General features: G+C 65.7%; 204 protein-coding genes, 3 tRNA genes, 1 other RNA gene, 2 pseudogenes and 1 riboswitch. Of the genes and pseudogenes, 114 read left to right on the forward strand and 96 right to left on the reverse strand.

Annotated features, from left to right (window positions below; translation table 11 throughout):
- Positions 1-506, forward strand: a 506-nt coding sequence (locus QRN25_RS00810; RefSeq protein ID WP_502910399.1) for an aldose epimerase family protein, incomplete at its 5' end; no start/stop codon positions are given.
- Between the two features lie 128 nt (positions 507-634).
- Entirely contained in the window at positions 635-1,735 is a 1,101-nt protein-coding gene (locus tag QRN25_RS00815) for a LacI family DNA-binding transcriptional regulator (protein WP_285016857.1), read from the forward strand.
- Between the two features lie 137 nt (positions 1,736-1,872).
- Here the strand turns inward: QRN25_RS00815 and QRN25_RS00820 are convergent, their stop codons facing one another.
- Positions 1,873-3,975, reverse strand: a complete 2,103-nt coding sequence (locus tag QRN25_RS00820) for an alpha-glucuronidase family glycosyl hydrolase (RefSeq protein WP_285016859.1) — start codon at positions 3,973-3,975, stop codon at positions 1,873-1,875.
- Positions 3,976-4,277: 302 nt separating this feature from the next.
- Here QRN25_RS00820 and QRN25_RS00825 point away from each other — a divergent pair, with 302 nt between their 5' ends.
- From QRN25_RS00825 to QRN25_RS00850, 6 genes are all read left to right on the forward strand, one after another.
- Entirely contained in the window at positions 4,278-6,599 is a 2,322-nt protein-coding gene (locus QRN25_RS00825; protein WP_285017204.1) for a glycoside hydrolase family 3 N-terminal domain-containing protein, read from the forward strand.
- 8 nt (positions 6,600-6,607) lie between these two features.
- The gene (gene manD / locus QRN25_RS00830; protein ID WP_271184199.1) at positions 6,608-7,819 is read left to right on the forward strand and encodes a D-mannonate dehydratase ManD; all 1,212 of its coding nucleotides are present in this window, start codon (positions 6,608-6,610) and stop codon (positions 7,817-7,819) included.
- Between the two features lie 5 nt (positions 7,820-7,824).
- Entirely contained in the window at positions 7,825-9,108 is a 1,284-nt protein-coding gene (locus QRN25_RS00835) for an MFS transporter (protein ID WP_285017206.1), read from the forward strand.
- Between the two features lie 21 nt (positions 9,109-9,129).
- Positions 9,130-10,806: a GH35 family beta-galactosidase gene (locus QRN25_RS00840; protein WP_285016864.1), complete on the forward strand. Its 1,677-nt coding sequence runs from the start codon at positions 9,130-9,132 to the stop codon at positions 10,804-10,806.
- A gap of 132 nt (positions 10,807-10,938) precedes the next feature.
- Positions 10,939-13,827, forward strand: coding sequence for a TonB-dependent receptor (locus QRN25_RS00845; RefSeq protein ID WP_285016866.1), 2,889 nt, complete (start codon positions 10,939-10,941; stop codon positions 13,825-13,827).
- 79 nt (positions 13,828-13,906) lie between these two features.
- Positions 13,907-15,127 carry an SGNH/GDSL hydrolase family protein gene (locus tag QRN25_RS00850; protein ID WP_285017208.1) on the forward strand — a complete coding sequence of 407 codons (1,221 nt, stop codon included), beginning with the start codon at positions 13,907-13,909 and terminating at the stop codon, positions 15,125-15,127.
- 34 nt (positions 15,128-15,161) lie between these two features.
- Here QRN25_RS00850 and QRN25_RS00855 read toward each other — a convergent pair whose 3' ends face one another.
- Entirely contained in the window at positions 15,162-16,262 is a 1,101-nt protein-coding gene (locus QRN25_RS00855) for a glycoside hydrolase family 43 protein (protein WP_285016867.1), read from the reverse strand.
- 113 nt (positions 16,263-16,375) lie between these two features.
- On the opposite strand from QRN25_RS00855, the pseudogene QRN25_RS00860 reads away from it, so the two are divergent.
- The 3 genes and pseudogenes from QRN25_RS00860 to QRN25_RS00870 form a co-directional block, all read left to right on the forward strand.
- Positions 16,376-16,669 (forward strand): annotated as a pseudogene (locus QRN25_RS00860) (isochorismatase family protein); the annotation flags it as partial.
- Positions 16,670-16,767: 98 nt separating this feature from the next.
- Positions 16,768-17,859: an aldo/keto reductase gene (locus tag QRN25_RS00865; protein WP_285016870.1), complete on the forward strand. Its 1,092-nt coding sequence runs from the start codon at positions 16,768-16,770 to the stop codon at positions 17,857-17,859.
- 77 nt (positions 17,860-17,936) lie between these two features.
- The gene (locus QRN25_RS00870; protein WP_285016872.1) at positions 17,937-18,944 is read left to right on the forward strand and encodes an alpha/beta hydrolase family protein; all 1,008 of its coding nucleotides are present in this window, start codon (positions 17,937-17,939) and stop codon (positions 18,942-18,944) included.
- 272 nt (positions 18,945-19,216) lie between these two features.
- Here the strand turns inward: QRN25_RS00870 and QRN25_RS00875 are convergent, their stop codons facing one another.
- The 3 genes from QRN25_RS00875 to QRN25_RS00885 form a co-directional block, all read right to left on the reverse strand.
- Positions 19,217-19,600 carry an OsmC family protein gene (locus QRN25_RS00875; RefSeq protein WP_271184777.1) on the reverse strand — a complete coding sequence of 128 codons (384 nt, stop codon included), beginning with the start codon at positions 19,598-19,600 and terminating at the stop codon, positions 19,217-19,219.
- A gap of 11 nt (positions 19,601-19,611) precedes the next feature.
- Entirely contained in the window at positions 19,612-20,523 is a 912-nt protein-coding gene (locus tag QRN25_RS00880; RefSeq protein ID WP_285016876.1) for a pirin family protein, read from the reverse strand.
- A 233-nt stretch (positions 20,524-20,756) separates the two neighbouring features.
- Positions 20,757-21,104 carry a hypothetical protein gene (locus QRN25_RS00885; RefSeq protein WP_285016878.1) on the reverse strand — a complete coding sequence of 116 codons (348 nt, stop codon included), beginning with the start codon at positions 21,102-21,104 and terminating at the stop codon, positions 20,757-20,759.
- Between the two features lie 455 nt (positions 21,105-21,559).
- On the opposite strand from QRN25_RS00885, the gene QRN25_RS00890 reads away from it, so the two are divergent.
- Positions 21,560-24,058, forward strand: a complete 2,499-nt coding sequence (locus QRN25_RS00890; protein WP_285016880.1) for a TonB-dependent receptor — start codon at positions 21,560-21,562, stop codon at positions 24,056-24,058.
- A gap of 298 nt (positions 24,059-24,356) precedes the next feature.
- On the opposite strand, the gene QRN25_RS00895 is transcribed toward QRN25_RS00890, so the two are convergent.
- The 4 genes from QRN25_RS00895 to QRN25_RS00910 form a co-directional block, all read right to left on the reverse strand.
- A complete protein-coding gene (locus QRN25_RS00895) occupies positions 24,357-25,709 on the reverse strand; it encodes a sensor histidine kinase (RefSeq protein WP_285016881.1) in 1,353 nt (450 codons plus the stop codon).
- A complete protein-coding gene (locus tag QRN25_RS00900) occupies positions 25,706-26,383 on the reverse strand; it encodes a response regulator transcription factor (protein ID WP_285016883.1) in 678 nt (225 codons plus the stop codon). Before QRN25_RS00900 ends, QRN25_RS00895 begins: the two co-directional genes overlap by 4 nt.
- Positions 26,384-26,487: 104 nt before the next feature.
- Complete coding sequence (locus QRN25_RS00905) at positions 26,488-27,849, reverse strand: sensor histidine kinase (RefSeq protein WP_285016884.1); 1,362 nt, start codon at positions 27,847-27,849, stop codon at positions 26,488-26,490.
- Positions 27,850-27,927: 78 nt separating this feature from the next.
- Complete coding sequence (locus QRN25_RS00910) at positions 27,928-28,605, reverse strand: response regulator (protein ID WP_285016885.1); 678 nt, start codon at positions 28,603-28,605, stop codon at positions 27,928-27,930.
- A gap of 96 nt (positions 28,606-28,701) precedes the next feature.
- On the opposite strand from QRN25_RS00910, the gene QRN25_RS00915 reads away from it, so the two are divergent.
- The 7 genes from QRN25_RS00915 to QRN25_RS00945 all read left to right on the forward strand — a co-directional run bounded on the left by QRN25_RS00915 (position 28,702) and on the right by QRN25_RS00945 (position 36,274).
- On the forward strand, positions 28,702-29,799 hold the full coding sequence (locus QRN25_RS00915; RefSeq protein WP_285016886.1) for an ABC transporter substrate-binding protein: 1,098 nt from the start codon (positions 28,702-28,704) through the stop codon (positions 29,797-29,799).
- On the forward strand, positions 29,796-31,283 hold the full coding sequence (locus tag QRN25_RS00920; protein ID WP_285016888.1) for an OprO/OprP family phosphate-selective porin: 1,488 nt from the start codon (positions 29,796-29,798) through the stop codon (positions 31,281-31,283). The genes QRN25_RS00915 and QRN25_RS00920 overlap by 4 nt, the downstream gene beginning before the upstream one ends.
- A gap of 41 nt (positions 31,284-31,324) precedes the next feature.
- Positions 31,325-32,626: a CitMHS family transporter gene (locus QRN25_RS00925; protein WP_285016889.1), complete on the forward strand. Its 1,302-nt coding sequence runs from the start codon at positions 31,325-31,327 to the stop codon at positions 32,624-32,626.
- 282 nt (positions 32,627-32,908) lie between these two features.
- Entirely contained in the window at positions 32,909-33,982 is a 1,074-nt protein-coding gene (locus QRN25_RS00930; RefSeq protein ID WP_285016890.1) for an AbrB family transcriptional regulator, read from the forward strand.
- On the forward strand, positions 33,975-35,045 hold the full coding sequence (locus QRN25_RS00935; RefSeq protein WP_285016891.1) for a D-alanine--D-alanine ligase family protein: 1,071 nt from the start codon (positions 33,975-33,977) through the stop codon (positions 35,043-35,045). Before QRN25_RS00930 ends, QRN25_RS00935 begins: the two co-directional genes overlap by 8 nt.
- On the forward strand, positions 35,042-35,695 hold the full coding sequence (locus tag QRN25_RS00940) for a YjbE family putative metal transport protein (RefSeq protein ID WP_285016892.1): 654 nt from the start codon (positions 35,042-35,044) through the stop codon (positions 35,693-35,695). The genes QRN25_RS00935 and QRN25_RS00940 overlap by 4 nt, the downstream gene beginning before the upstream one ends.
- A 135-nt stretch (positions 35,696-35,830) precedes the next feature.
- Positions 35,831-36,274, forward strand: coding sequence for an Rrf2 family transcriptional regulator (locus QRN25_RS00945; RefSeq protein WP_285016894.1), 444 nt, complete (start codon positions 35,831-35,833; stop codon positions 36,272-36,274).
- A gap of 10 nt (positions 36,275-36,284) precedes the next feature.
- Here the strand turns inward: QRN25_RS00945 and QRN25_RS00950 are convergent, their stop codons facing one another.
- Positions 36,285-37,082, reverse strand: a complete 798-nt coding sequence (locus QRN25_RS00950) for a transporter (protein WP_285016895.1) — start codon at positions 37,080-37,082, stop codon at positions 36,285-36,287.
- 182 nt (positions 37,083-37,264) lie between these two features.
- Between QRN25_RS00950 and QRN25_RS00955 the strand changes: the two genes are divergently transcribed.
- Together QRN25_RS00955 and QRN25_RS00960 are read left to right on the forward strand one after the other, a co-directional pair.
- Positions 37,265-38,059 carry an SDR family oxidoreductase gene (locus QRN25_RS00955; RefSeq protein ID WP_285016897.1) on the forward strand — a complete coding sequence of 265 codons (795 nt, stop codon included), beginning with the start codon at positions 37,265-37,267 and terminating at the stop codon, positions 38,057-38,059.
- Positions 38,060-38,270: 211 nt separating this feature from the next.
- Complete coding sequence (locus tag QRN25_RS00960) at positions 38,271-40,022, forward strand: chloride channel protein (protein ID WP_502910400.1); 1,752 nt, start codon at positions 38,271-38,273, stop codon at positions 40,020-40,022.
- Between the two features lie 183 nt (positions 40,023-40,205).
- Here the strand turns inward: QRN25_RS00960 and QRN25_RS00965 are convergent, their stop codons facing one another.
- The 3 genes from QRN25_RS00965 to QRN25_RS00975 form a co-directional block, all read right to left on the reverse strand.
- Complete coding sequence (locus QRN25_RS00965; protein WP_285016900.1) at positions 40,206-42,098, reverse strand: CocE/NonD family hydrolase; 1,893 nt, start codon at positions 42,096-42,098, stop codon at positions 40,206-40,208.
- Positions 42,099-42,370: 272 nt separating this feature from the next.
- Positions 42,371-43,744, reverse strand: a complete 1,374-nt coding sequence (locus tag QRN25_RS00970; protein ID WP_036523741.1) for a class II 3-deoxy-7-phosphoheptulonate synthase — start codon at positions 43,742-43,744, stop codon at positions 42,371-42,373.
- 284 nt (positions 43,745-44,028) lie between these two features.
- On the reverse strand, positions 44,029-46,980 hold the full coding sequence (locus QRN25_RS00975) for a M16 family metallopeptidase (protein WP_285016904.1): 2,952 nt from the start codon (positions 46,978-46,980) through the stop codon (positions 44,029-44,031).
- Between the two features lie 129 nt (positions 46,981-47,109).
- Between QRN25_RS00975 and QRN25_RS00980 the strand changes: the two genes are divergently transcribed.
- From QRN25_RS00980 to QRN25_RS01005, 6 genes are all read left to right on the forward strand, one after another.
- The gene (locus QRN25_RS00980) at positions 47,110-47,685 is read left to right on the forward strand and encodes a NifU family protein (RefSeq protein ID WP_036523735.1); all 576 of its coding nucleotides are present in this window, start codon (positions 47,110-47,112) and stop codon (positions 47,683-47,685) included.
- A gap of 34 nt (positions 47,686-47,719) precedes the next feature.
- The gene (gene tsaB / locus QRN25_RS00985) at positions 47,720-48,349 is read left to right on the forward strand and encodes a tRNA (adenosine(37)-N6)-threonylcarbamoyltransferase complex dimerization subunit type 1 TsaB (protein WP_285016906.1); all 630 of its coding nucleotides are present in this window, start codon (positions 47,720-47,722) and stop codon (positions 48,347-48,349) included.
- Positions 48,346-48,804 (forward strand): GNAT family N-acetyltransferase, encoded by a 459-nt coding sequence (locus QRN25_RS00990; protein WP_271184759.1) that lies wholly within the window; start codon positions 48,346-48,348, stop codon positions 48,802-48,804. The genes tsaB and QRN25_RS00990 overlap by 4 nt, the downstream gene beginning before the upstream one ends.
- Before the next feature lie 166 nt (positions 48,805-48,970).
- Entirely contained in the window at positions 48,971-49,417 is a 447-nt protein-coding gene (locus QRN25_RS00995) for a Ros/MucR family transcriptional regulator (protein ID WP_271184758.1), read from the forward strand.
- Positions 49,418-49,608: 191 nt separating this feature from the next.
- Entirely contained in the window at positions 49,609-50,052 is a 444-nt protein-coding gene (locus QRN25_RS01000; protein WP_008830356.1) for a Fur family transcriptional regulator, read from the forward strand.
- A gap of 16 nt (positions 50,053-50,068) precedes the next feature.
- The gene (locus tag QRN25_RS01005) at positions 50,069-50,821 is read left to right on the forward strand and encodes a lysophospholipid acyltransferase family protein (protein ID WP_285016908.1); all 753 of its coding nucleotides are present in this window, start codon (positions 50,069-50,071) and stop codon (positions 50,819-50,821) included.
- A gap of 130 nt (positions 50,822-50,951) precedes the next feature.
- On the opposite strand, the gene QRN25_RS01010 is transcribed toward QRN25_RS01005, so the two are convergent.
- The gene (locus QRN25_RS01010) at positions 50,952-51,611 is read right to left on the reverse strand and encodes a hypothetical protein (protein ID WP_285016910.1); all 660 of its coding nucleotides are present in this window, start codon (positions 51,609-51,611) and stop codon (positions 50,952-50,954) included.
- 68 nt (positions 51,612-51,679) lie between these two features.
- Here QRN25_RS01010 and ispH point away from each other — a divergent pair, with 68 nt between their 5' ends.
- The 4 genes from ispH (at position 51,680) to QRN25_RS01030 (ending at position 55,319) form a co-directional block, all read left to right on the forward strand.
- Positions 51,680-52,654, forward strand: coding sequence for a 4-hydroxy-3-methylbut-2-enyl diphosphate reductase (gene ispH, locus QRN25_RS01015; RefSeq protein ID WP_285016912.1), 975 nt, complete (start codon positions 51,680-51,682; stop codon positions 52,652-52,654).
- A gap of 3 nt (positions 52,655-52,657) precedes the next feature.
- Positions 52,658-53,644, forward strand: coding sequence for a homoserine kinase (thrB, locus tag QRN25_RS01020; protein WP_285016913.1), 987 nt, complete (start codon positions 52,658-52,660; stop codon positions 53,642-53,644).
- Positions 53,641-54,075: a ribonuclease HI gene (gene rnhA / locus QRN25_RS01025; protein WP_285016915.1), complete on the forward strand. Its 435-nt coding sequence runs from the start codon at positions 53,641-53,643 to the stop codon at positions 54,073-54,075. Before thrB ends, rnhA begins: the two co-directional genes overlap by 4 nt.
- A 140-nt stretch (positions 54,076-54,215) precedes the next feature.
- Positions 54,216-55,319, forward strand: a complete 1,104-nt coding sequence (locus QRN25_RS01030) for an FUSC family protein (RefSeq protein ID WP_285016917.1) — start codon at positions 54,216-54,218, stop codon at positions 55,317-55,319.
- Between the two features lie 3 nt (positions 55,320-55,322).
- Here QRN25_RS01030 and QRN25_RS01035 read toward each other — a convergent pair whose 3' ends face one another.
- The 3 genes from QRN25_RS01035 to QRN25_RS01045 form a co-directional block, all read right to left on the reverse strand.
- Complete coding sequence (locus tag QRN25_RS01035) at positions 55,323-55,505, reverse strand: YegP family protein (RefSeq protein WP_232494084.1); 183 nt, start codon at positions 55,503-55,505, stop codon at positions 55,323-55,325.
- Positions 55,506-55,588: 83 nt separating this feature from the next.
- Entirely contained in the window at positions 55,589-56,674 is a 1,086-nt protein-coding gene (locus QRN25_RS01040) for an NAD(P)/FAD-dependent oxidoreductase (RefSeq protein ID WP_285016920.1), read from the reverse strand.
- Between the two features lie 5 nt (positions 56,675-56,679).
- Positions 56,680-57,645: an alpha/beta hydrolase gene (locus QRN25_RS01045; protein ID WP_285016921.1), complete on the reverse strand. Its 966-nt coding sequence runs from the start codon at positions 57,643-57,645 to the stop codon at positions 56,680-56,682.
- A gap of 97 nt (positions 57,646-57,742) precedes the next feature.
- On the opposite strand from QRN25_RS01045, the gene QRN25_RS01050 reads away from it, so the two are divergent.
- From QRN25_RS01050 to QRN25_RS01080, 7 genes are all read left to right on the forward strand, one after another.
- Positions 57,743-58,453 (forward strand): A24 family peptidase, encoded by a 711-nt coding sequence (locus tag QRN25_RS01050; RefSeq protein WP_285016922.1) that lies wholly within the window; start codon positions 57,743-57,745, stop codon positions 58,451-58,453.
- 102 nt (positions 58,454-58,555) lie between these two features.
- A complete protein-coding gene (gene cpaB / locus QRN25_RS01055; RefSeq protein ID WP_285016924.1) occupies positions 58,556-59,566 on the forward strand; it encodes a Flp pilus assembly protein CpaB in 1,011 nt (336 codons plus the stop codon).
- 47 nt (positions 59,567-59,613) lie between these two features.
- The gene (locus QRN25_RS01060) at positions 59,614-61,107 is read left to right on the forward strand and encodes a type II and III secretion system protein family protein (RefSeq protein ID WP_285016925.1); all 1,494 of its coding nucleotides are present in this window, start codon (positions 59,614-59,616) and stop codon (positions 61,105-61,107) included.
- Between the two features lie 18 nt (positions 61,108-61,125).
- Positions 61,126-61,764 (forward strand): CpaD family pilus assembly protein, encoded by a 639-nt coding sequence (locus QRN25_RS01065; RefSeq protein WP_285016927.1) that lies wholly within the window; start codon positions 61,126-61,128, stop codon positions 61,762-61,764.
- Positions 61,765-61,769: 5 nt separating this feature from the next.
- Positions 61,770-63,038 carry a pilus assembly protein CpaE gene (locus tag QRN25_RS01070; protein WP_285017210.1) on the forward strand — a complete coding sequence of 423 codons (1,269 nt, stop codon included), beginning with the start codon at positions 61,770-61,772 and terminating at the stop codon, positions 63,036-63,038.
- A 30-nt stretch (positions 63,039-63,068) separates the two neighbouring features.
- A complete protein-coding gene (locus QRN25_RS01075) occupies positions 63,069-64,040 on the forward strand; it encodes a type II secretion system F family protein (protein WP_271184746.1) in 972 nt (323 codons plus the stop codon).
- 10 nt (positions 64,041-64,050) lie between these two features.
- Positions 64,051-65,064: a type II secretion system F family protein gene (locus QRN25_RS01080; RefSeq protein WP_271184745.1), complete on the forward strand. Its 1,014-nt coding sequence runs from the start codon at positions 64,051-64,053 to the stop codon at positions 65,062-65,064.
- Positions 65,065-65,103: 39 nt separating this feature from the next.
- Here QRN25_RS01080 and QRN25_RS01085 read toward each other — a convergent pair whose 3' ends face one another.
- From QRN25_RS01085 to QRN25_RS01105, 5 genes are read right to left on the reverse strand one after another with little or no spacing between them, the layout of a single operon-like run.
- Positions 65,104-65,262, reverse strand: a complete 159-nt coding sequence (locus QRN25_RS01085; protein WP_285016931.1) for a hypothetical protein — start codon at positions 65,260-65,262, stop codon at positions 65,104-65,106.
- 26 nt (positions 65,263-65,288) lie between these two features.
- A complete protein-coding gene (locus QRN25_RS01090) occupies positions 65,289-66,296 on the reverse strand; it encodes an acyltransferase family protein (protein ID WP_285016933.1) in 1,008 nt (335 codons plus the stop codon).
- A gap of 8 nt (positions 66,297-66,304) precedes the next feature.
- Positions 66,305-66,586: a hypothetical protein gene (locus tag QRN25_RS01095; RefSeq protein ID WP_271184743.1), complete on the reverse strand. Its 282-nt coding sequence runs from the start codon at positions 66,584-66,586 to the stop codon at positions 66,305-66,307.
- Entirely contained in the window at positions 66,586-67,224 is a 639-nt protein-coding gene (locus QRN25_RS01100; RefSeq protein WP_271184742.1) for a TetR family transcriptional regulator, read from the reverse strand. Before QRN25_RS01100 ends, QRN25_RS01095 begins: the two co-directional genes overlap by 1 nt.
- A gap of 6 nt (positions 67,225-67,230) precedes the next feature.
- Entirely contained in the window at positions 67,231-68,016 is a 786-nt protein-coding gene (locus QRN25_RS01105) for an SDR family oxidoreductase (RefSeq protein WP_271184741.1), read from the reverse strand.
- Between the two features lie 468 nt (positions 68,017-68,484).
- Here QRN25_RS01105 and QRN25_RS01110 point away from each other — a divergent pair, with 468 nt between their 5' ends.
- The 3 genes from QRN25_RS01110 (at position 68,485) to QRN25_RS01120 (ending at position 75,886) form a co-directional block, all read left to right on the forward strand.
- Complete coding sequence (locus QRN25_RS01110; RefSeq protein WP_285016936.1) at positions 68,485-71,508, forward strand: TonB-dependent receptor domain-containing protein; 3,024 nt, start codon at positions 68,485-68,487, stop codon at positions 71,506-71,508.
- Positions 71,509-71,805: 297 nt separating this feature from the next.
- Positions 71,806-74,979, forward strand: a complete 3,174-nt coding sequence (locus QRN25_RS01115; RefSeq protein WP_285016938.1) for a TonB-dependent receptor domain-containing protein — start codon at positions 71,806-71,808, stop codon at positions 74,977-74,979.
- 121 nt (positions 74,980-75,100) lie between these two features.
- Positions 75,101-75,886: a hypothetical protein gene (locus QRN25_RS01120; RefSeq protein ID WP_285016940.1), complete on the forward strand. Its 786-nt coding sequence runs from the start codon at positions 75,101-75,103 to the stop codon at positions 75,884-75,886.
- Positions 75,887-76,030: 144 nt separating this feature from the next.
- Here QRN25_RS01120 and clpB read toward each other — a convergent pair whose 3' ends face one another.
- Positions 76,031-78,610: an ATP-dependent chaperone ClpB gene (gene clpB, locus QRN25_RS01125; protein WP_285016942.1), complete on the reverse strand. Its 2,580-nt coding sequence runs from the start codon at positions 78,608-78,610 to the stop codon at positions 76,031-76,033.
- 392 nt (positions 78,611-79,002) lie between these two features.
- Between clpB and QRN25_RS01130 the strand changes: the two genes are divergently transcribed.
- The 3 genes from QRN25_RS01130 (at position 79,003) to QRN25_RS01140 (ending at position 82,850) form a co-directional block, all read left to right on the forward strand.
- Entirely contained in the window at positions 79,003-79,458 is a 456-nt protein-coding gene (locus QRN25_RS01130) for a nuclear transport factor 2 family protein (RefSeq protein ID WP_285016943.1), read from the forward strand.
- Positions 79,459-79,617: 159 nt separating this feature from the next.
- A complete protein-coding gene (locus QRN25_RS01135) occupies positions 79,618-82,548 on the forward strand; it encodes a M16 family metallopeptidase (RefSeq protein ID WP_285016945.1) in 2,931 nt (976 codons plus the stop codon).
- Positions 82,545-82,850, forward strand: a complete 306-nt coding sequence (locus QRN25_RS01140) for a hypothetical protein (protein ID WP_285016947.1) — start codon at positions 82,545-82,547, stop codon at positions 82,848-82,850. Before QRN25_RS01135 ends, QRN25_RS01140 begins: the two co-directional genes overlap by 4 nt.
- 436 nt (positions 82,851-83,286) lie before the next feature.
- Here the strand turns inward: QRN25_RS01140 and gatB are convergent, their stop codons facing one another.
- The 8 genes from gatB to rpsU all read right to left on the reverse strand — a co-directional run bounded on the left by gatB (position 83,287) and on the right by rpsU (position 89,125).
- Complete coding sequence (gatB, locus tag QRN25_RS01145) at positions 83,287-84,789, reverse strand: Asp-tRNA(Asn)/Glu-tRNA(Gln) amidotransferase subunit GatB (RefSeq protein WP_285016949.1); 1,503 nt, start codon at positions 84,787-84,789, stop codon at positions 83,287-83,289.
- Positions 84,782-85,192 carry a type II toxin-antitoxin system VapC family toxin gene (locus tag QRN25_RS01150; RefSeq protein WP_271184732.1) on the reverse strand — a complete coding sequence of 137 codons (411 nt, stop codon included), beginning with the start codon at positions 85,190-85,192 and terminating at the stop codon, positions 84,782-84,784. Before QRN25_RS01150 ends, gatB begins: the two co-directional genes overlap by 8 nt.
- Complete coding sequence (locus tag QRN25_RS01155; RefSeq protein WP_285016951.1) at positions 85,189-85,548, reverse strand: AbrB/MazE/SpoVT family DNA-binding domain-containing protein; 360 nt, start codon at positions 85,546-85,548, stop codon at positions 85,189-85,191. Before QRN25_RS01155 ends, QRN25_RS01150 begins: the two co-directional genes overlap by 4 nt.
- A complete protein-coding gene (gene gatA / locus QRN25_RS01160) occupies positions 85,549-87,033 on the reverse strand; it encodes an Asp-tRNA(Asn)/Glu-tRNA(Gln) amidotransferase subunit GatA (RefSeq protein WP_285016953.1) in 1,485 nt (494 codons plus the stop codon).
- Positions 87,034-87,160: 127 nt separating this feature from the next.
- Positions 87,161-87,463, reverse strand: a complete 303-nt coding sequence (gene gatC, locus QRN25_RS01165) for an Asp-tRNA(Asn)/Glu-tRNA(Gln) amidotransferase subunit GatC (protein WP_008832562.1) — start codon at positions 87,461-87,463, stop codon at positions 87,161-87,163.
- Positions 87,464-87,692: 229 nt separating this feature from the next.
- Entirely contained in the window at positions 87,693-88,181 is a 489-nt protein-coding gene (locus QRN25_RS01170) for an FKBP-type peptidyl-prolyl cis-trans isomerase (protein WP_285016956.1), read from the reverse strand.
- A complete protein-coding gene (locus tag QRN25_RS01175; RefSeq protein WP_271184729.1) occupies positions 88,178-88,753 on the reverse strand; it encodes an FKBP-type peptidyl-prolyl cis-trans isomerase in 576 nt (191 codons plus the stop codon). Before QRN25_RS01175 ends, QRN25_RS01170 begins: the two co-directional genes overlap by 4 nt.
- Before the next feature lie 165 nt (positions 88,754-88,918).
- On the reverse strand, positions 88,919-89,125 hold the full coding sequence (gene rpsU, locus QRN25_RS01180; protein ID WP_008832565.1) for a 30S ribosomal protein S21: 207 nt from the start codon (positions 89,123-89,125) through the stop codon (positions 88,919-88,921).
- A 229-nt stretch (positions 89,126-89,354) separates the two neighbouring features.
- On the opposite strand from rpsU, the gene QRN25_RS26325 reads away from it, so the two are divergent.
- The 6 genes from QRN25_RS26325 (at position 89,355) to QRN25_RS01205 (ending at position 92,901) form a co-directional block, all read left to right on the forward strand.
- Complete coding sequence (locus tag QRN25_RS26325; RefSeq protein WP_350224226.1) at positions 89,355-89,516, forward strand: type II toxin-antitoxin system Phd/YefM family antitoxin; 162 nt, start codon at positions 89,355-89,357, stop codon at positions 89,514-89,516.
- A 125-nt stretch (positions 89,517-89,641) separates the two neighbouring features.
- Entirely contained in the window at positions 89,642-90,049 is a 408-nt protein-coding gene (gene crcB, locus QRN25_RS01185; protein WP_285016961.1) for a fluoride efflux transporter CrcB, read from the forward strand.
- A complete protein-coding gene (locus tag QRN25_RS01190) occupies positions 90,046-91,326 on the forward strand; it encodes an RluA family pseudouridine synthase (RefSeq protein WP_285016964.1) in 1,281 nt (426 codons plus the stop codon). Before crcB ends, QRN25_RS01190 begins: the two co-directional genes overlap by 4 nt.
- Positions 91,323-91,973: an HAD-IA family hydrolase gene (locus QRN25_RS01195; RefSeq protein WP_285016966.1), complete on the forward strand. Its 651-nt coding sequence runs from the start codon at positions 91,323-91,325 to the stop codon at positions 91,971-91,973. The genes QRN25_RS01190 and QRN25_RS01195 overlap by 4 nt, the downstream gene beginning before the upstream one ends.
- Entirely contained in the window at positions 91,970-92,197 is a 228-nt protein-coding gene (locus QRN25_RS01200) for a hypothetical protein (RefSeq protein ID WP_211150315.1), read from the forward strand. Before QRN25_RS01195 ends, QRN25_RS01200 begins: the two co-directional genes overlap by 4 nt.
- Positions 92,194-92,901 (forward strand): ATP12 family chaperone protein, encoded by a 708-nt coding sequence (locus QRN25_RS01205; RefSeq protein WP_285016975.1) that lies wholly within the window; start codon positions 92,194-92,196, stop codon positions 92,899-92,901. Before QRN25_RS01200 ends, QRN25_RS01205 begins: the two co-directional genes overlap by 4 nt.
- A gap of 84 nt (positions 92,902-92,985) precedes the next feature.
- On the opposite strand, the gene QRN25_RS01210 is transcribed toward QRN25_RS01205, so the two are convergent.
- The 5 genes from QRN25_RS01210 to QRN25_RS01230 all read right to left on the reverse strand — a co-directional run bounded on the left by QRN25_RS01210 (position 92,986) and on the right by QRN25_RS01230 (position 97,469).
- Entirely contained in the window at positions 92,986-93,534 is a 549-nt protein-coding gene (locus QRN25_RS01210; RefSeq protein WP_036523667.1) for an outer membrane protein, read from the reverse strand.
- 335 nt (positions 93,535-93,869) lie between these two features.
- Entirely contained in the window at positions 93,870-94,463 is a 594-nt protein-coding gene (locus QRN25_RS01215) for an ABC-type transport auxiliary lipoprotein family protein (protein WP_285016978.1), read from the reverse strand.
- An 11-nt stretch (positions 94,464-94,474) separates the two neighbouring features.
- Entirely contained in the window at positions 94,475-95,413 is a 939-nt protein-coding gene (locus QRN25_RS01220; protein ID WP_271184726.1) for an MlaD family protein, read from the reverse strand.
- 11 nt (positions 95,414-95,424) lie between these two features.
- Complete coding sequence (locus tag QRN25_RS01225) at positions 95,425-96,357, reverse strand: ABC transporter ATP-binding protein (protein ID WP_285016980.1); 933 nt, start codon at positions 96,355-96,357, stop codon at positions 95,425-95,427.
- Positions 96,354-97,469, reverse strand: a complete 1,116-nt coding sequence (locus QRN25_RS01230) for an ABC transporter permease (RefSeq protein ID WP_036523655.1) — start codon at positions 97,467-97,469, stop codon at positions 96,354-96,356. The genes QRN25_RS01225 and QRN25_RS01230 overlap by 4 nt, the downstream gene beginning before the upstream one ends.
- A gap of 272 nt (positions 97,470-97,741) precedes the next feature.
- Here QRN25_RS01230 and QRN25_RS01235 point away from each other — a divergent pair, with 272 nt between their 5' ends.
- From QRN25_RS01235 to QRN25_RS01245, 3 genes are all read left to right on the forward strand, one after another.
- Complete coding sequence (locus QRN25_RS01235; protein WP_285017212.1) at positions 97,742-100,432, forward strand: valine--tRNA ligase; 2,691 nt, start codon at positions 97,742-97,744, stop codon at positions 100,430-100,432.
- Between the two features lie 401 nt (positions 100,433-100,833).
- Positions 100,834-101,577 (forward strand): 7-carboxy-7-deazaguanine synthase QueE, encoded by a 744-nt coding sequence (locus tag QRN25_RS01240; protein WP_285016982.1) that lies wholly within the window; start codon positions 100,834-100,836, stop codon positions 101,575-101,577.
- The gene (locus QRN25_RS01245; protein ID WP_285016984.1) at positions 101,574-103,013 is read left to right on the forward strand and encodes an MATE family efflux transporter; all 1,440 of its coding nucleotides are present in this window, start codon (positions 101,574-101,576) and stop codon (positions 103,011-103,013) included. The genes QRN25_RS01240 and QRN25_RS01245 overlap by 4 nt, the downstream gene beginning before the upstream one ends.
- A gap of 1 nt (position 103,014) precedes the next feature.
- On the opposite strand, the gene QRN25_RS01250 is transcribed toward QRN25_RS01245, so the two are convergent.
- The 6 genes from QRN25_RS01250 to QRN25_RS01275 all read right to left on the reverse strand — a co-directional run bounded on the left by QRN25_RS01250 (position 103,015) and on the right by QRN25_RS01275 (position 109,550).
- Positions 103,015-104,676 carry an ATP-binding protein gene (locus tag QRN25_RS01250; RefSeq protein ID WP_285017214.1) on the reverse strand — a complete coding sequence of 554 codons (1,662 nt, stop codon included), beginning with the start codon at positions 104,674-104,676 and terminating at the stop codon, positions 103,015-103,017.
- Positions 104,677-104,767: 91 nt separating this feature from the next.
- The gene (locus QRN25_RS01255; protein WP_008828323.1) at positions 104,768-105,520 is read right to left on the reverse strand and encodes a TIGR02186 family protein; all 753 of its coding nucleotides are present in this window, start codon (positions 105,518-105,520) and stop codon (positions 104,768-104,770) included.
- Positions 105,517-106,431, reverse strand: coding sequence for a sulfite exporter TauE/SafE family protein (locus tag QRN25_RS01260; RefSeq protein ID WP_008828324.1), 915 nt, complete (start codon positions 106,429-106,431; stop codon positions 105,517-105,519). Before QRN25_RS01260 ends, QRN25_RS01255 begins: the two co-directional genes overlap by 4 nt.
- Positions 106,432-106,477: 46 nt before the next feature.
- A complete protein-coding gene (locus QRN25_RS01265) occupies positions 106,478-107,320 on the reverse strand; it encodes a hypothetical protein (RefSeq protein ID WP_285016987.1) in 843 nt (280 codons plus the stop codon).
- Positions 107,321-107,559: 239 nt separating this feature from the next.
- Positions 107,560-109,017, reverse strand: coding sequence for a glycosyl transferase family protein (locus QRN25_RS01270; protein ID WP_285016989.1), 1,458 nt, complete (start codon positions 109,015-109,017; stop codon positions 107,560-107,562).
- A 101-nt stretch (positions 109,018-109,118) separates the two neighbouring features.
- Entirely contained in the window at positions 109,119-109,550 is a 432-nt protein-coding gene (locus QRN25_RS01275) for a VOC family protein (RefSeq protein ID WP_285016991.1), read from the reverse strand.
- A gap of 95 nt (positions 109,551-109,645) precedes the next feature.
- Between QRN25_RS01275 and QRN25_RS01280 the strand changes: the two genes are divergently transcribed.
- The gene (locus QRN25_RS01280; RefSeq protein ID WP_285016993.1) at positions 109,646-110,401 is read left to right on the forward strand and encodes an SIMPL domain-containing protein; all 756 of its coding nucleotides are present in this window, start codon (positions 109,646-109,648) and stop codon (positions 110,399-110,401) included.
- Between the two features lie 53 nt (positions 110,402-110,454).
- Here the strand turns inward: QRN25_RS01280 and QRN25_RS01285 are convergent, their stop codons facing one another.
- On the reverse strand, positions 110,455-111,219 hold the full coding sequence (locus tag QRN25_RS01285) for a TorF family putative porin (protein WP_285016995.1): 765 nt from the start codon (positions 111,217-111,219) through the stop codon (positions 110,455-110,457).
- A gap of 245 nt (positions 111,220-111,464) precedes the next feature.
- Between QRN25_RS01285 and QRN25_RS01290 the strand changes: the two genes are divergently transcribed.
- Complete coding sequence (locus tag QRN25_RS01290) at positions 111,465-112,253, forward strand: metallophosphoesterase (RefSeq protein WP_502910402.1); 789 nt, start codon at positions 111,465-111,467, stop codon at positions 112,251-112,253.
- 25 nt (positions 112,254-112,278) lie between these two features.
- Here QRN25_RS01290 and rnpB read toward each other — a convergent pair.
- The 4 genes from rnpB to QRN25_RS01310 form a co-directional block, all read right to left on the reverse strand.
- An RNA gene (rnpB, locus tag QRN25_RS01295) (RNase P RNA component class A) lies at positions 112,279-112,738 on the reverse strand.
- A 9-nt stretch (positions 112,739-112,747) separates the two neighbouring features.
- A complete protein-coding gene (locus tag QRN25_RS01300; protein WP_036523637.1) occupies positions 112,748-113,452 on the reverse strand; it encodes an N-acetylmuramoyl-L-alanine amidase in 705 nt (234 codons plus the stop codon).
- Between the two features lie 21 nt (positions 113,453-113,473).
- On the reverse strand, positions 113,474-114,115 hold the full coding sequence (locus QRN25_RS01305; protein ID WP_211150325.1) for a histidine phosphotransferase family protein: 642 nt from the start codon (positions 114,113-114,115) through the stop codon (positions 113,474-113,476).
- A 38-nt stretch (positions 114,116-114,153) separates the two neighbouring features.
- Positions 114,154-114,546 (reverse strand): M67 family metallopeptidase, encoded by a 393-nt coding sequence (locus QRN25_RS01310; protein ID WP_285017000.1) that lies wholly within the window; start codon positions 114,544-114,546, stop codon positions 114,154-114,156.
- Positions 114,547-114,564: 18 nt separating this feature from the next.
- On the opposite strand from QRN25_RS01310, the gene QRN25_RS01315 reads away from it, so the two are divergent.
- Complete coding sequence (locus tag QRN25_RS01315) at positions 114,565-115,506, forward strand: RluA family pseudouridine synthase (RefSeq protein WP_036523633.1); 942 nt, start codon at positions 114,565-114,567, stop codon at positions 115,504-115,506.
- Positions 115,507-115,596: 90 nt separating this feature from the next.
- A complete protein-coding gene (gene rpoH / locus QRN25_RS01320; RefSeq protein WP_036523631.1) occupies positions 115,597-116,502 on the forward strand; it encodes an RNA polymerase sigma factor RpoH in 906 nt (301 codons plus the stop codon).
- 58 nt (positions 116,503-116,560) lie between these two features.
- On the opposite strand, the gene QRN25_RS01325 is transcribed toward rpoH, so the two are convergent.
- A complete protein-coding gene (locus QRN25_RS01325; protein WP_285017001.1) occupies positions 116,561-117,802 on the reverse strand; it encodes an MFS transporter in 1,242 nt (413 codons plus the stop codon).
- A 183-nt stretch (positions 117,803-117,985) separates the two neighbouring features.
- On the opposite strand from QRN25_RS01325, the gene mtgA reads away from it, so the two are divergent.
- Entirely contained in the window at positions 117,986-118,651 is a 666-nt protein-coding gene (gene mtgA / locus QRN25_RS01330; protein ID WP_271184710.1) for a monofunctional biosynthetic peptidoglycan transglycosylase, read from the forward strand.
- A gap of 426 nt (positions 118,652-119,077) precedes the next feature.
- Here the strand turns inward: mtgA and QRN25_RS01335 are convergent, their stop codons facing one another.
- Entirely contained in the window at positions 119,078-121,639 is a 2,562-nt protein-coding gene (locus QRN25_RS01335; RefSeq protein WP_285017004.1) for a TonB-dependent receptor, read from the reverse strand.
- A gap of 356 nt (positions 121,640-121,995) precedes the next feature.
- Here QRN25_RS01335 and QRN25_RS01340 point away from each other — a divergent pair, with 356 nt between their 5' ends.
- The gene (locus QRN25_RS01340; RefSeq protein ID WP_285017006.1) at positions 121,996-122,955 is read left to right on the forward strand and encodes a cation diffusion facilitator family transporter; all 960 of its coding nucleotides are present in this window, start codon (positions 121,996-121,998) and stop codon (positions 122,953-122,955) included.
- Between the two features lies 1 nt (position 122,956).
- Here QRN25_RS01340 and QRN25_RS01345 read toward each other — a convergent pair whose 3' ends face one another.
- From QRN25_RS01345 to clpP, 3 genes are all read right to left on the reverse strand, one after another.
- Positions 122,957-123,808, reverse strand: coding sequence for a VOC family protein (locus tag QRN25_RS01345; protein ID WP_285017007.1), 852 nt, complete (start codon positions 123,806-123,808; stop codon positions 122,957-122,959).
- Positions 123,809-123,950: 142 nt separating this feature from the next.
- The gene (gene clpX, locus QRN25_RS01350; RefSeq protein WP_008828342.1) at positions 123,951-125,213 is read right to left on the reverse strand and encodes an ATP-dependent Clp protease ATP-binding subunit ClpX; all 1,263 of its coding nucleotides are present in this window, start codon (positions 125,211-125,213) and stop codon (positions 123,951-123,953) included.
- A 120-nt stretch (positions 125,214-125,333) separates the two neighbouring features.
- Positions 125,334-126,002: an ATP-dependent Clp endopeptidase proteolytic subunit ClpP gene (gene clpP, locus QRN25_RS01355; RefSeq protein WP_008828343.1), complete on the reverse strand. Its 669-nt coding sequence runs from the start codon at positions 126,000-126,002 to the stop codon at positions 125,334-125,336.
- Between the two features lie 409 nt (positions 126,003-126,411).
- Here clpP and QRN25_RS26330 point away from each other — a divergent pair, with 409 nt between their 5' ends.
- From QRN25_RS26330 to QRN25_RS01365, 3 genes are all read left to right on the forward strand, one after another.
- A complete protein-coding gene (locus QRN25_RS26330) occupies positions 126,412-126,870 on the forward strand; it encodes an RES family NAD+ phosphorylase (protein ID WP_350224228.1) in 459 nt (152 codons plus the stop codon).
- A gap of 261 nt (positions 126,871-127,131) precedes the next feature.
- Positions 127,132-128,595: an amidase gene (locus QRN25_RS01360; RefSeq protein ID WP_285017009.1), complete on the forward strand. Its 1,464-nt coding sequence runs from the start codon at positions 127,132-127,134 to the stop codon at positions 128,593-128,595.
- Positions 128,596-128,738: 143 nt separating this feature from the next.
- Complete coding sequence (locus QRN25_RS01365; protein ID WP_271184705.1) at positions 128,739-129,383, forward strand: hypothetical protein; 645 nt, start codon at positions 128,739-128,741, stop codon at positions 129,381-129,383.
- A gap of 105 nt (positions 129,384-129,488) precedes the next feature.
- Here the strand turns inward: QRN25_RS01365 and tig are convergent, their stop codons facing one another.
- A complete protein-coding gene (gene tig / locus QRN25_RS01370; RefSeq protein ID WP_285017013.1) occupies positions 129,489-131,063 on the reverse strand; it encodes a trigger factor in 1,575 nt (524 codons plus the stop codon).
- 76 nt (positions 131,064-131,139) lie between these two features.
- Positions 131,140-131,224: transfer RNA gene (locus QRN25_RS01375), tRNA-Leu, on the reverse strand.
- Between the two features lie 144 nt (positions 131,225-131,368).
- Between QRN25_RS01375 and QRN25_RS01380 the strand changes: the two genes are divergently transcribed.
- On the forward strand, positions 131,369-131,533 hold the full coding sequence (locus tag QRN25_RS01380) for a hypothetical protein (protein WP_172705199.1): 165 nt from the start codon (positions 131,369-131,371) through the stop codon (positions 131,531-131,533).
- A gap of 233 nt (positions 131,534-131,766) precedes the next feature.
- Here QRN25_RS01380 and sppA read toward each other — a convergent pair whose 3' ends face one another.
- Complete coding sequence (sppA, locus tag QRN25_RS01385) at positions 131,767-133,665, reverse strand: signal peptide peptidase SppA (RefSeq protein WP_285017017.1); 1,899 nt, start codon at positions 133,663-133,665, stop codon at positions 131,767-131,769.
- Between the two features lie 155 nt (positions 133,666-133,820).
- Between sppA and QRN25_RS01390 the strand changes: the two genes are divergently transcribed.
- Both QRN25_RS01390 and QRN25_RS01395 read left to right on the forward strand, forming a co-directional pair.
- On the forward strand, positions 133,821-134,801 hold the full coding sequence (locus QRN25_RS01390) for an aspartate carbamoyltransferase catalytic subunit (RefSeq protein ID WP_008833076.1): 981 nt from the start codon (positions 133,821-133,823) through the stop codon (positions 134,799-134,801).
- Positions 134,798-136,051 (forward strand): dihydroorotase, encoded by a 1,254-nt coding sequence (locus QRN25_RS01395; protein WP_285017021.1) that lies wholly within the window; start codon positions 134,798-134,800, stop codon positions 136,049-136,051. Before QRN25_RS01390 ends, QRN25_RS01395 begins: the two co-directional genes overlap by 4 nt.
- A gap of 118 nt (positions 136,052-136,169) precedes the next feature.
- Here the strand turns inward: QRN25_RS01395 and QRN25_RS01400 are convergent, their stop codons facing one another.
- On the reverse strand, positions 136,170-137,450 hold the full coding sequence (locus tag QRN25_RS01400; protein ID WP_285017023.1) for an SPOR domain-containing protein: 1,281 nt from the start codon (positions 137,448-137,450) through the stop codon (positions 136,170-136,172).
- Between the two features lie 15 nt (positions 137,451-137,465).
- Positions 137,466-138,185 carry an AAA family ATPase gene (locus tag QRN25_RS01405; RefSeq protein WP_008829345.1) on the reverse strand — a complete coding sequence of 240 codons (720 nt, stop codon included), beginning with the start codon at positions 138,183-138,185 and terminating at the stop codon, positions 137,466-137,468.
- 218 nt (positions 138,186-138,403) lie between these two features.
- Here QRN25_RS01405 and QRN25_RS01410 point away from each other — a divergent pair, with 218 nt between their 5' ends.
- The 5 genes from QRN25_RS01410 to QRN25_RS01430 all read left to right on the forward strand — a co-directional run bounded on the left by QRN25_RS01410 (position 138,404) and on the right by QRN25_RS01430 (position 142,922).
- A complete protein-coding gene (locus QRN25_RS01410) occupies positions 138,404-139,471 on the forward strand; it encodes an SPOR domain-containing protein (protein ID WP_285017026.1) in 1,068 nt (355 codons plus the stop codon).
- On the forward strand, positions 139,450-140,745 hold the full coding sequence (locus QRN25_RS01415) for a DUF418 domain-containing protein (RefSeq protein ID WP_285017028.1): 1,296 nt from the start codon (positions 139,450-139,452) through the stop codon (positions 140,743-140,745). Before QRN25_RS01410 ends, QRN25_RS01415 begins: the two co-directional genes overlap by 22 nt.
- 66 nt (positions 140,746-140,811) lie before the next feature.
- Complete coding sequence (locus QRN25_RS01420; protein ID WP_271184787.1) at positions 140,812-141,006, forward strand: (2Fe-2S)-binding protein; 195 nt, start codon at positions 140,812-140,814, stop codon at positions 141,004-141,006.
- A gap of 72 nt (positions 141,007-141,078) precedes the next feature.
- Positions 141,079-141,567: a bacterioferritin gene (gene bfr, locus QRN25_RS01425; protein WP_008829349.1), complete on the forward strand. Its 489-nt coding sequence runs from the start codon at positions 141,079-141,081 to the stop codon at positions 141,565-141,567.
- Between the two features lie 200 nt (positions 141,568-141,767).
- Positions 141,768-142,922, forward strand: coding sequence for an AI-2E family transporter (locus QRN25_RS01430; protein WP_285017031.1), 1,155 nt, complete (start codon positions 141,768-141,770; stop codon positions 142,920-142,922).
- Between the two features lie 134 nt (positions 142,923-143,056).
- Here QRN25_RS01430 and der read toward each other — a convergent pair whose 3' ends face one another.
- Complete coding sequence (gene der / locus QRN25_RS01435; protein WP_285017032.1) at positions 143,057-144,436, reverse strand: ribosome biogenesis GTPase Der; 1,380 nt, start codon at positions 144,434-144,436, stop codon at positions 143,057-143,059.
- Here der and QRN25_RS01440 point away from each other — a divergent pair.
- Complete coding sequence (locus tag QRN25_RS01440) at positions 144,435-144,623, forward strand: hypothetical protein (RefSeq protein WP_271184695.1); 189 nt, start codon at positions 144,435-144,437, stop codon at positions 144,621-144,623. The two genes, der and QRN25_RS01440, sit on opposite strands and share 2 nt — an antisense overlap.
- A gap of 109 nt (positions 144,624-144,732) precedes the next feature.
- A complete protein-coding gene (locus tag QRN25_RS01445; RefSeq protein WP_285017035.1) occupies positions 144,733-145,386 on the forward strand; it encodes a CHAP domain-containing protein in 654 nt (217 codons plus the stop codon).
- Positions 145,387-145,452: 66 nt separating this feature from the next.
- On the opposite strand, the gene QRN25_RS01450 is transcribed toward QRN25_RS01445, so the two are convergent.
- Entirely contained in the window at positions 145,453-145,782 is a 330-nt protein-coding gene (locus QRN25_RS01450) for a DUF3297 family protein (protein ID WP_271184693.1), read from the reverse strand.
- 78 nt (positions 145,783-145,860) lie between these two features.
- On the opposite strand from QRN25_RS01450, the gene QRN25_RS01455 reads away from it, so the two are divergent.
- A tRNA-Val gene (locus QRN25_RS01455) sits at positions 145,861-145,935 on the forward strand.
- 59 nt (positions 145,936-145,994) lie between these two features.
- On the opposite strand, the gene QRN25_RS01460 is transcribed toward QRN25_RS01455, so the two are convergent.
- Positions 145,995-146,198 (reverse strand): hypothetical protein, encoded by a 204-nt coding sequence (locus QRN25_RS01460; protein WP_155986174.1) that lies wholly within the window; start codon positions 146,196-146,198, stop codon positions 145,995-145,997.
- Between the two features lie 177 nt (positions 146,199-146,375).
- Between QRN25_RS01460 and serS the strand changes: the two genes are divergently transcribed.
- The 4 genes from serS to QRN25_RS01480 all read left to right on the forward strand — a co-directional run bounded on the left by serS (position 146,376) and on the right by QRN25_RS01480 (position 150,715).
- Positions 146,376-147,656: a serine--tRNA ligase gene (gene serS / locus QRN25_RS01465; RefSeq protein ID WP_285017038.1), complete on the forward strand. Its 1,281-nt coding sequence runs from the start codon at positions 146,376-146,378 to the stop codon at positions 147,654-147,656.
- Positions 147,657-147,837: 181 nt separating this feature from the next.
- Positions 147,838-148,599, forward strand: coding sequence for a 5'/3'-nucleotidase SurE (surE, locus tag QRN25_RS01470; protein ID WP_285017040.1), 762 nt, complete (start codon positions 147,838-147,840; stop codon positions 148,597-148,599).
- Positions 148,599-149,681 carry a LysM peptidoglycan-binding domain-containing M23 family metallopeptidase gene (locus QRN25_RS01475; RefSeq protein ID WP_285017041.1) on the forward strand — a complete coding sequence of 361 codons (1,083 nt, stop codon included), beginning with the start codon at positions 148,599-148,601 and terminating at the stop codon, positions 149,679-149,681. Before surE ends, QRN25_RS01475 begins: the two co-directional genes overlap by 1 nt.
- Positions 149,682-149,689: 8 nt before the next feature.
- Positions 149,690-150,715, forward strand: coding sequence for a potassium channel family protein (locus QRN25_RS01480; RefSeq protein WP_285017043.1), 1,026 nt, complete (start codon positions 149,690-149,692; stop codon positions 150,713-150,715).
- A gap of 163 nt (positions 150,716-150,878) precedes the next feature.
- Here the strand turns inward: QRN25_RS01480 and QRN25_RS01485 are convergent, their stop codons facing one another.
- Positions 150,879-151,271, reverse strand: coding sequence for a DUF1761 domain-containing protein (locus QRN25_RS01485; protein WP_008833528.1), 393 nt, complete (start codon positions 151,269-151,271; stop codon positions 150,879-150,881).
- Positions 151,272-151,402: 131 nt separating this feature from the next.
- Between QRN25_RS01485 and rimO the strand changes: the two genes are divergently transcribed.
- The 4 genes from rimO to QRN25_RS01505 all read left to right on the forward strand — a co-directional run bounded on the left by rimO (position 151,403) and on the right by QRN25_RS01505 (position 155,295).
- Complete coding sequence (gene rimO / locus QRN25_RS01490; protein ID WP_285017046.1) at positions 151,403-152,782, forward strand: 30S ribosomal protein S12 methylthiotransferase RimO; 1,380 nt, start codon at positions 151,403-151,405, stop codon at positions 152,780-152,782.
- A 290-nt stretch (positions 152,783-153,072) separates the two neighbouring features.
- Entirely contained in the window at positions 153,073-153,735 is a 663-nt protein-coding gene (gene tenA / locus QRN25_RS01495; protein WP_285017048.1) for a thiaminase II, read from the forward strand.
- Between the two features lie 245 nt (positions 153,736-153,980).
- Entirely contained in the window at positions 153,981-154,742 is a 762-nt protein-coding gene (locus QRN25_RS01500) for a competence/damage-inducible protein A (protein ID WP_036523583.1), read from the forward strand.
- The gene (locus tag QRN25_RS01505; protein ID WP_285017052.1) at positions 154,732-155,295 is read left to right on the forward strand and encodes a hypothetical protein; all 564 of its coding nucleotides are present in this window, start codon (positions 154,732-154,734) and stop codon (positions 155,293-155,295) included. The genes QRN25_RS01500 and QRN25_RS01505 overlap by 11 nt, the downstream gene beginning before the upstream one ends.
- Positions 155,296-155,399: 104 nt before the next feature.
- Here QRN25_RS01505 and QRN25_RS01510 read toward each other — a convergent pair whose 3' ends face one another.
- The 8 genes from QRN25_RS01510 to QRN25_RS01545 all read right to left on the reverse strand — a co-directional run bounded on the left by QRN25_RS01510 (position 155,400) and on the right by QRN25_RS01545 (position 161,627).
- Positions 155,400-156,248 carry a TauD/TfdA dioxygenase family protein gene (locus tag QRN25_RS01510; protein ID WP_285017054.1) on the reverse strand — a complete coding sequence of 283 codons (849 nt, stop codon included), beginning with the start codon at positions 156,246-156,248 and terminating at the stop codon, positions 155,400-155,402.
- A gap of 153 nt (positions 156,249-156,401) precedes the next feature.
- Positions 156,402-157,100 (reverse strand): 50S ribosomal protein L1, encoded by a 699-nt coding sequence (rplA, locus tag QRN25_RS01515; RefSeq protein WP_008830815.1) that lies wholly within the window; start codon positions 157,098-157,100, stop codon positions 156,402-156,404.
- A 4-nt stretch (positions 157,101-157,104) separates the two neighbouring features.
- Positions 157,105-157,536, reverse strand: coding sequence for a 50S ribosomal protein L11 (rplK, locus tag QRN25_RS01520; RefSeq protein WP_008830816.1), 432 nt, complete (start codon positions 157,534-157,536; stop codon positions 157,105-157,107).
- Between the two features lie 169 nt (positions 157,537-157,705).
- Entirely contained in the window at positions 157,706-158,761 is a 1,056-nt protein-coding gene (locus QRN25_RS01525; protein WP_285017057.1) for an acyltransferase family protein, read from the reverse strand.
- Between the two features lie 113 nt (positions 158,762-158,874).
- Positions 158,875-159,411, reverse strand: coding sequence for a transcription termination/antitermination protein NusG (gene nusG / locus QRN25_RS01530; protein ID WP_285017059.1), 537 nt, complete (start codon positions 159,409-159,411; stop codon positions 158,875-158,877).
- 28 nt (positions 159,412-159,439) lie between these two features.
- Complete coding sequence (gene secE / locus QRN25_RS01535; RefSeq protein ID WP_008830820.1) at positions 159,440-159,634, reverse strand: preprotein translocase subunit SecE; 195 nt, start codon at positions 159,632-159,634, stop codon at positions 159,440-159,442.
- 133 nt (positions 159,635-159,767) lie between these two features.
- A complete protein-coding gene (locus tag QRN25_RS01540; RefSeq protein ID WP_008830821.1) occupies positions 159,768-161,303 on the reverse strand; it encodes a hypothetical protein in 1,536 nt (511 codons plus the stop codon).
- A gap of 248 nt (positions 161,304-161,551) precedes the next feature.
- A tRNA-Trp gene (locus tag QRN25_RS01545) sits at positions 161,552-161,627 on the reverse strand.
- Positions 161,628-161,740: 113 nt separating this feature from the next.
- On the opposite strand from QRN25_RS01545, the gene aat reads away from it, so the two are divergent.
- Entirely contained in the window at positions 161,741-162,550 is an 810-nt protein-coding gene (gene aat, locus QRN25_RS01550) for a leucyl/phenylalanyl-tRNA--protein transferase (protein ID WP_202902822.1), read from the forward strand.
- A 35-nt stretch (positions 162,551-162,585) separates the two neighbouring features.
- Here the strand turns inward: aat and QRN25_RS26335 are convergent.
- The 5 genes and pseudogenes from QRN25_RS26335 to QRN25_RS01575 form a co-directional block, all read right to left on the reverse strand.
- Positions 162,586-162,885 (reverse strand): annotated as a pseudogene (locus tag QRN25_RS26335) (DUF2155 domain-containing protein); the annotation flags it as partial.
- A 124-nt stretch (positions 162,886-163,009) separates the two neighbouring features.
- Positions 163,010-163,417 carry an NADH:ubiquinone oxidoreductase subunit NDUFA12 gene (locus QRN25_RS01560; RefSeq protein WP_008830824.1) on the reverse strand — a complete coding sequence of 136 codons (408 nt, stop codon included), beginning with the start codon at positions 163,415-163,417 and terminating at the stop codon, positions 163,010-163,012.
- 60 nt (positions 163,418-163,477) lie between these two features.
- Positions 163,478-164,224, reverse strand: a complete 747-nt coding sequence (locus QRN25_RS01565) for an SDR family oxidoreductase (RefSeq protein WP_036523568.1) — start codon at positions 164,222-164,224, stop codon at positions 163,478-163,480.
- Positions 164,225-164,503: 279 nt separating this feature from the next.
- Positions 164,504-164,995: a DUF192 domain-containing protein gene (locus QRN25_RS01570; protein WP_036523565.1), complete on the reverse strand. Its 492-nt coding sequence runs from the start codon at positions 164,993-164,995 to the stop codon at positions 164,504-164,506.
- A complete protein-coding gene (locus tag QRN25_RS01575; protein WP_008830827.1) occupies positions 164,996-165,571 on the reverse strand; it encodes a regulatory protein RecX in 576 nt (191 codons plus the stop codon).
- Between the two features lie 150 nt (positions 165,572-165,721).
- On the opposite strand from QRN25_RS01575, the gene QRN25_RS01580 reads away from it, so the two are divergent.
- Positions 165,722-167,482 (forward strand): fatty acyl-AMP ligase, encoded by a 1,761-nt coding sequence (locus QRN25_RS01580; protein ID WP_008830828.1) that lies wholly within the window; start codon positions 165,722-165,724, stop codon positions 167,480-167,482.
- A 53-nt stretch (positions 167,483-167,535) separates the two neighbouring features.
- On the opposite strand, the gene QRN25_RS01585 is transcribed toward QRN25_RS01580, so the two are convergent.
- The 5 genes from QRN25_RS01585 to QRN25_RS01605 all read right to left on the reverse strand — a co-directional run bounded on the left by QRN25_RS01585 (position 167,536) and on the right by QRN25_RS01605 (position 172,184).
- On the reverse strand, positions 167,536-168,789 hold the full coding sequence (locus tag QRN25_RS01585; protein ID WP_285017065.1) for an MFS transporter: 1,254 nt from the start codon (positions 168,787-168,789) through the stop codon (positions 167,536-167,538).
- Between the two features lie 225 nt (positions 168,790-169,014).
- The gene (locus QRN25_RS01590; protein ID WP_285017067.1) at positions 169,015-169,455 is read right to left on the reverse strand and encodes a DUF2721 domain-containing protein; all 441 of its coding nucleotides are present in this window, start codon (positions 169,453-169,455) and stop codon (positions 169,015-169,017) included.
- 18 nt (positions 169,456-169,473) lie between these two features.
- Positions 169,474-170,310, reverse strand: a complete 837-nt coding sequence (locus tag QRN25_RS01595; protein WP_285017068.1) for a class I mannose-6-phosphate isomerase — start codon at positions 170,308-170,310, stop codon at positions 169,474-169,476.
- Positions 170,311-170,320: 10 nt separating this feature from the next.
- Complete coding sequence (locus tag QRN25_RS01600) at positions 170,321-171,367, reverse strand: mannose-1-phosphate guanylyltransferase (RefSeq protein ID WP_285017070.1); 1,047 nt, start codon at positions 171,365-171,367, stop codon at positions 170,321-170,323.
- 91 nt (positions 171,368-171,458) lie between these two features.
- Positions 171,459-172,184, reverse strand: a complete 726-nt coding sequence (locus tag QRN25_RS01605; RefSeq protein ID WP_285017072.1) for a TonB family protein — start codon at positions 172,182-172,184, stop codon at positions 171,459-171,461.
- Between the two features lie 118 nt (positions 172,185-172,302).
- Here QRN25_RS01605 and QRN25_RS01610 point away from each other — a divergent pair, with 118 nt between their 5' ends.
- Positions 172,303-173,022 (forward strand): dienelactone hydrolase family protein, encoded by a 720-nt coding sequence (locus QRN25_RS01610; protein ID WP_285017074.1) that lies wholly within the window; start codon positions 172,303-172,305, stop codon positions 173,020-173,022.
- A gap of 338 nt (positions 173,023-173,360) precedes the next feature.
- Positions 173,361-175,913 carry a TonB-dependent receptor gene (locus QRN25_RS01615; RefSeq protein WP_271184672.1) on the forward strand — a complete coding sequence of 851 codons (2,553 nt, stop codon included), beginning with the start codon at positions 173,361-173,363 and terminating at the stop codon, positions 175,911-175,913.
- A 232-nt stretch (positions 175,914-176,145) separates the two neighbouring features.
- Here the strand turns inward: QRN25_RS01615 and QRN25_RS01620 are convergent, their stop codons facing one another.
- Complete coding sequence (locus QRN25_RS01620; RefSeq protein WP_285017076.1) at positions 176,146-177,210, reverse strand: phosphotransferase; 1,065 nt, start codon at positions 177,208-177,210, stop codon at positions 176,146-176,148.
- A gap of 117 nt (positions 177,211-177,327) precedes the next feature.
- Between QRN25_RS01620 and QRN25_RS01625 the strand changes: the two genes are divergently transcribed.
- The 5 genes from QRN25_RS01625 to QRN25_RS01645 all read left to right on the forward strand — a co-directional run bounded on the left by QRN25_RS01625 (position 177,328) and on the right by QRN25_RS01645 (position 182,844).
- Positions 177,328-178,536, forward strand: coding sequence for a CaiB/BaiF CoA transferase family protein (locus tag QRN25_RS01625; protein WP_285017078.1), 1,209 nt, complete (start codon positions 177,328-177,330; stop codon positions 178,534-178,536).
- Positions 178,536-178,925, forward strand: coding sequence for a Zn-ribbon domain-containing OB-fold protein (locus QRN25_RS01630; RefSeq protein WP_285017080.1), 390 nt, complete (start codon positions 178,536-178,538; stop codon positions 178,923-178,925). The genes QRN25_RS01625 and QRN25_RS01630 overlap by 1 nt, the downstream gene beginning before the upstream one ends.
- Positions 178,922-180,106, forward strand: coding sequence for a thiolase family protein (locus QRN25_RS01635; RefSeq protein WP_285017081.1), 1,185 nt, complete (start codon positions 178,922-178,924; stop codon positions 180,104-180,106). Before QRN25_RS01630 ends, QRN25_RS01635 begins: the two co-directional genes overlap by 4 nt.
- A 204-nt stretch (positions 180,107-180,310) precedes the next feature.
- Positions 180,311-181,510 (forward strand): amidohydrolase family protein, encoded by a 1,200-nt coding sequence (locus QRN25_RS01640; protein ID WP_271184667.1) that lies wholly within the window; start codon positions 180,311-180,313, stop codon positions 181,508-181,510.
- Positions 181,510-182,844, forward strand: a complete 1,335-nt coding sequence (locus QRN25_RS01645; protein ID WP_285017084.1) for a cytochrome P450 — start codon at positions 181,510-181,512, stop codon at positions 182,842-182,844. The genes QRN25_RS01640 and QRN25_RS01645 overlap by 1 nt, the downstream gene beginning before the upstream one ends.
- 107 nt (positions 182,845-182,951) lie before the next feature.
- Here the strand turns inward: QRN25_RS01645 and QRN25_RS01650 are convergent, their stop codons facing one another.
- Complete coding sequence (locus QRN25_RS01650; protein WP_285017086.1) at positions 182,952-184,349, reverse strand: helix-turn-helix domain-containing protein; 1,398 nt, start codon at positions 184,347-184,349, stop codon at positions 182,952-182,954.
- Between the two features lie 296 nt (positions 184,350-184,645).
- Here QRN25_RS01650 and QRN25_RS01655 point away from each other — a divergent pair, with 296 nt between their 5' ends.
- The 3 genes from QRN25_RS01655 (at position 184,646) to QRN25_RS01665 (ending at position 189,080) form a co-directional block, all read left to right on the forward strand.
- Entirely contained in the window at positions 184,646-186,232 is a 1,587-nt protein-coding gene (locus QRN25_RS01655; protein ID WP_069708130.1) for an isocitrate lyase, read from the forward strand.
- A gap of 211 nt (positions 186,233-186,443) precedes the next feature.
- On the forward strand, positions 186,444-186,614 hold the full coding sequence (locus QRN25_RS01660) for a hypothetical protein (protein WP_008833082.1): 171 nt from the start codon (positions 186,444-186,446) through the stop codon (positions 186,612-186,614).
- Positions 186,615-187,004: 390 nt separating this feature from the next.
- Positions 187,005-189,080 carry a putative bifunctional diguanylate cyclase/phosphodiesterase gene (locus QRN25_RS01665; RefSeq protein WP_285017088.1) on the forward strand — a complete coding sequence of 692 codons (2,076 nt, stop codon included), beginning with the start codon at positions 187,005-187,007 and terminating at the stop codon, positions 189,078-189,080.
- 124 nt (positions 189,081-189,204) lie between these two features.
- Here the strand turns inward: QRN25_RS01665 and QRN25_RS01670 are convergent, their stop codons facing one another.
- Entirely contained in the window at positions 189,205-189,849 is a 645-nt protein-coding gene (locus QRN25_RS01670; protein ID WP_202902821.1) for a TetR/AcrR family transcriptional regulator, read from the reverse strand.
- Positions 189,850-189,973: 124 nt separating this feature from the next.
- Here QRN25_RS01670 and QRN25_RS01675 point away from each other — a divergent pair, with 124 nt between their 5' ends.
- Entirely contained in the window at positions 189,974-190,300 is a 327-nt protein-coding gene (locus QRN25_RS01675; protein WP_271184663.1) for a 2Fe-2S iron-sulfur cluster-binding protein, read from the forward strand.
- A gap of 13 nt (positions 190,301-190,313) precedes the next feature.
- Entirely contained in the window at positions 190,314-191,573 is a 1,260-nt protein-coding gene (locus QRN25_RS01680; protein WP_285017092.1) for a cytochrome P450, read from the forward strand.
- A gap of 4 nt (positions 191,574-191,577) precedes the next feature.
- On the opposite strand, the gene QRN25_RS01685 is transcribed toward QRN25_RS01680, so the two are convergent.
- The gene (locus QRN25_RS01685; RefSeq protein ID WP_285017094.1) at positions 191,578-192,462 is read right to left on the reverse strand and encodes an alpha/beta fold hydrolase; all 885 of its coding nucleotides are present in this window, start codon (positions 192,460-192,462) and stop codon (positions 191,578-191,580) included.
- Between the two features lie 249 nt (positions 192,463-192,711).
- On the opposite strand from QRN25_RS01685, the gene QRN25_RS01690 reads away from it, so the two are divergent.
- Together QRN25_RS01690 and QRN25_RS01695 are read left to right on the forward strand one after the other, a co-directional pair.
- Positions 192,712-192,909, forward strand: a complete 198-nt coding sequence (locus QRN25_RS01690; protein WP_285017095.1) for a hypothetical protein — start codon at positions 192,712-192,714, stop codon at positions 192,907-192,909.
- Between the two features lie 90 nt (positions 192,910-192,999).
- Positions 193,000-194,325: an MATE family efflux transporter gene (locus QRN25_RS01695; protein WP_285017097.1), complete on the forward strand. Its 1,326-nt coding sequence runs from the start codon at positions 193,000-193,002 to the stop codon at positions 194,323-194,325.
- Here the strand turns inward: QRN25_RS01695 and QRN25_RS01700 are convergent.
- The 4 genes from QRN25_RS01700 to QRN25_RS01715 all read right to left on the reverse strand — a co-directional run bounded on the left by QRN25_RS01700 (position 194,312) and on the right by QRN25_RS01715 (position 199,221).
- Positions 194,312-194,917, reverse strand: coding sequence for a DUF938 domain-containing protein (locus QRN25_RS01700; protein ID WP_285017099.1), 606 nt, complete (start codon positions 194,915-194,917; stop codon positions 194,312-194,314). The two genes, QRN25_RS01695 and QRN25_RS01700, sit on opposite strands and share 14 nt — an antisense overlap.
- Positions 194,918-195,084: 167 nt before the next feature.
- Positions 195,085-196,635 (reverse strand): DHA2 family efflux MFS transporter permease subunit, encoded by a 1,551-nt coding sequence (locus tag QRN25_RS01705; RefSeq protein ID WP_285017101.1) that lies wholly within the window; start codon positions 196,633-196,635, stop codon positions 195,085-195,087.
- A complete protein-coding gene (locus QRN25_RS01710; protein WP_211150361.1) occupies positions 196,635-197,774 on the reverse strand; it encodes an HlyD family secretion protein in 1,140 nt (379 codons plus the stop codon). Before QRN25_RS01710 ends, QRN25_RS01705 begins: the two co-directional genes overlap by 1 nt.
- The gene (locus QRN25_RS01715) at positions 197,767-199,221 is read right to left on the reverse strand and encodes an efflux transporter outer membrane subunit (protein ID WP_285017103.1); all 1,455 of its coding nucleotides are present in this window, start codon (positions 199,219-199,221) and stop codon (positions 197,767-197,769) included. Before QRN25_RS01715 ends, QRN25_RS01710 begins: the two co-directional genes overlap by 8 nt.
- 65 nt (positions 199,222-199,286) lie before the next feature.
- Between QRN25_RS01715 and QRN25_RS01720 the strand changes: the two genes are divergently transcribed.
- From QRN25_RS01720 to QRN25_RS01730, 3 genes are all read left to right on the forward strand, one after another.
- A complete protein-coding gene (locus tag QRN25_RS01720; RefSeq protein ID WP_285017105.1) occupies positions 199,287-199,904 on the forward strand; it encodes a TetR/AcrR family transcriptional regulator in 618 nt (205 codons plus the stop codon).
- 250 nt (positions 199,905-200,154) lie between these two features.
- Positions 200,155-200,670: a nitroreductase/quinone reductase family protein gene (locus tag QRN25_RS01725; protein ID WP_285017107.1), complete on the forward strand. Its 516-nt coding sequence runs from the start codon at positions 200,155-200,157 to the stop codon at positions 200,668-200,670.
- 8 nt (positions 200,671-200,678) lie between these two features.
- The gene (locus QRN25_RS01730; RefSeq protein ID WP_008833096.1) at positions 200,679-201,842 is read left to right on the forward strand and encodes an FAS1-like dehydratase domain-containing protein; all 1,164 of its coding nucleotides are present in this window, start codon (positions 200,679-200,681) and stop codon (positions 201,840-201,842) included.
- A gap of 129 nt (positions 201,843-201,971) precedes the next feature.
- Here the strand turns inward: QRN25_RS01730 and QRN25_RS01735 are convergent, their stop codons facing one another.
- Positions 201,972-202,814 (reverse strand): PhzF family phenazine biosynthesis protein, encoded by an 843-nt coding sequence (locus QRN25_RS01735; protein WP_285017110.1) that lies wholly within the window; start codon positions 202,812-202,814, stop codon positions 201,972-201,974.
- Positions 202,815-202,977: 163 nt separating this feature from the next.
- Here QRN25_RS01735 and QRN25_RS01740 point away from each other — a divergent pair, with 163 nt between their 5' ends.
- The 6 genes from QRN25_RS01740 (at position 202,978) to QRN25_RS01765 (ending at position 208,211) form a co-directional block, all read left to right on the forward strand.
- Complete coding sequence (locus QRN25_RS01740; protein WP_008833098.1) at positions 202,978-203,400, forward strand: glycine zipper 2TM domain-containing protein; 423 nt, start codon at positions 202,978-202,980, stop codon at positions 203,398-203,400.
- 232 nt (positions 203,401-203,632) lie between these two features.
- On the forward strand, positions 203,633-203,959 hold the full coding sequence (locus QRN25_RS01745) for a glycine zipper 2TM domain-containing protein (RefSeq protein WP_008833099.1): 327 nt from the start codon (positions 203,633-203,635) through the stop codon (positions 203,957-203,959).
- Between the two features lie 289 nt (positions 203,960-204,248).
- The gene (locus tag QRN25_RS01750; RefSeq protein WP_008833100.1) at positions 204,249-204,986 is read left to right on the forward strand and encodes an SDR family oxidoreductase; all 738 of its coding nucleotides are present in this window, start codon (positions 204,249-204,251) and stop codon (positions 204,984-204,986) included.
- Positions 204,987-205,050: 64 nt separating this feature from the next.
- The gene (locus tag QRN25_RS01755) at positions 205,051-206,298 is read left to right on the forward strand and encodes a class I SAM-dependent methyltransferase (protein WP_271184654.1); all 1,248 of its coding nucleotides are present in this window, start codon (positions 205,051-205,053) and stop codon (positions 206,296-206,298) included.
- A 75-nt stretch (positions 206,299-206,373) separates the two neighbouring features.
- Positions 206,374-207,594, forward strand: coding sequence for an argininosuccinate synthase (locus QRN25_RS01760; protein WP_285017114.1), 1,221 nt, complete (start codon positions 206,374-206,376; stop codon positions 207,592-207,594).
- Positions 207,595-207,749: 155 nt separating this feature from the next.
- The gene (locus QRN25_RS01765) at positions 207,750-208,211 is read left to right on the forward strand and encodes a septal ring lytic transglycosylase RlpA family protein (RefSeq protein WP_285017116.1); all 462 of its coding nucleotides are present in this window, start codon (positions 207,750-207,752) and stop codon (positions 208,209-208,211) included.
- A 73-nt stretch (positions 208,212-208,284) separates the two neighbouring features.
- Here QRN25_RS01765 and QRN25_RS01770 read toward each other — a convergent pair whose 3' ends face one another.
- On the reverse strand, positions 208,285-209,490 hold the full coding sequence (locus QRN25_RS01770) for a hypothetical protein (protein ID WP_285017118.1): 1,206 nt from the start codon (positions 209,488-209,490) through the stop codon (positions 208,285-208,287).
- Positions 209,491-209,840: 350 nt separating this feature from the next.
- Here QRN25_RS01770 and QRN25_RS01775 point away from each other — a divergent pair, with 350 nt between their 5' ends.
- Positions 209,841-211,538 carry a retron Ec67 family RNA-directed DNA polymerase/endonuclease gene (locus QRN25_RS01775; protein WP_285017120.1) on the forward strand — a complete coding sequence of 566 codons (1,698 nt, stop codon included), beginning with the start codon at positions 209,841-209,843 and terminating at the stop codon, positions 211,536-211,538.
- A gap of 148 nt (positions 211,539-211,686) precedes the next feature.
- Here QRN25_RS01775 and QRN25_RS01780 read toward each other — a convergent pair whose 3' ends face one another.
- Both QRN25_RS01780 and uvrA read right to left on the reverse strand, forming a co-directional pair.
- On the reverse strand, positions 211,687-211,941 hold the full coding sequence (locus tag QRN25_RS01780; RefSeq protein WP_285017121.1) for a hypothetical protein: 255 nt from the start codon (positions 211,939-211,941) through the stop codon (positions 211,687-211,689).
- A gap of 107 nt (positions 211,942-212,048) precedes the next feature.
- Positions 212,049-215,048 (reverse strand): excinuclease ABC subunit UvrA, encoded by a 3,000-nt coding sequence (gene uvrA, locus QRN25_RS01785; RefSeq protein WP_285017123.1) that lies wholly within the window; start codon positions 215,046-215,048, stop codon positions 212,049-212,051.
- Positions 215,049-215,216: 168 nt separating this feature from the next.
- On the opposite strand from uvrA, the gene QRN25_RS01790 reads away from it, so the two are divergent.
- The 3 genes from QRN25_RS01790 (at position 215,217) to QRN25_RS01800 (ending at position 217,234) form a co-directional block, all read left to right on the forward strand.
- Complete coding sequence (locus tag QRN25_RS01790; RefSeq protein ID WP_285017125.1) at positions 215,217-216,212, forward strand: hypothetical protein; 996 nt, start codon at positions 215,217-215,219, stop codon at positions 216,210-216,212.
- A 114-nt stretch (positions 216,213-216,326) separates the two neighbouring features.
- Entirely contained in the window at positions 216,327-216,734 is a 408-nt protein-coding gene (locus QRN25_RS01795) for a hypothetical protein (protein WP_285017127.1), read from the forward strand.
- A gap of 107 nt (positions 216,735-216,841) precedes the next feature.
- The gene (locus QRN25_RS01800) at positions 216,842-217,234 is read left to right on the forward strand and encodes a hypothetical protein (protein ID WP_350224227.1); all 393 of its coding nucleotides are present in this window, start codon (positions 216,842-216,844) and stop codon (positions 217,232-217,234) included.
- Positions 217,235-217,373: 139 nt separating this feature from the next.
- On the opposite strand, the gene QRN25_RS01805 is transcribed toward QRN25_RS01800, so the two are convergent.
- Positions 217,374-218,909: an ABC1 kinase family protein gene (locus QRN25_RS01805; protein WP_285017129.1), complete on the reverse strand. Its 1,536-nt coding sequence runs from the start codon at positions 218,907-218,909 to the stop codon at positions 217,374-217,376.
- Between the two features lie 119 nt (positions 218,910-219,028).
- Here QRN25_RS01805 and QRN25_RS01810 point away from each other — a divergent pair, with 119 nt between their 5' ends.
- Positions 219,029-219,616, forward strand: coding sequence for a septal ring lytic transglycosylase RlpA family protein (locus QRN25_RS01810; protein ID WP_285017131.1), 588 nt, complete (start codon positions 219,029-219,031; stop codon positions 219,614-219,616).
- A 49-nt stretch (positions 219,617-219,665) separates the two neighbouring features.
- Positions 219,666-219,824, forward strand: coding sequence for a hypothetical protein (locus QRN25_RS01815; protein WP_172705215.1), 159 nt, complete (start codon positions 219,666-219,668; stop codon positions 219,822-219,824).
- 3 nt (positions 219,825-219,827) lie between these two features.
- Here QRN25_RS01815 and QRN25_RS01820 read toward each other — a convergent pair whose 3' ends face one another.
- From QRN25_RS01820 to QRN25_RS01835, 4 genes are all read right to left on the reverse strand, one after another.
- Entirely contained in the window at positions 219,828-220,574 is a 747-nt protein-coding gene (locus QRN25_RS01820) for an ABC transporter ATP-binding protein (protein WP_008833418.1), read from the reverse strand.
- Complete coding sequence (locus QRN25_RS01825; RefSeq protein ID WP_036527275.1) at positions 220,571-221,536, reverse strand: FecCD family ABC transporter permease; 966 nt, start codon at positions 221,534-221,536, stop codon at positions 220,571-220,573. Before QRN25_RS01825 ends, QRN25_RS01820 begins: the two co-directional genes overlap by 4 nt.
- Positions 221,533-222,546: an ABC transporter substrate-binding protein gene (locus QRN25_RS01830; RefSeq protein ID WP_285017136.1), complete on the reverse strand. Its 1,014-nt coding sequence runs from the start codon at positions 222,544-222,546 to the stop codon at positions 221,533-221,535. The genes QRN25_RS01825 and QRN25_RS01830 overlap by 4 nt, the downstream gene beginning before the upstream one ends.
- 143 nt (positions 222,547-222,689) lie before the next feature.
- Positions 222,690-224,552 carry a TonB-dependent receptor domain-containing protein gene (locus QRN25_RS01835; protein ID WP_285017138.1) on the reverse strand — a complete coding sequence of 621 codons (1,863 nt, stop codon included), beginning with the start codon at positions 224,550-224,552 and terminating at the stop codon, positions 222,690-222,692.
- A gap of 106 nt (positions 224,553-224,658) precedes the next feature.
- Positions 224,659-224,850: riboswitch (cobalamin riboswitch) on the reverse strand.
- Positions 224,851-225,137: 287 nt separating this feature from the next.
- Between QRN25_RS01835 and QRN25_RS01840 the strand changes: the two genes are divergently transcribed.
- Positions 225,138-226,316: a cell wall hydrolase gene (locus QRN25_RS01840; protein ID WP_285017139.1), complete on the forward strand. Its 1,179-nt coding sequence runs from the start codon at positions 225,138-225,140 to the stop codon at positions 226,314-226,316.
- A gap of 150 nt (positions 226,317-226,466) precedes the next feature.
- The gene (locus QRN25_RS01845) at positions 226,467-226,799 is read left to right on the forward strand and encodes a hypothetical protein (protein ID WP_285017141.1); all 333 of its coding nucleotides are present in this window, start codon (positions 226,467-226,469) and stop codon (positions 226,797-226,799) included.
- Positions 226,800-227,063: the final 264 nt, after the last annotated feature.

A 227,063-nucleotide genomic window follows, 5' to 3' on the forward strand; every position in this document is an offset into this window, starting at 1 on the left:
ACTGGCCGTGGGACTGGTCCGCCACGCAGACTTTCGTGCTGGAAGACGGCGCGCTCCATGTGACGCTGGAGGTGGTCAACCGGTCCGACCGCGCCATGCCCTGCGGCCTCGGCCAGCACCCCTACTTCGTGCGGGAACCGGGCGGCCGGCTGCAGTTCGCTGCAGAGGGCGTATGGATCAACAATGCTGGCATGATCCCCGAACACCCTGCCCAGGCCGACCACTTCGGCCACTTCGCACAGGGCGCCGTGCCGCGGGCAGACACCCTGACCGACAACTGCTGGTTCGGCTGGAACGGCACCGCCGCATGGCAAGGCGTCGAACTCCGGTCAGACGACGCGCGGTTCGTCCATGTCTTCGCCCCGCCCGGCGAGGATTTCGTCTGCATCGAACCTACCAGCCAGATGCCCGATGCCTTCAACCGTCGCGACAATGCAGGCACCGCCGTCCTCGAACCGGGCCAGAGCACAGGTCTGGGCATGGTCATCTGCGCTGCTCCGAATTGACCAGCTCGAGCTCATCGTCGCGCGGCACGTAATCGCTGGCGGCGTGGCAGGAAAATTGTAATAGGCTGAACATGTAAGCGGCGGGATTCCGTAGCGACCCGGCCCGCCGCACGGGGGATCAGGCCAGCGTGACAGATCAGGATTCGACCCAGGATAAACCCGCAGACCGCGCCAGCCCACGGCGGCGCACCGCGCGGCGATCCCGGGCCACCATCACTATCGCCGACGTGGCCGAGCGAGCCGAAGTCTCGTTGATGACGGTCTCTCGCGTGATGAACGACAAGGGCAACGTCAAGGAAGACACCCGCGCCCGCGTGCTCAAGGCGATCGAGGAACTCAACTACTCGCCCAGCGCCGCCGCCCGCAACCTTGCCGCCGCTGCGGAGATCCGCATCGGCCTGCTCTACGCCAACCCCAGCGCCGGCTATCTCAACGAGTTTCTGGTCGGCAGTCTCGATCAGGCGAACGGGTCGAACGCGCAGCTCCTCGTCCAGCTCTGCGACAACGAGGACGAAGTGCTCACCATCGTGCGCCGACTGGTCGGCAACGGCATCGACGGCGTCGTTTTGCCGCCGCCGCTGTGCGACAACACGGCGATCCTCGACCTGCTGCTGGAAAGAGGCACGCCGACGGTGATCGTGGCATCGGGCAAGCCGTCCAAGGACTTGTCGTCCGTCAACATCGACGACCTCGGCGCGGCCGAGGCGATGACGCGCCACCTCGTAGCGCTGGGCCACCGGCGGATCGGCTTCATCAAGGGCAACCCCAACCAGAGCGCTGGCGCGCGGCGCCTCCAGGGATTTCAGGCGGCGCTGAGCGACAACGGCATCGCGATCGACGAGGAACTGGTCCTGCCCGGCCTGTTCACTTATCGCTCGGGCCTTGAGGCAGCGCACCGCCTGCTGGAACGCGATGAGCCGCCGACGGCGATCTTCGCCAGCAACGACGACATGGCGGCCGCGACCGTCACCGTCGCGCACCGGCTGGGTTTCGACGTGCCCGGCGACCTGACCGTGGTGGGCTTCGACGATGCCCCGCAGGCGACCTTCACCTGGCCCGAACTGACCACGATCCGCCAGCCGATCGCCGAAATGTCGCGCACGGCGGTGCAGCTTCTGGTCGAGGAAATCCGGGGGCGCCGCGAGGGGCGCGCCGTCACGCCCTCACACGTCCAGATGCCCTTCGAGTTCATCCAGCGCGAATCGGATGCGTCCCCGCGTCAGGGGTGAACGAAGTTCCGCACCGCGCCGGATGGCACGGAGGCATCACCATCCCTCGTCATTGCGAGCGTAGCGAAGCAATGACGATCCGAGGCGGGTGACCGCCGGCCCCGCCGCGCTCTCGCGCGGGCGGGACCGGCGTTACCTCAATGCCCCGGCGCCAGCGGGAAGCGCTGGGCCTTGTACCACGCCAGATCGTGCTCGGGCGCGGGGCTGCCCTCCGGCAGCGACAAGCCGTTGACCGACATCCAGTAGGCCAGGCTCGCATCGCGCCACCAGCGCGCTTCGTTGTGCTGGATGGCAAGGTAGCTGGCGGTCTTGGACCAGCGCTCGGCGTCCACCTTGTCCTTCACGCCGTCCCACTGCTGCTGCATCTGCGCCACCGTGGCGACGCCGCGATCGTAACGGGCGACCATCTCCTGCCACAGCGTGCGGCCCGACTTCATCTTCCAGTCCCATGGCAGATGATGAAACCACAGCAGTTCGGTTTCCGGCGTCGTGCGCGGATCGGCGAGCATGCGCGCGACCGGCGGCGCATACTGGGCCACGGCATTGCTGCCGGTGCGGGTGCGGTCGAAGCCGATGCCGCCGCGGTCGGCCTTGTGGTAGTAGGTCGGGTTCCACTCGGGCCGGGCGAGGTCGTTCACCCATGGCCCCGGCCCGTAGTGGTGGCCGGTGTCCATCAGGTGCGCGAGCCCGAACGGGCCGGTGTAGTCCACCACCGCCTCGCGCGATTCCATCATCATCGAGACGGCGGTATCGACCACGCGCGGATCATCGCCGAACGTCTGGCGCGCCCATTCGCGGGCGAGCGCCTCGGCCGACAGCGTCGGGTCCCAGGCGAGGCGGCCGAAGACGTACCAGTTGGCCTGGTTGAACGTCGAGCCCGACCAGTCACGGTCACGCCCGATATTGGCAACGCCCGCCATGCCGGTGAGGTCATGCCCCTCCAGCGCGCCGTCGACGACTTTCGCCACCGTCGATCCCTTGCCCTTGGCCCGCGTATCGGCCTCCAGCACTTCCTCGAACAGCGGGCCGAGATAGGCGAGGTGCGTCGCGAAACCGAGGTATTCCTTGGTGATCTGCAGTTCCAGCATCATCGGCGTCTTCGGCATCGCGCCGAACAGCGGGTGGAACGGTTCGCGCGGCTGGAAGTCGATCGCGCCGTTCTTGACCTGCACCAGCACGTTATCGGCGAACTTGCCGTCGAGCGGCTTGAACTCGCTATAGGCCTGCTTGGCGCGGTCGTCGGGGTCGGTCTCGGCGTAGACGAAGGCGCGCCACATCACCACGCCGCCATGCGGCGCGACGGCGGCGGCGAGCATGTTGGCGCCCTCGGCATGTGTCCGGTGATAGTCGCGCGGACCGGGCTGGCCCTCGCTGTTCGCCTTCACCAGAAAGCCGCCGAAGTCGGGGATCGCGCGGTAGATCTCGTCCGACTTGTCCTTCCACCAGGCCTGCACTTGCGGATCGAGCGGGTCGGCGGTCTTCAGCCCGCCCAGTTCGATCGGCGCCGAGAAGCGCGCGGAGAGGTAGACCTTGATGCCCCAAGGCCGCAGCACGTCGGCCAGCGCGGCGGCCTTGGCGATATAGGCCGCGCTCAGGCTGTCGGGGCTGGCGTTGACGTTGTTCAGCACCGTCCCGTTGATGCCGAGCGCGGCATTGGCGCGGGCATAGTCGGTGTAGCGCGGGTCCTTGAAGTCCGGCAGCGTCCACCAGTCCCACAGCGATTGCCCCGCATAGCCGCGCTCCACGCTGCCATCGAGGTTGTCCCAGTGGTTGAGCACGCGCAGCTTGACCTTCGGCGTGGAGGTGAGGTCGATCTTCGTCAGATCGCCGCCGGTCTTCTGCGCACGGATCGCCGCGAAGGCGCCGTAGAGCACCCCGGCATCGGAATTGCCGGTGACCAGTAGCGAGGGGCGCCCGGCGACCGTGGCAGCGCGCACGAGGTAGCCCTCGGTACCGAGCCCTGCGGTGGGCAGGCCCAACGCCGCCAGTTCCGGAGCGTCCGCGCGGGCCAGCACGACCGGAAGCGGCGCAGCGCCAAGATCACGGCGAAGCTCGGCAGCGGCCAGTTGCAGCGTCGGCGAATCGCCCACCACGCGCACGTCCGCCTGGGCCGATCCGGCCGGTGCAGGCGCCAGCCACAAGTCGTATCCGTCGTTCGCCAGCGCCGCGCCCGGCAGCACGCCGACGGCCAGCGCCGTCCCCGCAAGCCACGCCGAAGTCCACGCGCAAATCCGCGACATTCGCCTCTGCATCCCGTCCATCCCTTAAAAATTTGCCTGCCCAATGCGGTTGACAAGCTTCGTCGTTACCTTGAAAGATAGCGCTATCACAAAAGAGCCGGCCGAGGCAACGCCGTTTGCCGAATCGGGGCGAGTGCAGCCGGAACGGGCATTTGGGAGTATCGGGAAGTGGGATGCCATCACGCATTGTATCGACACGCAGCCTCGGCACAGCGCGCGGTGACGGCATGAGCCTGCGCCCCGCGGCATCGCGTTTCGCCGTATCGCGCCGCGTCCTTCTCGGCTGGGGTGGCGGCGCTTCGATGCTCGCCTTCCTGCCCGTCGCCGCCCGTGCCGCCGCGCCGGTCTACAAGGACGCGCGCGCACCGGTGGATCTTCGCGTCGCCGACCTGATGAGCCGCATGACGCTGGACGAGAAAGTCGCCCAGATCATCACCCTGTCCACCCGCAAGCGCGACGTGATGGACGAGGACCGCGCCTTCGACCCGGCACGCGCCACCCGCGCCTATCCCCATGGAATCGGCCAGATCGCCCGCCCCTCCGACCGGGGCGGCGCGGCGACCGCGAACAACACCGGCACCGACGTCACCGGCCGCTGGCGGAGGCCCGCCGAGACGATCGCCTTCGTCAACGCCACCCAGAAATGGGCGCGCGCGACCAGCCTCGGCATCCCGGTACTGTTCCATGAGGAATCGCTCCACGGCTACATGGCGCCCGAGGCGACCAGCTTCCCGCAGGCGATCGCCATGGCAGGCAGCTTCGACCCCGAACTGGTCGAGCGCGTACAGTCGGTGATCGGCCGCGAGGTCCGCGCCCACGGCTCGACGCTGGCGCTTTCCCCGGTGATCGACATCGCCCGCGACCCGCGCTGGGGCCGCATCGAGGAAACCTTCGGCGAAGACCCGTACCTCTGCGGCGAAATGGGCGTCGCCGCCGTGCGCGGTCTGCAGGGCCCAGGCAAGGAACTGGCCGAGGGCAAGGTCTTCGCCACGCTCAAGCACATGACCGGCCACGGCCAGCCCGAAGCGGGCAACAACGTCGCCCCGGCCCCGCTCGGCAAGCGCGAACTGTACGACAGCTTTTTCCCGCCGTTCCGCGAAGTGGTGCGCCGTACCGGCATCGCCGCCGTCATGCCCTCCTACAACGAGATCGACGGCATCCCCAGCCATGCCAACCGCTGGCTGCTGAACGACGTGCTGCGCGGCGAATGGGGCTTCGACGGCGCGATCGTCAGCGACTATGCCGCGATCCCCGAACTGGCGACGTTCCACCACCTCGCCGCCGATATCGAGGGCGCCGCGCGCCTTGCGCTGCATGCGGGCGTCGATACCGACCTGCCCGATGGCGAAGCCTATCGCACGCTCGCCGATCAGGTGCGCAAGGGGCTGGTGCCGGTCTCGGTCGTCGATGCCGCATGCCGCCGCATGCTGACGCTGAAGTTCCGCGCGGGAATGTTCGAGGCAGGGCCGATCGACCCCAAGGCTTCGGCGAAACTCACCGCCAATGCCGAGGCGCGCGCGCTGGCTCTTGAGGCAGCACGCAAGTCGATCTGCCTGCTCAAGAACGGAGGCGTCCTGCCGCTCACCCCCGGCGCGCACAAGCGCGTCGCGGTGATCGGCCCCAACGCCAACGTCACGCGCCTCGGCGGCTATTCGTCGGAGCCGCGCTCCAGCGTCAATCTGGTCGAGGGAATCACGGCGCGCCTGAAGGGCAAGGCCGAAGTCGTCTTCGCGCAGGGCGTGTTCATCACCCAGAGCGAGGACCGCTCCGCCAACGAAGTGCTGCTGGCCGATCCCGCGAAGAACCGCGCGCTGATCGCCGAGGCTGTGGAAACCGCCAAGGCCAGCGACGTGGTGATCCTCGCCATCGGCGATACCGAGCAGACCAGCCGCGAAGGCTATGCGAAGAACCACCTCGGCGACCGCACCGACCTCGACCTCCTGGGCGAACAGAACGCGCTGTTCGCAGCGCTCAAGGCCACCGGCAAGCCGGTGATCGTCGTCGCGCTCAACGGCCGCCCGCCCTCGTGGCCGACCGTGGCAGAGCAGGCCGACGCGATCCTCGAATGCTGGTATCTGGGCCAGGAAGGCGGCACCGCCATGGCCGAGGCGCTGTTCGGCGACGTCAACCCCGGCGCCAAGCTGCCGGTCACCGTGGTCAAGGACGTGGGCCAGGTTCCGTTCTTCTACAACCACAAGCCATCGGCCAAGCGCGGCTATCTGTTCGCCGACACCGCGCCGCTATACCCCTTCGGCTTCGGCCTCAGCTACACCAGCTTCACCCTCGGCGCCCCTGCCCTCTCGGCCCCGCGCATCGCGGCGGCGGGCACCGTCACCGTCGTGGTCGAAGTGACCAACACCGGCGCGCGCGAAGGCGACGAGGTGGTGCAGCTCTACGTCCACGACCGCGAGGCGAGTGTGACCCGCCCGGTCATGGAACTGCGCGGTTTCCGCCGCGTCACCCTCAAGCCCGGTGAGACCCGCAAGGTGGAATTCACCCTCGGCCCCGACGACTTCAGCCTCTGGAACGAGGACATGCGCGAAGTCGTCGAGCCCGGACTTTTCGACATCATGGTCGGCAACAGCAGCGCCGCCCTGAAGACCGCAACCCTCGAAATCGCCTGAGGACCATCATGCCCAAGATCGTAGACGCCAAGGTCATCGTGACCTGCCCCGGCCGCAACTTCGTCACCCTCAAGATCACCTGCGACGACGGCACCACCGGCGTCGGTGACGCCACCCTCAACGGCCGCGAACTGTCGGTCGCCAGCTACCTGACCGACCACGTCATCCCCTGCCTGATCGGCCGCGACGCGCACCGTATCGAGGACGTCTGGCAGTATCTCTACAAGGGCGCCTACTGGCGCCGCGGCCCGGTGACGATGACCGCGATCGCCGCCGTCGACATGGCGCTGTGGGACATCAAGGGCAAGATCGCAGGGCTCCCGGTCTACCAGCTGCTCGGCGGTGCCAGCCGCGAGGGCGTGATGGTCTACGGCCACGCCAACGGCACCTCGATCGAGGACACCATCAACGTCGCGCTCGACTATCAGGCGCAGGGCTACAAGGCGATCCGCCTGCAGTGCGGCGTGCCCGGCATGGCCTCGACTTACGGCGTCTCCAAGGACAAGTATTTCTACGAGCCCGCCGACGCCGACCTGCCGACCGAGAACGTCTGGAACACCTCCAAGTACCTGCGCGTCGTGCCCGAACTGTTCAAGGCCGCGCGCGAGGCGCTGGGCTGGGACGTGCACCTGCTGCATGACATCCACCACCGCCTGACCCCGATCGAGGCGGGCCGTCTGGGCAAGGATCTGGAGCCCTACCGCCCGTTCTGGCTGGAAGACGCGACCCCTGCCGAGAACCAGGAAGCGTTCAAGCTGATCCGCCAGCACACCACCGCGCCGCTGGCCGTGGGCGAGATCTTCAACTCGATCTGGGATGCCAAGGATCTGATCCAGAACCAGCTGATCGACTACATCCGCGCCACCGTCGTCCACGCCGGCGGCATCACCCATCTGCGCCGCATCGCCGCGCTGGCGGACCTCTACCAGATCCGCACCGGCTGCCACGGCGCCACCGATCTCTCGCCGGTCTGCATGGCCGCCGCGCTGCACTTCGACCTCTCGGTGCCCAACTTCGGCATTCAGGAATACATGCGCCACACGCCCGAGACGGACGCCGTGTTCCCGCATGCCTACACCTTCGAGAACGGCATGATGCATCCGGGCGATGCACCGGGCCTCGGCGTCGACATCGACGAGGAACTGGCCGCCGGCTACGAATACAAGCGCGCCTTCCTGCCGGTGAACCGGCTCGAAGACGGCACGATGTACAACTGGTGAGCACGATGCAGGCCGTCACCGCCGTCGAAACGGAAGCCCCGGCCAAGCCGGCCGGGCGCGTGCGCTGGATCGTGTGCGCGCTGCTGTTCGCGGCGGTGGTGCTCAGTTATGTCGACCGTCTGGTCCTGCCCACGCTCAAGCCCGAACTGCAGGCGCGCTACGGCTGGAGCGAGAGCGGCTATGCCGACCTCGCGATCTGGTTCCAGGCGGGGTACGGCATCGCCTATGTCTTCTTCGGGCGCCTGATCGACCGGATCGGCGCGCGTGCGGGCTATGCGCTGGCGGTGGCGCTGTGGACCTTCGGGCACATCGCCCACGTGCTGTTCACCAGCACCAGCGGCATGCTGCTGGCACGCATTCCGCTCGCGATCGGCGAGGCGGGGACGTTCCCCGCCGCCATCGCCGCCACCAACGAATGGTTCCCCAAGCGCGAGCGCGCGCTGGCGATCGGCATCTTCAACGCCGGATCGAACGTCGGCGCGATCCTGACCCCGCTGGTGGTGCCGGTGATCGCGCTGACGCTGGGCTGGCGCTGGGCCTTCATCCTGACCGGCGCGCTGACGGTGATCTGGCTGGCGGCGTGGCTCGGCTTCTACCGCCGCCCGCGCGAGAAGAAGACCCTGACCACCCAAGAACTGGCATGGATCGAGGCCGATCCCGTCGACCCGGTACAGCCGGTGCGCTGGCGCGACGTGCTGCGCCTGCGCCAGACCTGGGCCTACATGCTGGGCCGCTTCCTGATCGACCCGGTCTGGTGGACGTTCCTGTTCTGGCTGCCGGACTTCTTCAACAAGCAGTTCGGCGTCAAGATGCTGGACTTCGGCCCGCCGCTGATCGCGGTCTACCTGCTGGCCGACGTCGGCTCGGTCGCGGGCGGCTGGACCTCCTCGCGCCTGATGGGTCGCGGCTGGAGCCTGAACCGCGCGCGCAAGACGGCGATGCTGCTGGCCGCGCTGTGCGCCGTGCCGATCGCGCTGGCCCCGCAGGCGACCAGCCTGTGGACGGCGGTGGCGCTGATCGGGTTGGCTTGCGCCGGACATCAGGGCTTCTCGGCCAACCTCTACGCCCTGCCCGGCGACACGATGCCGCGCTGGATGACCGGCTCGGTCGTCGGCCTCGGCGGACTGGCGGGCGCGGTGGGCGGCATGCTCATGGCCAAGTTCGCAGGCGTGATCCTCGAGACGATCGGCAGCTACGAACCGATCTTCCTCGTCGCCTCCTGCGCCTATCTGGTGGCGCTCGCAGTGATCTACCTAATCCTGCCGCGCTACCAGCCCACGCACGCATAAGATAAATTCGGGAGCATCAGGATGACCTTACGCACGGCACTGGCCGCCACCTCGATACTGGCCACCGCCCTCACCCTCGCGGCACCGGCGCAAGCCGACGTGCCCCGGCTGGAGACCAAGGGCGACACGAAGCAGCTGATCGTCGGCGGCAAGCCCGTGCTGATGATCGCGGGCGAACTGAGCAATTCGGCCTCGTCCAGCGCGGACTACATGGCGCCGCACTGGAAGCGCCTGAAGGACATGAACCTCGACACCGTGATTACCCCGGTGTCGTGGGAACTGATCGAGCCGGTCGAGGGGCAGTTCGACTGGTCCTCGGTCGATTCGCAGATCAAGGCCGCGCGCGCCAACAACCTCAAGCTGGTGGTGCTGTGGTTCGGGGCGTGGAAGAACTCCATGTCCACTTACGTCCCCGCATGGGTCAAGCGCGACCAGCAGCGCTTCCCGCGCGCGGCGATGCCCAACGGCCAGAGCGTCGAAATTCTCTCCACCTTCGGCGGCGACACCCTGCAGGCCGACCAGCGCGCCTATGCCGCGCTGCTGGCGCACATCAAGGCGGTGGACGCCGCGCAGAACACCGTGCTGATGGTGCAGGTCGAGAACGAGATCGGCATGCTTCCCGTCGCACGCGACTACAGCGCGGCAGCCAACGCCGCCTTCCGCGAACCGGTGCCGTCCGACCTCGTCAATTACCTCGTCGCGCACAAGGACACGCTGGTCCCAGCCATGAAGCGCGTGTGGGTGGAGCGCGGCGCGCGCACCAGCGGCACCTGGGAAGACCTGTTCGGCGCGGGCGACACCTCCGCCGAGATCTTCGCCGCCTGGCACTACGCCCGCTTCGCCGACCAGCTTACGGCGGCAGGCAAGGCCGCCTACCCGCTGCCGATGTACGTCAATGTCGCGCTCAACCGGCCGGGCCGGATTCCCGGCGAATACCCCAGCGGCGGCCCGCTGCCGCACCTGCTCGACGTCTGGAAGGCAGGCGCCCCTCACCTCGATTTCCTGGCGCCCGACATCTACTTCCCGAACTTCGTGGACATCGTGAACGGCTACAAGCGGCCGGACAACGTGCTGTTCATTCCCGAGGCGCATAACTCCGACAATCCCATCGCCCCGGCAAATGCGTTCTACGCCATCGGCCAGCTCGACGCGATCGGCTTCGGCCCGTTCTCGATCGACTCGGTCGACGAGAACCCCGGCGCGCTCAAGGATGCCTACGGCGTGCTGCAGCAGCTCAAGCCCTATATCCTCGATGCGCAGGGCACCGATCGCATGGTCGGCTTCAAGCCGCGCCAGCTCTACGACGAAACCCTCGCCACCGAACCGGAAACGCGCGACGTCGGGCCCTATCGCTTCACCATTAGCTATGTCGATGCCCCCAAGCCGGGCGCGAATCCCGGGGCGGAGGAGCGGAAAGCCGCCAATGCCGCCATCGCGGCGGCGGGCGGCATCATCATCCAGACCGGTCCCGAGGAATACCTGATCGCGGGTCAAGGCATCACCGTGACCTTCAAGCCGCGCGCCGACGGCGGTGCCCTCGCAGGCATCGATTCGGCCTGGGAAGGCCACTATGACGCCGCCGGAAAATGGGTGGCCGGACGCCTGCTCAACGGCGACCAGACCCATCAGGGCCGCCATATCCGGCTGTTCCCGGGCCAGTGGCAGATCCAGCGGGTGAAGCTCTACACCTACAAGTAAAGATAACGCTATCATTGTTCTTGACGGCATCCGGTCACAGGAATATGGAAAAATGATAGCGCTAGCAAAGCCAGCGCATCCTGCGAGCCCCGAGCAAAGGGCAGCAGACGCATGGGAGGGAGTTCAGATATTATGACACGCAATTTCGTGACCGTTCGCGCCGTTCTGCTGGGAGCTGCTGCGCTCACCCCGTTCGTCGGTTCCGCCGCCCGGGCGCAGGACGCTGCAACTGTAGCAGCGCAGGCTCAGGCCACCGACTCGACCGTGGACGATACCGGCGCTTCGGCCGAAGACATCATCGTCACTGGTATTCGCGGCTCGCTGCAGAGCGCGACCAACGCCAAGCGCGACGCGGTGAGCTTCGGTGACAGCATCTTCGCCGAGGACATCGGCAAGCTGCCCGCCACCAACCTCGCCGAAACGCTGAACCGCATGCCCGGCGTGCGCCTCAACCGCGACATCAACGGCGAAGGCACCCAGGTCGCCATCCGCGGCCTCGGCCCCAGCTTCACGCGCGTGCTGCTGAACGGTTCGCAGCTGCAGGTGGCGTCGGACGGCGGCACCAACGGCGGCAGCGCCAACCGCGAAGTCGATCTCGACTTCTTCCCGTCGGAACTGTTCACCCGCCTCGACCTTGCCAAGAGCCCCTCGCCCTCGACGCTCGAAGGCGGCATCGCCGGTACCGTGAACCTGCGTAACGCGCGGCCCTTCGACAAGGAAGGCACCCACGTCACCGTCGTGGCACAGGGCCAGTACACCGACACCAACGACAAGTTCAGCCCGCGCGGCGCCCTCGTCGCCAGCCACACCACCGACACCTTCGGCATCCTCGTCGGCGTTGCCGGCGTGAAGACCAAGACCCGCGTGAAGGGCTTCGAGTCCGTTGGCTGGACCGACGGCAACCTGTCCTGCGGCACCGACTGCACCGACGCAGGCGGCAACAACTTCTCGTGGGCTTCGGTCGTTCCCGCCAACGCGGGCCACGGCCTGACCGCCGGCGATCCCGTAGACGTGGTGGCCACCTCGGGCCTGACCGCCGACCAGCTCAGCACCGCGCTGATCCCGCGCCTCGGCCGCCAGAGCCTGACCGAAGGCACCCGCTCGCGCGTGTCCGCCCTCGCCTCGCTCGAATGGCGCCCCAGCGACGAGCTGCACTTCGCGCTCGACGGCCTCTGGGCCAAGTCGCAGCGCAACTACAGCAAGGTCAACATGAACTGGCAGGTCCGCAACTCGGGCCCGGGCACCAGCGCGCAGTCGACCGGCGGCATGATCCCGATCGACCTGACCGTGGATGACAACAACGTCGTCACCAGCGGTACGTTCGCCAACTCGTCGTTCTTCCTCGAGGCTAGCCTGTTCAAGCAGACGACCAAGTTCTGGAACATCAACCCCAGCGTAACCTGGCAGCCGACCGAAGATCTCAAGATCGAGGCGAGCGCGAACTATTCGAAGAGCAGCTTCTTCCGTGAACAGCCGACCTGGGCCTTCCAGACTACTCCGCAGTCGGGCGTGGACGTCTATTACGACAACACGAGCGGTTCCTATCCGTCGATCACCAGCAACATCGACCTGAACGATCCCGATAGCGGCACCTGGCAGTGGTATCGCCAGAACATCCAGCTCGTTCGCCGCAAGACGGAAACCAAGGGTGCGCACCTCGACGTCACGTACGGTGATGACATGTTCAACGTGAAGGTCGGCGCGGCTTATGACCGTGCTACGCGCTCGATCCGCGCATACGACAACAGCACCGCCTACCAGCTGTCGGTCTGCGGCACCGGCTGCACCGGCAACACCGGTTCGATTACCACCGGCGAAATCTCGGAGTACCTCAAGAGCTCGTCGGTCGCCGGTTTCATCGTGCCCGATTTTGACGCGATCAAGAGCGCCACGAACTACGCCAGCTACCGCGACAGCGCGCCTGAAACGCGCGGCGCGGTGACTGGCGGCGCGACCGGCGACATGGACGAAGAGGTCATGGGCGCCTACTTCGAGCTGAACGGCGTGACCACGATCGCGGGCCGCGACCTGCATATCAACACCGGCATGCGCTATGCCCACACCAACCAGACCGTGACCGGGCCGAGCCAGGTCGGCACCTCGATCATCGACATCACCTCGAAGTCGAAGTACGAGAACTTCCTGCCCTCGATTAACCTGACCTATGATCTGGCGAACAACATCAAGCTGCGCGCATCCGCGTCGCGCACGATGACCCGTCCGGATGCGGGCCAGATCCTGCCCGGTATCACCTTCTCCGATCCCTCGGCGCTGACGGCGACGGCGGGCAACCCGGACCTGAAGCCCTACACCTCCGACAACTACGATATCGGCGGTGAACTCTACACCGGCGGCATTGGCTACATCGGCCTGTCGGCGTTCATGAAGAATATCCAGGGCTTCACCGTCACCACCTCGAACGAAGTCACCTTCGGTTCGCTCAACATCCCGTTCGACGGCCTGCTCTCGACGCAGCAGAACGCTCTTAACGATCGTTCGGCTGCGACCGGCATCGCCGTCAACAACCTGCCGATCACGGTCAACCGTCCTGTCAACCTGAGCGACCTGAAGATCAAGGGTCTGGAAGCCACCTGGGTCCAGCCGCTCGACTTTCTGGTCAAGGGCCTCGGCTTCTCGGCCAACGGCACGTACCTGAAGCAGTCCTCGTCCTCGGGCCTGGTTGCCACCGGCGTGTCCAAGTACTCGTACAATCTGCAGGGTTTCTACGAGAACAACGGCCTGTCGATCAGCGTGAACTATGTCTGGAACGACAAGTCGATCGCCGTGAACAAGCCGCAGAACGGCATCGCCAACGCTTCGCTGCGCAACGACGCACGCGGCCAGCTGGACATGTCGGCGGGCTACCAGCTGCCATTCCTCAACGACGGCGTGCGTCTGACGCTCGATGTGCTGAACATCACCAACGAGTCGATCCGCACCACCTTCGAATACTCGAACGCGGCCTACTCGGTCTACAAGCCGGGCCGTCAGGTACTGGCCGGCATAAGGGCCAACTTCTGATTTCCTCCCTACCCTACCCACTGAGCCGGCCTTTGTGCCGGCTCTTTCTTTTTCGGGAGACTTCGTTTTCATGACACACATGCTGCGCCCAGCCGTTCTGACCGCCGCGCTTGCGCTCGCCGCGCCGCTTCCCGCCACGGCTGCGCCTGCAGCCGCGCAATGTCCATGGACCGCCGCATGGGGTTCCTCGCAGATGCCGCTGAACGGTGACGATCGCCTGCCGGAAGCGGCCCGCCGCGACGTTACCCTGCGCCAGATCGTCCGCCCCTCGACCGCCGGAAGCGAGCTGCGCATCCGACTCTCCAACGCCTTTGGCGAGGCGCCGCTGGTCATCGAGAACGCAACGCTGGCCCGCGCGGCCTCCCCGCAGCATCCCGACCTCACCGCCGGTTCCTCGGTGCCGCTGCGCTTCGACGGCAAGGACCGGGTAGTCATCCCCACCGGTGCCGACTGGCTCTCCGACCCCGTCCGCATGGCCGTCTCTGCATTCGACGATCTCGCCGTGTCGCTGCACTTCGCGGCGCTGCCCGTGCAGCAGACCGGCCACCCGGGATCACGCGCCACCTCATACTGGCTGAACGGCGACCGGACGAACGACAACCCCTTCGCGGGCGCGACCACGACCGATCACTGGTACATGCTCTCCGGCATCGAGATGCGCCGCTGCGGCGCCGGCGCCGTGGTCACACTCGGGGATTCGATCACTGACGGACGCGGCTCCACCACCAACGGCAACGATCGCTGGACCGACGTGCTGGCCCGCCGCCTCTCCGGCAAGCGCGCGGTGGTGAACCAGGGCATCGGCGGCAACCGCGTGCTGCTCGACGGCACCGGCCCGAACGCGATGGCGCGCTTCGATCGCGACGTGCTCTCGGTACCCGGTGTCACCCATCTGATCGTGCTGGAAGGCATCAACGACATCGGCATGCTCACCCGCGACGCGCCTGCCGCGCCCGAGGCCCACGCCGCGCTCGTGGCCGGGGTCACCGCCGCCTACCGGCAGATCGTGGAGCGTGCGCATGCGCGCGGGATCAAAGTCTACGGCGGCACCCTGCTGCCGTTCATGGGCATGGAATACTACCATCCCGCCGCCGCCAGCGAGGCCGACCGGCAGGCGATCAACGCCTGGATCCGGACCCCCGGCCACTTCGACGCGGTGATCGACTTCGACGCGGTGATGCGCGATCCCGCGCGCCCCGATCATCTCAATCCGGCCTACGACGGGGGTGACGCGATCCATCCCAACCCGGCCGGCTACAAGGCCATGGGCGAGGCCGTTTCATTGCATCTGCTGAAATGAAAAAGGGGCGCCGATCAGGCGCCCCTTTTTCGTTTTACCGCCGGATCATCGGGTCGATCGTCCTGATCGTCCCGTCCGCGTTGTAGTGCAGTTCGGTCACCTTCACGTTGCGCAGGCGGGTCTGCCCCGAAAGCTGCGTGTCGGCATAGAACAGCCACCAGCGCCCGTCCCACTGCACGATTGAGTGATGCGTGGTCCACCCCTCGACCGGCTCGAGGATGCGGCCCTTGTAGGTGAACGGGCCATAGGGGGAATCGCCGATCCCGTAGGCCAGGAAATGCGTGTCGCCGGTCGAGTAGCTGAAGTAGTACTTGCCCTTGTACTTGTGCATCCACGAAGCTTCGAAGAAGCGCCGGTCGTGGTCGCCGCCCAGCAGCAGCTTGCCCTTCTCGTCGACGATGCGCAGTTCACGCGGGGCCTCTGCGAATTCGAGCATGTCGTCGCTCATGCGCGCGACACGGGGCAGGAGTGCCGGCTTGTCGTCCGCCTGCAGGTCGGTCTTCGAGCCGTTGGGATCGTACTTGCCGCCGACATCGCGCTGAAGCTGGCCGCCCCAGATGCCGCCGAAGTACATGTAGCTCTCGCCGTCTTCGTCGGTGAACACCGCCGGGTCGATGGAGTAGCTGCCCTTGATCGGCTCCGGCTGTGCCTTGAACGGCCCGGTCGGGCTCTTGGAGGTGGCGACGCCGATGCGGAAGGCGCCCGCCTTGTCCTTGGCCGGGAAGTACAAGTAATACGTGCCGTTACGGAAGGCCGCATCCGGCGCCCACATCTGCTTCTCGGCCCACGGCACGTCCTTGACGTCGAGCGCGACGGGCCCAAGCGTTACCGGGCCGCCGATCTTGTCCATCGATAGGATGCGATAGTCGCGCATCTCGAAGTGGCTGCCGAGGTCGTCCTCGGGCGTCGGCCCGTCGATATCATGGCTGGGGTAGACGTAGATCTTGCCGTTCCACACATGCGCGGACGGGTCCGCCGTGTAGATCTCGCTGACGAGCGGCTGCGAGAGGTACTTCGACTTGTCCGCCTCGACATGCTTCGCAGCGTCGTTGGAAGGCGCTTCTTTCGAACAGCCTACGATGGCAATGCACGATGCTAGCGCGAGCAAAGGCAATAAGCTGAATTTCCTTGGCATACGATCTCCCGCAAGATAATTATTACAATAAGATAGCGCTATCATTTAACGTTGGGATTTTGCAAGCGTTTATCGAGCATCGTGGAGAATAGAGGGCGTAGACTCCAACTGCCGCAGCGTTGGAGCAAACAGGCCGCAAGACATTGGTCATCTCGGGCTATGCGGCGGAAGTCGTAGTCCTTCAGGCTGTGCTTGACGCTGTCGCGGCCGGCTACACCGTCCACTACGTCGTCGATGCCATCGGGAGCAAATCGGCCCGGACGGAAGAGGCCGCCTTTCGCGAAATGGAGGAGGCCGGAGCGATCCCGACATCGGTCCTCAGCCTTACGACACGGCTTACCCCGGATTTCTTCCATTCGCCCGGCTCCGAGACTTTCGCCGCGCTGCAGACATTGCTGCGCCAGTAGCAATCGCAGCGTTGGTCCGACCCTCGAATTACAATCAGATCCAAGACTGACCCTGTCCTCGGACCCAGCACGAGGACCGATATCATCGGAGTGACATCATGAAGCATCGCAGACTCGGAAATTCAGGAACGTCCGTTTCCAAACTGGCGCTCGGAACGATGAACTTCGGCTCGCAGACCCCCGAGGACGAAGCGTTCAAGATCATGGATGCCTATGTGGAGGCTGGCGGGAATCTGATCGATACTGCCAACGTCTACAACGGTGGTTTGTGCGAGGAGATCGTCGGGCGCTGGTTCAATAGCCGACCCGCTGATGTAACGGACAAGGTCGTACTGACCACCAAAGGCCGGTCCGGAGACGACAGCATCGATCCCAATGCCACCGGCCTTTCGCGAAGGACCCTTCATCGTGCGCTGGACGCATCACTCAAGCGCATGAACGTCGAAAACGTCGACCTCTATCAATTGCATGCCTCCGACATGAAGACGCCGATGGAGGAGACGCTCGGATTTCTCGCCGACGCGGTCCAGGCAGGTAAGATTCACTACATCGGCATTTCCAACTTCACCGGCTGGGAGTTGCAGCTCTTCGTGTCGACCGCAAAGGCTATGGGCGCCCCCCTGCCCGTCAGCCTGCAGCCACAGTACAGCCTTCTTTCACGGGAGTGCGAATATGAGATTGTGCCTGCGGCCATCCACAATGGTCTGGGCATGCTTCCCTGGTCACCGCTCGCCGGCGGCTTCCTGAGCGGCAAATATAAACGCGGTTTGAAACCCGCGGTCGGCACCCGTGCGGGCTCGGACAACAAGCTTTATCAATGGGTGTCCGAGGAATACGCCAACATCGACCGCAATTGGGCAACGATTGCCGAGGTCATGCGTATTGCGAACGAGATCGGCGCGACGCCATCGCAGGTGGCCTTGAGCTGGATCGCGGACCGGCCCGGCGTGACGGCTCCGATTTTCGGCGCGCGCAACATGGCTCAGTTGAAGGATTCGATCGCTGCGGCCGAGCTGACATTGGACGATGCCGCTTCGGCAGCGCTCGAGGCTGTCAGCCGCCCGGCGCCCGGCGGCTACCCCTATGGTGCTTTCGGCCAAGGTCAACGCAACCGCGACCTTCATGACGGCGTGCCAGCCCCCGGTCTGCCCGTGTGGGGCGGCTCCGAACATCCTACGGGCAGGGCTTAATCATGCGGCACCGGCGGTGGGGCAGTCACCTGCTGCCGGTCGTGGCCTTGAGTTTGGCGATGGTAGCGGGACCTGTGATGGCAAATGAAATCGAAACGCCGAATATCAATGAACAGCCCCTTCAGTTGAAGGTTCGAGGAAGCTTTTTCGTCGGTGGTGAAGGTATAGAGCAAACCTTCGTCGAGCTCGGAAGTCAGCGGGCAGCGGATCGTGTGACGATCGGCCAGATGTATGTCGAATACATGGAGCCGGTCGGTGCGACCAAGGCGCCAATCGTCCTGATCCACGGTGCGGGCCAAAGCGGAGCCGGGTTTGATACCACACCCGACGGCCGGATGGGTTGGTTCGAGTATTTCGTGCGTCGCTCCCATCCAACCTATGTGGTCGATCAAGTGGGTCGGGGACGCTCCGGCTTCGACCAGTCCATCTTCAATCGTGTCGGCGCAGGCCAGGCGAGCCCCGACAAGCAGCCAAAGATCACTCGCATGGGTGACCGCATCGCATCGTGGATCAACTTTCGTATCGGCCCCGACGCAACCAAGCCCTATCCGGATACCCAGTATCCTATCGAAGCGGTCAGTGCCCTGTCCCGCCAGGGCGTGCCGGACCTGATCGCATCGCTTCCCTCCCCAAATCCAAACTACAAGGCGCTTGCTGCGCTCGCGAAGAAGCTGAACGGCGCGATCCTTCTCGGCCATTCGCAGGCTGGAGATTATCCGCTCGAAGCAGCTCTTCTCGATCCCAAGGCGGTCAGGGCAATGGTCCTGGTCGAACCCGGCCGATGCAACGCCGAAATCTATACAGCCGACCAGATCGCTACACTCGCAACGATCCCGCTATTGGTCGTATATGGCGATCACCTCGACACGCCGACCGGAATCAAGGGGTCGGACTGGCCCGCACGGTTCCAGGAATGTAAGCGACTGATCGCCAGATTGAAGAAGGCAGGCGGCCAAGCAGAGATGCTCCATCCTCCGGAACTGGGCATTCACGGCAATACACATCTCATGATGCAGGATCGAAACAACCTGCAGATCGCAGACCTGATTATTGACTGGATGGAAACACGCGCGGCTGGTGCCTGACCTCTCGTTGATGCAGGTGCCAGGTCCGTTTCGAAGCAGTCGGATCGGCGCGGGAACCGGATCGACGGCTATGCCATCTTTGACGGGACGATCACGAAAAGGCTGGACTTTGCCGAGGTCATGCTGCGGGTCGAGAACATTTCGATCGGACCTATGCCGTATCGACCCTGGACGAGATCCGCGGCGCATTCGTCGGACGGCCACGCACCGCATTCGTCGAACTGCGAAAGAACTTCTGAGCTGCTTCGCAGACAAGCCGGAAGTGCGAGGCCTCAGGCGAGCGTGGTGTCGATCGGCACGCCCGCCTTAAGCGTCAGGGTCACCGGCGTGCGTTCTGCAATGTCGGCAAGCCGAGCCTTCTGATCGTCATCCAAGCCCGCGATCACAAGCTTGCGGTCGATCCGCATGGTGTCCTTCCCGCCGGCCAGATGCAATTCGACATCCAGCGCCTGCAACGGCCAGCCCTTTCGCGCCGCATACATCTTAAGCGTGATCGCGGTGCAGGCGCCGAGGCTGGCAAGCAGAAGATCATAAGGGGCTGGCCCGGCGCCCTGCCCTCCCAATGCTGCTGGTTCGTCTGCTGTGATCCGGTGGCCACCGACGACGATCTCGGTGCGCCAGGGCGTATCGCCGATATGTGCGGTTCCATGTGCCATGATCGCTGTCCTTATGCCGGAAGGGGAATGAATTCGTGCTCGTGCGGGACGGAAGCGAACCGCTGTTCGCGCCAGTCTTCCTTGGCCTGCTCGATCCGATCGGCCGAAGACGAAACGAAATTCCAGAAGATGTGCCGCTTTTCAGGCAGGGGCTCACCACCAAGTAGCATCAGACGAGCACCTGCCCGGGCACGCAAGACTACTTCGACATCCGGCTTGAACACCACAAGCTGACCTGCCACGAAAGTCCCGGTCTGGCCTTCGACCTCGACGGTGCCGGAAACCACGTAGATCGCGCGTTCGATATGCTCGGCCTTGACGCGATAGCGCGCACCGTCCTGCATGTGGATGTCGGCATAGACCATGTCGGACCAAGTCTTGAGCGGCGAAGTCATGCCGTCCGAACTGCCCGCGATCAGGGTCAGGTGTGTGCCTGCATCTTCGGTGACAGGAATCTCGTGAGCCTTGTGATGCGAGAAGGCCGGAGCGGTTTCTTCCGCTTCCTTCGGCAGAGCAACCCAGGTTTGCAGACCGAACAGCTTGCCGCCCTTGGCGCGATTGTCTGCAGAGGTCCGTTCGGAATGCACGATGCCGCTGCCTGCCGTCATCCAATTCACTTCGCCCGGCCGGATGGTCTGCAGCGAGCCGAGCGAGTCGCGATGAAGGATTTCACCTTCGATGAGGTAGGTGACCGTCGAAAGGCCAATATGTGGGTGAGGACGGACATCAAGCCCTTCGCCGCTACGAAACACCGCCTCGCCCATCTGGTCGAAGAAGATGAAAGGACCGACCATGCGGCGCTGCGCACTCGGCAAGGCCCGGCGCACTTGGAAACCTTCTCCCAGATCACGCACCGGAGGCAGAATGACCTGCTCGACGCCTTCAACGTCGTACTCCGGGCTAAGCGAGGAATGAATGGTCATGGCGTTCGGTCCTTGGTCACGGTGGATGCTGTAAGGGAGTTCCCTGTCCATTCGTCGTTACCTTGATCCAAAAATCTCAATCAGCCGAAAAATCTCGCACGGATCATTCAACAAATCCGAAAAGCCTTGCCATCATTTCAGCGCCGACATGCCGTCTGAAGCTAACTGCCGCCGGGTGCCGCGACGATGCTAGCCTTTGACGCGATGACGATGACCGTGCCCCCGGCGGTTACTTACCGCTCCGAGCAGGCAGTCCAGCGCGCAATCGCTCGGCCCTGAACGATCACCGAACGCACCGCGCAACCGCATGACACGATCAACGCAGGCACGGCAGTGATCGCAATGGCCGACAGCAGCCGCCCGTTCAGCAGCAGGTCGGAAAGCATGCCCGCCACCAAAGGACCGACCGCGCAGAACACCGAAACGACGAAGCTCCAGATCGCGAAACTGCGGGCGCGCAGCGAAGCCGGTGTCAGGTCCTGCAGCATCGTGGGGACGAGCGCATTGGCGGTGCAGGTGAGGAACAGGAAAAGGAAAAGGACTACCGCGAGCAGCGCGTGATCGATGTCCGACGCTGCCAACAGCAAAGCCGCGCAAGACATGCCAGCAGCCGAATTAACCATCGCGTCACGCTTCCCCAGAATTGGTCCGAAGACCCATCGAAACACCGCTCTTTGTTGCAACTGATTCGCACTTGCTGCAATAACTTACGGCGTGCCGGGTGAAATTCCACCCACGAGGCAGGCTGAAGAGGCAGGGGCATGAGATAACGCCTCGCTCGCCTTCAGCTATCAAGCTGCTGGACAATCACGAGTTGGCAGCGGCCAAATCCTTGCAATAGCCCGGCCGCAGAGATTTTTTCAAAATGTTGCCGCCGTATATTACGCCGGTCTTCCAAGCACTTGCCTCGAACATGAGACGAAGATGAAGGTCGCGCGACTCAGATGTCATCGAACTTCCATACAACTGTCGTGATGCAGCCATATTAGCCGCCCCGAGGCAGACAAATTCTGCCAAAAAAGGGTGGAAATTCAACATGATGAATAAGGTTGTCCGCGCGACGCTGCTCGCCGGCTCGATCCTCGCCAGCATGAACGCCTCGAGCGCCTGGGCCGATGCTCCCGCAGCCGACGCTGCGGCGGACGCAGCAGCGGATTCGGGCCTCGGCGACATCGTCGTCACCGCGACCAAGCGCGAGACCAATCTTCAGGAAACCCCGATCGCCATCGCGGTCGTCAGCCAGGCAGCGCTCAAGGACCGCCACGTCCAGAGCCTCTATGACCTCGCCGACGGCGGCGTGCCGTCGCTGCGCGTTGCGACCTTCGAGGCGCGCCAGAGCGCGCTGACAATCGGTATCCGCGGTATCGTGCCGCTCGACGCCAACCAGCCCGCGCGTGAACAGGGCGTCGGCATCTACGTGGACGGCGTCTACATGGGCCGCCAGCACGGCCTCAACGCCGCGCTGTTCGACGTCGAGCGCGTCGAAGTTCTCAAGGGTCCGCAGGGCACCCTGTTCGGCCGCAACACCGAAGGCGGCGCGCTCAGCATCGTCTCGAAGGCCCCCACCGGCGAGTTCGGCGGCCGCATTGATGGCGGCGTCGGCAACTACGGCGCCTACAACGGCAGCATCCACCTCGACCTGCCGGAAATGGCCGGCTTCTCGGTCAAGCTGGACGGCGTGCTGCAGCACCAGGACCCGACCACCAAGAACCCGCTCGAAGGCCAGGCCGGCTTCAACCAGTACCACCGCAAGGGCGGCCGGGTCGCCGTGCGCTGGCAGCCGATCGACGGCATCACCGACGACTTCTCGTACGACGTCGCGCGCGATGCCAACACGCCGTTCTACAGCCAGCTGCTGAACTACAACCCCAATGGCTGCGTCGCCGGCACCCAGGCCGCCAGCGCGGCGTGCACCCTGCCCGGCACCCAGTACACCAACCTGACCGGCACCGTTAAGCCGCTGCTTCCCGGCGTTGTCGTCAACGGCAAGACCCGCATGAAGACCGCCGACATCGGCGTGCCGCAGCAGCCCAGCGTCGACAAGACCCACGGCTTCACCAACGCGCTCAAGTGGGTCGTCTCGCCCGAGATCGAACTGCGCGCGATCACCGCCTGGCGCGGCGTCGATGCCACGCAGTGGGATAACTCGGGCGGCGCGCACCGCGTGCCGGTGGTCAACCTGACAGCCGCCTGCACCCAGACCGCACCCTGCGCATTCAGCCGCTACAGCCTTGCCGACTTGCGCCAGCGCCAGTTCAGCCAGGAACTGCAGGCGGTCGGCACCGTGGGCAAGATCGACTACGTCGCGGGCCTGTTCTACTTCAACGAGCACGTCAGCGACGACGCGGCGACGCCGAACTCGAACGGCGTCTATCTCGATGGCGCGGGCAATGCGGTCTACACCGTGCTCAACTCGTGCACCGGTTCGAGCGGCTTCGGTTCGGACGTCGGCTGCCGCTCGATCGACCGCGCTTCGGAAGTGTGGTCGAAGAGCTATGCCGCTTACGGCCAGCTGACCTACAACGCCACCGAACAGCTCCACCTGACCGTCGGCGGCCGCTACACGCATGACGAGAAGAAGGGCGTCCTGCACTACTCGCGCAACGTCAACTACGACGTTGAGACCGGCAAGGCGGATGCGGCCGGCTACAGCCCGCTCGACAAGACGTGGAACCGCTTCAACCCGATGGCGACCCTCGCCTATGACGTGTCGGACGACCTGCACGTCTACGCGAAGTACGCGACCGGCTACCGCGCGGGCGGTGCATCCTCGCGCACCGCGAACTACCAGGCGTTCAATCCGGAGGACGTGAAGTCCTACGAAATCGGCCTGAAGAGCGACTTCTGGGATCACCGCGCCCGCTTCAACCTGGCCGGCTACATCATGGACCGCAAGAACAGCCAGGTCGACATCAGCTCGATCCAGTCGTTCAACGGCTCGAACTACAACAACCTGGTCACCATCAACGCGCCCGGCACCACCAAGATCCGCGGCATCGAAGCGGATCTGACGCTGGAGCCGATCGACGGCCTGACGCTGAACGCTTCCTACGCCTACACCTACACGCACATCCCGCTTGTGCCGATCACCTACACCGGCACCAACGGCGCCAGCACCACCGTAGACCAGCAGTTCTACATCGTGTTCACCCCGCGCAACGCGGCCAGCGGCTCGATCGACTACGTGCTGCCGATCGGCGGCAACGACACGAAGCTGAAGTTCCACTTCGACGGCAATTACTCGCAGGCGACCCAGGCCTTCGACCAGTTCGCCACCAAAAACGACGCCTCGCTGATCTTCAACGGACGCATCTCGCTGGCCGACATCGGCGTGGGCAACCAGAAGCTGACGCTGGGCGTGTGGGGCCGAAACATCTTCAACGAACAGTACGTGTTCCGCCGCGACCCGTCGAACAGCCTGCCCGGCGCGCCGACCACCAGCGTGACCACCGGCTCGGTGAACAACATCCTGGGCGACTACGGCAACTTCAACGCGCCGCGCACCTTCGGCCTCGACGCGAGCATCGCGTTCTGACGATTTCCCCCGGCTTTCGCGGGCCGGGGGGACATTGCGGATCGCGCGGGCGAGCATCTGCCCTTTCACGATGGGACAGGCGCTCAAACAGCCCCCGCGCGATCAGCTACTGGACCGGCGTGACGCCTCCCCCGTGTCACGCCGGTCTTTTTGCGCTGTCAGCATCCTCCCTGTCGCGCAGCGATGGGGAGGGTGACCGCCCGTGCAGCGGGTGGTGAAGGGGTTGCAAGGCCCGCTCCGTCAGCGACTGCGTCGCTGCCACCTCCTCCCCATCGCTGCGCGACAGGGAGGATTGCGTTCAAACCGGCAATCTCGCCACGATGCGCATGCCCGGCCCGGCGTCCTCCAGCGCCAGCGTCCCCCGGTGGAGGCGCACGATCGCCTCCATCAGCGGCAGGCCCAGACCATGGCCACCGCCCTGACCACCGGCCTGCCCCGCCCGCTCGACACGCCCGAACCGGCGCATCACATGCTCGCGCTGGCTTGCGGGTATCCCCGGACCATCGTCAGTGACCACAAGCACCACCGCTTCCGCTTCGCGCGCAACCGAGACCCTGATCCGCGTGCCCGAAGGTGTGTGCCGGACGGCGTTCTCCAGCATGTTGACCAGCAGCTGCGACAGGAGTTGCCGGTCGCCGACCAGCTTCGCCTCGTCGGCGCGTTCCATCAGCACGCGCTGGCCACGCTCCTGCGCGACGGGCTGCACCATCTCGACGATCTCCGCCACCAGTTCTCCCATGTCGAGCGGCCGAAAACCGGCACGGCGCGATCCGTCCTCGATCTCGGCGATCCGCAACATCGCGGAGAACATGCCGAGCAGTTCGTCCGCCTGCATGCGCGCCATGGCTACCCGCTCCCGCACCGGCTCGGCAGCGGCACTCTGCTCCAGCAGCGCGAGTTCGTTGCGCAGCCGCGCCAGCGGAGTGCGCATCTCGTGCGAGATATCGTTGGAAACGTTGCGGATTTCGCCCATGAGCTGGCCGATGCGGTCGAGCATGCGGTTGAAGGCCCCCGCCTGCTGGTCGAACTCGCCGCCATCGCCGGGCATCGGGACGCGCTGGGCCAGATCGCCCTCGATGATAGATTCCGCCGTCTGGCGCACCGCATCGATACGCTTGCCAACCAGCCGCCGAAACGCCAGCAGTCCGGCGAGCACCACCAGCACAATGGCGCCGAACCCGGCGAAGTAGATGCGCCGACGCATGGCGAAGTAATTGTCGACCGGCTCGGTCTCGGCGAAGACGGCAAGGCGCATCCCGCCGCCGATCTCGCGCACCCACACGCGGCCCGCACTCAGGCCCTCGATACGGTCGTCCCGTCCGAGCGAGGAGTAGCCCAGCGGCAGTTCCCGGTTCAGCCGGACGTTGCCGACGATGGGGTTGCCCTGCGCATCGCTCAGCAGCACGCCGAGGTCGCCGGTATCGCGCTGCCGTGCCATCTCCACGATATGACGGCTGAGTTCCCCGCGATCGGGCGTGGTCCCCTTGGGCACCAGCGTCTCACTCTCCGACTCGATACGCTCGTCGACGAGCACCCGCACCATCGAGGCTGTTCCGAAGAAGGTTCCGAACCCCGCCAGCGCCGTAACCGTCAGGAACAGCGCGAGGAAAACTACGGTGAGACCGCGCAGGGATCGGGGAAGCGGCCTCATGCCCGCAGCACGTACCCCATGCCGCGCACGGTGGCGATCGGGTCGTCTCCGTGCTGCAGCAGCTTGACGCGCAACTGGCGGATATGGGCATCGACGATGTTGGTCGTCGTCTCGAAGTCCTGCCCCCAGATCCGCTCGATCAGCATCGGGCGCGTCACCACTTCGCCGGCATCGTGTGCGAGGGCCAGCAGCAGCCGGAACTCGGTCTGCGAAAGCGCCAGCGGCTGTCCGCCGCGCCAGACCATGAGGCGCGAGGGGCTGATCACGATATCGCCCGCAGCAATCGTATCACTGGGCTGCTCGGTCGTACGCCGCGCCCGCACGAGGGCATTGAGCCGCGCGTTCAGTTCGAGCGGATCGACCGGCTTCACCACGTAGTCGTCGGCGCCCGCCTCCAGCCCCTCGACCTTGTCGAGCGTCTGGCCAAGCGCGGTCAGCATCAGCACCGGCATTGTCATGCCCTGCCCGCGCATCTCCCGCAGGAGCGTGACGCCGTCCATCGTCGGCAGCATCCAGTCGAGCACAACCGCGTCGAAGGGCCGTCTGCCCAGCAGCGACAGCGCTTCCTGCCCGTCACCGGCCGGCTGCACCTCATGCTCGAAATGCCCGAGTTGCTCGGTAAGCTGGCGGCGAAGGTGGGAATCGTCCTCGACCAGGAGGATCTGCAGGCTCATGCGGACGTGCCCCGTGAAATTGCGCTCCATGAAAGCGCGAGGGTGAATTGCCTTATCATAGTGCCCGGATTTCCGCATGACCACCAGCGAGATGGCAGCGATCGTCAAACCGTGAAAGTCACCGTCACCCGCAGGCCCGGCTTCGCATCGCCGAGTTCGAGCTGTGCGCCCATGCGCTCGGCGGTGGACTTGACGATGGCCAGGCCGAGGCCGCTGCCGGGCGGCCCGCGCTCGCCCTGCAGCCGGGCGAAGCGCGACATCGCCATCTCGCGCAGTTCGGCCGGAATGCCGGGGCCGGTATCGACCACCGCGAGCCGGACCACGCCCGCCTCCGCACTCAGTTCGATTTGCGCCATGCCACCGGGGCGATTGTAGCGGATGGCGTTATCAACGAGGTTGGACAGCATCTCGAACACCAGCGTGCGATGTCCGTGGATGCGGTAAGGCCCTTCCCCGGCCTCGAGCAGCAATTCAACGTCCGCCTCGATCGCCTGCCGGATGCGGCGGGAGATCACGTGCTGGCTCAGTTCCTTGAGATCGATCTCGTGATCAGGCGGCAGCACCCCCGCCTCGTCGGCACGGGCAAGCGTGAGGAGTTGTGTAAGCAGGCGTTCGAGGCGGTCGGTCGCCTCCTCGATCTCGTGCAGCGCCTCACCCGAGCCGCGCCGCGCCAGCGCGACCTGCACCTTGAGCACCGAGAGCGGCGTGCGCATCTGGTGCGAAGCATCGGCGGTGAAGCGCCGCATGCCGGTGGTGGCATCGTCAAGCCGCGCCAGAAGCCGGTCGAACGAGCGCGACAGCGGGCGCAGTTCGGTCGGCAACGGTCCGGTGCGCAGCGGCGAGAGATCGGGTGCGGCGCGGGTATCACGCGCCTCGATCACGCCGCGCAGGTCCGAGAGTGGCCGCAGGCTCCACCCGAGCGCGGGGCGGATCAGCAGGAGCACGATGCCGACCAGCACGCACTCACCGATCAGCAGCGCGATCATCAGCTTGTCGCGCAGGGAATTACGGTTCTGCAGCGTCTCGGCCACCTGCACCACGACCGGCGCATCGATGCGCGGCAGGTTGCGGCGGATCTCGGCTATGCGGATGCGCTGGCCGCGAAACTGCGCGAAACGGAAGCGCGGCTCATCGACGGAGAGCACGGAAATGTCGGGCGCGGGCAGATCCGCGTAGCCGGTGAGCAACGTATTGCCCACGGCGATCCGGTAGTAGACGTTGTCGCGCTCGGAGTTCTCCAGCATGCCGAAAGCGGCGGGCGGCAGGTCGAGAGTGACTTCGCCGCGCTCCACCTGCACGGTCTCGGCGATGGCGCCCAGCGCGCCGCCCAGCACGCGGTCGTTGGTGCGGCGCACGACGTCGGAAATCAGTACCCAGCCGAGCAGTCCCAGCACCAGCGCCAGCGCCGCCAGCGGCCCGAACATCGCCAGCAGCAGCCGGAAGCGCAGGGAAATCGCGCCTTTCATGGGCTAAGCTGGCGTATGCAGGAGGCGGCTTCGAAAAGCTCAGCCTGAGCGGGTTTGAATCTATGGCACAACATCCGCTCACCCTGAACCTGTCGAAGGGTCGAGCATGTAACCCACCCCGCGCACGGTGCGGATCGCCGGTCCATCGGGCGCCAGCTTGCTGCGCAGGCGGGTGACGTTGACCTCAAGCGCGTTGGAGCCGACCGGGTCGTCGAAGCCGAAGACCTCGGCCTGCAGCGTCTCGCGCGAGACGATCTGGCCGGCGCGGGCAGCCAGCGCCTCCAGCACCGCCCATTCGCGGCGACGCAATTCGATGAGCCGCCCCGCCACCTCGACGCGGCCGGTGGAGCGATTCACCGTCATCGCCCCGATGGCGATTTCAGGTGCCGCATCGCCGCCCCGGCGGCGGCCCAGCGCACGCACGCGGGCCTCCAGTTCCTCCACCTCGAAGGGCTTGCGCAAGTAATCGTCGGCGCCGAGGTCGAGGCCGCGCACCCGGTCGTCGAGGCCGTCACGCGCGGTCAGCATCAACACCTGCGACTGGTCGCCCCGCGCGCGCAGGCGAGCGAGCACCTGGAACCCGTCGATGTCGGGCAGGCCGACGTCGAGGATCACCAGCGAATACGGCTCGGTCGCCGAAACCGACAGCGCTTCCTCCCCGCCCGCCACGTGATCGACCGCGTGTCCCGCCGCGCGCAGCAGCGAAAGGATGCCCCGTGCCAGTGCCGCGTCGTCTTCAACGATAAGGATTCTCACGATCGAAATCCATGAAAGGTCAGTGACAGGTTGAAAACGTACATCATCGAGCGCTGCTTATCCGAACATAGAGGCGGAAAGCGAGAGGAGTCGACAATGCGTTCTTTCACCCCTGTTCTGGCACTAGCGGTCCTTCTGGCCGGACCCGCAGCCGCGCAAAAGCCCGAGGCGCCGCAGCGCCCCTCCGGTTATCCGCGCAGCTACGACACGCTGATCGCCGACGCCCGCGCCGACGGCAAGGTACGCATCTACGCCAATGCCGACCGCGCCGAGATGGTGCCGGTGGTGGCGGAGTTCAAACGGCTCTTCCCCGGCATCGCGGTCTACTACGCCGACATCGGCTCGACCGAGATGTACCAGCGCTACACCCGCGAGACGCGCAGCCGCCAGTATTCGGCCGACATCGTGTGGTCCTCGGCGATGGACCAGCAGATCAAGCTCATCAACGACGGCTACGCGCAGCAGTACGCCAGCCCCGAGAAGCCCGCCCTGCCCGAAACGGCGGTGTGGAAGAACATGGGCTACGGCGTCACCGCCGAGCCGATCGGCTTCGTCTACAATCGCAGGATCATATCCGACGCACAGGCCCCGCGCACGCATCAGGGACTCGAGGAATTGCTGCGCCGCCGCCGCGCCGAATTCACCGGCAAGGTCGCGACGTTCGATGCGGCCCGCTCCAACACCGGCTATCTCTATCTCTCGCAGGACTTCCTCGCGACGCGCGACACCCGCTCGCTGGTCGAGGCGATCGGCGCGACGCGCCCCGTTCTGGAAATCAGCACCCAGCCGATGCTGGCAGGCGTCGCCTCCGGCAAGCTGGCGATCGCGTACAATGTCATCGGCTCCTACGCGCTGGAACAGGCGCGCCGCAGTCCGCAGCTGGGTGTGGTGTTCCCCAAGGACTACACGCTCGTCACTTCGCGCATCGCCTTCATCGGACGGGACGCGCGCCATCCGGCGGCGGCGAAGCTGTTCCTCGATTTCCTTCTTTCGCGCGCCGGGCAGGCCCAGCTTGCCCGGCACAGTCTGTGGCCGGTGCGCACCGACGTACCCGCCCGCCGCCTGCCTACGCAGCAGACGCGCGTAGTGCGCGTCGGCCCTCAACTTCTCGTCAATCTGGATCACCTGACCCGGCAGCGATTCCTGCGCGAATGGAACGCCGCTCTGGTCACAGGGAGAGAACAAAAACCATGACCCGTACTCTGATGGCCAGTGCAGCATTCCTTGCGCTGGCAGTTGCCAACCCCGCGCTGGCGCAGGCCCCGACGCGCGACGAACTCGCCGATCTGGTGCGCGCGCAGGCCGCCGAGATCGCCTCGCTGCGCCAGCGCGTCGATGCGCTGGAAGCCACCCGCACCGCTGCAGCAACGCCGCGGCAAAACGCGCCCGTGGTGGTCGCCGCCGCCGAACCCGAGCAGGCCGCGCCGACCGTGCTCTCGACCCAGCCCTATGCGGCGCAGCTGCTTCCCCCCGGCCCGGCCGAGCGTGACATCGAGCGCGTGCGCGCCACCGCCGTCGCCGCGACGGACGTAACGACCGAATGGGGCCAGGGCCTGCCGGTATTCCACTCGGGCGACGGCACCTTCAGCTTCAAGCCGCGCGGCCGCATCATCACCGACGTCAGCACCACCCGTGGCTCCAGGTACGACGGCCGCAACCTGACGACCACCGGCATGCGCGCGCTGCGCATGGGCCTCGAAGGCACCGTCGGCAGCCACTTGTTCTACCAGTTCGAGAGCGATTTCTCCGAGAACGCGGTCGATGTCGTCACCGCCTTCATCGGCTGGAAGAACAAGATCGCGCCCGGCCTCGATTACGACGTGCGCGTCGGCCACCTGTTCAACGACCGCAGCTTCGAAGGCTCGACCGGTTCGGACTCGACCCCGTTCACCGAGCGTACCGTGGTCGCCACCGCGATCATCCCGCAGCGCGCCTTCTATGGTCTGGGCATCATGCCGCGCCTGTTCTGGAAGACCGGCCACGCCTCGCTCACCCTCACCGGCGACCGCATCGACGGCGACCAGTCCACCTCGGACAACCGCACCGTGATCGCCCGTGCCCACTGGAACCCGATCAAGAGCCCGCGTCAGGTGCTCCACCTCGGCATCTGGGGATTCGACGAGCACCTCCAGCCGGGCAAGAACTCGCTGGGCCGGAGCACCGTGATCGGCGGCCGCTTCAACGGCGCGCTGCGGCTGTCGACCGGCGACATCATCGGCGGCACCGGCACCACCGGCTACGGCGCGGAACTCGGCGGCTACACCGGCCCGCTGTGGGTCATGGCCGAGGCGGGCGAACGCCACGCGCGGCTCGACAACGGACGCCCTGACTTCGTCACGCAGGCGTGGAGCGTCTCGGGCGGCTTCTTCATCACCGGCGACCTGCCGCCCTACAACCCCCGCCTCGGCAGCTTTGGCCAGCCCAAGGTGCTGCGCCCCGTCTTCGACGGCGGCCCCGGCGCGATCGAGCTGACCGCACGCTACGAGAACCTGGAGTTCAAGGACATTGCCACCCCCGCGCAAGGGTGGGCGGCGACGCTGGGCGCGAACTGGTATCTCAACAGCTTCGTGCGCTTCCAGGTCAACGCGATCCACTGGAACACCGAGAACACCGCCGGGATCTACACCGGCAAGGATGACGGCGAGACGCTCACCGCGCGTGTCGGCGTCACCTTCTAAGCCTTTCCCTTTCAAACCATGACCAGAACCGGGGACCAACAATGAGTCTCGCCCTTATCGGCTTCCTGATGGTGGCCACCTTCATGACGCTCATCATGACCAAGCGGATGACCCCGCTGGTCGCGCTGAGCGTCGTGCCCACCCTCTTCGCCCTCGTCGCCGGCTTCCATGCGGGCCTCGGCGACATGATGATCGACGGCGTCAAGAACCTCGCGCCCACCGGCGTAATGCTGCTGTTCGCGATCCTGTTCTTCAGCACCATGACCGACACCGGCCTGTTCGACCCGCTGGTCGGCAAGCTGATCCGGCTGGTCCACGGCGACCCGATGCTGATCCTGATCGGCTCGGTGGTGCTCTGCGCGCTCGTCAGCCTCGATGGCGACGGTTCGACCACCTACATCATCACGATGGCGGCCATGCTGCCGCTCTACAAGCGCTACGACATGAACCGCCTCTACCTTGTCTGCCTGCTGATGGTGACGAGCGGCGTGATGAACCTGACGCCGTGGGGCGGGCCGACGGCGCGCGCCGCCAGCGCCCTGAAGCTGGACCCGGCCGCGCTGTTCCTGCCGCTGATCCCGGGCATGATCGCGGGCCTCGCGTTCCTGATCGGCCTTGCCATCTACTTCGGCCGCAAGGAACGCCGCCGCATCGGCAAGGTCGAGAACCTCGCCGCGCTGGAAGCCAGCGACCTCGCCGTCTCGCAGTGGCCCGAAGCGCGCCGCCCGAAGATGATCTGGTTCAACGGCGCGCTCGTCGTCGCGCTGCTGGTGCTGCTGGTCTGGGGCGTGCTGCCGCTGCCGATCCTGATGATGCTGGCCTTCGCGATCTCGATGATCGCCAACTACCCGGACACCAAGTCGCAGAAGGAGCGCATCAGCGCCCATGCGGGCAATGTCCTCTCGGTCGTCTCGCTGATCTTCGCGGCGGGCATCTTCACCGGCATCCTCTCGGGCACCGGCATGGTCGAGGCGATGAGCAAGGAAGTCGTCGGCCTGATCCCGCCGGTCCTTGGCCCCTACATGGCGCCCATCACCGCGCTCATCAGCCTGCCGGGCACGTTCTTCATTTCGAACGACGCCTTCTACTTCGGCATGCTGCCGATCCTCGCCGAGGCCGGGGCGCACTACGGCGTCGAGCCGATGGCGATCGCCCGCGCCTCGCTGATGGGCCAGCCGGTCCACCTGCTCAGCCCGCTGGTGCCCTCGACCTACCTGCTGGTGAGCCTTGCCGGTGTGGATCTGGCCGATCACCAGAAGTTCACGCTGGTCCCGGCGGCGCTGTGCTGTCTCGTCATGACCGTGGTGGGCATGGCGGTGCTGGCCTTCCCGTTCGTCGGCTAAGCATGAACGCGCGCCCGACCTTCCTCCACACGCCCCGCCGTCACCCTGAACTTGTTTCAGGGTCCATCGGGCCGCGTGGGCCGGAACGTTGGGCCGCAGACCGCCGGTTCCGCTGGCGAAACTACCCTCCGGCGCAAACCGGGGGATGGACCCTGAAACAAGTTCAGGGTGACGATGGATGTACTTCAAAGTGATCTCTCCCCCTCGTCATTGCGAGCGTAGCGAAGCAATCCAGGGCGGCCTCACGCCGCGCTGGATTGCCGCGCCCCTGCGGGGCTCGCAATGACGGTGCGGGGGATCATCGGTGACGCGGGGACGCTGGGCGTCATCCTGCGCTTCCTCGCCGCACTCGCCGTCGGCGCGTGCGGCGGCGCCTTCTTCTGGTCGATCCATGCCCCGCTGCCGTGGGTGCTGGGATCGATGACCGCGTGCGCGGCAGGCAGCATCGCGCGCCTGCCGATCGCCGCGAATTCCGCCACTCGCAGGCCGATGTCCGCGGTTCTCGGCGTCGTGCTGGGCAGTGCGTTCCACCCCGGCATCGCCGCGCAGGCTGCGCAGTGGATCGTGCCGATCGCCCTGCTCCCGCTGTTCCTGACCAGCGCCGCCGTCGCCTGCGTCTTCTATTTCCGCAAGATCGCCAGGTTCGATCCGCCCACCGCCTACTTCGCCGGAATGCCCGGAGGCATCGCCGAGATGGTCGTCCTCGGCTCCGAGCGCGGCGCGGACGAGCGCACGATCGGCCTGATCCACGGCGCGCGGATCTTCCTCGTCGTCTTCATCCTCCCCTTCCTCATCCGCCTGTTCGAGGCGGAGACCGGCCACGCCCCGCTTCCTCCCCAGGTTTCGGGCGTGGCCGACTGGACCTTGCTGCCATGGGCGCTCGGCTGCATGATCGTCGGCAGCGTGATCGGCCGCGCGCTGAAACTCCCCGCGTGGCACCTGATGGGGCCGCTGTTCGTCAGCGCCGCCGTCCACCTGACGGGCCTCAGCGACTTCCACATCCCGGCATGGGCCATCGCCGCCGCGCAGGTCGGCCTCGGCGCGACGATCGGCTGCCGCTTCGTCGGGCTGGACCTGCCGACGCTGCTGCGCACGCTGATGCTGGCGGCGGGATCGACCGCGATCCTGCTGGTCATAACCTTCGTCTGGGCTTTCGGCATCGGCTGGGCTACCGGGCTGGACCCGGCGCTGCTGACGCTGGCCTACTCGCCCGGCGGCGTGGCGGAGATGAGCATGGTGGCCCTCAGCTTGGCGCTAGAGGCGAGCTTCGTGGTCGTCCACCACCTCGTCCGCGTGGTCTTGGTCATCATCGGCGCGCCCGCCGCCTTCAAGTTGATGAGAAGCCGAGATGTCTGATCCCTTCGCCGAGAAAATCGCGATCCTCTATCAGGCGATCGAGCCGCCGGTGATCGACGGCCAGCGCAAGGACGCCAAGCCCGGCGGCTATTCCGACAGCGGCGCCGACATGGGCGTGGCCTTGCGCGCGGTCGGCTGCACGCTGGTGACGCCGGTTGCCGACCCCGATCCCACATCCGTGTTCGACTGGGTCTGGCCCGACACGCCCGAAGGCATCGACGCCGCGCTGGCCGCTGGCGCGACACTGCTCTGGGCCAACACCGTCGTCTTCGACGGCCACCCGATCGAAGCTGCCAGCCGCCGCGCATGGGTGGTCAGCGCCGATCCGCGCACCATGCAGGACGTGGACGACAAGGCCGCCACCAACGCCCGCCTCGCCGCAGAGGGCCTGCCCGTCGCCGGTTCCTGGGTGGTCGACGGCGCCGCGCAGGACATCGAGGCGCAGCTTGCCGCCTTCGCCGGGCACTTGCCGCTGGTGGTCAAGCCCCTGCGCGGGCGCGGCAGTCAGGGCGTCAGCGTGGCGCGCAGCCTCGACGAGATGATCGCAGGCACCCGCGCCATCGTCGCAGGCGGCAAGTTCGGCACCGCGATCATGATCGAGCAATTCCTGCCCGGTCAGGAGATCACCATCACGGTCATGCCCGCCGCCGCGCGGGAAGGCGCGCAAGGCCCCTTCGCCCTCCCCCCAGTCCGCCGCTTCGACCAGCATGACGACGTCGCCCCCTACAACGGCGACGTCCCCGTCAGCACCAACAGCGCCGCGATGACATGCGAGGAACGCGCCAACCCGGCTATCGTCACCGTCACCGCCGCCTGCGAACAGGCCGCATCGCTGATCGGCATCCGCACCCCGATGCGGATCGACTGCCGCCAGGACGTGACCGGCGCCTACCTGCTGTTCGACGTCAACATCAAACCCAACCTCACCGGCGCGGGCCGACCCGGCCGCGAGCATGAGGACAGCCTTTCCACAATCGCCGCCGCCGCTGTAGGCTGGCGCTACGCAGACCTCCTCGTCGCGGCCATCCGCGGCGCGTGGACCAACAGGGACAATACCGCATGACCGACTTGTGGCAGCACATCGTTGCCGACTTCTCCAACATCACCAGCCCGGCCGCGCTGTCCGCCTTCGGGCAGGTGGTGCTGATCGACATCATGCTGGCCGCCGACAACGCGATCGTCGTCGGCGCCCTCGCCGCCGGGCTTCCCGCCGCGATGCGCCGCAAGGTCATCATGATCGGCGTGATCGCCGCGCTGGTGCTGCGCGTCGCCTTCGCGCTCGTGGTAAGCCAGCTGATGCAGATCGTCGGCCTCGTCTTCGCGGGCGGGCTCCTGCTCGTCTGGGTGGCATGGAAGATGTGGCGCGAACTGCGCGAGGACCACACCGACGAGCACCCAGATTCGACCATCGCCAAGGTCGCCCCACGCAGCTTCGCGGGCGCGGCATGGGCAGTGGCCGTCGCCGACGTCAGCATGAGCATCGACAATGTGCTGGCAGTCGCGGGCGCGGCCCGCGATCACCCCGGCATCCTTGCCGTCGGGCTGATCCTCTCGGTTGCGCTGATGGGCATTGCCGCCAACGTGCTCGCCCGCGTGATCGAGCGCTATCGCTGGCTCGCCTACGTCGGTCTGCTGGTGATCCTGTGGGTCGCGGGCAAGATGATCTGGGAGGGCCTCGTCGACCCTTCGCGCGGAATCATTGCCCTGTTCTGAACGATAAATGCGGACGGCAGGCGGCGAACCGCCTGTCGTCCGACCGCCCCGTGATGAGACATTGTATCGGCACGGGTTGCATCGCACTGCACTTGCACGGCATGAGTATCCGATGACCAGCTTCGGAACGCCTGCGTGCAACTGACCCGTTACACCGACTATGCCGTGCGCGTCCTGCTGCATGTCGGTGCGCGGGACGAAGGGGACCTCTCCTCTATCGCCGAGATCGCGCAGACTTACGACATTTCACGCAACCACCTGATGAAAGTGGTGCAGGATCTTGGCCAGGCCGGGTTTCTAGAAACCGTACGCGGTCGTGGCGGAGGCCTGAGGCTGGGTCGCCAGGCGAACGAGATCACCGTCGGCGAGGTCGTACGCCATACCGAAACCGGCTTCCAGCTGGTCGACTGCACGAGTTGCATAGTGCACACCGCCTGCACCCTGCCGCGCGTCTTCAACGAGGCGACACGTGCCTTCCTCGACGTACTTGATCGTTACACGCTGGCCGATGCACTGACGCGCCGCGACGATCTGCGGCGGATTTTCCGCACTTTCGCCCCGGCCGATCAGGCACTCTGACCCACGGGCGTCAGAACCGCCGCGACACCCCGAAGTACACCTCCATGTCGGGCGCATCCCTATCCAGTCCGGCATTGGCACCGACGTCCAGCTGAAGATCGTCCGCCGGCTGCCAGCCGAGCGACAATCCGGCGAGATGCTCGACATGGCGATGCTGCGGATCGCGATCCGCCGTCAACTGGTATTCGGCCGTGGCGGCCAGGCTGTCGTCGAGCTTCAGCGCAGCGCCTACTGCCTCGTCGAACGCGAAGTGCCGCCCGTGGCCATCCTCGTCCACGGCAGCCTCGAAGTCCGTGGTGGTGACGAGGCTCACCGCATCCGTAAGTTCGTAGGACAGCGGCACCTGCAGACCCGCCGCCCAGTCCCCGGCGCCGACCGGCTCGCGTCCGACCGGGAGCGATACGAAGGGCATCAGCGCGACAGAAAAGCCGGAGCCGTCCGGGCTGATCAGATTGCGGCGCAACGCCAGCGTCACGTCACCTACGCTCGTCACATGATCGACGCCCCCGCTTGCCCGATCCCTCGTACGAGCGAGGCCGAGCGCCGACCACTCCACCTGCAGTTCGGCATGCTCGGCGATGCCACGGCGCAGCAGGGTATCGCCCAGCAGGATCACGTCCTGCCGCTGGCTGGCATCCCGGTTCAGGGTCCAGTCGCCCACGCCCACCTCGACCGACCATTCGCCCGGCCCGAGCGTGCATGCAGGCGTGGAAATGCCCGGACGATCGGGGCAGTAGTCACGGTCCTCGGCCCGCACCATCGACGGCAGCGCGGTCAGGCAGAGGAAGACGAGCAGGCGGTTACGCAATGATGAATTCCTCACGGCAGGGCATCAGGCAGAATACGCCGCGCCATACTCGGTTCCCCGCGACCGCAAAGCCCGTGGTCCGGGACGCCAGAGCGATACTTGCGCCGGGTTAGCATCGGCGCCGCGACACGGCGGAGCGGGCTGCGCTAGCCAGACCCTAGATACGATTCGGGGAGATGAACATGAAGATCGACAACACCCTTGCCGCCGTGGTCACCGGCGGCGCCTCGGGCCTTGGCCGGGCGAGTGCGAAGGCGCTGGCCGATGCAGGCGTCAAGGTCGCCATCTTCGACATCAGCGAGGAAGCGGGCGAAGCGTTCGCGGCGGAAATCGGCGGCGTGTTCTGCAACGTCGACATCACCAGCGAGGAGAGCGTCGAGGCCGGCTTCGCCAAGGCGCGCAAGGCCCATGGGCAGGAGCGCATCGTCGTCCACTGCGCAATCGTCGCGGGCGGCGGCAAGACCGTCTCGTTCGACAAGAAGACCGGCGGCTACAAGCGCACGCCGACCGAGCAGATCGCCAAGTCGGCCGAAGGAATCTTCACCGCCTCCTACCGCGTCGCCTCGATCGCGGCGCTGGGCATGGCAACGGCGGAAACCCTGAACGAAGACGGCGAACGCGGCACGATCATCCTCACCTCCTCGGCCGCCGCAGAGGACGGTCAGATCGGACAGGTCGCCTACGGCGGCGGCAAGGGCGCGGTGAACGCGATGGTCCTGCCGATGGCGCGCGACCTCATGGACCTCGGCATCCGCGTCAACGCGATCATGCCGGGCACTTTCGCGACGCCGCCAATGCTGCGCGTCAAGAAACATGCGCCCGAAGTGTACGAGAACCTCGGCAAGGCAGTGCCCTTCCCCCGCCGTCTCGGCAATCCGGAGGAGTTCGGCTCGCTGGTGCTCGAACTGGTGCGCAACATCTATTTCAACGGCCAATGCATCCGCCTCGACGGCGCGATCCGCATGCCGCCGAAGTAAGCGAACACCCACCCCGTACGGCTAGGTCGCTGCGCTCCCAAGCCTTCCGGCCCTCCCGCGGGCGGGAGAGCGTGGCGCTGTTTCTCCCCTCCCGCCTGCGGGAGGGTGTGGCGCTGTTTCTCCCCTCCCGCCTGCGGGAGGGGCTGGGGGTGGGTCTTTTCCCATCTTACTTCCGCTTGACTCCCCCTCCCTGCCCGGCCCAATCGGCCCGATGCGACGCATGGGGATTCACGCTCTCAAGGCCCTGGCCATCCGGCAGCGCCAGCGGCTGCGGTCGAGCGAAATGGCCTTCATCGTGCTGGCCCTCGTCGCCGGGCTGGCGGCGGGCTGGCTGACGAACCTGCAGGGCTTCATCGCCCACGCCATCCAGCGACTGCTCTACGGCATCGGCGACAACCGCCTGAGTGCGCTCGGCGAGATCCGCAACTGGTGGCGGCTGCTGGCGCTGCCGCTGGGCGGGCTGGTGCTGGTGGCAATGACGCATTTCCTGAAAACCCGCCGCCGCGCCCCGATCGACGTCGTCGAGGCCAACGCGCTGCACAGCGGCCGCATTCCCTTCGTCGACAACCTGGTGATCTCGGTCCAGACGATCCTCTCCAACGGCGCGGGTGCATCGGTGGGGCTGGAGGCGGCTTATGCGCAGATGGGCGGCGGCGTCGCCTCGGTGCTGGGGCAGTGGTTCAAGCTGCGCCGCTCGGACATGCGCACCCTTGTCGGCGCGGGCGCGGGCGCAGCGGTCGGCGCCGCGTTCGGAGCGCCGCTGGCGGGCGCGTTCTACGCCTTCGAAATCGTCATCGGAACGTATACGCCCGCCGCGATCGCCCCGGTCGTGGCTGCCGCGCTGGGCGCCGCCTTCGTGACGCGGGCGCTGGGGGTGGAGCCCTACCTCATCGCCACCGCCGCCGACCGCACGCTGACCACCGGCGACTACTTCATCTACACCATCCTGGGCCTCGCCTGCGCGCTGGTGGGCATCGCGATGATGCGCCTCGTCACGTTCGCGGAGCAGAAGATGCAGGGCGTAAGCGGACGCATCGCGCGCTGGAAACCGGTGATCGGCGGGTTCCTGCTGATGCCGCTGGCGATGGTGACCCCGCAGACGCTGTCAGCCGGGCACGGGGCGATGCACCTCAACATCGCGATGCAACCGGCGCTGCAGTTCCTCGTCACCGTGCTGGTGCTCAAGGTGCTGGCCTCCGCGATCTCGATCGCCTTTGGATTTCGCGGCGGCCTGTTCTTCGCCTCGCTGTTCATCGGCTCTCTGGTCGGGCTGATCTTCGCCGCGCTGGCATCGATGGCGGGCATCGCGCTCGACATCAACGACGCAGCGCTGGTCGGCATGTCCGCGCTCGCGGTGTCGGTGGTGGGCGGCCCGATGACGCTGGCCATGCTGATGCTGGAGACCACCCACGACTTCGCGCTGATGGGCGTTGTGCTGACCGCCTCGCTGGTGTCGAGCGCCCTGACCCGCGAGACCTTCGGCTATTCGTTCTCCACCTGGCGCCTGCACGTGCGTGGCTCGATCATCCGGTCCCCGCGCGATATCGGCTGGATGCTGGCGCTGACGGCCGGGCGCATCATGCGCAAGGACTGGAAGAGCGCGGCAGCCAGCCTCTCGGTCGCGGACTTCCGCGCGCAAGTGCCGCTGGGTTCGACCAGCAAGGCGATCCTGCTCGATGACGAAGGCCACTATGCCGGGATCGTGGCCACGGCTGCGGCGTACAACCCCGAACTTCCGCCCGACACGCCGGTCGGCACGCTGGCGACGCTGCAGGCGAATACCCTATCGCCGGTCACGGACATCCGGGCGATGCTGAAAGCCTTCGACCTTGCCGTGGCGGACGAACTGGCAGTGGTGGACGGCGTCGGCAACGTCGTGGGCGTGGTGACCGAACGGCATGCAAGGCGGCGCTACTTCGAGGAGATCGAAGCCTCGCAGCGAGAGCTGTTCGGGGAGAATTGAGGGCGCGGGGTGCGCCCGGCCGGTCCGTCGTCTTCCTACCTCGTCATTCCCGCGAAGGCGGGAACCCAACTGATGACATCGCGTGTTGCGCAGTCATCAGTTGGCCCCCCGCCTTCGCGGGGGTGACAACGTAATTTTGAATTGGAGGGGCACCTCTTGCTGGCCGGAGAAGCCCCTTTCAGATCATTCCCCCGCCACCGGCAGCCACACCGCGCTGGCCTGATCGCCGCCGAAATGCACCGTCTCGGTCGCCTTCACGTAGTCCTTGGGCTTGGCGTCCATGATCGAGGGCACCCAGCTCTGCGGATTGCGATCGTAGAGCGGGAACAGGCTGGACTGGACCTGCACCATGATCTTGTGCCCCGGCAGGAACACATGATCGACGTTGGGCAGTGCCCACTTGAAGTCGTAGACCTTGCCCGGTTCCAGCGCCTGCGGCTTGTCGAAACCGCCGACGTAGCGGCCACGGAAGATCTCGATGCCGATGCCCAGCTGGTAGCCCGCCATCTTCGGATCGGCGGTGTTCTCCTGAGGGTAGACGTCGATCAGCTTGACGACATAGTCGCTGTCCTGCCCGGACGTCGCCGCGCGCAAGTCCACCTTGGGCGCGCCCTTGATGTGGACCGGCTTGTCGAGCACGCCGGTCTGGTAACTCAGCACGTCGGTGCGGCCGTCGGCGAAGCGCTGGTCCTGCACCAGCCAGGTCTTCCACTCGTCGCCCTTCATGTGAACCGGACGCGGCAGCATCGGCACCGGCTTCGCGGGATCGGAGACGTAGCTGTCGGTCCCGGCCGCGCCCTTGCTCCACGACAGTGAGGAATTGGCTCCTAGGTAGAGCGGTGTATAGGCACCCGCTGGCCATGCCTGCGACACCTCCCACTTGTTTTCGCCCGTGGCGTATGTCAGCACCGGCGGCGTATCGCAGGCAGGCGCGTTCGTCTTGAGGTGGCAGTCGAAGAACGGCTTCATGTACTGCGTGCGAAACTGCAAGCCGGTATCGCCCTCCCACTTGAGCGGGCCGAGTTCGCGTGCTTCGTAGTTCACCTGAGAATGACGCCACGGACCGATGACGAGGCTGACGTTGTCGTTGCCGCCCGCCTTCAGCGCCTGATAGACCGCCGGGGCGCCGTAGCTGTCCTCCTGATCCCACTGGCCGACCACCAGCATCGTCGGCACGGTCAGCTTGCGCGCGCCAAGCAGCTTGTCGACCGCCTGACCCTGCCACCATGCGTCGTAGCTGGGATGCTCCAGCACCTTGCGCACCACCGGCAGGTCGAGCAGGCCATAGGCCTTGGCATAGTCCATCGCCGAGCCGCCTTCGAGGTAGGCGGTGTAATCGTCACCGCCGCCGCGCGGAACGTCGCCGCCGCCTTTCTTCACCGTCTGGCCCAGATCGTAGTCGAAACCGAACATGCGGAAGGCGCCGTTATGGAACCAGTCGTCGCCCATCCAGCCATCGACCATCGGGCTCTGCGGCACGGCGGCCTTGAGCGCCGGGTGCGGATCGATCAGCGCCATCAGCGAGGTGAAGCCCAGATACGACGAGCCGGTGATGCCGACCTTGCCGTTGCTCTCCTTCACGTTCTTCACCAGCCAGTCGATCGTGTCGTAGGCGTCGGTGGCGTGATCGACCTTCGTCTTGTTGAGCGGCCCGCGCAAAGGCCGGTTCATGACGTAGTCGCCCTCCGACCCGTCCAGCCCGCGCACGTCCTGATAGACGCGGATGTAGCCGTCGTTGACGAATTCGGCGTCGGCGACGGGCAGGATTTCCTCGATCTTCTGGCTGCGGTTGCGGCTGCTCATCTTGTCCGCATTGTACGGCGTGCGGCTGAGCAGGATCGGGCCGTCCTGAGTGCCCTTGCGATAGATGATGACGGTGAACAGCTTGGTCCCGTCCCGCATCGGGATCATCACCGTCTTGCGCACGTAGTCCGCCTGAGGGCGAACCCAGTCGTAGGACTTCACCTGCTCGTTCATCATGGTGTCGGTGGGCGCCTGCGCGGAAAGCGACGAGGCAAGAGCGAGGGCCGCGACGGCGGCGGCAGTATAGCCGTGGGGGCGGAAATGCTTTGTCATGGTCGCATGGGTGGACCGTGCATTTCCTGGGGTCAAGACGGGAAGAGAGACGCAGGGGTTTACGTTCCGCAGGCCCCGTATATCGGCATCACCTCCCCAATCCGTCATTGCGAGCGAAGCGAAGCAACCCAGGGCAGCACTACACGGCCCTGGGTTGCTTCGCTTCGCTCGCAATGACGAAGTTTGGGCTTCGGTGTGGGCCATAACTGCCCGCACACCGAAGCCATTTCACCGGGTGCAGGGGTGGTAAACCCCTGCCTTCCCCTTCGACTTCAAGCCGCCTGCTTCTGCCCCTGAGTAGCCTCAAGGTTCAGCAGGTCCGCCATCTCGAACGCCAGTTCGATCGACTGCGCACCGTTCAGACGCGGATCGCAGTGCGTGTGGTAGCGGTCCTTCAGCGCCTCGTCCGTAATGGCGATGGCGCCGCCGGTGCACTCGGTCACGTCCTGCCCGGTCATCTCGATGTGGATGCCGCCAGCGTGCGTGCCTTCCGCGCGGTGCACCGCGAAGAAGCCGCGCACTTCGGCGAGGATGCGGTCGAACGGACGGGTCTTGAAGCCGCTGTCCGACTTGATGACATTGCCGTGCATCGGGTCGCACGACCACACCACCGGATGACCTTCGCGCTTCACGGCGCGCACCAGCTTGGGCAGGCCAGCTTCGACCTTGTCGTGGCCGTAGCGGCTGATGAGCGTCATGCGGCCCGGCTCGCGGCCCGGGTTCAGCGTGTCGAGCATCCGCAGCAGCGCGTCCGGCTCAAGCGACGGACCGCACTTCATGCCGATCGGGTTGCCGACGCCGCGCAGGTACTCGACATGGGCCGATCCCTCGAAGCGGGTGCGGTCGCCGATCCACAGCATGTGCGCCGAGCAGTCGTACCAGTCGCCCGTCAGCGAATCGCGGCGGGTCAGCGCCTGCTCGTAAGGGAGCAGCAGCGCTTCGTGGCTGGTGTAGAAGTCGGTGCCCTGAAGCTGCGGAACCGAGCTGGGTTCGACACCGCAAGCCGCCATGAAGTCGAGCGCTTCGCCGATGCGATCGGCCATCTGCGAGAACTTCTCGCCCCAGGGGCTGCGGCCGATGTGGTCGAGCGTCCACTGGTGGACCTGGCGCAAGTTGGCATAGCCGCCGTGCGCGAAGGCGCGCAGCAGGTTCAGCGTCGAGGACGACTGACCATAGGCGCGCAGCATGCGCTCGGGATCGTTGCGGCGCGCCTCGGCGTTGCCTTCGATGCCGTTGATGATGTCGCCGAAGTAGCTGGGCATCTCGACGCCGCCGACCATCTCGGTCGGGGCCGAGCGCGGCTTGGCGAACTGGCCGGCCATGCGGCCCAGCTTCACCACCGGCTGCTTGCTGGCGAAGGTCAGCACCACCGCCATCTGCAGCAGCACGCGGAAGCTGTCGCGGATGTTGTCGGCGCTGAATTCGGCAAAGCTCTCGGCGCAGTCACCGCCCTGGAGCAGGAAACCGCGACCGGCGGCGACTTCGGCAAGGTCAGCCTTCAGAGCACGGGCTTCACCGGCAAAGACGAGCGGCGGAAACTTCGCAAGCGTGGCCTCGACCTCGCTGAGTTTCGCCTGATCGCCATAAACCGGGAGGTGGCGCGCCTCTTGCGTCTTCCAGCTCTCCGGTGTCCAGTTGGTAGCCACTGTATCGTACTCCTCTGGCCCGTCACCTGATTGTGTGGGCTTTTCCAAGCGCTGCAGGTCCTCCCGGGCAGCGCAAGCAAGGCGCGGCCTTTAGCGCTTGTCGGCAATTTTTGCAAAGCCGGGTTTGGCGATCATGGTGATCGGTTGCGTGATGGGTATGAGAAAGGCCCACCCCGCTGTGACTAGGCGATAAATCGCCAAGTCTCGCGGCCCTCCCGCAAGCGGGAGGGCGATACGTTCTGCTCCCCTCCCGCAAGCGGGAGGGGCTGGGGGTGGGCTTCTACTTACTTCCCCGCCACGCCGCCTTCCTTGCCCTCGGGCATGACCTCAAGCCGCCACGAATGGTCGCGGCCGAGGTAGCGCGCCGCCAGCGCCTGCATCGCCTGCGGGGTGGTCACCGTATAGTCGCTCAGCACCGAGCGGACGGTGCCGATGCGGGTGGGATCGGTCGTCGCGCCTTCGAGCTGGCTCATGAAGAACGAGGTGCTCGACGCCGCGCGGGTCACCTGCTGGCGCAGCGGCTCGGTGACGAGCGCCAGCTCGTCCGCCGTGGGCGGGTTGGCGATGAGGTCCTGCGCGATCTCGTCGGCGGTCTGGAAGAACACCGGCACCGACTTGGGATCGACCTGCGCCACCGCCGTGATCGAGCCGCCTGCGGCAAGGTCCACCGGCCACTGCGAGTAGACGTAAGGCGCATAGGACACGCCCAGCTTCTCACGCACCGCGTTCATCAGGCGATTGGTGAACAACTGCGTGAGGATTTCCAGCTGGCGCGATTCGCGAATGCCCATCGAGCCGCCACCGGTCGGCCACGAGACGACCGCCGCCGCCTGATCGGGGTCGCCGTGATGGATCAGTTCGATCGGCTTGTCCGAGGGCTGCGGCACGTCCATCTTTGCCGCCGTCGCAGTCACCGGCATCGGCTGGCGGGACTTGAGCGCACCGAAGGTCTTCTCCAGTGCGGCGATGGCGGCGGTCTTGTCGAAGTCGCCGAAGATCTGGACTTCGACGGGGCCTTCCTTGAGCGCCTTGCTCCAGACGCGCTTGAAACCGTCCGCCGTCGTCGCCTCGATCTGGTCGGGCGTCGGAGTGGCGAAGCGCTTGTCCTGACCACGCTGGTAGAACTGCAGGTCGCGGTTCAGCACGCCCTGCGGCGAGGTGTTGAACGTGGCGTACTGGATTGCCGCCGCGGCCTTGGCGCGGGTGAAGGGCGCGACGTCCCACTTGGGCAGGTCCAGCTTGGCCGCGAACAGGTAGAGCTGATCGGCAAGGTCCGACGGGCGCGTCTCTGCGGAGAGCTGGAACGAGGCGTCCTGCACCTCGAAGTCGAAGCCCATCTTGCGGCCGGTGGAGATGCGATCGAGATCGTCCTGCCCCAAAGTGGCAAGGCCCGAGCCGACCAGCGCATAGTTACCCAGCGTGATGTAGGCCGCATCCTTCGGGTCGATCGAGCGGTAGCCGCCGCCAAAGCGCGCCTTGACCATGACGCGGCCCGGCTCCTCGACCACAGGCCACAGCATCGCCTTCACGCCGTTGGCAAAAGTCAGTTCCTCGATTTCGAGGAGGCCGGTCGGCACGTCGCTGACGGCCTTCCTGGCCGCGCCGATCGCGGGCAGCTTCTCAAACGAGATCGGCTTGAGTGCGGTCCGCACGCTGGCGTCGGCCTTGACCGGCTCGGCGAGCGCAAGCTGCAACGCCTTGTCGGTGGCGGCGCCGTCCTTCTGGACCGTAAACAGCGCGCGGGTGACGTTGCCGGTGAACAGCTTGCGGGTGTGCTCCAGCACCGCCTGCGGAGTGAACAGCGGCTTCGACTTGCGGAAGATGTCCAGCACGTCCTGCGGCGCGGCCACCGTCTCGCGGATGTCGAGCGCGTTGACGAGGTCGTCGGCGATCTTGCTGCCGGGCAGGATGCGCTGCTGCTCGACCGGGACCTGGAAAGCGACTTCCATCTCGGCAGCCTCGCGGTCGATCTCCGCCTGCGTCGGCGCGCGAGTGAGTGCATCGGCGATCACCGCGCGCACGTCGCGAAGGCTGGCCTGCCAGTCATCACCCAGCGGCGTTACCGACACGAAGGTTGCGTCCGCCGAGCGCGCGACATCGTCCTGATTGACCGAGGCCGACAGGAAGCTGCCCCCTGCCCGCGCCTTGGATTCAAGGCGGCGATTGATGATCGCCTGAGCCAGCGCATCGGTCATCAGGCCCTGGTTGTAGGGAATGTTGTCAATCACCTGCCGCCACGGGCGCAGCACAGCGTACATCAGCGAGGGCGGCAGGTCGGGTTCGACCAGCACGCGAGTCTCGCCCACCGGGTTCTTCGGATCGGCGCCCGCAGGTGCCTCGGGATCGCCGAAGCTGGGGGCCACAGCCTTGGGACCGGGCACCTTCCAGTCGGTGAACCACTTCTTGACGTAGCTTTCCAGCATCGCAGGATCGACGTCACCGGCGACGATCACCGCCACGTTGTCCGGGCGATACCAGCGCGAATAGAACGCCCGCACACTTTGCGGCGTCGCCGAAGTCAGCGATTCGAGCGTGCCGATCGGCTCCCGGTTGGCCAGCGGCTGCCCGGCATAGAGCACCTTCTGCATCGCGTCAGACACGCGCTTGGAGGCCCCGCCCCGCTCACGCATTTCTGACAGGACGATCGGCAGGTCCTGCTTGAGGTTCGAGGCCGAGAGCGTCGGCGCGGTGACCATGCCGCTCATCAGCTTGAACGTCTCGTCCAGCGAAGTCGGCGTGGCATTGGGCAGGTCGAGCTTGAACACGGTCTGCGTAGTGGAAGTCACCGCATTGGTATCGCTGCCGAAAGTCGCCCCGAGGCGCTGGAACGCCGCGATCGCAGTTCCCTCGGGGATGTACTTGGACTGGCGGAACAGCATGTGCTCCAGCAAATGCGCATAGCCGCGCTCGCCATCGGTCTCGTAGAGCGAACCGGCATCGACGCGGATGCGGATCGAGACCTGGCCCGGCGGCACCCCGTTCTTGCGCACCGCATACTTGATGCCATTGGGCAGTTCGCCGAAGTGCCATTCCGGATCATGCGGAATGTCGCTGCCGCGATAGAGCCACGGATCGGCCTGGCCGACCGAGGGGGCCACGATCGGCGCAGTATCGGGCACCGACTGAGGCTGCGCGGTTTGCGCCTGCGCCTCCGGCACCAGCAGGAGCGGAATCGGAGCCTGGGCAAGGAGAAGCAGGCAGGCGAGCGAGCGAGCGGCGCGCGGGGAGGTCGTCATTACGCAAGGTATAGGGAGGCCTCTCCTTAAGGGCCAGTGAATAGCGCCGTCATTTCGCCGCTCGTTTCGCCGCTTTCATGGCCCTTGCGCCCTTGACCCTTCCGACACTTCACCTAAATCGCAATCATCATGTTCATAGAAACCGAAGCAACGCCCAACCCCTCGACGCTCAAGTTCCTGCCGGGCCGGCAGGTCATGACTTCGGGCACGCGCGAATTCCTTTCGCCCGAGGATGCGGAAACCTCGCCGCTGGCACAGGCGCTGTTCGACCTCGGTGACGTGGTCAGCGTGTTCTTCGGCGGCAGCTTCATCGCGGTTACGGCGGCGCCCGGCGTCGAGTGGCCCTCGCTGCGCCCGCAGGTGGTCGCGATTCTGCTCGACCATTTCGTTTCGGAAGCCCCTCTGTTCACCGGCGGCGACGCCAGCGGTTTCTCGGTGCCGGCCGAGGACGAGGATTATGGCGACGACCCGGCCGACGCCGACATCGTCGCCCAGATCAAGGACCTGATCGAAAGCCGCGTGCGCCCGGCCGTCGCCAACGATGGCGGCGACATCATTTACCGCGGTTTCCGCGAAGGCGTCGTCTACCTCTCGATGCAGGGCGCCTGCTCGGGCTGTCCGTCCTCATCGGCGACGCTCAAGCATGGCATCGAAAGCCTGCTCAAGCACTACGTCCCCGAAGTCAGCGAAGTCCGCGCGGCCTGAACGGCGCGATGACGACGCGGCGCGGGATATTCGCGTGACGGCCGCCTCCACCCTGGTGATCGACAGCGCGACCGACGCCTGTTCGGTCGCGCTCTTCTCGGGCGATACCCTCGTCGCGGGTGAATATCGCCTGCTCGGGCGCGGCCATGCCGAGGCGCTGGTGCCGATGATCGCCGCCTTGCCCGGCAAGGGTCGCGCGAACCGCATCGCCGTCGCGCTCGGCCCCGGCAGCTTCACCGGCGTGCGCGTCGGCCTCGCCACCGCTCGCGCACTCGCGTTGGCATGGGGAGCGAGCACAGTCGGCTACCCCACGCTGGCCCTCGTCGCAGCCATGGCCCGCGGCAGCGAAGGGAACCGGCCGCTTGCCGTCGCCACCTCGGGCGGGCACGGCGAATGGTTCGTCGAGAGCTTCGCCGCCGACGGCACCGGCACACACGCCCTCGCCTCGCTGCGCCCTGATGCCGCCGCCGCTTTGGTGACCGAAGAACTCGTTGTCGGCAGCCAGGCGCAGGCACTGATCGCGGCGCGAGGCTCCGGGCGGGCATTGCCCCTGCTTCCCGACGCGCGCGCTTTTCTGCTCCTGCCCGAGACGGCGCTGCTGACGGAGACTCATCCGCTCTACGGACGCGGGCCCGATGCCAAGTTGCCTGCGGGGGCGGCATGATCGACGATATCGACCGGATCATGGCGGTCATGACCGCATCGTTCGACCCGGTCTACGGCGAAGCGTGGAATCGCCGCCAAGTCGAGGACGCGCTGAAGTTCGGGAACTGCCATTACGAAGTCTTGTGTGCTCAAGGTCACACACCGGACGAAAGCGAATCGGCTGCGGGTTTTTTCTTGTCGCGCACCGGATTTGAAGAAGAAGAACTTCTGCTCCTTGCCGTTACCCCCGAAAGTCGTGGGCAAGGACTTGGGCGTGCACTTCTCCAAAACCTTCGCATCGGTGCTATCAGTCGCGGCGCGCATCGGCTGCTTCTGGAAATGAGAAGAGGTAATCCCGCCGAAACACTTTACAGAAATTTCGGCTTTTACCCAATTGGCGAAAGACGCGAATACTATCGCACCCCAAGCGGTCAGCGGCTCGACGCTGTTACATTTGCCTGCGACATCGGTTGAAATAGGGCCGAAGCGACCCTTTTCATTCAGAAATCGATTAATGCAAGTCACGTGCAACTTTGAATCGAACTTGCACTCGTCGTGAAAATCGTTCATTGCGTCGCACAGGAGACCTGCAAAGGTTTGCCGTATGAATAACTTGGTCGCACCAAAGGACGTAGAAGAAATGGAAACCATCCAGACCGACCTGAACGAGACGCTGATCACGCTCGCGTCGGACATCGTCGCCGCGCACGTCAGCAACAACAGCGTCTCGGTCGAAGATCTTCCCACTCTTATCACCAACGTCTACGGTGCCCTCGCCGGCCTCGGCGGCGCCCCGGTGGTCGAGGAAGAGAAGCCCGAGCCCGCCGTTTCGATCCGCGCCTCGGTCAAGCCCGACTATATCGTGTGCCTTGAAGACGGCAAGAAGCTCAAGATGCTCAAGCGCCACCTCATGACGCACTACAACATGACCCCGGAAGACTACCGCGCGCGCTGGAACCTGCCCGCCGATTATCCGATGGTCGCCCCCAACTATGCCGAAAAGCGCCGCGAACTGGCGAAGAAGATCGGCTTGGGCCGCAAGTCGAACGTGCGTCGCGGCCGCAAGCCCAAGACCGCCGCAGCCTGACGTTTTCCAGGCGGTCACCCGAGGCCTGACCTCCGACGCACCCGCACTCGCGTTACGGAAATTCGATTTTCCGGGGACAAAGGGTGCGATCGATTGCCAGGGCCCGGTAACCGACCGTCCAACTCGGTTGTGATTGCAGGCGCATCGCCTTATCTAGGCGGTGCGCCTTCTTCTTTACTTACAGGTCCACCGTGAACCAACCCATCGACATCGAAGCCCTCTGCGCCGAGCGTGGCCTGCGCATCACCGAACAGCGTCGCGTGATCGCCAAGGTCCTTTCGGAAAGCACCGACCACCCCGACGTCGAAAAGCTGCACGAACGTGCGACCGCGATCGACCCCGGCATCTCGATCGCCACGGTCTACCGCACCGTGCGCCTGTTCGAAGAGGCAGGCATCCTCGATCGCCACGACTTCGGCGACGGCCGCGCCCGCTATGAAGCCGCGCCCGAGGCCCACCACGATCACATGATCGACGTCGAGAGCGGCCAGGTCATCGAATTCGTCGATCCCGAGTTGGAAGCCCTGCAGCGCCAGATCGCCGAGCGCCTGGGCTACCGCCTCGTCGACCATCGCATGGAACTCTACGGCGTCCGCCTCGACCGCGAGGATGGCGAGACCACTCCGCGCCGCTGATCCCATGACTACCGCCATGCCCCTCGCCGACCGCCGTATCGCGGCCTGGGGCTGGCCGCTGATCGCGCTGCGCCTCGCCGCCATGCTGGCATTGCTGGTGGCGAGCGTGGCGCTTTACTATGCCTTCGCGCCGTTCACTGCGCGCAACCCTGTCCCGCGCCGGTTCCTTCGCGGGGTGGGCGCCATCGCCGGCCTGCGCGTGCAGGTTCGCGGCGCCCAGCCGGCCCGGCGCACCTTCTTCCTCGCCAATCACGTCAGCTGGCTGGACATCCTCGCCATCGCCGGGCGCACCGGCAGCGCCTTCGTCGCCCATGACGGCCTCGCGCAGATCGGCCCGCTGCGCTGGCTGTGCGAAATGAACGACACCGTCTTCGTCGCCCGACACGAACGCCGCAGTGTCTCCGCTCAAATCGAGCAGGTTCGCGCCGCGCTGAGCGATACCGGCGCACTGACGATCTTCCCCGAAGGCACGACTTCGGACGGAACCGGCACGCTGGCATTCAAGTCCTCGCTGCTGTCCGCGATCGAGGGCGATTCGGATATTCCCGTCCAGCCGGTGTGGCTCGACTACGGCGTGGAAACCCGCGCGGTGGCCTGGGTGGGCGAAGAGCCGGGGCTCGATAATGCTCTCGCCATTCTGGCGCGCTGGCGGCCGGTGGACCTGACGCTTAACTTCCTGCCACCGCTCTCATCCGAGGATCGCACCGACCGCAAGCGCATGGCTGCGGCCGCACGGACAGCGATAGAAACGGCGCGGTCGGGGTCGTAAACGATCCATCGCCATAAGTGCATCATTTGCAAGCGAAGCGAAGCAACCCAGGACGGCGTGGCGCTGCCATGGGTTGCTTCGCTTCGCTTGCAATGACGAAACAGGCGGGGCACACGCCCCAGCCACACCCTCAACGCGTCGCGTTGTAGGCCAGCTGGCCTTCGTCGAGCTGGAAGCCGACCAGCACTTCGAACGAAGCGCGGGCGACCGCAGCCTTGACCTCGGGCTCGGACAGCGGATCGACGGCAGCGTCGGTGTCGCCGGCCTTGCGCTTGCGGGTGATGCGGTCGCGAATCTCGTCGGGCAGCGTCGCGGCGGCGCGGTCGATGAAGGCGTTGGTGCTGACGTTCGCCTGTGCGCGGGCCTGCCCGTCCGCGAAGTTGAGCGTCACGTTGCCCACGCGCTTGGAGATTACCGAGCTGCCGCCCTGCAGCACGCTCACGAAGAACGGCAGGGTCACCTGACGCGCGCCCGCAGTGTCGGTGCGGCGGCCGAGAACCTGGAAAGTCACCGTCGACGTCACCTTCTCGCCCACGGCTTCGTCGCACTGTGCGCGCACCTGGGTCATCGCAGCCGTGACATCGATCGCGTCGGCGGTCTTGGCGGGGCCGCGGAAGAGCGTCATGTCGCCGGTGTAGTCGGGAATGCCGACCGCCGGGCACTTCGAGCGCACGGCGGTGATGCCGACGCCCTGATCGACCACGATCTCGCCCTTGGTCTTGCACCCGCTCAGCGCGGTCATCGCGGCGGCGGAGCACAGGACAGTAGCGGTCAGGCGGCGTGCATTCATCGTGAACTTCCTCGAATGGCGTGCGCTTGCCCTAGCGAGGCGCGCGGCAAAGCGCTAGGGGGACGAACATGAACGCGCCCTTTCAGTCCACGACGGCGAGTGCCGCCGACAGCCCGATCCGCCTCCTGATCGCCGCCCCGCGCGGCTTCTGCGCCGGGGTAGACCGCGCCATCGAGATCGTCGAGCGTGCGATCGAGCTTTACGGCGCGCCCGTCTACGTGCGCCACGAGATCGTCCATAACAAGTTCGTGGTCGACAGCCTCAAGGCAAAAGGCGCCGTTTTCGTCGAGGAACTGGACGAAGTCCCGGACGGCGTGCCGGTGATCTTCAGCGCTCACGGCGTGCCCAAGTCGGTCCCGGCAGCCGCCAGTGCGCGCGGGTTGGAATGGCTCGACGCCACCTGCCCGCTGGTCAGCAAAGTCCACCGCCAGGCCGAGCGGCAGATCGAGGCCGGGCGCCACATCCTGTTCATCGGCCACGCCGGGCACCCGGAGGTCATCGGCACTTTCGGCCAGGTCCCCGAAGGCAACATGACGCTGGTGGAGACTGTCGAGGACGTCGCCGCGCTGGAATTCGCGCCCGGCACCGAGCTTTCCTACCTCTCGCAGACGACGCTTTCGGTCGACGACACCCACGCCATCATCAAGGCGATCGAGGCGCGCTTCCCGCAAGTCGTCGCGCCCAAGGCCGAGGACATCTGCTACGCCACCTCCAACCGGCAGGCGGCGGTCAAGCAGATCGCGCCGCAGTGCGAACTTGTGATCGTGATCGGCTCGCCCAAGAGCAGCAACTCCCTGCGCCTCGTCGAAGTCGCCGAGCGTTGGGGCACGCCTGCACACATGATCCAGCGCGCGACCGAGATCGATCCGGCATGGCTGGAAGGCATCGCCACCGTCGGCCTCACCGCAGGGGCTTCCGCGCCCGAGGAACTGGTCAACGAAGTGATCGCCCGCATCAAGGAGTTGCGCACCGTCGCGGCCGAGGAAATCGTCACCGAACGCGAGCACATGACCTTCAAGCTCCCCCGCCAGCTGGCCCGCTGAACCATGGCAGTCTACACAAGGCTCGGCGCCGAAGAGATGGCCGGGATCATCGCCGCGTTCGACGTCGGCACGCTGACGTCCGCCAAGGGCATCGCTGAGGGCGTCTCGAACAGCAACTGGCTGATCGAGACCGAGCAGGCCGGAACCGCGCGCCGCTTCATCCTGACGATGTTCGAGAGCCGCACCGAGATCGCGGATCTGCCGTTCTTCCTCGATCTGCTCGATCACCTCGCCGCGCACGGCGCGCCCGTCGCCCGCACCATGCACGACTGCGAGGGCGCCAGCCACCGCCTGCACCGCACGCCCGAGGGCGACAAGGCGCTCGCGCTGATCGAGTTCCTGCCCGGCGTTTCGGTCTCCGAGCCAACGCCCGAGCAGGCCCGTGCGGTCGGCGGAGCGCTCGCGCAGATCCATCTGGCGGCGGCGGACTTCCCCGCATCGCGCGAGAACTCGCTGGCGCTCCCGGCCTGGCAGCAACTGCTCAAGGATTGCGGGCGCGAGGCGCTTGAATCGATCCACCCTGAACTTGGCCGAATCGTCGAGCGCGAACTGGCGCTGCTGGCCGCCGAGTGGCCCGCCGATCTGCCGCGCGGCGTGATCCATGCCGACCTGTTTCCCGACAACGTCCTGATGCTCGGCGACAAGGTTACAGGACTCATCGACTTCTACTTCGCCTGCACCGACCTGTTCGCTTACGATGTCGCGGTGACACACGCGGCATGGTGCTTCAGTTCCGACGGCGCCCGGTTCGACCCGGCGCTCTCCCGCGCTCTCCTCGAGGGCTATGTCGCGGTGCGCCCGCTCAGCGGGGCCGAGTGCGCGGCGCTGCCGCTGCTGGCGCGGGGAGCAGCGATGCGCTTCCTGGCGACACGGGCCTACGACTGGCTCAATACGCCTGCCGATGCGCTCGTGACGCCCAAGGACCCGATGGCCTTCGCCCGGCGTCTGGATTTCTACGCGAACCCGGAAAATGCGGGAGTATTCGCATGAAGCAGGTCGAGATCTTCACCGACGGCGCCTGCAAGGGCAATCCCGGCCCTGGCGGCTGGGGCGTGCTGCTGCGCATGGGTCCGCACGAGAAGGAGATGTCGGGCGGCGAGCCCGACACCACCAACAACCGCATGGAGATGACGGCCGCGATCAAGGGCCTGAGCGCCCTGATCGAGCCTTGCGACGTCACCCTCTTCACCGACAGCAAGTACGTCATCGACGGGATCACCAAGTGGGTCCACGGCTGGAAGAAGAAGGGCTGGATCAACGCGAGCAAGCAGCCGGTCCGCAATGCCGACTTGTGGCACGATCTGATCGAGGCCGCCGGTCGCCACAAGGTCGAATGGCAATGGGTGCGCGGCCACAGCGGCCATGCCGAGAACGAGCGCGTCGACAAGCTGGCGAGCGACGCGGCGAAGGCGGCGGTTTAACGCAAAGCGAAGGCCCATCCCCGGCCCATCCCGCTTGCGGGAGGGGAGGCATGAACTTGCCCTCCCGCTTGCGGGAGGGTCGCGAGATTTGGCGATTTATCGCCTAGTCGCAGCGGGGTGGGTTTTCTAAGGTCACCGCGATGCTCTCTCTTCCCCCGATCCTGAAGACCGAAATCCGCGCGCTCGTCACCCCCGGCCCGCGCATGGCGGACGAGTGGGCCTGCGTCGCCTCCGTATTGCTGGCGATCGTCATCGCCCGTGCCATCGGCGCGGAGATGGTGTCATGGGCAGCTTTCAGCGCCTTCGTCCTACTCAAGAGCGACGTGGCGGAGACGCTCGTGCGCGGGGTGATGCGGATCGTCGGCACGGCGATAGGCTCGGGCCTTGCACTGCTGGTGGTGCCTTATGCGGCCCATTCCCTGCCCCTGACGATGATCGCAGCCGAACTGGTCGGCGCGATCGGTCTCTACGGGATGTTGACGGCGCGGCGCGCTTACGCCTGGCTGCTGTTCGGCCTGACCTTCGAGATGATCCTGTTCGACAAGATCGAGCGGCCGGACCTCGACACTATCCACTTCGCCCAGACGCGCCTGCTGGAAGTCGTCGCGGGCACGGTCGCCTGCACGTTGGTCAGCCTGGCTGCGGGCGCATTGACGGGCAAGCGCTGGTGGATGGATCGCAAGGCCCCGCCGGAACGGATGCGCTGGCACCCTCACGCGGCGCGCCATGCCTCGCAGGCGGGGCTTGCGATCGCGATGCTGCCCCTGCTTCATGCGCTTTTCGACCTGCCCGAGCTACCGCAGGCAGCAGTGACGATCATGGCGGTGATGATCGTGCCGGTCGCCGGGATCGGCGCCAGCGGCTTCGTCCCCGTATCCCGGCGGCTGTTCCAGCGCGCGCTCGGATGTATCGCGGGCGGCGGGCTGGCGCTGGTCGTGCTGCTTCTGGCGCAAGGAAGCGCACCGGTGCTCATCGCCGGCACCTGCCTCGGCATTGTCATCGGCCGTCATATCGAGAACGGTCTGCCCAAGGTCACTTACCTTGGCCTGCAGTTCACGCTGGCGGTGCTGGTCGTGCTGGTGCCCGACAGCTATGAGCATGCCGCTGCCGGCCCCGCTGCGCAGCGCCTGCTGAGCGTGTTCGTCGGCATGGCGGTACTGGAACCGGTGCTGCTCGCCTGGCACTTCGTCGCGCCGGGGCGCAAGGTGCCACAAGGCTCCCCGGACGCCCCGAACGCGGAATGATGCTCAGTCGGTGGTCGTATCGACCACTTCGGCAGCCGGGCCGTTCTTCTTGAGCGATTCGATCGCGCTTTTCGCGCTGGCCTTGCTGGAATAGCCTTCGGTCCAGAACATGGTCTCGGAGTTATAGCAGAAGTACGCGACGAACTCTCCGGCCTTGTTCTTCCGGATTTCGAAACGGTGGGCCATTTGCGACTCTCCATGCGGGTGTCATTTCCCAGCCGCAGATGAGCAATTTGCGCGCATGGACGCAAGCGCCGCGAAGGTCGAACTCAGCCGAAGCGACCCGGCGCGAACGGAGCCGGATCGACCTCGCCCGGCGCCTCGCCCATCAGCAGCCGCGCGCCCAGATCGGCGGCGGCGGGCGCAGTCTGGATGCCAAACCCGCCCTGCCCGGCGAACCAGAAGAAAGCACCGTCACCGGGCGCGAAGCCGTAGACCGGCAGGCGATCCGGCGCGAACGAGCGCAGGCCCGCCCAGCGATGCTCCACCCGCTCGACTGCCCAGTCGACGACATGCTCGAAGCGGTCGACCGCGAGAGCCACGTCGATCTCCTCGGGCGCGGCGTCGCACGGCGCACTCGGCGTCTCGTCATGCGGGCTGAGCCAGAGGCGGCCGCTCTCGGGCTTGAAGTAGAACGTCTCCGCCACGTCGAGGACCAGCGGCAGGTCGTCAGGCACATCGGCGGCGACGGCGACTTGCGCGATCGTGCGGCGATAGGGCGCGATGCCGAGCGGGGCGATCCCCGCCAGCCGCGCCACACCGTCCGCCCAGGCTCCGGCCGCGTTCACCAGCACGCCCGCCTGCACCTGCCGCCCGTCCGCGAGCGTCAGCGCCCAGCCATCGGCGTTGCGCTGCGCCGCCGTCAGTCCGGCGCGGCTCTGCAACTCAACACCTGCGCGGCGAGCCGCAGCAAGGTAGTGCTGATGAAGAGAGGCCACGTCGATGTCGCACGTGCTCGGCTCCAGTGCGCCGCAGATCCATTCGGAGCGCAGGCCGGGCACGCGGGCGACGATCTCCGCACGGCTCAGCAGGTGCATTTCCACCCCTGCGGCACGGTAGCGCTCTGCGAAAAGTTCGACTTCCCGTTCCTGCCCGGCCCGGCCGAGCGTCAGCGCGCCGCGCGGGGTCAGGACGCCGAGTTCGCGCAGGGCCGGCCCGGAGGCGGTGGTCAGCGGCTGGACGCCGGGGCCACCGTAACTCTCGGTCCAGAACGCGGCGGAGCGGCCGGTGGCGTGGTAGCCGGGGCGCTCCTCGGCCTCCAGCATGAGCAACCTTGCGCGCGTGCCGATGGCCGCGGCCAGAGATGCCCCGGCCATGCCGGCCCCGACGACGACGATATCGAACGCTGCTTCCATCGCGGTCAGCCCCTAGCGGGGGCACGGCGATCGAGAAAGTCCCTGATGGCATCGAGCGCACGAGTGCGCACCGGATCGACTTCGCGCAGGATTTCGTGGCGGCACTCGGACCCGAAGGCCACGAGTTCACCATGCGGCAAGCGCGCGGCCGCGCGGCGGATCGCGCGCCAGGAGACGAGGCCGTCGATGCTGGTGCCCAGAAGCAGCACCGGCATCTCCACCGCCTCCAGCACGCCGGGGCGTTCCAGCGAACGGATCGAGGCTAGCGCGCGTTCTATCCAGCCCCAGCTGGCCGCGCCCATGCCGATGACGGGGCGCTTGCGGCGCCACCAGTCCTCGTCATCGTAGCGGCTCTCGTCGTGAGTGAGCAGCAGGCTGCGGGCCTTCGGCTGGGCGCCGGGCTTCTCGCCGCCTTTCCATGCCGGGCGGCGCGGATCGCCGAGCCGCACGATGCCCCGCGCGACCCGGTGCAGCACGCCTGCCGGAATCCACGTCGGGTGGATGCCCAGCATCGGTGCGGAGAGCACCAGCGCGTCGGGCCGCACGACGCCTTCGGCCACCGCGCGCAGCACGATCTGCCCGCCCATCGAATGCGCAACGGCAATGTGCGGTCCCGGCGTCGAGGCGGCCCAGTCGGCATAGAGCGCGGCGTAATCCTTCACCCAGAGCGCGAAGTCGGGCACGTGGCCCGTCGCCGCATCGCGGCCGAGGCGGCCCGAACCCGCCTGCCCGCGCCAGTCGGCCGAAGTAACGTTCCAGCCCTCGCGGTGCCAGCCGTCGAGGGTTTCCAGCCATTTCTCGTAAGCGTCGCCGCGCCCGGGCATGAACAGGATCGAGCCGCGCCTGCCGCCCTGCCAGTCGATCCGGCGCAGCAGGTGGCCATCGGGCAAGGCCCAGCGCGATTCGCGGGCTTCGGCGGGAATCGCCCGGCGCGCGGGGGACTTGACGAGACTTTCGACGGCGGAGGTCACTATGATGGGAAGCCCCGGTTCGTGATCGATATGTCGTGGTTACTATTTGGTAGCGGTTGCCGAGGTAGAGCGCTCTCGATCCGATAGGATGAAAAGCATGACGGGCGCTGTATTTTCCTACGCACTGCTGGCCGCATTGGCAACGGCGCTGCTTGTCGCGGCGTTCACCGATTTGCGCGCTCGGCACATCGACAACTGGCTGAACCTGGGCATCGCGCTCGCCGCGCCGCTGTGGTGGCTGGCGATGGGGCTCGGCCCTTTCGACATCGGCGTGCAGATCGGGCTGGCGGCGGCGACGTTCGCGGTGGCCTGCGTGCTTTTCGCCATCGGCCAGATGGGCGGCGGCGACGTCAAGCTGCTGACCGCGCTGGCGCTGTGGTTCTCGCCTGCCGCGTTCCTGCAACTGGTCGTGCTGATGGCGGTGCTGGGCGGAGGCGCCTCGCTGGCGATGGCCGCGTTCAACATGACGCCGGGGCGCAAGGAAGCCTTGCGCGATGCCCTCGCCGGGCTCGTTGCCTTCGCCTGGGTGTGGTGCGCAGGCGCCATCGTCTTCGCCATCGCGACGCATCGCCCGGTGGTGCAGCCCGCAACCATGGAAGCCATCGCCGGGGTCTTGCCGGGCCTTTGGGCGATCCCCCTCGCTGTGCTGGTGGTGCTCGGCCTGTTCCTCTTCGGGATGCGCCACATCATGCGTCGCCAGAAGTCGCGAATCGAAGTGCCGTACGGCATCGCCATCGCCGCCGCATCGCTGTGGGTGATGGGTTCGCAGACGCTCAGCGCCGCGCATTCCGCCGGAATCGCAGGCTGAAGCTAACGCGGTTTACGCAAGCAACGGGGTGAACCCGTTCTTAACCAATTTACCTCATAAGTCCGAACAGTTCGGGGATTTTGCTAAGGGGCTTTCCAAGCCATGGACAGGAAGAAAGTGGTGCTGCTCGCGGTTGCGCTGCTCGTCGCAGCCTTCACCGCATTTGCTGCGAGGACGATGTTCGCAGGCGGGGGCGCGCCGCAGGCCGGAGCCGTTCCGGCTGCCGACCAGAATGGCCCCAAGGTGCTGGTCGCCCAGCGCGCGCTGCCGGTGGGCACGATCATCACCGCCGATTCGGTCTCCTTCCAGAGCTGGCCGGACAACCTCGTCCAGGACGCCTATTACGTCGATGGCAAGGCCGACATGACCAAGCTGCTCGGCACCGTCGTGCGCTTTCCGATCACGGCCGGCCAGCCGCTGACGCAAGGAGCGCTCGTTGCGCCGGGCGACCGCGGGTTCCTGGCTGCCGCACTCGGACCGGGCATGCGCGCCGTCACCATCTCGGTCTCGGCCGACACCGGCGTCGGCGGCTTCGTCTTCCCGGGCGACCGCATCGACCTCGTCCTCACGCAGGACGTGAAGGGCGAAGGCGACTCGCTGCGCACCGCCGAGACGATCCTGCGCAACCTGCGGGTCCTCGCGACGGACCAGGCGACCGCCAGCACCGTCGAGGATGGCAAGACGGTCGTGCAGGGCTTCCGCACCGTCACCCTCGAAGTGACCCCGCGCATCGCCGAGAAGGTCGCCGTCGCGCAGACCATCGGCACGCTCAGCCTGTCGCTGCGCGCGATCTCCGACAACCAGGGCGAATTCGACCGCATCCTCGCCAGCGGCGACGTGAAGTTGCCCGAGGGTGCGACCCGCGAGCAGGAAGAGAAGTTCATGAGCCAGGCCATGAACCGCCCGATGGACGGCGCCACCACCTACGTCACGGGCGCCGACGTCTCGCGCTTCCAGCGTTCGAGCCGCCCGGCACAGGGCGGCGGCGCTCCGGCCCCGGCCGCTCCCGCCGTCGGTGCCGCGCCGCAGGTGGCCGCAGCGCCGGTCCATGTTGGCCCCGTGGTCCGCGTAACTCGCGGCAAGGAAACCACCGTAGAACCGGTGGGCAAGTAACGATGACCGCCTCCACGTACCGTCCGTCACCCTTTGAGGGCATCTCGATGAAGCAGCGTCTTCTCAAGTCCGCACTGATCGCCGCCACTGCCGTCCCGTCGCTGGCCGCCGTGAGCGTCGCGTCCGCCGAGGCCCAGACCGCCTCGGTCGTTCACCCGGCGCAGGACGTCAGCCTGTCGATCGGCAGCGGTCAGCTCGTCAACGTTCCGGGTTCGATGGCCGACGTATTCGTCGCCAACGACGCGGTCGCGGATGTCCAGGTGAAGTCGGCAAAGCAGTTCTACGTGTTCGGCAAGGCCGGCGGCACCACCACGGTCTATGCCAGCAATGCGGCGGGCGCGGTCGTCTGGTCGGGTACGGTACGCGTGGGCTCCAACCTCGACAGCGTCGATTCGATGCTGCGTCTCGCCATACCGGACGCCCGGATCGGCGTCTCGACGATGGGCTCGAACACCTTTCTGCTGACAGGCACGATCAAGAACCCCGAAGACGCCGCAGAGGCCGAACGCCTCGTCACGGCTTACGCGGGCAAGGAAGCCAACGTCATCAGCCGCCTGCGCATCGCGACGCCGCTGCAGGTCAACCTGCAGGTCCGCATCGCCGAAGTCAGCCGCTCGCTGGTGAAATCCATGAGCGTCAACATCACTAGCTCAGACGCCTCTACCGGCGCCAAGTTCGTGATCGGCCAGGGCTCGGGCAAGTTCCCGCAGTATACGCACGGCGGCCCGATCATCGTTGGCGACGAAGCAAGCACCGGCGCCTCGTCCATAACGCCCAACGCCACCGGCACCACGCTGGGCCTCGGCGGCAAGCTGCTCGGCATCGACCTGCTCGGCGCGCTCGACGCGGGCGAGACGATCGGCCTCGTCAGCACGCTGGCCCAGCCCAACCTCACCGCGCTCTCGGGCGAGACGGCAGACTTCCTCGCGGGCGGTGAATTCCCGATTCCCCTTAGCCAGGGCCTGGGATCAACCTCGATCGAGTACAAGAAGTACGGCGTCAGCCTGAGCTACACCCCGACGGTGCTCGCCAACGGCCGGATCTCGATGCGCGTGCGCCCTGAGGTTTCCGAGCTTTCGAGCGAAGGCGCCGTTACGCTCAACGGCTACGAAATCCCGGCCCTCACCGTGCGCCGCACCGAGACGACCGTGGAACTGGGCTCGGGCCAGAGCTTCATGATCGCGGGCCTGCTCAGCAACAGCGCGACCAACACCATCCAGAAGATGCCGGGCGCTGGCGACCTGCCGATCCTCGGCTCGCTGTTCCGCTCGACCAGCTACAAGCGCGGCGAGACCGAACTGGTCATCATCGTGACGCCCTATCTGGTCAATCCGATGAATTCGTCCTCGCAGATCGCGCTGCCGACCGATGGTTTCAACTCGCCCAACGAACTGCAGCGTCTGCTTGGCAACATGGACAGCGACGGCGCCAGCGGTGCGAAGCGTCCCGAGGCGACCAAGGCGCCCTCGGGCTCGTCCAGCCAGGGCGGTAGCACCCGCCGCAGCTCCGACAACTCCGCCAAGCCCGGCTTCAGCTTCTAAGCGAGAAAGGTGACCATCATGCGCAAGTCTACTCTCGCCCGTACCGCAATCTGCCTCAGCCTCGGCCTCGCACTGGCGGCCTGCGGCGGCGTACCGACCAATCGTTCGGTCTATTCGGTCCACCAGCCGGTGGTCGAGAAATCGGACTACAGCATCGACGTGACCAGCAGCGGCTCCGGCCTCGCCTATGGTGAACAGGCCCGCCTTGCCGGTTGGTTCGACGCCATGGGCCTCAAGTATGGCGATCGCATCGCAGTCGACGATCCGAATATGAGCGCCGCCACCCGCGGCGCGATCGCGGCGGTCGCGGATCGCTACGGCGTCGTGATCGATGAAGTCACGGCGGCATCCGGCACCGTGCCGGCAGGCACAGCCCGCATCACCATCAGCCGTTCCAAGGCTTATGTCCCGGGTTGCCCGGACTGGTCGGCCAAGAGCGACTTCAACCCCGGCAACGCCACCTCGACCAACTACGGCTGCGCAGTCAATTCCAACCTCGCCGCCATGGTCGCCAATCCGGAAGACCTGATCCACGGCCAGACCGACACCGGATCGACCGCAGTGATGACGTCGAACAAGGCGATCGGTGCCTATCGCGCCGCCGGGACGACCGGCAAGGGCAACTCGGTCTCGCAGACCGGCAGCAAGGAAAACTGATGGCCATGAACGCTCCCTGGAAGACAGGCGGTCCAAGTGGCCGCGACCAGTTCGCCGCGTTCCTCTGCGACGAGGCTTCGCTCGACGTGCTGCGCCCCATCGCCATCGAGATGGGCTGGCAGCCTGAGAAGTGCCACAAGGGCGGCCTGCGCAATGCCGTCCAGTCGCTGTCGATTGCGGCCAGCCCGAACATCCTGTTCGTCGATCTGTCGGAGAGCGGCGACCCGCTGAGCGACATCAACGCTCTGGCCGAAGTCTGCGAGCCGGGCACGGTCGTCGTCGCCGTTGGCCAGGTCAACGACGTGCGCCTCTACCGCGATCTCATCGCCAGCGGCATCCACGACTACCTGCTCAAGCCGCTGCAGCCCGCCGCCCTGCGCGATGCGCTGGCGCAGGCGCAGTCGGTGTTCTCGACCCCGCGCACGCATGACGTGGCGGCGGGCAAGCATCATGTCTCGACCGCCGTAATCGGCACGCGCGGCGGCGTCGGCGCCTCGACCATCGCCACGTCGCTGGCATGGCTGTTCAGCACTGACCACAAGCTGCCCACCGCTCTGCTCGACCTCGACATCCATTTCGGCACCGGGGCGCTGTGCCTCGACCTGGAGCCGGGCCGCGGCCTGACCGACGCGATCGAGAACCCCAGCCGCATCGACGGCCTGTTCATCGAACGTGCGATGATCCGTGCGAACGACAACCTTGCGATCCTTTCCGCCGAGGCACCGATCAACGCGCCGCTGCTGACCGACGGCTCCGCCTTCCAGCAGCTGGCCGAAGAGTTCCGCGCCGCGTTCGAGATGACCGTGATTGACATGCCGCGCAACATGCTGATCAACTTCCCGCAGCTCATAGCAGACCTCGGCGTCGCGGTGCTGGTGACCGAGATGACGCTGGCTTCGGCGCGCGACACCATCCGCCTGCTGTCTTGGTTCAAGGCCAATGCCCCGCAGACCCGCGTGATCATCGTCGCCAACAAGGTTCAGGCGACGCTTGCCGAGATCAGCAAGGCCGACTTCGAAGCCTCGATCGAGACAAAGATCGACGTGTCGATTCCCTATGACCTCAAGGCCGCGTCGATGGCCGCGAAGCTGGGCCAGACGTTCGCAGATGCCAACCGCGCGGCCAAGTCCGGCGCGGTGCTGCGCGATCTCGCCCGCGACATCGCCGACATCGGCGATGAAGCTGGTGCCACCGCCAAGCCTTCCCTGCTCGGTAAGTTCGACCTCAAGGCGATGATGCCCAAGGCGAAGAAGAAGGCCCCGGCGTCCTCGTAAGGCGCTGCTTCTCAAGGTTCGGTAACGGCTATGAACTTCCTTCAGGTCATCATGGTAACGACGGGGCTCACGGGCTTCGCGCTGCTCATCTGGGCGCTGCTTTCCGGGCCGTCGCCCAAGAAGGAATCGACCCGGCGCCTGAAGTCGGTGCGTTTCCGTCACTCGAGCAATGCCAGCGATCGGCTGGAGGCGCAGATGCGCCGCGCCGTCGCCGCCCGCAAGCCGCGAATCCACCAGATCGCCGGCTCTGCCTCGCGCGCGGAAGCGCTGGCGCTGCGCCTGCACCGTTCGGGCCTGCCCTGGACGATGCAGCAGTACCTCTATGGCTCGATCGGCCTCGGTGCGGTGATAACGCTGCTCATCTTCATGAAGTCCGGCGCGATGTTTCTCGCGCTCGCATTCGGCGTGTTCGTCGGCGCGGGGCTGCCGCACATGGTCGTCAGCCACTTCATCAAGCGCCGCTCCAACGCCTTCACCGTGAAGTTCGCCGACGCCATCGATCTGCTCGTGCGCGGTCTGCGTTCGGGTCTGCCGGTGTCGGAGACGCTCACCATCGTCTCGCAGGAAATCCCCGGCCCCGTCGCCGAGGAATTCAAGCTCATCACCGACCGCATGAAAGTCGGCAAGACCATGGAGGACGCCCTCCAGGAAACCGCCGACCGCCTGAACATGCCCGAATTCAACTTCTTCTGCATCACCCTGGCCATCCAGCGCGAGACCGGCGGTAATTTGGCGGAGACGCTGGCGAACCTGTCGGACGTGCTGCGCAAGCGCGCGCAGATGAAGCTCAAGATCCGCGCGATGAGCTCGGAATCCAAGGCCTCGGCCTATATCGTCGGCTCGCTGCCCTTCATCGTCTTCTTCATGATCTGGTGGATCAGCCCCCAGTACATCGGCCAGTTCTTCATCGACGAGCGCCTGATGGTCGCCGGCATCGGCGGCGCTATCTGGATGGGCATCGGTGCCTTCATCATGGCCAAGATGGTCAGCTTCGAGATCTGAGGACCAGCACATGCTCGAACAACCCGCCGGTCCCACCCTCCTCGGTTTCGACGTCACTTACGTCGGCACCCTGCTCACAATCGTCGCGGCCGCCGCGGTGCTCTTCGCGATCTACACCGCGATCACCATCCGCGATCCGATGCAGAAGCGCGTCAAGGCGCTCAACGCCCGGCGCGAGCAGCTCAAGGCGGGCATCATAACTACCGCCCGCAAGCGCCAGAGCCTGATCCGCCGCAACGACACCACCGACAAGATGGGTGCGTTCCTCGGCAAGGCGCGGATGCTGCAGGACAGCCAGATCAAGACCATCCAGCAGAAGCTGGCGCAGGCCGGCATCCGCAACAAGGAATGGGCCGTCGCGGTCGTCCTCGCGCGCCTCGTCGCGCCGATCGTACTGGGCGGTTTCGCCGCACTGGTGATCTACGGGATCGACTACTTCCCCGACTGGTCGAGCTTCAAGAAGTTCATGGGCTTCGCCGCGATGGTGCTAGCCGGATACAAAGGTCCGGACATCTATATCCAGAACCTCGTCTCCAAGCGCACCGACGCGATCCGTAAGGGCTTGCCCGACGCGCTCGACCTGCTCGTCATCTGTGCCGAGGCGGGCCTGACGGTGGACGCCGCCTTCGAGCGCGTCTCACGCGAACTGGGCCGCGCCTATCCGGAACTGGGCGACGAGTTCTCGATGACCTCGATCGAACTCTCGTTCCTTACCGAGCGCCGCGCCGCGTTCGAGAACCTCGCCTATCGCGTCAATCTCGACGCGGTGAAGGGCGTGGTGACGACGATGGTGCAGACCGAACGCTACGGCACTCCGCTGGCTTCGGCGCTGCGCGTGCTCTCGGCCGAATTCCGCAACGAACGCATGATGCGCGCCGAGGAAAAGGCCGCGCGCCTGCCCGCGATCATGACCGTGCCGCTGATCCTGTTCATCCTGCCGACGCTGTTCGTCGTCATCCTCGGCCCTGCGGCGTGCTCGATCGGCGATGCCTTCTCGGGCACCGGGCCGGGGAAGGCGGGGTGACGCCGAAGCCTAGGCTGGCCGCGACGGCGACAACCCGCGCTACACGATACCGGCAATCCGATTGAGTTTCGGCACCCACCAATCCTCGAGCGCGACGAAGGGCCACGCTGCCAGGAAGGTCAGTACCAGCGTCACTACCCCCGTGCCCAGCAACACGAGGGCCTCGTCCCATCCCCGGTCATTGAGTTTCACGAACACGAAGCTGGATGCCGACAGGATGACGGTCAGGTGGACCAGATAGACGGGAAAGGAATAGCGCCCCAGAAAGCTGCCAAAGCGCCCGGACAGCCCTCGCGCCAGCGATGGCATGCGAGAACCGCGAGCAGGATTATGACAGCGCCGATGTTCTCGGGGACGAAACCGTCCATGCCGCACAGTGCCAGCCCCGCCAGCATGAGCCCGATACCGCCGATCTTCGACAACGACAGTCCTCCATGTCGATAGAACCTGGCGAGACATGCTCCCAGCAGGAACGGCAGCGCCGCCGCTCCCAGCACCGCGATCAGCGCCAGAACCGTCATTCCGGCCGGCACGACCGGCCACCAGCGGCGCGCTTCCATTGCAAGCAACAGCCAGACGATGGCGAAGCACAGCATGCTGCCGAACAGCTCGAAATACATCGTCCAGAGGTTCGTGTTGACGAGCCCCGGATTGGCAGGGTGGAAGAAGAGCGTGACGCTCTGCCCCATGACGGTTGCAAAGTCCGGCCGGTAAACGGCTGGAAATCCGGCGTTGGCATAGAGCCTCAGCCAGTCGCTGCCAGTCGATCGCGCCGCCTCGACGTTCCATGTCAGATCCAGGCTGATCACCAGCCACGCGAGGATTGCTGAAGCGGTCGCCGGAACCCATAGCCTCGGCATGCGCTTGGCCGCCGCTATTGTCAGTTCACCTCCTGCCCGGCCTCGATCGAAATAGCGGCGCGTCAGCACGAAGCCGGACAGCACGAAAAACAACGTCACCGCCGCTGAACCGTTGATCAGGCAGAACAACGGCGTCCCGGCGATCCCATCCGGAAAACGCAGGCGTATCGCCGGTACGAAACCCAGCGCGAAATGATGAAACACCACGACCAGCGAAGCGATTCCACGCACCGCCTCCAATTGCGTGAGTCGGTAACTCCCGGCACGCAAGTCGCCTGCCTCGCTTCCCGAAGCCGCCATGATTTCCCCGGTACAGGCCCCCAACCGAGCCCCATCGCCCTGTGAAATCAATCCGATGGCATCGGCTGTCAAGCGTCTCGTCAGTCCTCGTGACCTGACTCGCTATCCGTCTCGACAAGCTCGGCGATCTCGAAGGCGAACCCCTTCCAGCCGCGCATTCTGGCTGCCTCGTCCAGCGGCAGGCGCTTCTTCTTCGCCTCCGCCAGCGAACGCGCATGCCCCCAGAACACCTCGGTCTTGCCGTTCTGCAGTTCCGCCACCACGCGCCAGTAATGCGTGAACGTATCCGCCGTCGGCCCGATGGTCTTGACGTAGCCGTCCGCCATCGTCGCGGTGAGGTAACGCTTCTTCTTTCGGGCCATCAGTGCGCGAGAATGCCTGCCATGATGATGTCGATGGTATGCTCGCGGTAACGGTCGCGCAGTTCCTCGGTCAGGCTGTCCTGATCGAAGCAATGCTTGAGCACCAGCCGCGCCGAGAAGAAGCGGTCCACCGCCCCCGTCACCGTGAAGTAGAACAACTGCGGGTCGATCTCGCGGAACACCCCTGCCCGCACCCCGTCGCCGATCAACTGCTCGTAAGCGCGGTAGATCGGCGAGAGGTAGCAGTCGGCGATGCGCCGCGCCTCGGTATCGTCGCTCTCGCGCACCATGCGCATGGTCAGGCGGTTGAGGTAAGGCACTTCGTAGAAAGTATCGACCACCTTCCACAAGTGCCGCCGCAGCTTGGCCTCCGGCTCCCACCCGTCCTTGGCGACGAGCGCATCGACGCTGACGACGATTGCCTCCCAGTCACGGTCGAGCAGCGCCTTGAGCAGCCCCGCCTTGTTGCCGAAGTAGTACTTCACCAGCGCCGAGTTCAGCCCGGAGCGAAGGCTCAGTTCGGAAAGCGAGATGTCGATCACGTCGCCGTCGCGCATGATAGCGCTCGCCGTATCGAGCAGCATCGCACGCGCACCGGGAGGCGCTACGTCTAGAGCGGAGACCGGACGGTCCTTCATCGGCGTTTACTTAGGTCCCATGCGGATGGCGCCGTCGAGACGGATCGATTCGCCGTTGAGATAGTCGTGCTCCAGCATAAACAGCGCCAGCTTCGCATACTCCTCCGCCTTGCCGAGGCGCTTGGGGAACGGCACCATCGCCGCCAACGCATCCTGCACGCCTTGCGGCATTCCCGCCATCATCGGCGTCTCGAAGATGCCGGGCAGGATCGTGTTGACGCGAATCCCCTCGCTCATGAGATCACGTGCCACCGGCAGCGTCATCGCCAGCACGCCGCCCTTGGATGCAGCATAGGCGGCCTGCCCGATCTGCCCGTCCTGCGCCGCGACGCTGGCGGTGTTGACGATCGCCCCGCGCGAGCCGGCCGCATCGATCGGCTCCAGCGTCGCCATGCCCGCTGCCGACTTGCTGATGCAGCGGAAAGTGCCGACGAGGTTGATCGCGATCGCCTTCTCGAACAGCGCCATGTCGTGCGCCCTCGGCTCGCCCGTCTCGCGATTCTTGCCGACCGTCTTTGCGGCCGGCGCGATGCCCGCACAGTTGACCAGTACCCGTTCCTGCCCATGCGCCGCGCGCGCCTTCGCGAATCCGGCGATTACGCTTTCTTCATCCGTAACGTTCACGGCGCAGAACACCCCGCCGATTTCCGCGGCCAGCGCCTCACCGGCATCGGCATTGAGATCGAAGATCGCGACTTTCACGCCTCTTCCTGCGAGCGCCCGCGCCGTAGCCGCACCAAGCCCAGAAGCCGCTCCCGTGACTACTGCTGCGACAGAACTGCCGAGTTCCATGCCGATTTCCTTTCTCTGTCGCGTTCGCGATCGATCAGACGAAGCGAACAACACGTTTTGTGCGAGCTTATTTAATCAATCGGTTAAATGCGTCGCGGCGGCCGGTCAATCCACTGCGCGGAAGGGATTTGCAACAACGCAACAGGATTTCACCACGGCGATGCCCCGCGCAAGAAATCATGTGGACAATGCGCATATGCAACAGGTCTATTGTTCCGCTTAATCGGCTGGAATCCTTGTGCGGTTGCACACTGGCAACGGTTCGTCGCGAATGCCTGTTGCGTCATTGCCACAATCGCCAACCCATTTTCCCCATGGCGGCAAATTCCGTTGAAAGGAGAACCCTACGGCGCAACAACATTTCACATGGCATCACGATGCGTGCGCGCATCCGAAAGCCGGCAACGGGTCATCAGGCGAACTTGGTCACGCATTCGCCTGCTGAACGAAGCAACAAGGGACACAAAAGTGAAAACCACAATCCAGAAGGCCGCACTGCGCGGCGCGACGAGCCTCACGGCTTTCGCACTGCTGTGCGGCACCGCGTTCGCACAGGACGCATCTCCGCAGGCTGCCGACAGCGTTGACGATGCGAATACCATCATCGTCACGGGCTCGATCCTCCGGGCCCCGGTCCTGCCTTCGCCGGTCACCTCGATCGATACCGAGAAGCTTGACCAGCGCGGCATCAGCACCACCCAGGAAGGCATCCAGCGCCTGTCGGCCAATAACGGCCCGGCCCTGACCAATTCCTTCACCGCCAATGGTGCGTTCGCCGCCGGCGCTTCGGCCGTCTCGCTGCGTGGTCTCACCACCAACTCGACGCTGGTGCTGTTCGACGGCATGCGCGCCGCCTTCTATCCGCTGGCCGACGACGGCACCCGTAACTTCGTCGACCTCAACACGATCCCCGACGACATCGTCGAGCGCGTTGAAGTCCTGCGCGACGGCGCTTCGTCGACTTATGGTGCCGACGCCATCGCCGGTGTTGTGAACGTGATCACCAAAAAGCAGATCCAGGGCATCTCGGGCCGCGCGGAAGCCGGCATCTCCGACCGTGGCGACGCGGCTTCTCAGCGTCTCTCGCTGACCGCCGGCTTCGGTGACCTCGAAACCAACGGGCTGAACGCTTACGTCAGCGGCTTCTATTATCACTCGGATCCGCTGTACAACCGCCAGCGCCCCTACCCGTACAACTCGGACGACTACAGCAATGTCTGTAACGACGGCACTTGCGGTGCGAACGGCGTCATTAATGGCCTTCAGTCCGACGGCTTCACCGGCGGCTTCGGTGTCACCACTCCGTTCATGGTCCGTCCGCGTGATCCGGCCACTGGCGGCGCCATCGCCGGCGTGTCTTCGCGCTACCAATATCTGAATGGCTGCGGCAATCTGCCGACCTACACGCCGACCGCCGATGAACTGGCTCTGCCGCAGAACGCTGCTGCGCCTGCTTCGGGTCCGGTCTGCCAGGAAGACGTGACCAACCGCTACGGCATGATCTCGCCCGAGATCAAGCGCTTCGGCTTCTCCTCGCGCATCACCGCGAAGATCAACGACGACACCGAAGCTTATGCGGCTTTCAACTTCGTCCAGTCGACGTCGCATGACACTTATTTGCCGGCGACGATCCGCGCGAATGCTCCGGCACCGTTCTACTTCCCGCGCTACAGCACCTCGGCGAACGTTGCTTACTATGGCAACAACACCGTCCTGCAGCTTCCGGTCTACGTCTGCGCACGTGGCACGATCGGTGACTGTACTGCAGCAAATGGTACCCTGAACCCGAACAATCCTTACGCAGCACAGGGTTACAACGCTGCAATCGCTGGCCGTATTCCCAATCTGTACGAGGATAACTACAGCCGCACCCGTGCGTTCCGTGGCGCCTTCGGCATCACCGGCAAGATCGCCGATGACTGGAACTACAACGTCAACGCTACCGCGATGCACATGGATCTCATGCGTCGCAACAAGGGCTACGTCTACATCCAGCACCTGCTGGACGTGATCGCGGACGGCAGCTACAACTTCATCGACCCCTCGGCGAACAGCCAGGAGACGCTCGACTACCTCGCGCCCACTGCGCGTGCGACCTCGACGTCGGACCTCGTCCAGGTGGATGCCAACATCACCGGCAAGCTCGCCGAACTGCCCGGCGGTCCGCTGCAGGTCGCATTCGGCGTATCGTATCGTTACGAAGCCGTGGACTCGCCGAGCCTCAACTCGGACATCAACGGCGGTACCGAGCGGTACTTCCGCCTCAACGGCTTCGCGCTCAAGGGCAGCCGCTCAGTCTACTCGGCCTATGCCGAAGTCAACGCTCCGATCCTCGAGCAGGCGACGGTCAACCTTTCTGGTCGCTATGACCGTTACCCGAACGGCATCGACAACTTCTCGCCGAAGATCGGCTTGGTCGTCCAGCCGTTCGCGAACGATACCCTGTCGCTTCGCGGTACTTACTCGCGCGGCTTCCGTATCCCCAGCTTCGGCGAGGCTAACGCGACCTTCCCGACCACTGGCTACGTGACCGCCAACGCAGGTATCTACACCGACGAATTCCTTGCTCAGTACGGCTGCAACACCAGCCCGGTCACGGACGCCAACCCGAACGGTTACACGTCGTGCCCAACCTACATCACTGGCGCGAGCTACGGCTCGACCTCCGTGTCGAACCCGAATCTCAAGCCTGAGAAGTCGCGCAGCTTCACTGGTGGCTTCGAGGTGCGTCCGATGCGCGGCGTCAAGCTGGCGGTCGAGTACTACAACATCAAGAAGACCAACGTCATCACGACGGCAAACAACGCCCCGGCGATTCTGGCCTACTACTCGGGCGAAGCGATCCCCGACGGCTACACCGTCATCCCCGACGCGCCGGACGTGAACAACGAAGACGCCACCCCGCGTATCGCCTTCGTCCAGTCGATGTTCATCAACGCCAACACGATGAAGACCGACGGTATCGACTTCAGCGCCGAACTGAACCTGCCGATCACTGACTCTGTCTCGCTGAGCACTTACGCCGATGCGACGTTCATCCGTCGCCTCGAGATGGTGTTCCCGGACGGTTCGAAGGAGCGCTACGACGGTACGCTGGGTAACTTCAACCTGACGGCCGGTAGCGGTACGCCGAAGTGGAAGGGCACCTGGACGACCGCGCTGTCGTTCGGAGAGAAGTTCACCCTCGCGGGCACCCTGAACTACTTCGACGGTTACGACACCTCGGCTATGGACCAGGGCACCGGCTACAAGGATTGCGGCCTCAACGACGGTAGCATTCCCTGTAAGGTCGATAGCTACATCACGTTCGACCTGAACGCCCAGGTGAAGATCAACGATCAGTTCACGTTCTACGCGAACGTTCAGAACCTGTTCGACAATCTGCCTCCGATTGACACCATCACTTATGGTGCACATGCCTACAACCCGATCCAGGGCGGTGAAGGTATCCTCGGTCGCTACTTCAAGGCCGGTATCAAGTTCGGCTTCTAAGTCGCAACGCTTGATACGAAGTAATTGGAAGGGCGGTCTCGCAAGAGGCCGCCCTTTTTTTTGCACCGAGCATCAGCGCACCAAACACGATATGTACACTTGCACACACATGATGCGTCCATCGACAACTAAAGGTCGCTAACTGTTGTAATGTTACAACCCATTACGCATTTATTTCACTAACATTTCAGTTCCTTGTTGCAGTCGCGAACGGCCCGGGCAGGATGGGGCCATGACCCGGATTTCCGGCCGGGTCGCGGGCAGGCAGAGCCCGCAGACGCATACAGGGGACACACCATGATCAGGACCAAGGGCGGCCTGCTGCGCAGTGCCGCGTTCCTTCCAGCCATTGCACTTCTCACCCCGTTCACGGCCTTCGCACAGGACAGCGACCCGGCCCCCGAACAAACGGCGCCGGTCTCGCCGGATCTCAGGGCGCCCAACACCCCGCCGCCAGCCGACGAAGGGACCATCATGGTCACCGGTTCGCGCATCAAGGGCGGCGATGTGTTCCGTAGCCCTTCACCGATCTCCATCGTCGATCCCGAACTGTCGAAGAAGATGGGCCTCATCGATACGGCCGCGATGATCCAGGGCTCGCCGATCGCCAGCGGCTCCTCTCAGATCACTTCGGCGATCTCGTCGAACTTCGTGACCAACGGCGGTTCAGGCGCCCAGACGATCTCACTCCGCGGCCTCGGTGCCGAGCGCACGCTGGTCCTGCTCAACGGTCGCCGTGCCGGTCCCGCCGGTACGCGCGGCGGCGTGTCGTCGTTCGACCTCAACGTGCTGCCCTCCTCGATCATGGAGCGCGTCGACATCCTGAAGGACGGCGCCTCGTCGATCTACGGGTCGGACGCCGTCGCGGGCGTGGTCAACCTGATCACCAAGACCGACACCAACGGCATCGAAGCCAACGGCTTCACCTCGGTCCCCACCCGCAGCGGCGGCGAGGAATACAACGGCTCGCTCACCTGGGGCAAATCGTGGGATCGCGGCCACATCCTGCTCGCGGGTGACTACTACAAGCGCAAGGAACTTGCGCGCGGACAGCGCAAGTACCTGCAATGCGAGGAAGACTATGTCTTCACCGACGAGAGCCATAAGACCCGCGCCGACCTCGTCGATCCGCGCACCGGCGAGTATCGCTGCGGCGGCCTGCCCTGGGGCCAGGTCTGGACGTACGACTACAGCTACTACTACTCGCCCAACGGCTCCAACATCCCCGGAAGCCAGGGCGTCGGCGACGTGACGCTGTTCCAGTACAATTACCCGGGCAGCAACCTGGGCCGCTACATCCCCGGCATCGGACCGCGCACCACCGCCGGCCAGATCGCCGTCCCCGAGGGCTGGTATCCCGTCGGCTACGATCCCGCATCGATCGCGGTCCAGAACAGCTACCACCCCTACGTCAACCAGGACACCGTCATCCCGCAGACAGAGCGCTACACGCTCTATGCCGACGGTGCCTTCAAGGTCAGCGACGCGGTCGAAGTCTACGGCGAGTTCCTGTTCAACCGCCGCAAGACCTACCAGAACGGCTCGCGCCAGATCTGGCAGTTCGGTTACGGCGAATACTTCGACTATGTCGATGCCGATGGCAACGAAGGCGGCTTCGCGGGCAACCCGCTGGCGCAAGGCTGGGGCGGCGCCGCACTGTTCAGCCCGACCGGCTACACCAACCTTTCCGACAACTCGCAGCGGGTGGACTACTACCGCGGCCTGTTCGGCGTGCGCGGAGACATCGGCAAGGGCTTCAGCTACGACGTCTACGGCCAGTACTCGAAGTCGAAGGGCATCTACCGTTCGCAGCAGATTCTCGCCGACTCGATGGCCTATCCCTACGGCGACAGCCGCGATGCGACTTGCGCCGACATGGGCAACCCGGTCACCCCGATCGGCGGCAAGCAATGCGTGGACGTGCGCTGGTACGATCCTTACTTCCTCGCCGGCGAATTGACGCCCGAGGAAGTCAACTTCCTGTCCGACTGGGAGGAAGGCAAGACCACCTATACGCAGAAGTACGTCGAGGCGATCGTCACCAACCCCGAACTGCTTACCCTGCCCGCCGGGCCGGTCGGCATCGCGATCGGCGCGACGTACCGCGAGGACCGCATCAACGACACGCCCGGCGCCATCACGCTGGCCGACAATGCCTGGGGCAGCACCGGCGCGGGTATCACCGCCGGCAAGACCCAGACGACCGAAGCCTTCGGCGAAGTTCGCATCCCGATCCTCGCCGACATTCCGTTCTTCAAGAACTTGGAATTCTCGGGCGCGGCGCGCGTCACCAACGTCAAGGCGATCCGGTCTTCGGATGGCTTCTCCGACAGCGACAACGGCAACTGGACCTACAAACTGGGCCTCAACTGGCAGGTCAACGACTGGCTGCGCCTGCGCAGCACCTACGGCACTTCGTTCCGCGCGCCGGCGCTGTTCGAGCAGTTCCTGGCCGACCAGACCTCGTTCCTCAGCCAGCGCCAGATTGACCCCTGCATCCAGTGGGGCACGAAACTGGCTGACGGCGCGATTTCGCAGCAGTTCGCGGACAACTGTGCGGCCGATGGCGTCGCGGCGAACTACACCGGTGCGGGCACGGGCGCGACCATCGTGACCGGCGGCGGCATCGGCCTGCTCAAGCCGGAAACCTCGAAGGCGTTCACCGGCAGCGTCATCCTGACCCCGCGCTTCAGCTTCCTGCCCGATACCCGTTTCAGCCTTGCAGTCGATTACTTCGACATCGAGGTCAACGGCGAGATCGCGCAGCTCGGCGCCGGAAACATCCTGTCGCAGTGCTATAACTCGGACTTCTATCCGACCGATCCGCTGTGCTCCTACTTCACCCGTAACGACGACGTTCCGGGTTCGCAGGGCAACGGTTCGAACGTGAACACCGTGCGCGACAGCTTCATCAACGTGAACAGCCAGCGCAACCGGGGCATCGACGCCACGCTGCGCATCACGCACGAATTCACGCCCGACGTGAAGCTGACGCTGCAGAGCGAGATCACCTGGCAGCTCAAGGACACCACCGCGCTGTTCGACGGCCTCTACGAAAGCTCGAACGGCGAAGCGGGCGATCCCAAGTGGACCGGCGACTTCAAGGCGATCCTGGACTGGCGCAACGTCAGCTTCTTCTATGGCCTGACGATGATCGGCGGCACCGACAATCGCCCCGACTTCCTAGAGGACGGCGGCTCGATCTGCGACACCGCCACCGCCTATCCCGACGGTCGCTGCGTCAGGCTGACGACCCCGGCCTGGTTCCAGCACAACGCATCGGTGACCTGGAACCTCGACGAGGACAAGTATGCCTTCACCCTGGGCGTCACCAACTTCACCAACGCCAAGCCGCCGCGCATTTCCGTGGTCGGCGGCAACGGTGCCGACATCCTGGGCAACGGCGTGTTCTACTCGCAGTACGACATGGTCGGCCGCCGCTTCTTCGCGAGCGTGAAGGCCAAGTACTGAGGGTTTCCCCAGTCGGGGCGCGCATGCGCGCCCCGACCAACCTTTCGACGGGGGCGGTGGAGTGACGGCTCCCCGCCCCTGTGCTTTATCTGTCCTTCCGATCCCACAGCACAGGCATCCGATGACCCGCATCCGCCTCAAGCCCGATACCCTCGACGAAGAGAACGCTCGCTTCGAGCAGGTCGCGCTCCCTCGCCCGCTGTTCCTCAATTCCGTGCCGAAGTCCGGCACGCATCTGCTGCGCAATGTCATGCGCATGTTCGTGCCCGTTGCCGACCACTACAAGGCGACGTTCATCCAGTGGGGCAACCTGTTCGACCACCTCGGCGCCTTCGACGCCTCGCGCAACATGCTGAGCTGGGGGCACCTGCTGTTCTCCGACGCCTCGGCGGTGGAAGCCGCGCCCGCGCGCAAGATCATCCTGGTGCGCGATCCCTATACCTGGGTGCTGGCCCGCGCGCGCTTCTTCGTTTCCGAACAGTTCGGCGACAATGCCGTGCTGGTGAAGGACGAGGGGCTGAGCGTCGATGCCCTGATCAACCTGATGATCACCGGCATCCACCAGAAATCGATGGGCCTCAAGGACATGTACATGTTCAACGCACTCGGCTGGATGGGGCGCGATACCACCGTGATCCGTTACGAGGACATGGTCGAGGCGGTGAAGGATCTCGACAGCCGCCGCGCCGAGGCCTTCTTCATGGGCTTGTTCGACGCGGCCGGTCTCGCGAAAGTGCCCGAGGACTGGCGCGAGCGGGTCCGCATCGGCGCCGACCGCAAGCAGAGCGGCACCGCGCGCGAGAACCTCAATGCCGCCGCCGAGATTCCCGACGAACTGACCGCCCGGCAAAAGGCGCTGGTCGACTTCAACGCACCCGGGCTTCGCGCGCTTCTAGGGTACTACTGATACTTCATCCTCCCTGTCGCGAAGCGATGGGGAGGTGGCAGTCGCGCAGCGGCTGACGGAGGGGAAATTGCCCGATCCATCCCCCTCCACCACCGCCTGCGGCGGCGGTCCCCCTCCCCGAGACAAGCTCGGGGAGGATGCGCATCACTCGACGGTGATCGCCAGCGCACCGTCACCGTCCTCGATCCGGACCTGCGAGCCGTCCGGGATTTCCCCGCCGAGCAACTTCTCCGCCAGCGGGTCCTGCAGGTAGCGCTGCACCGCGCGCTTCAACGGCCGCGCGCCGTAGACCGGGTCGTAGCCGACACGCCCCAGCCACCGCTTCGCCGCGTCCGACAGGTCGAGCACGATCTTGCGGTCCTTGAGCAGCTTCTGCACGCGGGCCACCTGGATATCGACGATCGGCGCCATGTGCTCCTGGCCCAGCCGGTGGAACAGCACGATCTCGTCGAGACGGTTGAGGAACTCGGGCCGGAAATGCCCGCGCACCACTTCCATCACCTGCGGCTCCACGGTGGAGACGTCCACGCCCTCGTCAAGCCCGGCAAGGTACTGGCTGCCGAGGTTGCTGGTCAGGATGATGAGCGTGTTGGTGAAGTCCACCACACGGCCCTGCCCGTCGGTCAGGCGCCCGTCGTCGAGCACCTGGAGCAGCACGTTGAAGACGTCGGAATGCGCCTTCTCCACCTCGTCGAACAGCACGACCTGATAAGGCCGGCGCCGCACCGCCTCGGTCAGCACGCCGCCTTCCTCGTAGCCGACATAGCCCGGAGGCGCGCCGATCAGGCGGGCGACCGCGTGCTTCTCCATGAACTCCGACATGTCAATGCGTACCATCGCGGTGTCGTCGTCGAACAGGAAGCCCGCCAGCGCCTTGGTCAGCTCGGTCTTGCCAACGCCCGTGGGGCCGAGGAACAGGAACGAGCCGAGCGGCCGGTTCGGGTCCTGCAGGCCCGCGCGCGCGCGCCGCACCGCCTTGGATACGGCGGCGACGGCATCGGTCTGGCCGATCACGCGGCCGCCGATGATCTGCTCCATCTTGAGCAGCTTCTCGCGCTCGCCTTCCAGCATGCGGTCGACCGGAACCCCGGTCCAGCGGCTGACGACGCCGGCGATGTCGTCCTCGGTCACTTCCTCGCGCAGCAAGGCGTTCCCGGCGGTGGCCTGCGCCTCCGCCAGCTTCGCCTCCAGCGCGGGGATCGTCGAGTAGGACAACTCGCCCGCCCTGGCGTAGTCGCCGCCGCGCTGGGCCTGCTCCAGTTCGATGCGCGCGGCGTCGAGCTGTTCCTTGAGCTTGCCTTCCGCCGCGATCTTGTCGCGCTCGTTCTGCCAGCGGGTGGTCAGTTCGCTCGACTGCTGTTCGAGGTTGCTGAGTTCCACGCGCAGCGCGGCAAGCCGGTCCTTCGACGCGGAATCGCTCTCCTTGCCGAGCGCCATTTCCTCGATCTTGAGCTGGACGATGCGGCGGTCGAGCTTCTCGATCTCCTCGGGCTTGCTTTCCACTTCCATGCGGATGCGGCTGGCGGCCTCGTCCATCAGGTCGATCGCCTTGTCGGGCAGGAAGCGGTTGGTGATGTAGCGGTTGGACAGCGTCGCCGCCGCCACGATCGCGCCGTCGGTGATGCGCACGCCGTGGTGCAGCTCGTACTTTTCCTTGAGCCCGCGCAGGATCGAGATCGTGTCCTCGACCGTCGGCTCGCCCACGAACACGGGCTGGAAGCGGCGCTGCAGCGCGGCGTCCTTCTCGACGTACTTCTGGTATTCGTCGAGCGTCGTCGCGCCGATGCAGTGCAGTTCGCCGCGTGCCAGCGCAGGCTTGAGCAGGTTGCCCGCATCCATCGAGCCTTCAGAGGCGCCCGCGCCGATCAGCGTGTGCATCTCGTCGATGAACAGGATGATCTGGCCGTCAGCGCCCTTCACCTCGTCGAGTACGGCCTTCAGGCGCTCCTCGAACTCGCCGCGGTACTTGGCGCCCGCGATCAGCGAGCCCATGTCGAGCGACATCAGGCTGCGGTCCTTGAGGCTGTCGGGCACGTCGCCATTGGCGATGCGCAGCGCGAGCCCTTCGGCGATGGCGGTCTTGCCGACGCCGGGGTCACCGATCAGCACGGGGTTGTTCTTGGTGCGCCGCGCGAGGATCTGGATGGTGCGGCGGATCTCCTCGTCGCGGCCGATGACCGGGTCGAGCTTGCCGTCCTTCGCCGCCTGCGTGAGATCGCGGGCGTACTTCTTCATCGCGTCGTAGGCGTTCTCCGCGCCCGCGCTGTCGGCCGTCCGGCCGCCGCGCAGCTCCGTGATCGCGGCTTCGAGCGCCTGCGCCGTGACATTACCCGCCTTGAGCGCCTGACCCGCCGCCGTGGTCGTCGCCAGCACCAGGCCCAGCAGCAGCCGCTCGACGGTGACGAAGCTGTCGCCCGCCTTGGTCGCGGCCTGCTCGGCCGCGTCAAGGACACGCACGGCGTCGTTGTCCAGACCCGGCGAACCGGCCGCGCCGCTGCCCGAAACGGCGGGGATTTTCGCCAGCGCCTTGTTGAGTTCCTGCGTCGCGAACACCGGGTTGCCACCGGCGCGCTTGATAAGCCCGGCGGCCATGCCTTCGGGATCATCGAGCAGGGCCTTGAGGATATGCTCGGGCGCGATTCGCTGGTGGTTCAGGCGGATCGCGACGGTCTGCGCGGCCTGGAGAAACCCCTTTGCGCGGTCAGTGAACTTTTCGAGATTCATTGTGGAATGTGCCTCCTGATCCCGCTCATATGGTGTTGCTTATATGCAACACAAGGGCTGGACGCCCGAATTTTTCCTTAGTTGGTGAAATGCCCGAAGTCGTTGATCGGGCGCAACAGGAGCAGGCCGGAGCCGGCTGCCGAGGCAAAGATGGGTGCCCGTTGCCGATTTGCCAGAGGGCGTTTCGCTCCCTCCGATCGTCATTGCGAGCGTAGCGAAGCAATCCAAGGCATTCTCAAACTGCTCTGGATTGCTTCGCTACGCTCGCAATGACGAATATGGGGCGGCGATATCCATGCGGCCTTCGCCGGGGCGGTAATGCATGGCATCCGCTAGTCCCGCCCGAAGCCCTGCCCTAGCCTTCGCGCGATAACCCCAAGGGAAGAGGCTCAATGGCGAAATTCACACCCCAGCAGGCGGCAGACGTCCTCGCGATCAAGCAGGTGATCTACGAGTGGGGCGACGAACTCGACATCCACAACGGCCTGAAGATGCGCGAGACCGACTGCCTCGCCGAAGATGTGCGCTACAACGTCGGCGGCCAGTGGCGCGAGGGGCTGGTGGCGGTCGAGGCGTTCTACAAGGGCCGCGCCGAGACCATGAAGGCGGGCGCCGGCCTCATGACCATGCGCCACATCATCACCTCGCTGCGGGTCGGTTTCGAGGGCGAGGACCATGCGAAAGTCGGCTACCTGCTGGTGTTCTTCGCGGCGCTGGGCGACGGGCCTTTCGACACATACTGCGATCCGCTGGCGGTGGCCGACGTGAAGATGGAATGCCGCCGCGATGCCGATGGCGAATGGCGAATCTCGCTGTTCGATTCGGGGCAGATCTTCAAGCGGGGGTAAATTTCCCGCCTCGTCATTGCGAGCGAAGCGAAGCAATCCAGGGCGGCGTAGACCTGCCCCGGATTGCTTCGCTTCGCTCGCAATGACGAAATTATGGGCGAACATATCGTTTAACGTTTGCCGCTGGCCACACCGAAACAAGCTGCTAACCTCCCGCTCATGCGATCCGTATCCACGTCGAGCCTGAGCGCTCTCGCCGCCGCCCTCCTTCTCTCCGCCTGCGCTGCCGCCCCCTCCGGCACGCCTGTCGCCAGCACGCCGACGGCGCCGCCTGCACCGGAGGCCGCACCGCCTCGGCCCGCCGCCGCATCGCCGCAGGAACTGGTCGCCAAGGTGGACATCCCCTACGACAAGTTCGTCCTCGCCAACGGCCTGACCACCATCGTCCATACCGACCGCAAGACGCCGATCGTGGGCGTCACGCTCTACTACAAGGTCGGCTCCAAGAACGAGCCGCGCGGCAAGACCGGCTTCGCGCACTTGTACGAGCACCTGTTCTTCGGCGGCTCATCCAACGTGCCCAACTTCGACATTCCGCTGGAAGCGGCCGGGTCCACCTCGACCAACGGCTCCACTTGGTACGACCGCACCAACTACATCGAGACGGTGCCGACCGGCGCGCTCGACCTTGCGCTGTTCATGGAGAGCGACCGCATGGGGGCGCTGCTCCCCGCCGTCACGCAGGACAAGCTCAACAAGCAGCGCGGCGTCGTCCAGAACGAGAAGCGGCAGGGCGACAACCAGCCCTACGGCCTCGCCGAATATGCGGTGGCCGAGGGCCTGTTCCCGGTCGGCCACCCCTATCACCACTCGACGATCGGCTCGATGGCCGACCTAGACGCCGCCAGCCTGACCGACGTGCGCAAGTGGTTCACCGACCATTACGGCCCCAACAACGTCGTCCTCGTCCTCTCGGGCGACATCGACGCGGCGACCGCGAAGCCCAAGGTCGAGAAGTGGTTCGGCGCGATCCCGAAGGGGCCTGAAGTCGCCCCCGTCGCGGCCGGGCCGGTCACCCTGCCCGCGCCGATCTCGCGCGACCTGACCGATCAGGTGCCGACCCTGCGCCTCAGCCGCGACTGGAGCGGCCCCGGGCTCAACGATGCGGACGCACCCGCCCTGCGCATCGGCATGCACATCCTCGGCGGCCTCGCCAGTTCACGGCTGGACAACGAACTGGTGCGCGGGCAGCAGCTTGCCGTCTCCGTCACCGCCTCTGCCCAGACGTTCGAGCAGGCCAGCTTCCTCGACGCGTCGATGGACGTGAAGCCCGGCATCCAGCGAGCCAAGGCCGAAGCCGCGCTCGACAAGGTCATCGCCGATTTCGTCGCCAAGGGGCCGAGCGAGGACGAAGTGCGCCGCGCTGTCACCTCCATCCTGTCGAGCGAGATCGGCGGGCTGGAGCAGGTCGGCGGCTTCTCCGGCAAGGGCGCGACCCTCGCCGAAGGGCAAGTCTATTCGAACGATCCGGCCAAGTACAAGGCGGACCTGCAGGCCATCGCCGCGCTGACGCCCGACGCCGTGCGCACCGCGATGGCCAGGTGGCTCGGCCGCCCGGTCTACAAGATCGCCGTGGTGCCGGGCGCGCGCACCGAGGACGGCGCGAAGATGGGCGGCTGGGGTGACGAAGCCGCCAACCCGCCCGCAGCGGCAGGCAAGGCCGCCAAGGCCGCGAAGCTCGCCCCCGCGCCCAGGCGCACCGCGCCGCCGGTCGCGCCGGTCAGCGCCCTCGCCTTCCCGGCGATCGAGCGCACCACGCTCTCGAACGGCATCCCCCTCACGCTGGCGCGGCGGACCACGGTGCCCAAGCTGGTCCTGTCGATCGACTTCGACGCCGGGTACGCGGCCGATGCGCTCGACACGCCGGGCACGCAAGGGCTGATGCTCGGCATGCTCGAGGAAGGCACCAAGACCCGCAATGCCACCCAGATCGCCGAGGAACAGGAGCGCCTCGGCGCCTCGATCGGCACCGGTGCCAGCCTCGACACCAGCAGCCTGACGCTGAGCGCACTGAGCGACAATCTTGCGCCCTCGCTGGCTCTGGCCTCCGACGTGCTGCTGCATCCGGCTTTCGCGCAGGCCGACTTCGACCGCGCGCGCGGACAGGCGCAGGCCGAACTGGCGCAGGCCCAATCGACGCCGAGCGCGCTGGCCTCGCGTACGATGAGCGGCGAACTCTTCGGCACTCATCCTTATGCCCAGCCCGGCGACGGCCTCGGCAGCGATACCGCGCTCGCCGCCCTCACGCCCGAGGCGCTGCGCGCCGCCCACGCCAAGTGGCTGCGCCCCGACCTCGCGCGGATCACCGTGGTCGGCGACGTGACCATGGAGCAGCTCAAGCCGCTGCTGGAAAAGGCGTTCGGCGGCTGGAAGGCCCCGGCCGCACCCAAGCCGGTGAAATCGCTCGACACCGCGACGCCCGCACCCGCATCGCGCGTAGTGCTGATCGACCGGCCGAACTCGCCGCAGTCGGTGATCCTCGCCGGGCGGGTGCTGCCGCTGACCGGCCGCACGCCGAACGAGGAATCGCTGATGCTGGCGAACGACGTCGTCGGCAACGGCTTCCTCTCGCGCCTGAACCTCGACATTCGCGAGGAAAAGGGCTGGAGCTATGGCGTGCGCTCGGGCATCAGCCAGGCGACGGGGCCGGTGACGATGCAGGTCATGGCACCCGTGCAGGCCGACCGCACGGGCGATTCGATCCGCGCCATCATCGCCGACATGAGCGCCCTGCCGACGAAGCAGCCGATTTCGGCCGAGGAGTACCAGCGCGTCACCGACGGCGCGATCCGCAGCTTGCCCAACGACTTCGAGACGAATGCGCAAGTGCTCGCCGCCATCGTCAAGAACGACCGGCTGGGACGGCCCGAGGATTACTATGTGAAGCTCGCGCAGACCTATCGCGGCATCGACGCGAAGCGGATCGGCGGCGCGGCGGCGCAGTATCTGCAGCCCGCCGACCTGACCTGGGTGATCGTCGGCGATCGCAAGATCGTGGAACCGCAGCTCAAGGCCCTGGGTTTGCCCGTAGAGGTCCGCCCCGCACCCAGCGTCGCGGGCGAGAACGAGAGCGAAGGAGCTTCCGAATGACCGTTGCCGGCACGTACGACTGCGTCACCAATACCCCGCTGGGCCGCCAGAAGGGCGTCCTCACCATCGAGCCCGGAGCAGGCGACAGCTTCTCCGGAAACATCACCGGCGACCTTGGCAGCATGGACGTGACCGACGGTCGCATTGCCGGGCAGACCCTGACGTGGTCGATGAAGATGACCGTGCCGATGCCGATGGACCTCGACTGCAGCGCCACTGTCGAGGGCGATACGCTGACGGGAACGGTGAAGGCCGGCATGTTCGGCGCGATGGAACTGACGGGAACGCGGCGCGCGGGCTGAGCCCGCATCCCCGATCGTCATTGCGAGCGTAGCGAAGCAATCCAGGGCCACATAAACCGCTCTGGATTGCTTCGCTACGCTCGCAATGACGAAGATGGGTGCGAATACTTCCGGAAAACTGCAAAGGCCCGACACCGCGCGCTCCACTGTGGCGCAATGCCGGGCCCCCTCACCCCCCCAGGTGAGCTTGTGCAGCGCGCGGAGCCAGATGCCCCGCTTCGCCGAATGCGCGGACGATGCCCCTTGGGCACGCCAGCGCGAAATTGTTGGAAAGACCCCCCCGGTCTTCGCGCAATCGATAGCACCGCGAATTGCGAATACAAGCGGATTATTGCGAACAGTCCCTTCCCGGGACAACAAGAGTTGCACAGCGGACACAAAAAAGCCGCCGGACCCAAGAAACGGCACGGCGGCTTTTTCGTCAGGCTATGAAATCTCAGCCCAGCTTGGCCTTCAGGATTTCGTTGACGATCTGCGGGTTGGCCTTGCCCTGCATCGCCTTCATCGTCTGGCCGACGAAGAAGCCGAACAGCGCCACCTTGCCCTCGCGGTACTGCGCAACCTTGTCGGCATTGGCGGCGAGGATTTCGTCGACCTTGGCCTCGATGGCGCCGGTGTCCGATTCCTGCTTGAGCCCCTCGCGCTCGACGATGACGCCCGCGCCGTCGCCGGTCTCCAGCATGATCTCCAGCACCTGCTTGGCGATCGAGCCGGAGATCGTGCCCTTGCCGACCAGCGCCAGCAGTTCGGCGGCCTGCGCATGGCTGACCGGCGAATCCTCGAGGCTCTTGCCCAGCTTGTTGAGCGCGCCGAAGAATTCCGAGATCAGCCAGTTCGCCGCCTGCTTGGCGACTTCGGCGGGCGCCTTGCCCTGCGCCGAAGCGGTCTCGGCCAGCAGCGCCTCGAACCACTGGAACGTGTCGACGTCGGTGGTCAGCACCGCGGCGTTGTAGGCCGACAGCCCCAGTTCGCCTTCATAGCGCGCGCGCTTGGCGTCCGGCAGTTCGGGCAGCGAGGCGCGGCACGCCTCCAGGAACGCATCGTCCAGTTCCAGCGGCAGCAGGTCGGGATCGGGGAAGTAGCGATAGTCGTGCGCGTCTTCCTTCGAGCGCATCGAGCGGGTGGTGCCGCTGTTCGGGTCGAACAGACGGGTTTCCTGCACGATCTTGCCGCCACCCTCGATCACGTCGACCTGGCGGTTCGCCTCGTGCTCGATCGTCTGCATGACGAAGCGCACCGAGTTGACGTTCTTGGTCTCGGTACGGGTGCCGAACTCGTCGCCGGGCTTGCGGACCGAGACGTTGACGTCGCAGCGCATCGAGCCCTGATCCATGTTGCCGTCGCACGAGCCGACATAGCGCAGGATCGTGCGCAGCTTGGCGACATAGGCGCCGGCCTCGGCGGGCGAGCGCATGTCCGGGCGGCTGACGATCTCCATCAGCGCCACGCCCGAACGGTTGAGGTCGACATAGGACATCGTCGGGTGCTGATCGTGCATCAGTTTCCCTGCGTCCTGCTCGACATGGATGCGCTCGATGCCGATGACCTTGTCCTCGGGGATACCCGCCTTCTCGTCCGCCTCGATCGTCAGCGAGCCTTCGCCGACGAGCGGGTGGTAGAGCTGGCTGATCTGGTAACCCTGCGGAAGATCGGCGTAGAAGTAGTTCTTGCGATCGAAGCGCGACCACTTGTTGATCTGCGCGTCGATGGCCATGCCGGTGCGTACAGCCTGACGGATGCACTCGCGGTTCGGCACGGGCAGCATGCCCGGCATCGCCGCGTCGATCAGCGAGACCTGCGTGTTCGGCTCCGCGCCGAACGCCGTCGCCGAGCCGGAGAACAGCTTGGAATTGGACGTGACCTGCGCATGGACTTCGAGGCCGATCACGACCTCCCAGTCCCCGGTGGCGCCCTGGATGCGATAGGTTGATTCAGTCATCGGTCTGTTCCGGCAGAATGAGGTTCAATTCGGGAAAATAAGTACGAAATCGACGCGGATCGCGCGTCAGAATGCTGGCCTGCTCGACGATGGCATGCGCCCCGATCAGGAGATCGGGCAGAAGCGAGCCACGGCGTCCACCATTGCGGATCCAAGCCAGATGCGCGCGTCCGGCCGCCCACGACACCTGCAGGCTGATGTCCTTCACCGGCAGAGCAAAACCATCGAGCACTTCGACCAGATCGGGGAAAGCGGAAAAGCGAGGTGCGATCTCCCCCACCACGATCGGATTGATGAATGCGCCTTCTTCCACCGCGTCCATCAACTGGCCGGACGACCAATCGTGAAACGGCGAATGCGGCTCGATCGCATCGATCAGAATATTGCTGTCTACGAGGATCACGAATCCGGGTTCAACTTGAAGTTCGGGTCCATTTCGAACGGCTGGATCGGTTCACGGATCATCGCCATGTATTCGTCCACGGAAACACCGGGCATGGTATCGTTCGCCTTGAAGATGGCCTGTGCCTTCTTCAATCGCTCCCTGAAATCTGCCCGGCGCCGCTCGATTTCAGCAGCATCATCCGCTTTAAGGATGCGGGCATTGCCGTCCGCATCCATCTCGAAGCGCACCGGGCGACCCGGCAGCAACCCAAGGGCATCGCGGATGTCCTTGGGCACCGTGACCTGCCCCTTGATGGTGAGGTTGCTCTCATGCTTCATGACGCAAGTATTACCTTTTGACGGTAATACCGTCAATCACCACCAAGTCTCCGGCTTGGCCGCGAATGCCGCACGGCCTTCGATGGCCAGCCCTGCGTTCAGCACGCCCTGCTCGTCCAGCGGGCGGCCGATGATCTGGAGGCCCAGCGGCAGCCCCTGCGCGTCGAGGCCAGCCGGCACCGACATGGCAGGCAGGCCCGCCAGCGAGGCCGGGACCGTGAACACGTCGTTGAGGTACATCGCGATCGGATCTTCGTTGCTTTCGCCAAGGGCAAAGGCGGCGCTCGGCGCGGTCGGGGTCAGGAGGACATCGACCTGCTCGAAGGCCTTTGCAAAGTCCTGGGAGATCAGCGCGCGGACCTTCTGCGCCTTGGTGTAGTAGGCGTCGTAGAAGCCCGCCGACAGCACATACGTGCCGATCAGGATGCGGCGTTTGACCTCGGCCCCGAAACCGTCGGCGCGGGTGGCGGCGTACATGTCCTGCAGTCCCGCACCGTCGGGCAGGTCGCGCAGGCCGTAACGCACGCCGTCATAGCGCGCGAGGTTCGACGAGGCTTCGGCAGGCGCGATGATGTAGTAGGTCGCCAGCGCGTACTGCGTGTGCGGCAGTGAGACTTCGACCACTTCGGCGCCCGCGTCCTTGAGCCAGGCGATGCCCTGCTCCCAGATCGCTTCGATCTCGGCGGGCATGCCCTCGACACGGTATTCCTTCGGGATGCCGACCTTCTTGCCCTTGAGGTCGCCCGACAGAGCGGCGGTCCAGTCCGGCACCGGCAGGTTCAGGCTGGTCGCGTCCTTGGGGTCGAAACCGGCCATGCTTTCCAACATGATCGCGCAGTCGGTGACATCGCGCGCCATCGCGCCCGCCTGATCGAGCGAGCTGGCATAAGCCACCACGCCCCAGCGCGAGCAGCGGCCATAAGTCGGCTTGATGCCGGTGGTGCCGGTGTAGGCGGCGGGCTGGCGGATCGAGCCGCCGGTGTCTGTGCCGGTGGCGGCAGGCACGAGCCGCGCCGCGATCGCCGCCGAGGAGCCGCCCGAGGAGCCGCCCGCCGTCAGAGGCGCATTGCTGCCAGGCCGGCGCCAGGGCGACACGACCGAGCCGAAATGGCTGCTCTCGTTCGAGGAGCCCATCGCGAACTGATCGAGGTTGAGCTTGCCCAGCAGGCCCGCGCCCGCATCCCACAGCTTCTGCGAGACGGTCGATTCGTATTGCGGCACGAAACCTTCGAGGATGTGGCTGGCGGCGGTGGTCTGCACGCCGGTGGTGGCGAACAGGTCCTTCATACCGATCGGCACACCGCCCATCGGCCCAAGCGCTTCGCCGGCGGCGCGCCTGGCGTCGATGGCCTTGGCGGCGGCGATCGCGTGGTCAGGCGTGGCGACGATGAAGGCGTTCAGCGCGTCCTGCGCCGCCGCGACGTTGGCGTTGAACGCCTCGGCCACTTCGACGGCGGAGAAGGTTCCGGCGGCGATGCCGTCGCGGATGGCGGCTACGCCAAGGTCGGTAATGTCAGTCATGCTGCATTCCAGATTTTGTGTGCTGCTGCATCCTTCGACAAGCTCAGGATGAGCGGGGATTAGATGACGCCCCTCCCCCGACACCGCTCAGCCCGAGCGTGTCGAAGGACCGGGTAAAACCCAAAGCTTATTCGATCACCTTGGGCACGCCGAAGAAGCCGTGCTGCGCGGCGGGCGCATTGGCCAGCACCGCGTCGCGCTTGTCGCCGCCGGTCAGCGGGTCGGCATCGATCACGTCGTCGCGCAGGCGCAGGGTGTTGGGGATCACGGCGGTCATCGGCTCGACACCGTCGGTGTCGACTTGTCCGAGTTGCTCCACCCAGGCGAGAATGCCGTTCAGTTCGGGCACCATGGCCTCGAGTTCCTGCTCGCTCACCTTGATGCGCGCGAGGCTGGCGATCTTCGCCACGGTTGCGGTATCGACCGACATGGCTTTTTTGTCCCTTGGCCTTTTTACGGTTGAGCCCGCCGCGCATGGAAGCACGGCGGGCGGAAATTCGATAGCGGTGCGCTAGCAGCGGGGCGCCGCGGCTTCAAGCGTGCGTCGCCCCGGATTTGCTCCGGGACCGCAGGCCGTGAACAGCCCACCTGACCGCGCGCGCTGCAAGGCCGCGCCTAACGACAGCCACCGGTCCCGGATCAAGTCCGGGGCGACGTATTTACTGCGCGGGCTTAGCCGCCTCGCCCTGCTGCTGGGCCGCCTGAGCCTGCATCTGCGCCATCATCGCCTGGATTTCCTCAGGCGTCTTGAAGTCGAGCAGGTCGATCTCGAAGACCAGCGTGGAATTCGCCGGGATCGGGCCGGACGCCTGCGCGCCGTAGCCGAGTTCGGGCGGAATGGTCAGGCGATAGCGGCCGCCACGCTCCATCTGGAGCAATCCTTGCGCAAAGCCGGGGACGACCTCGTCGAGCGCCATCGGCATCTGCTCGTTCTGGTCGAACACGGTGCCGTCCTGCAGCATGCCCTTGTAGTTGATGAGCACGTAGCCATGCTCCGGCGGCTTGCCGCCGGTGCCGGCCTTGATCGCCTCGACCTTGACCTGCGGAACCGCAGGTGTTGCGGCCGGGGCAGCGGGCTTCGGGGCAGCTTGCGCGAACACGGCCGAGGGCGCTGCCACGAGGAGCAGCGCCGCGATCGCTGCCTTCACTGGGCCGGAGCCGGAGCAGCCGGTGCTTCGACGCCCGGAGGCATCGCGCCCGGTGCACCCGGAACGCCGCCCGGAGCACCAGCACCGCCCTGCATCTGCTGGAGCTGCTGCAGGATCTGCTGCTGCTGGCGGATTTCGGCAAGGCTCTTGTAGTCGATCAGTTCGACTTCGAACTTGAGGTCGGCGTTCGCGGGGATAGGCGAACCGGCGGGCGGGTTGGCGCCGTAAGCCAGCTCGGCGGGAATCGTGACGTCGTACTTGCCGCCGCGCTGCATCTTCATCAGCGCCTTGGAGAAGCCGGGCACGAACTGTGCGACGGGATTGGGGTAGTTCTTGTTCTCGTCGAACACCTTGCCGTCGGTCAGCATGCCCTTGTAGTTGATGAGCACGACGTCTTCCATCGTCGGCGAGGCGCCGGTGCCGGCGGTCAGCGTCTTGACGGTGGGCGCGGGCGGCAGCGCGGCATAGGCCACACCGGCCGAGGCCAGAGCGATCGCGACGACACCGATCCAGATCTTGGAAACAGCGCCCTTTTCGATCGGCTGCAGCGCAACGCGGGTGATCTCTGTCATCGTCTGTGGCCCTCGTATTCTTTTGAAGCGCCCGGGCAGGCATCCCTTGCAGATGCACAAAGGGCGCGGAATGGTGATTCCGCGCCCTCATGGCTCAACCCGGCGCGGCATTCAAGCCGCTGATCCAGATTTAAAGGTGCCCTGCGCAAAAGCGCAGGAAAGCTCTTACTTGGAGCCGTCGCGCTCGGCGCGCTTGCGCTCAAGCTTGCGAGCGCGGCGAACGGCGGCAGCCTTTTCGCGAGCGCGCTTTTCCGAGGGCTTCTCGAAGTGACGGCGCAGCTTCATCTCACGATACACGCCTTCACGCTGCAGCTTCTTCTTGAGCGCACGAAGAGCCTGATCGACGTTGTTGTCGCGGACGAGAATCTGCATAAACCGAAACACCTCACAAAACAGACGAAGCCGCCACGCATCCGGTTCGGCGCGGCGTGCTGCGAATCTAGAGCCAATAAAAGGCCGCCGCCGGACTCGGAGGCAGCTGATTGAGCGGCCCGTTAGCAAAGTGACGGCCTGAAGACAAGGGTTAAGGCGAAGAGGCTGCATCCATAACCGCGCCATCCGACTTTGCGGAAACCCGCCTTCCCCTCCATCATCGAACGCCATGGAGCAACACCCCAAGCCTTTGTCCATTCCTCAGGCCCAAGCCCGGTTCGCGGCGCTGGTTGATGAAGCCGTAGCGGGGAAGGAAGTCATCATATCGGACCAACATGGGCGAACGGTACGCCTCGTGCCTATCCGTCCGCCCCCGCCTTCGGCTTCCTGACGGGCTGACTTCCTACCCTGTCAGTATGCCTGAAACCGAGAAACGCGTCCCCATCGCGCAGGTTCATCCCTAACCTTCAACCCGGCCGGATTGGAATTCCGGCGATTCGCGGCTAAGGCGGCGCCATGCCCCAACCTTCCTTTATACTGGCCTCTCTCTATGTGGCCCTCGGCGGCGCGTTCGGCTCGTGGCTGCGCTTCCTCGTCGGGCGCGGCTGGACCGCTGCGCTCGGCCCGGTGCGCGCGGGCGTCTTTCCTTATGGCACCCTCACCGTCAACGTCATCGGCAGCGTGCTGATGGGCCTGCTGACCGGCTGGCTCGCCCGCCTCGGAAGTTCCGGCGAGAGCACCCGCCTGCTGCTCGGCATCGGCGTGCTGGGCGGGTTCACGACGTTCTCGTCGATGAGCCTCGATTTCGCCACCTTGATCCAGCGGGGCGAGATCGCCACCGCTGCCTTTTATACCGCCCTGTCACTGCTCGCCGGATTCGGCGGCCTGTTCCTCGGCCTTTTTGTTATGCGGAGCGTGGCATGAGCAATATCGATATCGTCCGTCAATTCACCGTCGGTCAGGATGACGACGGCGTCCGCCTCGACCGCTGGTTCAAGCGGCACTTGCCCAAGGTGGGCTTCGCGATGGTCTCGCGCTGGGCGCGCACCGGCCAGATTCGCGTCGACGGCAAGCGCGCCGACGTCGACACCCGGCTGGAAGCGGGCCAGACCCTGCGCGTGCCGCCCGGCGGCGAGCAGAAGGCCAGCGCCAACGGCGAACGCCCCCGCCGTGAATTGACCGAGGCCGAGATCGAACTCGCCGATTCGATGGTGCTGACGCAGGACCGCGCCGCGATCGTGCTCAACAAGCCGCCGGGCCTCGCCACGCAAGGCGGCTCGGGCATGAAGGAGCATGTCGACGGCCTGCTCGACGCCTATGTCGAGAAGGGACCGCGCCCGCGCCTCGTCCACCGACTCGACAAGGACACCTCGGGCGTCCTGCTGATCGCCCGCACCCCGGGCAGCGCGGCGTTCTTCTCGAAGCGGTTCTCCGGCCGCACCGCCAAGAAGATCTACTGGGCGCTGGTGGTCGGGGTGCCGAGCATCAACGACGGCATGATCGAACTGCCGCTCGCCAAGCAGCCGGGCACCGGCGGCGAGAAGATGCACGTCGACGAGAAGGAAGGGCAGACCGCCCGCACCCGCTACCGCGTGATCGACCGCGCCGGCAACCGCGCCGCCTGGGTCGAGCTGCACCCGCTGACCGGCCGCACCCACCAGCTGCGCGTCCACATGGCGGCGATCGGCCACCCGATCGTCGGCGACGGCAAGTACGGCGGGCAGGAGGCGTTCCTGACCGGCTCGATCAGTCGCAAGATGCACCTCCACGCACGTCGCCTCCTGATCGAGCACCCGGACGGCGCCCCGCTGGACGTCACCGCTCCTCTTCCGGAACACTTCGCCAATTCGCTGGAGCAACTGGGCTTCGTCGAATCGGAAGGCGACACCGAGATCGAGGCTCCGGCCGAGTTCACCAAGGAAGACCAGAAGAAGGCCGCCAAGCAGCACGCCAAGGAATATCGCAAGGAACGCCGGGGCGAGCGCCGCAAGCGCAGCGATGGCCCCGGCTCGGGCCAGACGCGGCTGAGCAAGCCCGGCGGGAAGCCCGGTGGAAAGGCGCCCGGAAAGCCTGCGGGCAAGTCGTTCGGGAAGCCGGCCGGCAAGCCCGCACGTCCCGGTGGCAAGCCTTCCGGTCCGCGCACGGGTGCAGCGCGCTCCGCTCCCAAGCCCGGCGGCGCGCCGCGAGGCAGGTCCCGGTGAAACTGGCGGTCTTCGACTGCGACGGCACCCTCGTCGATGGGCAGGCGCCGATCTGCGAGGCGATGGAGGCGGCCTTCGCCGCCTTCTCGCTGCCTTCACCGACGCGCGGGAGCATCCGGCGTGCGGTCGGGCTTTCGCTGCCCCAGGCGATCCGCCAGTTGCTGCCCGATTCGGACGCCGAGCAGCAACACGCCATGGCCGAGGCCTACAAGCTCTCGTTCCGCACCGCGCGCGAACAGGGCCGTGTCGCCCAGCCGCTGTTCCCGGGGATCGAGGACACCTTGCGCGCCCTTCATGCCAATGGCTGGACGCTGGGCGTCGCCACCGGCATGTCGGATCGCGGCCTCGGCTTCTGCCTTGAGGCGAACGGCATCGCCGACCTCTTCGTGACGCTCCAGACCGCCGACCGTCATCCCTCCAAGCCCCACCCTGCGATGCTGGAAGAGGCTTTGTTCGAAGCGGGCGCGCAGGCGTCGGAAGCCGTGATGATCGGCGACACGGCCTACGACATGCAGATGGCGACGTCCGCGCAAGTCCGCGCGGTCGGCGTGGACTGGGGCTATCACCACCCGCGCGAACTGTCCGAAACGGGCGCCGAAATGGTCGCCGAGACCCCGGCGCAGTTGCTGGAGCACTTGCTCAGGTGAGCCAGCCGAAACCCGGTCGCGATCCCGCAGCGCTGCGCTTCGCGATCATCAACATCGTGCGCATCGCCGGTGTCGCTTTCGTCGTGCTCGGCCTGCTGATGACGCAAGGCCGTATCTTTCCCGGCGCACCGGCATGGGTCGCCTATCTCCTCCTCGCCAACGGGCTGATCGACGCCTTCGTCCTGCCCGCGATTCTCATCAGAAAGTGGCGCACACCCAAATGAAGCGTTTCTACAAGGAAGCGACCGCCGAGCAGACCGAAAACGGCCCGGAAGACTCGGGCTGGCGCGCGGTCCTCGACGGCCGCCCAATCCGCACCGCAGGCGGCCGCCCGCAAGTCGTGCCGACGCAGGCGCTGGCGCAGGCGCTGGCCGCCGAATGGGCCGGACAGGGCGAGGAGATCGACACCGCGACCTTCCACTACCGCGACCTTGCCGACTTCGCGATCGACGCCGTCGCGCCCGCGCGCGGCACCGTCATCGCCGAACTGCTGCCTTACGCCGAAACCGATACTCTGTGCTACCGCGCCGACCCGGACGAGGCGCTCTACAAGCGGCAGATGGAAATGTGGGAGCCCGTGCTCTCATCCGCAGAGGCGCGGCTTGGCGTCACTTTCACACGCATCTCCGGCATCATCCACAAGCCGCAGCCCGAACCGACGCTGGCGTGCCTGCGCAGCGAACTGGACGCCTGCAGCGATTTCGAACTTGCCGCGCTGAAGATGCTGTCGAGCCTCTCCGCCTCGCTGGTCATCGCGCTGGAGGCGATCCGTCCCGGCGCCGATGCCGAAGCCTTGTGGAAGGCCGCCGAACTGGAGGCCGACTGGCAGGTCGAACTCTGGGGCGAGGACTGGGAAGCCACCGAACGCCGCGCCGCCCGGTTCGAGGCGTTCAGGCTGGCGATCGCACTGACCGCACTCTCCCGCTGAAACGGAAAAGACCCGCCGCGGCGAGAGCCGGGCGGGTCTTTTGGCAAGAGCGGACGCCTACGGCGCCCGCCCCATGTCCTGAGATCAGAACTTGGCGCCCAGCGCGACGAGCGCGTTGTGGCGGCTGAAATCGCTTTCGTAGTTCGAGTAACGGTACTCGGCCTTCACGAAAAGGCGGTCCGACAGGTCGTACTGAGCGCCTGCGCCGAGACGGAAGCCGTCGCCATTGGCGCCTTCACCGTAGCTGTCGACACCATCGGTGTAAGTCACGCGCAGGCGGGCGTTGGTGTAGCCGCCGAGCACGTAAATCTTGCTGCGCTCACCGACCTGGGTGCCGAGGCGCACGACAGCGGCGAGATCGCGGCCGGTCTTGATGCAGAGACGCTCGGCACCGGCCGACGCGCATTCCTTGGTGGTGCTGTCGGCGGCAGTGCCCTGGATGCCGACGAACAGGCCGTTCGACAGGGGAATGTCGTAGCCGGCGCTGATGCCGTAGGCGACGCCCTCGTCCGATTCGCCACCGACCGAGATCGAGTCGAGACCGGTTTCCACCTGCACGAAAGCCTGTGCCTGGGCGGCGGCCGGAACGGCGAACAGCGCGGCGGCAACGGCCACCGGGACGAACTTCTTCATGGTATGCTCCTGCAATATTCTTGTCGCACCCGCACCGTTACCGGCAGCAGGGAGGCGCCCCTTAGCGGGAGCGAAATTGCCGTCAAACCAAAGAGTTGTTTCTGGATTGTCATCAAAGCGTCACTGTTGCCGACAAGCAACATAAACGAATGTCGAGAAACGGTATTTTCAACCGTTTCCCGTCAATTCATTCGTTTGCCGTGATTTAAGCGCAATATGCGAATGAAAACTTTTTACCTTCGTCTCTTTTATATCGCGAAGGCGCTTCCCATGGACTTTTTAAATTAATTCTGGCCCTTGGCGAAACTCCGCCCGCGCTCCACGCAGCGAGGTGGTCAGCCCTTGACCCAGTCCGCCACCTGTCGCGCGACGTCGTTTGCCGCCTGGTTGAGTGCTGCGCCCACCGGCTTGGCCTTGGCCTCGACGCCGTTCACCACGGCTTCAAAGCGCTTCGTCTGGAGCGGGCCGATGCCGCGTTCCGAGCGCACCGCATCGAAGCGCACCACGACGGCGCTGCGCTGCGCGTCATAGCCCATCTGCAGCAGGCGGCCGCCGATGAGCGTCTTGCCGGTGACCTCGAAGTCGCCGCCCTCGACCACGAGTTGTCCGGTGCGCGCGCGCAGGGTCTCGGCCAGCAGCGAGCGGAACTGGCGCGTGGGCTTCTCCACCCACAGCGCGTCCTTGAGATAGGCGACGCTGGAACTGTCCACCGTCACCGGCACCCGCAGCACGTCGAGGCCGCGATCGGATTCGGGATCGAGCACGACGATCGCATCCGACAACTGGCCGCTCGCAGTCGCCCCGACCGGCGCGCCGTCCTGCGCGGTGAGCTTGAGCAATTCGTCGGGCGGCTTGGTGCCGAGGCTCACGCAAGCCGACAGGGTGAGCGCGGCAGCGGCCGCCATCAGTCCATGGCCAAAACGGTTCATCGCGATACCCCTCACGGCTTATAGTCGGGCAGCTTCTGCCCCTTGAGCAGCGCTCCGGCGCCCTGCTCGTCGATCTTCTCGGTCAGGCTGCGCAGCGCCTTGCTGGTCGCGCGCAAGTCGCGGATCGCGCTTTCGGCGGCAGGCAGCGTCTGCTCGGACACCTGATCAAGCGCGGGCTGAGCATGGGCCATCGTCTTGTCGAGCTGGTCCATCGACTTCTGCGCCGAGGCCAGAGTCTTGCGCAATTGTTCCGCCAGCGAACTGCCTTCGTCGCCCAGCAGGTCGTCGGCCTTGTGCGCCACGCCCTCGAACGCGGCGAGGGTCTGAGTGCCCTGCTTGAGCGTCGCCTGCAGCTCGCTCATCGTCGCGCGCAGTTGCGGCGTCGCCTGCGACAAGTCCTTCGTCATCTTGTCGGTATTGGCGAGGATGCCGGTGATCGACTTGCGGTTTTCCGCGCTCATCAGCTGGTTGAGGTTCTCGGTCAGCGTGGCGAGGCGTTCCATCAGCAGCGGCGCGTTGGTCAGCAGTTCGCCGAAGCCGCCGCGCTTGGTCGGGATGACCGGCACGCCTTCCGGCCCGGGCTCGGTCAGCAGCGGCGCGCCCTTGACGGCGCCTTCCAGCTGGATGTCGGAAACGCCGGTGAAACTGCCCTGGATGGTCGCGGTGGTGCCCACCGTGATCGGCACCTTCTCATCGACCTTGACGCGCACGCGCACGAAGCTGGGGTCCTGCGGCCATAGCTCGATCTGTGTGACCTGCCCCGAAGGCACGCCCGCATAGCCGACTTCCGACCCCTTGGCCAAGCCGTCGACCGACTGCTTGAAGAAGATGTCGTATTCGTTCTGGGCGCCTTCGTTGAGCCGCGCGATCCAGATGACGAACGCCGCGAGCGCCGCCAGCAGGACAAGCGTGACGACTCCGACCCAGACGTGATTGGCTTTGGTTTCCATCGCCTGCGCCCCTATGCCTCCGACTTCTTGCTGTCCGTGTCGGACGGCGAACTAGCTTGAACCGCCTCGGCGGCCTCATGTTCCGATTTCATGTGTTCCGGCGAGCCTTGAGCGGACATCGGCGGATCGTCCTTGACGGCAAGCGCCGAGTCCTTCTTGGCGTCCAAGGCCGCGCGGCCACGCGGGCCATTGAAGTATTCCTGAATCCACGGATGGTCGAGCGCCAGCAGTTCCGGGATCGTCCCCACCGCGATGACCTTCTTGTCCGCCAGCACCGCCACGCGGTCGCAGATGGCGTAGAGCGTGTCGAGATCGTGGGTGATGAGGAAGACGGTGAGCCCCAGCGTCTCTTTCAACTCGCGCGTCAGGCTGTCGAATGCGGCGGCGCCGATGGGATCGAGGCCCGCGGTCGGCTCGTCGAGGAACAGCAGCTCGGGATCGAGCGCAAGCGCTCGGGCAAGCCCGGCGCGCTTCTTCATGCCGCCCGAAAGCTCGCTCGGGAACTTGAACGCGGCGTTTTCCGGGAGCCCCGAAAGGCGCACCTTGAAGCGGGCGATCTCGGCCCGCAAGCTGTCGGTGATCTCGGGAAAGAACTGCTTGAGCGGGACCTCCACGTTCTCACCCACCGTCAGGGTCGAGAACAGCGCGCCGCCCTGGAACAGCACGCCCCAGCGCGAGCGCAAGTCGATGTCCTCGTCCTCGGTCGCCTCGCCCATCTTGTGGCCGAGCACGGTGATGCTGCCCTCGGCCGGCTGCTGCAGCCCGATGATCGAGCGCATCAGCACCGACTTGCCGGTGCCCGAGCCGCCGACGACGCCAAGGATCTCGCCCTTGCGAACCTTGAGGTCGAGGTCGTCGTGAATGACGTGGTCGCCGAAGGCGCTACGCAGCCCTTCGACGAGGATCGGGTATTCGCCCTGATAATCGTCCGAGAGGTCCGTCATGCCCAACCGATTTTCGTGAAGAAGATGGCGAAGAAGGCGTCGAGAACGATCACCGTGAAGATCGCGGTGACCACCGCCTGCGTCGTGCGCGCGCCGACTTCCTCGGCGTTGGCGGTCACCTGCATGCCCTGGTAGCAGCCCGCAAGCGCCACGATCAGCGCGAAGACCGGCGCCTTGATCAGGCCGATGTAGACGTCGGTGATCGGCACCACTTCCTGCGTGCGCTGCAGGAAGGTCCAGAACGGAATGTCGAGGGCCAGACCACCGATCGTCGCGCCGCCGATGATCGCAAGGACCGAGCTGTAAAAGCCCAGCAGCGGCATCATCAGCATCGAGGCGAGCACGCGCGGCACCACCAGCGCCTGCACCGGCGAAACGCCGATGGTGCGCATCGCGTCCACTTCTTCGGTCAGCTTCATCGTGCCGATCTGGGCGGCGAAGGCCGATCCCGAACGACCCGCGACCATGATCGAGGTCATCAGGATGCCCAGTTCGCGCATCGACAGGCGGCCGGTCAGGTTGATCGTATAGAACTCCGCGCCGAACTGCGCGAGCTGCACCGCGCCCTGCTGCGCGATGACGATGCCGATGAGGAAGCTCATCAGCCCGATGATCCACAGCGAGTTGATGCCCACGTACTGCATGTGGAACACCAGCGCCGTGCCGCGCAGCTTCGACGGCCGGCGGATCACCGCGCCGAGGGCGAGGATCAGTTCGCCCAGGAAGTCGAGCACCTTGACGATGCCCTGCCCCCAGTTCGCCATCAGATCGCCGAGTTCGTCCAACTGACGGGTGATGAAGGGCAGCTTCGGTTCCGGCTCCGCCTCATGCTCGTGCATGTTGCCGATGGCCGCGAAGAGGCGGCGCGCCTGCTCGTTTTCTCCGGTGATCTCCAGCCCGCGCTGGTTGGCGTAGTGCGTGACCAGCCAGGCGCCGGTGGTGTCGATGTCGGTGACGCCGGACATGTCCACGCGGGTGAAATTCCCGCTCAGGCCATGCAGCTTGGCGTCAAGATTGCCCAGCGAATGAACGCAAAGCGGTCCCTTCAGCGCCAGGACATGGTCGGCGCCTTGGTCGTTTTCCGACAGGGTGAATTCAGCCCATTCCCGCATGTTCGCTCGCTTTGGGGGAAAAACCATGGACCGGCAAGATGTTCCATGCTGGCGACGAGATGTGTCACTTTGATTGCACCCCGTCACCCAACACACTTCGTCATCCCAGCGAAGGCTGGGACCGCTGGCCTGTTAATGCCACCTATCGTCAGTACGCCCTGCCGAGGGGTGGGCTTTACGCGGCCAGCGGTCCCAGCCTTCGCTGGGATGACGGGGAATCGTCCTTGCGCCGAAACCCGCCCTTTGGCATGGCCCCGGCCATGACCGACGCCATGACCGACCAGATCGCAGAACCCGCTCTCGACAAGACTTTCGACCCCGCCGGGATCGAGGCCAAGTGGTACGCCCACTGGGAACAGAACAACCTGTTCCGCCCCGAGCGCCCCGACGCCGCGCCCTTCACCATCGTCAACCCGCCGCCGAACGTGACGGGCTCGCTGCACATCGGCCACGCGCTCGACAACACGCTGCAGGACGTGGTGATCCGCTACGAGCGCCTGCGCGGCAAGGATGCGCTGTGGGTGGTCGGCACCGATCATGCCGGCATCGCCACCCAGATGGTGGTCGAGCGCCAGATGGAGGCGAAGCAGGACAAGCGCACCAACTACACGCGCGAGGCCTTCATCGAGAAGGTCTGGGAATGGAAGGCCGAGAGCGGCGGCACCATCACCGGCCAGCTGCGCCGCCTGGGCTGCTCGATGGACTGGAGCCGCGAGCAGTTCACCATGGACCCGCACTTCACCAAGGCCGTGGTCAAGGTCTTCGTCGACCTGCACAAGCAGGGCCTGATCTACCGCGACAAGCGGCTGGTGAACTGGGACCCCAAGCTCAAGACCGCGATCAGCGACCTTGAGGTCGAGACGCGCGAGATCCAGGGCCACTTCTGGCACTTCAACTATCCGCTCTCGGACGGATCGGGCCATATCGAGGTCGCCACCACGCGCCCCGAGACGATGCTGGCCGACATGGCGGTCGCGGTGAACCCCGCCGACGAGCGCTACAAGCCGCTGCTGGAGCGCGGGGCCACCGTCACCCTGCCGATCACGGGCCGCGAGATTCGCATCGTCGCCGACGAGCACGCCGATCCGGAACTGGGCTCGGGCGCGGTGAAGATCACGCCGGGGCATGATTTCAACGACTTCGAGGTCGGCAAGCGCGCCGGGATCGAGGCGCGCGACATGCTCAACATGCTCGATGCCGAGGCCAAGGTCTGCCAGACGGCGGACGGCCTGATCCCGCACCTGTTCCTCGGCCTCGACCGCTTCGAGGCGCGTACCGCCGTGGTCGAGGCGATGAAGGAGCTGGGCCTCCTCATCCCGCACGTAACGAAGGACAAGGAAGGCAACCCGGTCGAGCACGACGCCGAGCCGCGCACCATCGCTACGCCCTACGGCGACCGCGGCGGCGTGGTGATCGAGCCGTGGCTGACCGACCAGTGGTACGTCGATGCCGCCACGCTCGCCATCCCGCCGATGGAAGCCGTGCGCAACGGCTCGATCGAGATCGTGCCCAAGAGCTGGGAGAAGACCTTCTTCAACTGGATGGAGAACATCCAGCCGTGGTGCGTCAGCCGCCAGCTGTGGTGGGGCCACCGCATCCCCGCGTGGTACACCGAAGACGGCGAGATCTTCGTCGCCGAGACCGAGGAAGAAGCGCAGGCGCTCGCGGGCAACAAGGCGCTGACCCGCGACAACGACGTGCTCGATACGTGGTTCTCCTCGGCGCTGTGGCCTTTCGCGACGCTGGGCTGGCCCGATCAGGATTCGGCGCTGCTCAAGAAGCACTACCCCAACGACCTGCTCGTTTCCGGCTTCGACATCCTGTTCTTCTGGGATGCGCGCATGGCGATGCAGGGCATCCACTTCATGAAGGAAGTGCCGTGGAAGCGGCTCTACCTCCATGGCCTCGTGCGCGCGGCCGACGGGCAGAAGATGTCCAAGTCCAAGGGCAACGTCGTCGATCCGCTGGGCCTCATCGACCAGTACGGCGCCGACGCGCTGCGCTTCTTCATGACCGCCATGGAAAGCCAGGGCCGCGACGTGAAGATGGATGAGAAGCGCGTCGAGGGTTACCGCAACTTCGCCACCAAGCTGTGGAACGCCGCGCGCTTCTGCCAGTCCAACGGCATCGTCGGCAGCACCTCGGTTGCGGCTCCGAAGGCGACCTCGGCAGTCAACCGCTGGATCATCGGCGAAGTCGTCGAGACCGTCGCCGCGCTCGACAAGGCGATGGCCGACTTGCGCTTCGACGCGGCCGCCAATGCGATCTACCACTTCGTCTGGAACCAGTTCTGCGACTGGTACATCGAACTCATCAAGGGTTCGTTCGATGACGAGACCAAGGCCGTCGCCGGCTGGGTGCTCGACCAGATTCTGGTGATGCTGCACCCCTTCATGCCCTTCGTCACCGAAGAGCTGTGGAGCAAGACCGGCACCCGCGAGGCCGAACTGATCGTCGCCGCATGGCCCGCGCCCGAGGCTGCGGTGGACGCCGAGGCCAAGGCCGAAGTCGAGTGGCTGATCGCGCTCGTCGGCAACTTGCGCGGCGCCAAGGCGGAACTCGGCATCTCGCCGGGCGCGCGCCTGACCGCGTATCTCGCGGACGCTTCCGCCGAGACGCGCGCCGTGATCGAGCGCAACCCGGCGGTGGTGGACCGCCTCGCCCGTCTCGACGGCATCCGCTTCGAAGCGGCGCCTGCGGGCGCGGCGATGCAGGTGGGAGCGGGCGACGCGATGCTGGCGATCCCGCTCGAAGGCGTGATCGACATCGCCGCCGAAAAGGCCCGTCTGGAAAAGGCCCACGCCGCCTCGATCAAGGAGCGGGATTCGCTAGGCAAGCGCCTCGACAACCCGGCCTTCGCGCAGAAGGCCAAGCCCGAGGCGGTCGAGAAGGCCAAGGCCGACCACACCGCGCATTCCGCCGAGGCGGAGCGTCTGGCGGCCGCACTGGCGCGGCTGGGCTGAGGCCAGCCAAAAACCGCTCGTCCCCCTTGCTCGTCATTGCGAGCGTAGCGAAGCAATCCAGGGCAGCGCCACACTGCCCTGGATTGCTTCGGCCCTGCGGGCCTCGCAATGACGAAAGGTTGGAGATGGGCCTGGAAGGTTGCCTGCTCAGATCGCGGCCGGGTCGCTTTCCTACATAGCGCGCCTCTGACACGATGCGCCCATGTCGATGATCGCTCCGCACAAAGTGACACCCAAGGTTACACCTGCCCCGCACAAGGTGACACATTTTCGCCGCAAGGTGACAGGTTTCGCCTGTAAGGTGACACCTTCAGCCACAAGGTGACACCTTTTCCCTCTGGACCGTGTAAACCGTGTAAACCTGCGTCACCTTACGACACTGAAACCATGACCCTGACCCCATGTTGACTTTGGCCACCACCACCCCCGGCCAGCCGGAAATCTTCGCCTCGCTGCAGGGCGAAGGCCCCTCGATGGGCCGACCGAGCACCTTCGTGCGCCTCTCGCGCTGCAACCTCGCGTGCCAGTGGTGCGACACCGCCTACACCTGGCGCTTCACGGGCGACAACCGCTTCCACCGCGACGACCTCGCCTTCGAACGGCGCGAGAACCAGGTGACGATGGAGGAAGCGGACCTCGCGCAAGCGGTCGCCGATCTGGTGCCCGACCGCCTCGTCATTACCGGCGGCGAGCCGCTGCTGCAGGGCGCGGCGCTCGCCCGCATGGTCAAGGCGCTCGACGAAATCCGCCCCGGCATGCACGTCGAGGTCGAGACCAACTCCACCGTCGCCCCGCACCCCGCGCTCGACGCCCGGATCGACCAGTACAACGTCAGCCCCAAGCTGGCGCACAGCGGCAACCCCGATACCCTCGCGCTGCTGCCCGAACGCCTCGCCGCCTGGGCCGCCGAACCGCGCGCCTTCTTCAAGTTCGTGGTGGCCAGCCGCGAAGATCTCGATGAAGTCATGCAGTTGCAGGAAACCTACGCCATTCCCGGCCAGCGCCTGTTCCTGATGCCCGAAGGCCGCTCCAGCGATGTCATCCGGGAACGGTCGGGCTGGCTGGCGGATTTCTGCTCGCAGCATGGCTTGCGGTTCACGGACCGCTTGCACATCCATCTTTGGGGCGACACGAGAGGCACATGAACGAAGCATCGCCCATCCCGCTGTGCGAGGACAGCTCGACCGCCGACACTCCGCAGGTCGAAGCGCCCGCGCGCCCGGCGATGCGCGGCGATCTCACCAAAGGCCCGATCCTGAAGACGCTGCTGTTCTTCTCGATCCCGATGCTGCTGTCCAACGTGCTGCAGACGCTGAACGGTTCGGTCAACGCGATCTGGGTGGGCCGCCTGCTGGGCGAGAGCGCCTTGGCGGCGACGGCCAACGCCAACATCGTGATGTTCCTCGTCTTCGCCGCCGTCTTCGGCTTCGGCATGGCGACGACGGTGCGCGTGGGCCAGCATTTCGGCGCGCGTGACATTGTCGCGGCGCGGCGCACGTTCGGCACCGGCGTCGGCTTCTGCATCCTGATCTCGATCGCGACCGGCGTGATCGGCTGGTTCGGTGCAGGAGCGCTGCTCGACAAGCTCGGCACACCTGCCGCCAGCCGCGCCGATGCGCTCGCTTACTTGCAGGTGATCTTCGTGACGATCCCGCTGGCGAGCGTGAACATGATCGTCTCGATGGGCATGCGCGGCGTCGGCGATTCCAAGACGCCGCTCTACGCCATGATCTTGGCAGTAGTGCTGGACATCGTGTTTAACCCGCTGCTGATCATCGGCGTGGGCCCGCTGCCGACCTTGGGCGTCGCAGGGTCGGCCATCGCCACCGCCATCGCCAACACCGCCGGCATGGTGCTGCAGATCGTGGTGATCTACCGCAAGGACCTGCCGCTGCGCCTGCGCGGCCCCGAACTCGGCTATCTCACCCCGCGCGGAGAGGACCTTCGCTATGTGCTGGCCAAGGGTCTGCCGATGGGTGCGCAGATGCTGATCGTGTCCTCGGCGGGCCTCATCATGGTGAGCCTCGTCAACCGCGAGGGGCTGGACGCAGCGGCCGCCTATGGCGCTTCGCTGCAACTGTGGAACTATCTGCAGATGCCCGCCTTCGCGATCGGCTCGGCCGTAAGCGCGATGGTTGCGCAGTCGCTGGGCGCCGGGGACCACGGGCGCGTCAGCAAGGTGACGCTGACCGGCATGGGCACCAACCTCGTCATGTCGACCGCCGTGGCCGCGCTGATCGTGGGATTCGACAGGCCGCTGCTGGCACTGTTCCTCGGCGGCCAGAGCCCCGCCCTGCCCATCGCCGAGCATATCCAGGTGGTCTGCACCGCCTCGTTCGTGATCGTGTCGATCACCATGATCCTGACCGGCACGATGCGGGCCTATGGTGCGGTGGTAGCGCCGCTGGTGCTGCTGTTCCTCGGTCTCTACCCGGGGCGCCTCGGCTTCTATGCGTTGGCCCGCCCGTTCATTGGCAGCGAGGCGGTATGGTGGGCCTATCCGGTCGGCTCGTCGCTGACGGTGATCCTGACGCTGGCCTACTACAGCACAGGCCGGTGGCGCAGGGCCTTCAAGGGTTAGTTCAACGCCCCTGCGCCCGCCAGCGCTGCACGGTGCGCAGGACCATCTCTTCCTCGCCGCCGCTGCGGTTCCACAGCTGCGTGAACGAGGGGTCCGCCGAAGCCGGCCGCTTGCGCTCCTCAAGGTCGTCGAACGAAACGCGCATCGGGATCGCCACGCCCTCGCCGCAGACGATGCACTCGCGGTTGCGCAGCGCCGGGATCGAATCGAGGAACCCGCGTGCACCCTCGGGCATGGCGGCGCGCACGAAGGCCTGGTCGCGCTCATTGTTCAGGCGCATCGAGATGATCGTGCCGCACTGCGACAGCACGCCCTCGGCCAGATCGGACGGCCGCTGCGTGATGAGGCCCAGCGAGATCCCGTACTTGCGCCCCTCCTTGGCGATGCGTGAGAGGATGCGACCCACCGACGAGCCATCGGCATTCCGCTCGTTCGGAACGTAGCGATGCGCTTCCTCGCAGACGAGCAGGATCGGCCGCGTTTCCTCCTCGCGTGCCCAGACGGCGAAGTCGAAGACCATGCGGCTGAGCACCGCGACGACGGTGGAGGTGATCTCCGTCGGCACGCCGGAGACGTCGATGATCGAGATCGGGCGCCCGCGCGACGGCAGGCGGAACAGCTTGGAAATGAAGTCCGCCATCACGTCGCCCACCAGCATGCCGGAAAACATGAACTGATAGCGCGGGTCGGACTTCATCTCGTCCAGCTTGTTGCGGATGCGCAGGTACGGCGCGCTGGTATGGCCCTTGTCGAGCTTGCCCATCGCGTTGTTGAGGATGTTGCCAAGGTCGGACAGCAGGTAGGGGATCGGCGAATCCACCGTGATCTTGCCCATCTGCTCGGCCAGCCGGTTCTTCGAGCGCGCCTCCAGCAGCGCCTTGCCGAGGATTTCGGCGTCAAGCTGGCGCTCGTCTCCGCGAGAGGTCAGCAGGATTTCGCAGTGCTCCTCGAAGTTCATCAGCCAATACGGCATCTGCAGGTTCGAGACGTCGAGGATCACGCCGGTATCGCGAAACGCCGCCGCGTACTCGCCGTGCGGATCGACCATGATGATGTGGCCTTCGGGCGCATGCTCGCAGATACGGTGGAGGATCAGCGCGGCGCTGGTCGACTTGCCGGTGCCGGTCGAACCGAGCAGCGCGAAGTGCTTGCCCAGCAGCGCATCGACGTAAAGCCCCGCGCGAATGTCGCGGGTGGGATAGACGTTGCCAACCTGGATCGCCGAGCGTCCGTCGCTGGCGTAGATCTGCCGAAGGTCGTCGCTGGTCGCCGGGTAGACCAGCGCGCCCGGGATCGGGAAGCGCGTGACGCCCCGCCGGAACCCGTGGATGCGGCCGGTCTGGCGCTCCTCTAAACCCTCACCGAGAAAATCGACTTCGGACAGCACGCCCGCCACGCGGCCGTCCTGCTTCTGGTTACGGACGCTGGCCAGCAGCCAGCCGGTGCCGACGCGAATCTTGACCTGGCTGCTCACCTGCCCGGACATCGCCACCGAAGGATCATCCGCCGCGGTAATCTCGTTCAGACGCTCGAGATCGAAGGCGATGCGACTACCCGCGCCGCTCACGTCGAGGACGACGCCGATCGGCTCGAGCCCAAGCGCGACGGCCGGCTCCGCATCGGTCCGGGGGTCTTGAAATCTGTCGAGACCGTCGAGATGCATCCGCTTCGTCAACCCATCGCATTTGTATGGCAACCGATTGCGGTGGCTACCAGCGACGAGGTTAATTTCCGCCTAAAGACGGCATCGTATATCAGATCAGCGCGAAAAGACGCCCGGCCAGCCAGCCCATCGCCACCGAAACGAATACCGCCAGCAGGCCATAAGCGAAGCCGTAATCCTCCGCGAAATTGGCGATGGCGCGCTCGATACCGAGCTTACGCACTTCAACCTGGCTGCTCGCCGACGCGACTACCCTACCCTTGGAAATGGCGAAAGTTTCTGCGGTATAGATGCCCGTCGGCACGCGCGAGGGCAGTTCGATCCGCGCCTGGTAAAGCACCTGCTCCTTGACCGTGACGCCGCCCTCCTCCTCGCGGTAGAGCCCGATCCGGCGGTTGAGATCGACCAGCCCCGAGGAGAAACGCGCCTGTTCGTCCGGATCGATCGCGCCGATCGGCGACAACTGCAGCCACTTGAGCCCAAGCTCATAGATCGCCGCCGTCTTGTCATCGACGATGTCGGCGATCGGCCGGCTCGAGGCGATGGCGTAGTAGCTCGGCGCGCTTCGCAGTTCGGTGCTGGCGGCGTTGATCCAGACGCCCGCGACCTTCTGCTTTTCGCGCAGGACGATTGACTGGGTCGGCCCCTTGAGCACGACGACGATGTCGTAGTCCTGCGCCGCGCGGGAGCCTTCCGGCGTCAGCACCGCACCGAAGAGCAGCAGTTCGGTGCCGGTAAAGCCCTGTTGCAGATCGACTTCGTGCTGCGAGACTTCGGGTACGAGGATCGGATCGCGCGCGCCGGTCAGCGCGACGAGCGCCAGCAGTGCGAGCCACACCCTCACAGCGGCGCGACCGTATAGATCTCGTCAGGCCGATAGCCGAGGCCCAGCGCCATGCGCCCGGCGACCAGCAGCACGATGACGGCGAGGATCAGGCGCAGTTTCACCGGGCTGGCCTTCTGCGCGAACTGCGCGCCGACCTGAGCGCCGGACACCGAGCCCAGCAGCAGCAGCGAGGCCAGCACGATATCGACGGCGTGAGTCGTCAGCGCGTGCATCATCGTCGTCGCCATCGTCACGAAGAGGATCTGGAACAGCGAGGTGCCGACGACGACATTGGCGCTCATGCCGAGAATATAGAGCATCGCCGGGACCAGCACGAAGCCGCCGCCGATGCCCATCAGCATCGTCAAGATGCCGGTCCCGATCCCCAGCAGCAGCGGCGCCAGCGGCGAGATGTAGAGGCCCGAGCGGTAGAACCGCCAGCGCATCGGCAGGCTGGCGACCATCGGGTGATGGCGGCGCTTCCTGGCGGCGATGGGAATCCCGGTCCGCTCGGCGCGGATCGACTGGATACTCTCCTTGGCCATCAAGCCGCCGATCGAGCCGAGCAGCACGACGTAGAGGATGTTTATGACCGTATCGATCTGCCCCAGCCGCTCGAGCAGGTTGAACAGCAGCGAGCCGAGCCCGGTGCCCATGATGCCGCCGGCCACCATGACCGCGCCCATCTGGTAATCCACTCCGCCCCGCCGGGTATGCGCAAAGACGCCCGAGACGCTGGCGCCGGTCACCTGGCTGGCTGCCGATGCTGCGGCGACTGTGGGCGGGATACCGTAGAAGATCATCAATGGGGTCGTCAGGAACCCGCCGCCCACGCCGAACATGCCCGAAAGCACGCCGGTCAGCGCCCCCAGCGCGACGATGATGAGGCCGTTGACCGAAAGGTTGGCGATGGGGAGGTAGACGTCCATTGCCCCCACTCGCTACCGCAGCATGGCGTCGCGGAAAAGGCGCGTTTCAGAATCCTGCGGATAGCGTGAGGGCGGGGCCGGAGCCGGGCACGGCGTCACCCGCAAGGCGGAAGCGCCAGTCCACCGCGACCCGCCCATTGATGCCGCGCCCGAGCGGCATCGCAACCGAGGCGGTCGGTCCCGCATCGAGCCGCGCCGCGCCCTTCTGCGCTCCGCCCCAAAGTCCTCCACCGATCCGCACGTCCGCTGCCCGCACAGTCAGCAATCCCCGATCCGCTCGGAACTGACCGTCAGCGAACATTGTCGCGTAGCGCCCGGCGACATATCCTGCCTGCGCGTAGACCTCTCCTCGGAAGCCGGCGAGCAGCGGGAATAGCGGCAATTCGGTGATCGCCATCGCTGCGCCCTGTACCCGGCGCTGCCCCATCTGGTCGGTCATCCGCCCCTCCAGCGCCGCGACGACAGGCAACGCAGTGATCGGCCGGGCCGACAAACCAACTGCCGCCGTGGTTTCTCGGATTTGCCCGGTCGTCGAGGTGCTGCGCAAGTAGACCGTCGGCCGATGCCTACTGGCCAATGCCAGCCGGTAGCGCAGCACTCCGCCCGCCTGACTAGCGCCGTAAGTCCCGGGAATCGCCCCAGGCGAAGCTGGAGCACCGGAACTGTCCCGTCGCATCAGCGCCCATGCGTCCATCGACCAGCGGCGCGGCCGCCAAGGCACGATCGGCAGCCCGGTCGGCTGAGGTGCGGCGACCGTCCCGGGCACGTCGGGTGCGTAGAAACGCGGCAAGGGCTGCAAGGCGCCAAAGTCCTCGCGCAAGTGCGGCATGATCGACAGAGCGGAAATGCCGGACGACACCGCAGGCGCGGCCGGCGCGGAATAGGTCATGACATAACGCACCGCAGGCCGGCCAACACCAAAATCGGGCGCAACGTCATAGGCTCTAGGATCATCGCCGGCATAGCTCGGAAGGGACTGGAGCCCTAAGCCGACTTCACTACCCGCAACGACGGCTGGCGCGGCCTTTGAGACCAGCGGTTCCCATGTCGCAGCGCGCCCTCCAACCCAGCCCCCCAACAAGGCCAGCAGGGCCAGAAGTGGATGCCCGCGTGAAATCGCTCCGCCGCTCACGACGCAGCCAGCCTTGAACGGGTCGGCGCCAACTCAAGCAGCGTCGGGTGCCCGACGTGCTCGGTCTTCTCCCAACGTACGGGATTGCCCCTCAAGGTCATCACATAGCTGAAGAGCGCGCGGCGGCCCGCCAGAATGGCGATTGCGTTGGCAACGACGATACGCGGAATCGCGCCAAGCCCTTCGACCAGCCCGTATTCGCGTGCGGTGAAGAAGCACCGCAAGCCGCTTCGCCAGACGAAACTCACCAGGCAGATGGCCAACAGCGCCTGCAGCAAAGGCGAAAGCTCCGTGCCTTGTACGAGCCCTTCACGTTCGGCCAGTTTCAATGCCGCCTCGATCAGCAGCAACCCATAACCGCACGCGAGGATCAGGGCCGTGAGCGGGCCACGCCGGTCCCTAAGTGCCATCCACTGGTCGATAACTCCGCTGCCCCAACCAAGCCGGTCCCACCCCTGGAACGAAATCCCGTGAATCCACCGCGATTTCTGACGCACAGCGTCGGCCAGCTTTGACGGGAAGTAGGCCCGCGTCGCGACCAATCCGCCAGTCTCGTCACGAACCCTCAAGAAGCGCGAAGTTCCGCCTTCCCGCTGCACCAGCAGCCCGAGTTCGTAGTCTTCGGTAAGGCACTCGGCCGCGAACGGGCCGCCGTCGCGACCGCGACGAAGCGCAATGCGCGCGATCATATCGCGCGAAAAGCCGCACGCTACGCCTGCCGCCGGCATCGCTGCTCCCAGCGCATCGCGAACGACCATGGCCTTGCCGTGCGACTCGGCGAACTCATCGGCATAGTGCGCCGCGATCCATGGCGAGGCTGGCTGCAGTTCGGGGCGCACGGGAAGCTGCGCGAAGTCTGCCCGGCGCAGCGCCCGGTCGATCACGGCGAGTTCCGCCGGATGCACCATGTCCTCCGCGTCGTGGAGCACGACGGATCGATAGCGCCAGCCATAGCGAAGCTCGTCAGCGCAGAGCGCGGCGTAAATTCGATTGAGGCAATCCGCCTTGGTAGTCGGCCCTGGGCAGTCGCCTATCACCATACGAACCCGCAGGTCACCGCCTGCCGCAGCGGCGACCGCCGCGATCGTATCCGGATCGTTGCAATAGCAGCCGAGGTACAGTGTGAACTCGTCCTGCCGCCAATTGGCCAGCGCATGGCGAACCGTGTGCCCAATTACTTCTGCTTCCTGCCAGGCAGCGATCAACACGGCGGCGCGTCCGGAAAGCGGTGCGGTGGCTTCTGCCTGCGTGATGCGCGAATCCGGCGAGCGTCCCGTCAACCGAAGTCCGATCCACAACGCGTCGATCATGAATTCGTCCAAGGCGCCAAGGACAAGCCAGAATGCCACGAACAGCAGCAATTCCTGCTCGAACGCCTGCACATGGGCGACGATATCAATGAGCGCCTGCGATCCCCGCACTTCGTCCCCCAGCCACGGCCAGTGGTCGATCATCCCCTACGATCGACCACTGGGCGCAGACTATGGTCAGGGACGCTCTCTTCGCAAACGCGAAGGCACGCCGTTTCAGAAAGTTAACGGCGGCTTGACGATACTCACCAGGATCCGACGTTGGGCATGCTCGCCCACGGCTCGGCAGGTTCGAGATGACCATCTTGCAGCAGTTCGATGGAAATGCCGTCCGGCGTGCGCACGAAGGCCATGTGACCATCGCGCGGCGGGCGGTTGATGGTCACGCCGCCGTCCTGCAACCGCTGGCAGGTCTGGTAGATATCGGACACCTGAAACGCGAGGTGACCGAAATTGCGACCGCCGGGGTAAGCCTCAGCCGATCCATCCTCTGCAGGCCAGTTGTAGGTCAGTTCGACCTCCGCCTCTTCCTGCCCCGGCGCGGCAAGATAGATCAGCGTGAAACGGCCTTGTTCGCTGGAGAACCGGCGCGTTTCCTTGAGCCCGACGAGTTCGAAAAAACGGATGGTCTCTTCCGGATCGGTCACGCGGATCATGGTGTGGAGATAACGGGTCATGGAAGGGCCTTCTTCATTTCATCGACGTTATGGAGCAATTCATCGCACATACAGTCGCCGACATGCATGACGCGGCGGCGATCAGGGAGAGTGCGATGAGCGAAGATAGTTCCGTCGAAAATCAGCACAAGGGCATTGCCCGCCTCGGAGGTTTAACCGGTCGATGGTTGGCGAGCGCGACGATCCTGGCGGTGGGCATCGTCATCGGCGGCTTCGCATTGGGTGACGGCATCAAACGGGCGCAGCGCGCGGACCGTGCGGTCACGGTCAAAGGCCTCGCCGAACGTGACGTCACCGCCGATCTCGCCACCTGGACCATCAGCTATTCCGCGACCGCACCCGATCTTGCCACCGCGCAGGCGAGCGTGGACCGCGACACCGTGCAGATCGGCGCATTCTTCCGGGAACTCGGCTTCCCGGCCGACGCGCTCCAGCCCACCGGCGTCAACGTCAACCAGACCAAGGACAATGGCGTCGTCAGTTTCACCGTGCGCCAGCGTGTGAGCTTGCGCACCACCGACATAAAGCGCGCGCAGAATGCCGTGCGCCGCCAGTTCGACCTCGTACGGCGCGGCGTGATGCTCGAGGAAGGTTCGGGCATGGCGTATACCTTCACCCGGCTCAACGGCATCAAGCCGGAGATGGTCGCCGCCGCGACCCGGGATGCGCGCTCGGCCGCCGAACAGTTCGCCAAGGACAGCGGCGCCGAAGTGGGCGCGATCAAGAACGCCGCTCAAGGCTACTTTTCGATCGAGGCGCGGGACGGCGATTCGGGCGGTGGCTGGGGGCAGTCCGACACGCCTTACAAGAAGGTGCGCGTCGTCACGACGATCGACTTCTACCTGAAATGAGAAAACCCGCCCGGATCGTTCCGGACGGGCCCCCTCCTGCTATGCGTTGACGATCAGAACGCTGCGGTCAGCGTCGCGACGACGGTGTCGTCGGTGTAGCTGTCGATGCTCGGACCGCTGACGCCGACGTAGGACAGGCTCACCGAAAGCGGGCCGTAAACCGTAGCCGAAGCGCCGATCGACCAGTCGATGCCGGTCTTGTCGGCGTTGCAGTAGTAGCACGGAGCCAGCGCGCCGTCGGTGTAACCGACATGGCCCGAAACCGTCAGCGGCGTGTTCGGAATGCCGATATCGACGTTGGAGTAGACGTAGAGGTTGTCATGCTTGGCCGTGCCCGCGAAGTTCGGCAGTGCCGTCTGCTTCCAGGCGTAGTTGGCGCCGACCTTCACCTTGGCCGGGCCGACTTGGCCGGATACCGATGCGTAAGGCTCGAAAAACTCCGCGCTACCGACGTGGCCGTTCGGGTAGGCATAGTAGAGCAGACCCGCATCGAGCGTAACACCGGGCGTTACTTCGCCGGTCCAGCCGCCGAAGATGTCGAGTTCAGTGCTGCCGTAGGTGGAGCCGAGGTCGATCGAAGAGCCCCAGGTTGCGATGTAGAAGCCGCTGGCGTGCGACACGGTAATGCCGCCCTGGATCGCAATGTCGCCGCCCGACTGCGAGACGCCGCGGAAGCGGTAGTCGCTGGTCAGGGCCGCGCTGCCGGTGATCGTGATTTCCTTGGGCGCCTCGGCGTCCTGCGCAAATGCCGAAGTTGCGGAAAGCGCAGTGCCCGCAAGGAGAGAGGCGGCGACGACGCCGCGGACGGACAAGAGCATGGTGTTTCCCTCACAAATTTATTGTCTTTGATGCTTCGTCCCACCTGCGTCCGCTGCATGGAGCCTCGTTCCGGACTTCGATTGCAGCGGCACAATATTGCTGCACTGCAGCTAGACGGGGCACAAGAAAAATTTCAATTCAGAAACATTCAGGAAATGATGTGTGGATTTTTTGTCACTGCAACCTCTGGTGGTTCCTACGGGTTGTGCAGTTGAAGGGTGCGGTTTATACCGCAGTGCAATAAATGCTGAACACGATACGAAAGCTCATGGGCCGGGCCGACCAACGGCGAGCCCCTTCGATCCCCTCAGGTGAACGGGTCTATGCCGTGGGCGACATCCACGGCCGTGCGGATCTCTTCGAAGATCTCATCCACACCATCGAGCGGGACGATGCAGCACGGGGACGTGCCCACACGACCGTCGTGTTGCTGGGCGATCTCATCGACCGGGGCGACGACAGTGCCGGGGTCGTGGCGCGCGCACGCCAGTGGGGCCAGGAGCGCGAGGTCGAGTTCATCCAAGGCAATCACGAGGAAATGCTGCTGGTTGCCAGCAAGGATGCCGATGCCATGCGCGGTTTCCTCAAGTTCGGCGGGCTGGAGACGATCCTGTCCTACGGTATCGACAAGGACACACTGCTCGCAGCCGATGCCGAAGAGATGCAGCGCCTGATGAACAAGGCGATTCCGCAGGACGACTTCGACTTCCTCGACAGCTTCAAGAAGATGCACCGCGTAGGCGACTACGTGTTCGTCCATGCAGGTGTCCGCCCCGACACACCGCTCGAACACCAGCTCGGCCGCGACTGCCGCTGGATTCGCGAGCCTTTCCTGAGCCATCGCGGCGATTTCGGGGCGTTCGTGGTGCATGGGCATACGATCACGCCTGAACCGGACGAGCGCGGCAACCGCATCGGCATCGACACCGGCGCATTCCTTCACGGCACGCTGACTGCCCTCGGCCTGCAAGGAACCGACCGCTGGTTCCTGACCGCGAGCGACAATGCTGCCGGCTGCAGCGAAGCTGCCTGAATAGCCGGAATTTCAAGGCCCTGAATGCGCCGGGGAGCCTGTAAGCCGGGTTCTGTTCCTGGCGTGGTCTCCCAAGAGAGGGACCTTACGCCGCGGCGGCAGCCATTCCTCTAGGCGAGACATCGCTGCCTCGCTCAAGCGACCAACCCGGGCTGCCTGGGTTCGAAACGAACCCGCCGATCTCCCCCGCTTTCGCGAGACGCCGGCGCGCAGCCCCTATTCGGTCTTGCTCCGGGTGGGGTTTACCAAGCCGCTTACCGTTACCGGCAGCGCGGTGCGCTCTTACCGCACCCTTTCACCCTTACCTGCTTTCCGAGGAAAACATCGGCGGTTTGCTCTCTGTGGCACTTTCCCTAGGCTTCGGACGGTCTGAAAACCGCCCTCGCCCGGCAGGCGTTACCTGCCACCCTTGTTTCGTGGAGCCCGGACTTTCCTCGCGGTCATCCAAGTTTCCTTAGCGACCCCGCGGCTGCCCGGCTCCCCGGCGCGGGCGGTCACCTAGCACGGCCGGTATCGCGTTCCAACAGCAGTTCGAACAGGATACCGCCGATTTCTCCATCGATCTCGCCATCCATGAAGATCGGGCGCCAGCGGCGCTGAAACGCGGTGACGGCGGCCCGCCCGTCGGTGATGTCGTAGCCGAACCGCTCCAGCGCCAGATAAAAGGCGCCGGGGTTGTCGTAGAAAAGGTTCATCTTCGCCTGGGGAATCTCCAGCGCAAGGCCGAGTTCGCCAAGACGGTTCCAGTCGAAGTATTCGCCCGGGTCCTGCTTGCGGGCAGGCGCGATATCGGAGTGCGCGACCACGTTGGCCCGGGGAATGTCGTGCCGGTCCATGATATCCGCCAGCAGCGGCAGCAACGCATCCATCTGCGGTTCGGGAAACGGACGATAGCCCCATTCATGTCCGGGATTGACCAGTTCGATGCCGATACTGGCCGAATTCACGTCTGTCTCACCGCGCCAGTAGGAACGGCCCGCGTGCCAGGCCCGCTTGTCTTCAGGAACGAGTGAGGTGACCATCCCCTCCTCGTCGATCATATAGTGGGCAGAGACTTCGGCGGCCGGATCGCACATCCGCTCCAGCGCCTCCTCGGCCGACTTCATGCCGGTATAGTGCAGCACGACCATAGTGATCGGCAGCTTGCGCTCGTTCCAGTTGGGGGAGGCGACGGTGCGATTGACGAGCCAACGGTTCATCTTCGTCGCGCCTCCTTCCCGTCAGGCCCTTGGCAGCATCGCGCCAAGCACCAGCGCATCGTCCGCCAGCGCGAACTGAAGCTGGCCCTTCAGCTCCACCGCTAACTGGCGCAGCATCGCGGCAGGCGCGGTGCGACTCGACAGTTCGCCCTCTGGCAAAGCGCCTTCGAGCGCTGCGCCGACCGAACGGTCGAAAGCGATGCGCGGACCGGCCGCGCGCACGACCAGTTCGCTGTGATTGTCGCGATATTCCGCCGCGATCTCCAGCGTGCCGCCGCGCGGCAGCGCTTCAAGGCCGATCAGCGCGAAGTTGAGCAGTGTCTTGATCGCCGCCTTCGGCAGCGAATCGCTCGGCAGCGCCCAGGCCAGCGTGACGCGCGGATTGTTCGCCACCAGCGCATCGACGAGAACCTTGGCCTCGCTCACCGCCACCATCTCGCCGAAGCCGCCCGCCGCACCGAAGGCCAGGCGGAAGAACTTGAGTTTGTCGGTGGAAATCCTCGCGCTCTGGTCAAGAAGTTCGAAGCAGCGCTGGCGCATCTCCGGGTCTTTCTCGTCCGCAAGCAGTTCAAGGCCATTGGTCAGCGCGCCGACCGGGCTGAGCATGTCATGGCAAAGGCGCGAACACAGGAGGCTGGCAAGTTCGATCGAACTCGTGGTCATGGGCTTGGGCTGCTCTTTCGTACTTCTGACGCGGCCCCCTATTCGACGACGCGGAACGGCAGGGCCTCGAATCCATTGGCGTTATCGCGCCAGAAAGCAACCTCGCTCTCCGAGATGATCGCCCAGATGCGCGAATCCCCGGTGGAATGTTGCCGATCGGTCGCCGAAGGCACGCAAATCCCCGTAGGATGAGAGTGATAGTAGCCGATCACTTCCGGCCCACCCGCCCGCGCTTCCTTGTGCGCCGCCAGCAGCACGACGGGGTCGATCTCGAAGTGAACATGGCGGTTTTCCGCCAGATTCGCCGCAGCCCGCGCTTCGTCTATCCGTTGACCGCGCCCAAGCAACAGTCCGCAGCATTCTTCGGGAGCAGCGCTGCGCGCATCTTCATGCAATGTTGCAAGAACACCACTTGTCAGTTCGACGATCATCCCCAAATCCTACGCGCAATGGGGGCGCTTACAAACATCATCGAAGGCGAAGTCGCCAGTGGCGGCCGGATCGACAAGGCCCTGGCCGAAGTCAGCGGCCTGTCGCGCGAACGCATCAAGGCGCTGATGGGTGAAGGCCGCGTCTCGCTCGCCGGAAAGCCCGTAGCGCAGGCATCTCTGAAAGTGGATGCCGGAACACCGTTTGCCATCGACGTGCCCGAGGCCGCGCCCGCCGAAGCGGTGGCGCAGGACATCCCCCTCGCCGTCGTCTACGAGGACGAGCACCTGATCATCGTAGACAAGCCCGCCGGACTCGTCGTCCACCCGGCCGCGGGCAATCTCGACGGAACGCTGGTGAACGCCCTGCTCCACCACTGCCGGGGCCAGTTGTCCGGCATCGGCGGCGTGGCGCGCCCCGGTATCGTCCACCGCATCGACAAGGACACTTCAGGGCTGCTCGTCGTCGCCAAGACCGACAAGGCGCACGAAGGGCTGGCCGTCCAGTTCGCCGATCACTCGATCGAACGCGCCTATCACGCCGTCGTCGGCGGCAGGCCGGTGCCGGTAGCCGGAACCGTGCGCGGCGCGATCGCCCGATCGTCGCATGATCGCAAGAAGATGGCGCTGGTGGAGGACGGGCGCGGCAAGCACGCGGTCACCCATTTCCGTACCCTGGAAGCGCTGCGCGGCGCCACTCTTGTCGAATGCAGGCTGGAGACGGGACGAACCCATCAGGTCCGTGTTCACATGGCGTCAATCGGTCATGCGCTATTGGGAGACCCTGTTTATGGGCGAACTCCTTCTCCGCTTCGACCGATTCTCTCCCGACTCGGTTTTTCCCGCCAGGCGCTCCACGCTGCGGAACTCGGGTTCGTTCACCCCGTTTTACAAGAAAGGGTCCATTTCGCCAGTCCTTTGCCCGACGATATGCGGACACTGATCGACGAACTGCGACACTGAAATCGCAAATCCATGCTAACGTATAGAGGTGGTCACAAGCTAAGACGCCTATAAAGGGTCCTAGACCGTGTACCGACCTAGAAAGGACGGATGATCGTGAGCAATAATCGAAACCTGCCGAGTGTCCCGGCTTTGGGCGGTGAGCAAAGCCTCAACCGCTACCTGTCGGAGATCCGCAAGTTCCCGATCCTGGCTCCTGAGCAGGAATACATGCTGGCGAAGCGCTATTCGGAGCATCAGGATCCGGAAGCTGCAGCGCAGCTCGTCACCAGCCACCTGCGACTCGTTTCCAAGATCGCCATGGGCTATCGCGGCTACGGCCTCCCCGTGTCCGAGCTGATTTCCGAAGGGAACATCGGCCTGATGCAGGGCGTCAAGAAGTTCGAGCCCGAGCGCGGCTTCCGCCTCGCGACTTATGCGATGTGGTGGATCAAGGCCTCAATCCAGGAATACATCCTGCGTTCGTGGAGCCTCGTGAAGATGGGCACCACCGCCGCGCAGAAGAAGCTGTTCTTCAACCTGCGCCGCATGAAGAAGAACCTCGACGCCTACGAGGACACCGACCTGCACCCCGACGACGTCGCCAAGATCGCGACGACGCTGGGCGTCTCGCAGACCGAGGTGGTCAACATGAACCGCCGCATGATGATGGGCGGCGATGCCTCGCTCAACGTCTCACTGCGTGAGGAAGGCGAAGGCCAGTGGATGGACATCCTGCAGGATGACCGCCCGCTGCAGGACGAAACCGTCGCGGATGCCGAGGAAGCCTCGGTGCGCCACGACATGCTGATCGAGGCCATGGGTTCGCTCAACGAGCGCGAGCGCGACATCCTGACGGAGCGCCGCCTGACCGACGATCCCAAGACTCTGGAGGAACTGAGCCAGGTCTACTCGGTCAGCCGCGAGCGCGTGCGCCAGATCGAGGTGCGCGCCTTCGAGAAGCTGCAAAAGGCGATGAACCGCATCGCCGGTGAGAAGCGCCTGCTCCCGGCCTGATCCGGAGCAACCAGGCGTAACGAGAGGCCGGGCCGTCCGCGAGGATGGCCCGGTTTTTTTATGCCGCCTCTCTGGCCATTTGCCGAGGATGCAATCTCAGCATGGGCACCCAGAGCAGCGCCAAGAGCGCGATCCCGGCGAACGCCCAGAACATGCCCGTGTAGCTGCCGGTGAGGTCGTAGATCAGGCCGTACAGCGGCGGCGTCGCCAGCATCGCCAGCAGGATCGCGCCCGACAGCAACCCCATCGCCCTGCCCACGCCGCGCTGGCCGAAGATGCGGGGGGCGAGGTAGCTTTCGGCCGGAACCATCATCCCGCCGAACAGCCCGGTCACCGCCACCCCCAGGGCGATGACCTCGTAGCCGGCGTGCGCCTGGGTCATGCAAGCCATCCCGGCCGCGAAGCCGCCGAGCGCGCAGAGCATCAACGCCCTCGGCCCGACTTTGTCGGCCAGAGCCGCGAAGCCCAGTTTCGCCACGAAGGCGCAGGCCGCGTAGATCGAGATCAGCGGCGCTGCCTGCGCGGCCGTCGCACCCGTGTCGATGGCAAGCGGCGCGAGGTTGGTGACCATTCCCTTCATCCCGGCCGTCACGATCGAGACGGTCAAAGCGATCATCCAAAATGCCGGATCGGTCAGGATCGCGCGGGCCGAGATCGGTGCGCGCGCCAGTTCCTCGCGGGCCTGCGGCGGCGGCTCCTGCGCACCGTCGGGATTGAGCCCACGGTCCGACGGCCGATCGACCACCAGCAGCGCCATCGGGATCATCCAAAGCAGCAGCACCACCGCCAGCGCCCGCAGCGCCACGCGCCATTCGAAAGCGGCCATCAACCCCGAGAGCACCAACGGGAACACGAAGCCCCCCGCCGAAATCCCGGCGATTGCAATGCCCACCGCCCTCCCCCGCTTCTGCGCGAACCAACGCGAGAGCAACACCGTGATCGCCACCGGGCCGGTCAGCACGTTGGCGGGCGCGATCAGCACTGCAAAGACCACCAGAACGTGCATGAACGACGTCGCCAGCGAGATCGCCACATAGCCTGACGCGAGCAGCACTCCGCCTGCCACCATCAGGCGGCGGAGCGGAAACCGATCCATCACCATACCCAGCAGCGGCGCGAGTACCGCGCTGGTGCCCGACATCACCGTCATCGCCAGCATGAGCACAGTGCGACTCGGCCGGAACTCACGCGCCAGCGGCACCGCGACGATCGAATATGTCGCGGCCACCATGCCCGTCGCCGCCAGCAGCATGAAGCCGACCGCGACCTGCCTCCATCCCAACCCGAAGGATGCCGCCATGCGCCTGTTCTCCCGTTCCTCTTATGCGACGATGTATCCGGGAGAACTGTCAATACTGCAAATGAAACGTCGATATTACGAATACATGCATCGGCTGGGCGTTGCGCGCGCCGGTGCTGGCGCAATGCCGGGCATTTCGACTAGAGAGAAGCTTCCCGACCGTTTCAGAGGCTCCCTGCGTCCATGCGTCTCCTTGCCAAGATCATCGTGTGGTTCATTGCGATCAGCGTGGGCTTGACGATGCTCTATCGCTTCGTGCCGCCGCCGGTGACGGTGACGATGCTGGTCGATGGCAACGGGATCACCAAGGACTGGGTACCGCTCAGCCGGATCGACCGCAACATGGTCGCCGCCGTCGTGGCCGCCGAGGATGGCAAGTTCTGTACGCACAACGGCTTCGACACCGACGCGATCGAAAAGGCCATGGAGCGCAACGCCCGCGGCGGACGCATCCGTGGCGGTTCCACGATCAGCCAGCAGACCGCCAAGAACGTGTTCCTGTGGCAGGGCGAAGGCTGGACCCGCTACTTGCGCAAGGGCTTCGAGGTCTGGTTCACGTTCCTGATCGAGAACCTGTGGGACAAGCGCCGTATCATGGAGGTCTACCTCAACGTCGCCGAGACCGGCATTGGCACGTACGGCGTCGAGGCCGGGGCGCAGCGGTACTTCGGCAAGTCGGCCGCGAACCTCTCCCCTGCCGAGGCGGGCCGCATGGCTGCCGCCCTGCCCAGCCCCAAGACGCGCTCGGTCAAGAACCCGGCGGGCTTCACGCGCCGCTACGGCAACACGATCGCCGCCCGCATCGGCACCGTTAAGCGCGGCGGCTACGACTCCTGCGTCTACGAATAGGGCTGCGGGAACGACCGGCGCATTGCCGCCCGGCCGCTCCCGCAAGGTGACAGGTTTACACGGTTTACACAGTCCAGGGAGAAAAGGCGTCACCTTACCCCGGAAGGTGTCACCTTGTGCCAAGAAGGTGTCACCTTGCGAGGGGGAGGTGTCACCTTGCACGCCCAAAGCGTCACCTTGTCCACGCCCCGCCCCTCTACCGGCGCGAACCCCGAACGCGTGGCGATCACATTCCGTGGCGCGCATGTGACAAGGGGACAGTCGCGTTTTCATGCACCCATTCTAGGCCCGCTGTCCGATGTAGGAAAACAGATAGCCCTCGAATCGCACTGACCGCGACAACTACCAAGCCGGGACTAACAGAAAAAAGGGGAGGAACCTCGCGGTTCCTCCCCTTTCACTGTTCCGTTACCGGATCGGATTCGATCAGAAGCCGAAGCTGACCGAACCGATGAAGGTGCGCGGGGTGCCGATGAAGGCATTCGGCACGCTGGTGGTCGAGGTGCCTGCACCGTCGAAGCCGCCGACATAGAGCTTGTCGAAAACGTTGACGACGTTGAGCTGCAGGAAGGTACGGTCGCCGAGGCCGACGAAGTCCAGCTTCACCTTGGCGTCGAGATCGACCAGCGTGTAGGCCGGGGTCTTCTTCGCATAGACCTGGGTACCGCCGATCACGATCGCCATGTTCTGATCGTTCACGTAGCGCGGACCGGTGCGCTTGACCTGCGCGCCCAGTTCGACCGGACCGATGTTGCCGCTGGCGCGGGCACCGAGCGTGTAGACCGGCGCACCGGCTTCGCGCTTGCCCTTGGTGGCGGCGTAGATCGGATCGCCGGCAGTGGTCTCGCCGATCTCGACGTCCTGCTTGATCTTCGACTTCAGGTACGAACCGAACAGGTACAGGCTGAACTCGGGGATCGGGCGAACGGCGAAGCTGCCATCGACGCCGTACTTGTCGACGCGGCCGAGGTTACGGTAGATCGTGACGTCGAGGTCACGATCGAACGCCGAAGCCAGACGGTTGGTGTAGCGGGTGTACCAGCCGGTCAGCGACGCCTGGATGATGCCAGAGGTGTAGCGGACGCCAAGGTCGAAGTTGTCGGTGGTTTCCGGCACCGGGTTCGCACCGGCAGTGTCCTTCGCATACCAGAACGACTGGTACAGGTTGTCCGTACCCGGGACCTGAAGGCCCTTCGAGTAGTTGAAGAACAGGCTGGCGTTGTCGGTCGCGTCGAACACGACACCCGCGGTCGGCAGCACCTTGTTATAGTTCAGGATGCGCTGCTGCGGCAGCTTGTAGGACGGGTTCGCGGCAGCGTAAGTGGCCTGGTCGGCACTGTTCGAGGTGAAGCAGTCGACGAAACCGGTCGCGCTGGTCGCGAGGCAGTAGTTGGTCAGGTTGCGCTTGAAGAACGGCGCACGGACACCAACGCTAAGGTGCAGCGAGTTGTCCATCCAGTCACCGGTGTACTCACCCGAAACCTGGTGCAGAATCGCGTACGACAGGCGATCGCGCTTCTGCAGGATGTTGCCGTCAGAGTCGGTCAACTTGCTGTCCGAGAAGACGTCCGACGCGAAACCGTTGCTCTTGAGCAGGCTGACTTCGCCGGTCTGGCGGTGACGGCCGCGATCGTACGAGTAGGCAACGCGGACGCGGTTGTTGTCGTCGATGTCATAGCGCAGCGAGGCGATGACGCCGATGCGCCAGGTCTCGGTGTTGCTCGGCGCCAGAACGCGGACGGTGTCCAGCGTGTCGCCGTCGCCATTGAGGTCGACGCCGCCGAAGTACGGACGGCCGCCGAGGTAACCGGTCACCTGCTGGGCAGCAGTGATCGCGCTGCGCGTGGCGTTGGCGCTCTGGGTGAAGTAGCCTTCGCTCGCCAGCACGGTGCCGCCGCCGTTGGCGCGGGTGTACTGCAGGCTGGGATCGACGTTCAGCGTCAGCTTGTCGGTCAGCGTAAAGCGCGAGTTGATGCGCAGGTTGCCGGTGTTCGACGGGTTGAAGCGGTAGTCGTAGAGCGAACCGCAGCCGAACGTGCCATCAGGATTAACGTTGGCATCGACATCGGCAGTACCGTTAACGCCCGTCTTAATTTGGCAGCCAGCGATCTTGTAGAAGCGCTCGTCCTTCGTCAGCGGGAAGCGGTTGCTCGAATCCGGGCCGACGGTGCGGCTCGGATCGACACGCAGCGGGGTAGAACCGAAGAAGTTGTTGCGGTTGCGGTTCCAGTGGCCGGCGACCGAGATGAAGTCGCCGTTGTCGCCCAGCGGCTGGTAGATCTTGGCGTTGAACTGGGTCTTGTCGATCTTGCCGATGCCGCCGTAGACAGTGTCGTTGGTCGCCTTCGAAGCCGAGAAGAACGCCTTGGTGCCGCTCGAGTTCAGGACGCCGGTGTCGATCTCGCCGAACATGCGGAAGAAGTTGAAGTCACCGGCCGAACCCAGGAAGCGCACGCCGAATTCGTCACGCGGGTTACGGGTACGGATGTTGACAGTGGAGCCCGATGCAGCGGCGGTCGGCGAGTCGACGTCGGTGGTGCCGAGGTTGACGTTGACCTGCTCGATGATTTCGGGATCAACCTGCTGGTTCGAATAGAGCGCGTAACCGCCGGTATCGTTCAGCGGGATACCGTCGACCGTCTGCGAGATGCGGCTGTCGTCGAAGCCACGGATGGTCAGCGTACCGCCCGACGACCCAAAAGCGTCATTGTTCTGGAAGCTGACGCCCGGCATGAGGTTGATGACGTCGTTGATCGTCTGACCGGGAACCTGGGTCGCGATGATCTCCTGGTTGAGGACCTGCTTGGCCTTCGACGTGTTGGGAACCTGGATGCCCGCGACACCCTTGTTGACCTGACCGGTGACGACGATGGTGCCTTCTTCGAAATCGACGGCGCCGGTCGACTGCGCGAAAGCGGGAACCGCAAGGAAGGCGGCGCCGACGGCGATCGTGCTGGTCGCCGAGGAGAGGAGGGAGGTGAGTTTCATTTTATGCCCCTGAGCTTGTCAGACTGGAGTAGTCACAATGTGCGACGAACGCTTGAGCCACGCCGCATTTGCTGCGGCTGCTAAGAGCAGCGGGATATGACAACTTTCTGACGGTGAGGACTCAATTGCGTGCGCAAACGTGAAATTTTGTGACACTAGCGTAACACAACACGCTTTACGGCAAAAAATTGCATATATTTCAACATATTGCGATACGCGCTCAATATCGCGCTGCGGCATAAATGTCACGGGGAAGGGAAAGTGTTGCTGCACCTGCAACACTGCAAAAACGTAATGCGGGCGTGATGTTACGTCATAGCTTGATGACTGTCGGGCACTCGTGCCACTCGTCGGTCATGAGCGCAGGTCACAATCATCACGGGCATCAGCATGCGCATGGACATCACCATGGGCATGGCCATCATCACGCGCATGCGGCACCGGCCAACCCGGGACGCGCCTTCGCCATCGCGGTCTCGCTCAACCTCGTTTTCGTCGTGGCCGAGACGATTGCGGGCTTCCTCAGCGGGTCCATGGCGTTGCTGGCGGATGCCGGACATAATCTGTCGGACGTGCTCTCGCTGGCGCTTGCCTGGGCGGCGGCGGTGCTCTCCGCCCGCCCGCCTTCAGAGCGCTTCACTTATGGGCTGAAGAGTTCGTCGATCCTCGCCGCGATAGCCAACGCAGCGCTGCTATGGGTGGCGATCGGCGCGATCCTGGTCGAGACGGTGCGGCGCCTCGCCGATCCCGAGCCGGTCGGCGGCACGACCATGATGATCGTCGCCGGGATCGGCATCGCGGTGAACGGCCTTTCCGCGCTGCTCTTCGCAAAGGGTTCGAAGTCCGACCTCAATTTGCGCGGAGCGTTCGTGCACCTGATGGCGGACGCTCTGGTCTCGGTCGGCGTTGTGGCAGCGGGCCTGCTGATCACGTACACCGGATGGGGGCTGGTCGATCCGGTGACCTCGCTGGTCATCACCGTAGTGATCGCTTGGTCGAGTTGGGGCCTGCTGCGCGATTCGCTGCACATGGGCATGCTGGGTGTACCGGAGGGCATCGACGGCCCGCGCGTGCGCGCCTTCCTCGAGGCGCGGCCGGGCGTCGCGCGCGTCCATGACCTGCACATCTGGCCGATGAGCACGACCGAGACCGCTCTCACCGCGCACCTCGTCATGCCCGGCGGACAGCCGGGCGACGGATTCCTGCATGCCTTGGCCCATGACCTCGAGCATGAGTTCGGCATCGGCCACCCAACCATTCAGGTCGAGACCGACGACCACAGCCCCTGCGCGCTGGAGAGCGAGGCCGTCGTCTAGGCTATACGAATTCGTGCCGCGCGCCGAGGAAGTCCTCGGGCAGAATGGCGAAGCCGGATGATATGCAACCCTCGCCCGTCAGGCGCAGCTTCAGCTTGTCGGCGAAATGCGCCCGCGCCCTGCCCGCATCGGCGATCTTCCAGACGAGCGCATAGATGCCGTTCTGCGTACTTTGCAGGAACGCACCGAGCGGGCCACCGGCAACGTCATCCGGCTGCACGAAGGCGACCCGCGTGTCGCCCACTTGCAGCAGGACCCGGCGCGCGGGTTGGGGTAGTTCGGTCCGGGCGTCCTCCAGCACTTCGCCGTCGACGACCTCCGTGAAGAAGCGCAGCGCCGTCTCGATATCGGCGGTGACGCAGCCGATGTGATCCAGTCCGGTCACCGTACAGTGATGCCCTGCCCCGACTGACGGGTCCCAGTTGCCCCGCTCCCACGGATCGTTGGGCATCGGCAGTTCGCAGACTTCCAGCAGGACGCCGCCGGTCGATTCGGGCTTCACGAAGAAGAACACGCCGTAGTCGGCGGCGACGGTGCAGCCCGCTTCCCGGAAGGCGGCGCTGGCTGCCTTGCCGTCCGCCACCTTGATCTCGAACGAGTGGAACGCCTGCCCGATCCGCGCGAACTGCCGGGCGAACGGCTTGGTGAGGTCGTCCGCGCGGCGCGGCGCCATCGGTTCGACCATGTGGTCGGTGACGTAGAGCAGCGCGGCGTCGCGGTCCTCGGCGGGGAAGTAGTTCTCTGCAAAGACCAGCCCGCCCAGCGCATCCTGATAGAGTGCACGGGCGGCATGAATGTCGGCGACGGCGTGAATGGTATGGATCACCCGCGAAACCGGAACGCGTGCGGCCATGGCTCTCTCCCCTCGTGTGTTCGGCGGAGAGTGCGGGGGACTAGGGTAATTGCCAAGACAAGGGCCCTACGTCCCGGCGATATACGAAAAGGGGCCGTCCACCTCGCGATGGACGGCCCTTTTTCCAACGCACCGCTGCAGCTTAGGCCGCAGCTTCCGCCTTGTCGCCCTTGAGCACGCGGACGGGTTCCTTGCGGCCCTCGACCACGTCCTTGTCGACGACGACTTCGGCGATGTCGCGCTCGGTCGGCAGGTCGAACATGGTGTCGAGCAGCAGCCCTTCCACGATCGAACGCAGGCCGCGCGCGCCGGTCTTGCGCTCGATCGCCTTCTTGGCGATCGCTTCGAGCGCGTCGTCGGTGAAGGTCAGTTCCACGTCTTCCAGCTCGAACAGGCGCGCATACTGCTTGATCAGCGCGTTCTTCGGTTCCTTGAGGATCTTGACCAGCGCCTCGATGTCGAGGTCGTTGAGGGTCGCGATCACCGGCAGGCGGCCGACGAATTCGGGGATCAGGCCGAACTTGAGGAGATCTTCCGGCTCCGCCTTCTGGAGCAGTTCGCCCACGCGGCGCTTGTCCGGATCGGCGACATGCGCGCCGAAACCGATCGAACGCTTCTGCAGGCGGTCGGCGATGATCTTGTCCAGGCCGGCGAAAGCGCCGCCGCAGATGAACAGGATGTTGGTCGTGTCCACCTGCAGGAATTCCTGCTGCGGATGCTTGCGACCACCCTGCGGCGGAACCGAGGCGGTGGTGCCTTCCATCAGCTTGAGCAGCGCCTGCTGCACACCCTCGCCGGAAACGTCGCGCGTGATCGACGGGTTCTCGGCCTTGCGGCTGATCTTGTCGATCTCGTCGATGTAGACGATGCCCTGCTGCGCCTTCTCGACGTTGTAGTCGGACGCCTGCAGCAGCTTGAGGATGATGTTCTCCACGTCCTCGCCCACGTAGCCGGCTTCGGTCAGCGTGGTGGCGTCAGCCATCGTGAACGGCACGTCGAAGGTGCGCGCGAGCGTCTGCGCGAGCAGCGTCTTACCCGAACCGGTCGGCCCGACGAGCAGGATGTTCGACTTCGACAGCTCGACGTCGCCCTGCTTGCCGCTGTGCTTGAGGCGCTTGTAGTGGTTGTGGACAGCCACCGACAGGACGCGCTTGGCGCGTTCCTGGCCGATCACGTAGTCGTTCAGCATCTCGCAGATGTCGCGCGGGGAGACGATCTCGCCTTCCTTGCGACCGGCAATGCCCGCCTTGGTTTCTTCGCGGATGATGTCGTTGCAAAGCTCGACACATTCATCGCAGATGAACACCGTTGGGCCCGCGATCAGCTTGCGCACTTCATGCTGCGACTTACCGCAGAAGCTGCAGTATAGGGTGCTTTTCGCGTCAGATCCGCTCAATTTCGTCATTTTCCGTCTTTAGCCTCCAACCGAGGCGACTCGCTCACTCTAGCCTGCCCGGGACCGGCTTTGCAATCCTACCGCCAAATGCTTGACGGAGACTGAAGGCGCCGGTCCCGCTTCAGGACGTTACGCTTCCGCCGGCTTGTCGCCGTCGGGGCGGGTCTCGAAGACCTTGTCGACGAGGCCGAATGCCAGCGCTTCGTCAGCTTCGAGGAACGTGTCGCGGTCCATCGCCTTCTCGATCTCGTCGAGCGACTTGCCGGTGTACTTCACGTAGAGATCGTTCAGGCGGCGGCGCATGCGCAGGATTTCGCGCGCCTGGATCTCGATGTCGCTGGCCATGCCCTGCGCGCCGCCCGAGGGCTGGTGGACCATGATGCGCGCGTTCGGCAGCGCGATGCGCATGCCCGGCTCACCGGCGGCGAGCAGGAAGCTACCCATTGAGGCGGCCTGGCCGATGCACACGGTCGAGACGCGCGGCTTGATGTACTGCATGGTGTCGTGGATCGCCATGCCGGCAGTCACAACGCCGCCCGGCGAGTTGATGTACATCGAGATGTCCTTGGTCGGGTTCTCCGACTCGAGGAACAGCAGCTGCGCGACGATCAGCGAGGCCATGTGGTCTTCCACCTGGCCGGTGATGAACACGATGCGCTCACGCAGCAGGCGCGAGTAGATGTCGAACGAACGTTCGCCCCGGCTGGTCTGCTCGACGACCATCGGCACGAGTGCGCCCGTCACGGGATCGGTGGTGAACTTTCCTTGGGCGTTCGAAGCGCCGAACAGGTCGAGCATGGGAGTCCTCTTTGCGATTTTGCCTCGCCTATGTCGCGTGGCAATGCGCGATGTTCAAGGGGGTTAACCTATCAGGCGTGAATGGACGGGGGAGAAGCCGCCGGGCGCGCTGCCCGAGGTGCACAAGGTGACGCAGGTTTACACGGTTTACACTGTCCAGGGAGAAACGGTGTCACCTTGGGCCGGGAAGGTGTCACCTTATGAGGCGGAAGTGTCACCTTGCGGTGTAACCTTGTGCGGTGTGAGGTGATCAGACTGGGCATCGGCGCAAAGTATCGGAGTAGGCCGCGTGTAGGAAAGCTGGCTTTCGGGAAGCGCCCCCGTTTCGGCATTCGCGGACATGCGGCTCATGCCCAGGAGCCCGCTTGCCACGGTTGAAAGTGGTGAGTGGCCTGCTAATCCTCAAATGATGAAGGTATGGCGGCTTACGCGTCCAGAACACGTCGCGCTCAATGGCGCAGGAGCAGCGAAGCTGGGCGGCCGCTACTCTTCTCCGGGCACGCCTCTGGTGAACTTCGCCAGCGACGCCGGGCTGGCGGTGCTTGTGGCCTTGCGGTACGCACAGGCGACCCCTGAGACGTTTGACGCTGACTTTGTTCTGGGGTGGACCACGATCAGCCAGGAAGCAGAGCGTGTCCCCCATGAGCTTACGGATGAGGGTAAGGTTGCCTTCGTCGATGCCTGGGCAGCAGAAAGGCGGTCCCTGATCGTGGCGGTACAATCGGCGGTTCTTCCAGAGGCGGACATCATCTTGATGAACCCACTCCATCCCGACGCGTCGGACGTAGCTCCGCTATGCACTCGACCCTTCAGGTTCGCCGATTGCCTTCACCGGCCCCCGATGCTCGAACGCTATGCTGCCCGTTGACGATCACGTCCCCCATCCATCTATCGTCATTCCCGCGAAGGCGGTGTTTAAGTTCAAGCCGTTTCAACGGCAGCTATCCAACCAAAGCTGCCCCACCCTCCCCGCTCAGTATGAACGGTGGATGGGGCCAAAGCCCACGCGGTCTTCCGCGGAATGACGATCGGCCCTCGCGCAAATCCAACAACACGCTCGCAGCAACGCTCTGGCGCCTCGCTGCAGGTTCCGCCATCGTGCCGGGCTCCATCCTGCCGGAGCCTTGAAGTGTACCGCCCCTCGACTCTCGTTCTCGGCATTCTCGCCGCCGCCTGCCCTCTCTCCTGCCCCGCCGCCGCACAGCAAACGCCGGAGGCGTATCTCCAGCGCATCGAGGCGATCAACGACAGCGGCCCGGCGATCCATGCGGTCGTCGCGGTAGCCCCGCCGGAATCGCTGGCCATCAAGGGCAAAGGCCCGCTCGCCGGGCGCGCGATCCTGGTGAAGGACAACATCGAGACGCGCGACATGCCCACGACCGCAGGCAGCCTCGCGCTGAAGGACAACGCCACCGGCCGCGACGCGCCTCTGGTCTCCAGACTGCGCGGCGCAGGCGGAGTGATCCTGGGCAAGACCAACCTCTCCGAATGGGCGAACTTTCGCGGCGAGCACTCCTCCAGCGGCTGGAGCGCGGTCGGCGGGCAGACGAAGAACCCTTACGCGCTCGACCGCAGCCCCTGCGGCTCGTCCTCGGGGAGCGGCGCGGCGGTGGCGGCGGGCATGGCCTGGGCGGCGATCGGCACCGAGACCGACGGCTCGATCACCTGCCCCGCCTCGGTCATGGGCCTCGTCGGGTTCAAACCTACGGTGGGGCTCGTCAGCCGCACGCATATCGTGCCGATCAGTTCGAGCCAGGACACCGCCGGACCGATGGCATGGACCGTGGCCGACGCCGCGCTGCTGCTCAACGCGATCGCCGGCAGCGACCCCGCAGACCCCGCCACGGCGGACGCCGACCGGCACAAGCCCGATTTCACGGTAGGCCTCGGCAAGGTCAGCCTGAAGGCGGTGCGCATCGGCGTGCTGCGCCGTCAGGTGGGCAACATGCCGGCTCTCACTGCGCTGTTCGAAACCGCGCTCGCCGACATGAAGCGCAACGGCGCGCAAGTCGTCGAGATCGACTTTCAGCCCGAAGCGCGGCTGGGCAAGGCCGAGTTAGCGATCATGCTCCATGAATTCCGTGAGGGCGTGAACGCTTATCTGGCCGGGACACCGGCCACTATCCCGGCGCGCGACCTTGCCGGGCTCATCGCCTTCAACCAGGCCCATGCCGCCGGGGAACTGCGCTGGTACGGGCAGGAACTGTTCGAAAAGGCGCTCGCCGCCACTGACGACGCCGCTTACGCCGTCGCCCGCGCGGACGCGCAGCGTCTCGCGGGAGCCGAGGGGATCGACGCTCTGCTCAGGAAGTATGACGTCGACATCCTCGTCGCGCCGACCACCAGCCCGGCCTGGCCGATCGACCCGGTGCTGGGAGACAACTTCGTCGATGTCGGCGCCGGCTCACTGGCGGCCGTGGCAGGCTATCCGCACCTCTCGGTGCCGATGGGCACGGTCGAGGGCTTGCCGGTGGGCATTTCGTTCATGGCCGGGAAATGGGACGATGCCAAAGTGCTGCGTATCGGCGCCGCCTACGAACGGTCGCGCAGCGCGAAACTGACCGCTCCGGCCTTGCGCAACTGGGCGCAGTAGCCCGAAAACGGGACGATCGGGGCGCGCGCCGCGACGATAGTGACTGGCGGGCGCGCTCGTCTTCGGCCATCGTGGCCCTTTCCCGCATCGCAGGAGACCCTGTGTACCGATCGACTTTGCTAGCCGTGAGTGCAATCGTTTCCATGGCGCCGGCGGCCGCCCGGGCCGATACCCCTCGAGAACTGCTGACGACGGCCGCCTTCCAGACCGCCACCAAGGCCCAGGCCCTCAAGCTGGTAGCGCTGGCGATCACGGCTTCGGACAAGATACTCGCCGCGCGTCCCGGCGATCACGAAGCGACGCTGCAGCGGGCTATCGCCATCGGCTATCGCGGCAAGCTGACCCGTAGCCGCTCGGACGTGCGGGCCTCGCTCGACGTGTTCCAGAAGCTGGCGGCGGCCAATCCGCGCGATCCGGAGGCGCAGATCGTGATCGCCGGATGGCACCTCGGCGCGGTGGATGAACTCGGCGGGTTTCTGGCGCGCACGGCGCTCGGCGCGCGGACCGCGGCGGGGGAGACGGCGCTGGCCAAGGCGGTTGCGCTCGGCGGCGACCGGGCGTTCTACCCCGGCCTCGCCGCTCTGCTGCAGATCCGCAACGACCCGAGCGACATCGCACAGGCAAGGCGCTGGGCCGAAGCCGCCGCGACCGGGCAGGCGGCCACCCCGCTCGACGCCCTGATGAAGCGCGCGGCGCTCTCGGTGCTACCCTCGCTGCGCGCCAACGACGGCAAGGGTGCGGCGGCATTGGCACGCAAGCTGGTGCCGTTCGGGAAGATCGGGGACTAAACCTATCGTCGTCCCGAACTTGATCCGGGACGACGGAAACGAAAAAGCCCCGGTGCAGCGATGCACCGGGGCTTTTTCGTTATCGGTCAAACCGCAAGGGAGGGATCAGTCCTCCTTGGCAGCGGCCTTCTTCTTGGCCGGGGCCTTCTTGGCGGGCTTGGCTTCATCAGCCGGAGCCTCTTCAGCGTCGTCCTTCTTGGCGGCAGCCTTCTTGGCCGGAGCCTTCTTCGGCTTTTCCTCGGCGGCAGCTTCCGCTTCTGCCTCGGGGGCCGGAGCGGCTTCCGCTTCGTCCTTCTTGGCAGCCTTCTTGGCCGGAGTCTTCTTCGGCTTCGCGGCCGCAGCGGGCTTCTCGCCGTCGGCGTCGGCCTCGATCGCGGCCTGAAGTTCGTCGCGGGTCACTTCGCGCTCGGTCACTTCGGCCTTCTCGATGAGGAAGTCGACGACCTTGTCCTCATAGAGCGGAGCGCGCAGCTGGGCGGCCATCATCGGGTCCTGCTGGACGTATTCGAAGAAGCGCTGGCGGTCTTCCGGGCGGTACTGCTGCGCAGCCTGCTGCATCAGCATGCCCATTTCTTGGCTGGTCACTTCGACGCCGTTGGCCTGGCCGATTTCCGACAGGAGCAGGCCCAGACGCACGCGGCGCTCGGCGATCTTGCGGTAGTCGTCCTTCTCGGCCTCGATCTCTTCGAGCGCGGCGGCCGGGTCTTCCTCGTTCTGCGCTTCCTGGATCAGCTGCTGCCAGATCTGCGAGAATTCGGCTTCCACCATGGTCGGCGGCACGTCGAAGTCATGGCCGGCGGCCAGCTGGTCGAGCAGCGAGCGCTTCATGGCGGTGCGGGTCAGGCCGGCAGTTTCCTGCTCCAGCTGGCCGCGCAGCAGGCCGGTGAGCTGCTCCAGGCTCTCAAGACCCAGTTCCTTGGCGAAGTCGTCGTCGAGCTTCGATTCGGCAGGCGCCTTCACTTCGTGCGCGACGATGTCGAAGGTGGTTTCCTTGCCGGCGAGGTTCTCGGCCGGGTAGTCCTCGGGGAAGGTCACGGTGATGGTGCGCTCGTCACCGGCCTTGATGCCCTTGAGCTGCTCTTCGAAGCCCGGGATGAAGCGGTCGGCACCGATCACCAGCGGGGCCTTCTCGGCCTTGCCGCCGTCGAACTCGACGCCGTCGAGCTTGCCGGTGAAGTCGATGATGACCTGATCGCCCTCGGCGGCCTCGCCGTCCTTGGTCTCGAAGCGCTGCTGCTGCTTGGCGATGTTCGCGACCGCTTCCGTAACGGCTTCGTCAGAGACGGGCACGGTCAACTTGTCGAGCTTCAGGCCGTCGAGCGAGGGCGCGGCGATGGTGGGGAGGATTTCGAGGCTGACGGTCAGCTCGGCGTCCTTGCCCTCTTCGTAGCCGTCGGTCAGCTTGACGTCGGGGTTCATGGCCGGGCGCAGGGCGTTGTCGGCCACCAGCTTGTCCATGGCTTCACGGATCGAGGTGTTCAGCGCTTCCTGGTGGATCGCCGGGCCGTGCAGCTTCTTGACGAGGTTCGCGGGAACCTTGCCGGCGCGGAAGCCGGGCATCTTCACCTGCGGGGCGATCTTCTTGACCTCGCCCTCGACCTTCGAGGTGATGGTGGCGGCGGGGATGGTGACCGTGTAGGCGCGCTTCAGGCCCTCGTTGGTCGTCTCGACAATCTGCATTTCGATGCCTTCCTGTGCAATCCAAAGGGCCTCTCGGCCAGCATTACCGTGGCCTACCCTCGCACAGGTGACGGATTGGTGCGGGCGAAGGGACTCGAACCCCCACATCTTTCGATACTGGTACCTAAAACCAGCGCGTCTACCAATTCCGCCACGCCCGCATGAGTGTAGCCTGAAACTCAAGGGACGGGCCATTAATGGCAGCCGGAGAAAAGGGCAAGTGCGACGAGTCGCTATGCTGTCACGGAACGGATCGCCTCCACGCCGGGTTATGTGTGCGAGGGGGCGAGAGGAGCGAGATCACCATGGCCACCCAGCCACCCGTCTACAGCCCCGGCGACACGCCTGCGGAAATCCCGACGCCCGGAAACGACCCCGGCGTTCCCGGCGGTCCGGATGAGACGCCGCCGCAGGGTCCGGACTTCGACCAGCCCGATGAGGCGCCGGTGGAGTTGCCGCCGCCGGATTGAGGCTCATTTCTTCACCGGATCGAGCCACACATCGTCATTGCGAGCGCAGCGAAGCAATCCAGGGCAGTTGAACGCCGCCCTGGATTGCTTCGCTGCGCTCGCAATGACGATGTGTGGGTGCCTCCGCTCGTGCTCGGACATGAGCGGGGAGAGGAAAGCGTAAGCGGGGAAAGGCATTACCTCAACCCCGCTCGCGCTGAGCTTGTCGAAGGGCCGCGCGCCGCCCTGTCAGCCTACTTCCATCCCGCCAGCCGCGCGAGCATCGCCACGGTCGAACCCTCGCCCACCGGCTTTGCCACCGCGCGATAGTCCGGCCCGGCCGCGCAGGCGAGGCAGTATGCCTGCACGCCCTGCGCGCCCAGCACACCGTCGAGCCGCGCCACCGCCTGCGCCATCTGCAGCCGCTGGCGCTGCGCCACCAGCCCGGCGAAGTCGTAGGCTGCCGCCTGCTCCTGCGAACCGGACGTCATGCTCTGCACGAAGGCGCTGAACGAATCCTCCGGTTCCTCCAGATAGACTGCCTGCCACTTGCCGTTGCCCACGCCGCCCAGCTTCGCCGCATAGGCGAGCGCATCGTCCAGCCCGCCCATCTGGTCGACGAGGCCGAGCCGCTGCCCATCCGCACCCGGCCACACGCGGCCCTGAGCGATCACGTCGACCTGCTGCGGCGTCTTGCCGCGCGCCTTGCCGACGATGCCGAGGAACTTGCCGTAGATGCTCTCGACCGAGCCCTGCAGCATCGCCTCCACCTCCGGCGTGAAGCCGCCGAGAATGTCCGGCTGCCCGGCCAGCGGCGTGGAACGCACCCCGTCGCTGGTCACGCCGAAGTCCGCCAGCGTCTTCTCGAAGCTGGGCACGAAGGCGAAAACGCCGATCGAACCGGTGATCGTCGCGGGTTCCGCGAACACGCGCTGGCCAGGCGTGGAGACCCAGTACCCGCCGCTCGCCGCCATCGTGCCCATCGATACCACGACCGGGATCTTGGCATCGCGCCAACGCTGTATCGCGCGGCGGATACGCTCCGACGCCATCACCGAGCCGCCCGGCGAATCGATCCTGACGACGAGCGCCTTCATGCCTTCTTCGCGGTTCTCGTCGAGCAACGCGGCGATGCGGTCGCCGCCCGCCGTGCCGGGACCCGCCTCACCGTCGACGATCTCTCCGGCGACGGTGACGACGCCGATCTTGGCGCCCTCCCCCTTCACCGGGTTCGCCGCCAGCCACGTCGCCAGCCCGGTATGCGCGTAGTCCGGCGCGTCCTTGTCCGAATGGCCGATCGTGGTTTCGCCCACCAGCTTCTCGACGCGGGCCTCGAACTCGGTCTGGTCGCCGATGCGGTCGATCAGGCCTGCCGCCTTCGCGGCCTCGGCCATGTCGTTGCCGTGGGCCTTGTTCCAGCCGACCGGGTCCGCGACCATGCGATCGAGCTGCGCCCTGGGCCGTGCCTTCGCGATCTCAGCGCGCAGGGCGTTCCACTGCGAATCGAGGATCAGCTTGAAGTCCTCGCGCGCCTCGGGAGAAAGGTCGCTGCGCATGTAAGGCTCGACCGCCGACTTGTAGGTGCCGACGCGGTAGACATGCGCGTTGACCCCGTACTTGTCGAAAAGGCCCTTGTAGAACTGCAGGTTGCCGCCCGGTCCCGCCACGAAGGCGCCGCCCATGGGATCGACCCAGGCCTCGCTGGCGTGGGCCGCCAGTTGCACGCCGTCGTCGGCATAGAGGTTGGCGAACGTCAGCACCGGCTTGCCCGCCTTGCGCACTTCGTCGATGGCCGCGCCGATATCGTGCAGATGCACATAGCGCCCGCCGATGAAGCGCGAGAGATCGAGGACGACCGCCTTGATCCGCTTGTCGCTCGCCGCCAGCCGCAGCGCCCGCTCGACGTCGCGGGCCTGGAATTCGTGGACCTGCTCGCCGCCGGACGTCAGCAGCTGGAGCGGATCGACCTTGCTCTTCTCCTCGACCACGGTGCCGTCGAGTTCGAGCAGCAGCGCCCCGTTCTCCACCTTGCCGCCGACCGGCCGCGCCGAGAGCGCGGCGTAGATCACTCCGAAGAAGGCCAGCAGGAACAGCAGCGCCAGCGCATCCTTCACGGCGACCAGCAACTTCCAGACCTTGCGCGCGAATCTCATGTAACGACCTGCCTTTCGCATGCAGCCTTACCTGCTGCGGTGCGGAATGGGAAAGGGGCGGGCACCAAAGCGGTTCCATTCCTTTTCGCATCGGGGGAGGAATGGCTGGATCGCCCTTGCTCACCCCCGGCTCCCCGCCTATGGCGTGGTCTTTAATGACACCTCCAGAATACACCTATCCGGCAGGCGCTCTCGCCTTTCCGCATCGCGGCCTCACGGGCATCGCAGGGCTAGCCCCGCACCAGATCTGGTTCCTGCTCGACGAGGCGGAACAGTGGGTCGAAATGAACCGGGGCGCGCAGAAGCGGGTCGAGCTGCTTTCCGGCATGACCATCATCAACGCCTTCTTCGAGAACTCGACGCGCACACTCCTGAGCTTCGAGATCGCGGGCAAGCGCCTCGGCGCCGACGTCGTGAACATGGCGGTCGCCACCTCCAGCGTGAAGAAGGGCGAGACGCTGATCGACACGGCGATGACGCTCAACGCCATGCGCGCCGATGCCATCGTCATCCGCCACGCCTCCTCGGGCGCGGTACAGCTGATCGCGGACAAAGTGGACTGCCCGGTGCTCAACGCCGGGGACGGCCAGCACGAGCACCCGACGCAGGCGCTGCTCGATGCGCTGACGATCCGGCAGGCCAAGCGCGCCTTCAACGGGCTGCGCGTGACGATCTGCGGCGACATCCTGCACAGCCGCGTGGCGCGTTCCAACATCCTGTGCCTCGCCTCGCTGGGCGCCGAGGTGCGCGTCTGCGCGCCGCCCGCGCTGATGCCCGCCGACATCGAGCAGATGGGCGTGACGGTGTTCCACGACTTCGACGCTGCGCTGAAGGGCGCCGACGTGGTGATGATGCTGCGCCTGCAGATGGAGCGCATGGAAGGCCAGTTCATCCCCTCCCCGCGCGAATACCGCCACCTCTACGGACTGACGCTGGACCGGCTGGAACTGGCCGAATCGAACGCGCTGGTCATGCACCCCGGCCCGATGAACCGCGGGATCGAGATCGACAGCAACGTCGCCGACCATGTGGAGCGCTCGATGATCACCACGCAGGTGGAAATGGGCGTGGCGATCCGCATGGCCTGCCTTGATGTCCTCACCCGAAAAGGCCGCAAGATGGAGGGCTGGGCATGAGCCTTCACGCACCCCTTACCGTCACCAATGGCCGCGTGCTGCTGGCCGACGGCTCGATCCAGACCGGCGCGGTGCGCTGTGAAGGCGGGTTCATCACCGCGATCGGCGCCGACGTCACTCCGCAGGACGGCGACACCGTGCATGACGCGCGCGGCCAGATCGTCGCCCCCGGCCTCGTCGACATCGGCGTCTTCGCGATCGACAAGCCCGCGTTTCACTTCGGCGGGATCACCCGCGCGGCGCTGATGCCCGACCAGAACCCGCCCCTCGACGTCTCGGCGCGGGTGCGGTTCGCGGCGCAGTCTGGCAAACCGGACTTCTGGGTCCACCCGCTCGCCGCCGCGACGCAGGGGCTGGAGGGCAAGGCGCTCGCCGAAATCGCGATGATGCGCGATGCCGGTGCGCGGGCAGTCTGCACCGGGCGGCGCTGGATCGGCGATTCGGGCACGATGCTGCGCCTGCTGCAGTACACCGGGATGCTGGGCATGGTCGTCATCGCCCATGCCGAGGACGCCGGGATCGTCGGCAATGCCGTCGCCACGGCGGGCGAGATGGCGACCCGTCTGGGCCTCCCCAGCGCACCTGCGCAGGCAGAGGCTCTCGCGATCGCCCGCGACATCGCGCTGGCCGAGATGGCGAATGCTGCGATCCACTTCCGCAACGTGACGACTGCCGCCGGTCTGGAACTGGTGCGCGCGGCCAAGGTGCGAGACCTGAAGGTGACGGCGGGTGTCAGCCCGGCCTACTTCATGCTTTCCGACCTTTCGATCGGCGCGTTCCGTACTTTCACCCACCTCTCGCCCGCGCTGCGCTGCGAGGCGGACCGCCGCGCCGTGGTCGCCGCCATCGCCGACGGCACCATCGATGTGATCGCCTCGGGCCACGATCCGCGCGGACCGGAGGACAAACGCCTGCCGTTCAGCGATTCGGCCCCCGGCATGGCGGGCGCGGAGACGCTGCTGCCGCTGACGATGAGCCTCGTGCGCGACGGCGTGATCGACATGGCCCGCGCCTTCGAGCTGCTTTCCGGCAACCCGGCTAAGCTGCTGGGCGTGAACGCAGGCAGCTTGGCGGTCGGCGCCGAAGCCGACATCGCGGTGCTCGATCCCGAGCGGCCGTGGATCGTCAATTCGGACAAGATGGCGGCGGCCGCGGGCAATACCCCGTTCGACCGCCAGCCCGTTCAGGGCCGCGTCCTCGCGCTGTTCAAGGGCGGCGTCGCGGTGCGAATGAAGAAGATCGGCGGGTAAACCGCCCTGGATTGCTTCGCTGCGCTCGCAATGACGAAGTATGGGGTCAAAGAAAAAGGCCCTTCCGTCCCGCAGGACGAAAGGGCCGTGCAAAGGTTCACATGGAACTTTTGAAGCTTCAGCGGCTCGCCAGCATCGCCCTGCCACGCGCAGCGACCGCGCCCGGCAGCGAGCGGCCGTCCTCATAGGCGAGGCATTCGCCGCCGCGTCCCTTGACGGTCGAGCACATCGACTGCGCCACGCCGCGCGCGAAACCTTCGGCGGCAACGCGGTAATAGCGACGCCCGTTGACGTCGGCCTCGGTGATCCGCAGCGCATGACCGCGCAGTGAGGGATCGCGCTTCTGGAAGATCGCCCAGGCCCGCTTGGCGCCGTCCATTGTGCTGAACGAGCCGAGCTGCACCAGATGGCTCCCCGACTGGCCAGTCACGGCCTGTTTAACCGGAGCGGCCTTCGCCGCCGCCTTCTTCACCTGCGGCTTCTGCATGCGCGCGAGGCTGCCATCGAAAGCGCGCTCGATCGAGCGGCGCGGCGCCTCGTCCGCGAACGCCGGAGCGACCGGCGCAGGTGCTTCGGCAAAGACCGGAGCGGGCGCGGCCTCTTCGGTCGCGGGAAGTTCGGCGACCGGCTCAACCGGCTCGGCCGCAGCCATCATCACGCGCGGGGTATGATCGATACCGTTCAGTGCCAGCGCCGTCGGCTGGCCCGGATCGAGGCGCAGCGGCGTGCCCAGCAGGCCGGCGACGCGTGCGCGGCCCTGTTCGGGGCTCGCCTTGGCGCCCCAGTCCTGCAGGCGCGCTTCGAGTTCATCGCCCGAGACGTCCTGCGATGCGATCACCCGTGCCTCGGCCCAGCGGCCGTCGAGGGCATAAGCATAGGCAAGGTTCTGACGCGTCTTGGCGTTGTTTTCGCCGCCGCGCACGGCCTGCGAAAGCACCTCGACGCCCTGCGCAGGCTGGCCCGCCAGCGCCACGGCGAGGCCGTAGTCGCTCGCCGGGAGCTTGTTGGCAAAGCGCTGCAGCACGTCGAGCGCCTCGGCCTTGCGGCCCGAACCGATGTAGGCGAGCGCGAGGCTGAGCCCCGTGCGCGGGCTGCGGTCGCCCAGCGCCAGCGCGTCCTCGAAGGTCGTGGCGGCCGAATTGAAGCGACCGGCGGCAAGGTAACCCTGCGCCAATGCCGAGCGGGCGCCCATGTCGCGCGGTGACTTGGCGACACGCGCCTCCACCTTGGAAAGGGCCCCCTCGTCCACTCCGGCGACCTGCCCCTCGGCCACGCGCGTGTCACCCGCGCTGGCGACACCGTGCGGCCCACTCGCGCAGCCCGCGAGCAGCGCCGCGACCATGGCCGAGCACAAGGTGAAGCCTGCGTTACGGGCGCTGTTGTTGTGGCGGTTCTTCATGGCATCTACCCCAAATCAGGCCGGAACACGGCGGCCGAAACCGCCCACCGGACGCAGCACGCCTCCCTGCACCGGCTGTCCGACAGCGGGTGCGGCGAAAATCGTGCGGCGGAAATTCTTTTCGAGACGGTCGGCGACATAGGCCCACAAGGCGGCCATCTCGGCGGCGGAGCGACCGTTCGGGTCGATCTCCATGACGGTGCGGCCGTCGATCATCGAGGCCGCGAAATCGGTGCGCTGGTGCACGGTGACCGGGGCCACGGTGCCGTGCTGCGAGAGCGCGACGGCGGCCTCGGCGGTGATGCGCGCCTTGGGCGTGGCGCCGTTGACGACGAAGACCAGCGGTTTGCCCGACCGCTCGCACAAGTCGACGGTGGCGCCCACGGCGCGCAAGTCATGCGGGCTGGGGCGGGTCGGGATGACGATGAGTTCGGCGACGGCGATGACGCTCTGGATCGCGAGGGTAATTGCGGGCGGGGTATCGATCACCGCCAGCTTGAAACCCTGCTGGCGCAGCACCTGAAGATCTGCGGCAAGGCGCGCCACAGTAGTCTGCGCGAAGGCCGGCATCTCCGCCTCGCGCTCGTTCCACCAGTCGGAAAGCGAGCCTTGCGGGTCGATGTCGATCAGCACGACCGGCCCGGCTCCGGCGCGCTGCGCCTGCACGGCAAGATGGCCGGACAGCGTCGTCTTGCCCGATCCGCCCTTCTGCGATGCCAAAGCCAAAACGCGCAAAACCGATTCCCCTATACGGCGGGCGCCGTGCCCTGCCGATGGGAGTGCCAGATCGTTCCTAATTTACGGTTAATTGCTTAGAGGGGCGAAACCGGGCGTTCACCGGCGCAAGTGTGACGATTCAGAGTGCACCCCACGTTAACGCTTTTAGCTTACCACAATCCGTGGTTCATGGGGATCCTGGACCTTCTACGGGGCAGTAGCGGAACACCGACGACGTGAGCAAGATTCTCCCGATACTCACCGCCGCCATGGTGGCGCTCGCCGTGCCCGCATGGAGCGCGGGACTCGCCGCCGACATGGCCGGAACCAGTGTAAAGGACGGCGTCGATGCGTGGTCCAGCGGCAATTACGACGACGCCGTGCGCATCTGGCAGCCGCTCGCCAACCAGGGCGACCCCGACGCGCAGTTCAACCTGGCGCAGGCCTACAAGCTGGGACGCGGGGAGCCGCTCGACCTGGCCCGCGCCGAGGATCTTTACGGCAAGGCCGCTGCCAAGGGCCATGTGCAGGCCGCCGACGCCTACGGCCTGCTGCTGTTCCAGCGCGGCGAGCGCCAGCGCGCCCTGCCCTATATCCAGAACTCCGCCGCGCGCGGCGATCCGCGCGCGCAATACATCCTCGGCGTTGCGCACTTCAACGGTGACCTGGTGCCCAAGGACTGGGTGCGCGCCTATGCGCTGGCAAGTCTCGCGCAGGCCGCCGGGCTCCCGCAGGCCAAAAGCGCGCTGGAGCAGATGGACCGCAACATCCCTCTGGCGGACCGTCAGAAGAGCGTCGTCCTCGCCCAGAAGATCGCCGCCGAAACGCAGGCGAACCTCCAGCGCCAGAGCGCCTCGGCCGAACTCGGCACCCGCCTCGCCATGGCCGAGCCGGTCCGCGCGCCAGAGGTGACCGAGGCGAAGCGCGCCGTCACCGAAGCCGCCCGCGCCGCCGGAACGAGCGATACCCTGCCCCGCAGCGCCGCTCCTGCGCCGGTCAAGGCCGCGCCGGTCAAGCCACTTGGGCCGCAACCGGCACCTGCACCCAAGCCCCCAGCACCAAAACCCGTAGCCTCCGGCCCGTGGCGCGTCCAGCTCGGCGCCTTCGGCGTTCCCGGCAATGCCGAGGCGCTGTGGGGCAAGATCAAGGGCCGCCCCGAACTCGCCGGTCATCCGCGCGCGCTGGTGCCCGCAGGACGGCTGACGAAGCTGCAGGCCACCGGCTTCGCCTCGAAGGCCGAGGCCGACGCTGCCTGTGCCCGCCTGACCGCCGGTGGCTTCGGGTGTCTGGCGAGCAGGGACTGACCCTCTCCGACCTCGCCGAAGAGGATGCGCCCGCCGCTGCCCCGGCGCGGCTGGAAACGCTTGACCTGATCCGCGGCGTCGCCGTGCTCGGCATCCTGGCGATCAATATCGCCGGGTTCGCCGGACCGATGATCGGCACGACGACGCCGACGCTCCTCCATCCCGTCAGCCCGCTGGACGAGGCCGCATGGGCGTTCAGCTTCCTGTTCTTCGAGGGCAAGATGCGGGCGCTGTTCACCCTGCTGTTCGGCGCCGGGCTGGTGCTGTTCCACGAACGCGCGGAGGCGGCAGGGCGCGACGGCGACCAGATCCAGCTGCGACGGCTCGGCTGGCTGCTGCTGCTGGGGATCGCGCATTACCTGCTGCTGTGGTGGGGCGACATCCTGTTCCTCTACGCCGCCTGCGGCATCGCGGCGCTGCTGATGCGCCCGCTCAGCGACCGCATGCTGCTGTGGATCGCCCTTGCTCTCTACTACGCCTGGCACATCTGGGGGATGTTCGACGCCGCGACCGCCATCGACGCCGAACACGCCGTGCGCGACCACGTCGCCACGACGGAGCAACTGCGCCTGCTCGCGGCCCGACTGCAGCCGATGTACGACTGGGCAGCGCAGGAAATGCACGAGGCCCGGCTTGGCTGGCTCGACCTCCTGCGGGTCAAGCTGGTCGAACGCCCCTTCTGGCAGATCCAGATGATATCGGGCTCGTTCTCCGAAACGCTGCCGCTGATGCTGATCGGCATGGCGCTCTATCGGGCCGGCTTGTTCGATGGAACATTGCGCCGCAAGCGCCTGATCGAAGTCTCGCTGGCCTGCACTTTTGCGGGGATGGCGCTGACCGCAATGTTCCTCGGCTGGGCCTGGCCGCGCCATTTCCCTGCGGTCGCCATGCAGGCCGCGCTCGTCTGGGGCCTGGCCATGCCGCACGTGCTGGGCGGCGTGGGCTATGCCGGGCTGCTGGTGCTCGCAGCACCGCGAATCGCGCCGACCTGGCTCGGCCGCCGGTTGATCGCCGCCGGGCGAATGGCGTTCAGCAACTACATCGCCACCAGCCTCGTCATGACTTTCGTGTTCTACGGCTGGGGCCTCGGGCTCTACGGTCAGGTCCCGCCTGCACGGCAATGGCTGTTCGTGCTCGGCGGCTGGGCGCTGATGCTGGCGTGGAGCCCGGTCTGGCTGCGGCATTTCCGGCGCGGGCCGCTGGAATGGCTCTGGCGCTCGCTCGTGGAGCACCGTCCGTTAAACAATCGGCCGCTGAACAATCGCATAGCCTGATGCATTTTCGCTATTGCGATCTATTCGCACTCGCATATATTGAGCGAAGAACACAAGGATTCGCTCATGTACGTGTGCATCTGCAATGCCATCCGAGAGACCGAACTTCGCTGCGCAGCCCGCCGTGTGCGCGGCAATGCTGAAGCGATCTACGGCTCGATCGGTCGCACCCCGCAGTGCCGCCAGTGCCTGGACGAAGCCGAAGACATCATCGCCGACGAAGTTTCGTCCGCCGGAATGGGAATAGCTGCCGCCGCTTAATTCATGACCTGACTTGCCCGACTCGACATTGCCGGATATAGGCCGCGGCTCCAGAATAGGAGTTTCCGCGCGATGAAGGGCGACCTCAAGGTTATCGAGTTTCTGAACAAGGCGCTGTTCAACGAGCTCACCGCAATCAACCAGTATTGGCTGCATTATCGCATGCTGGACAACTGGGGCATCAAGAAGCTCGCCGAGTACGAGCGCCATGAGTCGATCGACGAAATGAAGCACGCCGACGTGCTGGCCGATCGCATCCTCTATCTCGACGGCCTCCCCAACTTCCAGAACCTGGGCAAGCTGCGCGTCGGCGAAACGGTCGAGGAAATCCTCAAGGCCGACCTCGCGCTCGAATACGACGCGATCCCGATGCTCAAGGAAGCCATTGCCCACTGCGAGACCGTGCGCGACTTCGTCAGCCGCGAGATCTTCGCCCGCATCCTCGAGAGCGAGGAAGAGCACGTCGACTTCCTCGAAAAGCAGTTCGACATGATCGCCCGCATGGGCATCCAGAACTACTGCCAGCTCCAGAGCAAGCCGGCTGGCGAATCGGAATCCTGATTTACAGGGGCGGTGTCCGAAAGACCTGCCCCACCACTTCGTCATTGCGAGCGAAGCGAAGCAACCCAGGGCGGCATAATGCTGCCATGGGTTGCTTCGCTTCGCTCGCAATGACGGATCACCGTGCTTCCAACGGGAACCGCCGCCGCTGCCGTCGTTTATCGGATGGCAGCGGCGGTTTTGCGTTGTAAGGGGTGGTAATGGGATCTGACGAAAAGCGTGGCTTACAGACGGAGGACATCGGCTTCGCCGTCCTCGTGGTGCTTATTACCCTGGCTGCGGCCTACCTGCTCGCCCCCTATTTCGGCGCAGTGCTGTGGGGCGTGGTCGCTGCGATCATGTTCCAGCCGCTCACCGCAAGGCTCACGAAGCAGATGGAGGGGCGCAAGAACCTCGCTGCATCGATCGTGCTGTTCGGGTTGATCGCGCTATTCGTGATCCCGACGATCCTGCTGGGCATCAGCCTCGTGAACGAGGCGACCACGCTCTACCAGAAGATCACCAGCGGCCAGATCGACTTCGGTCGCATCTTCCAGCAGATCCAGAACGCGCTGCCGCGCCGCGTGCGCGGCTTCGTGGCCGAATACGGCCTCAACGACTTCGAATCGATCCGCCGTGAATTCGGCTCCAGCATCACCAGCGGGTTGCAGACCGTGGCCGGGCGCGTGCTGTCGGTCGGGCAAGGCGCACTGAGCTTCATCGCCGCGCTCGGCGTGATGCTCTACCTCAGCTATTTCCTGCTGCGCGACGGTGATCGCTACGGCGAGATGGTGCGGACCAGCCTGCCCCTCCACGCCGATACCCGCGATTCGCTGATCGAGAACTTCCTGCGCGTGGTGCGCGCGACGATGCGCGGCACAGTGGTGGTGGCGGTCGTGCAGGGCTTCCTCGGCGGCCTGCTGTTCTCGGTGCTCGGGATCGAGGGGGCGCTGATCTGGGGCGTGCTGATGGGGTTCTTCTCGCTGCTGCCCGCCGTCGGCACGGGCATCATCTGGGTGCCGGTGGCGATCTACCTGTTCGCTACCGGTGCGGTGATGAAGGCCGGCATCGTGGTGTTCTGCGGCGTGTTCATCATCGGCATGGTCGATAACGTGCTGCGCCCGATCCTAGTCGGCCGGGACACCCGCCTGCCCGACTTCGTGGTGCTGATCGCGACGCTTTCGGGGCTGGAACTGTTCGGCCTCAACGGCTTCATCATCGGCCCGGTCATCGCCGCCCTGTTCATCGCCGTCTGGAACCAGCACCGCGACCGGCGGCAGGCCAAAGCCGCCGTGGCGGAAGGTTCACCGATCCCGGTGCAGACCGAAGCGGGTGCGGCGAAGGCGGTAGAGGAAGCCGTCGCGCATCCTTCGTAACCGGGGAAGACCCACCCCCAGCCCCTCCCGCGAGCGGGAGGGGGGCAGCACAAACGAAAACCCTCCCGCAAGCGGGAGGGTCGGGAGGCTTGGTTCAAAGGACCTAGCCGGACGGGGTGGGCCTGCGCCCGCCCTCAGTCCTTCTTGAACGGGTTCTTCGCGCTGCGCAGGTTCAGGCGGATCGGCACCGATTCGAAGCCCAGTTCACGCCGCATCCCGTTGATGAGATAGCGCTTGTAGCTCTCCGGCAGTAGATCGAGCCGCGTGCCGAAGACCACGAAGCCCGGCGGGCGGGTCTTCGCCTGCGTGATGTAGCGCAGCTTGATGCGCTTGCCGCCCGGCGCCGGCGGCGGGTTGGCGCCCAGCGCATCGTCGAACCAGCGGTTGAGCGCCGAAGTCGGCACGCGCTTGCTCCAGGCCTCGCGGATGGAGAAGGCTGCGGCGATCATCTCGTCCAGCCCCTTGCCGGTGCGCGCGGAGACCGCCAGCAGCGGCAGACCGCGAACCTGCGCCAGTCCATCATCCAGCGCGGCGCGAATGCCGTTGAACAGGCCCGAGGCATCCTCGGCCACGTCCCACTTGTTGATCGCGATCATCAGCGCGCGGCCCTCCTCCAGCACCTTGGAGGCGATCGTCAGGTCCTGGTGCTCCAGCCCCCGCGTGGCGTCGAGCAGCAGCACCACGACTTCGGCGAAGTCGATCGCATGGCGCGCGTCAGCCACGGCCATGCGCTCCAGCTTCTCGACCACGTTGGCGCGCTTGCGCATGCCGGCCGTGTCGATCAGGTGAACCTCGCGCATGTCCTGCGTCTTGGGGTCCGTCCAGTTCCAGTGGATGGTGATCGAATCGCGGGTGATCCCCGCCTCCGGCCCGGTGAGCAGGCGGTCTTCGCCCAGCAGCTTGTTGATGAGCGTGGACTTGCCCGCGTTAGGACGGCCGACGATCGCCAGCTTGAGCGGCGCGAGCAGGCGCGCTTCCTCGTCCTCTTCCTCGGGAAATTCGTCTTCGGGCGGCTGCAGCGGATCGAGGTGCGGCAACAGCGCCTCGAACAGGTCCGCCATGCCTTCGCCGTGTTCGGCGGAGACACCGATCGGATCGCCGAGGCCCAGCGAATAGGCTTCCAGCAGCCCGCCTTCGCCCGCGCGGCCCTCGGCCTTGTTGGCAAGCAGGATCACCGGCACCGGCGAGGCGCGCAGCCAGTTGCCGATCTCCTCGTCGAGCGGGGTGAGCCCCGCGCGCGCATCGACCACGAACAGCGCGACATCCGCGGTCGCCAGCGCGGCCTCGGTCTGCTTGCGCATCCGGCCCGGCAGCGTCTCGGCCTCGTCGTCCTCCCAGCCGGCGGTGTCGACGATCTGGAATTTCAGGCCGATAAGCTCGGCATCGCCGAAACGACGGTCGCGCGTGACGCCGGGCTGGTCGTCGACCAGCGCCAGCTTCTTGCCGACGAGTCGGTTGAACAGCGTGGACTTGCCGACGTTGGGTCGGCCTATGATGATAACTTGGGGAAGCATGATTCCCACCGCTTGGGGATTTCCGGCGAATTTAGCAAGCTTTGCGGTGATTCGCGCTGCCCTGCCAAGAGCAGGACGCGTCGGCGTCAGCCCCGGCCACTTCGCGAAAAGCACGCCGATTACCTGCATTTACAAAGACATCAGGAAAAGGACGAAAATCCGCGTTAACGTCGATGCAATCGATTGATGCTCAATATTCGAGCCGATTTGAGCAACTCGACCGGAACCTTTCGGCCGCTCGTCGTTAACCAACCCCGGAAGACGCATGGCAATGTTCCGAGGGCAAAACGGCGCTCATGAGGGCTTTTCGATACATCACCGTTGCAGCGCTGGCTCTGGCGAGCGTGCTTCCCGCAACCGCCATGGCCGCGACCGTCATCGACGCGGACAGCGCGCGCGACGGCGGCGCGGGCTCGGCCGTGAGCGTGCCCAATACCCCCGGCCACCTCGAATGCGTGCCTTATGCGCGCACCACTTCGGGCATCCAACTCTATGGCGATGCGTGGACCTGGTGGGGTCAGGCCAAGGGCCGCTACGCCACCGGCGGATCGCCGCGCGTGGGCGCGGTAATGGCGATCAAGCCGTTCAACAATTCGAAGCTCGGCCACGTCGCCACCGTCAGCCGCATCGTCGATGCGCGCACAGTGCTGCTCAGCCACGCCAACTGGTCGGTGCCGGGCGAGATCGAGCGCAACGTCACCGCGCTCGACGTCTCGCCGAACAACGACTGGAGCGAGGTGCGCATCTGGTACGGCCCCTCGCGCAATCTGGGCAACACGCACTGGCCGGTCTCGGGCTTCATCTACAACGCCAAGCCCGGCACGAAGTTCAGGGAGGCGGCACCCGATCGCGGCGAAGTTCGCCTTGCCTCCGCCCGCGATGACCGTCCGGCAAAGAAAAAGGGCCGCCGCAGCGACCCTATCGGCGACATCATCGCCGGAAACTTCTAACCCTCTCATCCCCCCGGGAAAAGCGCGCCCTCGCCTCTGCGACGGCGCGCTTTTCGTTCCGGGAGTTCAGTCTTTCTTCGCGACCGGCGGGTTCTCTCCGAGGTCTTCGTACCACGCCTCGACCGGCCCCATCAGCTTGACGGTAAGCGGATTGCCCTTGCGGTCGAGCGTCTTGCCCGCCTGCACGCGCACCCAGCCTTCGGAAATGGAATATTCCTCGACATTGGTGCGCACGGTGCCCTTGAAGCGGATGCCGACGCCGCGCTGCAGCTTGTCCTGATCGAAGAAGGGGCTGCGCGGATTGATCGCGAGGTGATCGGGCGGCACGTCGGAACCGGCATTGGGCGTACCGGAGGCGACGGGGGCGGATTCGGGCGTGGTGTTATCTTCAGTCATGTCGCAGCGATTTATCTTGCATTCCCCGCTTGTCAATTCGATCCGGCCTGTCTAAAGGCGCGCTTCCGCTAACGGAGCGGGCGCGTAGCTCAGCGGTAGAGCACACCCTTCACACGGGTGGGGTCACAGGTTCAATCCCTGTCGCGCCCACCATCCTTCTCCAAGGATGGTGACTTCGCCTCCGGCGATCTTCCTGAAACTGATCTTGCGTCCTAGTCGGCCGGTGCCTTCTGCACGGCGCCCGGATCGGCACCGGGACGCTGCAGGACACCGATCGAGGTGGCGGCGATTCCCGCCGCGATCACGAACATCACGGCAAGCCCCGCCGCCATCCAGACGATCTTTCGCACGCCCTTGCGCGTGCCGGGCGAGGCGTGGCGTTCGTTCATCGGATCGTTCGGGTCTTCTTCGAGCAATTCACGCACTCCGGGTCCGACAGCCCTGCGGCGGCTGTCACCGGTGCAACGATCCCCTTGCCGCGTTGTTGCCGATTGCAATGTCGGGCCATAAGCACGTTTCAACGGCCGATCGGCGTCATAAACCGGCGCGGCGTCTTGCGGGCGCAACGCCCGCGCGGCATAGGCAGCGGCACTATGCACGACATCCGCCAGATCCGCGAAAACCCCGAAGCCTTCGACGCCGGCCTCGCCCGCCGGGGCGTAGCGCCCGTTGCCGCCAGCCTCGTCGCCCTCGACGAGCAGCGCCGCGCCGTCGCGACGCGCATGCAGGAAGGGCAGAACCGCCGCAACGAAGCCTCCAAGGCGATCGGCAAGGCCATGGGTTCGGGCGACACCGCCACGGCCGAGACACTCAAGGCCGAAGTCGCGACGCTCAAGGATACTCTCCCCGCGCTCGAAGCCGAGGAGAAGGCACTTTCCGCGCAGCTTCAGGACGCGCTGGCGGGCCTGCCCAACATTCCCGTCGCCGAAGTGCCGGACGGCGAGGACGAATCGCAGAACGTCGAAGTCTCGCGCTGGGGCACGCCGCGCGAATTCGCCTTCACGCCCAGGGAACATGCCGACCTCGGCCCCGCACTCGGCCTCGATTTCGAGACGGGCGCGAAGCTGTCGGGCGCGCGCTTCACCTTCCTCAAGGGCCAGATGGCGCGCCTGCACCGCGCGCTCGCGCAGTTCATGCTGGATACGCAGACCTCGGCCAACGGCTATATGGAATGCGCCGTGCCGCTGCTGGTCAAGGACGAGGCCGTCTACGGCACCGGCCAGCTGCCCAAGTTCTCCGAGGATCTGTTCAGGACCACCGACGGTCGCTGGCTGATCCCGACGGCCGAAGTCTCGCTGACCAACGCGGTCTCGGGCGACATCCTGAATCCCGAGACACTGCCCCTGCGCATGACCGCCCTCACCCCCTGCTTCCGCTCGGAAGCGGGCGCGGCCGGGCGTGACACGCGCGGGTTCATCCGCCAGCACCAGTTCGAGAAGGTCGAACTCGTCACCATCGCCAAGCCGGAAGAGAGCGAGGCAGAGCACGAGCGCATGGTCAAGGCCGCCGAGGGCATTCTCGAAGCACTCGGCCTGCCCTACCGCAAGGTGCTGCTCTGCGCCGGCGACATGGGAGCCACCGCGCGCAAGACCTTCGACCTCGAAGTCTGGCTGCCGGGTCAGGCCGCTTACCGCGAGATCAGCTCGATCTCGAACTGCGGCGACTATCAGGCCCGCCGCATGAACGCGCGCTACAAGCCGGAAGGCTCGAAGAAGACCGAGTTCGTGCACACGCTCAACGGTTCGGGCCTCGCGGTCGGCCGCACGCTGGTCGCGGTTCTGGAGAACTATCAGCAGGAGGACGGCTCGGTTCTGGTGCCCGAGGTGCTCAAGCCGTGGATGGGCGGGATCGAGAAGCTGGAAGCGCTGGTCTGAGCGACCACTCTTCCTCGTCCCACCCTTCCTCGTCATTGCGAGCATAGCGAAGCAATCCAGGGCAGATCGATTCCGCTCTGGATCGCCACGGGCCTGCGGCCCTCGCGATGACGAAAGAAAATACGGTGCCGCAACGGGTTCGCGTAGCCTCCCTTGCGCAACTATGGTTAAAGGCATGAATATGCGCATTCTCCTCACCAATGACGACGGCATCAACGCCCCCGGCCTCTATGTGCTGGAGAAGATCGCCGCGCAGCTTTCCGACGACATCTGGATCTGCGCGCCGAGCGAGGAACAGTCCGGCGCGGGGCACTCGCTGACCCTCACCCGCCCGGTGCGGATGCGCCAGCACGCGGAAAAGCGCTTCTCGGTGACCGGCACGCCGACCGATTCGGTGACGATGGGGCTGCGCAAGGCGCTCCCCGGACCGCCCGACCTGATCCTCTCGGGCGTCAATCGCGGCGCCAACCTCGGCGATGACGTGACCTATTCGGGAACCGTCTCGGCCGCGCTGGAAGGCGCGCTGGCGGGCATCCGCTCGATCGCGCTCAGCCAGGTCCCCTCGCGCGAGGACATGGGCGACGGCGTGGACTTCGCCGCCGCCGAGGCATGGGGCGCCAAAGTGCTGCGCCCGCTGCTCGATCAGCCGTTCGCGCCGCGCACGCTGGTCAACGTCAACTTCCCGGCGCTGCCCGCCGATGCGATCAAGGGCATCCGCGTCGTGCGTCAGGGCTTCCACGACTACGCGCGCGGATCGGTCGTCGAAGGCCGCGATCCGCGCGGTTTCCCGTATTACTGGTTCGGCCTCCACGGGATCGAGCACACGCTGGGCCACAACACCGACCTCGAGGCGATCTCGGAAGGCTACATTTCGGTGACGCCGCTGCACCTCGACCTTACGCACGACGCCTCGATGCAGGCGCTGGCGGAGCGTTTCGCCTGATGAAGCGCGCCCTCTTCCTCGCTGCCGCCCTTGCGAGCACGCCCGCTTATGCCGCCGCTCCCAAAGAGGAAGAGACGGTCCACGTCGTCGCGTCCGGCGAAACCCTGAACGGCATCGCCAACCGCGCGGGGGTTTCGACCAGCGCCATCGTCAAGGCCAACGCGCTTAAGGAGCCCTACGTGGTTCGCGTCGGCCAGAAGCTGGCAATCCCGCGCGTAAGCAAGGCGGCGCAAGTCGCCCGCGCCGCCGACACCGCAGCGCCTGCCGCGAAGAAGGTCGCCACTGCCGCCCGCGTGATCGAGGCCCGCACCCCGGCTGCCGCAGGGGCGCCCGAATACGAGACCGAACACCTCGTCGCCACCGGCGAAACGCTCGGCGGTATCGCCGCGCGCGCCAAGGTGCCCCGCATCCTCATCGCCGAAGCCAACGGCCTGCAGCCGCCCTATGACGTGCGCGTCGGCCAGAAGCTGCGGATTCCGCGCACCGGCCGCCATCTGGTGAAGACCGGGGAAACCGGCTTCTCCATCTCGATGGACACGGCCGTGCCATGGGATCAGATCGCGCTCGCCAACAGCCTCGATCCGGCCGCGCCGGTGAAGCCGGGCCAGAACCTGCTGATCCCGACGCTGATCGAACCACCCAAGGGTGCCGCGAAGACCATCGTGCCCGCACCCAAGCCGGTGGTTGCGGCTTCGGCACCTCGCTCCGCGCGGTTCGCGTGGCCTCTGACCGGCACCGTGCGGCGCGGGTACACGACGGGTTCCGACTACCACGACGGCATCGATATCCCCGCCGCCAAGGGCACGATGGTCCGTGCGGCCGCTGCCGGAACCGTCAAGTTCGCGGGGGCAGAGAAGAACCAGTTCGGCAACCTCGTCGTGCTCGACCACGGCGACGGCTGGTTCACCGCCTACGGCTTCCTCAGCCGCGTCACAGTGAAGGAAGGCGCGAAAGTCGCCGCCGGGGAACGCGTGGGCCTGGTCGGTGACACCGGGCGCGCCAAGGGCAGCGAACTGCACTTCGAAGTGCGCCAGGACGGCCAGCCCGTCGATCCGCTGGGCCAGTTGCCCAAGGCCCCCTGATCACCGGCATGAAGAAGCCGAAACTGCCTCCCAAGCTGGCGAAGCCGCTCAAGCGCGCGGTCGACCTGCCGGTATGGGCGGACCTTGGCCTCAGGCTGGGCGGCGCCTTCGCGCTGGTGATGCTTGTGGTGCTGCTCCACTGGATCGACCGCGACGGCCTCAAGGACACGCACGACGGGACCGTCAGCGTCCTCGACGTGTTCTATTTCACCATGATCTCGATCACCACGACCGGTTTCGGCGACATTGCGCCGGTCAGCGACAAGTCGCGGCTGATCGAGGCGGTGATCGTCACGCCGATCCGCTTCGCGGTGATCTTCATCTTCGTGGGCACCGCCTACAATTACTTCATCAAGCATAGCTGGGAGAGCTGGCGCATGAAGCGCATTCAGGAACGCCTGTCCGACCATGTCGTCGTGCTGGGCTTCGGCGTCAGCGGCTCGCAGGCGGTACAGGAACTGATCGCGCGCGGCACCGACCCGGCCTGCATCGTCGTCGTCGATCCGTCCGCGGGACGGCTGCGCCATGCCGAGCAGCAGGGCTGCAACGTGCTCGAAGGCGATGCCACCCGCGACGAGACGCTCGCTGCCGTGCGCATCGATGCAGCGCGAACGATCCTGGTCTCGGCGGGGCGCGACGACACCTCGATCCTGATCGTGCTGACCGCGCGCCACCTTGCGCCCGGCGTGCCGATTACCGTGGTGGTGCGCGCCGATGACAACGAACTGCTGGCGCGGCAGGCGGGCGCGGATAACGTCATCAACCCGGTGCGCTTTACCGGCCTGCTGCTAGCGGGCTCGGCAGAAGGGCAGCACATCGCCGAATACATGTCCGACCTCGCCTCGGTGGACGGGCGGGTGCAATTGGTGGAACGGCCGGTGCGCCCGGAGGAAGTCGGCAAGTCGCTGGATCAATTGGCCACCGGCAAGGGCGTGCGCATCTATCGCGGCGAGCAGTGCATCGGCTTCTGGGAGCCCGGCGCAAAAGTGCTGGAGGCCGGCGATCTGATCGTGGAGATCGCGGTCACGCCTTGAAGTCTATTCTAAAGTTATCGCAGCAAATCTCGTCATCCCAGCGCAGGCTGGGACCGCTTGCCGCAAGAACCCACATAGGATCGAGGCACTCTGACGAGAGTTGGGCGCACAGCCGCCAGCGGTCCCAGCCTGCGCTGGGATGACGACAGTGTTTGCAGCAACCTTACCCGAATACCCAGAACACCAGCCCCATCGCCAGGTAGGCGACCAGCCAGAACGCGCAGTCGATCACCCGGCGCGCGGGCTCGGTGCGGCTGCGTGAGTGCGTCAGCCACACCGCAGGCATCACGAAGGCGATCGCCAGTCCGCCGCTCTGCATGAAGTAGAGCCAAGGCTTCGCCGCCAGCGTCTCGGCGCCGATCCGGGCAAGCGCATGCCCCAGCATCGCCGCGCTGATGAGGAACACCACGGCCATGGTGATGTAACCGCCCGCACGTTCGGAACTGCCGGGGACGATCTGGCGTCCGTCACGGAACAGCACGGTGTTCCACACGACGCCCGCCGCTACCGCGAGCGCTGCAGCCAGCACGACCGCCAGCCAGTTCACCGGACCCATTTCCAATCCTTCCCTAAGTGCGGCGCCCTGTCTTGCAGGCTCCGTGCACTTGTGCAAGTTTTGCGAATCACCCGCAAAATTCGTTTTTCGTGACTCCGACGTCATTTGCGGGTATCGGGCGCGCCAATCCCATGGCTATCGAACTCCCCTCCCCGCCGAAAGTCGGCATGGTCAGCCTCGGCTGCCCGAAAGCGCTCGTCGATTCAGAGCGCATCCTCACCCGCCTGCGCGCGGACGGCTACGACATGAGCCCGGACTATTCCGGCGCCGATGTCGTGCTCGTCAACACCTGCGGCTTCCTCGATTCCGCCAAGGAAGAAAGCCTTGCCGCCATCGGCGAGGCGATCGCCGAGAACGGCCGCGTGATCGTGACCGGCTGCATGGGCAACGAGGCGGAAGCGATCCGCGCCAAGTTCCCGCAAGTCCTCGCGGTGACCGGTGCGCATCAGTACGAGGCGGTCGTCGAGGCGGTGCACGAGGCGGCCCCGCCCGAACTCTCGCCCTACCTCGACCTGATCCCGCAGGCCTACGACGACGCCGGCGTGAAGCTGACGCCGCGCCACTACGGCTACCTCAAGATCTCCGAGGGCTGCAACCACGCCTGCTCGTTCTGCATCATCCCCAGCTTGCGCGGCAAGCTGGCAAGCCGCCGCATCGACGCGGTGCTGCGCGAAGCGGAAAAGCTGGTGCAGGCCGGGACGCGCGAACTGCTCGTCATCAGCCAGGACACTTCGGCCTACGGCGTCGACGTGCGCCACGAGGAACGCATGTGGAAGGACCACGCGGTCCGCACCCACATGACCGACCTCGCCCGCGAACTCGGCGGCCTGAAGGATGCGCAGGGCCGCAAGCCGTGGGTGCGCCTGCACTACGTCTACCCCTACCCGCACGTCGACAACGTCATCCCGCTGATGGCCGAAGGGCTGATCACGCCCTACCTCGACATCCCGTTCCAGCACGCGGCGCCGTCGGTGCTCAAGGCGATGAAGCGCCCGGCGAACGAGGCCAAGGTGCTCGACCGCATCCACAAGTGGCGCGAAATTTGCCCGGATATCGCGATCCGCTCCAGCTTCGTCGTCGGCTTCCCCGGCGAGACGGAAAGCGACTTCCAGTACCTGCTCGACTGGCTCGACGAAGCGCAGCTCGACCGCGTCGGCGCCTTCCGCTTCGAACCGGTCGAGGGTGCCTCGGCGAACCACCTGCCCGATCCGGTGCCGGAAGAGGTCAAGGAAGAGCGCTACCAGCGGATCATGGAAAAGACCGCCGCGATCAGCGCCGCGAAGCTCGCCGCCAAGGTCGCCCGCGTGCTGCCCGTCATCATCGACGAAGTGGGCGAAGCAGACGAAGACGGTGACGTCGGTGCAACCGGCCGCTCGCAGGCGGATGCTCCCGAGATCGACGGAAACGTCTTCCTGCGCGACGCTGGTGGGCTGCAAGTCGGTGATATCGTTGAAGTTCTCGTCGAAGATGCGGACGAGCACGACCTCTATGGGGCCGTTTTGCAAAGTTGACGCTCAGCGCACAGAGGGCGATCGTTGCAAGACATGCAACTTATGTAATGGTTTTCGCGTTTGCGGGAATCACCTTCCGAAAGCATATGGGGGGTGCCTTTCAGGCATCCTCTCCCAAAACTTCTACAGGGCTGGTCTTCGGACCGGCCCTTTCTTTTTGCCTGCGTTCCGCGCCGCGAGGCATGGTCCCCCGGCACTTTCGTCATTGCGATCGCAGCGACGAATATGGTCATTCGCAATTGATCCTGCTTTAAGCGCGCCCGACTTTCGCATCCGAGGGAACTTCGCGCATGAGCTTTTGCCAAACGGTCTGGGAAGAGGTCGCACCGCTGCGCCGGGCGATCCTCGATCACCCCTTCCTGAACGAACTGGCCGCCGGAACGCTCGCGCCCGAAAGTTTCCGGCATTACATCGTGCAGGACAGTCTCTACCTCGCCGAGTATTCCCGCGCTCTCGCGCTCGCCGCGGCGCGTGCACCGACCGCGAGCGGCCGCCTCGAATTCTCCGACGGAGCCAAAGTCGCCGTGCAGGTCGAGGAAGCGTTGCACCAGGCATTCTTCGCCCAGTTCGGCGTCACCGCCGAGATCGCGGCGGCCAGCGAGCCGACGCCCGCATGCCTCGGCTACACCAGCTACCTGTCCGCACTGGCCGCGACGCGGAGCTACGAGGAACTGATCGCGGGCATCCTCCCGTGCTTCTGGGTCTACTGGGAGGTCGGCTGCGACGTGAAGCCGCGCGCCGCCTCGCCCAATCCCTATGCCGCCTGGATCGACACGTACGCCGCGCCCGCGTTCGGCGAAGCGACCGACCGCGTCCGCGCCCTGGTCGATGAAGCCGCGCAAAACGCCACGGCGTCAACGCGCGCGGCCATGGTCACCGCCTTCCGCAATGCAACGCGCTTCGAATGGATGTTCTGGGATTCCGCCTATCATCGCGCAACCTGGCCGATCTGACGCTCAGCCGCAGAAAGCCCTGGTTTCCCACGATACACGCTTCAAGTTGCATTCCTTGCAACTTTGCTCAATCTTTTCGCATTTGCAGCAAAGCGCGATTCCGAACATAAGGAACTCGCCTTTCAGGCATCCTCTCCCAAAACTTCTACAGGGCTGGCCTTCGGACCGGCCCTTTCTTTTTGCGCCCGCGAGCAGATTTGCGAGCCCCCTAGCCCCGCGCGCCCATTTGCCCTAGCGATACCGCCATGGCTTCCCAGCAGCGAATCTTCACCGCCGCCCTCGTCGTCATCGGCGACGAAATCCTCTCGGGCCGCACGCACGACAAGAACATCGCCCAGGTCGCCACCTGGCTGCAGATCCAGGGTATCCGCCTGAAGGAAGTGCGCGTCGTCGCCGACGAGACGCCGTCCATCGTCGAGGCGGTGAACACCCTGCGCGCGCGCAACGACTACTGCTTCACCACCGGCGGCATCGGCCCCACGCATGACGACATCACCGTGGACGCCATCGCCGAGGCGCTGGGCGTGCCGGTCATCGTCCATCCCGAAGCCCGCGCGATCCTGGAAGAATACTACACAACGCGCGGCGGCCTGACCGAGGCACGCCTACGCATGGCGCGCACGCCGGACGGTGCCAGCTTGATCCCCAATCGCTACACCGGCGCGCCGGGCATCCGCTGCGGCAACGTGTTCATCATGGCCGGCGTGCCCAGCATCACCGCAGGCATGCTCGACGCACTTTCCGGCCAGCTTGAGGGCGGCGCGCCGTTGCTGTCCGAGACAGTCGGGTGCTGGGTGGGCGAAAGCGAAGTGGCCGAACTGCTGCGCGAAACCGAAAAGACGTTCGAGACCTGCCAGATCGGCTCCTACCCGTTCTGGGGCGAAGGGCGCACCGGCGCGAATTTCGTGATCCGTTCGGTCAGCGCCGAGGATCTCGCCGCCTGCACCCGCGCGCTCGTCGAAGGACTGGCGGCGATGGGCCGCCCGGCGGTGCCCGGTGGCATTTGAGCTTGCGGCGCCTGCTGCGATCATGGCCGTGATGGCTTCCGCGACTTCGCCTGCGATGCCCGCCGCCACGCTGGAACAGTTCGAGACGGTCCTGCGCCGCCACGACAGCGCAACTCTGGCGCTGGAGGAGTGGTGCGGCATGCGCGGCGTCACCGATCCGCGGATCACCGCGCAGACGCTGGCCACCGGCGGCGAGGCTCCCCCCGCAGCGATGCGCGAGCATCTCCGGCTTGCGGACGGCGAGACGTTCGCCTTGCGCAATGTGCGCCTGAGCTGCGGCGGCACGGTGCTTTCGGTCGCGTGGAACTGGTACGTCCCGGCACGGCTGACGCCCGCGATGAACGAGGCTCTGCGCGTGACGAATACGCCGTTCGGCAAAGTCGTCGCCCCGCTCGGGTTCAAACGGCGTCCGCTCGCGACGGTGGCGGGACCGGCGGAGAATTGCCCGGCGGACACGATCTCGACGCATCAGGCAATGCTGGTCCTGCCCGACGGACGCCCGCTGGCTTACCTTGTCGAGTGCTACACGGCGGCCAACCTCACGACTCGTTAAACTCTTCCACGTCATTGCGAGCGAAGCGAAGCAATCCAGGGCTGCACTACGCCGCCCTGGATTGCTTCGCTTCGCTCGCAATGACGAACCGCTCCAAAGCACGGTTACGCCGCGACCGCCTCGGTCCCGGCGATCGAGGTGCGGTGCATCATGCGCCCGGTCGATTTGTCGTAGGGGATCGCCCGGTGCATCGCGCCGGTGTTATCCCAGATCACGAAGTCGCCCTTGGTCCACTTGTGGCGCAGCGAGAACGCGGGCTGCGCCGCCCATTCCTGCAGGCGGATCAGCATCGCGCGGCCCGCCGGGACTTCCATGCCGACGATGTGGTCCGCCGTGGTGCCGATGACCATCGACTTGCGCCCCGACTCGTGCGTCCACACCAGCGGATGCTCCTTGATCAGGCCAATGCCGAGCACCTTCTCGCGGTGCTTTTCCGGGATGGCATCGGCGATCGGCGAGAGGCTGGCGCGCACAGAATGCACCGCCTTCAGGCCCTCGAGCGCCTGTTTCTCCTCTTCGGGAAGGCCCTCGTAGGCGGCATAAGTGCTGGCGAACTCGGTCTCGCCGCCCTTGTCGGGCGCGATGCGGCAGGACAGCAGCGTCGCGAAGGGCGGCGGCATGTCCACCGTGATGCCGTCCATGTGCCAGAAGAAAGTGCCCAGCACGTATTCGGGCTGCGGGTTGATCTTCTCGTCGAGCGTGACCTGGTAGACGTCCTGGTCGTTGTTCTGCACGTTGTTGCGCGCCGTCAGGCGGATCTTCTCGCCCATCGCCTCGGTGATGGCGAGCTGCTCCTGGTCGGTGAGGTTCGCCTGCGGGAACACCACAACGGTGCGCTCCTCTACCTTGGCGCGAATCGCTGCGGCAGCCTCGGGCGTGAACAAGTCGGCGCGGTCGTCCCAGATCACGCGCGAACCGATGAATTCCTTGATGTCTTCGAAACGGATAGCCATCTGGCCGTCTCTCCCGGCGTTATGCTGAACATGTGTACAGCACGCCATTACACCCGATCGCGGCGAGCGTAAACGCCGCAGATATCGCACAAACGAAAAGGGCCGGGAGGTTTCCCTCCCGGCCCTTCAAGTCCGTTTACGTCAGCGCTGAAATCAGGCGCCGGCGATCTCGGTGGTGTCGATCTTGAGGCCCGGGCCCATCGAGGACGAGAGCGAGATCTTGCGGACGTACTTGCCCTTGGCGCCCGAGGGCTTCGCCTTGACGATGGCGTCCACGAAAGCCGAGAAGTTGGTCTTCAGGTCGGCGTCCGAGAACGACATCTTGCCGATGCCGGCGTGGATGATGCCCTGCTTCTCGACGCGGAACTCGATCTGGCCGCCCTTGGCGTCCTTCACGGCCTGCGTCACGTTCGGGGTGACGGTGCCCAGCTTCGGGTTTGGCATCAGGCCCTTGGGGCCCAGCAGCTTGCCGAGACGGCCGACGACGCCCATCATGTCCGGGGTGGCGATGACGCGGTCGTAGTCGAGGTTGCCGGCCTGCATGTCTTCCATGAGGTCTTCGGCGCCAACCTTGTCGGCACCGGCGGCGAGAGCCTCGGCAGCCTTGTCACCCTTGGCGAACACGGCGACGCGAACGGTCTTGCCGGTGCCGGCGGGCAGCGAAACCATGCCGCGGACCATCTGGTCGGCGTGGCGGGGATCGACGCCCAGGTTCATCGCGACTTCGATGGTCTCGTCGAACTTGGTGGCCTTGACGTCACGCAGGGTCTGCAGCGCTTCGTCAACGCCGTAGAGCTTCATGTTGTCGCCGAGCTTGGCTGCGAGAGCCTTCTGGTTCTTGGTCTGCTTCATGGGCTCAGCCCTCCACCACTTCGAGGCCCATCGCGCGAGCGGAACCTTCGATGATCTTCGTTGCGGCCTCGATGTCGTTGGCATTGAGGTCGGCCATCTTGACCTGGGCGATCTCGGACAGCTTCGAACGCGCGATCTTACCGGCGGAAATCTTGCCCGGCTCCTTCGAGCCCGACTTCAGACCGGCGGCCTTCTTGATGAGGAAGGTGGCAGGCGGCGTCTTCGTGACGAAGGTGAAGCTGCGGTCGGCGTAGACGGTGATGATGGTCGGGATCGGCATGCCGTTCTCGAGTTCCTGCGTGGCGGCGTTGAACGCCTTGCAGAATTCCATGATGTTCACGCCGCGCTGACCCAGAGCCGGACCGATCGGCGGCGACGGGTTGGCCTTGCCTGCAGGAACCTGCAGCTTGATGTAACCGGTAATCTTCTTGGCCATGGGGCCGCTCCTTTTCACACTGTCGCCCCGGTTTCCCGAGGCTCATGTCTAGCGGTTTTGGCGGGGCGCCGTGTGATCAGCACCCCTCCCGCAGGGAATCGGGCACGGCAAGGCCATGTCCGAAGGGGGCGCCCCTATAGGAAAAGCGCAGGAAAGGAAAGAGCCCGTTTCAGGCCGTGGCCACCGCGTTCGCCGCTAAATGCCGACGCCCCCACGCAGCGCGGATCATGCGACCGGCGGGCATCTCGAAGAAACGATAGATAGCCGCGCTGGCCGCCAGAACGATCGCCACGTAACCCAGCGTTCCGGCAGACGCCAGCCAGACGTTCTGCTGCTCGTTCAAGTCCGGCCGGAAGCAAAGCAGGATCGGGTAATGGACGAGATAGATCGTATAACTGCGGTCCCCCAGCCAGACCATCGCCCGGCTCCCCAGCGCAGGGATACGGAGCGCGAGAGCCAGGACGCAAGGCCATGCCAGCAGGCACAACGGCGGCAGCGGGCTCCATGCCGCGCCCATGTCGATCGCAAGACCGAGGGCAAGGACGACGACGAGAAACGGTGTCCATATCGACTGCAACTGCTCCCTGCAGCGCCACAACATCTGCCCCAGGAAAAACCCCAGCAGTCCGCGTGGGAGACAGTCGGCGGCCCAGGGACCACCTTCGCGCCCGCCGAGCACGACGATGTAGCCCAGCGCCAGCACCACTGTCGCCACCGTGATGCGCCTTAGCACCCGATCGCCACGCGCCGCCGCGACGGCGAAGATGGCGTAGCAGAAAACCTCTACCGACAGCGACCAACTCGGACCGTCGAACGTATGGCCGACAGGCGCGACGAAGGCCTGCATCATGAACAGGTGCGCCATGAAGGCTATCGCGGTGTTGGCCGGCTCCGACGCGAACAGCGCCGCCGTCACGAGCAGCAAGAGCAAATGCAACGGATATAGGCGCGCGAACCGGGCCATGGCGAAGTCGGGAAGCGCCGACTGCTCCAGCCCTGCACGGCCACCAGTGCGCCCGAGATAGACCTGGGCAAAGACATAGCCCGAGATCAGGAAGAACAGGTCCACCAGGGTCCAGCCCCAGGTGCGCAGCCAAAGAAGGACGGCGAGCGCATGTCCAATCGCATGCGCGTTGAACTCGAGCAGCGGGTGGTAGAAGAACGCGACGCCGCACGCAGCGATGCCGCGCAGCCCGTCCAGCGATCTAAGGCGCCCCCTGTCCATCCGAACCGATTAGCCCAGAACCGGTTAATTCGCGGTTTCCTGAAACGCAAAACGCCCCGCACTGAGGCGGGGCGTTTCTTGTCGTGCGCCTTGTCGCTCGGGGCGACGGCAGATTACTTGCTGAGTTCAACGTGCTCGAATTCCAGCTCCACCGGGGTGGCGCGGCCGAAGATCGAGACCGCCACCTTGACGCGGCTCTTCTCGAAGTCGAGTTCCTCGACGATGCCGTTGAAGCTCGCGAAGGGGCCATCGAGCACCTTGACCGAATCGCCGATCTCGTAATCGATCGAGACGGTCTTGCGCGGCGCGGCGGCGGCGGCTTCGGCGGCGCCGAAGTAGCGCGAGGCCTCGCTCTCGCTGATCGCCTGCGGCTTGCCGTTAGCGCCCAGGAAGCCGGTGACCTTCGGGGTGTTCTTGATGAGGTGGTAGACGTCGTCGTTCAGCGTCAGCTTGGCGAGGACGTAGCCGGGCATCGTCTTGCGCTCGGTCTGGACCTTCTTGCCGCGCTTCACCTCGGTGACGGTTTCCGAAGGAACCTGCACGTCCTCGACGAGCTGCGACAGACCGATGCGCTCGGCCTCGGTGATGATGGCTTCCTTAACCTTGCTCTCGAAGCCGGAGTAGGCGTGGATGATGTACCAGCGGGCCATGTGTTCTCTCAGTCCTGTATTCTGGCGATCAAAGGGCGTTCAGCAGAGCGCTGACGACCCAGCCGAACAGCGCGTCGATGCCCAGGAAGAACACCGCCAGCAGCACCGTCATCAGGCCGACGAAGATCGCGGTCGTGACCGTCTCCTGGCGCGAAGGCCAGTGGATCTTGCGCGTTTCCGCCTGAACCTGGCGCATGAATTCGCCGGGGGTGATCTTGGCCATCTTAACGTCGCTCTCTTAGCTATGCCGCTTTGGTCACGGAAAATTCTGCGATTCTTCCGCCTAGGGGCCATCGCCACCCCGGCCGAGGCCGGGAGGGGCTGATGAAGTCCGCCTGTCGGGAGGAAACGGGGATTTAGCTTCCACTGTCCGGATTTGCAAGGTCCACCGAGTCCGGCAGGCGTGCAAGGAACGAGTTGGGCGTCGCGAAGACGATCCGCGCCCCGTCCGGGATCGCCACCGGCGCCTTCGTGCCGATGTACCAGAGGTAGTCGGCATGGCGCGCGGGCTTGAACTTGCGCAAGTCGATCCGCTGGCTGTCGCTGTAGAGAATACGCTGGGTCGGGTCGTTGAAACGGTAGCGCGTCTCTCGCATGGAAAGCATGTGGACGTCGGGCAGCGCGAAGTTGGAATTCTCCATCGAACTGCGGCGAACCACGGCGTAACTGCCGAAGTGCTCGAACGGGCCGAAGAACCACTGGCGGCGCGGAATCGCGATCGCCGTCGCCACGCGCGAGCCTTCGGGAACGTAATCGAGCGCGGTGACGAGCTGGCGCGCGGTCTGCGCATCCTCGTACCAGACCACCGTGGTGACGGCGATGCGCGCGGTGAACAGCAGGCCCGCCAGCGCGAGGCCCCAGCGCGGCACCGGCCAGTCGATCGCGAGGCACGCGACCAGCAGCGCGGCGGTGCTCAGGCGATAGTCGGCATAGTCGCCGCCGAAGATCTGGCGCGGCACCACCAGCGTCAGGATCAGCAGGATCAGCGCCGCCCAGCCGACGCGTCCGTCGAAGCGGCGGATCGCCAGCGCCGCCACGATCACCGCCACCACCACGCACAGGCTGGCGATGTCGAAGGTCATGTCGTAGCTGCGCATCGCGCGGTAGAGGATCTGCCACTTGTATTCGAGCACGCCGAAGCGCCCGTAGGACACCTTGGAGTTCGAACCCACGCCCAGCAGCATCGGCAGCAGCGGGAAGATCAGCGGCCAGGGCCTGAGGAACGGCCGCCAGTCCCGCCAGCTTGCACGCTTCGACCATTCATAGCCGAAGATCAGCACGCCCATCACGCCCCAGCCCGAGACGTGGCACAGCCACACCACGAAGCTGGCCGGGATCATCACCGCCCAGCGCCAGCGCCAGTTCTCCAGCCGCACCCAGCCCGCCAGCACGAACAGCGCGAAGGCGATCGACAGCGAATAGTTGAGGAAGCCCATCAGGAACGAGGGTGACCAGATCATCGCGAAGGCCAGGATCGCGCCAACACCGATGCGCTTCCTGAGGCTCCATTCCACCGCCATGATCGCCATGCCGGTAAGGAACGGAATGGCCGCGACGATGAAGCGGCCCGCAGCTTCCAGCCCCATGATCTTCGTCAGCGGCACCATCAGCAGTTCGGCGCCGAGGTTGCCGGTCCATTCCCACTTGAACAGGAAATAGCGCGTCAGGAACGGGTCGTGCCCGTGATCGAGCATGACCTTGAACCCGGCCAGGTGCGAAGGATAGTCGGTCATCTGCGGCGCCCAGGCGACGATCGCGGGGAGCATCGCCAGCAGCGACAGGACGATGCCCATCCACAAGGCTTCGTGGCGCGTGCGCTTGTAAGTGTCGGTGCCGGAGTTGGAGGTGGCCGCTTCGGCCTCCACGGCGTCAGGATGCGCGCTGGCGTGCATGTACGACTGTGTCTTCCCGCTAGTAGCCCGAATCGGCGAACGGGCTCTCGTAAAGCAACTTGGCCCGCAATTGAACGTCGTGACCCGACGATGGTGCTTCGACAAGCTCAGCATGAGCGGAATGAAGAAGCCGTCTTCCCGTTTCCGCTCATGCTGAGCTTGTCGAAGCACCCGCGTGCAGGGCACACTTCGGCGCCCCGCATCCGGATCTCCCCGAAGGGAAGATTATCGCGATCTTGGGAAGATGCTGGCAGGAGTGGAGGGACTCGAACCCACGGCCCTCGGTTTTGGAGACCGATGCTCTACCAACTGAGCTACACTCCTGCGGGCTCGGGGGCCTCTAATGAAGGACTTGCGCGATGGCAAGCGGCGATTGTGGACCGGCGGACCGAATATGTCGATTCGCGCTCGTTATCCCCATCTGCTAGGACGGTTTCGTGCACGCGCCCCGCTCAAATCCGATCATCGAGCCTGAACTCCTGATGCTCGCCTATCGCAGCGGGATATTTCCCATGTCCGACGCGCGCGACGATCCGGAGATCTTCTGGATCGAACCGCGCCTGCGCGCGACGCTGCCGCTCGATGGGCTTCGCGTATCCTCCTCCCTCGCCCGCACGCTCAAGCGCGGGCGGTTCGAGGTGACCTGCAACCGCGCCTTCTCGCAAGTCATGGACGAATGCGCAGCGCCGAGACAGGCGCGCGACGGGGATGCCAATGATGACGGGGGAGATAGCTGGATCAGCCACCGCATCCAGGCCAGCTACGAGAACCTGCATTTCCTCGGCCACGCGCATTCGATCGAGGTCTGGCGCGAGGGCGAACTGGTCGGCGGGCTCTACGGCGTCGGCTTCGACCGGGTGTTCTGCGGCGAATCGATGTTCTCGCGCGTCAGCGATTCGTCGAAGGTCGCGCTGTGCTGGCTGGTGGCGGCGCTGCGACGGGGCGGCATCACCCTGCTCGACTGCCAGTTCATGACCTCTCACCTCGCCTCGCTGGGCGCGGTGGAGATGCCGCAGAAGACATATCTGGCGCTGCTGCAGGCAGCCCAGTCGGGCTATTGCTCGACAGCGGGTTCCTCGACCGGCTCGGGATCGGCCGCCGTCGGAGAAGCGCTCGGCGACGCGGCAGGGGCCGGAGTGCTCTCACTACCCGAAGCGTTCGAGGCCCTGCTCGGCGACGCGTCGTCCTGCGGACTGGCTTCTTCGCCCGGGAAGCTCATCGCGCAGCTCTTGACCCAGACGTCGTAGACCGGGTGCTCGACCACGTTGGCACCGGGGTTGTTCTTGAACAGCCAGCCGGAGAACACCTTGTTCCAGGCCAGCTTTTCCTCGGTGGTGCGGCGCTGTTCGACGAAGACCTGGACGAAGGCGCCCTCTTCCTGCGGCTTTTCCCAGGGAAGCGTCTTCTCGCAGGTGGCGACCTTCACGACGAGATTGCCGAGGCGGCGCGATTCGCCCGGCTTCATCACCAGGTCCTGCGTCAGGTTGTTGCGCTTGTTGAGGACGCCCAGCGTGACCACGCGGTCCTTGTTGGGCGTGCCGATCTGCTGGCCTTTCGCGGCCTGTGCAGGGCCGGCCTGCATTCCGGCGATGGCATCCGGGACGCTGGTGTCCTGCGCCTCGGGCGCAGGCTCACCACCGCAGGCCGTCAGGACCGACAGCAACGAGAGTGCCGTCAAAGCCCTCCAGCGAATCACGCGTGAGCCCTCAGGCTTCCGGCGACCAGGCTTCGTAGTCGCCGGTGGCGGCAGCGCGGCGGCCGCCACGCTCCAGCGCGCCCTGCGGGCGATACGCGGTCGCGGTGCCGGTGGCGTTGGGGGTGTAGTCCACTTCCCAGATGCGCGGCGCGGGCAGATGGCTTTCGGGCACGCCATCGTACGAGTGGTGCAGCCAGCCGTGCCATTCGGCGGGGACGTTGCTGGCGTCGTTGGCGCCGGCGTAGATCACCCAGCGGCGATCCCAGCCCTCGGTGGTCTTTACCTTCGCGTTCTTGGAACGATAGTACTTGTTCCCCTGCGCGTCGGTGCCGACATGCTCGCCATTGCGCGAGCTCCAGAGCGAGGTGCCGATGGTGGCGCCGTCCCACCAGGTGAAGATCTTGGACAGGATTCCCATGAGCCGCGCACTAGCCCCGAAGCGCCCCCCAACGCAAGCGCGAAGAGGGACCTTCGGGTGCTACAAATGCATCCCGCCGCTCGCCTCGATCACCTGACCCGTCACCCATGCGCCATCGGGCCCGCACAGGAAGCCGATCACCCGCGCGACGTCGCCCGGCTGCCCCACCCGCCCGAGCGCCGCGACCGAGGCGAGATAGTCCACCGTCGCCGGATCGTTGAACAGTGCGGGCGCGAAATCCGTGATCGTCGCGCCCGGCGCCACCGCATTGACGGTGATCCCCCGCGCGCCCAGTTCCTGCGCCAGCGAGCGGGTGAAATGCTCCACTGCCGCCTTGCTCATGGCATAGGCGAGGCACGATGCATAAGCGGCGCGCGCCACCATGGACGAAAGGTTCACGATCCGCCCACCGTCCCGCAGCCGGGACAGCGCCGCCTGCGTGACGAAGAACGGCCCCTTGGCGTTCACCCGCATCATCGCGTCGTAGAGCGCCTCGTCGGTCTCGGCGATCGTCGCCATCTCGCCGATTCCCGCGTTGTTGACGAGGATGTCGAGGCCGTCCGCCTCTTTATCGAAGGCCGCGAACATCGCCGCGATGGCCTCGGCCGAGCCGACGTCGGCCTGCAGGGCGAAGGCGTCGCCCCCGGCATCGCGGATCGCCGAGACGACCTCTTCGGCAGCGGCCGCATTGTTGTTGTAGTTGATGCAGACCCGGGCGCCGTCCGCCGCGAGCCTCAGCGCCACCTCCCGGCCGATCCCGCGCGAACCGCCGGTCACCAGCGCCGTCTTTCCCGTCAGCGAACCCATCCGTCTCTCCCGTGTCTTTCGGGAGGCAAGCTAAGGCAGACGGGGCGCGGGAGGCACCTCGCCTATTGGGCAGCACCCTGCTGCGGGGGTTTCGACAGGCTCAGCCTGAGCGGATTTGAAACGCCAGTCTTAAAAGGCTGCTGTTCAAAGGTCGTTACACCAAACCCGCTCACCCTGAGCTTGTCGAAGGGTCACGCGCAGCCTCGCCGCGAAGAGGGCGGATCACTGCCAGCGGTCCCGGAGCAAGTCCGGGATGACGCCCGCTTACCAGCTGACCCTTTACCAGCTGACCTTGTCGCCCGCCTTGATGCCGAGCTGCGCCGCGCGGCCGCCGTTCAGTTCCAGCACGCCCGCAGCGATGCCATCCGAAGGCAGCGGCGTCTCATCATAAGGCACCGCGTTCGCCGCGATGTTGAGGATGCGGTGGTCAGTGCCGATGAAGATGATGTCGAGCGGGATCACCGTGTTGCGCATCCAGAAAGCGGAGCGGCGCGGCGGCTTGTTGGGAAAGATCATGCCCTCGTCCGCGCCCATTTCGGAGCGGAACATCAGCCCGTGCTCCTGCTCCTTGAACGTCGAGGCGACCTCCACCCGGAACGCGTGGGTGCCGTTCGCCGACTTCACCTTGAGGTCCTTGACCGGCAGGCCCGAAATCGGATGCACCGCAGCTTGTGCCTGTGATGCCTTCGCCGTGGCCTCCTGCCCCCCTTGCGAGCACGCGGCGAAGGCCAGCAGCAGCGAAACGGCAAGCGTGGAGCGGGTAAGGCGCATTCAATAGTCTCCGAATTCCGACTCGCACCATTCCTCGAGCGCGTCGGCGTCCTCGCTCTCGACGATCCGGCGCGCGATGTCGAGCGGGTGCCCGGCGCGCAGCATCGCGGCGAGTTGCCGATCTTGCACCTTGGGGTCTTCCGCAACCTGAACGGCGAAAGGACCGAACCGGCGCCGCCGCGCAAGCACCAGCGCCGCGCGGCGCTGCTCGGCAATGCCGGGCCGCGCCTCGGCGCGCAGGGTTTCGTCCACGCCTGCCTGCCCCAGCGCCTCGCCCACCCGGCGCGCGCCGTAGCCACGCCGCAACAGGCTGCCCGCCTTCATCCGCGCCCACGAGGCATCGTCGACGTAGCCCTTCTGTGCATAACGCTCGACCAGCGCCTCAACATCGGGCGCCCTTCCTTCCGACTGGGCCTCTTCCGACCAGCCCCGCTCCCTCAGCTTGCGCTGCAGATAACCGCGCAACTTGGCTTGCGTCGTGGCGAAACGCGCGACATAGGCCAGCGCCAGTTCCTCCAGACGGGATGGGTCGAGTGGGTGTGGTCCACGCTGTGGATTGCGACGCTTGTCCGACATGCTGCCCTATTCGTGCCACAGTCGGCTTGGATTGGGGAGAGTGCGTGAGACCGTACTGGGACGCAACACAGCTACCTCCGGTTCAGATTGGACCGGATAGAAGCGCCGGTCTCGCGAGAGTAACGGTATAACTACAACGGGTTAGATCATATGGCCGACACCATCGAACTGGTGCCGAATACGGGGCAGGCACTTATCCCCACCCCCAACGAGGATGCGCTGCCGCGCATTTTCGCCGATTTCGCCACCTTCGGCGACGCCCTGGACTATGCCGCCACAGGCAAACGCGGGTTCAATTTCCACGATCCGCGCGGCACGCTCACGCGCGTCTACCCCTTCTCGGAGCTGCGTGAAGACGCGCTCAAGGTCGCTTATGCGCTGATCGCACGCGGCGTGAAGAAGGACGATCGCATCGCCCTCATCGCCGAAACCGGCGTGGACTTCGCGGCGCTGTTCTGCGGCGCGGTCTACGCGGGCGCCTGGCCGGTGCCGCTGCCGCTGCCCACCAGCTTCGGCGGCAAGGACAACTACATCGACCAGCTGGCCGTGCAGCTCTCCAGCTCCGACCCGATCCTGCTGATCGGTCCGGACGAGATCGCCACGATGACCGCCGCTGCGGCCGAGCGTCAGGGCTGTGCCCATGCCACCTGGGCCGATTTCGCTGCGAAAGATGCGCCCGAAGTCGCGCTGCCCAAGGCCGATCCGGACGATATCTGCTACCTGCAGTATTCGTCGGGCTCCACCCGCTTCCCGCACGGCGTCGCGGTGACTCACCGCTCGCTGTTGTCGAACCTTGCCAGCCACGCGCACGGCATGCAGTTCCAGGACAGCGACCGCTGCATCTCGTGGCTGCCGTGGTATCACGACATGGGCCTCGTCGGCTGCTTCCTGTCGCTGATCGCCAACCAGGTCTCGGCCGATTACCTCAAGACCGAGGATTTCGCGCGTCGCCCGCTGGCATGGCTGGACCTCATCACCCGCAACAAGGGCACTTCGGCGTCCTATTCGCCGACGTTCGGCTACGACATCTGCGCCCGTCGCATCTCCAGCCAGAGCCCGGTCAGCGATCGCTTCGACCTGTCGCGCTGGCGCATCGCCGGTAACGGCGCGGACATGATCCGCCCGGACGTGATGCAGAGCTTCGTCAACGCCTTCGCCGATGCTGGCTTCAAGGCATCCGCGTTCCTGCCCAGCTACGGCCTGGCCGAAGCGACGCTGGCGGTCACCGTCATGCCGCCGGGCGAAGGCATCCGCGTCGAACTGGTCGAGGAGGAGCGCCTCTCGGGCGCGCCGCGCGATCTCAACCGCCCGGCCCGCTACCGCGCCATCGTCAACTGCGGCAAGGCCGTGCGCGACATGGAAGTGGTGATCCGCGGCGAAAACGGCGACACGCTGGGCGACCACAAGATCGGCAAGGTCTGGTGCCGCGGCACGTCGGTGATGCATTCCTACTTCCGCGACCCCGAGGCGACCGCCGCGTGCCTCGTCGACGGATGGCTGGACACCGGCGACATGGGCTACATGACGGACGGTTACCTGTTCATCGTCGGCCGCGCCAAGGACATGATCATCATCAACGGCAAGAACCACTGGCCGCAGGACATCGAGTGGGCCGTGGAGCAGCTTCCCGGCTTCAACCACGGCGACATCGCGGCGTTCTCTGTGGAGACGGACAACGGCGAGGAAGCCCCCGCCGTGCTCGTCCACTGCCGCGTCTCCGATCCGGTCAAACGCCTCGAACTGCGCGACCTGATCCGTGACAAGGTGCGCTCGATCACCGGCATGAACTGCGTGGTCGAACTGGTGCCGCCCAAGAGCCTGCCGCGCACCAGCTCGGGCAAGCTCAGCCGCGCAAAGGCCAAGAAGCTGTACCTTTCGGGCGAGATCGAGCCGTTCAAGCTGGCGGCCTGATCGTTCCGGTACAATGAAACAGAAAGCGGGGCGTCGGAAGGCGCCCCGCTTTTTTATTGTCTGCGTTCCGGGGAGGACTCAGCGTCTGCCTGATCCCATTTCGGCATCGGCGGCAGCGCCAGCAGCAGCGCGCCGCCCAGTACGCAGCCGACCGCACCCGCCCAGAGGAACGGCTCGTACCCGCCCGAGGTATCGTAGACCTTCCCCGCGATCCACGGGCCAAGCCCGGAAGCCAGCGCCACCAGCGCCGACATGACGCCGTAGATCATCCCGAAATTGCGCATCCCCGCATATCCGGCGGTCAGGAACGCGGTGATCTGCGTCTTGGAGCCCGCCGCATAGCCGTTGATCACGAGCGCCGCGATCAGCGCGGGCATCGAATCGAGGAAGCGGATCAGCACCACGAACGTCACCGCCGTCACCCCCATCGTCAGGCTGCCGGTCCAGTTCGGCCGGAACCGGTCGAGCAGCGCCCCGGTCACCAGCTTGCCGACGATGCCCGCTATGCCGCCCAGCGACAGCAACCAAGCTGCCTCGCTGCGCGCTACGCCCGCTTCGGTGAGGATCGGGAAAAGGTGGATGCCCAGCCCGATGGTCATCGCCATCACCACGAAGGACGACACCGCCACCTGAAGCAAGGCCCGGCTTCGCAGTGCCTCACGCTTGTGCAGGCCCGGCAGCACGGCGCGTGCGGCCCCATCCGCTTTCGGCCGCCGATCGTGGGCATCGCGCAGGAACAGCCAGCATACCAGCAGCGTCACCCCGCCCCAGCCGAGCCCGAACCACACATAGGCGGCGCGCCAGCCGAAACTCTCGATCAGGAAGTTGCCGAGCGGCGGCACCAGCGTCTGCGCGATAGCCGGGCCAGTCACGGCAAGGCCGAGCGCAAGGCCCCTGCCCTTGTCGAACGTGCCTGCTACCGCCGTCGTCCAGATCGTCGACTTGATGGAGGTCAGGATCAGCCCGAAGGCGATCCACATCACCACCCACTGCAGCTTCGATCCGCTGGCGAAGGCGAACATGCAAGTGCCCGCCATCGTCACGACTACCCCCGGCAGTCCCAGCCGCCGCGAGCCGAAGCGGTCGATCAGCGCACCGTAGAACGGCGACAGGAGCGCCGTCACTGCGGTCGCGATCGCCGGTCCCATCGACAGCGTCGCCCGGTCCCATCCGAAAGCCCGTTCCAGCGGCTCGATGAACAGCCCGGTCGCCGAGATCAGCACCGAGAAGAACGAGAACCCCGCCATTGCCGCGACGACCACCGGCCAGCCGCGCTTCCATTCCTGTAGTGCCCTGCCGTCGCCCATGATTGTCTCTCCCGCCGGAGAGACTAGGGCAAAGCGCGTGAACTCCAATCGCGGCGGCGATGGCGTTTCAGAGTCTGTTTGGAAAATGCCCAAGAGGGCATTTTCTTAGCGGCACCGGCCCACGCCCCCACCCGGCCTCCCATCAAGTATACTTCCGTGGGAGGCCGGGTGGGGGCGTGGGCCGGTGCCACGAAATTCGCCTGCGGCGAATTTCCAAACGGATTCTCAGATGTGGCGATGAAGTTCCAGATAGTCGCTGGGGATGCGCAGTGCGTCGGCCGCCACCTGCGTTTCGCGCAGGAACAGGACGAGCGCGAACAGCAGCAGCACGATCGCGGCAAGGAACGTCACCGCCGCCGCCGCATGCCAGTCCATTCCGCCAAGCCCGGAAAGGAACAGCACGGCCACCGTCACGCCGATCGCCAGCGCCGAGAGCACCATGTAGCGCACCGCATGGGTAATCAGCGTCATGCGCCGGTTCACCAGCCGCAACTCGCTGACCACCATGTCGTGCTCCATCCCCTGCGTGGTGCCGTGCCGCTCCTGCAGGATGCGCGCGCGATCGACCACGCGCCCGAGCCGCGTCGAGAGGATGTTGAGGATATTGCCGATGGCCACGAGCACGAAAACCGGCGTCAGTGCCAACTGGATGGTCTGGACGATCATGCCCCCCTTCATGCACCGTCAGGACGCGATTTTACAGGGTCTCGTCAGCAGGCAAACGCCGTTTTCCGCAAATCGCACGTCGGCGAGGCCCATCGCGAGCGCACAGCTGCCGGGCGCGATGGACTCTCCCGCGACTTCGACCGCGCCCTCGCGCGGGATCACCAGCAGTGCATCGGGATAGCGCATTGCGATCTCCTGCGACGGCACGCCCGCGACCTGGTCCAGCACGAAGAGCGGGCCATCGACCAGCACCTGCGAACCGTCCAGCGGCACGTGCTTGAACCATTGCTCACGCGAGTACGGCTCGCCGTGCGATACCGCCATCCCGTCCTCCAGATGCAGCTCGCGCGGGCGGCCGTAGTCGTAGAGGCGATAGGTAATGTCGCTGTTCTGCTGCACCTCGATCAGGCTGACGCCCGCGCCGATGGCATGGACGGTATTGGCCGGGATGTAGAAGAAATCGCCCGGCACGACCTCGTGCCAGGTCATCAGGTGTTCGATCGACCCGTCGAGCGCGGCGGCGCGCATCGCGTCCTCGCCGATCTCCCGGTCGAAGCCGATGCCCAGCTTGCCGCCCGGCTCGGCAGCGACGATCAGCCAGCATTCCTCCTTGCCCTGCCGCCCGATGCCCTTGGCCAGCGTCTGCGCGTCGGAAGGGTGGACCTGCACCGACAGCGCCTCGCTGGCGAAGATGTACTTGACCAGAAGCTCGGGCAGAGCGGCGGGCGGCTCGAACCAGATTTCGCCGATGCGCTGGCCCTCGGGCGCCTCGAACGGCGCAGGCAGGACGTCCAGGCCCCAGGGCTTCTCGACCTGTCGGATCGGCAGCGAGGAGGAAGCGCGGGCGTCGGTCATCGGCGAATACTCACTGATTTCTGGCGCCGGAAAGATTGCCCACCTTCTGCACGCCGGCGACGGTGGTGATCATGATGTCGTCGCCATCGACGACGACGATCACGTCCTCCAGCCCGATCACCGAGACTCGCGGACCGTCGCTGTCGACCAGCACGCCCCGGCAGTCGACCATCTCGACCGTGCCCGAACCGCGCACCGAATTGCCGTGCTCATCGGTCTCAAGCGCCTCGTGCAGCGCCTGCCAGTTGCCGATGTCGGACCAGTCCATGTCGGCGGGCACCATCGCCGCGCGAGTGGTGTTCTCCATCACCGCGTAGTCGACCGAGACACTGGGCACCTCGGCGAAGGTTGCCGCGTCGGGATGGAAGCGCTGGCCGTCTTCGGTGCCCTTCGCCACCGCCTCGGCGACGCTGGCGGCGACGTCGGGCCGGTGCGTCGCGAGTTCGACGAGGAAGTCCTTGACCCGGAACGCGAAGATGCCGCCGTTCCAGGCGTAGATACCCTCGGCGAGAAACGCCTTGGCGCGTTCCAGATCCGGCTTCTCGACGAACTGCGCGGTACGAAAACCGCCGTGCTCGGGGATCGCATCGCCGCGCTTGAGGTAGCCGAAGCCGGTCTCGGGCCGCGTCGCCTCTATGCCGAAGGACACCAGCCACCCCTGCTGCGCCAGCTTCGCGGCGGCGGCCGCAGCGACGGCGAAAGCCTCGGTATTGCCGATGTGGTGGTCGCTCGGACACACGAGCATCACCGCATCTTCGGGCAGGCGGCAGGCGGCGAGTGCGATGGCGGCGGCGGTATTGCGCGCCGAGGGCTCGACGATCACCTGCGCCCCCTCGACCGTGCCGAGCTGCGCCTCGACATGGGCGAGATGCTTGTGGCCGGTTACCACGACCGGCGGCGCGAAGCCCCCGGAACCGTGGCAGCGGGCCAGCGCCGCTTCGAACAGGGTGCTGTCGCCGACCAGCGGCAGAAACGGCTTGGGCATCGCGGCCCGGCTGCGCGGCCACAGCCGCGTGCCGCTACCGCCGCAGAGAATTACAGGAACAAGGATCGACATAGAGGAAGCTTCGCTCGTCAACTGACGGATACCGGTGTGACGGTCATAGCCACCGATTGCTGCAATGCAACGTTACAGGCTGTGTAATGCGTCAATAAAACCAGCGCTGTCGCCAACGATAGGTCGCTTCTACTGTTTTTCCAGTAGTATCCCTGGCCGGACGGAAGCGGAAACGGCGCGTCGCCAGATCGCAAGTCACGCGGTCGGCCTCCGGGTCCGGGCTCGGCTGCACGACCCGGCAAGCGACCACCCGGCCATCGGTGCCGACCCGAAGGTCGATGGTGACCGAAGCTCCCACGCGCAAGTCACGGCCTCTGCGCGCATAGTCCTTTGCTGAATTGATATTACCGGCGATCTTCACCGTGGGAAAGCTGCCACCGCCTCCACCGGCGCCCTCCCCGCCCAAGCCGGCTCCAGTACCCGAACCGATACCCGCAGCCCCCGTACCTTCGCCTGCCACGGCGGCTCCAGCCGCATCCTCAGCACCTTTTCCTGCGACGGGAGGCGCCTGCGTCGGGCGGATCACGACCGACGCGCGGGGGGCTGCGACCGGCCTCGGGTCGGCCTTGCGACCGGCCGGAGCAGCCGCACCCTCTATCTGCTGCGTGCGGCCGGGTGCGGGGGACGGACTGGCCTCGGGCCTCGGTGGCTCCGCCGAGATCGTGAAAGCCCGGGTCACCGACCGCGCGACCGTCGTTGCAAGGTCCGGAGTGAACGCCCGCACCAGCCCGGTGATGACCACGACATGGATCAGCAGGACCACCGCCGCTACCTTCCAGCGCGGCTTGCGCTCCTGCCTGTATCCGGTCCGCATCATGCCCCGCTGATCGCACGGGCGTGCAAGACGGTGCAACCTTTGACAACGCTGAGAGCCCGGATCATTCCATCTGGAGACTTAACGTTCGCAGTTTGGACTACAGAGAGGGCACAAAGGCATGGACGACAGATTTGAGCCGATCGCCTGCGACCATGATGGTGTCGCTCTTGATGGCTTCGTCGCCCGGCCATGCGGTGAAGGGCCTCATCCCGCAGTGCTGATGATCCCCGGCGCCACCGGCTCCGGCCCTGCGTTCGAAATGGCAGTCGCCGCGCTGACCGATCATGGCTACCTCGCCGTCGCCGCCAGCATGTACGGACACGGTGCGGACATCTCCACGCCGCAGTCTGCGGGTCGATATTTTGCCGAACTCATGGCCTGCCCCGAAGTGCTTCGCGACCGCGTGGTCACCTGGTTCGAAACGACTCGCACTCTGCCCGGTGTCGACCCGGAGCGCGTCGCGGCGATAGGCTATTGCTTCGGCGGCAAGTGCGTCCTCGAACTCGCCCGCAGCGGCGCACCCGTACGGGCAGTATCGAGTTTCCACGGACTGCTGCTCACCCATGCCCCGGCCGAACCCGGGATCGTTACCGCACGCATCGCCGTCTGGACAGGAGGACTCGACCCCTATGTCCCGCGCGCCGACTTCGAGGCCCTGCGCGCCGAACTCGATCACGCTGGCGCGAACTACTCCGCAACCGAGTTCGCGCAGGCCCGGCACGCCTTCACCGACCCGGATCACGACGGTATCGCCGAGGGGATAGCCTATGATGCGGCGGCACATCGAATTGCCTGGAGCGGCACTCTTGCTCTCCTGGATGTGACCCTTACGGCATGATTGGCTGAACAGGTGTTACAATCTCGCAACGATGATAGATGAATTCGCATTTTCGATATGACGTTCCCAATTGTGAACTGAATGTCTCGCAGTTATCCTTGCAAACAGGCGAGGGATTCGTAGTGTTTCCCTCAGGCAAAAAGGTCTGCCGGGCATCGGCACCAGGGAGAGAACACAGGCGCTTGGGGGGCGTCAACCGCAGGTCGGCAATGCCGGGTCTGCGCGCTTCCCCGACTTCGATTAACCGAAAATCTCCCGCGCGGACCGGCAAGAGCCGGCCGTCCCGCAGAACCGTCTGCCGATAACGAGAACAATGTTTCCGGAGGAGAGGAGAGACCATGAGTGCAAGGAATTTCAGGAGCCGGCTCACCAGCAGCGTCGCGATCCCAGCGGTCGCTTTCGCAGGGCTGACGGCGACGCCGGTAATGGCGCAGGGCATCAACCCGGACGAGATCATCGTCACCGCCCGCCGCACCGAAGAACGCCTGCAGGACGTGCCGATCTCGATCACCGTGTTCAGCGGCGACCAGATCCAGAAGCGCAACATCGCGGTCGCCTCCGACCTTGCGGTCTTCACGCCTTCGCTTTCGGTCAACACCCGCTACGGGCCTGAGAAGTCGACCTTCTCCATTCGCGGCTTCAACCAAGACGCCTCGACCGCGCCGACCGTCGGCGTGTATTTCGCCGACGTGGTGGGCGTGCGCGCGCAAGGCGGCACGGCGGGCGGCAACACGGTGGGCGCGGGCGCCTTCACCGACCTGCAGAACGTGCAGGTGCTCAAAGGCCCGCAAGGCACCCTTCAGGGCCGCAACACCACCGGCGGCGCCGTGCTGCTCGTGCCCTCCAAGCCGACCGACCTGCTCGAGGCTTCGGTCGAGGGGACCTACGGCAACTACGATCAGAAGCGCGTCCAGGCGATGTTCAACGCACCGCTGGCCGACACCTTCAAGGTCCGCGTCGCGATCGACCGCAACGAGCGCGACGGTTACATGAAGAACCAGTCGGGGGTAGGCCCGAAGGACTTCAACGACGTCAACTACTTCTACGGCCGCGTCAGCGTCGTCGCCGACCTGACGCCCAACCTCGAAAACTACACGGTGGCCCATTACAGCCGGTCGGACACCAACGGCTATGCATCGCGGCACGAGTTCTGCAACCGCAATCCCCCGCTGCCGACCGACATAAATCCGGCGACCGGCCGCCCTTACGGCGCCCCATTCTACTACACGTCGCTGGCTTCCTGCGACCAGATCGACCGTCAGGCCGCACGCGGCGACGGACCGCTCGACGTCGAGGTGGGCAATCCCAACCCGCGCATGTTCCTGCGCACCTGGCAGGTCATCAACACGACGACCTGGCAGGCCAGCGATACGATCACGATCAAGAACATCGCCAGCTACGGCGAGTATCGGGAGCAGAGCCAGTTCCAGCTCTACAGCGACAACTTCTTCGTGCCCGACACGGCTTATACGCGCGCCGCAGCGGCAGCGGGTGGGCCCGCAGTCGGTTCGCGCTTCGACAATATCCAACTGGGCACCCAGCCCGGATATGACGCGGCTTCGGAATCCACGACGACCGAGGAACTGCAGGTCCAGGGCCGCTCGACCGACGGCAAGTTCAACTTCGTGGTCGGCGGCTACCTCGAATTCAGTCGCCCGATCGGATGGAACCAGCAGCGCACCGGCATCTACGGCAACTGCGTAGACCCCGGGACGCTGGATTGCGTGGGCGGCATCCCGCTGATCCCCATCGCTCCGGGCGTCACGGTACCAGGCAACATCATCTCGGAATCGCGCACCAAGCTCGCCTTCAACAACCACGGCGTCTTCGGGCAGGCCACCTACCGGTTCACGGACCAGCTCTCCCTGACGCTCGGCGGACGCTGGACCTTCGACAAGATCGACGGCTACTCGGAAAGCAATCGCCGCACGATGGCGACGATCCCCGGCGTCGGTACGCGTGTGGTAAGCTGGGTCTGCAACGACAACCTCAACCACCCGACGGTGAGCCTGCTTGCCAACGGCGGCGACACCTCGGCCTGCGGCACGCGCATCGTCAACAAGTCCAACAAGCCCACTTGGCTCATCGATTTTGACTTCAAACCGACGCCCGACACGCTGATCTATGCCAAGTATGCACGCGGCTATCGTCAGGGCACGGTGAACTTCACCAATCCCGGCCTCGAAACCGCGAAGCCGGAGAAGGTGGACGCCTATGAAGTCGGCGCCAAGATGACCTTCCGCGGCGCCCTGCCCGGCTATTTCAACATCGCCGGTTTCTGGAACGACTTCTCCGACCAGCAAGTGTTCGGCGCGCTCATCGCCAAGCCGGACAGCGGCCTGGCAGGCGGCGCGGCGATCATCAATGCAGGCCGGTCGGTCATCAGGGGCGTGGAAGTCGATGCAGGGGTGACCCCGTTCCAGGGGCTGCGGCTCTCGGCGGGCTACACGTACCTCGACACCAAGCTCAAGGAGCTCATCACGCCTACGCTCTCGGCGGACAGCCCCTTCCTGCAGATCATCCCGCGCGGGCGGATCGGAGGTCCGCTGACCTACTCGCCCAAGCACAAGCTGACGCTCTCGGGCGACTACTCGGTTCCACTGGGCGACAACGTCGGTGAGCTGAACTTCGGGGCGGTCTTCACGTATACAGCCAAGCAGTTCGTCGATGGAAACCTGCAGATCCCCGGCTACAGTCTGCTGAACCTCAATGCTGGCATCACCGACGTGGGCGGCTCGGGCTTCGACGTGGTCGTCTTCGCGCAGAACGTGACGAACAAGCACTATCGCACCACGTCGGGCGGCGGCTACGATTCTTCGGGTATCGGCGACTTCATGTACGGCCCGCCGCGCATGTACGGGGTGCGCCTCAAGTACGCCTTCGGGCGCTGACCTTTCATAACGGGAACCCCGGTTCCTGACGGTCCTTCGCGGCCGGACCTTGGGCCACGCCGTCACCGGCGTGGCCCTTTTCACGGTTTCCAAAAAGCCGCAAAATACGCTTACTCCCGATCGTCATTGCGAGCGAAGCGAAGCAATCCAGGACGGCTTGAAACTGCCCTGGATTGCTTCGCTTCGCTCGCAATGACGAAGGTAAGTTCGGTGCACGCTTCGATCTGTGCCCCTACGCGAGCAATCCGAAGCTGTCGTGCCGCATCACCGCCTTGCCGAGCCGATCGACGAACTGGACGATGATCGGCGGATCGACGCGGCGGGTGATCGACCACAGGTAATAGCCATAAGTCACGCCCTCGCGGTATTGCGTCCAGGCGTCCGCTTCGGACGGCATGTCCATCCCGTGCGCGCGCATCATCGCGAGGTATTCGCCCAGCAGGCGGCGCTCCTCGACCTCGGCTACTTCGGTCGGCAGCACCGCGTTCAGGTGATAGGCCACGTCGAGCGCCCAGCCCCCGTGCTGGAGCAGTTGCCAGTCGATCACGCCCATGCCCTCGGGCGTACGGAAGACGTTGCCCGCATGGGCGTCGCCATGGATCATGAACTGCGGCCGGCCGCCGTCGCGCGCGGCGAGTTCCCTGATCGCCGCCGCAAGATTGGCGGCGCTGCGCACGCGGGGCGATAGGTTGTCGCCGCGCGGTCCGTCGAGCAGGTCCTGCAGGGCCTCCGGCGTGACATAGCTCATCTTCGCCAGCTCCGCCGCGCGCGGGCGAATCCAGTCGGCGCCATCGAGGAAATCGCTTCGCGCATGGAGCAACGACAACTGCCGCAGGCTCTCCAGCGCGTCGTCCGCCGTGAAGGGATCGAGCGCCGAGCAGAACCGCGCGCCATCGGCGATGAGGTCGCGCATGATCGTCACGGCCTGCTGCGCCTCCCGGTCGATCACGGTGGCGACGCAATCGGGCACGCGCACGGCGATCACGGGCGCGACCTTGTTGTAGAAGTCCGACTCGAGCACGCAGGTCGGCCCGCCGCGCGCGGTCATCGCGTCCACGTCGAGCAGGCCCTTGAGGCAGAACCCCAGCCGCTCGCCGTCTTCGAAGGTGACGGCGAAGCGCACTTTGGTGGCGACGGTGCGGATCACTTCGACCTGTTCGACCTGCGCGATGGCGCGCCCGGCCGCGATTTTGCCCAGCGCGCCCGCGAGCCACTGCGGATCGAGCGCCTGTTCCAGCGTCGCCGGAACCGTGACTTGCGGCTGCGCCGGGCGCGGCCTTTCGAGGACTTGAGACATGCCTTTTCCCTTTCCCGATATCTGTTCCTTCGGCTTGACCTAATTCGCCATTTCGGTCCATCCTTCGCAATATAGAATTTCATCGGTCAAGCGATGGTAACAGAACGAGAGAGGCCGATGGGCAAGCCGCTGGAAGGCATCAAGGTCGTGGAAGTCGCGATGTGGGCCTTCGTGCCGGCTTGCGGCGGGATGCTGGCGGACCTTGGCGCCGACGTGATCAAGATCGAGCCGCCGACCGGCGATCCGCTGCGGGGGCTTTCGATCGGCGGTCTTGGCGGCGGGAAAATCGACTATTCGTGGGAGAGCTACAACCGGGGCAAGCGCTCGGTGACGCTCGATCTCAAGCAGGCGGCCGGGCGCGCGGTGCTGGACCGGCTGCTGAAGGACGCCGACGTGTTCCTCACCAATCTGCTGCCCCCGGCGCGGCGGGCGATGCGGATCGACGAGGAGACGATCCGCAGCGGATATCCCGATATCATCTACGCCAGCGGCAGCGCGCTCGGCCCCAATGGACCGGACCATGAGAAAGGCGGCTACGATGCCATCACCTTCTGGGCGCGCGGCGGTATTTCCTCCTCGCTGACCGAGCCCGAGGCGCCGCATCCGGTCGGCCCGCCGGGACCGGCATTCGGCGATACGATATCAGGCGCGATGCTGTCGGGCGCGATCTGCGCCGCCATCGCCAAGCGGGCGCTGACGGGCGAGGCGTCTAGCGTGGACGTCTCGCTGCTGGGCACCGCCCTGTGGTCGATGCAGCGCTACGTCTGCCAGGCGACGGCGGACGGGGTGCAGAAGTTCCCCAAGCCGCCCGCCGACAAGCCCAACAACGTGCTCGTCAGCAACTACCGCACGGCCGACGGGCGTTTCCTCGCGCTCTGCATGCTGCAGGCGGACAAGTACTGGACGCCCTTCTGCGAAGCCGCCGGACGGCCCGACCTCGCCGCCGACCCGCGCTTCGCCGACGCCGCCGCACGCAAGGCGAACATCGATGCCTGCTATGCCGAAGTGAAGGCGCTGTTCGCCGGCAAGACGCTCGCCGAATGGAAGGCGATCCTCTCGCGCCAGTCGGGCCAGTGGGACGTCGTGCAGGACGTCGGCGAAATGAAGGACGATCCGCAGGCGCAGGCCAACGGCTACCTCAAGCGCGTGGACTACGGCGACGGCACGCAGATCCCGATGATCGGCCTGCCGATGGTCTTCGACGGCACGCCACTGTCCTCCACCCGCTCGCCCGACCTCGGGGCGCACAGCGACGCGGTGCTGGAGAGCCTGGGCTACTCCGAGGACGAGATCATCGACCTCAAGGTGCAGGGCGTGGTGTTCTGATGCGCAAGCTGCCGAAGCTGGAGCCGGAAACCGCCTTCTACTGGACTTGCGGAGCGGACGGGCGCTTGCGCATCCAGCGCTGCGGACAATGCGGAACGTACCAGCACCCGCCGTTCCCGCGCTGCTCGAATTGCGGCAGCGAGGCCGTCGCCCCCGCGCCGGTTTCCGGCAAGGGCCGCCTCGCCAGCTACACGGTGAACCATGAGGCGTGGGTGCCGGGGCTGGCCGTGCCCTTCGTGTTCGGCGTCGTCGAGCTGGCGGAGCAGGCACAGCTTTACGTCTTCACCAATGTCCTCGGGAGAGAGGTGCGCATCGGCATGCCGCTGACGGTCGAGTTCGAGCACCACGACGATATCTGGCTGCCGATGTTCCGGGAGGACAGGGAATGACCCTCCTACCCGAAAAGCAGGTGTGCATCACCGGCGCCGCGCAGTCCGAGGTCGGCCGTCCCTCCCCCCGCACCGCGCTGCAACTGACTGCCGACGCCTGCCTCGCCGCCATTGCCGACGCGGGGCTCTCCCCCTCGGACATCGACGGGATCGCCACATATCCCGGCAAGAGCAGCGAAGGCGGCGGGATCGCGCCCGTCAGCCCCTCCGAAGCGGCCGCCGTGCTTGGCATCGAGCCACGCTGGATTCTCGCCTCCGCCGAGGGGTTCAGCCACATGGCGCCGATCTTCAACGCGGTGACCGCGATCGCCTGCGGCCTCGCCCGTCATGTCGTGGTGTTCCGCAGCGTCGCGCAGGCGCAGGCGCGGCTGGTGTCGCGCGCATCCACGCTCATGTCCGGCGCGCGTGACCGGGTGGACGGCAACAACGCCTGGACGGTGCCCTACAACGCGCTTTCGCCGATCAACACTTTCGCGCTCTATGCGCAGGCCTATTTCGACAAGTACGGCGCCGACGAAGCGCAACTGGGCGCCATCGCCGTCAGAAACCGCGCCAACGCCGCGCACAATCCCAATGCGATCTACCGCAAGCCGCTCACCCTCGACGATTATCTTGCGGCGCGGGTGATCTCCTCGCCGCTGAGGCTATTCGACTGCGACAGCCATATCGACGGCTCGACCGCGATCGTCCTGTCGCACCGGGACGCGGCGAAGGACTTGCGCAATCCGCCGCTCCATATCGAGGCAATGGGCATGGCCGTGGGCGGACTGTGGGTGGGCCGCCACGAGGGCGACTTCACCGAACTACCCGCCGCCCACCGCGCCGGAGCGATGCTGTGGGAGCGCACCGACCTCACGCCCGCCGATATGGACTGCGCGCAGATCTACGACGGGTTCTCGATCCACGTGTGGATGTGGCTGGAGGCGCTCGGCCTCGTGCCGAAGGGAGAGGCCTGCCGCTTTACCGAGGGCGGGCAGCGGATCGCGCTGGACGGCGAACTGCCGCTCAACACCGGCGGCGGCCAGCTCTCGGCCGGGCGGTTCCACGGCTACGGCCACATCCATGAGGCGACCGTCCAGCTCTGGGGCCGCGGCGGCGGACGGCAGGTGCGGGACGCGCGGACCTGCATCGTCTCCAACGGCGGCTATGGCTACGGCGCGATGATCCTGCGGCGGGACTGACCCACCTTATCGTCATTGCGAGCGCAGCGAAGCAATCCAGGGCAGCATCACCCCGCCCTGGATTGCTTCGCTGCGCTCGCAATGACGAAGCAAGGGAGCATACGCTCGGGCGGTGGCGTCTGCTCTCTGCTTGACCGACTCATTCACTAATGCGATAATCAATTCGCAATTTAGAATAATAGATTGGGACGAGAGGAACCGGACATGAGCGAAGCAGATCCCGCCATCCGCACGAACGCAGCCACCGACTGGCAGTACGGCCCGATCTTCGACGCCGACGCGCACATCGATCCGCCGCACGACATGTGGAAGGACTACCTCCCCGCCCATCTCAAGGACCGCGCGCCCTTCATCGAGCACGCCGAGGACGGGGACTACATCTGCTTCGAGGGCAACCGCCGCCCCTTCATGATGATCAACAACCAGGCCGGTCGCGAGGGCAAGAACTTCAAGATGAAGGGCCGCCTTGCAGACCAGCGCACGGTATGGGAGCCCGCCACCCGCCTCGCCGACATGGACGCCGACGGCATGGACGCCGCACTGCTGTTCGGCGGCGGGCCGCTGGGCTCCTTCGACAACGAACTCTACGTCGCCAGCTACGAGGCCTACCAAAACTGGGTGATGGACTTCGCCTCGGTGGCGCCCGACAGGCTCTATCCCGTCGGCTACGTGCCGATGCGCGACATCGACGAGACTTGCGCGCATGTCACCCGGCTCGCGAAGAAGGGCTTTCGCGCCATCAACCTGCCCGCCTTCCCGCAGAACCCCGACGCCTGGAAGACCTCGTCCGGCATCGCCGCGATGAAGGATGGCCAGGTCTCGGCGCTGACCGGCGACAGCAAGGGCGCGCTGCAATATTCCGACCCGGCGTTCGACAGGCTGTGGAAGACGGTGTGCGACCACGGCCTCGTCATCACCTTCCACCTCGGCGCGCGGGTGCCGCGCTTCGGGCAGAAGGAGTTCTTCCTGCCCGACATGCCGATGAGCAAGATGGCGATGGCCGAACCGATCGGCATCTTCATCTTCAACTGCATCTTCGACCGCTTCCCCGACTTGCGCATCGGCAGCATGGAGAGCGGCGTGGGCTGGTTCGCGTGGTATACCGAATACATCACCCGCACCTGGGAACGGCAGCGCTTCTGGACCGAGAGCCAGCTCAAGCATCCGCCCAGCTACTACATGGACCGCAACGTCTACGGCTCGTTCATCCAGGACCGCACCGGCATCCTCAACCGCGACCTGCCGGGCGCGCGGAACATCATGTGGTCCTCGGACTATCCGCACTCGGAGACGACCTTCCCCAAATCGCGCGAGGTCATCCTGCGCGACTTCGAAGGCGTGCCCGAGGCGGACGTGCGCGCGATCATCCACGACAACGCCTGCAAGCTTCTGGGGATCGCCTGATGCTGGACACCCCCACCGCGCCCGAAAACGACGACGTCCTCACCGCCGACGACCCACTCTACGAGGAACTCTACGACGTGCGCCGCGAGGCGGAGGCGATCGGCAACCTCGTGGAAGTGGCCGAGATCATGCCGCGCATCCACGCGCTGCGCGATGAAGGCCCGGTGCTGAAAGGACGCCTGCGCGAACTGCTCGGCCTGCCGCTGCACGAGCGCCATGCGCGCGCGGCCGGGCGGCCGCACTGGACGGTGCTGTCGTTCGAGGCGGTGGAAGCCGCGCTGCGCAATGCCGCGGTGTTCTCGAACTCGGTGCAGGGGCACGACAACCCGGCGGGCGAGAAGACCATGGGCATTCTCGAAATGGACCCGCCGGTCCACCGCGCCTATCGCCGCACCATCCAGCCGCGCTTCAACATGCCCGAGGCGATGGGCTGGTGGCGCGAGCACACCATCGACACCATCATCGAACGCCTGATCGCCCGCATGAAGTCCGAAAGTGGAAGGGGCCGGGCAGATCGCGCCGACCTCAATCTCGACTACTGCGCGCGCATCCCGGTCTACACGATCACCACCGCCATCGGCCTCGACGGCGACGAGGCGCTGCGTTTCCGTCACGCCTACCTCAACTCCACCAGTTCGAGCCGGACGGTGACGATGGAGCAGCGGCAGGCCAACGCGAAGATCGTCGAGAGCACCGTGCTGGGCCTGATCGCGCGCCGCCGTCAGGAGCCGAAGGACGATCTCGTCAGCTTCCTCATCACGATGCAACTGCAGATGCCCGGCGAGGAACCGCGTGCTCTCACCGACCGCGAGATCATGGCGCACGTCAAGCTGGTGATGGTCGCGGGCGGCGGCACCTCGTGGCGGCAGATGGGCATCGCGCTCTACGCCCTGCTCACCCATCCCGAGCAACTGGACGCCGTGCGCGCCGACCGCTCGCTGGTGGACGATGCGGTGGAGGAAAGCCTGCGCTGGTATCCGACCGCGCCTTACTTCTACCGCATGGTGATGGAGGATACCGAGCTTTACGGCCACGCGATCCCCAAGGGGGCGGTGCTGGAACTCGGCCTCGGCCCGGCCAACCGCGACCCCGCGCGCTGGGAACGGCCCGACGAATACGATCTGTTCCGGCCGAAGAAGACCAACCTTGCCTTCGGGTTCGGTACGCACCGATGCCTCGGCATGAACGTGGCACGGGTGGAGATCAATCGCGGCATCAACGCGCTGCTCGATCACTTCCCGAACCTGCGGCTCGATCCCGAAGCGCCCGCGCCGTTCATGACCGGCGGGCTGGAGCAACAGGGCGTGTCGGGACTGCCGGTGTTGCTGCGCTGACACCCTGCACCATCACCACCCCACTTCGTCATTGCGAGCGAAGCGAAGCAACCCAGGGCGGCGTAGAACTGCCCTGGGTTGCTTCGCTTCGCTCGCAATGACGAGGATTAGCTCTCCGCGAACGTATAGGGCTGCGCGGCACGGCGGTAGTCGTCCGCCAGCACGTCGCGCCCGATCGGCGGGACCGAGCGGGCGGTACATTCGGCGCGCTGGCACAGGCGGCAGGTGACGCCGATCGGCGTGGTCGGCGCGCCCGCCGGGTCCGTACCGCCTGCATAGACCAGCCGCCCCGCCTGCTCCGCCGCGCAGGCGAGCGCCACCGCGCGCACGACCCGCGCACCGCCGTAGCCTGCCGCCCCACCGGTCACCGTGCGCGCGATCGAGAAAAAGCGCTCCCCGCCCGGCAGCTCGAGCCATTGCGGCACGATCTCGCCCGGACGGCGGAACACCTGATGCACACTCCACAAGGGGCACCCGCCGCCATGTGCGGCGAAGGGGAAGCCCGCACCGTCGAGCCGCTTGGAGACATTGCCCGCCTCGTCCACGCGGATGAAGAAGAAGCCGACGCGCTCCTCCCCCGGCCGCTGCAGGGTGGTGAGGCGATGCGCCACCTGCTCGAAACTGGCACCGAACAGCGCACACAAAGCATCGATGTCATAACGCCGCTGGTCCGCCGCGCGGGCAAAGCGGCCATAAGGCATGACAATCGCCGCCGCCGCATAGCCCGCCAGCGCGCGCAGCAGCAGCGTCGCGGTGGTGCGGCTGGAAAAGCTGTCGGCCCGGATCGTCTGCTTGATCTCGGATCGCAGCGCGGTGTGGGCGATGTGCGTGGCGATCTGGAACGCGCGGCTGGCATGGTCGAGCGTGTCGGCGATCAGCAATTGCTGGTTGTGCCGGTCGAAGCGGCGCAGCGAATCCATGAGCACGTCAGGCGGCAGGAAACGCACGCGCACGGCCTTGACGGCGAGCCACTCGGTCGCCCCGCCCGCCTTTTCGATCTCGCCCGCCAGTTCCTCGGCGCGGGTGTCGAGCGCGTGGAAGTAGTTGCGGTTGGCGGCGAGGAAGCGCTGCGCTTCACGCACGGGCTCGTTCTCGTCCGCCATCGGCCCGGCAGCGCGCTGCTCGGCCAGCGCCTGCGCCTCGCGGGTATAGGCCTGATGCAGCCGCAGCAGCGCTTCGGAGACACCGGGAAAGCTGGTGGCAAGGTCGGCGACTTCCAGCTTGGGCAGGTCGATGTCGGCGAAGATCGGGTCGCGCAGCACGTCGGTCAGGCGGCGCGCGTAGTCCTCCCCGTCGTCGCCGGCGATGTCGGCGATGTCGAGGCGGTACGTCTTCGCGAGGCGCAGGAGCATGTCGGCGGTAACCGGCCGCTGGTTGCGCTCCAGCAGGGCGACGTAGCTGGGCGAGATCTCCAGATCATCGGCCATCGCCAGCTGCGTCAGGCCGAGTTCACGGCGCAGACGGCGCAGTCTGGGGCCGAGGTAAAGGGGACGGTTTTCTGCCATTGCACTCCCTATCCAACACGCGCCCGTCATCCCAGCGAAGGCTGGGACCGCTGGCCGCGCAAAGCCCAACCCTCGGCAGAGCGCCCGGACGATAGTTGGTCGTAACAGGCCAGCGGTCCCAGCCTTCGCTGGGATGACGGGTTGGCCTTTACAACCGTTTTGTAACTACCACACAACTTTACAAGGAACATCTGTAAAGTTTGACAACAGCACCTCGCAAGGCATTCCGCCGCGCCGTCATCGCGACTACCTCGGCTCCATCGAAAGCAATCGCATCCGCGAAGAGGAACTGAAGCGTGACCTACCAGAGCAAGATCATCGAAGCCGGTAATACGATCGGCACCGAGACCCACTGGAACGGGATCGAGGCCGAATCGGTCGCCCGCATGCGCCTGCAGAACCGCTTCCAGACCGGCCTCGACATCGCCCGCTACACCGCGCGCATCATGCGCGAGGACATGGCGGCCTACGATCTCGACCCCGCCAACTACACCCAGTCGCTGGGCTGCTGGCATGGCTTCATCGGCCAGCAGAAGATGATCTCCATCAAGAAGCACTTCGGCACCACCAAGGGGCGCTACCTGTACCTCTCGGGCTGGATGGTCGCGGCGCTGCGCAGCGAGTTCGGCCCCCTGCCCGACCAGTCGATGCACGAGAAGACGTCGGTTCCGGCGCTGATCGAGGAACTGTACACCTTCCTGCGCCAGGCCGACGCGCGTGAGCTGGGCGGCCTGTTCCGCGATCTCGACAAGGCCCGCGAGGGCGGTGACGAGGTCGAGGCCAAGCGCATCGAGCACGCCATCGACGCCTACGAGACGCATGTGGTGCCGATCGTCGCCGACATCGACGCGGGCTTCGGCAATGCGGAGGCGACTTACCTCCTCGCCAAGAAGTTCATCGAGGCGGGCGCCTGCTGCATCCAGATCGAGAACCAGGTCTCGGACGAAAAGCAGTGCGGCCACCAGGACGGCAAGGTCACCGTCCCGCACGAGGACTTCATCGCGAAGATCCGCGCGGTCCGCTACGCCTTCATGGAACTGGGCGTCGATGAGGGCCTGATCGTGGCGCGCACCGACTCGCTCGGCGCTGGCCTTACCAAGCAGATCGCCTTCACCCGTGAAGCGGGCGACATCGGCGACCAGTACAACGCCTTCCTCGATTGCGAGGAAGTCGAGACGGTCGGCCACGGCGACGTTCTCATCAGCCGGGACGGCAAGCTGCTTCGCCCCAAGCGCCTGCCCAGCAACCTCTACCAGTTCCGTTCGGGAACCGGCGAGGACCGCTGCGTGCTCGACAGCATCCACGCCCTGCAGAACGGCGCGGACCTGCTGTGGATCGAGACCGAGAAGCCGCACATCGGCCAGATCGGCGGAATGGTCAGCCGCATCCGCGAGGTGATCCCGAACGCCAAGCTGGTCTACAACAACTCGCCCAGCTTCAACTGGACGCTCAACTTCCGCCAGCAGGTCTTCGATGCCTGGCAGGCGGCGGGCAAGGACGTCTCGGCCTTCGACCGGGCGCGCCTGATGAGCATCGACTACGACGCCACCGAGCTGGCGGCAGAGGCCGACGAGCGCATCCGCACCTTCCAGAAGGACGCGGCGCGCGAGGCAGGCATCTTCCACCACCTCATCACCCTGCCGACGTACCACACCGCCGCGCTGTCGACCGACAATCTGGCGAAGGAATACTTCGGTGACGCCGGGATGCTCGGCTACGTAAAGGGCGTGCAGCGCGAGGAGATCCGCCAGGGCATCGCCTGCGTGAAGCACCAGAACATGGCCGGCTCCGACCTCGGCGACGACCACAAGGAATACTTCGCCGGCGAGGCGGCGCTGAAGGCCGGCGGCGCGCACAACACGATGAACCAGTTCGCGGCGTAAGGCGCAGCACACCCCACGTTCGTCATTGCGAGCGTAGCGAAGCAATCCAGGGCGGTGTCACGCGGCCCTGGATCGCCACGGACCTTCGGTCCTCGCGATGACGAAGATGGGGACGAAGCTGGGATCGCGTTTAGAAATTAGGAAGAAGCCAAAGGGGCAGTCCCTGCGGCACTTGGGGAAGCACCCCCGCATAGCAAGGAAAGGACATAGCATGACCACCATGACCGCAGAACCGACCCGCGCTCGCGCGGTGCTCTCGAACGAGGACTTCAAGCTTCTTCAGGAAGCCGTCGTCTTCTATCTCAAGGCACACGAGGACGATCCGATCTCGTCCAAGTACTCCAACCTCTATCACCGTCTCGGCAGCGCGATCCGCCGCTGAGGCAGCTCAAGAGTTTTCCTGGGGAGGAAAGCTTGGCCCGTCGCACCCGTGTGCGGCGGGCCATTTGCATTGGAGCGAAGAGGGGGGACACGAACGGCCGTCTTCGCGCAACTGCGAAGGCGCCCGGTCAGCTTGCGTCAATCATATCGGCCTAACCTGCGCCTTGCGACGTCACCGGAATCAAGGAGGCGACGAAGTGCGAAGGTTCGCTTCCAGCGTTAGCCAACTGCCCGAATTCCGAACGACCGGCGCCCCGCGCTTAACAAAAGTTCATGCTCCAGACCCTTGAAATTGCGCGCCTCGCTTCGTCATACCTTTGTCGCCATAGGGCAGAAAATTAACCACCTGCCTCATAGCCTGCTCCAAACCAGATGGGGATCTGCGTTGTATTTGGGGCTTAAACAGGACGTAACCGGCGAGGAACTCGCGCTCGCCATCGCGGAGCGCGGAGACCTGCCTTCGCTCGACACCGCGCTTCAGGCGGCCTCGCTCGCCGAGACGCGGCTGCGCGAGGTGATCGAGGCGATTCCGCAAGGCATCGTCTTCCTCGACGAGGAGGATCGCTACATCCTCTGGAACGAACAGTACGCCCAGATCTACGAGAAGTCGGCCGACCTGCTGGTGCCCGGCGCCAAGCTCGGCGACGCGCTGCGCATCGGCATCGCGCGGGGCGACTACCCCGAAGCAGCCGGGCGCGAGGAGGAATGGCTCGCCAGCCGCCTTGCACTGCTGCGCCAGCCTTCGCACCGCCACGAGCAGTGGCTGTCGAACGGCCGCTGCATCATGATCGAAGAGCGCCGCCTCGAAAGCGGCGGCTCGATCGGCGTGCGCGTGGACATCACCGACCTCAAGCAGAAGGAAGACGCCTTCCGCCTGCTGTTCGAACGCAACCCGCTGGCGATGTTCGTCTACGACCCCGAAAGCGGCTGCATCCGCACCGCCAACGAGGCCGCCTGCGCCCTGTTCGGCTACACCCCGCGCGAAATGGCGGACCTCCCGGCCGGCGATCTGTTCCCCGAGACTTCGCGCGCCCACGCTGCGGAATTGCTCGTCACCGACCGCGCCGATACCGGCGACAGCTGGAAGATGCTGCGGCGCGACGGGACCGCGATCGAGACCGTGATCGCCACGCGCGTCTCCGACCTCGAGGGCTTTTCCGGCACCATCGTCTCGATCTTCGACGTCACCGAACGACGCCGCATCGAGCAGCGCATGGCGCACATGGCCCGCCACGACGAACTGACCGGCCTCGCCAACCGCGCCCATTGCCGCACGTACCTCAACGACCTGCTGACTGACGCAGGCGCGCAAGAAACGGTGACGCTGGCGATGGTCGATCTCGATCATTTCAAGCCGGTCAACGACACCTACGGCCACCACTTCGGCGACATCGTTCTGACCGAGGCCGCGCGCCGCATGCGCGAACTGATCCCGCCCGAAGCCCTGCTGTGCCGCATCGGCGGCGACGAGTTCGCGCTGATCTTCCGCCGCTCGAGTCTGACGCAGGCGGAACTGGTGGCCAAGTCGATCATCACCACCCTGTCCGAGCCCTTCTTCGTGCAGGGCCACATGATCCACATCGGCGCAACGATCGGCTTCGCCTCCGCGCCTTACGACACCCGCGACCCCGAGACGCTGCTGCGCTACGCCGACCTTGCGCTCTACGCCGCCAAGGGCGAGCGGCGCGGAACCTGCCGCAGCTTCGAAGCCGGGATGGACGCCGCCGCGCAGGAGAAGAACCGCCTCGAGATCGACTTGCGCGCCGCCGTGCGCGAGGGGGGGCTGGCAGTGCACTACCAGCCGATCGTCGATCTCCAGAGCGGGCAGATCGAGTGCTACGAAGCGCTGCTGCGCTGGAACCATCCCGAGCGCGGCGCGGTGCCGCCCGACGTCTTCGTGCCCCTCGCGGAGGAGATCGGCCTGATCGACCAGATCGGCCGCTTCGTGCTCGGCAGCGCCTGCAGCGCAGCGATGCAATGGCCAGACCACGTCAAGGTCGCGGTCAACGTCTCGCCGCTGCAGTTCCGCAACGGCAACCTGCTGAGCACGGTGATCAACGCCCTCTCCACCTCCGGCCTCGCCGCCGAGCGTCTGGAACTGGAGATCACCGAGGCGGTGCTGATGGAGAAAGGCCCGCGCCCTTCGGCGATCATCCGCAACTTGCGCGCCTTCGGCATCGGCATCTCGCTCGACGATTTCGGCACCGGCTACTCTTCGCTGAGCTACCTGCTCAACTACCCCTTCACCAAGATCAAGATCGACAAGTCGTTCATCCTGAACCTGCACCATGAAGCCAATTCACGCGCCGTCATCCGCGCCGTGATCGGCCTCGGCCGCAGTCTTGGCCTGATCGTGACGGCCGAGGGTATCGAAAGCGACATGGAGCGGGAATACCTGCGCGATGAAGGCTGCACGCAGGGACAGGGCTATCTGTTCGGCAAGGCGATGCCGGCGATGATCAATTAAGGTAATCCCGCCTCCCGTCGCCTCCCACATTTCGTCATTGCGAGCGTAGCGAAGCAATCAAGGGCAGTTTCACACCGCTCTGGATTGCTTCGCTACGCTCGCAATGACGAAGGTTGGGTGAACTTCACGCCGCCAAGGCCCGGCGGCAGAACTCCCACAATTCGCCCGCCAGTTCCTCGCGCCCGGTGCGGTCGGGAATACCCTCCTCCTCCGCCAGCAGCACCGTATGCACGGTGGTCGATACGAGGTTGTAGACCAGCCGTGCCTGCAGTTGCGGATCGGCCCGCCGGAAGGCCCCGACGGCGATGCCGTCCGCGACATGCCCGGCGATCAGGTCGAGCAGCGGCTCCAGCGCCGAGTTCAATTCCCCCTGCCGCGTCTGGGCGAGCCGCAAGTGCTCGCGGCTGAGCGCCGCCCCGCGCCGGTTCGCGCCCAACCGGTCCTGTCCCAGCTGGCCCACCACGATCCCGGTGACGATCGCCCGCAGCGCCTCCACCGGCCCCTCGCAGCGCGCAGTAATGTCCCGGAACTGCAGTGCCGCCGTCCGCAGCGAGCTGTCGAACACCGCCAGCACGAGGTCGTCCTTGCCCTGGAACCGTTCATAGAACGCCCGCCGCGCCAACCCTGCCCGCGCCAGCACCGCGCGGATCGTCAGGCCCTCCAGCCCCGATTCGTCGAGCAGGTCGTAGGCGGCACGGATGAGCAGCAACGCGCGGTCGCCTTCGGGTGCTTCGGGCGCGGTGAACAGCGGCGGATAGGCGGTCGTCATCCTTGAAGCGCTACGCCCGCGGGGGGCCCCGGTCCAGCCCTGCGTCGATGCGATTGACTTGGCCGCCCTCAAGCGCGTACAAGAATGAGAACAATGTTCTCACAGGACAACGAGAGAGGAAACCATGCCGCAGATCACTTACGTCGATCACGACGGGCACCAGACGCGCGTTGACATACCGCTTGGCGAGAACGTCATGCGCGGGGCGCTGTACAACGGCATCGAGGGCATCGTCGGCGAATGCGGCGGCGGCCTCTCGTGCGCGACCTGCCATTGCTACGTGGACGAGGACTGGGTCAACACGGTGGGCGGTCCCTCGTCCGACACCGAGGCCGAACTGCTCGAAGCCGTAGCCGGCGAGCTTCGGCCGAGCAGCCGCCTCTCTTGCCAGATCGAAATGACCACCGCGCTCGACGGGCTGGTCATCCACCTGCCCGAAACGCAGTTCTGAGGGAGAGGACGCCATGCCTATCGACGCCGCCAATCCCGTGCCCCCCAGCTTCCCGCGCCATGTCGGGATGGACCAGGTGCCCGCCCACGTTCCGCCCGAACTGATCCGCCAGTCGGGCCTCACCGTCGGGCCGGACTTCCTTGCGAACCCGCACGACTTCATGGCCGCGCTGCATGAAAAGCAGCCGCCGATCTACTACGACGTCAGCCCGATGGGGAACATGTGGCACCTCATCAAGCATGAGGACGCGCTGTTCGGCCTGCGCCACCCGGACATCTTCTCGAACGAGGGCGCCACGCCCTTCCCGCGCGATCCGGACGACTATTTCTACTTCATCCCGATCGAGATCGACCCGCCGCATCACCGCAAGTACCGTAACATCGTCGATCCGGTGTTCAGCCCGCAGGGCGTGCTCAAGCTGGAGGAGCAGATCCGCCAGCGCGCCAACGGGTTGATCGACGAGATCGAGGCGAAAGTCGCCGCCGGAGGAACTTGCGAGTTCACCGAGGACTACGGCCGCCCGCTGCCGGTCACGGTGTTCCTCGACATCATGGGCCTGCCACAGGACATGCGCGACGAGTTCGTGGACTGGGCGATGAAACTCCTCCATTCGAACGACCGCGCGGTGATGGGCGAGACGATGGGCAAGATCACCGCCTATCTGCGCCAGGCGATCGAGGAGAAGAGGGCGAACCCCGACGACGGCGTCGTCAGCCGCATCGCACACTCCGCGCCGGACGGCGTGCCGCTGTCGGACAAGGAGATCTTCGGCTTCGTCTGCTTCCTGTTCATCGCCGGGCTCGACACCGTGTTCGCGACGCTGAACAATATCTGGCTCTACCTTGCCGAGAATCCGGACAAGCTCGCTGAAATCCACAGCCGCCCGCAGGACATCGACAAGATCGTCGAAGAACTGCTGCGCCGCTGGTCGGTGACGTTCTCGGGTCGGGTCCTCGACAAGGACTACGAGATGCGCGGCGTGCAGATGAAGAAGGGGGACCGCGTCACCTTTGTCCTGCCCGCCTGCAACTTCGACCCCGACGTGTTCCCGAACCCCAAGGAGGTGGACTTCGACCGCCCGCGCAAGACGATCCTGGCCTTCACCGTGGGCGTCCACAGCTGCATGGGCGCGCACCTTGCCCGGCTGGAAGTGAAGATCGCGCTGCAGGAATGGCTGAAGCGCATCCCGGCATTCTCGGTGAAGCCGGGCACGCGGATCGAGTACCGCCCCGGCGGCGTGATCGGGCCAGAGCACCTGCCGCTGGTCTGGTAGCCCGTCAGCCCACCTTGCGAGGCGGCCTTGCGAGAATATCCAGCAAGGCCGCCTCGAACGCTTGGGGGCGCTCGTACATCGCCCAGTGCCCGGCGTCCTCGACGACGCGGAACTCGGCGTCGGGCCGGACGGTACGCAGCGCCGCCTCCTGCGTGGCCGGGTCGGGATGCGGCAGGTCGAACGCGCCCCAGATCGCGTCTACAGCGACGCGGACCTCCGGAAGCACTTTGACCAGTCTGTCGGGAAGCACCAGCGGCGGTGCATGAAGCCGCGCAGCCTTGGCAGTCGGCAGCAGCATGTGAATCGCAAGGTCGTCGGCGCTCTCGGGGTGATGGAGCATAAGCCCGAGCAGATTGGCCTTGAGAGCGGCGCGGCGCTCCTCCCCAACCAGACCGCTGATCCGGCCGAGGCGCGGGTGACCCATCGGCGTTCCCAGCCCGCCGCAGCCGACGATCACCAGCCTGCGCGCCGTGCCCGGATGCAGCGCCGCCAGATGCGCCAGCGCGACGCCGCCGAACGAGAAGCCGCACAAATCGGCAGGCATCTTTTCCGCGCCGAGGATCGCAGACAATCCCCGGGCAAGCGCGGCCGAGATGCCTGCATGGTCGTTGCTCGCGGGCATGGCCGAATCCCCGTGGCCCGGCAGGTCGGGCACGATCAGCCGCCGGTGGCGAGACAGTCGCTCTATGTTGCGGACCCAGTGCGTCCAGGACCCTTGCGCGCCATGTGCAAGGACCAGCGGCGCCCCTTCGCCCCAGATTCGCCATGCCATCGTCCCGTCGCCGCACGGAGTTTCGACCCGCCTCGCCTGCGACTCGAGCGAATCAAGATAGATGGCCGGGCCGTTATTCTGCTCGAATTTGCCGGTGTCGGTGCCCATTCGGGTCATGCCTCTCTCCTTCGATCCCCATCGGATCATCGCAGGAGACGATGCGCAACAGGCACCCCGCAATCATCGCCGGGATGACAGCGCAGGACATGCAACACCGCAGAAACGCGTGGGAAATGGGCGAAGGAAAAATTGCATGCTGCGCAGCATGAAATGCATTTCCCGCTTTGCCAAAGCCGGATTCTTGTGCAATGTGGTCGGTGAAAGGTTCATGTAACCTTACCGGTGTTGGGAGAGAGCGCGCCGGGGATGAGAAATCACTCCGGCGCGCCGATTTCTTCGCAGATGCAGCAGAAGCTGCCTGATCCACCAACTTTCAACAATCTCCCTGATTTACGCGGGTTTGGCAAGCCCTCATCGCGTGCGCTTTTCTTGTACCTTCAGCCGGGTATCGCACTGCAACATGACGTGCCCTTAGGAAAACCGCCGATCCTGCGGCTGGAGTGATTCGCGAAGGTGGGACAATATGTCCTGATCGCAGCGGCGATTCTCCGGTTCGTTTGCCCCTGCGGGTGCGCTTGGCTAGATCCTGGTTCCGTGACCGTCTCCCCGCCCTCTCCCGCCCGCCAGCTCTGGGCCATCGCCCTGCCCGCAATGCTGACCAACGTGGCCACCGCTCTGTTCGGCCTTGCCGACATGTGGGCGATAGGACGGCTCGGCGACGCCCCCGCGCAAGGCGCGGTCGAACTGGGGGCCAAGTTCATGCTGGGCCTGCTCAACGTCTTCAATTTCCTGCGCACCAGCACCGTCGCGCTGACCGCGCAAAGTAGCGGACGCGGTGATGGCGACGCGGGCGAGACGCTGGCACGCGCGATGGCGGTGGCGCTCGGCATCGGCGCGGTGCTGCTCACGGCCATGCCGCTCGCGATCCCGCTGGGCCTCGACGTGCTGGGCGCCGAGGGGCCGGTGCGCGAGGCGGCCCGCAGCTACGTCGCGGTGCGCTACTGGGCGGGGCCGGTGTGGCTGGCGAACTGCGTGCTGGTGGGCTGGCTGATCGGACGACGCAAGGTTCGCCATGTCCTGGTGGTCGAGATCATCGCGAACCTCGTCCACATCGCCCTCGACCTGCTGCTGGTGCTCGTCGTGCGCTGGGGCGTGGCCGGGGTAGCGACGGCGACGGTGAGTTCCGAAGCCCTCAAATTCCTCCTGCTGGCCGCGATCGTCGTGCGCGAGGGCGCGGCGCGCGATGCGCTGGCGGCCCTCGGCCGCAAGGGGACGTGGGCACGGAGCGAACTCGCGCGGCTCTTCGCGCTCAACCGCGACCTGTTCGTGCGCACCCTGCTGCTGACCGGCTCGATCCTGCTGTTCGCCCGCGTCGGTGCGCGCGCCGGGCCAGTCACGCTGGCTGCCAACGGCGTGCTGTTCCAGATCTTCATGCTGGCGACACTCCTGCTCGACGGGTTCGAGAGCGGCGCGCAAGTGCTCTGCGGCGAGGCGCTTGGCGCACAGTCGCGAGCGCGTTTCACCGCCGCCGTGCGCTCCGCTCTGGTATGGGGCGGCGTGACCGGGCTTGCCGTCGCGGCGCTTTACGCGCTGGCGGGCGCCCGGCTCGCGGCGGCGTTCAGCACCGACCCTGCCGTAGTCGCCGCGACCGCGCAGTATGCGCCTTGGCTGGCACTATTGCCGGTGCTGGGCGTGTCGTCCTTCGTGTTCGACGGCGTGTTCGTCGGCGCCGGATGGACGCGGGCGATGCTGGGGACGATGGCGGCGGCGATGGCGGCCTACCTCGTCCTGCTATGGACGCTCCAGCCGCTCGGCAATCATGGGCTGTGGGCGGCTTTCGCAGTGCTGTTCGGCGGCCGCGCGGTGGGCCAGGCGCTGGTCCTGCCGCGCCTGATCCGGCGCAGCTTCAGCGCTTCCTGAAGACCAGCATCAGGTTGTTGGCGGGCATCTCGACGAGACTGTCGAACGCCAGGCCATTGTCCAGAGCGCAGGCGCGCACGGTTTCCACGCTGCGCAGGCCCCATTCCGGATTGCGCCGCTTGAGGTCCTCGTCGAAGGCCGCGTTGCTGGGGGCCAGCGCGATCCCCTCTCGCCGATAGGGGCCGTAGAGCACCAGCGGATAGCCCGACTCCAGCACTCGCGCGGCGCCGGCCATGAGGCCCTCGGTCGCGGTCCAGGGGCTGATGTGGATCATGTTGATGCAGACGACCGCCTGTGCCTCCGTGATCGGCCATTCATGCGAGGCCGCGTCCAGTTCCAGCGGCGCGCGCAAGTTCGCCAGTTCTGCCTGCTCCCCCCATGCCGCGATCGAGGCGCGCGCGTTGGCATCGGGATCGGTCGGCTGCCAGACGAGGTCGGGCAAGGCGGCGGCGAAGTGGATGGCATGCTCGCCGGTGCCGCTGGCGATCTCCAGCACATGGCCGGATACCGGCAGCACGTCGCGCAGGACCGACAGGATCGGGTCACGGTTGCGGGCAGTGGCGGGAGCCTCTCGGCGGGCGTCGTTTTCCATTGCCTTGCAATGGGATCGCCGCCCCGGTTCGGCAAGAGCGACCTGCGCCCGAAGGGTGCGTCGGCCGGACGGAAAGCGGGGGGACTGGGGGGCTGTCTGTGCTTTCGGTCCGGCCGACGCGCCGGTGCCGCCTGTTTCGGGGGCGGCGACACCGGCTGTCTGGTAACTCAGTGCCCTGCGGCGGGCTTCACGTTCTTGGGCGGGCGCGGAGCCAGCCAGATGGTCATCGCGGCAAGGAACAGGGCGATGGCGCTGATCACGAACAGCTCGCCCGTGGCCACCGCGGTGCCCTGATTCTCGACCATCTGCGCGATCGCCACGCGCGCCTGCTCGGCACTGAAGCCCTGCTGCTGGAGCGCCTGCGAGGTCGCGTCCGCCCCGTTGAGCACGCCCGACAGGTCGGCGCTGCGCGAACGCGACATGTCGCTCCACACGGTGGTGATGATCGCCGTCGCCACCGCGCCTGCCAGGGTTCGCCCGAAGTTGGCGATACCGGCGGCCGAGGCGGTCTCGTGCGGCTGCACCGAACTGAGGCTGATGGTGGTGAGCGGCACGATCATCAGCGAGACGCCGACACCCTGCAGCAGCTGCGGGATGGCAATCGTCCAGAACGTGATGTCGGTAGACCATGTCATGCGCATCAGCGCGCAGACACCGATCCACGAAACGCCGATAAACACCAGCAGGCGCGGGTCGAACCGCTTCATCAGCGCCGGCACGAAGGGCGATGCGACCACCGCCAATACGCCCGAGAAGGCCATCGCCCGCCCCGCCTCCGTGGCGGTATAACCCATCGAGGTCTGAAGCCACTGCGGGATGACCACGATCGAGGCGAAGTACGTACCGAAAGCGATCGTCAGCGAGGCCGTGGACGCGGAGAACCCTCGATAGCGGAACACGCTGAGGTTCACGATCGGGTGTTCCTCGGTCAGCTCCCAGATCAGGAAGGCGACGAAGAACACGCCCGCGATGCACGCCAGCGCGACGATCTTGGTGGACGAGAACCAGTCCTCGTCCCGCCCGAGGTCGAGCATCATCTGGAACGCGCCGATGAAGATCACCATCAGCGCCAGCCCGATCTTGTCGATCGGCAGCTTCTGGGTCGGCGTTTCCTGTCCACGCAGCAGCACCGCCACGCCGAAGAAGATCAGCGCCACGATCGGCACGTTGATGAAGAAGATCCACTCCCACGACCAGTTGTCGGAGATGTAGCCGCCCAGGATCGGACCGGCGATCGGCGCGGTCACGACCGTCATCGCCCACATCGCCATCGCCTTGGGCTGCATCTCCTTGGGGAAGATCTTCAGCATCAGCGTCTGCGTCAGCGGCATCAGCGGCCCGCCGCAGAAGCCCTGCCCGAGACGGAAGATGACCAGTGCCGAAAGCGTCCCCGAAAGTCCGCACAGCGTCGAGAATATCCCGAAGCCGACCAGCGAGAACATGAACACCCGCAAGGCGCCGAAGCGGTTGGCGAGCCAGCCCGTCAACGGCACGCAGATCGCCTCGGCGACCGCGTAGGACGTGATGACCCAGGTGCCGCTCGACACCGAGACGGCAAGGCCGCCCGCGATGTGCGGCACCGAAACGTTGGCGATCGTGGTGTCGAGCACGACGATGAAGTTGGCCATGGCGAGCACGAAGCCCGCCAGGATCAGCTTGGCGCCGGTCAGCGGTGGTCCGCCTTCCTGCGCCGCTGCAGCCGGAGCGCCGCCGGCCATCAGTCGTTGTCCGTCAGGTCGATCTCGGCTTCCATCGACAGGCCGATGCGCAGCGGGTGCTCCTTCAGTTCCTTGGGATCGAGCTGGATGCGCACCGGCAGGCGCTGCACCACCTTGATCCAGTTGCCGGTCGCGTTCTGCGCCGGGATCAGCGAGAACGCCGCGCCGGTGCCGCCCGAGAAGCCGACGACCTTGCCGTGGTATTCGACCTTGCCGCCGTAGAAGTCGGAAGTCAGCGTAGCCTTCTGGCCCGAGCGGACCTTGCCGAGCTGGTCTTCCTTGAAGTTCGCGTCGACGTAGAGTTCACCCACCGGCACGACGGTCATCGCCGCCTGCCCGCTCTGGATGCGCTGGCCGACCTGGATGCTGCGCCGGGACACGACGCCGTCGATCGGCGCGCGCACGATGGTGCGTTCGAGGTCGAGCTTCGCCTGCTCCAGCTGGGCCTGCGCCTGCAGGATCTCCGGCGCGGTCTGCAGGGTCGTGCCCTTGGTGAGCGCGACGGCGGCCTCTTCCTGGCGGCGGGCGCTGCGGGCGTTTTCCTGCGCCTGCGCGACGGCGGCCTGGGCCTGCTGGTAGGATGCCTTTGCCGAGTCCAGCGCCTGGCGCGCGGTCGTCAGTTCCTCGTTGGACACCGCGCCGGTGCCCGAAAGGGCCGCACGGCGCTTGTAGTCTTCCTGGGTCTTGGTCAGCGTCGCCTGCGCGGAGGCGAGCCCGGCGCGCGCGGTGTTGATCTGCGCGTCGCTCGCCCCGGCGGCGGCGCCCAGCGCCGCGTTGTTGGCGATCGACTGGCCGTAACGGCGCTGCATCATCGCAAGGTTGGCTTCGGCCTGCTGGACCGCGATCTTCTGGTCGGAGTCCTCGATGCGGAACAGCAGCTGGCCCTTGCGCACCGGCTGCGTGTCGGTGACGAGCACCTCGACCACGCGGCCCGAAGTCAGCGGGGTGACCTGCGCGTTCTCACCGGCGACATAGGCATTGTCGGTCGAGACCGTGCGGCTGCCGATGAACTCCGCGTAGAGGAACCAAAGCCCGCCGATCACGACCACCGCGCCGCCAAGGCCGAGCAGGAGGTTCTTGCGCTTGCTCTTGTCCACGACGGTGTTCGAACCGGCGTCGTTGGGGGTTTCGTCACTCATCGGGGGTGGCCTTCTTGGCTGAATCGTCTGCATATCCGCCGCCCAGGGCGCGCTTGAGCGCGACTTCGCTGGCGAGCGTGGCGAAGTGGGCGTCGACCGCGCCGAGGCGGGTGTCGAGCGCGGTGGTTTCGGCGCTGAGCACGTCGATATAAGTGCTCAGGCCGCCCTTGTAGCGCTGGAGCGCGAGGCCGTAGGCGGCGTTCGCCTCGGTCCGGGCTTCGAGCGCGTGGCGCTCCTGCTCACCGGCCGAAGTGCGGGTGGAAAGCGCGTCGGCGACTTCCTGCAGCGCACCGATCACCGACTTGTTGTAGCTGGCGACCATCGTGTCGTAGCCGCCGCGCGCCAGGCGGTAGCGACCCGAAAGCGCGCCGCCCTGGAAGATCGGCAGGCTCACCGCCGCACCCGCGCTGCCATAGTCCGAACCGCCGTCGAACAAGTGCGAGATGCCCAGCGAGCTGAGGCCGATGAGGCCGCTCAGCGAGATGTCGGGAAGGAACGACTTCTTCGCATACTCGACGCCCTTGTCGGCCGCCTGCACCAGCTTGCGCGACATGACGATGTCGGGGCGACGACCGGCGAGCGCGATGCCCGCATCGGCCGGCACCGGCGTCGCGGCGATGGTCGCGATCGACGGGGGGGTGAGCGTCAGGGTGCGGTCGGGACCGGCACCGAGCAGCGCAGCGAGCGCGTGGCGACGCTTCTCGATCTGCTCGCGGTTGGCGGCGACGTCGATCCGCGCGCGGGCGGCTTCGGCGTTGGACTGGCGCAGCGGGCTCTGGTTGTCGAGGCCCTGCGTCACGCGCTGGCCGACCAGCTTGGCCGAACCTTCGCGCGCGGCCAGCGTTTCGCCCAGCACCTTCTGGCGTTCAAGCAGGCGGCCGAGATCGAAGTACGACAACACGACTTCCGAGGCGAGCACCAGTTCGGCCTGCCGCTCGTCGGCGACGGCGGCTTCGGCAGCCGAAGTCGCGGCGGCGAGCAGCGCGCGGTTCTTGCCCCAGATGTCGAGGTTGAGGTTGGCGGACAAGGCAAGCATGCCATAGTCCTTCCAGCCCTTGGGCAGCGCTTCCGCCGGGGTGCCGTTGTTGTAGCTCTGCTTCTCGACCGAGGCGGAACCCTGTCCGCCGATGCTCGGCAGCAGCGCGGCGCGCGAGGATTCGAGCGCGCCCTGCGCCTGTCGGATGCGGGCCAGCGCGGTGGCGACGTCGGGTGAGCCCTTGATCGCCTCGTCCACCAGACCGTCGAGCTGGGGATCGCCGTAAGCGGTCCACCAGCGCTCCTGCGGCCATTCGGCAGCAGTGCCCTGGATGGAAGCGGCGCTGTCGAGGGTCGACGGCGGGCGCAGTTCGGGACGTGGCCCAAGGTCGGGCGCACCGCACCCGGCGAGCGAGCTGGAGGCGATCAGCAGCGCGGCCGTCGCGACTCGGGGGGAGAATTTTGTACTCATCGGTACGGTCCAAATCGTTTGCCGGCTTGTTTCTGTCAATAAAAAACTGTACTAGAGAGTACACCATGATGGAAAAGACCGGAATTTCAAAGCGCGAGGCGAACAAGGCCCGCAAACGCGCGGAGATCGTGCAGGTCGCCTCGGGCATGTTCCTCGAACAAGGTTACGCCGAGACGACGATGTCCGCGATCGCCGATACCGTGGGCGGATCGAAGGCGACCTTGTGGGCGCACTTCGCCTCGAAGGAAGAGTTGTTCACCGCCGTCGTCGACCTCCACGTCGAAACGTTCGCGCGCGATGTTGAAGAAGTGCTGACCGGGCAGACCTTCTCTGTCCCGGCGCTGCGCCGGGCGTGCCTGCGCTTCATCGACTGCCTGCTGCGCGACAATTCGGTCATGCTCTACCGCCTGGTGGTGAGCGAGGGTGAGCGGTTTCCCGAGATCAAGGAGACCTTCTACACGCGCGGCCCGGTCAAGCTGCGCTGCGCCATCGCAGACTTCTTCGCCACGCGCTTCGATGTCGATGAAGCGCAGCAGTTGACACAGCTCACGATGTCGGCGGTGACGGGCTATCGCACCGATGTACTGCTGCGCCCCGACCCCGTCGGGCAGGCCCAGCACGAGGCCTTTGTCGACAACCTGCTCTCGCACAGCGTCTGGCCTCCGGAGAAGGACGCCGACTGAAAGGCTGCCTACATTCGTCATTGCGAGCGTAGCGAAGCAATCCAGGGCGGGTTGCGACTGCCCTGGATTGCCGCGCGGCTTCGCCGCTCGCAATGACGATGCAGGGGTAGCCTCGGCCATGGTGGCGGTCTTCCGGCCCACTCCCCCAACCGCCCCGGCGATCACTGCCCGGCGTCCCCATTCGGGGTTGGACGCAAGGCTCTCCCCTCCCCCATCTTCGCGCCTCGGCTCGGGAGGAGAGGAGAAGCCCATGAGCGACGACACGTCGGCCGCGATCCGCGACACGCGCAAGGACTGGGTGGTCGAGCACCGCGACATGTACCTGTCGTCAGGCGGCGCGCAGGGCCACATCATGGACATCACGCCCGTAGGCGGCCGGTCCTTCGCCACGCACTGCCTGGTCAAGTACGTCGGCCGCAAGAGCGGCAAGGTCTTCATCACGCCCCTTTGCTACGCCGACATCGGCGGCGAGGTCGTGATCTGCGCCTCCAAGGGCGGCGCCGACCATCACCCTGCCTGGTATCTCAACATCCGCGAGGCCGAGACGGTCGACTTCCAGATCGCCACGCAAGCCTTCCGCGCCACCTGGCGCGAACCCGAAGGCGCCGAGCGCGACAAGGTCTGGGCCTTCCTGACCGACTGCCACCCCTTTTACGCGACCTACCAGCAATCGACCGACCGCGTGATCCCGCTGGTCATGCTCAAGGCCATCGAGCCGATCCCCGTATTCAAGGCCGAAGACGCCACCGGTACCCGCCAATTCTGAGAGAGCATATGAGCGACGATTTCGACTGCAGCGACATCGACAACCATCTCGGCAAGACGATGGACTTCTCGCCCTTGCGCGAGGCCATCGCCCCCAACGACATCCGCCGCTGGGTCCATGCGATGCATTACCCCAACCTCGCCCACTTCGATCCCGGCCATGCCGAGGCGAGCGTATGGGGCCGCCTCGTCGCGCCGCAGAGCTTCGCCATCGCGACGGACGACGGCCACGGCGCCGCGCCCGCCTGCGTCGGCAAGATCGCAAACTCGCACCTCCTGTTCGGCGGCGACGAGTGGTGGTTCTACGGCCCGCGCATCGAGCCGGGCGACGTGATCACCAACACCCGCATACCGTTCGACTACACGGTCAAGCAGACCGGCTTCGGCCCCACCTGCTTCCAGCGCGGCGACAACAACTACTCCAACCAGAAGGGCGAGGAGATCGCCCGCCAGCGCTCCACCTCGATCCGCTACCGCGCGGCGGCGGGCGGCGACAACGTCAAGACCGACGACTTCGAGGAGCCCGAATGGACCGACGAAGCGCTGGAGGAGATGGAGGAGCGCCGCTTCGCCTGGGTCCGCATGCTCCATGACCTCGGCAACAAGGAACGCTGGTGGGACGACGTCGCGGTCGGCGACCAGTTGCCGGAGCGCGTCTTCGGCCCCCACTCCATCGCCAGCTTCGCAACCGAGTGGCGCGCCTATATCGTCAACACCTGGGGCACGCTCGACTTGCGCAAGCAGGACCTCGAAGGCCTCGGCTTCACGCGCGAGATGGCCGGGTACGAGAACGACCCCGACATGCTCAAGGTGAACCCGTTCCTCACCGACGGCGCTTATTACGGCCCCTCGCGCGGGCACCTGTTCGCCAAGTATGCCCGGCGCATCGGCATGCCGCGCGGCTACGGCTACGGCGCGTCGATGGGCTCGTGGGTGACCGACTACCTTTCGGGCTGGGCGGGGCAGCACGGCATGGTGGTGCACTCAGTCGCCAACTACCGCGGCCCTGCGCTGACCGGCGACGTGACGATCCAGACCGCCGAGGTCACCGAGAAGTCGGTGGACGCAGACGGCCGCCATCTCATCCACGTCAAGCACCTGATGAAGAACCAGAAGGGCACGACAATGTGCACGGGCAGCGCGGAGGTCGCCCTGCCGAAGAAGACGGGCTGAATGACCACACTCCCCCCACACCGCTCATGCTGAGCTTGTCGAAGCATCGGGCCTGGCGCTTCGCCTCGGGGCCTTCGACAAGCTCAGGCTGAGCGGGGTGGGGAGAGTGCCATACGCAGCACAAACCTGTTACGCCGGGAACAACGCCCCGCCCGTCGCTACGGTCTCCACGCGCCCGGCGATCCAGACGTCGCCGCTCTCGTCCTGGGAGCAATAGACCAGCCCGTCCGCCCCGACCTTGCGGCCCTGCGCGGCGACATAGTTGCCCTCGGCCTGACCGCTCGCGAAAAGGTACTGCGCCACCGCCGCGTTGAGACTGCCGGTCACCGGGTCCTCGACCATCTTGCCTGCCGGATCGGCAAAGAACGCCCGCAACTCGAACTGCGCCGCACCACCCGGAGCGCACGGGCCCAGCAGCGCCACGTCGGTCCCCTTCGGCGCACGCGAGACGGGCTCAGCCGCCAGCACCGCCTCCGCCGAAGCAAGGTGCAGCAGCTTCCAGCCCGGCCCGTTGGCGGCATGGACCGCGGCGACGACTTGCGCCTCGTCCGTCCCGGTGAGGCGAAGCGTTTCCGCGCGGTCCTCGGCATCGAGCGGCCCCGACCGGATCAGCGGCGGCGCGCGGAACGCCAGCCGCTCGCCATCCCGGCGCACCTCGACGAGACCTATGCCACATTCCTGCACCACGCATCCGTCCTCCTTCGCCTTTCCTCCGGCGGCGAGCCACGCATGGGCGCTACCCAGTGTCGGGTGCCCGGCGAAGGGCAGTTCGCCCGCCGGGTAGAATATACGCACCCGGTAATCGGCCCCCGGGTCGGTCGGCGGCAGGAGAAAGGTCGTCTCCGAATAGCCCAGCCACTGCGCCAGGCGCAGCATCTGCGCGTCGCTCATCCCCTCACCGCCGCGCACGACCGCCAGAGGATTGCCACTGAGCGGGCCGGAGCCGAAGACGTCGATGAGATCGAGAAACATGGCATGCCTTTCGGAGCTAATTGCACTTTTGAACGTTTCGTCGCAGTCCGGGTCCATCTTGTCCCTTGCACTCCCGACCTGCCCGGCGGTTCATCGCGCGTTGCGAAGTGCGGGTCCAGATCGATCGGGTTCTCGAACAGGAATTTTCGCAGGAGTTTGAACCATGAAGAAGTCCCTGCTGGCGATGGCTGCGTTCGCCGCCACCATCACTGCCCTGCCCGTCGCGCCGGTGCTTGGCGACCCGCCGCCCTGGGCGCCTGCGCACGGTCGCCGTGACCATGACCGGTACGACCGCAATGACCGTCACGATCGCTACGACCGCCGTGACATGTACGATTCGCGCGGCCGGTATCGTGAACCGCGCCGCCTTACCCGCAACGACCGTGTCTGGCGCGGCAATGACGGGCGCTACTATTGCAAGCGCGACAACGGCACGACCGGCCTCATCATCGGCGCCGGCGTTGGCGCGCTGGCGGGGAACCAGATCGCCGGCCGTGGTGACAAGACCATCGGCACGATCCTGGGCGGCGTCCTTGGCGGAGCGCTGGGGCGCGAGATCGACAAGGGCGACATCCAGTGCCGCTGAACTGAGATTTCAGGCCCTGAGACGAGAAGCGCGCGGTCCGAAAAGGCTGCGCGCTTTCGCGTTGAGGTAGTATTTTTGTTTCCGAAAGAAACATTTCCCTCGCTTCATCGCTGTACCAGCGCAGTTCGTCACGGATTTCCAGCAGCGGCCGTTCGTTCATCTGACGTTGTGGATCAATGAACGAAAAGCCGTGTTACCAGATCATTCCCACGCTACGATGAGGGCACATATCATGCGTAAGACCATTCTCGCCGCCACTATGATGGCGCTCACCATTCCGGCGACCGTCGCTTTCACCGCTCCGGCAGAAGCACGCGATCACCGTCGTTACCACAACGACCGCGGCGTCAAGTACTGGCGCGGCAACAACGGCCGCTACTACTGCAAGAAGTCGAACGGCACCACCGGCCTGCTGATCGGCGGCGTCGCCGGCGCCCTTGCCGGCCGTGCGATCGACACCCGCGGTGACCGCACCGTCGGCACCCTGCTCGGCGCTGCCGGCGGCGCCGTCCTGGGTCGCGAGATCGACCGTGGCGGCGATCGTCCGCGCTGCCGCTGATCCTTATCCCCGGTCCCTTGCGAAAGGCGCGTCGTCCGAAAGGCGGCGCGCCTTTTGCTTTGTCCGTGCCGTGGCCCTCCGCCGGTGCGATCGGTGCATCCCGGCTTTCCTACAGCGGCTGGCTATGCTCCAATGCCGCCATGTTTCAGCGACTTGCATTCATGACCGGCTCGTCTGTCCTCGCTACGGAAAGCCCCCTTCGGAGAGGCGGGAGTTTCTCTTCAGGACAGTGTAAACCGTGTAAACCTGATGTGTCACCTTGTGAGGCCGCGCAGTGAGCCGCCCCGCCATGCTGGTGACCGGCGGCGCCAAGCGGATCGGCGCGACCATCGCCCGCGCCTTCGGAGCGGCAGGCTGGCATGTCGTGATCCACTACGGCCGGTCGCGGGCGCAGGCCGAAGCGCTCGCGGCGAGCCTGCCCAGCGCCGAGATCGTCTCGTGCGACCTCGACGACTGGGATGAAGGCCCTGCCATGGTCGAGGCGCTGGCTGCCCGTCTGAACGACTGGCGGGTGCTGGTGAACTGCGCGGGCGTCTTCGACCTCGACACCGCCGAAACGCTGGAACCGGATATCTTCACCGCCGCGATGCGGGTGAACGCTGCCACTCCCGCCCGGCTGGGACAGACGTTCCTTGCCCATGCCCGCACCTCCGCCGGCAGACGCCTGATCCACGTTACCGACCAGAAGCTGCTCAATCCGAATCCGGATTTCTTCTCCTACACCATGAGCAAGCACGCGCTTTCCGCGACGATCCCGATGCTTTCCATGGCCCGGCGGGCAGAGGAAGACCGCGTCTACGGCATCGCGCCGGGCGCCATCCTCGCCAGCCACGACCAGAACGAGGCGGAAGCCGAAATCTCCCACCGCATGAACCTGCTGGGCCGCCGTGCGACGCCCGAAGACGTAGCGGGGGCAGCCCTGTTCCTTGCCGGAGGCTGGCTCGACAGCGGCCAGACACTCTACGTCGATTCCGGACAGCACCTGCTGGCCCAGGAACGTGACGTGCTGTTTCTGGCGCGGGAGTAAGGATTGTGCATTTATCAACACAAGCCCCCTTGCATGCAGGTAATTACCCCCGCACAAACCCCTGATGGCACTCGGCATACTTGACCGCTTCCTCGAGCGCGGCGTCCGACAGGGCGTGCTCGAACTGGCCCGCCCCGACGGCTCCCTCCGTCGCTTTGGAACCCCCGCAGAAGGCTTTCCCCACGTCCGCATCCGCCTGACCGACAAGGGCGCCGAACGCCGCATCCTGCGCGATCCGCGCCTGGGCGCCGCCGAAGCCTTCATGGACGGTCAGCTCGAAGTCGAGCAGGGCGACATCATGAATCTCGTCTACCTGCTGCGCGCCAACGCGCGGTGGGACAAGGGCGGCGAACTGAAGGAACAGACCGCGCTCAAGAAGGTGCTTGGCAAGGCCGTCACCCTCGTCGACGGCATCAACCGCGCCGCCAGCGCCAAGAAGAACATCGCCCACCACTACGACGTGGGCAACGACCTCTACAACCTCTTCCTCGACATCGAGCACATGCAGTATTCCTGCGCCTACTGGCCCAGTGACGACATCACGCTGGAGCAGGCGCAGACCGCCAAGCTCGCCCACATCGCCGCCAAGCTGGCGATCGAGCCGGGCCAGAAAGTGCTCGACATCGGCTGCGGCTGGGGCGGCATGGCGATCTATCTCGCCAAGCACTTCGACGTTTCGGTCAAGGGCATCACGCTCTCCGAGGAACAGCTGGTGCTGGCCCGACAGCGCGCCGTGGAAGCGGGCGTCTCGGGCCGCATCGACTTCGAGTTGATCGACTACCGTGACCTCGCCGCGCGCGGCGACAAGTTCGAGCGCATCGTCTCGGTCGGCATGTTCGAGCACGTCGGCCAGGCCCAGTTCGACCGCTTCTTCCGCGACTGCGCGACGATGCTGGACGACGAGGGCGTGATGCTGATGCACACCATCGGCCGCATGGGCGGGCCCGGCTCAACCGACGCCTTCACCCGCAAGTACATCTTCCCCGGCGGCTACATCCCGGCGCTGAGCGAGACGGTGGAGGCCAGCGAAAAGGTCCGCCTGATCGCCACCGACGTCGAGAACCTGCGCCTCCACTACGCCAAGACCCTGCGCGAATGGTACAAGCGCTGCGTCGCCAACAAGGAGGCCATCGTCAAGCTGCATGACGAGCGCTTCTACCGCATGTGGATCTTCTACCTCTCCGGCGCGACCGCCGCCTTCGAGAGCGGCGGCATGTGCAACTACCAGATCCAGTACACCCGTTCGCGCCACGCCCTGCCCCTCACCCGCGACTACATCGCGGAAGGAGAGAAAGTGCTGCTGGGCGCGTAAACGTTGCGAAGTTTGGGCGCACCTGCTAGCCGCGCGCCCAAACTTCCACCGCTCATGCCGCGAAAGCCCGTGCCCATGTCCGACAGCATCAAGAAGGTCGTCCTCGCCTACTCCGGCGGCCTCGACACCAGCGTCATCCTCAAGTGGCTCCAGGTCACCTACAACTGCGAGGTGGTGACCTTCACCGCCGACCTCGGCCAGGGTGAGGAACTCGAACCCGCCCGCGCCAAGGCCAAGCTGATGGGCCTGCCGGACGAGAACATCTACATCGACGACCTGCGCGAGGAATTCGTGCGCGACTTCGTGTTCCCGATGATGCGCGCCAATGCCCGCTACGAAGGCGACTATCTCCTCGGCACCTCGATCGCCCGCCCGCTGATCTCCAAGCGCCTGATCGAGATCGCCCACGAGACCGGCGCCGACGCCGTCGCCCACGGCGCCACCGGCAAGGGCAACGACCAGGTCCGCTTCGAACTTTCCGCCTATGCGCTCGACCCGAACATCAAGGTCATCGCCCCCTGGCGCGAGTGGGACCTGACCAGTCGCACCGCCCTCATCCAGTGGGCCGAGCAGCACCAAATCCCCGTCCCAAAGGACAAGCGCGGCGAAAGCCCCTTCTCGACCGACGCCAACCTCCTGCACACCTCGTCCGAGGGCAAGGTGCTGGAAGATCCGTGGGAAGAGACCCCCGACTACGTCTACTCGCGCACCGTCAACCCGGAAGACGCGCCGGATGCGCCCGAATACATCACCATCGACTTCGAGAAGGGTGACGGTGTCGCCCTCAACGGCGTGGCGATGAGCCCGGCAACCCTGCTCACCCAACTCAACGACCTCGGCCGCAAGCACGGCATCGGCCGCCTCGACCTCGTCGAGAACCGCTTCGTCGGCATGAAGTCGCGCGGCATGTACGAGACGCCGGGCGGCGAGATCTACGCCCGCGCCCATCGCGGCATCGAGCAGATCACGCTCGACCGCGGCGCCGCGCACCTCAAGGACGAGCTGATGCCGAAGTACGCGGAGCTGATCTACAACGGCTTCTGGTTCGCCCCCGAGCGCGAGATGCTGCAGGCCGCGATCGACCACAGCCAAGCCCGCGTCAACGGCACCGTCCGCCTCAAGCTCTACAAGGGCAACGCCTCGGTCGTCGGCCGCAAGAGCGCCGACTCACTCTACTCCGAACGCCACGTCACGTTCGAGGACGATGCCGGCGCCTACGACCAGAAGGATGCGGCGGGCTTCATCAAGCTCAACGCCCTTCGTCTGCGCCTGCTGGCCCAGCGCGACGCCAAGTAAACATTGCCCCTAGGTTAACAGAGTCCGGCGGCCCGTTGCCAAAGCGCGACGGGCCGCTTTTGCCTATATGGCCTTCGGGGAACCGCACAGGTAGGACTCCCGCCATCGTCAACGACGAAGCGGGGTAAGTTTTGCAAGTTCGAGCCGTAAGCCTGATGGCGCTGTGCGCTGCCGTCGTCCTGCCCTTCGCAGGCCCCGCTCAGGCTGAAGCCCCGGTCGCTTCGCAAGCTCTCGTTCTTGCTCCTGTCGCTGGCGTCAACGCCGTCGCCGCCGCAGAAGTTCCCGCCGTCCTCACCGCGCCCGAGGACGACATCCAGGTCACTCCCATCGCAGGCGGCATCGCCAGCTTCTACGGCCGCCACCTCAAGGGCGCCCGCACCGCCAGCGGCGAGCGTTACGCGCCCGACGGACTGACCGCCGCGCACCGCACCCTGCCCTTCGGCACGCAGGTGCAGGTCACCAACCCGGCCAACGGCGAAGTCGTCGTCGTCACCATCAACGATCGCGGCCCCTTCCACGGCAACCGCGTGATCGACCTGTCCGACGCCGCCGCCGACGAACTCGGCATCACCCGCATGGGCAGCGGCAAGGTCGAACTGGCCGTCCTCGGCAACTGAGGCTGGGTTTTTCTGCGGGGGCTTCGACAAGCTCAGCCTGAGCGGAATTGATAGCATCCATCACAATCCCCGCTCACCCTGAGCTTGTCGAAGGGTGGATAGCACCGCCGCCTGATCTGAAGGAAAAAGGTCGGCCGGCGCAGCTGGGAGGGGGTGGGGGAAGCGCCGCGCCGGCCTTCACACTCGATAACAGCGAAGCCGGACAAGCGTTCCCGGCCCCCGAACACTTTTGCCCAGCCGTGCTTCCCCATCGACGAGGCGCGAGCAGGTTTACACGGTTTACACGGTCCAGAGCCGCAACTCCGCCACTGACCTCCATCTTGGCTTCCAGCGACTTGTATTCCATCGGCGCCGCGCCCTCCCCGCCCGAGAGCGCCCCGTCCACCCGGGCGAAAGCGCGCGCCTGCCAGCGATCCCACTGCGCGCCGCTCTCGCGCAGGAAAGGCCCGCGCACCGGCGCTTCCGGATAGTCCGGCGCCTCCCCCGCGTCCTCGGCCGCGATCTCCCCCTCGTCCAACGGCTGCACGTACCCGGCCGCGGCATCGATCGCATCCACCGCGTCGAGCCACGCCTCCCGCGCATCGCCGAACCGCGCCTCCCCCGCCGCCGCGACATAGTCCGCCCGCTCCGGAGGCAGCGCCGCGCCCTCCTCCATCTCCGGCACATCCACGCAAGGCTCCTCCCCGGCGACGAGCGCCAGCACCTCGTCGAACCGCTCGGCCAGAGCCTCATGCCCCTCGCCCGCCACATCGAGCCGCGCCAGATGCGCCAGCAACAACCGCGAGTCATACCGCCGCCGCACCCCGACCAGCTCCCCCCGGAACCACACCGCCTCCTCCACCCCATCGAGCGCCCGCGTCGCCAGCACCTCCTCGACATGCCGCCGCGCCAGCACCAGAGCCGCCGTCCACGCATCCGCAAACACCGCATCGCGCCGCCGCAGCAGATAAGCCGAAGTCCGGCTCATCCCCACGAAAGCACACGCGGCTCGCACGTCGCCCTTCTGCGAGAGTTGGTCGAGGAACCGCACCTTGCGGTCGGCGTCCCACGCCGTGTGAGGGACATAGGGAGAAGAGAAGATGCGAGGGCCATCGCCCTCGCGCTCCCGGCCCCTTTCCGCCGCGCCCGAGGCCGGCGAAGCGCCCGCCTGCTCGCCCGGAATACCAATGTCGCGCGAGGCGGGAACCCACCCCCGCCCGAACCGAGGTGCCTGTTCCTCCCCCAACGGGAGAGGGGGACCATCCGAAGGATGGTGGAGGGGCACGGGCTGGAGGGGCACAGGCCGATCCCCCGCCCCACCGTCGACACCGAAGCTGCTGGAAAAGTCCGTCATCGTCCACCTCGCGCAAGAGGAAAGCCACGAAAGACCACGACGCAGCCGGGACAGGCGCGTCGTGGGGGACGGATTAGTTATCGTATGTGGGGGAGTGTAGGAAAGTGAACATGGCGGATTGACAATCCCTCCATGATTGGGAAATGAAAAACGGCCCGTGGATAGAACTTTTTGCTTACGTTTCGTAGCAGTTGAGAAGTTAGCTGGCCCCGCTTGCTACCTCATAAAATCTTCCTCGATGAGGACCTTGATCATGACGACCGACACGCGTCGCATAGGAGTATCCACGGGCAATCATGCTTGATGAGCTGAAAAAAGCAGACACAATTTACGCCATTGCAGATTTGCTTGGATTTCAAGCAAAGAACTTAGCGTATGTCTTATATTCAATCCCATCATCTGAAAAATATACGGATTTTTGCATCAGCAAAAAGAATGGCGGAATTCGCACCATTTCCGCTCCGTGCCCGCAGCTTAAGCTCATCCAGAAACGACTTTCGGACATTCTCTACGAATGTAGAAAAGAAATTTCACTCGGGAAAAGCCAGATTCGTTCATTTGGCTTCGAAAGAGGAATTGGAACGTTTGAAAACGCATCGTGCCACAGAAAGAAACGCTGGGTTTTCAATGCCGATATCAGTAATTTTTTCCCATCATTTAATTTTGGACGCGTAAGAGGCTATTTCATAAGCAATAATGAATTCAATCTTCACCAAGATGTCGCCACAATTATTGCGCAAATAGCGTGCCACAATAATCAACTGCCACAAGGCTCACCCTGCTCGCCAATTATAGCAAATTTGATTTGTGGAAGTTTAGATTTTCGCCTTTCAAGGCTAGCGAAGCGCAATCGCTGTTCATTCAGTCGATACGCCGATGATCTAACGTTCTCGACAAACGAGAAGGATTTTCCCGAGCAAATTGCCAAACGATCAGATGATGCTCAAGGATGGGTTGCTGGCGACGTATTCGAAGATGTTATTGATAAAGCAGGATTTTCTTTGAACCCCGGCAAAAACCGTATGTCTCAAAAAAACAGCAGACAAATGGCGACCGGCCTCGTCACCAACTATATTATCAACTCTCCAATTGAAGAGCGAAAATTTTGCCGTTCAAGTGTGCATCGCCTATTAAATGGTATTGCCCTAACGCCTAAAATGTTCTGCGAAAGCTTTGGCCACAATTGTGATAATACGTCGGAAAAAACCCCAAATGCAATGGCTTCGCTAGAATCTCGACTGGTAAATTGCCACCAGATACGAGATAAATCAGATAAGCGTGATGACACCAAAAAGTTTTATCAACCAAACAGCATTACAGCGACGTTGCGCGATTTTTATTTTTTTAAATACTTTTCGAGACCAGGAAGGCCCATCATAATAACTGAAGGCGAGAGCGACATATGGTACTTAAAAGCTGGACTTAAATCATCTCCGCATTCGATCCAGCATTTGTGCTCAAAGGGCCAAGGAAATGACGCAGACATATTGTGCGATTTCTTTAATTTCCCTAAGTTACCTTCAAAGATAACCGGATTAAACGGCGGAACTGGAAATATAAAAATATTTCTAGAATTTTACCATAAATACCTGAAGAAGCTTAATTCAATCATCGAATGCCGACCAGTTGTTATTCTATTGGACAGCGATGATGGAATTTCCAAAGTGCTATCTTGTATAAAGACGCATTTTGGGTCCGATATAAAAATTGAATCTAATAAGGATTTTCACGCTTTTGGGCGCAACATGGCTTTAGTAAAAACGCCAGTGAGCCCAGCAAATAAAAAAACCGACGTAGAGGATTTCTTAGACCCATCTTTCACGAAAATGCCTATCGGCGGATTAACATTCACTAAGAGTGAAAATTACGATAGGTCTAAAAATTTCGGCAAAATGGCGTTGGGGAAATTACTTTATGACAATCGCCACACAGCTGATCACACACAACTTCATATCATATTGAATAGATTGTCGAACGCAATTGAGGCGATTTAATTATATTTCTAAAATACCTCAAAAATTTCGGGAGCGCGAGGGCGATGGCCCTCGCATTTCTACTTTCTTCTTCTCCCTTCACCTGAACCGCCTGTGCCCCTCCACCATCCTTCGGATGGTCCCCCTCCCCGGAACGGGGAGGAATGGCTCACCACTTCGCGCCGAGTTTCGCGATTTCGTCCAGCAGGGCCTGCTTGGAGGGCGTGCGGTCGGTCCCGGCGTTGCGCGGGAGTTGGGGAATGCCTCCAGCTTCCCGCCGCGCAGCAAGTTCCCCGCCCAATTCGGCCATGTCGATGACCGTTTCTTCGCGGGCACGCCATTCCGCCTTGCGACGCTCTATAGAGGCCGCCAGTTCTTCCAGTGTCAGCGGCGCGCGCTTGGTCTTGAGCGTCTTGAACGGCATGGCGCGATCATAACCGTCAGACGCGCAGCAGGGAAGCCGGGGGCTTTCACCTACCTCGCGCCTAAAGACGGCCAGCGGTCTCGGCCTTCGCCGGGACGACGGACTTGCTACTTCGCCCAGCTTCCCAGCAGGGGCTTGAGGTAGCTTCCGGTGAAGCTGCCTTTGACTTTCACCACCTCTTCGGGCGCGCCTTCGGCGACGATCTGGCCGCCGCGGACGCCGCCTTCGGGGCCCATGTCGATGATCCAGTCGGCGGTCTTGATGACGTCGAGGTTGTGTTCGATCACGACCACCGAGTTGCCCTGGTCGACCAGTCGGTGCAGCACTTCGAGGAGTTTGCGCACGTCTTCGAAGTGGAGGCCGGTGGTGGGTTCATCGAGGATGTAGAGTGTCTGGCCGGTGGAGCGGCGGGCGAGTTCCTTGGCCAGTTTCACGCGCTGCGCCTCGCCGCCGGACAGGGTCGTCGCCTGCTGGCCGACCTTGACGTAGCCGAGGCCGACTTCGTTCAGCATGTGCATCTTGTCGCGGATGGGGGGGACGGCCTTGAAGAATTCTTCGGCGTCCTCGATCGTCATGTCGAGCACGTCGGCGATGGACATGCCCTTGAACTTCACTTCCAGCGTTTCGCGGTTGTAGCGTTTGCCGTGGCATTCCTCGCACGTCACGTAGACGTCGGGCAGGAAGTGCATCTCGATCTTGATGAGGCCGTCGCCCTGGCACGCTTCGCAGCGCCCGCCCTTGACGTTGAAGCTGAAGCGGCCGGGCTTGTAGCCGCGCGCTTCGGATTCGGGGAGGCCGGCGAACCAGTCGCGGATCTGGGTGAAGGCGCCGGTGTAGGTCGCGGGGTTGGAGCGCGGGGTGCGGCCGATCGGGGACTGGTCGATCTCGATCACCTTGTCGCACTTTTCGAGGCCGGTGATCTTGTCATGCGCGCCCGCGATCACCCGCGCGCCGTTGAGTTGGCGGCTGGCGCCGGCCTGCAGGGTGTCGATGGTGAGCGAGGACTTGCCCGAGCCGGACACGCCGGTCACGCAGCAGAAGGTGCCGAGCGGGAACTTCGCGGTCACGCCGGTCAGGTTGTTGGCGCGGGCGTTCTCGACGGTGACGAAGTGGCCGTTGCCCTTGCGGCGTTCCTTGGGCACCTCGATCCGGCGGGTGCCGTTGAGGTACTGCGCGGTGAGGCTGTCCTTGCTCTTGAGCACTTGCTTGAGCGTGCCTTCGGCGACCACCTGCCCGCCGTGAACACCCGCGCCGGGGCCGAGATCGACGAGGTAGTCGGCGGTGCGGATGGCGTCCTCGTCATGCTCCACCACGATCACGGTATTGCCGAGGTCGCGCAGGCGCTTGAGGGTTTCGAGCAGCATGTCGTTGTCGCGCTGGTGCAGGCCGATGCTGGGCTCGTCGAGCACGTAGAGCACGCCCGAGAGGCCCGAGCCGATCTGGCTGGCGAGGCGGATGCGCTGGCTCTCGCCGCCCGACAGCGTGCCCGAGGTGCGGTCGAGGTTGAGGTAGTCGAGCCCGACGTTGTTGAGGAAGCCGAGGCGCTCGTTGATCTCCTTGAGGATGGCCTTGGCGATCTGCTGCTGCTGGTTGGTGAGCTTGCCTTCCAGCTGCCCGAACCACGCGAAGCCGTCCGCCACCGAGAGGCGCGCGGCGTCGGCGATGTCGCTGCCGGCGATCTTGACCGAGAGGGCCTCGGGCTTGAGGCGCTTGCCGTCGCAGGTCTCGCAGGGCTGCGCGGTCTGGTACTTGCTCAGTTCCTCGCGCATGAAGGCGCTGTCGGTCTGCAGCATGCGGCGATTGAGGTTGCCGATGACACCCTCGAACGCCTTGTTGACGGTGTATTCCTTGCGCCCGTCCTTGAAGGTGAGCGGCACGGCCTTGCCGCCGGTGCCGTAGAGGATCACCAGCTTGATCTCGCCGGGCAGTTCGTCCCACGGCGTCGTCAGGTTGAAGCCGAAGTGCGCGGCCAGGCTGGAGAGCACCTGCATGTAGTAGGGGCTGGGCGGGTTGGACTTGGCCCAGGGCACGATGGCGCCCTGCTTGAGCGTCAGGTGCTCGTTCGGCACGACCAGCTGCGGGTCGAACAGCAGCTTCTCGCCGAGGCCGTCGCAGGCCGGGCACGCGCCTTGCGGGGCGTTGAACGAGAACAGGCGCGGCTCGATCTCCTCGATGGTGAAGCCGCTGACGGGACAGGCGAACTTTTCCGAGAAGACGATGCGGTTGGCGGGCAGGCCGGCGTTCTTCATGCCCTTGGTAGCGGCAGCCTGGGCGGCGGGGGCTTCGACAGGCTCAGCCTGAGCGGATTTGGGAGATTTGGATTTATCTCCAACCTCCGCTCGTGCTGAGCTTGTCGAAGCACCTGCACCAAGCTCCGCCACCGTAGTATCCGCAAGGTCCACATAAGCCAGCCCCTCGGCCAGCTTGAGCGCCTGCTCGAAGCTGTCGGCAAGGCGGGTCTGGATGCCCTCCTTCACCGCGATGCGGTCGACCACGACCTCGATGTCGTGCTTGTACTTCTTGTCGAGCGCGGGGGCGTCCTCGATCGCGTAGAACTCGCCGTCGATGCGCACGCGGGTGTAGCCCGCCTTCTGCCACTCGGCGAGTTCCTTGCGGTATTCGCCCTTGCGGCCGCGCACCACCGGGGCGAGCAGATAGAGGCGCGTGCCTTCGGGCAGCGCCATCACCCTGTCCACCATGTTGGAGACCGTCTGCGCCTCGATCGGAAGGCCCGTGGCGGGGGAATAGGGAATGCCCACGCGCGCCCACAGCAGGCGCATGTAGTCCCAGATCTCGGTCACCGTCGCCACCGTCGAGCGCGGGTTGCGGCTGGTGGTCTTCTGCTCGATCGAGATGGCGGGCGAGAGGCCGTCGATATGCTCGACATTCGGCTTCTGCATCATCTCGAGGAACTGGCGTGCATAGGCCGAGAGGCTCTCGACATAGCGACGCTGCCCCTCCGCATAGATCGTGTCGAAGGCGAGGCTCGACTTGCCCGATCCCGAAAGCCCGGTGATGACGATCAGCTTCTCACGCGGAAGCGCGATGTCGAAGCCCTTGAGGTTGTGCTCGCGCGCGCCGCGCACGGTGATGTGGGTGAGACTCATGGGAGGCACATGTTCCAGATTTGTTCGCGCGCTTCAAGGGGCGCATCGCGGGTTTTGCCGTAGATGGGGTGCGGGGCGCACAAGGCAAGTCTTGTGGACATCTCCGCGCCCACTTGCGCGCCGCTTCACGAGGTGTCTAGTTCCCGCTGCGACTACGGGGGAATACCATTGCGATTTCTGAATCTTGCCCTCGCGGCGAGCGCGCTGGCGCTTACCGCGTGCGGAGGTGGCGACTCCGGTTCGGGCGGCGGCTCGACACCCACGCCTGCGCCGACACCGGCGCCAACGCCTGCCCCCACCCCGGCTCCGACGCCGACGCCGACGCCGACGCCGACCACCAGCTACGTCCTGACCGACTTCACGAGCGACTTCTGGTTCGATTCGGCTCTTGGCTACAATCTCAACTACACACTCGAACAGTCCGGCCCGTACCTTTACAACTACTTCAACGCCGGACAACTTCTGGGCGAAGGCGAGACTGCCACACTGCGTTACCGTCACGATCCCGAAGCGGTCGATTTCACGTACCGGAACACCTCGACGTCATTCACGGCGGCGGACCGGCAGCGATCGCTCTCTTACATGCTGTTCGAGAAGCCCGGCGATTATGTCGCACTCGATTGGGACACCCCCTCGCGTTACGCCACCACGGCGCTGCGTCGGGTCGAAACGACGAACACTACGGCGACCGCGATCTCGACCCCGGCCTACAACTTCCAACTGGCAATTTTCGGCAGCCCGTCCTCGCCCAGCGATCCCTTGCCCGATGGCCTTAGCTACGGCGGCCTGGCTATCGTGCGCGGCGGCACGCCCGGCTCGCGCGAGTTCGACATGTCGCAGGTCGGCGGTGGCCAGTCGAAGGTCTACTGGTCCTATACGCCGCCTGCCTACACCCCGTCCCCCTATGTGATCAGCGGCTCGATCCGGCTCGTGGTCGTCAGCAACCAGTCCGAACGCCAGGACGGGCTGCTCATCGCCGAGGGCTCGTTCGACCGCGCGACCAATACCGTGAGCGGCACCCTCACCGACAAGACCAACGGGTATTCTGGAACGTTCAAGGGGCGCATGTACGGACCTGACCGTGCCGAGCTTGGTGTGGTCTTCCAGTTCTCCCGCGACAGCGACGGTTCGAGATATTTCGGCCACTTCATCGGCACACGCTGAAGACGACGGGGCGGGGCATCCGGGCGACAAGCCGGAAACCCTGCCCTTTCGCGCACGTTTCTCCCGACGAACCGAAGCCGCTTCCATGGTGGCTCGCCAGATCAGGAGAAAGCCATGCGCCATATCCCGAAACTCGCCGCTGCGGCGGCGATCGCGCTCACCGTGCCGCACTTCGCTTCCGCGCAGGACACGACTGAGCGGCCCGCCGCCAGCGCACCCGAAGCGGGCGATCCGGAAGCAAAGCGCCGGATGCTCAATGCCGAGCAGGCCGCCGCCGCACAGGAACAGCTTGCGCGCAACGAAGCCAGCCGCTCCCAACATGACGCCGCCGTCGCCCTCAACGACATGAAGACCGCCCGCGATGCCGCCGCTTACGATGCCACGCTCGATCGCCACGATGCCGCCGAGCAGGACTATCGCACCGACCGCAAGCAGTGGGAGGTCAGGAACCCGGCTTGCTGGAACGGCAATGCCGCGAAATGCCCCGCCGACCCGCAGGCGCCCGGCTCCGGCGGCAGCTGATCGCCCTCGCCACGCGACGAACCGCTTGTCGCAAGTCCTTTGCAAGCCCCCAAGCCTGCTGGCAGATAGCGCCCATCGGGTGCGCCGATCAGGCTCAGGGGATTTGAATGATGGGGGCTGCAAAGCTGTTCGGGCGCATGGTGGCGCTGTCGTTGGTTGTGGGCATGGCTGCGCCGGTGCTTGCCGACGATCCGCGCGATCCGACCATGACGCCCGAAGCGATCGCCCGTGATGCCGCGACGATCCGCCGCATGAACCGCGATCAGCTGGACTATGTGCGCCAGCGCGATGCCGGGTATGCGCAAGGCTGGCGCGATTACGATTCGGCGCGCGGTCGGCGGGATGTCGAGGACGAAGGCTACGCCGCCGATCGCCGCGACTACGATACCGCCCGCGCCGACTATGCCGAAGAACGCCGCCGCTACGAACGCGAGATGCGTGAATGGCGCGAGGACGTCTCCGCCTGCCGAGCGGGCTATTACGAACACTGCGCGAGGTAAACCTCCTCCCTGTTCCGAAGGGATGGGAGGTGGCGCCGACGAAGTCGGTGACGGAGGGGTTTTCCTGCCCTCCCCCTCCACCACCGCCTGCGGCGGCGGTCCCCCTCCCCATCGCTGCGCGACGGGGAGGATTCGGAAGCTACATCAGCGCGGCGATCACCAGCGCCAGCGCATGAAGTGCAATCGCGCCGCCGACGATCACGCCCGCCCGGCTTATCGCCCGAGCCGTGCCGTCATCCTTGGCCGGGGCCTCGCGCTGCTCCAGCCGCGCCGTCGCCGCCCGCATCAGGCGCGGCGCATCGGCGGACAGGCGCGATGCCTCCAGCAGCAGCGCTTCCAGACGGTCCGGCCCGGCCAGCCGCGTCAGGCGCGAGGCGACGAGCCTCCCGCGCAGCGCCGTCAGCGCTTCGGACAGATCGAAGTCCGGGGCGATGCCCGCCAGCACGCCGTCCATCGTCACCATCGCCTTGAAGATCAGCACCAGGTCGGGCGGCAGCACCAGGCCCTCCTTGCGCAGCAGCGGAAAGAAGTCCGCCACCATCGCGTTTAGCACCAGCGCCCCGGTGCCATGCCGCGCGACCAGCCGCTCCGAGGCGGTCAGCAGGCGTTCGCGCGGCACTTCCCCAGCCTGCGACCATAGCCCCAGCATGTCCGCCACGCCGCCGGGATCGTTGCTGCGCAGGGAAAGGATGAAGGTCAGGAACTCGTGCTGGCGGCGCGGGCTGACGAATCCGACCGAACCGAGGTCGAGCAGCGCCAGCCGATCGCCCTGACCCGGCGCGGCGGGCGGCAGGCACAGCAGGTTGCCGGGGTGCGGGTCGGCATGGAAGCGGCCGTTGACGAGCACCATCTCCAGCACCAGCCGCGCGCCGAGCCGGGCGATGGCGGACGGGTCGATACCCTTTGCGCGCAGCTTTGCCGGATCGCGAGGTGCGGTGCCGTCGATGTAGTCCATCACCAGCACGCCCTCGCTCGTGTGCTGCCAGTGGATGCGCGGGACGATGGCCTCGGGGATCGCGGCGAGATCAGCGCGCAGCAGGTCGGCGTTGCGGCCCTCGTTGGTGAAGTCGAGTTCGTCGAGGATTTCGCGTCCCAGCTGGTCGATCATGGCGCCGGGCGTCATGCGCCGGGCCATCGCGCTTCTTGCCTCGACCAGCGCGGCAAGGTGGCGCAGCAGGCGCAGGTCCGCCTCCATCGCCTTGCGGATGCCGGGGCGGCGGATCTTCACCACCACCTGCGTCCCGTCATGCAGCGTCGCGCGGTGGACCTGCGCGATCGAGGCGGCGGCGAGCGGTTCGGTGTCGAAGGCGGCGAAGGCGGTCTCGGGAGGCTCCCCCAGCGCGGCCTCGACCGCAGGGCGCAGGCTGTCGAACGGAAGGCGCGGGGCATCACTCTGCAACTGCTCGAAGGCGGCGATCCATTCGTCGGTCAGCATGTCGCGCCGGGTCGCAAGGATCTGGCCGAGCTTCACGTACGTCGGTCCCAGCGCCTCCAGCGCGCGGCGGGTGCGGGCGGGCAGGTCCGCCTCCTCGCGCGCTTCACCGTCCCGGTTACCGGCCAGCCCCAGCCGCGCGAGCAGCGAGTCCAGCCCGAAGCGGGCGATCACCGCGCTCACTTCGGCCATGCGCGCCCGGTCGCGGGCGGCGACGGTCACGGTTTCGAGGATGGTCGGCATCGTGGCTCCTTGGTTGCAGGGCGCAAAACCTGCGGCGGCGACGGACGGTTCCGGCTTCGCTTGTGGAAAGCCGCACCGCCTGCGTTGGAGTGCAGGGCTTCGGGAGGTAGTCTCGCCGAATGCCCGGTCCCATCCGCAGCGCCCGCTTACGGAACATTGCCGTCCTGTCCCTCGCCGCCCTGCTCGCGGCTTGCGGCGGCGGGGTGAAGTACCGCCCCGTCAGCGACGTGCCCGTCCGCATCGGCCCTCCCTATAAAGTGCGCGGGGTGACCTACACCCCCGCCGCGCAGCCCGGCTACGACATGCTCGGCTATGCGACGTGGTATGGTTCGGAGAGCGGCAACCAGGTGGCCAACGGAGAACGCTTCCGCCCCGGCTGGATCACCGCCGCGCACAAGACGCTGCCCCTGCCCGCTTATGTGGAAGTCACCTCGCTCGACACCGGCAGGCGCATCATCGTGCGTATCAACGACCGCGGCCCGTATGGCGAGAGTGCGCGCATCATCGACCTTTCGCGCGGCGCAGCGGAGGAACTCGGCATCCGCGCGCAGGGCAAGGCGGCGGTGCGGGTCCGCGCCATCGAGCCCGACGAGAAGGACCGCGCCGCGCTGCGCAAGGGCAAGACCGCCAGGTCGCTCGCCCCGGTCCCGGCCCGCACGCTGTCCAATCTGCAGGAACAGTTCGCGCGCGGCGTCGGCACGCGCTGAGGGAACCGGACGCAAGCGCTGCGCGTTATCTCTCCAAAGGAGAGAGATGATGACTTCAGGCGCCGAAATTCCGTTCCGTCGCAGCCGTTTCGCCCGTGGCACGGGATCGCTGCTGTTCGACCGCCAGCGCGAGATGCACCAGCGCGAGGCGGAAAAGCGCGAAGAGCCCATGCGCATCTGGTCGAAGGGCCACTTCGTCGAAAGCTGACGCTCACCCCAGCGAAAGCGCACGCGCTCCCGGCTCGCCCAACCAGCGGGCCGGACAGCCCCAAACGTTCCGGATGACGTCTTCGGACAGCGCGTGGCCGGGCTCTCCGTCAGCGGCGATCCGTCCCTCGTGCAGCACCATGACGCGATCGGCGTAGTTCATCGCGGTTGCCAGGTCGTGCAGGACCAGCACCACGCCGCGGCCCTGGCGGCCTTGCTCGCGCAGGCGCCCCATCAATGCGAGCGCATGGCCGAGATCGAGATTGGCCAGCGGCTCGTCCGCCAGCAGCCAGGCCGGGCCAGTCGCCAGCACCCGCGCCATCAGCGCCCTCGCCCGCTCACCTCCCGACAGCTGCGAGACGGGTCGTTTCCGGAATGCCTCGAGGTCCATCGTCGCGATCGCGGCATCGATCGCGGTCCGCCCACCGCCCGTCCCTGTATCCTGCCAGGGCAGGCGGCCGAGCCCGACCAGCACTTCGACCGTGACGTCCCACGCCACTTCGGGGCTTTGCGGAAGATAGCCGATGCACTGCGCGCGTTCCCGCGGCGGCACCGCATGCATCACTCGTCCGCCCAGCGCGGCAACGCCGGTATCGGGCTCCACCAGTCCCGCCAGGCAGGACAGCAGCGTCGACTTGCCCGCGCCGTTCGGTCCGCAGATCGCAGTGACTTCCCCCGCATGGATGGTCATCGTCAGGTCGCGCAGCCGTCCCGCGATGCCGAGCCCCACCGTGTTCAGCGTCCCGGTCATGCCAGCCCCCGCCGCATGCGCAGCAGCAGCGCAAGGAAGAACGGCGCGCCGATCAGCGCGAGCGCAATCCCCAGCCGCAGCTCTCCGCCCGCAAGCGGGAGGACGCGGCAGCCGGCATCGGCAACGAGCAGCAGGAGTGCCCCCGCCAGCGCGCTCGGCACCAGCAGCGAGGACGGCCGCCGGTCGGTCAGCGGCCGGACGAGATGGGGCACCATCAGTCCGACGAAGCCGATCACACCCGCCACCGCGACCGCCGCGCCCACCGTCAGGCCCACGCCCGCGATCATCAGCGCCTGTTGTCGCCTCGGCTCGAAGCCCAGCGAACGCGCCGCCGCCTCGCCCAGCGTGAGCGCGTCGAGCCCCCGCCCGGCCGCCAGCAACACTCCGAGTCCCAGCAGCGTCAGCGGCCCGGCAATGACGACCTCGCGCCACGAACGGTCGGCCAGCGCGCCCATCAGCCAGGTCACGATCTCGCTCATCGCGAACGGCGTGGGCGAAAGGCTGATCGCAAGGCTCGTCAGCGCCCCCGCCAGGCTAGAGATCATCAGCCCCGCCATCGTGAACAGTGCGACGCCCGCCTCACGCCCCGCGATCAACGCCAGCAGCGCCATCGCCCCGCCGGCGCCGACGAGAGCGAAGACCGGCAGCAGCCAGACCGACGCGGCATAGCCGGTCCAGAAGCTCAGCACCGCACCCAGCGCCGCGCCCGGCGCGATGCCGAACAGGCCCGGATCGGCGAGCGGATTGCGCAAGTAGCCCTGCATCGCCGCCCCCGCCCCGCCAAGTCCGGCGCCGACGATCAGCGCCAGCAACGCGCGCGGCAGGCGCAAGTACAGCAGGATAACCGAGGCATTGTGTGTGTCGGACGCAAAGGGATCGATCCACACTCGCCCCGCCAGCAGCGACAGCGGCACGGCGAGCGCGAGCAGGACGACGAGGATCGGAATCAGGCGGCGGTTCATGGATGAAGGTCTGCCGTTGTGCCGGGTGCTTCGACAAGCTCAGCATGAGCGGAGCTTGTGCGATTCCCCTCATCCCCGCTCACCCTGAGCTTGTCGAAGGGCCCGAGATGACCTCGGGACCTGGGGTTATCGAGAGATCGCCGCACTTGCGCGAACCGGGCCAGTGCCTTGGGCACGGTCGGCCCGCCGCACCAGATCAGCGAACGGTCGAGCGGCGCGCGGATCATGCCACGGACTTTGGCGAGAGCGGGATGACGCAGCATCCGGTCCTCCTCCCCGGCGGGCGAACCCACGGTGAAGACCACGCGCGGCGGATCGGCCACCACGCGTTCCAGCGGCAGGTAATCGGCCTGAGCAAGCCCGCGCGCGGCAGCGGCATTGGCAAACCCGGCGCGGCGCATGAGATCGGCGATCAGCGTGTGGTCACCCGCGACGATGCCCCCGGATTCCCACAGCAGCGCCTGCACCGGCCGCACGCCGGTCGGCGGCTTGGCACGGGCGACGGCGGCCTCCATCCGCCCGGCCAGTTCCTCCCCTTCCGAACGATTGCCCGCCAGCTTCGCCAGCCGCCGCACTTGCGCGAGCGCTTCGGGAAGGTCGGCGGGAAGCGGCTCGAGCACGACCTCCAGCCCCATGTCGCGCAGGGCCTGCGCGGTGGCCGGCGGCGTGTAGCTGCTCGCCACCACCACGTCAGGTTCGAGCGCGACGACATCCTCCACCGCATCCGACACTTCGGCGAACTGCGCGGCGCGGGCGAGATCCATCGAACTGGCCGAGGGATCGTGGCTATAGTGGGAGATCGCCAGCAGCTGCCCCGGCGACGTCACCTCCGCCAGCACCGCGTCGGTGCAGGGGTTGAGCGAAACGATGCGCGGCCGCACCGATCCCTCGACCGGCGGGTCCGACCACGGCTGGCAGGCGGCGAGCGTCAGGAGCAGCGCGGTAACGACAAGCCACCCGAAGCCCGCTTGCGCTCCCCCTCCGCCGTCATTGCGAGCGCAGCGAAGCAATCCAGGGCCGCGCAAACCTCCCTGGATTGCTTCGCTGCGCTCGCAATGACGAGGGGTCAGGGAACCATTGCAAGGAGGGCGGTCCACGGCCAGCGGTCCCGGAACAAGTCCGGGACGACGCCTGCCGGGAACCGCCCCTTGGCTCACATCTTCACGCGGATGCCGGCATAGGCCGAGCGGCCGGGCGTGCCGTACGTGCGCACCACTTCGTAATGCTCGTCGAACAGGTTCTCGACGCGGCCATAGACCTCGACATTGTGCGTCACCGCGAAGGCGCCGCGCAGGCCCACGACTACGTTGCCACCAACGTACTGCGTGTTCGCGGTATCGTCGTAGCGCCCGCCGCCGACCCGCAGGTCCGCGCCCAGCTTCAGACCGACCGCCCACGCCTTGTCGATGCTGGCGTAGAGATTGCTCTTGGGACGACGCGCCAGCTGCGCGCCGGTGTCCTCGTTGACGGCGTCGAGGTAGGTATAGGCGAGGTTCACGTCGAAGCCCTGCCAGTCGGTCACCTGCATCCCCAGTTCCACACCCTGCGCCCGCGAGCGGCCGACGTTGTAGTAATTGAAGTTCGCAAGGTCGTAGTCGATCAGGTTCTTCGTCTTGCGATCGAAGTAGGTCAGCGTGAAGCGACCGGTCCCTTCGGCGAAAGGCTGCTCGATGCCGACATCCCAGCTCTTCGACGTCTCGGGATCGAGCGCGCGGAAGCCCGCGTTGGTGTAGAGCTGGTAGAGCGAGGGCGCCTTGAAACCCTCGCCGTAGCTGGCCCGCAGGACCGGGGCGCTGTCGCCGCCGCCGATCACCCAGGCGCCGTTGGCAGCGAAGGTCGTGCGGTCGCCGAAGTCCGAGTTGTCGTCGTAGCGCAGGCCGCCGTTCAACGTCAGGCCGGCGAACGGACGCAGCGTCAGGTTGCCGAACAGGCTGTCGATGGTGGTCGAATCCTTCGAGCCGTAATTGTCGTCGAACTTCTGCTTCTCGGTCTCGCCGCCGACCAGTACGCTGGCCTGCTCGATGGGCGCGAAGCTGACCTGGCCCTCGAAGCGCTCGGTGCGGCCGTTGGTGGTGTAGGGGCCGAACACCGCGTCGTCGGAGATGCGGCGCGTGTCGTTGATGCCATAGCCGACGCGCGCGTTCAGCCGCCCGTCGAGGCCCGCATAGCGCAGGTTCGCATAGCCCAGCGTATCGCGCTTCATCCCGACGTTGAGGGCATCGGCGCCGGTGTTGTCGTAGTCGTAGTTCGCCTTGGTATAGAACCCGCCCGCATCGGCCGAGAGGCCGGGCGCGAACTCGATCGAGGCGCGGGCATTGGCGCTCTTGCTCTCGAAGCCGTCCTTCTCGGTGGCGCCGCGGCGCTCGTTGAAGGCCGAGAAGCCGTCGCCCTTGAGCCAGTTTCCGCCCAGCGTCAGCCCGACCGGGCCGACGAGACCCGCCGCCGAGACACTCGCCTGTTTGCGGTCGCGCCAGCCATATTCGGCCTGGCCGCGCGCGGTCCACTGTTCGGTCGGGCGGGCGGTGATGAAGTTGATGACGCCGCCCACCGCGCGGCTGCCCCACAGCACGCCCGAGGACCCGCGCACGACCTCGACGCGGTCGAACTGGCCGATCGGCAGCGCGCCGAAGTCGAAGCCGCCGCCGACGTCGCCGGGATCGTTGATGCGCACACCGTCGATCAGCACCAGCGACTGCGCGTTCTCGGCACCGCGCACGAAAACGCTCGCGGGCTGGCCGAAACCGCCCGACTGCACGGTCGAGATGCCGGGGATGCGGGCAAGCACGTCAGTGGCGGTGGTCGCCTGCGTGCGCTCGATCTGGTCGCGGGTGACGACGCTGACGGACTGGCCGACCTGTGTGATCGGGGTCGGCTCACGGGTCGCGGTGACGGTGATGTCGGTGCGCGCCATCGCACGGTCGCCCGCCGCCATTTGCTCGCCGATCGCAACCGCGTCCTGTGCCAGCGCAGGCGTACTCACCGCAAGCGCGGTGCCGAGCAGAAACAGATACTTCATATGTCCTCCGAACCTTTGAACGTGCTTGTGCCGTTCACGGCGGAGGCATGCGCGCCTTCCTCATCGCGCGTCACACTCGCTGCATCCGGAAGAACCCCGTCCGGCTGCGGAACGACCGTCTCGGGCAGGTCTCCTGGCTCCCGGATCGTCAGTCGCGCCATCCGCCTTCCCGGCCCTCATACGGGCCAGTGGCATGGTGGAGGCGGCCTCCCCGGTCACAGTTGCGGGGGCAGCGCCGGTATTCGCACCCGGCTTCCCTCTTAGGCCCTTGCGGGCAACCCATGACGTAACCGCGCGGATAGTGCGGCATACAGGGGTTGGCAAGCGTTCGTCGTCCCGGACTTGATCCGGGGCCGGTGGCGGTCTTTAGGCTCGAGCCATGGGCAAGGCGCCACGCCGCAAGGACAGCCGTTCACGGCCAGCGGTCCCGGATCAAGTCCGGGACGACAGGGCGCAGCCAAATCTTAAGCCCTTATGCGTACAGAGCGTGGCTGTACCGCAACGGGACGGCCCGGAATGCCCGGATGCGCGCGCACCGGACACAGGCTAGGCCGGTGCTGCCGAATTGCGGCCGAAAGGAACCGAGTGAGCCCTGCCCCTTCCATTCCCGGACCAGACGCCGCCCCGGCGCCGGTGATGGATTCGCAAGGCGCTCCGTTCGAACGCCCGCGCGATTTCGTCGGCCGCTACCCGCGCCGCGCCCGCGGTGTCGGGCACCGCCCGGTCGTCCTGCGCCGCCGCTGGACCTTTGCAGTGACCGCGCTCGCCGCCGTCGCCCTTCCCGCCTTCGCCGCGCCGGAAGGCTGGGACAGCTTCGCCATCGCCGACGCCGCCCCGCAAGGCGCCGAAGCACTGCCCATGCCGTTCGAGCAGGCGGGCGCCAGCTTCCCCGGCTCGGCCTTCTATTACCTCGAAGCCGAGAAGGCCCCGCTTCAGGTCGGCGAAGGCATCCGCTCCGACGCCGACGACAGCGTCTCGGGCCCGCTGGCTACCGCGCGGCCGATCTACATCGACAACTCCGGCGTCGACCGCACCCGCGCGCTGCAGTGCATGACCGCCGCGATCTACTACGAAGCCGCGAGCGAGCCCGACGCGGGCCAGCGCGCGGTGGCGCAGGTCGTGCTCAACCGCATGGCCCACCCGGCTTATCCCAAGACCGTCTGCGGCGTCGTCTACGAGGGGTCGGAACGTTCGACCGGCTGCCAGTTCTCGTTCACCTGCGACGGCTCGCTCGCCCGCCGCCCGCAGCGCATGTTCTGGGACCGCGCCGAAAACGTCGCGCGCCAGGCGCTGGCAGGCTACGTCTACACGCCGATCGGCCTCGCCACGCATTATCATACTGTCCAGGTGCACCCCTACTGGGCGCCGAGCCTGCAATACCTTTCCACCATCGGCGCGCACCGCTTCTACGCGCTGCGCGGCGCGGCGGGCAGCGCGGCGACGTTCCGTTTCGCCTACCTCGGCGGCGAGCCGATGGCCGCTCCGCACCGCCATGACGACAGCGCCGATGCCGCCGCTGCAGCAGCGGCGCTCGACCCGCTCGCCGTCCAGCGCGCATTCGGCACGGCCCAGCCCGCGAAGGCGGAGCCGGTCGCGCAGGCAACCAGCCCGACCACGCCCATCCAGCCCAGCCCCGCCTATTCCAGCGAAGTGCAGCAGCGCGGCGGGGATTCGCTCTATACCGCCCGGAATCTGCCGGGTTCGCAGGGCATCAAGGCCGAGTACGCAAACTCCGGCCGCTGGATCACCCAGCCCGCAAATTGAAGATAATCGATTGCAACGGAGGCACCCGGGGAATGTCCCTAGGTGGTATCGTCAAGACTTGAGAAACCACGTCCCTGCATGATGGGTTCATCGCTGCCGGGGTAGAGGGTTGATCCGTCGACACCCACCAAGAAGAGAGACTATCCGCCCATGACCATCCGCTTCGCCGCCGCCATGAACGGGACGATGCCGGCCATTGCCGGAGTGCTCTGCACCGGCGCGCCGCTGGGCGCGGTCAACGACAATGCGGGAACGCGCCCATCCCTGCGCACCGTTGCCAAGGCGACCGCCATCGACGCAGGTATCGCCGAGGCCCTCATGCATTTCGCCCGGCACGGCCTCGCCGCCGCCGAGCAGGCCCGCATAGAGGCCGAAGCCGCCCACGATCGCGGCGACACGAGCGCGCGCGCCCGCTGGCTCGGCATCTGCCGCCACCTCGACCGCCGCATGGCCGCCGCTCTGGCAAAGCGCCTCGCGAGTTGAACGCTTAATCCTCCCTGTCGCGAAGCGATGGGGAGGTGGCAGTCGCGAAGCGACTGACGGAGGGGTGGGTTGCAATCCCCCTCCACCACCGACTACGTCGGCGGTCCCCCTCCCCATCGCTTCGCGACAGGGAGGATGAGAGTTTCGACGAGTCGCACCCAAAGCGACTTGCGCTCGCCATATCCCCGTTCGATACCATCCCCAGCGCCGCTAAACCCTTTCGCAACATTGCCGACAGGTGAACAAACAGGCGATTTCCGCCAT

It is taken from the genome of Novosphingobium sp. fls2-241-R2A-195, assembly GCF_030209485.1.
Classification (GTDB): Bacteria; Pseudomonadota; Alphaproteobacteria; order Sphingomonadales; family Sphingomonadaceae; genus Novosphingobium; species Novosphingobium resinovorum.

What these genes read in the sequence shown, in the direction of transcription:
- QRN25_RS00820 (WP_285016859.1), bottom strand. Translation starts at nt 3,975, where the DNA reads ATGTCGCGGATTTGCGCGTGGACTTCGGCGTGGCTTGCGGGGACGGCG.
- QRN25_RS00825 (WP_285017204.1), top strand. Translation starts at nt 4,278, where the DNA reads ATGCTCGCCTTCCTGCCCGTCGCCGCCCGTGCCGCCGCGCCGGTCTAC.
- manD (WP_271184199.1), top strand. Translation starts at nt 6,608, where the DNA reads ATGCCCAAGATCGTAGACGCCAAGGTCATCGTGACCTGCCCCGGCCGC.
- QRN25_RS00835 (WP_285017206.1), top strand. Translation starts at nt 7,825, where the DNA reads ATGCAGGCCGTCACCGCCGTCGAAACGGAAGCCCCGGCCAAGCCGGCC.
- QRN25_RS00840 (WP_285016864.1), top strand. Translation starts at nt 9,130, where the DNA reads ATGACCTTACGCACGGCACTGGCCGCCACCTCGATACTGGCCACCGCC.
- QRN25_RS00845 (WP_285016866.1), top strand. Translation starts at nt 10,939, where the DNA reads ATGACACGCAATTTCGTGACCGTTCGCGCCGTTCTGCTGGGAGCTGCT.
- QRN25_RS00850 (WP_285017208.1), top strand. Translation starts at nt 13,907, where the DNA reads ATGCTGCGCCCAGCCGTTCTGACCGCCGCGCTTGCGCTCGCCGCGCCG.
- QRN25_RS00855 (WP_285016867.1), bottom strand. Translation starts at nt 16,262, where the DNA reads ATGCCAAGGAAATTCAGCTTATTGCCTTTGCTCGCGCTAGCATCGTGC.
- QRN25_RS00865 (WP_285016870.1), top strand. Translation starts at nt 16,768, where the DNA reads ATGAAGCATCGCAGACTCGGAAATTCAGGAACGTCCGTTTCCAAACTG.
- QRN25_RS00870 (WP_285016872.1), top strand. Translation starts at nt 17,937, where the DNA reads ATGGCAAATGAAATCGAAACGCCGAATATCAATGAACAGCCCCTTCAG.
- QRN25_RS00875 (WP_271184777.1), bottom strand. Translation starts at nt 19,600, where the DNA reads ATGGCACATGGAACCGCACATATCGGCGATACGCCCTGGCGCACCGAG.
- QRN25_RS00880 (WP_285016876.1), bottom strand. Translation starts at nt 20,523, where the DNA reads ATGACCATTCATTCCTCGCTTAGCCCGGAGTACGACGTTGAAGGCGTC.
- QRN25_RS00890 (WP_285016880.1), top strand. Translation starts at nt 21,560, where the DNA reads ATGATGAATAAGGTTGTCCGCGCGACGCTGCTCGCCGGCTCGATCCTC.
- QRN25_RS00895 (WP_285016881.1), bottom strand. Translation starts at nt 25,709, where the DNA reads ATGAGGCCGCTTCCCCGATCCCTGCGCGGTCTCACCGTAGTTTTCCTC.
- QRN25_RS00900 (WP_285016883.1), bottom strand. Translation starts at nt 26,383, where the DNA reads ATGAGCCTGCAGATCCTCCTGGTCGAGGACGATTCCCACCTTCGCCGC.
- QRN25_RS00905 (WP_285016884.1), bottom strand. Translation starts at nt 27,849, where the DNA reads ATGAAAGGCGCGATTTCCCTGCGCTTCCGGCTGCTGCTGGCGATGTTC.
- QRN25_RS00915 (WP_285016886.1), top strand. Translation starts at nt 28,702, where the DNA reads ATGCGTTCTTTCACCCCTGTTCTGGCACTAGCGGTCCTTCTGGCCGGA.
- QRN25_RS00920 (WP_285016888.1), top strand. Translation starts at nt 29,796, where the DNA reads ATGACCCGTACTCTGATGGCCAGTGCAGCATTCCTTGCGCTGGCAGTT.
- QRN25_RS00925 (WP_285016889.1), top strand. Translation starts at nt 31,325, where the DNA reads ATGAGTCTCGCCCTTATCGGCTTCCTGATGGTGGCCACCTTCATGACG.
- QRN25_RS00930 (WP_285016890.1), top strand. Translation starts at nt 32,909, where the DNA reads ATGACGGTGCGGGGGATCATCGGTGACGCGGGGACGCTGGGCGTCATC.
- QRN25_RS00935 (WP_285016891.1), top strand. Translation starts at nt 33,975, where the DNA reads ATGTCTGATCCCTTCGCCGAGAAAATCGCGATCCTCTATCAGGCGATC.
- QRN25_RS00940 (WP_285016892.1), top strand. Translation starts at nt 35,042, where the DNA reads ATGACCGACTTGTGGCAGCACATCGTTGCCGACTTCTCCAACATCACC.
- QRN25_RS00955 (WP_285016897.1), top strand. Translation starts at nt 37,265, where the DNA reads ATGAAGATCGACAACACCCTTGCCGCCGTGGTCACCGGCGGCGCCTCG.
- QRN25_RS00960 (WP_502910400.1), top strand. Translation starts at nt 38,271, where the DNA reads ATGCGACGCATGGGGATTCACGCTCTCAAGGCCCTGGCCATCCGGCAG.
- QRN25_RS00965 (WP_285016900.1), bottom strand. Translation starts at nt 42,098, where the DNA reads ATGACAAAGCATTTCCGCCCCCACGGCTATACTGCCGCCGCCGTCGCG.
- QRN25_RS00975 (WP_285016904.1), bottom strand. Translation starts at nt 46,980, where the DNA reads ATGACGACCTCCCCGCGCGCCGCTCGCTCGCTCGCCTGCCTGCTTCTC.
- QRN25_RS00980 (WP_036523735.1), top strand. Translation starts at nt 47,110, where the DNA reads ATGTTCATAGAAACCGAAGCAACGCCCAACCCCTCGACGCTCAAGTTC.
- QRN25_RS00990 (WP_271184759.1), top strand. Translation starts at nt 48,346, where the DNA reads ATGATCGACGATATCGACCGGATCATGGCGGTCATGACCGCATCGTTC.
- QRN25_RS00995 (WP_271184758.1), top strand. Translation starts at nt 48,971, where the DNA reads ATGGAAACCATCCAGACCGACCTGAACGAGACGCTGATCACGCTCGCG.
- QRN25_RS01005 (WP_285016908.1), top strand. Translation starts at nt 50,069, where the DNA reads ATGCCCCTCGCCGACCGCCGTATCGCGGCCTGGGGCTGGCCGCTGATC.
- QRN25_RS01010 (WP_285016910.1), bottom strand. Translation starts at nt 51,611, where the DNA reads ATGAATGCACGCCGCCTGACCGCTACTGTCCTGTGCTCCGCCGCCGCG.
- ispH (WP_285016912.1), top strand. Translation starts at nt 51,680, where the DNA reads ATGAACGCGCCCTTTCAGTCCACGACGGCGAGTGCCGCCGACAGCCCG.
- thrB (WP_285016913.1), top strand. Translation starts at nt 52,658, where the DNA reads ATGGCAGTCTACACAAGGCTCGGCGCCGAAGAGATGGCCGGGATCATC.
- rnhA (WP_285016915.1), top strand. Translation starts at nt 53,641, where the DNA reads ATGAAGCAGGTCGAGATCTTCACCGACGGCGCCTGCAAGGGCAATCCC.
- QRN25_RS01030 (WP_285016917.1), top strand. Translation starts at nt 54,216, where the DNA reads ATGCTCTCTCTTCCCCCGATCCTGAAGACCGAAATCCGCGCGCTCGTC.
- QRN25_RS01035 (WP_232494084.1), bottom strand. Translation starts at nt 55,505, where the DNA reads ATGGCCCACCGTTTCGAAATCCGGAAGAACAAGGCCGGAGAGTTCGTC.
- QRN25_RS01040 (WP_285016920.1), bottom strand. Translation starts at nt 56,674, where the DNA reads ATGGAAGCAGCGTTCGATATCGTCGTCGTCGGGGCCGGCATGGCCGGG.
- QRN25_RS01050 (WP_285016922.1), top strand. Translation starts at nt 57,743, where the DNA reads ATGACGGGCGCTGTATTTTCCTACGCACTGCTGGCCGCATTGGCAACG.
- cpaB (WP_285016924.1), top strand. Translation starts at nt 58,556, where the DNA reads ATGGACAGGAAGAAAGTGGTGCTGCTCGCGGTTGCGCTGCTCGTCGCA.
- QRN25_RS01060 (WP_285016925.1), top strand. Translation starts at nt 59,614, where the DNA reads ATGAAGCAGCGTCTTCTCAAGTCCGCACTGATCGCCGCCACTGCCGTC.
- QRN25_RS01065 (WP_285016927.1), top strand. Translation starts at nt 61,126, where the DNA reads ATGCGCAAGTCTACTCTCGCCCGTACCGCAATCTGCCTCAGCCTCGGC.
- QRN25_RS01070 (WP_285017210.1), top strand. Translation starts at nt 61,770, where the DNA reads ATGAACGCTCCCTGGAAGACAGGCGGTCCAAGTGGCCGCGACCAGTTC.
- QRN25_RS01075 (WP_271184746.1), top strand. Translation starts at nt 63,069, where the DNA reads ATGAACTTCCTTCAGGTCATCATGGTAACGACGGGGCTCACGGGCTTC.
- QRN25_RS01080 (WP_271184745.1), top strand. Translation starts at nt 64,051, where the DNA reads ATGCTCGAACAACCCGCCGGTCCCACCCTCCTCGGTTTCGACGTCACT.
- QRN25_RS01095 (WP_271184743.1), bottom strand. Translation starts at nt 66,586, where the DNA reads ATGGCCCGAAAGAAGAAGCGTTACCTCACCGCGACGATGGCGGACGGC.
- QRN25_RS01100 (WP_271184742.1), bottom strand. Translation starts at nt 67,224, where the DNA reads ATGAAGGACCGTCCGGTCTCCGCTCTAGACGTAGCGCCTCCCGGTGCG.
- QRN25_RS01105 (WP_271184741.1), bottom strand. Translation starts at nt 68,016, where the DNA reads ATGGAACTCGGCAGTTCTGTCGCAGCAGTAGTCACGGGAGCGGCTTCT.
- QRN25_RS01115 (WP_285016938.1), top strand. Translation starts at nt 71,806, where the DNA reads ATGATCAGGACCAAGGGCGGCCTGCTGCGCAGTGCCGCGTTCCTTCCA.
- QRN25_RS01120 (WP_285016940.1), top strand. Translation starts at nt 75,101, where the DNA reads ATGACCCGCATCCGCCTCAAGCCCGATACCCTCGACGAAGAGAACGCT.
- clpB (WP_285016942.1), bottom strand. Translation starts at nt 78,610, where the DNA reads ATGAATCTCGAAAAGTTCACTGACCGCGCAAAGGGGTTTCTCCAGGCC.
- QRN25_RS01130 (WP_285016943.1), top strand. Translation starts at nt 79,003, where the DNA reads ATGGCGAAATTCACACCCCAGCAGGCGGCAGACGTCCTCGCGATCAAG.
- QRN25_RS01135 (WP_285016945.1), top strand. Translation starts at nt 79,618, where the DNA reads ATGCGATCCGTATCCACGTCGAGCCTGAGCGCTCTCGCCGCCGCCCTC.
- QRN25_RS01140 (WP_285016947.1), top strand. Translation starts at nt 82,545, where the DNA reads ATGACCGTTGCCGGCACGTACGACTGCGTCACCAATACCCCGCTGGGC.
- gatB (WP_285016949.1), bottom strand. Translation starts at nt 84,789, where the DNA reads ATGACTGAATCAACCTATCGCATCCAGGGCGCCACCGGGGACTGGGAG.
- gatA (WP_285016953.1), bottom strand. Translation starts at nt 87,033, where the DNA reads ATGACTGACATTACCGACCTTGGCGTAGCCGCCATCCGCGACGGCATC.
- gatC (WP_008832562.1), bottom strand. Translation starts at nt 87,463, where the DNA reads ATGTCGGTCGATACCGCAACCGTGGCGAAGATCGCCAGCCTCGCGCGC.
- QRN25_RS01175 (WP_271184729.1), bottom strand. Translation starts at nt 88,753, where the DNA reads ATGACAGAGATCACCCGCGTTGCGCTGCAGCCGATCGAAAAGGGCGCT.
- rpsU (WP_008832565.1), bottom strand. Translation starts at nt 89,125, where the DNA reads ATGCAGATTCTCGTCCGCGACAACAACGTCGATCAGGCTCTTCGTGCG.
- QRN25_RS26325 (WP_350224226.1), top strand. Translation starts at nt 89,355, where the DNA reads ATGGAGCAACACCCCAAGCCTTTGTCCATTCCTCAGGCCCAAGCCCGG.
- crcB (WP_285016961.1), top strand. Translation starts at nt 89,642, where the DNA reads ATGCCCCAACCTTCCTTTATACTGGCCTCTCTCTATGTGGCCCTCGGC.
- QRN25_RS01190 (WP_285016964.1), top strand. Translation starts at nt 90,046, where the DNA reads ATGAGCAATATCGATATCGTCCGTCAATTCACCGTCGGTCAGGATGAC.
- QRN25_RS01205 (WP_285016975.1), top strand. Translation starts at nt 92,194, where the DNA reads ATGAAGCGTTTCTACAAGGAAGCGACCGCCGAGCAGACCGAAAACGGC.
- QRN25_RS01210 (WP_036523667.1), bottom strand. Translation starts at nt 93,534, where the DNA reads ATGAAGAAGTTCGTCCCGGTGGCCGTTGCCGCCGCGCTGTTCGCCGTT.
- QRN25_RS01215 (WP_285016978.1), bottom strand. Translation starts at nt 94,463, where the DNA reads ATGAACCGTTTTGGCCATGGACTGATGGCGGCCGCTGCCGCGCTCACC.
- QRN25_RS01220 (WP_271184726.1), bottom strand. Translation starts at nt 95,413, where the DNA reads ATGGAAACCAAAGCCAATCACGTCTGGGTCGGAGTCGTCACGCTTGTC.
- QRN25_RS01225 (WP_285016980.1), bottom strand. Translation starts at nt 96,357, where the DNA reads ATGACGGACCTCTCGGACGATTATCAGGGCGAATACCCGATCCTCGTC.
- QRN25_RS01230 (WP_036523655.1), bottom strand. Translation starts at nt 97,469, where the DNA reads ATGCGGGAATGGGCTGAATTCACCCTGTCGGAAAACGACCAAGGCGCC.
- QRN25_RS01235 (WP_285017212.1), top strand. Translation starts at nt 97,742, where the DNA reads ATGACCGACCAGATCGCAGAACCCGCTCTCGACAAGACTTTCGACCCC.
- QRN25_RS01240 (WP_285016982.1), top strand. Translation starts at nt 100,834, where the DNA reads ATGTTGACTTTGGCCACCACCACCCCCGGCCAGCCGGAAATCTTCGCC.
- QRN25_RS01245 (WP_285016984.1), top strand. Translation starts at nt 101,574, where the DNA reads ATGAACGAAGCATCGCCCATCCCGCTGTGCGAGGACAGCTCGACCGCC.
- QRN25_RS01250 (WP_285017214.1), bottom strand. Translation starts at nt 104,676, where the DNA reads ATGCATCTCGACGGTCTCGACAGATTTCAAGACCCCCGGACCGATGCG.
- QRN25_RS01260 (WP_008828324.1), bottom strand. Translation starts at nt 106,431, where the DNA reads ATGGACGTCTACCTCCCCATCGCCAACCTTTCGGTCAACGGCCTCATC.
- QRN25_RS01265 (WP_285016987.1), bottom strand. Translation starts at nt 107,320, where the DNA reads ATGACCTATTCCGCGCCGGCCGCGCCTGCGGTGTCGTCCGGCATTTCC.
- QRN25_RS01270 (WP_285016989.1), bottom strand. Translation starts at nt 109,017, where the DNA reads ATGATCGACCACTGGCCGTGGCTGGGGGACGAAGTGCGGGGATCGCAG.
- QRN25_RS01275 (WP_285016991.1), bottom strand. Translation starts at nt 109,550, where the DNA reads ATGACCCGTTATCTCCACACCATGATCCGCGTGACCGATCCGGAAGAG.
- QRN25_RS01280 (WP_285016993.1), top strand. Translation starts at nt 109,646, where the DNA reads ATGAGCGAAGATAGTTCCGTCGAAAATCAGCACAAGGGCATTGCCCGC.
- QRN25_RS01285 (WP_285016995.1), bottom strand. Translation starts at nt 111,219, where the DNA reads ATGCTCTTGTCCGTCCGCGGCGTCGTCGCCGCCTCTCTCCTTGCGGGC.
- QRN25_RS01290 (WP_502910402.1), top strand. Translation starts at nt 111,465, where the DNA reads ATGCTGAACACGATACGAAAGCTCATGGGCCGGGCCGACCAACGGCGA.
- QRN25_RS01300 (WP_036523637.1), bottom strand. Translation starts at nt 113,452, where the DNA reads ATGAACCGTTGGCTCGTCAATCGCACCGTCGCCTCCCCCAACTGGAAC.
- QRN25_RS01305 (WP_211150325.1), bottom strand. Translation starts at nt 114,115, where the DNA reads ATGACCACGAGTTCGATCGAACTTGCCAGCCTCCTGTGTTCGCGCCTT.
- QRN25_RS01310 (WP_285017000.1), bottom strand. Translation starts at nt 114,546, where the DNA reads ATGATCGTCGAACTGACAAGTGGTGTTCTTGCAACATTGCATGAAGAT.
- QRN25_RS01315 (WP_036523633.1), top strand. Translation starts at nt 114,565, where the DNA reads ATGGGGGCGCTTACAAACATCATCGAAGGCGAAGTCGCCAGTGGCGGC.
- rpoH (WP_036523631.1), top strand. Translation starts at nt 115,597, where the DNA reads ATGATCGTGAGCAATAATCGAAACCTGCCGAGTGTCCCGGCTTTGGGC.
- QRN25_RS01325 (WP_285017001.1), bottom strand. Translation starts at nt 117,802, where the DNA reads ATGGCGGCATCCTTCGGGTTGGGATGGAGGCAGGTCGCGGTCGGCTTC.
- mtgA (WP_271184710.1), top strand. Translation starts at nt 117,986, where the DNA reads ATGCGTCTCCTTGCCAAGATCATCGTGTGGTTCATTGCGATCAGCGTG.
- QRN25_RS01335 (WP_285017004.1), bottom strand. Translation starts at nt 121,639, where the DNA reads ATGAAACTCACCTCCCTCCTCTCCTCGGCGACCAGCACGATCGCCGTC.
- QRN25_RS01340 (WP_285017006.1), top strand. Translation starts at nt 121,996, where the DNA reads ATGAGCGCAGGTCACAATCATCACGGGCATCAGCATGCGCATGGACAT.
- QRN25_RS01345 (WP_285017007.1), bottom strand. Translation starts at nt 123,808, where the DNA reads ATGGCCGCACGCGTTCCGGTTTCGCGGGTGATCCATACCATTCACGCC.
- clpX (WP_008828342.1), bottom strand. Translation starts at nt 125,213, where the DNA reads ATGACGAAATTGAGCGGATCTGACGCGAAAAGCACCCTATACTGCAGC.
- clpP (WP_008828343.1), bottom strand. Translation starts at nt 126,002, where the DNA reads ATGCTCGACCTGTTCGGCGCTTCGAACGCCCAAGGAAAGTTCACCACC.
- QRN25_RS26330 (WP_350224228.1), top strand. Translation starts at nt 126,412, where the DNA reads ATGAAGGTATGGCGGCTTACGCGTCCAGAACACGTCGCGCTCAATGGC.
- QRN25_RS01365 (WP_271184705.1), top strand. Translation starts at nt 128,739, where the DNA reads ATGGCGCCGGCGGCCGCCCGGGCCGATACCCCTCGAGAACTGCTGACG.
- tig (WP_285017013.1), bottom strand. Translation starts at nt 131,063, where the DNA reads ATGCAGATTGTCGAGACGACCAACGAGGGCCTGAAGCGCGCCTACACG.
- QRN25_RS01380 (WP_172705199.1), top strand. Translation starts at nt 131,369, where the DNA reads ATGGCCACCCAGCCACCCGTCTACAGCCCCGGCGACACGCCTGCGGAA.
- sppA (WP_285017017.1), bottom strand. Translation starts at nt 133,665, where the DNA reads ATGAGATTCGCGCGCAAGGTCTGGAAGTTGCTGGTCGCCGTGAAGGAT.
- QRN25_RS01390 (WP_008833076.1), top strand. Translation starts at nt 133,821, where the DNA reads ATGACACCTCCAGAATACACCTATCCGGCAGGCGCTCTCGCCTTTCCG.
- QRN25_RS01395 (WP_285017021.1), top strand. Translation starts at nt 134,798, where the DNA reads ATGAGCCTTCACGCACCCCTTACCGTCACCAATGGCCGCGTGCTGCTG.
- QRN25_RS01400 (WP_285017023.1), bottom strand. Translation starts at nt 137,450, where the DNA reads ATGAAGAACCGCCACAACAACAGCGCCCGTAACGCAGGCTTCACCTTG.
- QRN25_RS01420 (WP_271184787.1), top strand. Translation starts at nt 140,812, where the DNA reads ATGTACGTGTGCATCTGCAATGCCATCCGAGAGACCGAACTTCGCTGC.
- bfr (WP_008829349.1), top strand. Translation starts at nt 141,079, where the DNA reads ATGAAGGGCGACCTCAAGGTTATCGAGTTTCTGAACAAGGCGCTGTTC.
- QRN25_RS01430 (WP_285017031.1), top strand. Translation starts at nt 141,768, where the DNA reads ATGGGATCTGACGAAAAGCGTGGCTTACAGACGGAGGACATCGGCTTC.
- QRN25_RS01440 (WP_271184695.1), top strand. Translation starts at nt 144,435, where the DNA reads ATGATTCCCACCGCTTGGGGATTTCCGGCGAATTTAGCAAGCTTTGCG.
- der (WP_285017032.1), bottom strand. Translation starts at nt 144,436, where the DNA reads ATGCTTCCCCAAGTTATCATCATAGGCCGACCCAACGTCGGCAAGTCC.
- QRN25_RS01445 (WP_285017035.1), top strand. Translation starts at nt 144,733, where the DNA reads ATGAGGGCTTTTCGATACATCACCGTTGCAGCGCTGGCTCTGGCGAGC.
- QRN25_RS01450 (WP_271184693.1), bottom strand. Translation starts at nt 145,782, where the DNA reads ATGACTGAAGATAACACCACGCCCGAATCCGCCCCCGTCGCCTCCGGT.
- serS (WP_285017038.1), top strand. Translation starts at nt 146,376, where the DNA reads ATGCACGACATCCGCCAGATCCGCGAAAACCCCGAAGCCTTCGACGCC.
- surE (WP_285017040.1), top strand. Translation starts at nt 147,838, where the DNA reads ATGCGCATTCTCCTCACCAATGACGACGGCATCAACGCCCCCGGCCTC.
- QRN25_RS01475 (WP_285017041.1), top strand. Translation starts at nt 148,599, where the DNA reads ATGAAGCGCGCCCTCTTCCTCGCTGCCGCCCTTGCGAGCACGCCCGCT.
- QRN25_RS01480 (WP_285017043.1), top strand. Translation starts at nt 149,690, where the DNA reads ATGAAGAAGCCGAAACTGCCTCCCAAGCTGGCGAAGCCGCTCAAGCGC.
- QRN25_RS01485 (WP_008833528.1), bottom strand. Translation starts at nt 151,271, where the DNA reads ATGGGTCCGGTGAACTGGCTGGCGGTCGTGCTGGCTGCAGCGCTCGCG.
- rimO (WP_285017046.1), top strand. Translation starts at nt 151,403, where the DNA reads ATGGCTATCGAACTCCCCTCCCCGCCGAAAGTCGGCATGGTCAGCCTC.
- tenA (WP_285017048.1), top strand. Translation starts at nt 153,073, where the DNA reads ATGAGCTTTTGCCAAACGGTCTGGGAAGAGGTCGCACCGCTGCGCCGG.
- QRN25_RS01500 (WP_036523583.1), top strand. Translation starts at nt 153,981, where the DNA reads ATGGCTTCCCAGCAGCGAATCTTCACCGCCGCCCTCGTCGTCATCGGC.
- QRN25_RS01510 (WP_285017054.1), bottom strand. Translation starts at nt 156,248, where the DNA reads ATGGCTATCCGTTTCGAAGACATCAAGGAATTCATCGGTTCGCGCGTG.
- rplA (WP_008830815.1), bottom strand. Translation starts at nt 157,100, where the DNA reads ATGAAGCAGACCAAGAACCAGAAGGCTCTCGCAGCCAAGCTCGGCGAC.
- rplK (WP_008830816.1), bottom strand. Translation starts at nt 157,536, where the DNA reads ATGGCCAAGAAGATTACCGGTTACATCAAGCTGCAGGTTCCTGCAGGC.
- QRN25_RS01525 (WP_285017057.1), bottom strand. Translation starts at nt 158,761, where the DNA reads ATGGACAGGGGGCGCCTTAGATCGCTGGACGGGCTGCGCGGCATCGCT.
- nusG (WP_285017059.1), bottom strand. Translation starts at nt 159,411, where the DNA reads ATGGCCCGCTGGTACATCATCCACGCCTACTCCGGCTTCGAGAGCAAG.
- secE (WP_008830820.1), bottom strand. Translation starts at nt 159,634, where the DNA reads ATGGCCAAGATCACCCCCGGCGAATTCATGCGCCAGGTTCAGGCGGAA.
- QRN25_RS01540 (WP_008830821.1), bottom strand. Translation starts at nt 161,303, where the DNA reads ATGCACGCCAGCGCGCATCCTGACGCCGTGGAGGCCGAAGCGGCCACC.
- QRN25_RS01560 (WP_008830824.1), bottom strand. Translation starts at nt 163,417, where the DNA reads ATGGGAATCCTGTCCAAGATCTTCACCTGGTGGGACGGCGCCACCATC.
- QRN25_RS01565 (WP_036523568.1), bottom strand. Translation starts at nt 164,224, where the DNA reads ATGGGTTCGCTGACGGGAAAGACGGCGCTGGTGACCGGCGGTTCGCGC.
- QRN25_RS01570 (WP_036523565.1), bottom strand. Translation starts at nt 164,995, where the DNA reads ATGCGCCTTACCCGCTCCACGCTTGCCGTTTCGCTGCTGCTGGCCTTC.
- QRN25_RS01575 (WP_008830827.1), bottom strand. Translation starts at nt 165,571, where the DNA reads ATGTCGGACAAGCGTCGCAATCCACAGCGTGGACCACACCCACTCGAC.
- QRN25_RS01580 (WP_008830828.1), top strand. Translation starts at nt 165,722, where the DNA reads ATGGCCGACACCATCGAACTGGTGCCGAATACGGGGCAGGCACTTATC.
- QRN25_RS01585 (WP_285017065.1), bottom strand. Translation starts at nt 168,789, where the DNA reads ATGGGCGACGGCAGGGCACTACAGGAATGGAAGCGCGGCTGGCCGGTG.
- QRN25_RS01590 (WP_285017067.1), bottom strand. Translation starts at nt 169,455, where the DNA reads ATGATCGTCCAGACCATCCAGTTGGCACTGACGCCGGTTTTCGTGCTC.
- QRN25_RS01595 (WP_285017068.1), bottom strand. Translation starts at nt 170,310, where the DNA reads ATGACCGACGCCCGCGCTTCCTCCTCGCTGCCGATCCGACAGGTCGAG.
- QRN25_RS01600 (WP_285017070.1), bottom strand. Translation starts at nt 171,367, where the DNA reads ATGTCGATCCTTGTTCCTGTAATTCTCTGCGGCGGTAGCGGCACGCGG.
- QRN25_RS01605 (WP_285017072.1), bottom strand. Translation starts at nt 172,184, where the DNA reads ATGATGCGGACCGGATACAGGCAGGAGCGCAAGCCGCGCTGGAAGGTA.
- QRN25_RS01610 (WP_285017074.1), top strand. Translation starts at nt 172,303, where the DNA reads ATGGACGACAGATTTGAGCCGATCGCCTGCGACCATGATGGTGTCGCT.
- QRN25_RS01615 (WP_271184672.1), top strand. Translation starts at nt 173,361, where the DNA reads ATGAGTGCAAGGAATTTCAGGAGCCGGCTCACCAGCAGCGTCGCGATC.
- QRN25_RS01620 (WP_285017076.1), bottom strand. Translation starts at nt 177,210, where the DNA reads ATGTCTCAAGTCCTCGAAAGGCCGCGCCCGGCGCAGCCGCAAGTCACG.
- QRN25_RS01625 (WP_285017078.1), top strand. Translation starts at nt 177,328, where the DNA reads ATGGGCAAGCCGCTGGAAGGCATCAAGGTCGTGGAAGTCGCGATGTGG.
- QRN25_RS01630 (WP_285017080.1), top strand. Translation starts at nt 178,536, where the DNA reads ATGCGCAAGCTGCCGAAGCTGGAGCCGGAAACCGCCTTCTACTGGACT.
- QRN25_RS01635 (WP_285017081.1), top strand. Translation starts at nt 178,922, where the DNA reads ATGACCCTCCTACCCGAAAAGCAGGTGTGCATCACCGGCGCCGCGCAG.
- QRN25_RS01640 (WP_271184667.1), top strand. Translation starts at nt 180,311, where the DNA reads ATGAGCGAAGCAGATCCCGCCATCCGCACGAACGCAGCCACCGACTGG.
- QRN25_RS01645 (WP_285017084.1), top strand. Translation starts at nt 181,510, where the DNA reads ATGCTGGACACCCCCACCGCGCCCGAAAACGACGACGTCCTCACCGCC.
- QRN25_RS01650 (WP_285017086.1), bottom strand. Translation starts at nt 184,349, where the DNA reads ATGGCAGAAAACCGTCCCCTTTACCTCGGCCCCAGACTGCGCCGTCTG.
- QRN25_RS01660 (WP_008833082.1), top strand. Translation starts at nt 186,444, where the DNA reads ATGACCACCATGACCGCAGAACCGACCCGCGCTCGCGCGGTGCTCTCG.
- QRN25_RS01670 (WP_202902821.1), bottom strand. Translation starts at nt 189,849, where the DNA reads ATGACGACCGCCTATCCGCCGCTGTTCACCGCGCCCGAAGCACCCGAA.
- QRN25_RS01675 (WP_271184663.1), top strand. Translation starts at nt 189,974, where the DNA reads ATGCCGCAGATCACTTACGTCGATCACGACGGGCACCAGACGCGCGTT.
- QRN25_RS01680 (WP_285017092.1), top strand. Translation starts at nt 190,314, where the DNA reads ATGCCTATCGACGCCGCCAATCCCGTGCCCCCCAGCTTCCCGCGCCAT.
- QRN25_RS01685 (WP_285017094.1), bottom strand. Translation starts at nt 192,462, where the DNA reads ATGACCCGAATGGGCACCGACACCGGCAAATTCGAGCAGAATAACGGC.
- QRN25_RS01690 (WP_285017095.1), top strand. Translation starts at nt 192,712, where the DNA reads ATGAGAAATCACTCCGGCGCGCCGATTTCTTCGCAGATGCAGCAGAAG.
- QRN25_RS01700 (WP_285017099.1), bottom strand. Translation starts at nt 194,917, where the DNA reads ATGGAAAACGACGCCCGCCGAGAGGCTCCCGCCACTGCCCGCAACCGT.
- QRN25_RS01705 (WP_285017101.1), bottom strand. Translation starts at nt 196,635, where the DNA reads ATGGCCGGCGGCGCTCCGGCTGCAGCGGCGCAGGAAGGCGGACCACCG.
- QRN25_RS01710 (WP_211150361.1), bottom strand. Translation starts at nt 197,774, where the DNA reads ATGAGTGACGAAACCCCCAACGACGCCGGTTCGAACACCGTCGTGGAC.
- QRN25_RS01715 (WP_285017103.1), bottom strand. Translation starts at nt 199,221, where the DNA reads ATGAGTACAAAATTCTCCCCCCGAGTCGCGACGGCCGCGCTGCTGATC.
- QRN25_RS01720 (WP_285017105.1), top strand. Translation starts at nt 199,287, where the DNA reads ATGATGGAAAAGACCGGAATTTCAAAGCGCGAGGCGAACAAGGCCCGC.
- QRN25_RS01725 (WP_285017107.1), top strand. Translation starts at nt 200,155, where the DNA reads ATGAGCGACGACACGTCGGCCGCGATCCGCGACACGCGCAAGGACTGG.
- QRN25_RS01730 (WP_008833096.1), top strand. Translation starts at nt 200,679, where the DNA reads ATGAGCGACGATTTCGACTGCAGCGACATCGACAACCATCTCGGCAAG.
- QRN25_RS01735 (WP_285017110.1), bottom strand. Translation starts at nt 202,814, where the DNA reads ATGTTTCTCGATCTCATCGACGTCTTCGGCTCCGGCCCGCTCAGTGGC.
- QRN25_RS01740 (WP_008833098.1), top strand. Translation starts at nt 202,978, where the DNA reads ATGAAGAAGTCCCTGCTGGCGATGGCTGCGTTCGCCGCCACCATCACT.
- QRN25_RS01745 (WP_008833099.1), top strand. Translation starts at nt 203,633, where the DNA reads ATGCGTAAGACCATTCTCGCCGCCACTATGATGGCGCTCACCATTCCG.
- QRN25_RS01750 (WP_008833100.1), top strand. Translation starts at nt 204,249, where the DNA reads ATGCTGGTGACCGGCGGCGCCAAGCGGATCGGCGCGACCATCGCCCGC.
- QRN25_RS01755 (WP_271184654.1), top strand. Translation starts at nt 205,051, where the DNA reads ATGGCACTCGGCATACTTGACCGCTTCCTCGAGCGCGGCGTCCGACAG.
- QRN25_RS01760 (WP_285017114.1), top strand. Translation starts at nt 206,374, where the DNA reads ATGTCCGACAGCATCAAGAAGGTCGTCCTCGCCTACTCCGGCGGCCTC.
- QRN25_RS01765 (WP_285017116.1), top strand. Translation starts at nt 207,750, where the DNA reads ATGGCGCTGTGCGCTGCCGTCGTCCTGCCCTTCGCAGGCCCCGCTCAG.
- QRN25_RS01775 (WP_285017120.1), top strand. Translation starts at nt 209,841, where the DNA reads ATGCTTGATGAGCTGAAAAAAGCAGACACAATTTACGCCATTGCAGAT.
- QRN25_RS01780 (WP_285017121.1), bottom strand. Translation starts at nt 211,941, where the DNA reads ATGCCGTTCAAGACGCTCAAGACCAAGCGCGCGCCGCTGACACTGGAA.
- uvrA (WP_285017123.1), bottom strand. Translation starts at nt 215,048, where the DNA reads ATGAGTCTCACCCACATCACCGTGCGCGGCGCGCGCGAGCACAACCTC.
- QRN25_RS01795 (WP_285017127.1), top strand. Translation starts at nt 216,327, where the DNA reads ATGCGCCATATCCCGAAACTCGCCGCTGCGGCGGCGATCGCGCTCACC.
- QRN25_RS01800 (WP_350224227.1), top strand. Translation starts at nt 216,842, where the DNA reads ATGATGGGGGCTGCAAAGCTGTTCGGGCGCATGGTGGCGCTGTCGTTG.
- QRN25_RS01805 (WP_285017129.1), bottom strand. Translation starts at nt 218,909, where the DNA reads ATGCCGACCATCCTCGAAACCGTGACCGTCGCCGCCCGCGACCGGGCG.
- QRN25_RS01810 (WP_285017131.1), top strand. Translation starts at nt 219,029, where the DNA reads ATGCCCGGTCCCATCCGCAGCGCCCGCTTACGGAACATTGCCGTCCTG.
- QRN25_RS01815 (WP_172705215.1), top strand. Translation starts at nt 219,666, where the DNA reads ATGACTTCAGGCGCCGAAATTCCGTTCCGTCGCAGCCGTTTCGCCCGT.
- QRN25_RS01820 (WP_008833418.1), bottom strand. Translation starts at nt 220,574, where the DNA reads ATGACCGGGACGCTGAACACGGTGGGGCTCGGCATCGCGGGACGGCTG.
- QRN25_RS01825 (WP_036527275.1), bottom strand. Translation starts at nt 221,536, where the DNA reads ATGAACCGCCGCCTGATTCCGATCCTCGTCGTCCTGCTCGCGCTCGCC.
- QRN25_RS01835 (WP_285017138.1), bottom strand. Translation starts at nt 224,552, where the DNA reads ATGAAGTATCTGTTTCTGCTCGGCACCGCGCTTGCGGTGAGTACGCCT.
- QRN25_RS01845 (WP_285017141.1), top strand. Translation starts at nt 226,467, where the DNA reads ATGACCATCCGCTTCGCCGCCGCCATGAACGGGACGATGCCGGCCATT.